Below are 230,686 nucleotides of genomic sequence, written 5' to 3' on the forward strand. Positions count from 1 at the left end.
CCGTCGATGCGACGCTGCGCAGCGCGACCATCACGCCGGGTGCGATGGCGGTGCCGGCTTCGTTGCTGAGCGGCCTCGGCGCGCCGTTCAATACGCTCGATCTGCAAGGCGACGTGCGCCTCGCGTGGTCCGATTGGCGCACCTTCAATCAGCAAGCGTTCGGCCAGCTGACCGTGACCCTGAACGATGTCAGTTCGCGCGTCTCGCTGGTCAAGCCACTGGGTTCTTACCGGCTGCTGTTTCAGGCGCAGGGTGTGTCGTCCACGCTGGATCTGACGACTCTCAAAGGGCCGCTGATGCTGACCGGCAATGGCACGGTGTCGGCCGTCTCGACATTGTTTCGCGGGACGGCCAGCGCCGCCCCGGAAGCGCACGACAACCTCGCGGGATTGCTGAATCTATTGGGCCGGCCAAGCGGTCCGGATACCGTTGCGTTGACCTTCGTGCACTAGTTGCTTTGCGCCACCGGCGTCGCCGATGAGACCGATGACGCCGGCAGCGGCGCGGGCGCCGCCACATCGCCGGTTTCGCGGTTCATTTGCGACGCATCCCAACCGCCGCCGAGCGCCTTCACCAGACCCACCGACGACACCATCCGCTGCCCGGCGATGGTCTCGAGCTTCTGCTCGGCCGTGAAGGCCGTGGTCTGCGCGGTCAGCACGTTGACGTAACCGACCGTACCCGCCTTGTATTCGTTCGTGACGATGGCCAGCGCCTGACGCGCCGAATCCACCGCTTGCTGCTGCACGACGATTTCCTGTTCGAGGATGCGCAGCGAGGCGAGATTGTCCTCGACGTCCTGGAACGCCGTCAGAATCGTTTGACGGTACGTCGCGACGTCCTGGTCGTAGGTCGCACGAGCGGCTTCGGTCTTTGCCTCGCGCAAGCCGGCGTCGAAAATCGTGGCGGCGAGTTGCGGGCCGAGCGTCCAGAAGCGCGACGGCGCGGTCAGCAATTGCGAGAACACCGAATTTTCGAAACCGCCCGTGGCCGACAGCGTCAGCGTCGGGAAGAACGCGGCGATCGCGACGCCGATCTGTTCGTTCGCCGCCGCCGCCTTGCGCTCAGCCGATGCGATATCCGGACGCCGCTCGAGCAGCGCCGACGGCATTTGCGCGGGCACGGCGGGCGGCGTGGCGGTGAGCGGCATCGGCGGAATCGAGAAGCTCGAGGCCGGTTCGCCGACGAGTACGGCGATCGCGTGCTCGTCCTGGGCGCGCTGCACACCATTGTCGATCGCGGCCGCCTGTGCCGATTGCAACTGAGTTTGCGCCTGAATCACGTCGGAGCGCGCGGCGACGCCGGCTGCGTACTGGTTCTGCGTGAGTTGCAGCGAGCGCTGATAGGCTGCGACGGTGTCGTCGAGGAGCTTCTGGGTGGAGTCGAGCGCGCGCAGCGAGAAGTAGGTTTGCGCGAGCGTGGCCTGGGCGGACAGCCGCGCATTCGCCAGATCGGCGGCGGCGCCCTGCTGGCCGGCCTTCTGCGAATTGACCGACCGCGTGACCGAGCCCCACAGGTCCGGCTCCCAGCTTGCGTCGAGTTGCACGTTGAAGCTGTTGCTGACGCCGGAACGGCTCGAGGTGGTGGTCGTGCTGCCTGAACCATTGCCGGAGCGCGTAACGCCCGCCGATGCGCCGACGGTCGGGAAGTACGCCGCGCGTGCTTCGCCAACCAGTGCACGCGCCTGGCGATAGGCGGCGGCAAATTGGGCGATGGTCTGGTTCGACGTGTTCAGCTTGTCTTCGAGCGTATTGAGTTGCGGGTCTTCATAAATGGTCCACCAGTCGCCGCGGTCGTGCTGATCGGCCGGTTGGGCGACTTTCCAGCCGGGCGCGGCTTCCTTGTAGGACGCGGGGATCTCGGCCGCGGGCCGCTTGTAGTCGGGGCCGACGGCGCAACCGGCTACTACGGTGGCGAGCGCCGCGGCTACCGTGATGGTCAGGGCGCGGGGCGCAAGCGCCCGCGTGCGCGCGATTCGATCAAACTGCATGCAATGGATTCCTTCTGGACGCCGCAGTGCGGCCGATGGCGGCACTGCCGGCCGGGCGAGATCATGGCTCTGCCGGAATGTTAGCGTATGGGCCGCTTGGGCGCGGGATACTGAAAGGGTAATGCGGGGGGCGGCGGAGGTGTGTTACTTAGGGTGTCGCGATGGTTACGTGCTGTTACCGGCCGGGTCGCCATGGGCGGCGGAAAAGCGCCGCACACCAACCAGGACCGGTTCTACGAGAAGAGAATTAAATCCGCGAATCCGACGACGTGGGCTGCCGGGCCAGCTTGCCCGCCGCAGCCCGGCACGGCAAGCCTGAGCGCGCCTGGCAAGCGCCCGCCGGGCTTGCTGCAGCGACCGTGGTGACACTCGCCGCCGCAATGACGGACCGTACCGATTCCACCGGGGCGGCCTCGCTCCCCTTCTGTCCTCGCCGATGCTCCACCCACGCCAACACCGCGACGCCCACCGATCCACCCGGCAGTACGAACAGCACGGCGAACAAGGCCAGTTTCCACCAGCGATGCGGCCCCTGGAAGCTGCTCAGCGCGGAATCGGTCAGGGAGCGGCTCAAGCCGCCAAGGGTGTTTTTGAGGTACAGCATCGGGACAATCCTTTTCGCACGGCGCCATCGCGGCGTGCTGACAAGCGGTCAGAACATGGTCTCGGGTGGCGCGGGTCGCGCGTAACTCGTTGCCTGTCATAATATTGACTATGCAATTAAATTTCAAGATACTTTGCTCCGCGCGCACCGTGGTGTTGTTTTTTGCGTCGTTCGCACGACGGTTCGCACGGCGCGAAATGAAATTTGACTTGTCTGCCTGGGCAGCTAGAATCCGTTCTGCTCGACGATGTTCCCGGATACACGATGACCGACGGCCCATACAACGCGGACGCGATTCACCTCGAATCGAGTCTTGGCTATTACCTGACGAAAGCGCGAAACGTGCTTGTCGAGCGGATGGATCGTGCGGTCAAACCGTTAGGACTGACGGCCCAGCAGATCGGCGTGATTCTGGTGTTATCCGCGCAACGCGCGAGCACGCCGTTCGAGTTGTCGCGCGTCATGTCATATGACAGCGGATCAATGACGCGTCTGCTCGATCGCCTTGAAAAGAAAGGCTTTATCGTGCGTACGCGCAGCGACGCCGACCGCCGGATGGTCAAGCTGGAGCTGACGCCGCAAGGCCACGAAGCGGCGCGGCAATTGCCCAGCCTGGGTGCCGCTGTGTTGAACGAGCAGCTGCGCGGATTTTCCGCCGCGGAGCACGCCACCCTGCTCGACCTGCTCGGCCGTTTCATTGCGAACGGCATCGATGAGGGAGCAAGCGCGTGTTGCGGTCTCGGACCGTCGCAGGAATTGCTGGAAGACTCACCCGAAGAACCGCCGCCAGGTCACGGCGGGTCGTAACCAAGAGGCGCTTTTGAACGCGCCGTTGTTTGAAAATGTCTGTCTGGGCAGAGGATGATCCGGCATGTAAGCACGCCATCCGAAGGGTGCGATAAAGCTGCCGCGACAAGCTTTTCCCGGCTGAGGAGAAACACATATGGCTGCCACGGCTCCCGCCGAAGCCCTACCCGCCGCCGAACCCACGCCGCTCAAAGGCGGGGCGCTGGCGTTGCTCACCGTCGGTCTCGCGCTCGGTACGTTCATGGAAGTGCTCGACACATCGATCGCGAACGTCGCCGTGCCGACCATTTCCGGCAGCCTTGGCGTGGCGACCAGTCAGGGCACCTGGGTCATCTCGTCGTATTCCGTGGCCTCGGCGATCGCGGTGCCGTTGACCGGGTGGCTGGCGCGGCGCGTCGGCGAGGTGCGGCTGTTCACGCTGTCCGTTCTGCTTTTCACGATCGCCTCGGCGCTGTGCGGCTTCGCCCACAACTTCGAGTCGCTGATCGCGTTCCGGCTGGTGCAAGGGCTCGTCTCCGGGCCGATGGTCCCGCTTTCGCAGACGATTCTGATGCGCTCGTATCCGCCGGAAAAGCGCGGGCTCGCACTCGGCCTTTGGGCGATGACCGTGATTTGCGCGCCGATTTTCGGGCCCGTGATGGGCGGCTATATCACCGACAACTACACGTGGCCGTGGATCTTCTACATCAACGTGCCGATTGGCCTGTTCTCGGCGGTAAGCGCGTTCGTGCTGCTGCGTGGTCGCGAAACCAAGGTCACTAAACAGCGTATCGACGCCGTCGGCCTCGCGTTGCTCGTGATCGGCGTGTCGTGTCTGCAGATGGTGCTCGACCTCGGCAAGGATCGAGACTGGTTCAACTCGACGTTTATCATCACGCTGACGATTATCGCGGTGGTGTCGATTGCGTTCCTGCTGGTGTGGGAGATGACGGACAAGGAACCCGTCGTCGATCTTTCGCTGTTCAAGGATCGTAACTTCGCGCTCGGCGTGGTGATTATTTCGTTCGGGTTTATGGCGTTCTTCGGGTCAGTGGTGATTTTCCCGCTCTGGCTGCAGACCGTGATGGGATACACCGCCGGGCTTGCCGGTTTGGCGACGGCGCCGGTCGGCATTCTTGCACTGTTTTTGTCGCCGATGATCGGCAAGAATATGCATCGGCTGAACCTGCGGGTGGTGGCGAGTTTTGCGTTCATCGTGTTTGCGTTCGTGTCGTTCTGGAACTCGACTTTTACGCTCGATGTGCCGTTCAATCATGTGATCTGGCCGCGGCTGGTGCAAGGGATCGGGGTTGCCTGTTTCTTTGTGCCGATGACCACCATCACGCTATCCAGCGTGTCGGACGATCGGCTTGCCAGTGCTTCCGGGTTGTCGAACTTTTTTCGGACTTTGTCTGGGGCGATTGGGACAGCTATTAGTACGACTTACTGGGAAAATGACACGATTTATCATCATGCGATGTTGACCGACTCGGTTAACGTCTATGCGGCTAATACCAATGCTTATACCAATGCGTTGGCTGGTCTCGGGCTTTCTGGGGATGGTCTTACCGCTCAGCTCAATCAGGTCGTTACGGCGCAGGCTTATATGATGGCCACTAATGATTTTTTTCGCATTTCCTGTGCGGGGTTTCTTGTGTTGGCGGTGCTTGTTTGGGTTACTAAGCCCAGGAAGGGGGTTGGGCCTTCTATGGGGCATTGAGGGTTTTTTTTGCCTCTGGCGGTGGTGGTTTTTTTGTTGAGTTGTTGGGGGGGCTTGGCGCTTTTTGTCTGTATGCCTGTGGCGTTGGCCTTTCCTTGAATTGTTAGTGGTTTATTAGCGTCGCCCCTGTGCGGGGCAGGCACTTACTTTCTTTGCCGCCGCAAAGAAAGATAAGCAAAGAAAGCGGCTCACACCGATCTTGCTAAGTGGGCGCCTTTGTTTGCTCAGGGTAGTGGTGCATCTGGAATCTGTGTTCGTGCACCTGCATGCACTCGTGACAAGGGTGTCATTCTTCCGGCGGCGCTGCGCGCGCCGAAGCGTACTTCTTAGAACCACTTGGCTTGCTTTCGCGCCCTTGGGTGAGCATGTCTGATTTTTTGCGTGCAAGGCCGATCGGATCCTCTACAAGCTATATCTGATGAAGCGATCCTCGTAGAGGATCGCGAACCGGTTCGTCGCTGACTGCGTTGCTGTCTCTTCCTTCCTCACTGCGTTATCGCCTCTCCGTTCGTTCCCGGGATCGATTGTCCCTGCGAAGCATCGGGGTGCATCGCCGTTGGCGCGGGTTGTGATGGTTTTGCGTCGCTCTGCGGTGCGGTCGTCGTATTGCTTCGTACGCCTCGTACGTATTGCTTGAAGTCGGCGCCCGCCTCCCATGGGTTCGGTTTGCAACCCATTGATCCGTCGCAATGCGCCGCGAATCCAATCGTCGCCGTGCCGTCCGGGTTCGAGGCGCGCGTGATCTGATACGCCAGCGCGCGCTTGCCGCCGTCCGGGCCGGATGTCTGGATCAACGTGTCAGTCGCGGACTCGATCTCGTACTTCGAATGGCCCGCTACCCACGTCTGCGCACGCTGCCACCAGACATCACATTCGGCTTTGGTGGAACACGTCAATGGCGTCGTGGCGATCTGCATGACGTCCGGGTCCACCTGCCCCTGTGTCGAACATCCCGCCGCCGCTGCGCACAGTACGGCCAACAGACCTTTTTTCATCGCGTTGAAGCCTCCCTCCACGGAGCGTGTCATGAAAGTTGGACCGTATCACCGGCACGGTGTTTCATGCGCATTCGCAAATGGACGAAACGAATGGAGATTATGCCGATACCAGTTGGGCGCCCGGCATCGTTTTGCGTAGACGTTGCCCGTGCGCAATAAAAAAACGGCCCTCCATGGCCGCCTCCTGCTTCACAAATGAAAATGCCGTTCCGCGCTAGCGGAACGGCATGGGCCCTCAGGCTGCTTTTTTCTGTGTTGCCTGCGGTCGTCGCCTAGACGCTAAACCGGTTCAGCGTATACGCCCTGTAGGCCGCGACGAATGCGTCGAATGAACCGACCTCTTCCCGCTCAAGTTTGGCCTGCTCTGCAAGCGATTGCGTAGCGAGGTCGGCGAATTCTTTCGTCTGCGCGGCATCTAGCGGACGCGCTCGGAAATAGGCGGCGTGCGCCTCGCTCTGCTCGAGGCCAAATGCGAGGAAGCTCTGCTGCTTGTCGCGCATTGTCTGCAATACACGCGCAGACGGCGTCAGCGATGCATCCGCCAATTTCGCGCGCTGAACCGCCACGGCGCGTGCGTGTGAGTCGCCGCCGTGCAGCGCGTCGAGCGTTGCCGCGGCCGCGTCGATCTTGATGAGCAATTCGTTCGACCAATCCGTCATCGTGATCGGGTTGCCGTCGCGCGTCAGTTCGAGGCCCGGCTTGCGGCCTTCCATCGTCACGCGGCCGAAGTTCCGATTCGCCTCCGCGTACGCGTCGGGCGGCAGTGGCGCGCTGTCGTCGAGTGCGCAGACCAGCAGGTAAGCGTCGAGAAAACGCGAGGTCTCCAGCGAAATGCCGATCGGTTCGAACGGATCGATGTCCATGCAGCGCACTTCGACGTATTGCACGCCGCGCGCAGCCAGTGCATGCAGCGGACGCTCGCCCGGGTGCGTGACGCGCTTCGGACGGATCGTCGAATAGAACTCGTTTTCGATCTGCAGCACGTTCGTGTTGATCTGTACCCACTCGCCGTTACGCTGTGTGCCGATCGCCTCATACGCGGGATACGGCTGGCTCACGGCCTTTGCGAGCGCGTCGAGGTAGCCCGGCAAGGTGTCGTAGTCGGCGTGCAGCGCGGCCTGCGCTGTGGTGTTCGAGTAGCCGAGGTCGCTCATGCGCAAACTGGTCGCATACGGGCGGTACAGCGTGTCGGCGTCGAAGGTGTCGAGCGTGTGCTGGCGATCGCGGAGGAACCGGCGATCCAGAGCCGGCGATGCGCCGAACAGGTACATCAGCAGCCAGTTGGTGCGGCGGAAATTGCGGATCAGCGCGAGGTAGCGGTCGGACTGGAAATCGACGGCGTTTGCCGTGGATTGCTGGTCGGCATGCAACAGCCGCCACACTTCTTCGTTCAGCGAATAGTTGTAGTGGATGCCCGCAATGCACTGCATCGTGCGGCCGTAGCGAAGCGCCAGGCCAATGCGGTACACGTACTTCAGTTTGCCGATATTCGAGGTGCCGTAGTGCGCGATCGGAATGCCGTCGTCCGTGTCGGGCAGCAGGCCCGGCATCGAGTTGTTCCACATGATCTCGTCGCCGAGTTCGGCGTAGACGAAACGATGCAGCGTAGCGAGCTTGTCGAGCGTGATCGCGACGTCGTGTTCGGCCGGCGTGATCAGTTCGAGCAGCGCTTCGGAATAGTCGGTGGTGAGCGACGGATGCGTGAGCGCCGAGCCGAGCGCGCCCGGATGCGGCGTCATGGCGAGCTTGCCGTCGTGCGTCACGCGCAGGCTTTCCTTTTCGATGCCGCGCAGGCCGCGTATCAGCGCGTCGCGCTGCGGGCCTGCGGTCAGCACGGACAGGCGGTGCGAGAGCGCGTCGTTCGGGCGGGAAGGTGTCGTGTTTGGCATTGATGCGAGTCGGGCGTTGTCGGCCGCCATGTGCCGCTTCGCTGCATACAGACAGCACTGCGCGGTTGACAACGTTCGGCGGAATTTTCGGGTAGCGGGCACTTTAACATCTCGCCACGACGGCTGCTTGAGGCCGCTTCGGCAGGCCCTCGGACGACACAAGCTGGCCTGATTCCAGTGCGAAATGGGCTGCTGGGCGCCTTACGCTACCCTTCGCGCGCCCGACGCGCGATTCGCGTGGCGTCTGGTTGCCGCCATCGCGCCAGCCGCCTGCCCACGATCCGCCAGTTGCGTGCGGCCCTTCTCCCCGACTGCCGCATCACTTCAGCCGCCGCGCGCGGCGCCGGCCCGATCCGCCACTTCGTTCCACAGGTGCATGGCCGCGTACGCGCGCCACGGCCGCCACGCATCGGTGCGGGTGCGTTGCTGCGTGGGCCGCACGAGCGACGGGTCGCGCGCGCAGATCGACTGCATCAGCACGAGGTCCCATGCGGGCCAGGCGTCGGCATCACGCCACGCGCGCATCGCCACATACTCGACGGTCCACGGACCGATGCCCGGCAGCGCCAGCAACGCTGCGCGCAGACTGTCGGCGTCGGCGACGCCGCTGTCGAGCGGAACGTCGCCTGAAGCGACCGCCTGCGCGAAGCCTTGCAACGCCGCTACGCGTTTACCCGGCATGCCGATCTTTTCCAGGTCCACAGCCGCGAGCGCGGCGGGCGTCGGAAAGCGCCACGCCGTGTTCTCATGCGGATGCCCCTCGATGCGCTCGCCGGCACGCTGCACCAGTCGTCCGATGATGGTGGTCGCCGCCTTCACGCTGACCTGCTGCCCGACGATGGCGCGCACCACCAGCTCGAAGCCCGACCACGCGCCGGGCACGCGCAAGCCCGGCGCGGCTTCGATCAAGGGAGCGAGCCATGGGTCGGCGGCCAGTTCGTTGCCGATTTTCTTGGGGTCGGCGCGCAGATCGAACATCCTCGCGATCGGCGCGGCGAGCGCGTCGGCGTGACGGCTCGCGGGGCCGTCGATGTGCGCGACGATGCAGCGCTTGCGCGGATGCAGGCGCACGGTCAGCGTGCCGCTGTTGCCGGCCCAATCGATCGCGCGGCGATAGGCGCCGTCTTCGACGGCTTCGACGCCGGGCGTCGCGCGCCCGCCGAAAAAGCGCAGCAGGCGCGGCCAGTCGAAGGGTGGTTTGAAAGGCAGTTCGAGTGTTGCGACGTCGTCAAGCGTGCTCACGCGGCGTGGTCCAGGTTGGTGGTGGTGGCGACGGCCGCGTGCTCGCGGCGCTTGGGTTTATCGCCCGTAACATCGCCTGCGTGCTGGGCTTCGTTATCGAGCAGTGCAGCCTTGCGCGGCAGGCCCCAGCGATATCCCGCCAGCGCCCCACCCTTTTGCACCACCCGGTGACACGGAATCGCCAACGCGACCGGATTCGTCGCGCACGCGCTCGCCACCGCGCGCACGGCCCGGGGCGAGCCGACCGCTTCCGCGATCTGCGAATAGCTGCGCGTCTCACCGTAGGGAATCCGCCGCAGCGCATCCCATACACGTTGGCGGAACGCAGTGGCGGCGATATCCAGAGGCAGATCGAAGTCCTGACGGGTACCGCGCAGATAGGCGTCGATCTGCGCGAGGAACGGTGCGAGGCGCGCTGCGTCCTCGACCAGCTCGGCGTTGGCGAACTCGCCACGCAGATCGTCGGCGAGTATCGCGGTATCGTCGCCGAAACCGATTTTGCAGATGCCTTTGTCGGTTGCCGCGATCAGCACGAAGCCAAGCGAGGTCGGCGCGCTGGCGTAGCGCACGGTGAGCCCGGCGCCTTTGCGGCGAAACGTGGATGGCGTCATGCCCAATTCCGCCGAAGCGCTGTCGTACATCCGCGATGGCGAGCCGAAGCCGGCGTCGAGCGTGGCGCGCGTCACGTCCGATCCGCTCTGCAGCGCATCGCGCAACGCGGCGCCGCGCTGCGCGGCCTGATACTGGCGCGGCGACACCCCCACCACGCGCTTGAACAGGCGCTGCAAGTGGAACGGGCTGACGTGCACCGCGTCGCTCAGTTGCGCGAGCGTGAGGCGTTGCTGGCGATCGGCGTCCAGCGCGGCGCACGCGCGATTGACGATCTCCAGCTCGCGGGGCAGGCCGCCGGGCTGGCAACGCTTGCAATCGCGATAGCCCGCAGCGCGCGCAGCGCTGGCGTCGGTGAAGAACGCGACATTTTCGCGGCGCGGCAGGCGCGACGCGCACGACGGACGGCAGAACACGCCCGTCGTTTTGACGGCGTAGAAGAACGCGCCGTCGGCCTGCGGCTCGCGGCGGGTGACGGCGTCCCAACGCTCGGCGTCGGTGGCCCAGTTGCTGCTGCCGACGGCGGTTTCGCCGGCGGTCTCGGTACGGTTGGTGCGGTTCATGATGGTCCCGGAAAGTCGGTGTCGATGCTCACCAATGTAGGCCGCATGCCATCACACTACGCCCCGGTTCTTGCTCTGTCATTGCGCTTCCTCGTAGGTCGGAGGCCCCGCCAGATGTCCGTTTCGCCTCAAACTGCGGCAATTTGGCACGATATCGGGTTTTCCCTTAAAAAGTTATTGCGTCGCACCAAGCCCATGTGTATATTAGTACCTGTCTCCTCCATGTCTCCTCCTGATATGGATTCAGCCCGTTCCACATAGAGCGGGCTTTTTTTCGTCTGAACATTTTCGATCTGCCCCTCGTGGCCGGTCCATCGCCCGCTCTCGCGGCGCCGTCCTTTCTCCTACACTGGTGGCTACTCATCCGTTTTGCGAGCAAGCCTTGGGGCGTTCGATATGAAAATCCATATTCGCGAGATCGATCACATCGTCATTCGGGCGTCGAATGTTTCGGCGATGACGCGCTTTTATTGCGAGGTGCTGGGTTGCAGCGTCGAAAAGGAGCAGCCCGATCTGGGGCTGACGCAGTTGCGCGCGGGGCGCTCGCTGATCGACCTGCTACAGGTCGGCGCGAAGCTCGATCACCCCGAAAACGGCGTGCCGGGCGCGGGGCGTAACATGGATCACGTGTGTTTGCGCGTCGACCCGTTCGATGCCGAGGCGCTCAAGGCGCATCTGGCCGAACACGGCGCGCGGCCCGGCGAGGCGGCGTTACGTTATGGCGCGGACGGGTTTGGGCAGTCGCTGTATCTGTTCGACCCGGAGGGCAATATGGTCGAGCTCAAAGGACCACCTGAAGCGGCGCGGGTGACGTCGCTGTGACGGGCGCGACCGCTGCCTCGTAGCCTCGGTGCGGCACGCGGGAGTCCAAGTCGATACGCGCACATAGGCGTAGATGAATTCAGGCAAAGCGCGCCCGGCGCACCGGCGCTACCTAGCCCGACTTGGGCGCTACAAACTCTACCAGGCGTCGGCGGGCGCCTTCAACACCGTCCACTCGATCTTCACCGCATCGGCGTCGGCGCTACCGAGCCATGCTTCGCCGTCCTGCACGGTGCATTGCAGACGCATGGTCCGTTCGGCGAGCGAGCCGAGCGCGGCGGCGACGTCTTCGCCGAGCGTCCACACGGTCACATTGCGCATGCGTTCGACCTTGCTGCGCACGCCTTGCCACCAGATGTCCGACGTGCGCCCGCCATAGGCGATCACGATCACCTCGTTCGAGCGGCCGCTTGCCTTGGCGATGCGCCGTTCGTCCGGCTGGCCGACTTCGATCCACGTTTCGATCGCGCCGGTGAGGTCCTTCTGCCAGAGGTCCGGTTCGTCCACGTCCGACAAGCCTTTGCAGAATTCAAGGCGTTCCTGCGCGAACAACGCGAAGGCGGCGACGCGGACCATCATCCGTTCGTCGGTCTCCGAGGGATGGCGGGCGATCGTCAAGGAATGGTCGGCGTAATAGTGCCGGTCCATGTTGGCGATCTGGAGTTCCGCCTTGTAAATCGTCGATTTGAGAGCCATGCCGTTACTAAACCAGGCGCTCGCTCCACCGGAGCGAACAGAAAAAGAATCGTCGACGGCGCGTTGCCGTTTTCCGTGTTTGTTGTACATCGCGCGTTCCTCCCGAGCCGAAAATGCCGGCTGCCATTGCGACTATCGCAAAGGGAGACGCATTTATCGTGCCACTGTCGGCTCGAAAGCGGTGCCATACACCTCGGCAGCGGCTTCCCGCAAGGCTTCGAGCACGACTGAGGCCGCCGGGGAAAGCAGATGCGACTGGCGCGTGATGATACCGAATGTATCCATTCTGCACGGTAAATCGATCGGTATCTGCTTGAGAACACCGTACTGTTGGTATTGGCGCGCCACTTCGTCAGGTAAAACCGCCAACATGTCGCTTTGAAGTAATAAGCTCGAAATCGCCAAAAAATTGTTCGTATTGACGACGTTCTGGGGCGGATTGAGTCCGATCTGCGAAAACATCAGATCAAAGCGATGGCGCAGAACGCTGCCCGGCGGGTGCAAAACCCAGCTCGCGTTGACGATTCCGCGCAGTGTCAAACCTGTTTCATTTTCGAGAGGATGGCCGGGACGGGCCACGACGCACAGCGGCTCGTCGGCGAGCGGTTCGTAGCGGACCTCGGCCTTGAACTGGTTCTGCCGCTCCAGTACCCGGCCGATCATGATGTCCAGTTCGCCTTCGGCGAGCTTCGGCAGCATGACGTCCGACGTTTCCACCTCCGCCCAGATTTGCAGCTGCGGATAGCGCTCCTTCACGCTGGCGACCGCACGCGGCACCATCGTCGCGGCCGCCGCGGCAATCACGCCGATCCGCACCTGGCCAGCCAGACCGGCGCGCAGCGCCGAGATTTCATCGTGTGCGTGGCTGAGATTCGAGAGCACCATGCGCGCGTGACGGATCATCACCTCGCCGTACAAGGTAGCGTGCATGCCGTGAGGCGTGCGGTCGAACAGACTCACCTCGAGCATGTCCTCCAGCTCCTTCAGGAGCCGCGACGCCGCAGGCTGGGTCATGCCGAGCACGTCGGCGGCACGCCGGACGTTGCCCTCCTCTTCCATCGCGGCGAGCAGCAGCAACTGCCGCGTCTTGAGCCGCGCCCGCACGAACCAGTTCGAGTAGCTACGCGTCATGGCCTGTCTCCCTATGCGGCTCGATGCCGTCTGTCGGACGATTTGCCGTCGTTGAGACTCCATCATGCCATATCGAAATTGATATCGGAGTGGCCGAAAAAGGGATTGGAAAGTTATTGGCACGGCTCATACCATTCGTGGACTTTCTGAGCTTCCCCATGTGACGCCCTTCCGTCGATGAATCGCGATCCGCTCGTCCCGCTCGTTGCCAGTCCGTTCCGCCATTACATCAATGGCGGCTGGGAGACGGGCGCGACCACCGGCGTGTCGCTCAATCCGTCGGATCTGGATGAACCGGTCGGCGACTACGTGCGGGCCGATGCCAGGCAGACCGATACCGCGGTCGAAGCGGCCGGCGCGGCTTTCCGCGAATGGTCCCTCGGTTCGGTGCAGCGTCGCGCGGATGCGCTCGATGCGATTGGCAGCGAGATGCTGGCGCGGCGTGACGAACTCGGCCGCCTGCTTGCGCGCGAGGTCGGCAAGCCGTTACCGGAAGCCTTGGCCGAAGCGACGCGCGCCGGCCAGCTTTTCAAGTTTTTCGCTACCGAGGCGCTCCGCGCGTTGGCCGAGCCGCTGGCGTCGTCGCGCGCCGGCGTCGAGATCGACGTGATGCGTGAACCGCTCGGTGTAATCGGCATCATCGCGCCGTGGAGCGCGCCGCTGGCGATTGCCGCTGCCAAGATCGGCGCCGCCCTCGCCTACGGCAATTGCGTGGTTTTCAAACCGGCCGAATCGGCGGCGGGCTGCGCGGCGGCCTTGGCGTCGATTGTCAGCCGTGCCGGTTTGCCGGCCGGCGTATTCAATCTCGTGATGGGCAGTGGCCGGCAGGTCGGCGCGCGGATCGCCGCGCATCCGTTAGTGGCGGCGATCAGTTTCACCGGATCGGCAGAAACCGGCACGCGTGTCCTGCAGGTTGCCGCTGCGAGGCAAGCGCGCGTGCAACTGGAAATGGGCGGCAAGAATCCCTTCGTGGTGCTGGCCGATGCCGACCTCGACGGCGCCGTCGAGGCAGCCCTCAGCGGCGCCTATGGTTCCAACGGCCAATGCGGTGTTGCTGCGTCGAGGTTGATCGTCGAACGTGCGGTGTTCGAGCCGTTCGTCGACGCGTTGCGGACGAAGCTCGCCAGACTGAGCGTCGATCACGCGCTGAAGCACGGCACGGAGATTGGCCCGGTCGCCAACGCCGCACAGTTGGAGCGCAATCTCGACTATGTACGCATCGGCCAGGAGGAAGGCGCGCAATTGCTGCACGGCGGCCGTCGGCTCGAACGCGCGACACGGGGCTACTTTTTCGAACCGGCCTTGTTTATCGGCGAAGCCGAACACCGCATCGCACGGGACGAGATCTTCGGTCCGCTCGCTGTCGTGCTGAAAGCCGACGACTACGAGCACGCGTTGCATCTCGCGAACGACACTGCCTACGGTCTATGCGCCGGCATCTGCACGCGCTCCTTGAGCCGCGCGCGGCATTTCCGCCGCCACGCGCAGTGTGGCCTCGTCACGATCAATCTGCCGACGACTGCCGTCGAGCATCACGCGCCCGGTGGCGGCCGCAAGGCGTCGGCCTACGGCACAACCGATGCAGCATTCTGGACCGCCGTGAAAACGGCTTACGTTGCGGGTTGATGGCGATGAGGCGCGCTAATTTCACTCCTTTTCCCGCGGTTCGGTCCGCGACGCATGGCACGGCACACGCTGCCGGGATCCGAACCGCTCACCCCATCGCCCATCCACGCCCCGGATAACGCCGCTGTGCATTCCCCGCTGCAAATAAACGAAACCAATGCAGCCTTTCAACCTCAGGAGACAAGCATGACCAGCAAGCTTCGCCGTTTGACGCTATCCGCGATCGCCGCCGCGGCCCTCGCCGCACCTTTTGCCGCACAACTTTCCGCGCATGCGGACACGCCGCTCAAAGTCGGCTTCCTCGTGAAGATGCCGGAACAGGCATGGTTCATCAACGAACAGAAAGCCGCGACCGCGCTCGGCCAGAAGGACGGTTTCTCGGTGGTCAATATCGGCACGCCGGACGGCGAAAAAGTGCTGGCCGCAATCGACAACCTCGGCGCGCAGGGGGCGCAAGGTTTCGTGATCTGCGCGCCCGACGTGCGGCTCGGACCGGCGATCCAGGCGCGTGCGAAACGCTACAACATGAAGTTCGTCACCGTCGACGATCAACTCGTCGACTCCACCGGCAAGCCGCTGCCGAACGTGCCGCATCTGGGCATGTCCGCATTCAAGATCGGCAATCAGGTCGGCACGGCAATCTCCGAGGAGATGAAGCGCCGCGGCTGGAAGCCGGAAGAAGTCGGCGCGCTGCGCATCACGAACTACGAACTGCCGACCGCCAAACTGCGCACTGACGGCGCGACGGAATCGCTCCTGGCCGGTGGCTTCAAGAAGGAAAACATCTTCGATGCGCCGCAGAAGACCACCGATGACGAAGGCGGCTTCAATGCATCGTCGCCTGTCCTCGCGCAGCATCCGAACATCAAGAAGTGGGTGATCTTCGCGCTCAACGAGGAAAGCGTGCTGGGCGGCGTTCGCGCGACCGAACAGCTGCACATTCCGGCAGCGGATGTGATCGGCGTCGGCATCAACGGGGCGGGCGAGGCGTTCGCCGAGTTCCAGAAGAAGGAACCGACGGGCTTCTACGGCACGATCGCCGTGAGCTCGACGATGCACGGCAAGGCGAGCACGGAGAACCTCGTCGGGTGGATCAAGAACGGCAAGCAGCCGCCCGCCGACACGCAGACCACCGGCAAGCTGATGGTGCGCGGCAACTGGCAGGACGTGCGTAAAGAGCTCGGAATCTAAGCGGTACTCGAGTCTGCACACTGCGGGCCTTTTTCACGTTCGCGCTGACGTCAACGCGAGATCGGCCTGCACAGGTTGTCCACCCGCTAGAGGCTTTCGATGACGGTTTCTCACATTGGCGAAACGGGCCACGCGGCGCGGCCCGCGCAAGCGCCCTCGCCCGCACTCACGTCGGCCGATCCCTATCTGCGACTCGACGGCATCACCGTGCGCTTTCCCGGTGTGCTCGCCCTCGACCATGTATCGCTCGACGTGCGGCGCGGCGAAGTACACGGATTGATGGGCGAAAACGGCGCCGGCAAATCGACGCTGCTCAAGGTGCTGTCCGGCGTGAACCAGCCGGCGGCAGGCACCTTGTCGCTCGATGGTGTCGAGCAACAGTTCGTCACCACCAAGGCGGCCATCGCCGCGGGCGTCGCGATCATCTATCAGGAACTGCATCTGGTGCCGGAGCTGACGGTTGCAGAAAACCTGATGCTCGGCGCCCTGCCCAACCGTTTCGGCGTGCTCGATGAGAAGGCGCTGGTTGCCCGCGCGGTGCGCGAGCTGGAAAGACTCGGCGAAAAAATAGACCCGTCGCAACAGGTGAAGAATCTCTCGATCGGTCAGCGGCAGATGATCGAAATCGGCAAGGCGCTGATGCGCGATGCGCGTGTGATTGCGTTCGACGAGCCGACCAGTTCGTTGTCGTCGCGCGAGACCACGCAGCTGTTCCGGATCATTCGCGCGTTGAAGGCCGAGGGCCGCGCGATCATCTACGTCACGCACCGCATGGACGAAGTCTACGAACTATGCGACCGCGTGACGGTGTTTCGCGACGGCCGCCGCATCGATACGTTCGAGGCGGGTGAAGGACTCGATCGCGACCGACTGATCAGTTGCATGGTGGGCCGTTCGATTGCCGACGTGTACGGCTACCGCGCCCGCGAACTGGGCGGCCTGCAACTCGAAGTCAGGGATCTGATGGGACGCGGTTTGCGCGAACCGGCTTCTTTCACCGCACGTAAAGGTGAAATCCTCGGCTTCTTCGGTTTGGTGGGCGCAGGCCGTTCGGAGCTGATGAAACTGATTTATGGCGCAGTCAAACCGAGCGCCGGTGAAATCGCGCTCAAGGGAAAACGCGTGCACTTTTCCACGCCGCGCGATGCCGTGCGTGCGGGCGTCGCACTGTGTCCGGAAGACCGCAAGCAGGAAGGCATCGTCTCGATCGCTTCGGTGTCGGACAACCTCAACATCAGTTGCCGCCGTCACTTCAGTCGCTTCAACGTGCTCAACGGCCGCAAGGAAGCGCAGACCGCCAGGGAGTTCATCGGCAAGCTCGCGATCAAGACGCGTAACGGCGAGACGCCGATCGGCACCCTCTCCGGCGGCAATCAACAAAAGGTGATTTTGTCGCGTTGGCTGGCCGAAGACATCGACGTGTTCCTGATGGACGAGCCCACGCGCGGCATCGACGTCGGCGCGCGCAGCGAAATATACGGCCTGCTGTATGGGCTCGCTGAAGCGGGCCGCACGGTCATTGTCGTGTCGAGCGATCTGGCCGAAGTGATCGGCGTGGCGGATCGCGTGATCGTGATGAAGGAAGGCCGCATTGTCGGCAATCTGCCGAAGGCGCAGGCCACGCCGGATGCACTGATCAAGCTGGCGTTGCCACGCTGAGGACGCCGCATTCGCCAGGCAACTGAATGCAACCGACGGCAACTGTGTCGCGCCGTCGAAAACGGAATAAACATCATGAACACACCCTCAACCGACTCCTCCACGCCAGCCATCGCTTCCTCGGGTCTGAACGCACGCGCCGCGCGCACCTGGGACCTGATCAACAAGTCCGGCATCGTGATGGTGTTCATCATCCTGTTCGCGGCTTTGTCGTTCACCGTGCCGGATTTCCTGAGCTCGCGAAACATCCAGGGCTTGCTGCTCTCCGTCACGCTAATTGGTTCGATATCCGTAACGATGATGTTCGTGCTCGCGCTGGGCGAAGTGGACTTGTCGGTGGCGTCGATCGTGGCGTTCGCGGGCGTGGTTGCGTCCACCTTGATCACCGCGACGCACAGCGTGATGCTCGGCGTCGCCGCCGGCGTGCTCGCGGGTGGCGCGGTCGGACTGGTCAACGGCGTACTGGTCGCGCGCTACAAGATCAACTCGCTGATTGTCACGCTTGCGATGATGGAAGTCGTGCGCGGCCTCGCCTTCATTACGTCGAACGGCGACGCGGTGATGATTTCCGAAGAGCGTTTCTTCGACCTCGGCGGCGGCGCGTTCCTCGGTATTTCCTATCCGATCTGGAGCAACATCGTCGGCTTCGTACTGTTTGGCTTTCTGCTGAAGAAAACCGTGTTCGGCAAGAACGTGCTGGCAGTTGGCGGCAATAGCGAGGCCGCTTTGCTTGCGGGCTTGCCGGTCACGCGGATCAAGATCACAGTGTTCGTATTGCAAGGGCTCGTCACCGGTTTTGCCGGTGTGATGCTGGCGTCGCGCATGAGTCTCGGCGACCCGAAAACGTCGGTCGGTCTTGAACTCGGTGTGATCTCCGCGTGCGTGCTCGGCGGCGTCTCGCTGACGGGTGGCGTTGCGACGATTTCCGGTGTGCTGGTCGGCGTGCTGATCATGGGTTCCGTGCAGGACGCAATGAGCCTGATGAATGTGCCGACCTTCTATCAATACCTGATTCGCGGCGGGATTCTGCTGCTCGCGGTGTTGTTCGATCAGTACCGCCGCAGCAAGCGCGTGCACTGACGCCGACACACGCCACGGGCCAGGCGCCCCTATATGCTTGCCAACAGGAGATCTCATGGCTGATTCCAACCAGACTAAAAAGCCGCTGCGCAGCCAGGCGTGGTTTGGCCTCAAAGACCGCGATGGTTTTCTGCATCGCTCGTGGATGAAAAACCAGGGCATTCCACACGACGAATTCGACGGGCGCCCGGTGATCGGCATCTGCAATACGTGGTCCGAACTGACGCCGTGCAACGCGCATTTTCGCGAGCTTGCCGAGTACGTGAAGAAAGGCGTGCACGAAGCGGGCGGTTTGCCGCTCGAGTTTCCGGTGATGTCGCTCGGCGAGACCAATCTGCGGCCTACCGCGATGCTGTTTCGCAATCTCGCTTCGATGGATGTCGAGGAGTCGATTCGCGGCAATCCGATGGACGGCGTGATTCTACTGGTGGGTTGCGACAAGACCACGCCGGCGCTGCTGATGGGCGCGGCGTCGTGCAATCTGCCGGCACTGGCCGTTTCCGGCGGCCCGATGCTGAATGGCCGCTTTCGAGGCAAGAACATCGGCTCCGGCACGGGTGTCTGGCAGATGTCCGAAGAAGTGCGTGCCGGGACAATGACGCAGGAAGAATTCACCGAAGCCGAGTCGTGCATGAACCGCTCGCGCGGCCACTGCATGACGATGGGCACGGCATCGACGATGGCTTCGATGGTCGAGTCGCTCGGCATGGGCCTGCCGCACAACGCGGCGATTCCCGCTGTCGATGCACGCCGGCAAGTGCTCGCGCATCTGGCGGGCCGGCGCATCGTCGATATGGTCCGCGAGGATCTGACAATGGACAAGATTCTCACGCGCGAGGCGTTCGAAAACGCAATCCGCACGAACGCCGCGATCGGCGGCTCGACCAATGCGGTCGTGCATCTGATTGCGCTGGCCAAACGCATCGGCGTGGAGCTTTCCCTGGAAGACTGGGAGCTGGGCTCGAACGTGCCGTGTCTGGTGAATCTGCAACCGTCGGGTGAATACCTGATGGAAGACTTTTACTACGCGGGCGGCTTGCCCGCGGTGCTTAAGCAACTCGGCGAGCAAGGCCTGCTGCATCGCGAAGCGCTGACGGTGAACGGCAAGACGATCTGGGACAACGTGCGCAACGCGCCGAATCACGACGAGAAGGTCATCACGACGTTCGCCGAGCCGTTCAAGCCGAAGGCCGGCATCGCCGTGCTCAAGGGCAATCTGGCGCCGAACGGCGCGGTGATCAAGCCGTCGGCAGCGACACCGCATCTGCTGAAGCATCGCGGCCGCGCGGTGGTATTCGAGAATATCGAGGAGTTGCACGCGAAGATCGACGACGAATCGCTCGACATCGACGAGCACTGCGTCATGGTGCTCAAGGGCGCGGGGCCGAAGGGATATCCGGGTTTCGCGGAAGTCGGCAACATGCCGCTGCCGAAAAAGGTGCTGCAAAAAGGCATCACGGACATGGTGCGAATTTCGGACGGCCGCATGAGCGGCACGGCCTACGGCTCGGTGGTCCTGCACGTATCGCCCGAAGCGGCCGCAGGCGGGCCGCTTGCGTTCGTGCAAACCGGCGACATGATCGAACTCGACGTCGACGCACGCCGTTTGCATCTGGATATCACCGACGCCGAACTCGAACGCCGTCGCGCGGCCTGGCAGCCGCCTGCGCCGCCCACGCGCGGCTACTACAAGCTCTACGTCGAGCACGTGCTGCAAGCGGACGAGGGCGCGGATCTCGACTTCCTCGTCGGATCGAGCGGCGCGCCCGTGCCGCGCGACTCGCATTGATTGTCGCTTGAACGATTGATTAGCCGTTTCTCCCTGCGCTTTGCGAGAAGGCGTATTGCCGATGCGGATCGAAAGTCCGCATCGGCTTTTTTTATCGGCGTCACAGCATGGGAAAAGGGGCACGGAAATAAAAATCGGCCGGGCGCTCAACGCCCGGCCGATTTTTAACTCGCGAGTTCGCCAGCCCTCGGTTTTTTATCTCAGAGGGTTTATAGCGTAGTTTAAAACCCGTCAAACCCGGCGTTTACCCGGGCATTGGCGTTTAGCTTATTGTTTGATGAATCGATCGTTTGCCCAGAGGCCTTGCGTGTCGCTATTGCCGGCATTCACGAATTCGACGTCATGGCCGACCACGCGCACCACGCGGAAACTCGAGTTTTCCGGCGTGGAAACGCACTGATAGCCCGAGAAGAATTCCTGCATCTTCTGCTGTTCGCCGGCTTGCGCGTGTTGATCGACGGCGTCGAGTTTATCCTTCGACAGACAGCCATACGCGTTGGCCTTGAACTGGATGGTTTGCTGCGGCTTGACCATGGCATCTTGCGCCTGAACAGAAGCGGCAGCCAATCCCGCAATGGCGAAAACAAGGGCGATTCGCGTTTTCATATTTTCCTCCGGGGCGGGTTTAATACTCAGGTTAGCTATGTATTTAACTTTAACGTCGAAACCGCACCTTGTACTTTAGGAGAACGCGCAAGAACGACAAGCACATCTTGTGTGCGGTCGCAACAGCGGCGAATTGTCGCACCATCTGTCGCACGTGCTTAAACCTTGAGCAGCGGATTGGACAGGGCCGATTGAAACGGATAACTAAAAGATCGGCGGGGCGCGCAGCTTTAACCAGTAAAGCTTTGCGGTGCGTATTGGCGTAAACGAGAGGCACCAATTAAGTGAATTAATACAATTAGCGGGTGCGTTTGGTGCATCGCACACAAAGTCATTCACCCGACTAATCAAAAATCACGAAATAACGGTGCGTGTACAGAAGATAAACGATGCCAGGTGTGCCGGGCGACGCAGCGCGGCGTCCTTGATCGACTCAGGCTGAGGTCACTTGCCGTGCTGATCGGTCTTGAAGAACTCGGACTGGAACATGCACATGCGCAACGCATTGTGATAGCGGCCATTGCCGAAAAATTCCTCGATCAGCTCGGCCTCGTGCCGGAAGCCGCACTTCTCATAGACATGGATGGCAGCCGTGTTCGACTTGTCGACGATCAGATAGACCTTGCGCAGGTTCAGCACCGAAAACGCATAGTCGATCGCGAGCTGCGTGGCGATGGTGGCGTAGCCGCGGCCCTGCGCATGCGGCGCGATGATGATCTGAAACTCGCCGCGCCGGTGGATATAGTCCAGCTCGATCAATTCGACGACGCCGACGGTTTGGCCATCGTTGTCGATCGCCACAAAGCGGCGCTCGCGCAGATCGTGCACGTGCTGGTCGTACAGCTGGGTCAATTCAGAAAACGTTTCATAGGGCTCTTCGAACCAGTAACGCATGATCTTTGCGTTGTTGTTCACTTCGTGGACGAAGCGCAGATCGGTTCGTTCGAGCGGGCGCAGGGTCAATTCGCTGCTGCGTTCGATGGTCATTGGATTCCCCTTGAGAATTATTGGTTTGAGTGTGCAAGCTCAGCGCGGCCGCTCAAGCTTGCGTTTCCTGTTAGTCCGGACTCAGCGCAGGGAGTTCTTACAAGGCCTGGCGCCGGCGCAGCGCGTTCCTGCGGAGTGCGAGGCGTCGCGCGGGTTCGGCGAGAGAGAGGCGGCGCGTTGCCGCAGGCGGCTTATCGCAAATTTGTGAGGGGCTCAGCACCGTGCGGGAACATGCGGTGCTCTACAATGAAATCATGCTCTTGCGATGGAGGCTACCGTGATCGAGCACTTGATATTAGGCGCCTTTCTGGTCATCCCGCTGCTTATCGTCGCGTTTCTTTTCTCCGACGAATTATGGCAGGAGCATCGGCATCTGCACGACCTGCACCTCGAACCCGCGAAGCCGCGTCGCATCGACTGGCGGCATCCGCTGCGCCGCTCGCGTCATCGGGTTTGACCCTTTCGGTGGATTGTATGGATCATCGCGCTGCAGGCGTCGCTGCGAGGCGAGGGCGGCTCGCGGATAAAGGCTGCCAATAAGCCCACCAATAAGCCCACCCATAAAAAAGCCTGCCGTTTCGGGCAGGCTGAAAAGAGATCCACACTCAATGCCTTGTGGGTACAAGGCAAACACCAGTCTAGTTGTATGGCGCGACCGGCTGGTTTCACCGGCCATTACACATATTACGGGGCGTGACCAGACGCGCCGCGCCCGGCGTCCGCAGTGTCAGTCAGCGCGCCAATGATTGCGAATGCGCTCGGCCAGCGCTTCGAGCGTGGCCGCATCGGCAACATCGCGTGCATGCATGCGCAGCGGCTGTCCCTCCCAGCGCGGGATCACGTGAAAATGCACGTGCGGCACCGTCTGTCCCGCCGCGGCGCCGTTGAACTGTCCGATGAACACCCCGTCCGGGCGCAAGGCCGCCCGCACGGCGATGGCGAGTTTCTGCGTCATGCGCATGCAGGCCACCGTCGCGGCATCCGACAGCTCGAAAATCTCAACCGCCGCTTCCTTCGGCACGACCAGCACGTGGCCGTCGGCTTGCGGCATCAGGTCCATGAAGGCGAGCGCGGCGTCGCTTTCCGCCACTTTGATGCAAGGAAGTTCGCCGCGCAGAATCTTCGCGAAGGGGTTGCTGTCGTCGTAGTGCATCACGCGTCCTCTAGGTTGCCGTGCGGTTCAAGGTGGAAATGCTGTCCACGATATTGTCCACCCGCTCTGTTACAACGCACTGTTATACCGCGCGCGCTGCGCGTTTGATCGCCTGCGGCGGCTGGCCGAACGCGCGCAGAAAGGCGCGCCGCATCCGTTCGGTATCCATGAAGCCGGTTTCGGCCGCGACCGCTTCCATCGAGTGGCGGCCTGCTTCGAGCATGGCGCGGGCGGCTTCCACGCGCAGCGCCTCGATGGCCTTGGCCGGCGATTGGCGCGTTTCGTCGCGAAAGGCGCGGCTGAACTGACGCGGACTCAGATGCGCGACATCGGCAAGCTGCTCGACCGTCAACGGCTCGCGCAGATGGCTCTTGGCGAACGACAGCGCGTCCTGGATGCGGTCGGACTTCGGCGCCAGCTCGAGCATGGCCGAGAACTGCGACTGGCCGCCGGTGCGCCGGTGATAGACCACGAGCTTTTTGGCGATGGCGCGCGAGACTTCGACGCCGAGATCGCTTTCGATCAGCGCCAGACACAGATCGATGCACGCCGTCATGCCGGCCGAGGTCCACACGGTGCCGTCGACGATAAAGATGCGATCTTCGTCGATGCGCGTATCGGGGAAGCGCTGCTGCAATTCGCGGGCGTGGCACCAGTGCGTCGTGGCATGCCGGCCGTCGAGAATGCCTGCTTCGGCCAGCACGAAAGCGCCGGTGCAGATGCTGGTGGTGCGGCGCGAGGCGGCGAGGGCGTCGTTCAAAAACGCCAGCAATCCCGCCGATGACGGTTCGATCTGCATCGCGCCCGTCACGACCACCGTGTCGTACGCCGGGTCGCCGAAGGCTTGCGTCGCGATCTCGACGCCCGACGAGCTGCGCACCATCCCGCCCTGTTCGGAAATGACTTCCACCGCGTATTCCGGCTGCCCGGCCTCGAGGTTCGCCAGCTCGAATACGGAGATCGCCACCATATCGAGGATCTGGAAACCAGGAAAAACCACCACGCCAATGCGCTTCATTGCAATGTCTCAAAACGAGGTAAATACGACATTTGAGACAAGAGGCTACGCGCCTAGACTTCACCCGTCAACACCGCGATGCGCGCAAAAAAGCACAGCGGCGGAGGTTTCGGTTTCCCCCATTCATCGATCAGGGCTCAGGCGTGACGCGCAAAGCCCGTAAGGAGAGCTTCACATGGCAACGCAAGGCAACAAGGGCACGGCATTGATCACGGGCGCATCGTCGGGCATCGGTGCGGTTTATGCGGACCGCCTCGCGCGACGCGGTTACGACCTGATTCTGGTGGCGCGCGACGTCAAACGCCTGAGCGGCGTGGCCGAGCGTCTCACTGGCGAAACCGGCCGCCACGTCGATATCGTCGCCGCCGATCTCACCGACAAAGCCGACACGCGCCGCATCGAAGAGCGTCTGCGGACCGATCGCAGCATTACCGTGCTCGTTAACAATGCGGGCGTCGGCGCAACGGCTTCGCTGATCGACTCCGACGTGGATCGGCTCGAAAGCATGATCGACCTGAACGTGACAGCGCTTACGCGCCTGACGGCCGCGGCGGTTCCGCAGTTCGTGGAGCGGGGCCATGGCATCGTGATCAATATCTCGTCGATCGTCGCGCTGTCGCCGGAGACGCTGAACGGCACCTATAGCGGCACCAAGGCGTATGTGTTGAACCTGACGCAGTCGCTGCATCATGAAGTGGGCGGCAAGGGCGTGCAGTTGCAGGCCGTGCTGCCGGGCGCCACCAGTACCGCGTTCTGGGACCGCGCCGGTCTCGCGATCGAACATCTGCCCACGCAGATCGTGATGAGCGCCGAGGACATGGTGGACGCCGCGCTCGTGGGCCTCGACCAGCATGAACTCGTGACGATTCCGTCCTTGCCGGACGCGGCCGATTGGGAGCGTTTCAATGCCGCTCGCCAGCATCTGGGGCCGAACCTGTCGCATAAGCTGCCGGCTGCGCGTTATGCGCGCGGCGTCGCGGCGGCTTCGTGAGCGCCTGGCGGCTGCTCATTGATCGCTCATTGATCGCTTAATGCGCGCATGCGGACCGCCTTTCGTTTGCAAACGCGCCGCGTGTCAGCGCCTTAATGTCGATCGCATCGGACAGGCTTGACGTCCACTTAGCGCCAGTCGGTTGAAACGTCGTCGGGATCGACCAGCGTCAATCCCGACGACGGCAGCGGCAGGGCCGTCTTGTAACGCACCTGTTTGAGCGCAAAACTCGAACGAATGTTGGAGATGCCGGGAATCTTCGTCAGATGATCGACGATGAAACGCTCCAGCGTCTGCATATCCGGCATCACCACGCGCAGCAGATAATCGGCGTCGCCCGTCATCAGATAGCACTCCATGACCTCGGGGCGCTCCGAAATCGCCTGCTCGAAGCGCTGCAGCGCGTCTTCCACCTGCTTTTCCAGACTCACCTGAATGAACACGTTGATGCGCAGCCCGAGCGGCTCGGGGTTGAGCAGCGTGACCTGCTGCTTGAACAGGCCGAGTTTTTCGAGCGCGCGCACGCGGTTGAAACAGGGCGTGGGCGACAGATTCACCGAGCGGGCCAGATCCGCATTGGTGATGCGCGCGTTCTGCTGCAACTGGCTCAGGATGCCGATGTCGATGCGGTCGAGCCGTCTGGGTGGCGTAGTCATAGCGTAAATATTCTGTGCCGTGGGAAAAATCCGGAATAAATAGCCTATCCCAGTGCGGGATCACAAGCAAATGAGACGCTCATTTTGTGAGCACATGGTTACCATTGACTCACTCGATCTTGAACCGAACGTGTCGATGCGGGAGTGGTGCCATGACGGATTTGTCCAGCGGTAGCGAGCAGTTGCGGTTGTCGAACGCACAGCGTGTCGACCGTGCGGAGCAGGCGGATACCGATCCGCAGGAAACCGCCGAATGGCTGGAAGCGCTCGATGCCGTCGTCGCGCATGTCGGCCGCGATCGCGCACAGTTTCTGTTCGACAAGCTTGCGGGACATGCGCTGTCGCTGGGCGTGGAATCGGCGCGGACCAACGTCACGCCTTACCAGAACACGATCCCGTTCGATCAGCAGCCGCGCTATCCCGGCAATCTCGAACTGGAAGAACGGCTCGCCGCGGCGCTGCGCTGGAATGCACTGGCAATGGTGGTACGGGCGAATCAGGCGTACGGCGAACTTGGCGGCCATATCGCAAGCTATGCGTCGGCGGCGGATCTGTTCGAAGTGGGCTTCAACCACTTCTTTCGCGCCGCAGCACCGGGCGGCGAGGAGGGCACCGGCGACCTCGTGTACTTCCAGCCGCATTCGTCGCCGGGCGTGTATGCGCGGGCCTATCTCGAAGGGTTTTTAAGCGAGCAGCATTTGCAGCACTACCGCCGCGAGATCGGCGGCCCTGGGTTGTGCTCGTATCCGCATCCGTGGCTGATGCCGGACTTCTGGCAGTTCCCGACCGGCTCGATGGGCATCGGTCCGATCAACGCGATTTACCAGGCGCGCTTCATGCGCTATCTCGCCAATCGCGGCCTCGTGCAGACCGATGGCCGCAAGGTGTGGGGGTTCTTCGGCGACGGCGAGATGGACGAGCCGGAATCGACCGGCGCGCTGTCGATTGCGGCGCGCGAAGGGCTCGACAACCTCGTGTTCGTGATCAACTGCAATCTGCAGCGCCTGGACGGCCCGGTTCGCAGCAACGGCCGCATCATCGACGAGCTCGAAGCGCATTTCATCGGCGCCGGCTGGAACGTGATCAAGGTGGTGTGGGGCTCGGACTGGGACGCGCTGTTTTCACGCGACCGCACCGGCGCGTTGCTGCGCGCCTTCGCCCACACTGTCGACGGCCAGTTCCAGACCTTCTCTGCCAATGACGGCGCGTACAACCGCGAGCGTTTCTTCGGCCAGAACCCGGAGCTTGCCGCGCTCGCGGCGCAACTGAGCGACGACGACATCGACCGTCTGCGCCGCGGCGGTCACGACGTGCGCAAACTGCACGCGGCATATGCGAAGGCGCTCGAACATCGCGGTCAGCCGACGATGATCCTTGCGAAGACGATGAAGGGTTTCGGCATGGGCACGTCGGGCCAGGGCCGCATGACCACGCATCAGCAAAAGAAACTCGGCTTCGACGACCTCAAGGCGTTTCGCGACCGCTTCCGCCTGCCGCTCACGGATGAGGACGTCGAACAGGTGAAGTTTTACAAGCCAGCGGACGACAGCCCGGAGATGCGATACCTGCATGCTCGCCGGGCTGCCCTGGGAGGCTATCTGCCCAGAAGGCGGAGAGTATCGTCGAAGGGGCTGATCGTCCCGCCGATGTCCTCCTGGGGGCAATTCGCGCTGGAATCGAACGGTCGCGAGATGTCCACGACGATGGCATTGGTTCGCATGCTGACCGCGCTGCTCAAGGACAACGAAGTCGGCCCGCGCGTGGTGCCGATCGTCGCGGACGAAGCACGCACCTTCGGCATGGCGAACATGTTCCGTCAGGTCGGCATCTATTCGCCGCTCGGGCAGCTGTACGAGCCGGAAGACCTTGGCTCGATGCTGTACTACCGCGAGGACACCAAAGGGCAGATTCTCGAAGAGGGGATTTCGGAGGCGGGCGCGGTGTCGTCGTGGATTGCGGCGGCGACCTCGTACAGCGTGCACGACCTGCCGATGCTGCCGTTCTATATCTACTACTCGATGTTCGGTTTCCAGCGGATCGGCGATCTGATCTGGGCCGCTGCGGATCAACGCGCGAGAGGTTTCCTGATCGGCGCGACGTCGGGCAAGACGACGCTTGGTGGCGAAGGGCTGCAACATCAGGACGGCACGAGCCATCTGGCGGCATCGACGATTCCGAACTGCCGCGCGTACGATCCGGCTTTCGCTTACGAGGTTGCCGCGATCGTCGACGAAGGGATGCGCGAGATGGTCGAAGCGCAACGCGACGTGTTCTATTACGTCACGGTGATGAACGAGAACTACGCGCAGCCTTCGGTGCCGGGCGGCGACTTGACGACGCTGCGCGAGGGCATTCTTAAGGGTATCTATCCGCTTGGCGCAGAAGCGCAAGAGCAAGAGGCGACCTCGACGGCGCAGGCACAAACGACGGAGCCGTCTTCCGCGACTCAAACGTCAGCGCAGGAGACAACCTCGGCGAGGCAAACGCCGGCGGCAACTTCAGCAGTTCCAGCCCAGGTGCAGTTGCTCGGCGCGGGCGCGATCCTCGGTGAAGTCATCGCGGCGCGGCAACTGCTCAAGGACGACTGGCAAATCGAGGCCGCGGTATGGAGCGTGACCAGCTTCACCGAGTTGCAGCGTGACGGGATGACGTCCGAGAGAAACGCGCGTCTTGGCGAGCCGGCAGATACACCGTATGTCACGAAAGCGCTCGAAGCGTCGCAGGGTCCGATCGTCGCCGCGACCGACTATGTTCGTGCCGTGCCCGAACTGATCCGCGCCTACGTGCCGCGCCGCTATGTGACGCTCGGCACGGACGGGTTCGGTCGCAGCGACACGCGCCAGGCGCTGCGCGAGTTCTTCGAAGTGGACCGCAAAGCGATCGTGATCGCGGCGTTGAAGGCGCTGGTGGACGAAGGCGCTATCGATGCGAGCGTGCTCGCCGAAGCACGCAGCAAGTATCGCGGCGATGCGCCTGTGGCCGCTGCTTCGTGGCAATGCTGATCAGGTACCGCAGACAGAACGAGCATCGCTTCAAATGAAAGCGCCCCCGGCGAGATGACCGGGGGCGTTTCTATTCAGTGACGCTTGAACCGCAGGTTAAGCAATCAGCCGCTCACCGCCACCTGATTCTTCCCATCGCGTTTCGCCCGATACAGTCCGACGTCGGCGGCTTCGATCAGCGTCGTCACCGGGTCGGTTGCGGCCGGCACGATGTTCGCCGCGCCGATGCTGATCGTCACGACGCCCGCCGCCGATCCCGCGTGCGGAATCGCGAGTTCTTCGATCGCGAGGCGGATTTTCTCGGCGAGCAGGCGCAAGCCCCCTGAGGATGTTCCCGGCAACACCACCGCGAATTCTTCACCGCCGAACCGGGCCGCGAGATCGGGCGAGCGTCCCAGACACGACTCGACGGTGTGCGCGACGCGCTTGAGTACTTCGTCACCGGCAACGTGTCCATAGGTGTCGTTGTAGGCCTTGAAGTTGTCCACATCGATCATGAGAAAGCCGAGGGCCGTCTTGTCGCGGGTGGCGCGACGCCATTCGGCAGACAGGTACTGATCGAGGTAACGTCGATTCGACAAACCCGTCAACCCGTCCGAATGCGTGAGCCGCTGCAGTTCCAGATTGGTCGCGAGCAACTGCTGTTGCGACTGGCGCAGCGCCTGATACGCCTCGTCGCGCTGCAGCAGGTTCAGATACGAGCGCGAGTGATAGCGAATCCGCGCGATCAACTCGATGCGATCCGGCAGCTTCACGAGGTAGTCGTTGGCGCCCGCGGCGAAGGCCGCGCTTTTCACGAGCGGCTCTTCCTTGGTCGACAGCACGATGATCGGAATATCGCGCGTTGCCGGATTCTGCCGGTATTGCCGCACGAGGGTGAGGCCGTCGGTGCCCGGCATCACGAGGTCCTGCAGGATGACCGTCGCGCGGGTTTCCTGGGCGCAGCGCACGGCCTCTTCCGGCGACGCGCAGTAATGGAAGTCGACGCTCGCTTCGTCGGCCAGCGCCTGGCGGACGGCCTCGGCGATGATCGCCTGATCGTCGACCAGCAACACCATGATCGGGCACTCGGCAGCGGGCGGATTGCCCAGGATGCGCGCCAACGCGTCATCGATGGCGCTATTGGGTGCGTCCTCCGCGTACGCCTGCGCGCTCGCGTCGTGTCCTGCGGGCTCCGGCGCGGTGGCGGCCTGATGCGGTTTAGGAGTATCCATGTTGGTCAGCCAGAATGAATGTCAATGAATCGTAGCGGGCTCATGTGCGGCTAGTGTGCGCCTGCCGGGCCTCAACGTGTACCGACGGCGGTGGCGAGCGCGGCGGCGATACGGGGCAGAGGCAGGATTGCGGCGGCGGCGTCGAGCGCCGCGGCTGCCTTCGGCATGCCGTACACGGCGCTGGTCGCCTCGTCCTGCGCGATCGTGTGATAGCCCTTGGTGCGCATCGCCTTGAGCCCGATCGCGCCGTCGCGGCCCATGCCGGTCAGCAGCACGCCGATCGCCCGCGCCGGCCAGCGGGCCACGACACTGTGAAAAAACACGTCGACGGAAGGCCGATAGGGCGTTTCCGCCGGCTCGGCCGTGTAACCGAGTACGTTAGGCAAGCGCAGGTGCAAATGATCGTCGGTGGCGGCGAGCAGCACGACGCCTGCTTGCGGCCGGTCGCCTTCACTGGCGATCCGCACCGGCAGCGCCGACTGCTGGTTCAACCAGTCGGCCATGCCGGCGGCGAACGTCGCGTCGACGTGCTGGACGACGACGATTGCCGCCGGGAAATCCTTCGGCAGGCCGGCGAGCAGGGTGGCGAGTGCCGACGGGCCGCCCGCCGAAGCGCCGATCGCAACCAGCGGCGTATCGCGGTTCGTCGCGCTTCTGGGCGCCGCCGCAGCCGCCGCGCCAGGCGCGCTGCGTTCCGTGACCAGCGCGGCAATGCTATCGATCTTCGCGATCAGGGTGGCGATGCTCTTGTGCGCGTCCGGACCGCTCAGCGAGGGCGTGTCCACCGCGTCGAGCGCGCCCGCGCCCATGGCTTCGTAGACGCGCCACGCGTTCGCGCCCACGTCGACGGTCACGATCAGGATCGCACACGGCGCTTTCGCCATGATGCGGCGCGTGGCCTCGATGCCGTCGACGTTCGGCATCACCAGGTCCATCAGCACGATGTCGGGCCGCTGCGCCGAGCAGAAATCGACCGCCTGCTGGCCGTCCTGTGCGACCCACAGCACCTCGTAGTCGTGGCGTGCCGCAAGTGCGCGGCGTAGCGCCTCGACAGCGAGCGGCAGGTCATTGACGATTCCGATTTTCATCCGTTTTACCCGTGGGTTTGACCGTAAGCTTCGCCGATCAGATCACGCACTGCGTCGAGCAGTGCTTCGTCGTGGAAACTGCCTTTCGCCAGATAGTAATCCGCGCCTGCGTTCAGGCCGGCGCGGCGGTCCTCTTCGCGATCCTTGTACGAGACGATCATCACCGGCAGCGACTGCAGTTGCGGATCGCGCTTGATGAGCGTGACGAGTTCGATGCCGTCCATCCGCGGCATGTCGATGTCGGTGATGACGAGGTCGAAGTGCTCGCCGCGCACCGCGTTCCAGCCGTCCATGCCGTCGACGGCGATCGTCACGTCATAGCCGCGCGTAGCCAGCAGTTTGCGTTCGAGCTCGCGCACGGTGAGCGAATCGTCGACTACCAGCACGCGTCGCGTGACGCGCCGGGCGGCGAGGGGCGCGCCGTGCTGCGTATGTTTCAGATCGCCGCCCGCCACGAGCCTTTCGACCGAGCGCAGCCAGTCGTCGACATCCGCGATCAGCACCGGATCGCCGTTTTCCATCAACGCACCGGCGGTGATGTTCCTGATCTTGCCCAGGCGCGGGTCGAGCGGCTGCACGACCAGCATCCGCTCGCCGAGAAAGCGATCGACCACCACGCCATAGGTTTGCTCACCGTCGCCGATCACGATCAGGCTGACGGTATCGCTTTCGCTGGCGGGCGGCGCGGTGTCGAGAATCTGATGCGCGGTGACGACGCCGATGCGGTGGCCGTCGAAGGCAATGTGCTGATGGCCTTCGAGCAACTCGATATCCGCGCGGCTCACGTGCAGCGTGCGGTTCACATGCGCGAGCGGCACGGCGTACGGCTCGCCCGCGACTTCGACGAGCAGGCTGCGGATCACCGAGAGCGTGAGCGGCAATTGCAACTGCACGCGTGTGCCGGCGCCGGGCTCGTGCGTGATGCGCACCGTGCCGCGCACGCGCTTGACGACGTCGTGCACCGCGTCGAGTCCGACGCCGCGGCCCGACACCTCGGTGACCTGATCGCGCAGCGAGAAGCCGGGCAGGAGGAGGAATTCGAGCAGTTCGGCCTCGGACAGACGCGCGGCCGTTTCCGCACTCGCCAGTTTCTTGCTGACGATCGACGTGCGCAATGCATCGAGATCGATGCCCGCGCCGTCGTCGGAGACGGTGATGAGCAGGGCGCCGGCGGTGTGACGGGCGTCGAGCGTGAGTGTGCCTTCTTCGGACTTGCCGTGCGCGAGACGGACCGCAGGTGCTTCGATGCCGTGGTCGATCGCGTTGCGCAGCATGTGGCCGAGCGGCGCTTCGAGCAGATCGAGGATGTCGCGGTCGACCTGAGTCGATTCGCCGACCAGTTGCCAGCGCACCTTCTTGCCGAGCGAACGCGCGACGTCGCGCACCATGCGCGCGAGACCGCCGGTGCCGTCGCCGAAGGGGCGCATCCGGCATTGCAGTGCGGCGTCGTAAAGCTGCTGCGAGAGATGCGTCGAGCGACGGTCGAAGCTCTCCAGATCGGCCAGACGCTCGGCGAGCAGATGCTGCGATTCCGCGGTGAGGCGGCGCAGTTCTTCGAACGCGGCGTGCGCGCGCGGATCGAGCTTCAGGTCGGCGAGCGTTTCGTGCAACTGATCCAGCACGCGTGAGCCGTCGCGTTGGACACGCTTGACGCGCAGCATCGATTGCGCGAAGGGTTTGAGCCAGCGCGACTCGACCAGCGATTCGCCGGATAAGGACAGGAGCCGGTCGAGGTTGTCGGCGCGTACGCGCAGCATGCGGCCCGGGTCTGTTGCCAGGGCGTTTGCTTCGTTCGGGGTGGATGCGGTTGCGGTCGACGACCCCGAGGCGCTTGCAGAAGCGGCCGAGGTTGCGGCGGCGGGTGCGGCTGAGACGGGTGGCGCTTCGGACCGCAGGGCGTCGGCTAGCAGATTGAATGCGGCGTCGGCGTCGTGGTCAGTGCCGGTGGATGTGTTTTGCGATTTGGTGGCTACGTCAGGCGCAGATACTGACGCAGACGCAGAACCGTCGACGCGAGCAGCACTCGCGGCAAGCGCAGAGGTCGCCGACGGTACAGCATCCCGCCGCATTGCCGCGCCATGCGGCACTACACCCGCCATCCGCGCTTGCAACGACGCCACGCACGTACTGACCGTGTCACGCGCCGATTCGTCCTCGTCATTGCCAATGCGCGCAACGATATCGACACCGCGCAGCAACTCATCGATCCAGGCGCCGTCGAGCGACGCGCGCCCTTCCTGCGCCGCGACGAAGCAATCTTCCATCGCGTGCGCGAGTTCGACGCCAACCTGCACGCCGACGATACGCGCCGCGCCCTTCAGCGAATGCGCCGCACGCATGCAGGCCTCGAGCGCGGCGGCATCGCGCGGCGTGCGGTCGAGGGTGAGCAGGCCGTCGTTGAGCACGCGTGCCTGGGTCCGCGCTTCTTCGCGGAAGAGATCGATCAGCGACGGGCGGCGCGGGTCGTCCGTCATCCAAGACTCCGGTTCAAGGTATTGAACAAGGCATCGGCGTCGAGCAGGCCGACCGTCATGCCGCGCCAAGGGGCCACGGCACGCGTATGCGCGGCGGCCGCGTGCGAGAGCGTCGCAGGCGGCGGGCCAAAGCTGGCGACTGCGATTCGATGCACACCGTCGACCTGATCGACGGGCAACACCGCGTGCTCTTCGGCGCGCGAGACCACCAGCAAACGCGGCAGGTCGTGACGCGCTTTATCGTCGCTCGTGGGGGCGTCGGCCTCGAAATCCAGCAGATGCGCGAGCGACAGACACACCAGCAAGTCTCCCTGCACATTCACCACGCCCAGCACCGCGCGATGCTGCCGATGCGGCAACGTATGAATCGGCCGCGTCTGCACGATGCGCTTGAAGATCGGCGTGGGCAGCGCGAGCCATTCGCCGCCGATGCGGAAGACGAGGAACGACTCACTCGCGCCTTGCCGATCGTCCCGTTGCGGATGCGCCGGCACGCGGGACTCATGCTGCGAGAGATCCACGAGCGGAATCGGCCGCTCCAGCAATTTGGCCGCCGCGGCTTCGAACACGGGGCAATTCAGACAGCGCACGTAGTCGACCAGCCGCTCGCACGACGAATCGCCGCGCACGCCGATGCGATTCCAGCAATCGTCGAAGGTCACCGTGTGGTCCTCAACCACGTTGCGCTCCCTGTGCGCGCGACGCGCGTTCCATCAACAGACGCGCGCCGTTGCGGTCGCCTTGGAGTTCGAGCAGCGTCGCGAGATGCGCCAGCGCCTCGGTGTGCTGCGGGTCGAGATAGAGCGCCTTGCGATAGTGGCCGCGAGCAAGGTTCGTATCGCCGCTGGCGTCGGCCAGCACGCCGAGCAGATAGAACGCGTCGGCATGCGGGGCGTGCTGCTCCAGATAGCCGTTGATCGCGTTTGCGGCTTCCGTCAGACGGCCCGCGTCGGCCAGCGCGTGCGCCGCTTGCAGCGTGTCGCGTGCGGCGGTGGCCGGCGAGGCAACGTGTGGCGGCGCAAATTCCTGCGACGGCGACGCGGCTTTGTACGGCTTCGGCGTGTGTTGCGGAATATCGCTTGAAGGCGTGCGCGCAACCGGATCGGGCCACGCAAAAGGCGCAGCTGAAAACACCTGCAGCGGTGCGAGCGCGGGCACCGGCGAATGCGTCATCGCGAGTGCCGCGGCGGTGGCGAGCGGTGCGGTGTGCCAGCCGTTGAGCTGCGCTTCAGCGGGCGCGGCGCGGTGGAACGCAAACGCCAGGGGAATCTTCGCCGACTGCATGCCATAACGCATCAACAGCCCGGTTTCCGCAGGACCGACGAACAGCGTGCCGGTTTCGGCCAGCACATTGTTGAGCGCGTGCAAGGCCGTCTGCTGCGCGTCGCGGTCGAAGTAAATCAGCACGTTGCGGCAGAACACGAAGTCGTAGATGCCGAGCGCCGTGGCATCGAGTTGCATCAGGTTGGCGCGCGAAAACCTGACCGCGTCGACGATGCGCGGCGCGAGACGCCAACCGTCCTCGGTGCGCGTGAAGTGGGCGTCGCGGAACGGAAACGCATTGCCCCGAAACGAGTTGCGGCTATACACGGCGCGCTGCGCGACAGCCAGCGAGCGCTCGCTGATGTCCATTGCGTCGATGCGCATGTGCGCGGCGTCGATGCCCGCGTCGAGCAGCGTCATCGCGATCGTGTACGGCTCTTCGCCGGTCGAGCAGGGCAGGCTCAGAATCCGCAGCGGCAGTGCGGTGCCGCGCTCGTCAAGGCGTTCGTGCGCGAGACGCGCGAGCGCCCTGAACGCGTCGGCGTCGCGATAGAACCAGGTCTCCGGCACCACCACCGTTTCGACCAGCGCCTGCACCATCGAGGGCGACGTGTACGTGGCTTCCCAGTAGTCGGCGAGCGTGGCGTCGGCGTGACCGTCCGCGCACCAGGCCGCGGCGCGCTGATCGACCGCTCGCTCGATCGACTGATGACCGACCGACGCTGCATCGAGCCCGATGGTTCGATGCAGCAGATCGACGAAGCGTCGATAGAGCGGCGTGTTGTCGTGATGCGCGTTCATGCGTGCGCCTCGGGAAACAGCAGGGTTTTGACGTCGTCGGGCAGCAGATGCTCGACGCGAATCCATTGCACCAGGCCGCCTGCTTCGCTCGCGACCGGACCCAGATAGCGCGCATTCGGCATGTCGATGCCGGCCTCGCGAAACGCATCGGCGGCGAGGCGGATGGTGCGCGTTGCGCCTTCGAGCAGGAGCGCGAGCAGGCGCACCGTGCCCGCATGGGGATAGCGCACCAGCACGACGCGCGTCGACATCAACGGTGAGGCGGGGCGGCCGAGCGCGAGCGCCGGCAGATCGATCACCGGCAGCGGCGTGCCTTCGTGATCGAGCACGCCCGCGACCCACGACGGCGCGCCGGGGATCGTCTTCGGCGGCGACTGCGGCGTGAGCGGCATCAGACGCTCCACCTGCGTCGCGTCGATCACGTAGCGTTCGTTATCGAGCGTGAAGAGGATGAAGAGCATCGGCGTGGGCTTGGGCTGGAGGAGAGGTGGGGTCGGCGTCAGCGTGCTTCAATAAGCCCGCCGCGGCACGTCAGGCCACCACCTTGAAGCGCGATACGCCGGTGCGCAAACTATTGGCGACGTGCGTCAGATCGTCGATGGCCTGGGTCGACTGGCGCAGCGATTCCGCCGTCTGCTGCGCGGCCTCCGAGAGCTGCGTCAGCGCCTGGGTGATCTGCTCGGCGCCGGTGGCTTGCGTCTGCATGCCCTCGTTGACCATCGAGAAGCGCGGCGCAAGCGCTTGCACCTGCTGGATGATCTGCGTGAGATGGCCGCCCACGTTCTGCACGTCGAGCATGCCGCGGCGCACTTCTTCGGAGAACTTGTCCATGCCCATCACGCCCGCGGCCACCGCCGACTGGATCTCCTTGACCATCTGTTCGATGTCGTAGGTCGCCACCGCGGTTTGATCCGCGAGACGGCGAATCTCGGTCGCCACGACCGCGAAGCCGCGCCCGTATTCACCGGCCTTCTCTGCCTCGATCGCCGCGTTCAGCGAGAGCAGGTTGGTCTGATCCGCGACCTTGGTGATGGTGGCGACGACCTGATTGATGTTGCTGGCCTTCTCGTTGAGGATCGCGAGCTTCGCGTTGACCGAGCCGGCCGCTTCCATCACGAGGCGCATGGTGTCTTCCATACGCGCGAGACCGGCATGGCCGGTGCCGGCGAGCGCCGCCGACTGGCCGGCGACTTCGGAGACTTCGTTCATCGTGCGCAGCAGATCGCGCGAGGTCGCGAAGATTTCGCGCGACGTGGCGCCGATCTCGGTGGTGGTCGCCGCGGTTTCGTTCGCGGTGGCCTGCTGTTCACGCGAGGTTGCGGCAATCTCCGTCACCGACGTGGTGACCTGAACCGCCGACTTCTGCGCCTGGCCGACCAGCGCGGTGAGCTCGTCGGTCATGCGGTTGAAGCCCGCTTCGAGTGCGCCGATTTCATCCGCGCGGTTCAGTTGCAGACGTTGCGTGAGGTCGCCGGTGCGCATGACGTCGACGACCTGCAGCACCTTCGCCATCGGCGTGGTGACCGCGCGCAGCAGCCAGTATCCGGCCAGCGCGGCGGCCACGGCGGCGATCAGCAGCATCACGAGCAGCACGACACGCGTCGCCTCGACCGAGCTGCGGATGTTTTCGGCGGCCTTGTCGGCGTCGGTCTTGTTGTTCTCGACCAGATTGCGCGCCGAGACGCGGCCCGCTTCCCAGATCGACGTGAGTTGCGTGTTGAAGATGCGCGCGGCGTTTTCTTTCGAACTCGGCAAGACGTTCAACAGCGAGGCCTGGATCGGCAGGTACTGCGCGTGCTGTTGACGGAAGTCGTTGAAGAATTGGCGGTCGTTGTCGCGGAAAATGGTCGCGCCGTAGTCGCCGAGGAGCTTCTGAAGCGTTTGCTCCGTGTCTTGCAGACGGTCCTGGTCGCGCTTGACGGAATCGGGGTCCGTGTCCACGTAAATGAGACGCTGCGTGACGGTGTAGTTCTCGAACCAGGCTGCGCGCATCGCGGTCGCGTAGTAGAGGCCGGGCATCGAGTCGTCCTGCTGGCTCTTCGCGTCGCGGTCGATGCCGCCGAGTTGCTCGAAAGTGACGATCGCCATTGCCAGCATCACGATCAGCACGATCCCGAAGCTGCACAGAATCCGTTGCCGGATGGTCCATTGTTTCACGCGCACGCCCCTTTACTTTTTGGCTTGGGCTCGACGCCCGATGTCGACTTGCAGGTCTCGGGGTCGAAGGATCGGAAAGCTTTGCGGGTCGCCGGATTTGTCCGACGGGTCATGCGGCGAATTTTACATTGATCGTGGGAATGGATGGCGGTCGGCGAGGCGCTTTCCGACCCAGGCGTTACACCCGTAATGCGCGGTTACCAACTGCAGCATCTATTTCCACGCGCGCCCCACACAATCTGTTCCATGCCTGAACGGCGGGAGCGAAACATGAAAAAGATTGCGGTGGCGTTGTTGATGGTGGGGAGCCTGAGCGCGGCGGGTCAAGCGTCGGCGCATGGCAATGGCGGCGACGTGGTCGGCGCGCTGATCGGCGGTGCCGTGCTGGGCGCGGTTGTGACGTCCGTGTTGAATCCGGCGCCTGTGGTCGCGTACCAGCAGCCGGTCTATGCGCAACCGGTGTATCAGCCGGCGCCCGTGTACGCCGGGCCGCCGCCGGGATACTGCTATGACCAGTACCAGCGCGCGTACGTCGCGTGCGGTGCGCCGCCGCCCGCCCAATATGGGTATCCGCAGCAGCCGCAACCGGGCTGGTAAATGACGTGCGCGGGCGCGCGCAGTGTCGGTGCCCGCGCTACGCGCGCTACAGAGAAAAAGGCCGTCGCAGGGTGCGACGGCCTTGTCTTGTTGGGTGTCTCTGCTCAGTGCTTGTGATGCAACCATTCCGCATAGTGCGTATCGAGCCAGCGCTCGAGGCGCTCCGGCTTCGTCTTTTGGCGATAGTGGGACGCCGCCCAGATCGCCACGCCGACCACCAGCATCACAAAAGGTCCCAGCAAATAGGCCATTAACGATTCAGACATCAGAGCCTCCGTCCCGGCTTGCATCAATGCTTTAGTTTAGGCGATGAACGGCGGGAAAAAAGGACGCCGTGAGGGGTTGGCTGGCGGCGCGGCGCGATTGACGTGAAGGGGCTTACGAAGCGTGATGTGAGGTACTTAAGAACCTAGCGGCGAGGATGCTTTTCTTTTTTTGAACAAGTGCTTGTGGACGACGTTTATTTAGTTGTGTACCAACAAGCGCGCTGCTGACCTGTGGTGAGGCGGGCTGTGGCAACCAGTCCGACACCGGCCGCGTTTGCCATGCCTGCCGCACTCACCCGGTCGCGCCTTGTCGGCCGTTCCCGATCTGGGCGTCGACAAAATCCGCCCACAGTTGCAAGGTCCGACGCCGTTCCGCGGCATGGTCAGCGTAATTGTCTCCGCCCGGTGTGTCTTTGGCGTCTTTGGCGGTATGCGCCAGCGCATTCTCGATCGCGTCCGCGGGCTGCCCCATTTCGCGCAAGTGGGTTGCGGCGGTGCGTCGAAAGTCATGCAGGACGAAATGCTCGACGTCGAGCCCGAGCGATTTGACGGCTTGATTGAGCGTGCTCTTCGCGATCGGCCGATCGTCGCCCCTGACACTCGGGAATACGAAATTCCGACTGGCTTTCGTGTCCTGAAGCTCGCGGAGCAGGGCGACCGCCTGGTGCGAGAGATGCACCACATGCTTGCGCTCCTTGTTCATCCGCGCGGCCGGGATCGTCCATCGCGCTGCGTCGAGGTTGAATTCGGACCAGGCTGCCTCGACGAGGTCCGATTTCCGCACCATTGTCAGTACCAGCAGGTGCAAGGCCAATTTCAGCGGGCGTCGAATGTTCGACGCGTAGATTGCGCGGAGCGTGTCGCCTATTTCGTCGGGACCGAGCACGCGGGTGCGGCTGTCCGGCGTCGCGATGAAGCGTGCCGGGATGAGTTCCGCCGGATTGGCCGTGGCGAGTTGCCTCGCGATCAGGTACTCATAAAGCCGCTTGACCGCGTTGCGCGTGTGCAGCGCCATCTTGGGCGAGCCGCGGCTTTTGATCTGATCGCATATCGCGCGGATGTCGTCGTCCGTCACGGCTTTGATCGGCTTGGCGCCAATGGCGGGAAGGACGTCTTTTTCGAGTGCGCGCCGCGTGGTGCGCTGGTACTCCGCCGACTTGCCGGCCATCTCCGTCGCGAGATAGAGCTCCGCGCCTTCGCGCAGCACCTCCGCCTTGCTTTCAGCACCCCGGTCGCGGCGCGCCGTGACTACCGGCGAGACGCCGCTCGCGACCATGTCCGCGTACTTCTGCGCCTTGGCGCGTGCGACCCGCAGCGAAATCATCCGGTAGTCGCCGATCGTCACGAGCGGCTGGCGCTTGCCGTTCAGTGAATAGCGGAAGCGCCAGACCTTGGTGCCCGTCGTCATGATTTCAATGACGAGGCCGTTGCCGTCTGCGACGCAATACCGGGTGGCGCGCGGTTCGAGCGCACGGATCTGCGTTTCGGTGAGAGGGGCGGCGAGTTTTGGCATGGCAGATCGTTTGATACACGGACGGCGGGGATTTTAAACCGGTTGTGTGCTGTGTACCAAAGAAATGCGTGGGTTTGGGTCAACAGATGGGATTTGATGTGCGCCATGGAAATTGCGTCGAAAGGCCTGGTTGGCTGGGTCAGATAAGCCTTTCATGCAAAAATTCCAACCCTTCTCACTTGTCGAAGAAAAACCAACTGAAAATCACGCCGAGCAGATTTTCCAAACTGAATTCCCTAGTCGAGCGACTGAGACATCGAACGGCACGAGGCGGCAACTGGTTTGCGGCTATCGGTCGACACAGGTAAGTGAAGCCGGTTTTCGCTCCGTCGAGCTAGGCGCGGTTTGATCGTCAGCCACCAAGGCCGGGTTTCATTTCTTCAGCTTCTTCTGCACTTGCTCGACCTGCTTGATACTTGTTTGCGGCGTCGGCAGATTTTCAGGCATGGTCCCGCCAAGTTCCTGGATCGTCTGGCGCACCTTGCTGCCAACCTCGAAGTGCGTCTGATTAGCGCGCTGCTTACCCTTGATCTCCTCGCGCCGCAGCTTCTCTTCAGTTTGGGTAGCGCGGAATAAATTCGCCGCAAGTTCTGCGCTGCTCATGTGATCGAGAATCTTCTGACTTTTCTTCAGGCCTTTCTTGGCGTGAATTTCTTTGTTGCCAAGCCCACCATATAGGCCCTTGTAGCCATGATCTTGGAAGACGGCGTAATCGATCGGAGTTTCGACGCCTGCACCCTTTGCGGCGGCCGCCAGGTGCTTATTGTGGGTCGCCATCTCGTTGCGAATCGCAAGGCGCTTTTCGTCCTCGCCGAGCTGTGCAAACCTGGCATCGTCCGCGAGTTCCTGACGCCGGGTCTGCATCGCAAAGTAGGTTTGCCCGTTAGCGATAACAGATTTCGACGGATCGCCGTTCTGCACGATCAGGTAGCAGGCGTAACGGGATAGCGTGTAGTCGGTGATCCCGCGCGTTGCCCCGGATCCAAGGGTGACCATTTTGGTAACCTCACCGAAATGGTCTTGGACGGGGTGGCCCGACCGCTCGCAGGCAATTTTGGCCTTCTCGATCACTTGCAGGAAGTTGCGCCAGTCTTGGTAATCGAGCAATGGCGCAAGGCTGCGCGCGAACCAAAACTCTGAATCGTCTTCGTTGACCTGCTTGATGCTTTCGAAGGTGCGGTGATGCAACGCTGCTATGGGTTTGTTGTTCAACACGGACGACTCCAGAGCCAACTTGGTAGACGATGGCTGGCCGAACTTGGCCGACACTTGCGAAAGATTGTACTGTGTTTTTATACAGGTAGTGGGATGGTGCAACTGTCGTCGTGCAGCGCAAAGTGCCGAACTTGCGGATACCTGAGGCGTACATGGCGCGCAGCACCCGGTCGGTTTGCTCGCACGATAACGCTGCGCCGCGAAGAAGCGGGCGACAACCTCTGGCGATGCGCCCACGAACGTTGGTCGTCGCTTGGCAGCAGGCTATTTCCCGATGCAAAACCGGCTGAAAATCACCCCGAGCAGGTCGTCCGAGCTGAATTCACCAGTGATCGAGTTCAGTTGATCCTGCGCGAGACGCAGTTCTTCGGCGAACAGATCGAGTGCCTGAGCATTCTGATCGGCGTGCGCCGCGGCCGTCTCCAGATGCTCCTGGGCCGCGCGCAGCGCAATCAGATGCCGCTCACGCGCGAGGTAGACGCTTTCCGCGCCGGCCTGCCAGCCGGCGATCCGCAGCAATTCCTCGCGCAGCAACGCGACCCCATCGCCCTGTTTGGCCGACAGCCGCACTTCGCTGAGTTCGAGATCCGCGTCGAGCGGCGTCACGGACGGCGCGAGCCCGGTCAGATCCGTTTTGTTCAGCACGCGCACCACCGGCACGCCGCCTGGGAAACGTGCAGCGATCGTTTCGTCTTCGGCGGTCATGTCGGTGCGCGCATCGAGCAGATGCAACACGACGTCGGCGCGCTCGATCTCGCTCCATGTGCGCGCAATGCCGATCTTTTCCACTTCGTCTTCGGTATCGCGCAGGCCGGCCGTATCGATCACGTGCAGCGGAATGCCTTCGATCTGGATGGTTTGCGCGACCTTGTCGCGCGTCGTGCCGGCGATCGGTGTGACGATAGCCAACTCGGCGCCGGCGAGGGCGTTCAACAGCGACGACTTGCCGACGTTCGGCTGTCCCGCCAGCACCACCGACAAACCCTCGCGCAGCAACGCGCCCTGGCGCGCTTCGCTCAGCACGTCCGCAAGGCGCTCGCGGATTCGCGCGAGCTTGCCGCGGGCGTCGGCGGCTTCCAGAAAGTCGATTTCTTCTTCCGGGAAATCGAGCGTCGCTTCGACCAGCATCCGCAGCGTAATGACTTCTTCGACCAACGCATGGATGTCGCGCGAAAACGCACCGTCGAGCGAGCGGCCCGCCGAGCGTGCGGCGGCCTCCGTGCTGGCCTCGATCAGATCGGCGACGGCTTCGGCTTGCGCCAGATCCAGCTTGTCGTTGAGAAATGCGCGTCGCGTGAATTCGCCCGGCTCGGCCAGACGCAGACCAAACGCGCGGCCGGCGTCGATGCAACGCTGCAGCACCAGTTGCAGCACGACTGGACCGCCGTGGCCTTGCAACTCGAGCACGTGTTCGCCGGTGTAGGAGTGCGGCGCGGGAAAGTAAAGTGCGATGCCGCGGTCGAGCGCGTTGCCGGCGTCGTCGAGGAACGGCACGTAGCTCGCGTGACGCGGCGCGAGTGCCGAGCCGGTGAGCGCTTGCATCAACGGCTGCGCGGCGGCTTCCCCGGCACGGCCAAACGAAATCCGCACGACCCCGATTCCGCCTCGGCCGGGTGCGGTGGCAATCGCGACGATAGGATCGGAGTCGGTGGTGAGCATGGAAACGAGGCTGTCAGAAGAGATTGAATACGCAGGAGCGGGCGCCGGGCATTGTAACGCGGGCCTCCTCCGGCTCTGGACCCGGGCCACGCTCCTAACTTGGCCTGATTGTCATAAGACAAATAGAGATTTATCTCATACAAGCTAAGATAGCTTAAGACGTACCTGCGACTCGCCGACGCACCAGAATGCCGAAAACGCACACTGCACAAGGAAAAGACAGCATTCGATAAAATCGTGAAATGCGTTATTAGGTGGTGATTTCAGGCTAAAAATAGCTTATTTGAGCAATAAAATAGCGTAATTGGTTGTCCACTGATTATGCGCCGAATTGCACAATCGGGCCCATGCCGACCTCTAAAGAAAAAGCAGCTTTCGCCAAACGGTTGAAAGACTCACTCCCCAAAGACATCAAGGGTGGGACCGATTTAGCCAGGGAATTCAATCTGCTTTATAGCAGTGGCCCTGCCGTCTCACCACAAACCGCGCACAAATGGCTCGCGGGCACGACGATTCCGAAGCGCGACAAGTTGCAGGTTTTAGCGACGTGGCTGCAAAAGGACGTCCACTGGCTGCACTACGGGCCAACGCCCTCCGGTAAGGCTAAGCCGCTTGCCCGTGGCGAGAAATATCCGATGACGCCGGAAACGATCGAGCTGGTGACGAAGATGGCCAACCGCTTCGTGGGTTTGTCGCCGAGGCAGCGCAATCTGGTGGAAGAGCTGATGACGGAGTTCGACGGCGGCACGCAACAGGAAACCGACGCCGCGCCTGAAGGCGCATCGACAACGACATCGAAAGATAAGGGCCAATCGGCCGCCGAGTCATAAAAAAAGCCGCCCGGCGCAAACCGGGCGGCTTTTTTATAGTTAGCTTCTGCGTCTTTCCGCTTCTGCCTGTCAGTCAGCGGGCGCTACCGCCGCCCGCTTCAGGCAAGACATCGATCAGGCCGCTTTCGTCTTCGTCTGACCCATCATCCGCGTGATGTAGTACTGCTGGGCGATCGACAGCACGTTGTTCACCACGTAGTACAGCACCAGACCGGCCGGGAAGAAGAAGAACATGACCGAGAACGCGATCGGCATGAACATCATCATCTTGGCTTGCACAGGATCCGGCGGCGTCGGGTTCAGCTTGGTCTGCAGGAACATCGAGACGGCCATCAGCACCGGCAGGATGAAGAACGGATCCTGTTGCGACAGATCGTGAATCCAGAGAATCCACGGCGCACCGCGCATTTCAACCGACGACAGCAGCACCCAGTACAGCGAAATGAACACCGGAATCTGAATCACGACCGGCAGACAACCGCCGAACGGATTCACCTTCTCGGTCTTGTACAGCTCCATCAGCGCCGAGTTCATCTTCTGCGGATCGCCCTTGAAGCGTTCGCGCAGAGCTTGCATGCGCGGCGTGATCGCCTTCATGCGCGCCATCGACTTGTAGCTCGCGGCCGACAGCGGGAAGAACACGGCCTTGATCAGCAGCGTGAGCAGCACGATCGACCAGCCCCAGTTGCCGACATAGGTGTGGATCTTCTCGAGCAGCCAGAACAGCGGCTTCGCGATGATCGTGACCCAGCCGTAGTCCTTCACCAGTTCCAGACCCGGCGCAATGCCTTCGAGCATGCGCTCTTCTTCCGGGCCGGCGAACAGGCGCGCGGATACGTCAACCGACTGGCCCGGGGCGATCGCCGCCACCGGTTGCTTCACGCCGACGCGATACAGCGTCGGATCGATCTTCTCGACATAGATGTCGCGCTTCGCACCTTGCTGCGGAATCCACGCCGACGCGAAGTAATGCTGCACCATCGCGATCCAGCCGTTGTCGGCCGAATTGACGAAGTCTTCCTTGTTCTTGTCGATGTCGCTGAACGTCATCTTCTGGAAGTGGTGCTGGTCGGTGTAGACAGCCGGTCCGATGAACGTGTGCGAGAAGCGCGGCGTTTCCACCGGCGTATCGTCGCGCACCAGTTCCATATAGACCGACGGCGTGACCGGCGCGGTCCCAACGTTTTCGATCTTCGTGTCGACGCCGATCACATAGCTGCCGCGCGTGAACGTGTAGGTCTTGACGACCTTCACGCCACCCTTCACCGGCGACTCGAGGCTGAGCTGGAACGACTTGGCGTCGCCCGTCAGCTCGTGCGGCTGGTTCGGCACCGGCGTGTAGATGTCGTTGTGGTTCGGGAAATCGCCGCCGAGCAGACCCGTGCGCGCCACATACGTGTGGTTCGCGGTGCGGTCGAACAGCGTGATGACCAGATCCGGCTGCTTACCGTCGCCTTGCTTGACGAGCGACAGCTTCGACAGCGTGCCGCCGCGAGTGTCGATCTCACCGTTGTAGACGTCGGTGCTGAACTTGATCAACTGGCCTTGCGCCGCTGCCGGCGCGTTGCCCGGTGCTGCTGCTGCGTTGGTGGCCGGCAAATCGGCGGACTGGGTTCCCGGCGTCGTGGTTCCCGGAGCGGCGCTACCGACGGTCTTGGTCGGGTTGGCGCTCGGGAAGAACATCGACGGGCGTCCGTGGTCGCGTTGCCAGTTGTCGAACAGCATGACAGCTGACATGAAAAAGATGACCCATAGGACGGTGCGTTTGATATCCATGCGTTGTCTCAGTGTCGATGGAACGGCGCGTCAGCGCTTTTCAGAAGTGGGAGGCGGGACGAGATCGATGCCGCCCGCGGAAAACGGGTGACAGCGGCAAATACGCCTGGCGGCGAGATAAGTCCCGCGCGCGGCGCCATGATACTGGATTGCTTCGCGCGCGTAATCAGAGCAGGAAGGGTAAAAACGGCACCGATTGCCGAGCATGGGGCTCACAGCAAGCTTGTAGAAACGCAGTAAAGCGATGAGTACCGTTTGCATGTCTGGTGCGGCCGGACGGCGCCGCGCAACGTGGAGTACCGGGTGAGGCCCGCGCAGCTTGGCTGCCGTAGCTATCCCGGCGAACCGGATAGCTGCGAAGCGGGCGCTCACTTGAGCGTCATTCCGTCTTGGGCGCTTCCGCGGGCGGCGCCTCGCGACGGACAATTTCGCGCGCTGCCTTATCGAGCAGCACCTCTATCTCGCTGCGGCACAGCGCCCTCAACGGGGGCGACGAAGCGCTCGGCAAAGCCTTCTTGTCGAAGCGCGTGTGCAGGCGCAGCAGCACATCCCAACCGCCGAATTCCGCGCGACGCAGCCGGAAGGCTTCACGCGCGAGTCGACGTACCAGATTACGCGTGGCCGCGCGCGGCGCATACTTCTTGCCGATCACGAGACCTAAGCGAGCGTCGTTACCGGTGGGCCGGCCGTACACCACGAAGTGCGCGGTGCGGCGCCACGGGCGCAAACGAAAAACGGATGAAAATTCATCCGTTTTCAGTAGCCTTGCGGCTTTGGGGAAGGCGGCTTGCGCTCGCAACGGAACCGAGCCCAGTTGCGGCGCCCCAGCCGCTCCCGCTTCACCGCGGGTCTCGCTTATTGGCACAAACGGAGCGCGCAATCCGCTCGCCTGCCTTAGATGGCGAGGCGCTTGCGGCCCTTCGCGCGACGTGCGTTGATGACCTTGCGGCCACCTGCGGTCTTCATGCGAACGCGGAAGCCGTGGGTGCGCTTGCGACGGGTAACGGAAGGTTGGTAAGTACGTTTCATGTTGCTCTCACTTGATCGACTGATCGAAAATTAACCGCACGATCATCGCTGAAGCGGCAATGGCCGGAGGTTTACTGAATTGGTTTTCGCGGAACCCGCTATTTAAACCGGTTTTTCGTTGACCGTCAATAGTTTAGCCCTGTTCAGCTTGGCCCCAGGAAGACTTCGTCCGATGATCCGTCCCTGTGGATAACTCCCTTCCGATGACGTTTTGGCGTTAGAATCTCGCCTTACTTCCCAAGAATCCTGCACGCCGCTCCGGCTCGCTTGCCCCGCAAACCCTTGTGGCACAAGCGCCTGGAGCCATTGCGCCTGGTTCGGCCTAACTGCTCAGGGCCTTGTTGCGTATCCGCGACAGGGGCAGCGGCGAACCGCCGTGCACACCATAACGACAGCAACTCGATGAACGATTTCTGGCAACACTGTTCCGCATTGCTGGAGCGCGAGCTGACGCCCCAGCAGTACGTGACGTGGATCAAACCGTTGGCCCCGGTCGCCTTCGACGCCGCTGCGAACACGCTTAGCATCGCTGCGCCGAACCGTTTCAAGCTCGACTGGGTCAAGAGCCAGTTCTCCGGCCGCATTGCGGATATGGCCCGCGATTTCTGGCACACCCCGGTCGATGTGCAATTTGTGTTGGACCCCAAAGCCGGCATGCGCTCGCCGGCGGCGACCTCGTCGCCAGCTTCGGCGCGCCCGTCTTCCGCGCCTGGCGCAATGGGCGGCGGCCATTCGTCGTCGGGGGCAAACGGCGGCAGTGCCGCAGTGGACGCGGCGGTAGGCGCCGTGCAATCGGCACAAGCCGCGCGTGCCAATGGCGCGAACAGCGCCATGGCGAACCTCAACGCCAATGCACGCGCGGCAGCCGAACAAAACGCGAACGCACGCGCGGTCGCCGACGATGCCGCCGACCTTGATCTCCCCAGCCTCGACGCGAACGAAGCCGCGGCCGCCCGCCGCACGTGGCGCCCGGGCCAAAGCGCGAGCTCGAACGGCAACGGCGAGAACGACTCGATGTACGAGCGTTCGAAGCTCAACCCCGTGCTCACCTTCGACAACTTCGTGACCGGTAAGGCCAACCAGTTGGCACGCGCCGCGGCGATTCAGGTCGCGGACAACCCCGGCATTTCGTACAACCCGCTGTTCCTATATGGCGGCGTGGGTCTGGGCAAGACCCACCTGATCCACGCGATCGGCAACCAGCTTCTAATGGACAAGGCCGGCGCCCGGATTCGCTACATCCACGCGGAACAGTATGTGTCCGACGTGGTGAAGGCCTACCAACGCAAGGCGTTCGACGACTTCAAGCGCTACTACCACTCGCTCGACCTGCTACTGATCGACGATATTCAATTTTTCTCAGGCAAGTCCCGCACGCAAGAGGAGTTCTTCTACGCGTTCGAGGCGCTCGTCGCGAACAAGGCGCAGGTGATCATCACCAGCGACACGTATCCGAAGGAAATCTCCGGCATCGACGACCGCCTGATCTCGCGTTTCGACTCCGGCCTGACGGTGGCGATCGAGCCGCCCGAGCTGGAAATGCGCGTCGCGATTCTGATGCGCAAGGCGCAATCCGAGTTCGTGAGCCTGAATGAAGACGTCGCGTTCTTCGTCGCCAAGCATCTGCGCTCGAACGTCCGCGAACTGGAAGGCGCGCTGCGCAAGATCCTCGCGTATTCGAAGTTCCACGGCCGCGAAATCTCGATTGAACTCACGAAAGAAGCGCTGAAAGACCTGCTGACGGTACAAAACCGGCAGATTTCGGTGGAAAACATCCAGAAGACCGTGGCTGACTTCTACAGCATCAAGGTCGCGGATATGTATTCGAAGAAGCGTCCGGCGAACATCGCGCGGCCGCGGCAGATCGCGATGTATCTGGCGAAAGAACTGACGCAGAAGAGCTTGCCGGAAATCGGCGAACTGTTTGGCGGACGTGACCACACCACCGTGCTGCACGCGGTGCGCAAGATTGCCGCCGAGCGCGGCACGGACGCGCAGCTGAACCACGAACTGCACGTGCTGGAGCAAACGCTGAAAGGTTAAGCAGCCTGGAAGGAAATTTCGATCTGTTTATTTCGGAACTCGCCCCCATTTTAGTGGAGCGGTTCCGTTTTCAGGCACAATACAGGTTTAACCGCCCGGCGGCCGCGGGCGGAATTCACGCCGTGACAGGCGCTGCGTGGCGCCGGCGGGGAGCCGCGGTTGCGCGCTGTGAGGCTGGCAAGTCAGGCGCGCAGGCCGTTATATCAACGAAGGAACTCTATGCAACTGGTCAAGACCGAACGCGATAACCTCCTCAGGCCGCTGCAAACCGTGAGCGGCATCGTCGAACGCCGCCATACGTTGCCGATCCTCGCCAATTTGCTGATTACCAAGAACGGCCCTGACGTGTCGTTCCTGTCGACCGACCTCGAGTTGCAGATCACCACGCGTGCCGATTTTGGCGTGGGCGGCGATTCGGTCGCGACCACGGTGGCAGCAAGAAAGCTCCTCGACATTCTGCGCGCCATGCCCGACGGGCAGGTCACGCTCACGCTGAACGACAAGCGTTTGACTGTGCAATCCGGCAAGAGCCGCTTTGCGCTGCAAACGCTGGCGGCCGACGAGTTCCCGACCGTCGCTCAGGCTAAAGACTACGGCGCGAATCTGGTGGTTCCCCAGAAAACGTTCCGCCAGTTGCTCGGCATGGTCCATTTTTCGATGGCCCAGCAGGACATCCGCTACTACCTCAACGGCATGCTGCTGGTGGTAGACGGCGACCAGCTGATGGCAGTCGCAACCGACGGCCACCGCCTCGCGTTCTCGTCGATGAAGATTGAAGGCTCGTTCGCGCGTCAGGAAGTGATCATTCCGCGCAAGACGATTCTCGAACTGCAGCGTCTGCTGGAAGACATCGACGACACGCTGAAGATCGACATCGCGCCCACGCAGGTGAAGTTCACCTTCGGCCAGGTCGAACTGGTGTCGAAGCTGGTGGAAGGCAAATTCCCCGACTTCCAGCGCGTGATTCCGAAGTCGCACAAGAATCAGTTCGTGATCGGCCGTGAAGAACTGCAGCGCTCGCTGCAACGCGCCGCGATTCTGACCTCGGACAAATTCAAGGGCGTGCGCTGCATCATCGAGCCGGGCCAGTTGAAGATCATGTCGACCAACGCCGATCAGGAAGAGGCGCAGGAAGAACTGGAAATCGCGTACGACGGCGACAGCGTCGATATCGGGTTCAACGTCACGTATCTGCTCGACGTGCTCGCGAACCTGAAGGTCGACATGTTGCAAGTGAGCCTTGGCGACGCCAGCTCCAGCGCGTTGATCACGATTCCCGAGAACGACGAATTCAAATACGTCGTGATGCCGATGCGCATCTAACGCGTCCAAAAAATCAAGAAGACACCAAGGGGCGCAGCGCCCCTTTGGCGTTTTTATGGTGTTTTGAAAAGTCCCGAGCAGCAACCCAGCAGCAACGCAGAACCGGAAAAAATCCATGACTGAAACGAACAATTCGCAACCCGATAACAGCTACGGCGCCTCCTCGATTCAGATCCTCGAAGGTCTGGAGGCGGTGCGCAAGCGGCCGGGGATGTACATCGGGGATACGTCAGACGGGACCGGTTTGCATCACCTCGTATTCGAAGTGCTGGACAACTCGATCGACGAAGCGTTGGCGGGGCATTGCAACGACATCCAGGTGATCATCCACGCGGACAACTCGATTTCCATCACCGACAACGGCCGTGGTGTGCCGACCGGCCTGAAGATGGACGACAAGCACGATCCGAAGCGCAGCGCCGCTGAAATCGTGATGACCGAGCTGCACGCCGGCGGCAAGTTCGACCAGAACAGCTACAAGGTGTCCGGCGGCCTGCACGGCGTGGGCGTGTCATGCGTGAACGCGCTCTCGGCATGGCTGCGCCTCACGATTCGTCGCGACGGCAAGAAGCACTTCATGGAATTCCACCGTGGCGTGCCGCAGAACCGCCTCATCGAGGAGATCGATGGCGTGGCCGTCTCGCCGATTCAGGTGATCGGCGACACCGAAAACCGCGGCACCGAAGTGCACTTCCTGGCGGACGACACGATCTTCGGCAATGTCGAATATCACTATGACATCCTGGCCAAGCGGATTCGCGAACTGTCGTTCCTGAATAACGGCGTGCGCATCAAGCTGACCGACCAGCGCACGGGCAAGGAAGAAGATTTCGCGTTCGTGGGCGGCGTGAAGGGTTTTGTTGAGTACATCAACAAGAACAAGGCCGTCCTGCACCCGAACATTTTCCACATCAGCGGCGAGAAAGACGGCGTGGGCGTGGAAGTGGCGATGCAGTGGAACGACAGCTACAACGAAAACGTGCTGTGCTTCACGAACAACATTCCGCAGCGCGACGGCGGCACCCACCTGACCGGGTTGCGTGCGGCGATGACGCGCGTGTTGAACAAGTACATCAACGATCACGAAGTCGCGAAGAAAGCCAAGGTCGAGACGTCCGGCGACGACATGCGCGAAGGGCTCTCGTGCGTGCTGTCGGTGAAGGTGCCGGAGCCGAAGTTCAGCGCGCAGACCAAGGACAAGCTGGTGTCGTCGGAAGTGCGCGCGCCGGTGGAGGACGTGGTCGCGAAGGCGCTCGAAGAATTCCTGCTGGAAACGCCGAACGACGCGAAGATCATTTGCGGCAAGATTGTTGATGCGGCGCGGGCGCGGGATGCGGCTCGGAAGGCGCGTGAAATGACGCGTCGGAAGGGTGTTCTGGATGGGGTTGGGTTGCCTGGGAAGCTGGCGGATTGCCAGGAGAAGGACCCGGCGAAGTCGGAAATTTATATCGTCGAGGGCGACTCGGCAGGCGGCTCGGCGAAGCAGGGCCGGGATCGGAAGTTTCAGGCGATCTTGCCGCTGCGCGGCAAGGTGCTCAACGTGGAGAAGGCGCGCTATGACAAGCTGCTTTCTTCGGAGCAGATTGTGACGTTGATTACGGCGTTGGGTTGCGGCATCGGCAAGGAAGACTACAACCTCGACAAGCTGCGTTATCACCGCATCATCATCATGACCGATGCTGACGTGGACGGCGCGCACATCCGCACGCTGCTGCTGACGTTCTTCTATCGTCAGATGCCGGACATGATCGAGCGTGGGTATATCTATATCGCGCAGCCGCCGCTGTTCAAGATCAAGGCGGGTAAGGATGAGCGGTATTTGAAGGATGAGGCTGAGGTTAATGCTCACATTTTGAAGCTGGCGTTGCAGGGGTCGGAGTTGTTGGCTTCTGAAGGTGCTACGCCTATCACCGGCGATGCGTTGGGTGAGTTGGCTCGGGCTTATTTGTTGGCTCAAGCTGTGGTTAACCGACTGAGCCGGTTGTATGACGCTGGGGCGCTTGAGGCTGTGATGGATGGGGTTGTTATTGACCTTTCCTCGGAGGAGGCGGCTGCGGTGTCGGCGGCGGCGCTTGAGGCCAAGTTGCGGGATGATGCGTTGAAGCCGGAGGTTAAGGTCACGACGATGTATGACCCGGTGCGTGAGCTGCGCTCGCTGCGCGTTGCGCGGACTCATCACGGTAATCAGAAGATTTCTGTGTTGGATCAGGATTTTCAGCTCACTGCTGATTACCAGCAGCTGATCAATACCGCGAATACGTTTAAGGGGTTGATTGGGACTGGTGCTGTCATCAAACGCGGCGAGCGGAGTATGGCTGTTACCGACTTCAAGAGCGCTATGAAGTGGTTGCTGGCTGATGCTGAACGCAATATTTCCAAGCAGCGCTATAAGGGGCTCGGTGAGATGAATCCTGGGCAGCTTTGGGAGACTACGATGGATCCGACTGTGCGTCGCTTGCTTCGTGTGCAGATTGAGGATGCTATTGCGGCTGATGGCATCTTTACGACGCTCATGGGGGATGATGTGGAGCCGCGTCGGGCTTTCATTGAGTCGAATGCGTTGAGGGCGGGGAATATTGATGTTTGAGATTGTTGTCTCTCAGAATTGTTGGCTAGGTTCTCAATAAGCTGTCCGCCAGAGAGTTGACTCGCTTAATCTAACTTGCAGCGATCAAACACTTGGGCGACAGCGTTTCTCGAGAATTGTTTCGTCAAAATCATTGCGTTGCAGGAATTTCTGACGTCCAAGAAAGTTGGGTTCGCCCGTAGACGAAGACGAATTCTCGGCACGACGGACTCTTAATCCCTAGGTCGAGTGTTCGAGTCACTCACGCCCCACCAGCAAATTCAAAGGGTTGCATGTGAACGCATGTAACCCTTTTTCGTTTTTCGGGACGGTGTAACTGCTGTGTAAGCAGTTTGGACAAGCGAGCGAAGCTGAGCACGTACCACGCGCCTCAGGTTAAATGCCGCACTTGCAACGCCGACGAGCAAGTAAGGTCGTTGCAGCCGGTTGCAAATTCTCGCCCGGACAAGCGGGTTGTGTCACACTATCGGAAATAACATTTCCGGGGACTTGAAGGATGCGCGGGGTACCGAATCAGCGTTTCGACTTGGGCAATAGTCACTTCTACACTATCAAGCCGGACCACAGGGACGCCACCCGCGGTAAGTCGCAATGGAAGGTTACCGAGGTGCAGGAAAAAGAGATTTTCTCTGCGGCGTGCCTCGCAAAATGGGTTGTGGACGGCAGCACCGCGTGGGGACTATACCGTCCGCAGCAGGCGGTCCAATTCCTCGGGGTTGATAAGAGCCACACCTCAGACGTTTTCATCGCCAAATTCGTCCGAAACGCTGCTGACTGGCACGGCTATCCAGTGGCCCACACCCTCTCCGCAGACGATGTGCCGGACTCCAGCGTCCTCGACGCATGGCAATCTGCAAACATTCTTCCCCGCGCGAAGCTCCGCAAAATTGCGAGTATGCAACCATGCAAGCTGTAAGCCTAATCATTCCAGGCGAGTTCTGGGACAGCCAGATATATTCCGGAAAGCTTTATCTTTTCGGCGCAGACCACTCGATGCACGTCTATAACTGGGCGCGCGCAGTCGAGTCCGTTGTGTCCCGATACCCGTTGCTGCAGACGGCTATCCGCATTGCCTTTCTTGACGGCCAAATCCTCTATTCCGACGCGGGTAAGATGCTCGCGGGCGACCCTGAATTGCGCAGCGTAATGCAAAAGCAACTTGCGAATCTCGCCTCCACGAGCGATTTGCAAGTCAGTTTTGACGAAGCGGTCGGGAAGTTTCTGAAGATAAAGGACAATCCGTTTCCATATCCGCACGCCGACTCGGAAGTCTATTACCATCGAATGTATGTGGGACTTAAACAAGGCCTGTTTCATGCGCCCACTAGTTCGTTGGAGAGCGGGCAGGGAAATGATGTGGAGAAGCGCTGGGACAGTGCTGTGTTCAGCGTTAAGGCTTCCCACAACTACACGACGCTAGCCTGTGCGGCAGGTGACGAAGGGTTGCGAGAGTTCGCTGTCTTCGACTCGGCGGATAATACGGCTTCGTCGGACCCGACAATTGTCTCTAAACGCATTTGCACAGATTGCGACTGGTCCTATCAAAGCATCTTCGGCTCCGCACCGGGCTCGTCTGGATTTTTGGCTTCATATAAGAGAAAGAAGATTGCCGATAAGAGATACATGCGAGTTGCAGACCGCGTTGTATCCTCGGACGAGATTTTTCAAGGCGAAGGGGTCTCGTGGGGTTGTAAGGATAAAATCTTTAATTTTAAAGACGGAAGTTTGGCGGTTAAAAAATATGACCCTAGGCTAGGTACTAGCGAGGCAGTCGGTGTTATCGACCCCAAAATACCTGAACAGCAATTTCTGGACAAAGGCATACACAACGTAAGTGGACAGGGTGTTCTCACTTCCGCTGATGACATTGTCTCAACTGCTACGGCTCCTTTTGGGAGCGTTGTCGAAACACACGATGGCTTGCAGGTGATACGAAGCGATAACCAATTTGACTTTATCCCCGGAGAGCCTGTCAGCTGGCGGGTTTTTCCTCGCTCGGATAACTATGGAAATCAGCTTCACATCATTTACGACGATCACATTGAGATTCGCACTTACGTCCACGACTATTTTGTGGACCAAGCCTCAAAATGGGCCGGTATCGTAAGGTAGGGTAGTGAGGCAGGTCGTGTGACCTGCCTCAGTCTAAGCCTTGACTGCCCCCTTTCTCGGGCTCTGTCTCGACTTCTGTAGCCGCTTCTTGGTGGCTACGCGCAAAGCTATGCGCTCGGCGACGCTAGCGCAAAACTTCTTATAATCTTTGTCATCCTTACGAGCAGTTTTCAGAACGTCTGCGAGCGTAGCCCACGCCTCTTCTCTTTCGACTTGGTTCAGGTTGTCAAACGCCCCTTCCACAGCCATATAGAGGTCGTCCGCAAGCCGCGGGGGATAAGCCTCATGCCACGGCCTGACACCCTGCAACGCCTCGGGTCTGAAAACCCCAAGGGCTACGACTATAGCCATAAGCGACAAAACCGAAGCAACCAGGGTAAAAACAAGTACACCGCGATACTCTGCCTGCACTAGTGCTACTACGCCCATTACAGCGTTCAAAAACAATACACCAAGTACCAAAAATGCTATAGGGGTGTTCACGGCCTTGATTATGCCGCCCCACTCCCTTGTTTTATTGTTCATTCGACAGCCCCTTGGAAATTAGGGACCTTTTCTCGTCGGTCCTTAATTACCTTGGACAACCCTTTTATCGCTGGCGCGTCCAACAAAAAATTACTCGCATGAGGGGCACGAAACACAAGCATTTTTGCCAACACCGGGTCGTTTTCCAGTGAGCTCGCCTTTATCGGTTTGGAGAAGCGAACGCGGTATTCAATGTCTACGCCGTGACTGTCCCAATCCGCTTTCGGATATGGCTTTGACGTTATCACGCCCCATCCATACAAACCTTTGAAATGCTCGTCCCCAGACATCCACAAGTACACCAAATCGCCCGGAGCCATTTCAGTTTGATAACGGGTGGCGTACCACACCGCCTGTTCGCCAGGGACTATCGCTGAGCGAAGGTCTAATCGCTCAGGCTTCGTCTGAAATAAAAATACATTCATGAATTACCCCATTGTTTCACTGTCTGTCGAATTGCGTGCGGCGAATTTTTCAAACATTCGTTTGCGAACTCGCTGGACGACGAGTTCTGTGTTCGAGGCGCCTGCCGATTGCCTAGTCATGTTCCGGGCCAAGTGTCACCGGCCTGACGACCGGAAGACGTTCCGCATTCTACGCGCGCGCGTACGAGCCACCGGCTAACTTTATTCTGGCTGATGCGGCTCGTCTTCGCCTCGGCGACATCGGACTGCGTCCGGTCCGCCGTCGCCATCGCCGCAAGGTAACGCGCGATGCTCTCATCAATCTGCTGCATGCGTGCCCGGACCTTACCACTCGTGAAGTTGCGATCACGATTGTTGACGGCTTTGAACTTGCTGCCGTCAATCGCCACGATCGACTTTGAGAACAGATTCAGGTTACGGCACAACACGATGAATTGCCGGCATACATTACGGATCGCTTTGCCGTTGTCACGGCGAAAGTCGGCAATGGTCTTGAAATCTGGTAAAAGGCGGCCCGTGAGCCACATGAGCTCTATATTGCGTTGAGTTTCATGCTCCAAGCGCTGACTTGACTGAATACGGTTGAGATAGCCGTAGATGAATGAAGGAGACTTCCCCATCCGAGGTTCCGTCGAAGCCGAGATCATTGCAGGTCAAGCTCATCGAAGTTGACATCTACTATACGGACCGGGTTGTCGTCGGCGACATGGTCGTCGAGATACTCGGGTTGCAGGACGACTTGCTTTCGGCCTTCGCCTTCGACAAATCGCTTCATGTGCCTGAATGCGTTGCTACAGTTTAGGCGATCAGCACGTTTTACACAGGCTGGACCCGTTGCTGCCCTTTGACGGAGGCCTGCGAATGTCGCAAATTCCGCGCACAGCAGATGTTCAGAGAGTCGGCAATCCCACCATTCTGTGGTCGCACCGTCGACACGTCACCACGGCCATTTGCCATCGAGCACTGTTCGAGACGCGGGGCAACTTATCTCGGCCCAACATGCCCGCATCGTTGAGCGTCCCCGCATTTGACGCGATCTGATGCGCCATCCCTTGGCGGTATACCCACTTTCACTCAGCCATTTCCTCCTCCATGCTGAAATACCCGCTCCCGATGCCAAGGCATATAGTTCCGGTGCGCATCGTGCAGCAATCGCTCTCGTACTCGTAGCGCAGCGTCGAGACCCAGAGTGCGCCGCGCGGCCACGTCGAGCATTCCCGACACGATCACCGAACCGTCGTCGGCGACGGTGATGAAGCCCCGGTCAAAGGCAACGTCGAGGTTTGGTGAGAGCAGAAACCCGTTGAAAATATCGAGACGCTCGGCGTCACTGTCACAGAAAGCCCACGGCTTGATATGACTCGCGCGCAGCAGTTCAGGCACGGCGAGTCCGGTAATCGCGCAGCGTCCTTCCCAGTAATCGAGCAACCCCCCACGGAAGATGTCTTGTCCGACGCGCTGGACGACCAGCCGTTCGATCTCGGTGGTCCTTGGCAGCGTCGCGATCTGCTTCTCAAAACTGTGGAGCAACTCGTCAGGAAGTGTCTTGCTGAGCTGAAAGGCGCGGCGAAGCAGGTGGTGGAGCGAGGGAATATCGGTGACAGTGCGGCCGCCGAGGGCTCCCTCCGGGAACGGATCGGCCATAGGCATGCCGTATTGGTCGAGCGCGCGAGCGACATTTTGCTGTGAGAAGGTGGCATGCACTGCTGTGCCGCCCGCACTTCTGAGCCAGATGCGAAGCGGGCACTGCGTACTCGCGAAGCCCAGCCAATCCTGCTCGACCAACAGATCCAGGTCAAAACCGTTGTCCACAGCGGCCTTTTCGATGCGCGTGATCGTGGCCGGCGAGAAGTCCATTGTCATGGTTTCTGCTTCACTTGCTTCGACGCCGGATTGCGAACCTCGCCGCTTTTGTCGCGGGCTTCTTCATCAATCCCCTGGTCTATCGACGGTTCCAACGACAGCGAAGTGAGTTCCGTCAGCGTGAGCTGCGCATAAATCTCATGGAGTTGTCGCTTTGGCAATGCTCGCGGTTGTGACGTTTGATACTCGGCGACGGGCGGGGGTGATAGGCTACCTCTCGTAGGAGGGAGCTTTAGCTTGGCCACGGCCCAGCCCTGCTTCGTAGCGTCGCCCAGCAGCAGAGACGTGAAGAGCAACGTCATAGGTCACACCTCAGCAGTCGCTGTTCGGATGGCACTCCAGCAAGAGTGAGTACATGCCAAGGGGCACTGAGAAGCGCCTGGGGCGGCTTCGTGGTCGTGGTGATGATGTACTGGAACGAAGGCTCCCCAGAGAAGCAGCCCTCAAGATGCTGCCCGAACAGGAACAGTCTCTCGTAGATATCGAGTGACAGGTCCGCTTCTCGCGGTCCGTCGTGAAGAAGAAATCGCGGAAAGGACCCTCGACCCTGAACACTCTCGGTTAGCGCCGCCAAGTCGAACGCCAGTAACTTTACGGTCGCAATAGCGGCGCTCTCGCGTTCACCATTGTGTTCAACCGTCAGCGCCAGAGAGCGCCCCGCGGCCGTAACGGTCGCAGTAACCTCATCTCCTAGGATTGCGCGCACGACGTAGTCGAATGTGGAAGCAAGGTGGCTCAGCCGCATGCTATTCTGGGCGCGGAGTTGCTCTTGGACGACGTACGAGGCATCGATCGCTACGGTTAAGGTTTCGATGGTTTCACGCTCATTGCGCGCGGTCGATTCAGCCCACTCTGCGTTATCCAACTGCTTGTCAAGATGGACAACGCCGGCGCGTTCTTCGAGTAACCGCCCTCGCTTTTGTTCGAGCTCGGTACGCGCAACCATCTCAGCTCTTGCAGCAGTCGATCGCTGGGCGATGCGCTCGCCAAGCACACCTCGAGCTTGTGCCAAACTAACATCAAGGGCTTGCACCAAGGTTCGCAGGCGCTCCATCTCGCCGTTCACTACGCGCTCACTTCTTTTAGCTGCCAGGTCGCTCGGCAGCGTGGACGCCAGAGGACAGGTGCGATCGCGGGCTAGGCTCATCGGTTGGTTGCAGTACCCGCGCGCGGGAGGAAGACTCGACAGGAGGGACGCCGCCTCGCTTGGCTCACTGAGTGCTGCTAGTGCACCTTGTTCTGCCTTCAGCCGGAGCTCCGCGTCCTCGACATCGCGCTTCGCGTTGGTTTCTTCTTCGATCGCTCGCTCAAGGCTGGCTCGAAGGGCCTCAACACCACTCGATGCCGTGAGTGCTGCGAGCTGACCATCAAGGGTACGCCGTTGCTCTCGCAAAGCATCTCGTGTAGCCGCGGTGAACAGCTCAGTTGACGTAGGCTCTGGAGTTTCGGGGAACAATTCGCTCAGCCGCTGATGGTCGACTAAGGCTTGATGTTCTAACAACGGCGCACGACGGACAGCCTCCTTCCTTTGGACTAAGCGCTGGGCATTGGCAAGTTGTTCGGCGCGCTCGGCGTCGCTAATCAGTCCCAGAACGGCGCGTACGACGAACTGGCGCTCATCGACACTCAGAGCGGGGGCATCCGACTCGCTGGAACTGTGGCGCCACTCGAGAAAGTCCGTGAACCGACACTCTTGGTCCCGTGAAAGCCACGGAAGAATGTGCTCCCATCGGATAGGCTGGTCGGTTGTCGGGAACCGGCGCGAGGGCAGACAATTTACAGCGGCACCAGCGATAGCGTCGAGAAAGTCTTGGTAGTCATGTCGCGCATCTCCATCGAACAATGCATCAAACGGAGCACCACGCCGGCAGAATGAATGTGCGCCGATCCCAAACGGTCGTGCTACAGCCCATTCGTCCCCGTCAACAATCACCTCTGCCAATAACCAGCCAGCCGGGAACTTATCTCGGATTCGTCGGCGCGTCCTCTCATTTGAGAGGCCATGCTCACCGAGGGCGTAGCGAATCAGGCGACAGAACGTCGTCTTTCCGGCCGTGTGTCCCGACATACCGGCCTGGAATAGCTCGTTTCCGCCGCCCGTATCACGAGGTGGCGTCCAAACGATGTTGAGCCCACGGCGCAATGAAACATCGCGCACGACGTACTCTTCGCCGCGGGCGAACTCTCGGACCACGCACAGGCGACGTACCCAGATGATCGGCTGTGTCACGCCGGCTGCGGGATGCAAGGCGCGGGGCAGATCGAGGTTAGGCAGTCGCAGTTGTGTCATCCGGTGGTTCCTGTCCGAAGTACCTCGCGAGCGTCGTCGGACAATCCAGTGTCCACTTGCGCGAGCTGCTGCGTATCGAGGCTGCCTACAACTTGAAGAACTAACCTGGCCTCGAAGTCGTGCCACGCGCCAATGTCTGCCGACGAAGGCGTGTTCGCGCCCCGCTCCACAGTGGCCTCTCCAGCTTTCACGTCAAAGCTGACGGCGCCATGCAATTCAAGCGTCTTGAGGAGCGGAAGAAGAGACACCGAGCTCGCTCGCGCGGAGACTGCCGTCACCCACTCGGTAGCTACCGACGAAGCGGCGGCTGGAGCGAGACCGCGGAGGACCGTCGGTTGGGTTCGAAGTGAGTACGCGCGGGCCAGTGTTGCGCGCCCAATGCTCCCATCGCTGGCGAGCACAATTGCCCAGATAAAGCGGGCGAGATCCTCGGCTGCCGGGAGATCCGTCACCGAGGCGGGCATCGCTGGCAGCACGAACCTTGGCGCATGCGCAACTCGAGGATCAGCGGGCGGCGGTTCGATGCGAGTCTGATAGGGCCTGCCGGTTCGTGCCGCTACCGCCATCTCGTCGTAGATTTCAAGGATCGTGTCTTTGGTTCGATACTTTCCACCATGAGCTTTCTCGTCGTTCCTCCGAACGATCGGAAAGCTATCCATCACGTAGTTAGTGTCGTCGCGCGATAACGCGTAGAGGTGAAAGAATGCGGCGTCGAGCTCACAGCGGAGCAGGAAGCGGCGCTCGGGGCTCCAGATGAATGGCGAGCCGTCGTAACCGACGTCACGGGCGAAAGGCTCAAGATCCCAGGCGGTGAAAGTGAGTTCGAGAACGCGAGGCTGCAGCCAATCGTGGAGCGTACGCCCCAGCCATGAGATGTGTTGGTCTCCTGCCGTCAGGGCAAGCAGGGGGAGTTGTTCGACGATGAACGCGCTCATATGCATGCCGCCGATCTTCTGTCGAGCGACGAAGTCAAACGCGAAAGTGGTGACGTTCGCAATAAATGTGTGAAGCCGTTCCACTTGGGTCTCTTCTACGAACACTACCTTTGCCGTGTCAGGAACAGCGAGCGAGGGAACAATCGAGGCGATGAAGCTACGTTCGTTTGTGGAGTTCGTTATGTCCCTCCAGGCTAACACCCAAGAGTGCTTCCAGCCCTTGCCGAATCGCTGCTTGGCGTCATCCTCAGGGTACCAATAGCGAGGACTTATAAAGCAACTAGGGTTCACCAGTTCAGCTGCAGTCAGTGGCCTATCGCCGTTGCGTTCGTTCGTAACCCAACGATGATCGTAGTGGTGAAAATACTTGCCCTCATAGAGCGGCAGACGATTCCCTCCAGGTTCCTTTTCGAAGCTGTTGGAGTCATCGGCGCTGTTGAGCAATCGTCTCAACTGAACCTTCCAGCCAGACGCGGGGATTACCGGCAAACGCAGGTAAATGGCCTTTGTGATCTCTGCGTCATGGCGCGTGCGGAAAATTGGACACGTCATTGTGGCCGGATTTAAAAGCGCGATTTCAGTCGCCGAAAGGTGGAAACGTCGCTCAGGGTCCTTCAGGTGCTCAACTCGCGTGGCGAAGAAGACGTACTCCGCAGATGTCACAGAAGAAGCACGGCCTGAGAGTGTCAGGATGCCGAACTTAAAGGAGCGGTGAACTGCGGGGAATATCGCCTCCCGATTCTCGAAATCAAAGAACGATACGAGGCTCCCACTCTCAACTATCGCCTGAAAGAAAAGCTTAGTTGAGTCGTCAGAGACGATCCCCGACGGTAGGATCTGGCCTACGCGACCACGCATTGATACGAGCGTCCGAGCTGCTTCCGCAAACAGAGAAAACAGATTGACCCGACCGACCCCGCACAATGGGTAGCGCACTTGCGAGCGCACAAAGGCATTTACCCCGTCCATCGCCCGCAGGGCTTCTTGGTATGCGCAAAACAGTGCGTGGTCTTCTATTTCAAGTTTCGCGATCATTCGCTTACGCACAGCCGCCGTTGGGGCTTGGGAAATATCAGGACGGCTGCCCGCAAAAAACTCCTCCTCACGAAAAAGCAGCGAGTCCCAGGGGGGATTCCCTAAAACAACATCAAATCCGCCCTTCGCGAATACCTGTGGAAACTGCAAGGTCCAGTGAAAGAAATGGCACTGATCTGCCAGCTCGTTCACAGTCTTTAGCAGGAGGGAGGGCGGCTGTCCTAGTCCATCACGAAGCTGGAGCCACAGTTCGTTCGTCGGGGCAAACTCGGCAACTTCGCCGGACCACTTCGGCCAGATGAAAGCCGCACACCATGCATCCGCGACGAGCTTCTGGTGTCGGTACTCGGCCGAATCAAGGATGCCGTCCCACTTCGATTCCTTCTTGGCGAGAGCCTCAGGATTCGCGTCGGGAGCAGCGTCCAGCTCGGCCACCGCCCGAGCAACTATTTCCGCTTCGGCGTTCGTGGGCGTGGACCAACCTAGGTCAAGCGATCGCTGGCCTCCGACCGCCTTCTGGTTTCGCTTCTTCAGCGAGCTCGCAATTTTCCTGTCATCGCCCCTGATTGGCTCCCACGCGGCGTCAGGGATGCCCTTTGCCATTAGCTCTGGCGTCGTGCCGAGCAGCGCATTGCCATGCTGGATATGTGAGTTGAGAAAGGTGAGCGGAAGCCCCGGCTCCACGGCTTCCATCCAGAGGCTCACTTTGCACAGCTCGACGGCCATGGGATTGAGGTCGACACCATAGATGCAGCGACCCACCACCTGCCGCAGAGCGTGTCGATACTCAGAAGCTGACGGCGTACCATTAGCCGAGATGCGCGCGACGTGCGATGCGAGCCGGCGTGCCGCCGCGAGCAGGAAGTGTCCCGAGCCACAGGCCGGATCGACGATCGAGAGGTTTAGCAGTGCATCGACCGGATTTTCCGGGTGCATCGCGACGGTGTCCTTGATGACCGGATCGAGGGCGCTATCGAGCAGGACCTGCACTAGGCTATCAGGGGTGTAATAGCTGCCCGAAGTCTTTCGAGCGTTGCCTTTTGTCTCGCCACCGGTCGCGAAAGCAAACTGCCTGCCGTCCTTGGCAATCTGCGGAACCAACTCGAGCAGGCTTTCGTAAACGCTACCGAGTTCCTCGGGGCCCATATCGCGCCAGTTCACCCGCGAAAGGCCGGAATCCTCACGCAGCCAAGAGAGCTTGAATACGGCGAGGAGCAGCGAGCGGTTCTCCAGCTTTGCGGCGTCCAGTGTAGGGCATTGGGACCGAGCAAATATGCCCGCCAATGCCGGGAGCCCGAGGCGGGGCTCGCCGGCGGCCACACCGCGAAACACTATCTTGGCCGCTTCCCAGAGGTCTGAGAAGCGGTCATGCGCGCTGCGCTTTACCGAACGCTCGCGGAGGCGACGCAAGCTGTAGCCTGTCGCGTAGAGCGACTTGGCCTTCTCGTTGGTGTCCTCGGGATGGAGCACGCCCCGCTCTTCGACGGTGAGCAGAAAGATGAGACGGTAGACAAGGCGCAGGAGCTGGTTGAAGTAGTCCTTGGTCGAGAGCGCTCCGCTCTGCAGCGCACTGCGGAGTGAGTGGTTATCGGAGTGGCTAAGGAAGCCTTGGCCTAGTGAGATGAGCGCGTCTTCCACGCCGCGCCGCAGATCCTCACGCGCGCGAGTGCCCTCTTCTCGACCGGCGATGCGCCAGGCTTCGAGCGAGCACTCGGTCACCGGCTGGTCCGCTCGTCCGAAGCGGCTCTCGTGCACGAGCAGCCAAAGTGCAGCAAAATCGGCGTATCGCTCTTCGGTGAAGAGACGCAGCAGGTCCGCTTCGATCCACGCCGGACGGGTGAGGCTTGCATTGTCACGAACGATACGAAGCGTGAGGCCGTCACTTACAAGACCCCACATCGCCGCGTCAGCGGCGTTCAGATATTCCTGTGCGAGACCAAAGGCACTGCGTCTGCGGGTGCCGTCGCCGAAAACAGGCGAGAGCGTGTCGAGACCCCTACCCGCTGGAGCGACGACCACTGGCACACGGCCACCGAGTGCGGCAAAGCCGATGGGGTAGCTGCGCTCGTCGAGCACGACGGACTCAGCTTTTACAAAGGAGGAAAATCCGAAGCTGTCTCTCAACAGAGCTTCAACGAAACGCTCAGCGAGCAATCGCGCGTCGGCCTTGCCTTCCCGGCCCGCCGCAAAGTCTGTCCAGTGCGCCTGCGCGATTCGCCAGAAGCGCCCGATCTCGTCGCGAAGGTTGAGTCCCTTGTGGATACGGTAGTCGGACTCGCTCTGCCCGCCGGCGGTCAACTGCGCGGCACGCGCGAGCCAATCCGGTGAAAGCAACCCGCCCTCGATCGAAAGGGCCTCAAAAGCAAGCTGCGTTTCCCGGGCGCGAGTGCTTCTGCGCCTTGGAGAGAGGTTCGTTGTAGACGGTTTGCGTTCTGCCATGACGTTCAATCCACCCGTGGCAGTAGGACGAAAAGACCGATAACGTCGGCGGGTAGAAGCGCTTTAACGCTGTAGCTGCCGCGCGCGTCGGCGGCCTCACGAACACGACGATGATCAGCGAGCAGGGCCTGCGCCCGGCGCTCGGCGAAGGCATCCAGCTCGCCCGCGCGCGTCTCAATCTGCAATAGAGCCTGCTGTACCGCACGTTCGCGGACATGTGCCGGGGGGTCGGCTGAAGGTGGGGGAGCCAGCAAGGCCAGAGCTTCGACACCCTCGACCAGCGGTGCCTCACTACCTGTCCAGCCGAGCGCAGTTGCCTCTTCGACGAGCAAGGTCGAACTCCGGCCCGAGAGTTGACTAACAAGCTGGTGGCGCAGGCGCAGGAGCACCACGACGGTGCGGCTGGTCACTTCGGCCGAGGTCCAGCAACCGACGCGACCAAGCATGCCGGGATCGTTCTCGGCTTCTTCGACGCTTTTACCAAGCGTGCGTTCCAGCAGTGTCTCGGCCAGCACCGACACCAACGGATGGCTGCGCTGGACCGAACGGCAACGTGGTGCGGGCGGGAATGCGAAGTCGATGAGGATTGAACCCGTTAGCCCTTCCGACTCAAGGCGTTCATGCACGTCTTGCGGCAGCGAGTCGAGCGGGGCCTTGAAACCTCGACGTAGTGGTTCGAGCCCAGACCCGAGTCTTGCCAACGCGCGCCCAGTAAAGCGCTGCACGTCTTCCCGACCGCCGACCGCCGCGAGTGATTTGTGCCACTCCGGAAGTACGTCTTCGGGCTTAAGCCTGCGCTGAGCAAAGACCGTGCGGTTCTTCTTGGCTTTATTTGCCGCGTCTTCCCAGCGTTCGTCGAAAAGCTGGAGCTGCTTCATGTTCGAGGTTTCGCCGCCTCCACGTCGCTTGAGCAGAACAGCCTTCAGCAGGACCTGGGTGAGCGTGTGCCCATCGTCAGGCACTGGGACCGGCACACCCAGTTCTTCCCGAATCTTGGCCGCCTTGCGGAGAATGACATCGAGCACGGCGCCGTCGACGGGGTTGTTCGCGCCATACATGAGCGTTGCGCGCACGATAGGCCGCTCCTGTCCAAAGCGGTCGACGCGCCCTTCGCGCTGTTCGTGGCGCGTTGGGTTCCACGAGAGGTCGTAATGCACGACGGCATCGAAGTGCTCCTGGAGGTTGACGCCCTCAGATAGACAGTCGGTCGCAATAAGCACCCGTCGCTCGGCATCGCCGAGGAGGTCGACTTTTTCCTTGCGCTCGGTTGAGGTCTGCTCGCCAGTGACCACGGCGACGGTGATGTTCTTGAACTTGCCGTCGAGCTGGCGCCCAAGGTAATGCGCAGTTGCGATAAAGCGGCAGAACACGACTGGATTGAACCCATCAGCGATTAGTTCGGTCAGGTGTTGCGTGAGGACCTTTAACTTCGGGTCTCCAGACTGCCCAGCGAGGCGCTCGGCTTGGACTATGAGATCTTTCAATGCCGGGTCGTCCGTACCAGCGGGCGGCTCGACATCATCGTCGAGGAGCGCGTCGACTGCGCCGTCAAAAACCCGGCCTTCAAGTGCATCGGAGTCCTCGACTTCCTCGTTGCTGCCTCGAGTACGTAGAGCCTGAGCGGCAGCGGCTGGGCTCGAGGCCACGCAGCGCATCAGGGCCAGCGTGCCCCAGAAGTTGAGCCGCTGGCGCCGCTCGTCACCACCTGCGGCCTGTACGATTGCGGCGCAGTAGTCGAGCACCGCGTCGAAGAACTGCTCCCAAGCGCCTGTAAGTGTGTAAGTAAGCTCTTTGGTCTCACGACGCGGAAAAAGGTTGCCCTCCTTCCATTCAGCGATGTCGGGACGACGACGTTGCACGAAGTGTCGCGAGAGTCTCTCTCGCAGGTTGTCGCGCTCCGCGCCTGTCGTCTCCGGCAACTTTTCGAAGTCCCGATCGAGCAAGCCGAGAAGGCGAAAGAAGGCAGCTTCGTCACCGCTGTGCGGGGTCGCTGTCAGCATCACTAGGTGGCGTGTCGGCGACTCTGTCAGGCCCTTCAGTAACTCATAGCGCTGGTGGCGCCCAGGGCCGGTGGCGGCACACGTATGGGCTTCATCGACGATGACGAACTCGGGGCAGGCGCGAAGGAACTCCGCGCGACGACGCTCACTCTTGATGTAGTCGAGACTCACCACCGTGTGCGGGCAGGCGGAGAAGATGCTCTCACTCGGTGGGAGGCTCTTTTCAAGACGATTCGCGCTTGCGGCCGTCACGGCTACTGGGTGGATGTGGAATCTGGCCTCAAGCTCTCCGACCCACTGGTCCACAAGATGTGGTGGGCATAGAACAGCAAGTCGTTCGATGTCGCCGCGGTCGAGCAGCTCGCGCGCGATCAGCCCCGCCTCGATGGTCTTGCCGATGCCAACATCGTCGGCGATGAGTAGGCGCACTGGATCGAGCTTTAGTGCCATCAACAAGGGCACAAGCTGATAGGCGCGCGGCTCCACGGCGATCTGCCCGAAACCACGGAACGGGCCGGCGCCACGTCGCAGCGACAGCAGCAAAGCATCGCGAAGGAGTAGGGCCGCATCGTGGCCAGCTCTCTGGCGTGGGTCCGGTCTCGGAAACGTCGCCTCTTCAACCGGTTCGGTCTCAAGCGCAATATGGATATATGTCTGGTCTTCTTCCGATCCAGAAACAGGCCGAATCCGGAGTGTCTCGGGATCGCTCCCAGTTAGAACAATCCATTCCCGACCGCGGGCGCGGATCAGGCTCCCAGGGGCGTAGGCTATAGCACTCAAGTGGCACGTCCGAGCGAGCAGGCTAGGCGTTCGAGCGGTGCAGACCACCCGGCCTCGTCGCTGCCGAAGATGATGAATTCGAATCCCTTGTCCTCGAACTGAGATGCGAGGCCGGCGGGCGGAGCATCGATCACCGCGGCAACGTAGTGGCCGCGCCAGACCAGAGGCACCCTCACCTCACCAAGGACCAGCGGCTTCGTGTCCGGGTCGGGAATTTCCCGCCTATGCAGAAGATCGAGAAGCCGTGCGATGGGCTCGACGTCGCCGGGAACTGCACTCGGTTGCAAGCTGCGCGGGGCGATCAATAGCGCGTCGAGACCTGAGGTTACTGCGCGCGCAAGCTTTACCAATAGAGTCCTAGCGTCGGCATCTCGGCGATCAATGCGTTCGTGATCGGGCTGGTTGTAGTACGACATGAGGCAGCGGTAGCAAGCTGCAACACATGATGTGTTGGGCACGTCGACAAGACCGTGTCCATCCGCTGGAAGGCTGGCCTCATCGATCACGGCAAAGTGCATGATGGAGAGCGCCTTGCGCGCGACCTCGGCGAGTTGCTCGCGATCAGTAACAAGTCGCGTGAGCACACCCGCCCCACCCTCGGTGGCCTCATAGAGAAGGAAACCATTGCGCTCTTCGCGCGTGGGCATCGGCTCCGCAAGGATTTCCCCTTCTTCAAGCTGAAAAACCGCTGCAATACCTCGCAACAGCGCGTGCTGAAGCGTCGCAAGCGTGGACTGCGACAGCCCTTGTGCCGTTGGCTGGAGCAAGAGAGCATTCTTGCGGTCCTGCACACTGGGAACGATCCACTGACGCGGCGATGCCGTCGGGTCGGTGGGCTCGTCACCCTCTTCCTCGTTCTTTGCCCAATAGCCGGACACCGGATCGATTCTGAATCCGAACTGCGTCCGGTTAGCACGCCGACGCAAGCCCTTGTTGAGGCGCGTGATGGTGGCTCCGGGCCCGTATGCAAGACGAACAATCTCGTCTCCGCCGTCAGCGGCTAAGCCGCGCCGAACATCGATAACGTGATCGCGCACCGCCCACTCGAACGTGGTCTGCAGATCGAAGCCTTGCCGCTGTCGCTCTTCGTCGTTCGCAGTGATACGCTCGGCCGGTTGCGTGGCGACGTTTTCGATGCGATAGACGTTCCGCACGATTTCAGCATCGCCGAGCGAGGCATTGCAGGCATGGCACATCGAGGTCTGATCGTTGAAATGTCCGGCGCCGCAATTCTTGCAGATGCGCACCGCCTTTGTCGGCAGGAGAGTGTCAGGCGTCGTGCCGCCCTGGTGACTCAGTGACAGAAGCGCACGGACGACACGGAAAGCGCGCCCCTCGTGATATACGAGGCTTCGCGGTCCGAATTCCGAGAGCGCGAGAAACCGTGGACGCTGTAGGTATGTCTGTCGTCCGCGTCCATCGTTCGTCGCGGGTACGTACGCCATGAGCGGTAACCGCGGGAAGTTGTAACCTGGCAAGAAGCCCTCGGTGGCAAGGTAGCGGTACGTGTAGAAATCGCTCGAAAGGCTGCTCGTGCCTCTCTGGAGCAGATTTAGCTGGTCGATAGCCTGTGCATGGCGACTCTGCGCCGCGCGCTTCTCCTGTTGGGGGGCGGCGTAGTCGTCCATTGTTCGACGTGCGGCGTCGCGCTGCTGCTCCGCAGCAAGGAAAAGGTCCCGCCATCTATTGAACGCCTTTTCGAATCGACCGAGCGCTTTGTCGACGACTTCGTTGGCGAACTGGTCTCGACCTGGATACCAAGGCGCAAGCACGTCGGTGAGATCGTCCTTGAGGAGATCGAGCACACGCCGGATACGGCGCACAGCCTCGGTTGATGCACGAGGCGTGCTCATTGGAATTTTGACCTCCGGCCTGAGTGGTCGCGAGGGCTCTGTAAGGACGAGCAATTCGGAGATTGACGAATCGAGGGGCTCTTCGGTGCTGGCCAGCCAGACCGCCGCGAGGTGGCTCTCGACCAGGTCGCGGTTTGCAAGGTCGAGCAACGGCGGACGAACTTCTCCGTGCACCATGCCTTTCGGGTCGCGGAAGAAATACTGGTCGTGAGGTCCTTGCGACGAGCAATACGTGAGGACAAGCGCCGCCTGGCCGCTGCGGCCGGCGCGACCGCTCCGCTGTGCATAGTTCGCCGGCGTCGGCGGGACATTGCGCAGGTACACGGCGTTGAGTGCTGAGATATCGACGCCAAGCTCCATCGTCGGTGAGCAGAACAGCACCGGCAGGAACCGATTGGCCTCGCCGATTTCGCGCAGGTGCTTTTCGTCTGCGGCGAGTTCATTGCGCTCTTTAATCTCATAGCGGAAGCGCTTCTCGCGTACCGCACGCTTATCACCATCGACCTGTGCGGTGTGCTCGCGCGCCTCGAAGCCAAAGAGCGGATGAACCGGATCGCGAAGCAGGTGAGCAAGATTCGCGTAGAAATCGCGGAAGAAAGCGTTTTCGTTTGGGTGGGCCGGATCGATCACCGGCATCCGCTTTCTAAAGAGGACACACGCATCGTTGAGGCGCCAGCCGACTTGGTTGTTGAAGGGCGTGACCTCCTCGGAAATGAGGCCATGCTTGCTCCCGGCAAAAAGGAGTTTTTTGATCAGCGTATCGAACTCCTTTGCCTTCAGCGCTCTCACCGCCGTGGTGTCATCCCAGAGCTTGCGACCGCTCGGCGACGTCGAGTTGCGTAAAATCTTGCCCAGCGCGCTGCGTGAGCCGCCGCGCACAATCAGGTCCTCATCCCGCAGCGTCGTGTCTCGCCGCGAGGGTGGTGAGATCATTAGCCAACGAGCCTGACGTGGTTTTTCGTCTATCCCGAATCCCCAAGGCGCACGCAGGCGGCTGTGCGACTTGGCCAGCATTTGCTCAACCGTCGTCGTTTCGAGGACTTGGCTGCGAATTGCCATCCATTTGCGCAAGTGATCTAGCAACTCGCGGTATACCTCGGCACGGGCGCGAGGCGAAGCCCGCCGCAGCACGTCCGGGGCATCCGCGAATAGCTCGTCGTCCGCGGCGAGGGCGTCGAGGCCGAGGTAATCGACCTCAACTAATTCGAGCTGCTCCAGGTTCGGGTTTGTATAGCGCCAGCCGCGTCGCTGGTCGAACCAAACGCGGTATGAAAGAACCTGACGCAGCGTGCTCTCCGCCTCCTGCAAATTGAAGCCCTTGAGGCCGGGTTCAAGCAGCCACTCGGCACGGATCTCGGGACTCTGTCGGTCGAAGCCAAGGGCTTTTTGTTGGGCGCCACCAAGTTCATCACTCCGCAGGCCTTTGTCGGCAGCGATCTGGAGCGCGCCGAGGAAACCCGCACGAATCAGGCTTACGAATAGGAAATCGTTGAAGTGGCCGGACTGCAAAGCCGCGTCCTGACGATTATCGGTAAAGCCGAGTAATTTGCGCGTGTGCGGCTCCAACCCCGAGCTGTCGCCGTGCATCCAACGCAGAGCGCTTCCGACGAGAACGGTTGTTGCCGAACTTCGGCCCTCAGCCGAGAGCGAGGCGAGTCGATTGCGGTCACGAGCTGCACCGCCCTGCGTGGCCCCGCAGCGTAGGCAAAAACGAAACTTGCCCGGCATGAACCAAACTTTGATTCCAGCACCAAGCTTTCCATTTGGAGCGACGGCCGAGGAGCGGGCGCGCGCCTTCCGGTAGTGTGGTTTCAGTCGCGGATTGCCGGCGACGTCGTATTCGAGCCAAGTCTCTGGATAATCCTCCTCCCGATCAGAGAACGAGAAGTCGGCATCAGACGCGTGTGGAGTAAGGAAGCCGAAGATTTCCCTTTCCGTCGTGTCGTCGACATCGACGGTCGCGGGTTCACCTTCTTCATCGGGGCGCACCGGAGCGGCATCGTCTATGTCACGCGCGAGATAGCCACGCTCCTCACCGTCGCTGACGAAACGCACCGGGTGATATTCGTGGCCGCAGTCACGGCAGAAATGGACCGGGTACAGGCGCTTGTCGGGCTGGCCCGGCAGAAACTGTTGACCCTCCACGGTCACGGTGCGGGTACCAGGCGCTTCCAGCGTGGCGTACGCATGCCCGGCACCAGAAATGAACTGATGCAACTTGAAAGCGAAGAAACTGCGCGTGCTGCCTTCAGGCAGGCCGGTACGCTCGCGCTCCGTAATGCTCGATATCAACAAGAGGACACGGAGCGCCTCACGACAAGAAGACTCGTTGCGGCCAGAGTCCTCGCGGAGGGAGCGGGCAGCCTCCTCTACGGTAAGTGGACGTGCCCGAACCCACCGCTGGTCGATCTCGGACCACGACACGCCAAGCCTAGTCTCGACCCAGATGGTCAGCGGATGCGTGCGTAGTTCCAGATCTGAGATTGTCGGTGCAAGGCCGGCGTCGATGGCAGGGCCTAGCGCCTTTCGCACGGATGCAGCGTTTTGCGCGGAATCGGTTACGCGCTCCAGCGTTTCGACGATGACGTTGCTCTCGGGGATTACGATCGAGAAAAGTTTCGAAGCAACACCAGCAACGACGCGACTCTTGTCTTCAAGTGAGCCCTCGCTGGCCATGGTGGCGGAGGTGCCGATGCATTGGAGGCTCTCTGGCGACAACTGCTCGCGCACGCGGCGCACAAGCAGCGCCACATCGGCACCTTGGCGGCCGCGGTATGTGTGCAGTTCATCGAGCACCAAAAACCGCAGCCCCACACAGTTGCCGATCACCTTGCGATCGATCTCGTCCTGACGCGTCATCAGGAGTTCGAGCATCATGAAATTGGTGAGCAGAATGTCGGGAGGATTCTCTGAGATATCCCTCCGCGTCTCGGTGTCCTCCTGCCCGGTGTAACGGGCGAAAGTGACGGGCTTGTCGCCGGGTACGTTTTTTATGAACTTGTCGAGCTCCTCCAATTGGCTATTGGCCAGAGCGTTCATCGGATAGATGATAATGGCCCGTGTTCGGCGCTCAATTCTCGACCGCTTCTCAGCGAGCACAGCGTTGACGATCGGAATGAAGAAACAGAGCGACTTGCCCGAGCCGGTTCCTGTCGTGACGATGTAGCTCTCACCGTGTGAGGCAAGTGCGATCGCCTGCTCCTGATGTTTGTAGAGCGAGAGAGGCGATCCGTCGACTTGGAAGATTTCAGCCGTCTTCGGGTCGAGAGTACCACCAGCGATAAGCCCTGCTAGGTTCGATCCCCGCTTATAGCTAGGGTTAATCTGGATAAGTGGCTCGGGCCAGAAGCGGCCGTCGGCATAAATTGCCTTGATCTGGTCACGGATATCTTCCGCCCTGATCGTCGTGAACGACGTGGCGAACTTCCGGTACTCGCCGACGATCGTATCGCGCAGCGAGAAGACGTCCATGCTCTTTGCGCTCACTTTGCCCCCCTCGTCGTCGGTTCATCGTGAGCTTCAGCACCGCCGTCCCGCACCCAGTCATCGACTTCGGAAAGCTTGAACTTCCAGAGACGGCCAATCTTGTGGGCCGGGAGCCCGCGACCTTCGATCCAGCGATATACAGAGTCGCGCGCGACTCCGAGGTGTTTCACAATGTCTTCGACTGAGACCCAGGGTTCCGCCACCATTAGCTCTTCTCCGCTTGATCTGGTCGGTTCTTGTGCGCGTGTGAGGATAGCGGAGGGTGACCAAACAGACAAGAGCCGCACACAGTCTGAGACAATCGGAAGGGGCATGGTCCCACCACCATAGTCAAATTCGTCATCAGAGCGTCTCAAAAGCCGACATTCATGGTCGACCGACCTGCAGCTATGCAGACGTCCGCTTTGCCGAGCTACGGCCATTGGAGTCGGCACCGGTGACCATCCTTCATGGCCGGCTGCCGCATTCCGGTGGGACGCGTAATGTGGCGGCCGACCTCGACCACGACAAAAACCGCAATATGCACCGGCTGCACGTGCCGGTCGGGTTGAAGCGACCAATGTGCAAAGATATGCTTCAAAACCGTCTTTCGCTGTTGAGCCGCGTCCCTCCTCGCACGATGAGACGGGTGCAAAAATATGATTGCGGCGTACTGCAAAAATATTGTTCCCGTCCCAAGCTATGCCCTTTCCACGTCTGCGGCAACTCTTCGTGTAGGAGCCATGTAGCATTTCGAGCGGAATCCTGCTTCCGACTCCTAACTTGTGCTGGTCTTTCCTTACCAAGCGGTCTGCAGAATAGCTCGGCCCAGCTCGCGTCGTCGTTCTTCAAGAAGTTCCTTTAAGCGCGGGGCGCGCCCACGCGAGCACCATTTGGTGATTGTCGTTCGTGAACAACCGAGCTCTCGTGCGATGGCCGTTATAGATAAACCTTTTCGGGCAAGGTTCTCTGCACGTGCGATGTCCGAAGTCGTTTTCGCCGATCGACCTCTTCTGCCCGGCGTCACCTTAGCTTCGGCAGAAAACCACTTCTCCGCTAGCGCGATCTTTTCTGGCCACGCAGTAGGCCAAAGCTCCAGCGGATCCAGTCGCTCGCGCAGCAATGCATGCAATGAAGCATTTCCTTCCGGCAGCACTGCGCCAAGACGTTCACAGACGTGGGGCGCCTTTGCGATTTCTGCCCGAATACGGGCGAATGTCGTTCGCTCGTTCGACGGCTTCGCGCCCCAAAGATGATATGCAATCGTCTTCGCCACAAAATGTCGATCACAGTGCACCTTTATACGCGGTGAGCTGCGAGTCCATCCGAGGGCCAGTGCAGTGTCGTAACCCACATAGTAATTCCGAGCTTTCTCTGCTTTTGATCCAGGAAATGTTCCAGATTGAGAATGTGCAGCGCAGAATCTCTGCCTTTTCGGTGCCCACCGAAAACAAAACTCACAACGGGCAAAGCGAAAATGTAATGTGGCGACATGTACGATCGCCAGCCAAGGAACGGCTGGAACGAAGTTCAGTTGATCCTCCCCTTTTATATTGCGCAACTGCCGGACAGCAAATTCCAGCAGGTCCCCTGGGTTGCGCATCAGCCTACTGAGTGATGCTTGCTCTACCTGAGCGTCCAACAGTTGAGCGCGCATCCAACGCTGCATGGCAGTCGGACTCATATCCTTATGGGTATCTAAACCTATGCACGATTGGGAGATTTCCCTGAATAGATGGTGTGCCAGTGGACGCCAGCGGTAGTCGAACGACTTGGCGACCGCTTTCAAGTGGTGTGGCAGAAATGGCAAGCGAGCTGAATATCTTGACCAACGCAAACGGACCGTCGCCACCCCGTTACCACAGTTAGCCATGTAGCCTGCGCCGTCTCCAAGAACGACCGCGCGGTCCAATTCCTGCAATCCGAGCATGGCATGGAGGGTTATATCCCAATGGGGATTGGTCGGCCCCCTGAGGACACCCCAGCGCCGTTCGGCGGGCAGTCGGGACGTGACATTTACTATTTTCATTTAGTTTTCGGGACGAGGGGCACTGCCGCGAAAATGTAGCTGTATGCATTTCGAGCAAACGGGATATGGAACCGCTACTTCTCACTGCGGATGAGGTCGCGAAACTCGTCAGGATTTCGCGACGCAAGTTCGACGCGCTCTACCTAAATGGAGACGCACCAGCATGTATCCGGATCGGCCGCCAACGTTTCTGGAAGCCATGCGACGTCCTCGATTGGTTGAATGCGCTGCGAGAGGAGCGGCCGATTCCTCAGGGCGTAAGTCCGGCTGAACGGTAATCAGTTGTGTGGAGGGTATGCGTGTTCCAATTCCCGCGTCGCGCGTCTCATACGCTGCAGCAGCAGAGCAGGACCGACTAGCCAAGAGCATGGGAGCGTGACGGGCCAGCCGCGCGTCCATTTAGCAAGCCGGTAGCACTCGATCAGGCGCTTATCAACCTGTACATGAAGGAGAAACGATGACTAGAAAGTGAAAAAGCCAATCACATCTGAGATGGACTGGCTTCCTCGACCGCGCGGAGCGCGGCTGTACTACGGTGTGCAAACCTCAGTATAGCCACTTCCCTGGTCGAGTCAATCCCGTTCGTCTCCACGGCGCGCGAATTTCCGAATCGCGCGGTCGGCGCTCGCCCATACGGTCCGAGGCGCCTCCTTCCATGCGCCCAGCCCGGGCGCCGGAGACGATGTCATGCCTTCAAAAATTACACGGAGCGGCACTTCTTTCCGGGGCTTCATGCCGTCGATCAAGAGCCACCCATCGGTACCGTGGCACAGCTGGGGAGAGGAAGGGGCCACCCTCCTCCTGGAGTTTTCCCCGGAGGTCGTTCATTACCGTAGCGCCCAGGATCGACAGTTTCAGCTAGGCACGTCTGCTCATCCCCTCAGCTATACGCCCGATTATGAGGTGACGCTGCGCGACGGCTCGATCGTGTTCATTGAGGTCAAACCGGCGCAGGAAGCGTGCCGTCCGTCAGTCGCAAATCGTCTGGCTTTGGCGCGAGCGGGTCTCGCGGAACAAGGGTTTCCCCTTTACGTCTGGGACGAGACGATTACTGGAGCCGACATCCGCCGCGACACCCTCCGGCTGCTTCGCCCTTGGCGTGGTCGGATTGGTCGCAACGAAGCCCATGAGGCTCGCGATCTGGTTGCCCGGATGCAGCCTCGCACGTTCGGCGGACTGATCCATCTCGCGCGCACGAAAACTTGTGCGCTCACCTGGCTTGCAAATGGCGCCGCTGGCATTGACCTCGACTTGCCCTTCCTGTCGACGGCCGAGATCTTCGTTGACCCACCGGAGATGCGACATGCGCCGATTTTTGCTTAAGCCCGGGATCGTATTTGTGGAAGGCTCCATTCGCTGGGCCGTGAAGAAACGCCTGCCAGACGGCCGGATTCTGCTGGAATCGGACGAAGGCGAGCCGTTACGCATCGTCGAGATGGAACTTTGGGCACGTCACGCATCAGCCAGGTGGCAACTCGACCGCGACAGTATCGCTGAGGCAGTAGCGCCCGTGATTGAAGTTTCGCGGCGTGATGCATCAACGTACAAGGAAAAGGACGTGCAGCAAGCGCAGATGCGGTTGGCCTACCTTCGGGCGGTTGCTACCGAAGGCTGCACCGGTCAACCTTACACTGAAGCCGTTCTTGCCCGCGTTGCGGCCAATCTCGGCGTGAAGACGCCGCCAAGCTACCGTAGCTTCTGCCGCTGGAAGCAGCGATACCGCATCGCCGAAGATGTCGTGGATGTTATTCCGCGTCACGAGCGCAAGGGGCGAACCAGTGTTCTCGATGGCGCATTACTCGATCTTGTCGAAGACGAGATCGAGACGCACTATCTCAATCAGCAACGGCCAACCGCGGCATCCCTGTACGACAGGGTCGTTGAGGCCATCGAAAAGAAAAACCAGCTTCTGCAGGAACCCCTACCGGTAATCAGCCGCGCCACACTTTATCGCCACGTCCACACGCTGGACTGGTACATGGTGACTGTTGCCCGCGAGGGGCGCCTGGCTGCGAAGAGGAAATACCGCCCCGTGTACGGATCGCTCCGGACGCAATACATAAATGAGCGATGGGAAATCGACCACACCCCGGTCAATCTTCTCTGTGTCTGTCCCAAGCGCCGAATTGTTATTGTGCGGCCGATATTGACTGTCGTGATTGATGCGCACTCCCGCATGGTCATGGGATTTCAGATCAGCGCACGCGTACCGGGTCAGGAAGAGGTTGGTGCCGCAATTCGCATGGGAATGCTGGGCAAGGGCGCGCTTCTGCAACAGCTTGGTCTGGAGCATATCGATTGGCCCGCCAGAGGTGTGCCTTCCCTCATCGTCGCCGACAACGGCATGGAGTTCCACGGCACCGGATTGCGGCATGGCTGTGCAGATCTCGGCGTTGAGCTGGCGTATTGCCCAAGCCGATCCCCGTGGCACAAGGGGCGGGTTGAGCGCTTTATGCGAACGGTCGCTGAGCAGCTCTTTCACAATATTCCAGGGACGACGTGGTCGAGCACATCCGAGCGTGGCGATTACAAATCAGTGGACCTTGCCTGTATCACCCTTGAAGAGCTGACCAAACTTGTTGTTCGATGGATCGTCGAGGTCTATCAGCATGCGCCCCATCGAGGCCTGGGAAAACGTACGCCACATATGGTTTGGCAGGAAAGCTGCCGAAAACATCACATCTACATGGCTGAAGATCCGAACGCGCTCGAGATTGCGTTCGCCGGCACGACGCATTGCGTCGTAACCAATCGAGGCATCACCTTCGATCACCTCTCGTACAACAATCATGGCCTACAAGCACTAAGACTTCGGTTGCCCGAAGGAGAAAAGCTGCGCGTCCGGTATTTCTGCGACAGGGTCGACGCCGTTCAGATATTCGACCCGGCCCGCAAAGAGTACATCGAAGTCGTATGCACGGATCTGCAATATGCGACTGGGCTTACCCGGGACATGCATGCAGAGTTAGTCGATCAACTGAGGCAAGAGAGCAAGGCGGTCGACACCGATTCTCTTCGTCGCGCTCGGGTTGCGCTAAGCGATCACATCGACGAACTCTATCGCAGCCACAGGATATCGGATCGTCGCAAGGCAGCAAGGCTCGAAGGACATTCAAGCAAATCGATTCTTTTAGGAGATAGTGCCATTCCGGCAGCCACATCGCCCGGCATTTCAGCGGAGGCCGATCCTGATGATACTCACTGTACTGTCATCGCGGATATCCCAGCGTTTACTGTTTCGAAGCGCTCGACCAACCAGGCCGGGAGCAAGCGATGACCAACTTTAACGTTCGAAACAATATCGTCGATCATCCTGACTTTGCTGCCGCGAAATCCGCAATTGAGGAGCTGCATGAATGGCAACGAGAATCTGGCGAAGTGTCTGGGCTTGCCCTCGTGGGGCCAAGCGGTAGTGGTAAATCAACCGTACTAAAAGTCTATCGTGACCAATTCCCTTTGCACGACGAGCTGACGAGGCGCGTCATCCCCATTCTGTATGTGGAGGTGCCATCGGCTCCCACTGTGAAGTCGCTTGCAGAAGCCATCCTGCTTGCCATGGGTGCAACGATTCCGCCCGGCGCAACAGGGGCACGCTTGACCGAATGCATTGTGACGCTGGTTGAAGGATGCGGCATCGAGCTCATCATGCTCGACGAGTTCCAGCACTTTGCAGACGGGGCCAAGCGCCGGTTGCTGGAAGTCTCGGACTGGCTAAAGGGCTTGCTCAATCGCCTACGGGTCTCGGTTGTCCTGGCCGGACTCCCCTCGTTGTTGAGGGTGCTCGACGTTAACCAGCAGCTACGTCGGCGCTTTTCAAGAATCGTCAGGTTTAGGCCTTTTTCGACAGCAGAAATGCCGGATCTAGAAACGTTCGTTGGCGTGGCCCAGGCACTGATGACGGACATGCCGATGCCCTGCGCCAATCTGGATCAAGTTGCTTTCATTAGGCAGCTACATTTTGCGACGGGCGGGCTGGTTGATTACATGTGCAAGATCATTGGCGGTGCATATCGAATAGCAACGTCCCGGAAAGCGAGGTTCGTGGACATTCCCGATTTTTCGAAAGCATTCCGCGTTCATATCTGGGATGAGGCGCCCCCAAGCAGGAATCCATTTCACAAAAAATTCAATGGTATGCCGCTGACGCAAGCGGGCGAGCCATTTGCGGAGGGACTCTGATGGGCCGCCCTCTGTTAATAGGCGTTACTCCTTCCCCGGGCGAATCGTTTTCATCCGTTCTGTTGCGAACGGCAGAAGCAAACGGACTGCCAGGGCCTGGTCTGGTTCTGCGCACGGCTGGAATTGCCAGTACCTTTCCGCGCCTGCAGAGCGAAATCTCTGCGTTGGCGACGGTTTGTCGCCTGAACGTCGATCTGGTTCGCGCCCTGCTTCCGTTGGAGCGCGGCGCTGGTGATCAAGGCTTGGCACGAAAGCATCGGTACCGTTACTACGGAACAACTGTTGGTCTGGAACATCTTCTCGTTGGCCGGGCCGAGCGGGTTTGTCCGGTTTGTATCCGTACATCCGGCTATCTGCCCGGAGTTCATTCATTCACATTTGTTACCGCCTGCCCTTTCCATGCTGCGCGGTTGCTCGATCATTGCCCGAGGTGCGACCGTGCAATCGACATGTTGCGGCCGCGGCTTCATCTATGCCAATGCGGACTCGATCTCGGTACTGTAGAAAGCGTCGTGGCATCCAATGATGAAATGCGAGTTATCAGGCTTGTGTGCCGGCGATGGCAGTTCAGTTTCATGCGAGACATCCCACCACGCTGCCTGGATGTTCCTGATGAACTCAACGACCTCGATCTCAACGATCTGCTCAGAGCGATTTCGTTCCTGTGCAGGCTGAATGAGGAACGTCATCGGACTTGGTGCGCAGTAACCCAGTCCAAGCGGATTCGCGCCGTTTCCTGGCGTGTCGAGCAGGTAGGTCGCTTGCTTCGAGCCTGGCCGCATGGATTCGAAAACCTCATCCGCCGGGTGCGAACTCCCCTCGTTGGTGGTTTCGCGCACGGCGGCGCTGGTGGCGTAGGACGGGCCTCCATCTCGCTGTTCAGCGAGCTACCCGAACCGAAATTTGCTTTCATCCACCGCGTACTTGTTTCGAGCATGCAGCAACGAAATGCGGGAGTCCGGCTTGCATTGGCCGAGGGGTAGCTCTTCCGTGCGGTACCCGTGCTTTTGTATCGGTTGCCGCCTATCCAGCTCACGAACTAGCGATCATCCATGCAACCAACTACACTTCCGCTATTGGTTCGCCCTGTACCAGATACATCGGAGGGACTTCCGGCATATTTGCTTCGGGTGGCTCTCGCGAATGGCTTTGCCGGAACATGCGGTATTTTTCGCAGAAGCGGCCGGCGCGCATGTGATTTGGTACCCCTCGGCTCTATGCTTTCCGTTGTGCAGGCTACGTTCCCATCCAGCCTTTTGTCCGAGAGTCAGAGCCCGTCATCGAGTGCTGCGCGAACATGGAATTTACGACGCGCACGTTTCTGTCCAAGTTGCCTGGCAGGAGGCAGTGTATGGAAACGAGAATGGGATTTAACGCTCGTTGCATGTTGCCCGGAGCACAGGGTTACGCTGTCAGAACGCTGCCACGTTTGCAGGAAAAGCCTGACCTGGTTCCGCCTCAGGTTGACACGCTGCGACTGCGGAGCTGATCTCAAGGCAGCGCCCTCCGGACCATCGGCTGGCAAAGAGCACACGATTGCCTTGTGGATACAGAGTCTCCTGGGTGGTGTAAAACTTAGCGCACCATTTGGACGGCTGACACTGGAGGAATTTTCTACGCTGTGCATTGTCCTCGGTAGCTACAGCGCAAACCGAGGCATGAAGAAGCCGTTGCGCAGCGCAGCGATCACGAATGTGCAAGAAGCGATAATGATCGCCCGACACGCGGCTATGGCACTTGATGACTGGCCGAATGGCTTTTATCGCCTTCTTGAGACCCCACCGGGCGCGGGCTCTGGTAACACCGAGATCTCAAAGCAGTTCGGAGCGCTGTACGGAGCCTCGTTTAAGCTGCTGGCCCCGGAGCCCTTCGACTTCGTGAGAGAGGCGTTCCGTTCTTATCTTGCGCAGACATGGCGGCGCCCCATTACAGCGCGTCATCGACGGCTGGTTGAGGAAATGCAAGATCACGACTGGGTTTCTGGTCGTGTACTCAAAGAATGTGGTGTTGCGCCGGCATTGGTGAGACGCATTGCTCAAGCGAATCCGCTCGCCTCGAACGAAGCTCGTCATCGGCAGCGAAATCATATTGCGTTTTCAAAGTCGGCGATACTTGCAAATGCGCACCAATATTCCGGCGGTTTAACGTTGGCGCAAGCAGCAGTCCGGCTTGGGCTTCCACGGAAGCGGGTTCGTCAGATGGCGGAAGACGGCTTTCTGGACGTATTGCCGAGAGCCTCAGCGAGCCAGCCATGGATTATTTCCGTGCAGTCTGTCGTTGGCTGGGAGACGATATCAGATCGAGTAACCTGTCCACCGATCGCGAACGCACAAACGGCGAGATCCCAGTTGCGTAAATTGCTTTGGTCTCGGCGTGCCTGGCGTTTATTCCTGAGCCACGCTCGCGCGCGCCGACTGGCCATGTGGCATCTGGACGGTGATACCGCGTGTTTCGGCGACTTCATGATAGACGCCGATGCGTTGAACAAACTGCTTGCAACGGAAGATGATGATCATGAGGAATGGTTCAGCGTGTCCCACGCTGCGCGAAAGCTGGGAGTAAAAGATGAGGTTTGCTACCACCTGGTGCGCAAGCAGCTTCTGGCAAGTGAGGTAGGTATTCTTCGTGATCGTGAATGCCGCGTTGTGCATAGATCGGCGATCGAAAATTTCCAATCCACGTACATTCCTCTCGTAAGCGCGGCCAAAGAGTGCTGTACGACGCCCCGGGCGTTGCTTGCAACCATCCGTGCCAGGGGGATCGAGCCTATGTGCGGACCTGGTGTAGACGGATGTCGGCAATACTTCCTGCGCTTGAGCGACTGGAGTCGTGGGCCGCTACTTCACGTCGCGGTAGGCCACAATGTTTCGCCTCCCGCAGGGAGGTCGGCATGAAGCTCACGGATTTCCTCATTGGTCTTGAATTTATGGAAGGCCCTTTCTGGTGGCGATGCACGGATGTTGGAACGCGCTCGATAGCTGCCATTAAGCTTGTCGAAGACGACCCCGTTTGGTATGTGGGGCCGCCGTATATGATTGAGGAGGTGGTCCTTGACGAGGCCAGGCTTGCAGGCTGTCACCTGACGGAAGATGAGCACATCGAAGCCGCGCTCGTCGAAGCAGATACATCTGGTCATCCGGGCTATCCGCATGAAGCGGTGCGTCGCATGACAAAGGCGCGCCTCAAAAGCAGAGCCTATCCGCGAAGGGGGATGTTTCGGTTTGACCGTGTATGGAACGATGGCGAGATCCTGCACCCCTATGCGGCTCACCAGGTTGGTCAAGAGTGGAAAATCAGCTTTTATCTACCGTTCACCCAAAGCTGGGATGAGATGCCTGAGATGCAGTTCATTGCCTTGCCAATCGCAACGGCGCTCGACGTCAAGAGCCGTTCAGGGTGATTGCGCGATGGCGAGTCTCGATCAGATGTGACGGCAGTATTCACAATGGCCTGCGTTGCCATCGGCACCTCCAGAAGCGACCTGGCTTCCGACCGCCGAGCGCTACGCAACGCCTTCCAAGACTACCTCGTCGGCATGCGGAGTCGGCTGCGGCGATGGCACGCGCATGACGTACAGAGTGCTCACTGGTCCATTTCCTTTCTGGTAGCTGACGAGTTTCCGGATGATGTTGAACGCGTGAAGGCATGTTTGCATGCGGCGGGACGCGCTGGGGCGGACGACGAGGTGGTTCGGGTGTGGTCCGAGTGCTCGGACAACTTGTGCACAAGCTGGTTAGAATTTCCGGATTCCGATGACGACTTGCTGACTGTTCTTTTGAAGTATTGGTCCTTGTGCCACGGCGTAGCCGGTCGTTACGTAGCGAAGCTGGTTCCGATGAAAGATGCCCTCGGAGGTATGTGGCTTCCGTTTGCGGATGACGTAACGAACTCAATCGGATGGAGAACCGGAGACGAGCTCGAGGTAGAGCGGCAGGGAGATACCCTTGTGTTGCGCCGCCTCGCCACCAAAACGAAGGAGCAGTGGGCGCGGTTTCTTTGTTTACGATCACATCGTGTGCCCCGCCCTAGTGGGCCGAGGTGAAACAGCTATCGCTTGCTCCGTTGTCTGCACGAGCTCGTTATGCACGGACTGTGCTTGCGGGCCGTGCAAAGCCACAAGCGAGCGGATCGCTTTAACAGTTCAGCGTCAAACAGGTGCAACCATGAAAGCAATCGAGCGGTTAGCTCGCAGGCTGTTTCCTCTGTGGACTAGGAGGGACGCGTTGTTCGGTCTTTCTGCCGTCGCGGCGGGTACCTTCGGTAGTGTCCTCACAGTGTTCATTATTGTATTTAGCATTTTCGCGCATCAAACGAAATCGGTTCTGGTCCAGCCAGGTTGTGAATGTGATTGTCATAGGTCCTCGGAGCGTTGACCGCCTGATAACCGTACGAAGTCGGAACCTCGGTCTATTGTTAGATCTGATTTGCTTGGGTGCGAGGGAGCTGCCGCGATGCGCTCGGTCGGCTAATCAATTTGTCGTTGATCACCCAAGATTCTGTCGATGCAATAAAGCTGGCGCTGAGAATTGGACAAGCCGACATCTGGCATCGACGAGCATCTACCCCCGCCGCACACGCCAGCGACGCCCACTTTGCCGCTGCAACTTAATCGCGCACAAGCGCCCCGTCAGCGTACCTTCTTCCCTGCGAGGGTACTGACAGCCTCCAGCAGGGAATTGGTTAAGTCCTTGTTACTGTCGAGTTCGATCTTCGCACGCGCAAGCTCTACGGTCGTTTGTCCTTTGGAGAGTGTTCCGTTTCGCTCTGTCGCGAGCAGCGCGCGCACGATGTCCCCATAAAATTCGGGCACACCGGAAATGTACGCAGTCGTCAACGCGGTGCATCGTGCTTCGACGTTAGTGATCTCGTTATGGTAGTAGCGCGTCTCGGCAAGATTTGCGCGGTACAAATTTAAGAAAAAATACGAAAACAATTCCACAACAAACGCCAGCGCGATGCGCGGCACATAGTGAGACAAGAGTGCCCGCGACGACGTGTCACCCAGCGGATTTGTGAGTGTAGACGCCAGAATAGTTATTCCAATCAGGCTCATGATTATTCCAAAGACGAGGTTAACGTTGGCTCTAGCCCTAAGCGAATCTATCGCACCGACTAGCCTACGAACCGCGCGTTCCCGTTCGGCTTGGATTAAGTCATGTTCATTTCCTGACCGGATGGACTTCTCGACCGATGCAGCGATGTCGTTGAGCATCTCTTCCGTTGCTTTACTACGGAGCCTCTGCCCCAACTCGGTTAACAGCTGTTCGCGATTGGCTTCGTCGAGGAGATGATCGACCTTATTTTCTAAGGCGCGTTGAACCTCTTGTTCGATGCCCGCCGTTGGCATCACGACGTCTGAACTCACTTCTGGAAGTTCATTTGTTGTCGGCTGATCGAGATATCGCAACAGAAAAGTTGCAACTGCAACCAACCCGACAATCGGCAGCGCCCAGTTAAGAGCGCGGTTTACTATTTCAAGGAGAGACAACGGATTCTCGAAATCTATGAAATCTTTCAACGTATAGAAGTAAGTTGCAAAGGCAGCGACACTACCTCCAACTGCCGCCGCGACTATCGCGATCAGGCTTCTTACAAGGAGGTCAGGTCGACGATTCAGTGATTTGTATGTTGCCATTTCCTTGTTCATATCATTCGCTCACAAGTCTGGCAGCATGTCTCTTCAATGCAAGCCGGATACCTGAGACGCTCGTATTTCAATCTACAGTTCCGTTCACAAGTACGGATGAGGCGTTTTCATAAGATGGGTTGATTTGCCGCTGCGGTCGGCAGCGCATCGACCCTAGTCACCGCGTTGAACCTCAACAATTGAGGATCGTCCGCTGAAGGCATGGTCGACTCGAGCAACGCACACTACCTCGACGACCTAACCGCGTGGGGAAGAAACCCGGGATGCGTTTAGCGCCTCCCAAGGTAACTTATCGGCGACATCACTCATTTTCTTTAGCCAGCACAGCCTCGCACGCTCTTCTGGATCGTATTTGGCGTAGGAGTCTCGGGGAAGTAGTTAGAAGCATGGCCCACGTTGATCAGTTCTTCGACGCTCCCGAATAGACAGTCGAACAGAGTCAATGCGTCGTGACTGGAATAGTGTTGGTTGTGCGTGATGGCAGACGATGCGTTAATCCAGTTAAATGTAGACCGAGAACGCGGGTGACGACGCTGCCAGTATGCAAGGTACGTTTCCAAAACCCATTCGGTTTGCTTCGATGCAACACGAGGTCGGTTACGATCCCCCCAGTTCGACTGCTTCGCTGACCGTGGCCGCTACGACATCGACTACCTCGAGACCCATATGCTCGTGGTACTCGTAGGCTGCCGCCTGTATTGCTGCGCTAAGATACACAGCAATCATAGAACCGCATATCGACTGGAAAAAAGATGAACAACTCGGAATTTTCGCCTGCTGACTGGGTGAAGCTCTATCGATGGTATCGACAAAATACTGAAGCATTACAGGAGCAGGTTGAAGCAGTCACCGATGAACTCCCAAAGGTGCGCCAGCAATCTGATTCCATCTTGAAATGTGCCGACTCGATGACACGCACATCTGAGCTGATACGCGCCCAGGTCGCACAGGCACAGAAGGCATGGGACCGGGCCGGGGAAGTAGCCAAAACAATTGGTGTGACAGCCGGCGAGGGGGCAACGTCGGCCGTCGAAGCGGCAACGAACCAAATGGTTTCCTCCCTCCAGGAGGCGACGAAAGATGCCGCAGACGTGGCACTCGAACTTAGGAAGGGCATCTGGGCGAGTCGAGCAGTTTTTTTGGTGTATCTGCTGCTATTTATAGCTGTATGTCTCGTCAGTTCATATGCGGCGTATAAGAAGGGGCGAAGTGACGAGGCGATTCAACATGCATCCGCGCAGCCCACCGAACGCGACGCGACACTTCGATACCATGGCTTGGCACTCGAACAGATGTTTCGACAAGCGTCGGCAAAGGATCGTCCCCGCCTGGAGCAACTATATCAACGGGTGACGAAAGTTTCCGACTGAAGTTTTCATCGAGTCATTCCACCGCGTTGAAAATCGTCACCGAGATCCCTTTCGTAGGATTGTTCCCGGTTTGGTTTTCTACCCCGTGTCAATTCAAACAGGTGCTCAAGACCGCGAAATCGAACGGAATGTAGTTCCGGTGGATGTGATGTGTTGGGCGGCAGGTATAGGTAAATGGAGCCTTCGATAGCCTTGAGTTCGGTGCTAGCGCAGCCACCCGCAAGTTCGAATAGTAACGTTAAATATTTCTCGAAACGCACCGCGTTTGCTCCCAGTTGCTCGCTTTCGAGAAACATTTCAATGAATTGGTCGGAATACAATCGATTTTCTGGCGCCGGTAGTGGAAATCCCATCAGAGGGCAAATAGTGCCGGGGTAACTTGCCAATGAAATTCCTTGGACTTCCATCGGTTCAGTACCGGGCGTAAGAGTCTTATGGGTAGTGGTTCCCCAGGCAATAAAGTGAGCTGATTTTCCTCGGCGAAGCGCGTTCCTGTCCGCCGACATAGTTTTGCAAAGCGCCACCCGCAGTTTCTTGCTCTCCTCGGACCGGAATGCTGTCTCGCCAGCTTTAAACTCGACGAGACAGTACCGCCCACGCCGTCCGACTATATAGTCGGACAGGGCTTTATCCTGTCCGCCTAATGCGGTAGCGCTCAATGAATCCCCGACGTCCGGTCGAGACGAATACAAAGCTGTAAAACGACGATCAAGCTGCGTCGAGAATCGCGTTACGACGTCGGCTTCCAGGTCTCTGGGTTCAGATATTCCTCGCTTGCGCACTTTCGTTCAGTCCCGATGAGAATTGCTCAATCCGATAAGCCACAATGTTAGCTCGTTAAGTCCTCTGGGAGCCATCGTAGGCTACCAGCCGCCACCAACGGATGCCCTGCGGATCTACACACAGTCGCTCTACGATCAAAGATATGGTGCGAGGCCGGTGCCCCGCGTCGAGGGTTGCTGCAGCCGACTGGTGTGCGTCGACGGTGGCTGTCGCGACAGCTGCGAGCAATGGTGCGAACGCAACCCTGACGATCGGGTCGCGCGCGGCGGGCTCTACTTCGAATTTCGCGGACTGACCCACTCTCACTCCGTCGTGTGGCAACCGGATGGCACACTGATGGACATCACTCCCATGGAGCCGCTTAGGCAAGACGCGCACCATCTGTTCCAGGAGTCAAGGCTAAGGGGAGATGAGTGCGCGGATGTCGCGGCAAAGCTATACACCTTCCTCGACCGCCTGCACCGCCAACCCTGACGTGACGACGGCACCCTCACGTGGCGCGAAGGAGGGGGTTGTCTGGACGGATATAGGTGGACACAGTGCGAAAAATCGGAACAACGACCCGATAGCCGCTCGCAGGCGAAGGCGAAGAATCGCTCCGCGCGGCAACTCAGAAGCCGCATTCAACGGACTGCAGCCGTTTTCTACGGCGATGAGCAGGCGCGCCTCGCCATGATGCAGCAGCGTCAGGCTGCCCCGCACATATCCGGCCTGCTCCGCAACTTCCCTAGGCGCATATCTGCGATCCTGACGTTGCCGAATGTCCGCGAGGCCCTCTAGGGACCATCGAGGCGCGAAGCTCGTCAAACCCAACTCGCCACTCCTCATTGATGCACTTTTTGTACCGGTTTAATCCAGCGCAATTCGTGCGCACCAATTGCGTATATCGATCGCAATTTCCCGTTTAATAACACCAACGGCAATCCCCCCACGATAAAGGCAAAATTTCCCACCTAAATTGTTAAGCGGTAAAAATTCCTCAATATGTCATGCGCATCAATTGAGGGAGATTTTTGCATCTTTAATAGATTGCCCATTCTGGTTGACCTAATTTGATACCTTTTCGTCTGAAGAGTCGGTAAAATCGCGTGGCGCCGATTTGGGCAGAATAAAAAGGAATCGCCGTGTCGAATCTTGCTCAAGATTTCAAGGCTCTGCTGGGGGGCAGGCAGCAGGGTCGCATTCTCACCCTGTCATTTCCACACAACGACGCGCCCGCGTCGGTATTGCTCGCGAACCGGCTCGAAGGCGCGGAAGCGCTGTCACGCGATTTTGAGTTCACGGTCGAGATCCTCTCCGATAATGCCGGACTCGCACTCAAGGATTTCATCGGTAAACTGCTTGGCGTTCAACTCGTGCGGGGTGATGGGTCGCTACGCTATTTCAGTGGGTACGTGTTCGCTTTCCGTCACGTCAAAACCGATGGAGGCGTCGCATATTACGAGGCACAGATCGGTCCATGGCTGCGATATCTGAAACTCCGCCGCAATAGTCGCCTCTTTCTCGACCAGAATCTCCATACCCAGACATCGACGCTGCTCGGTGACTACGGAGTCTTGCCGGTCTGGGACTGGCGTGTGCATGGCGAAGATCCGTCAATGACGATGGCATGCCAGTACAACGAGGACGATCACAATTATCTGAGCCGCCGCTGGGAAACCGCGGGTTACCTGTACTGGTACGAACATACGAGCGACGGCCACAAACTGGTGGTAACCGACGCATCGGCAGACGCCGCGCAGATTGACGGTCCAAGCGCCGAAGTCCGTTTTCAGAGCGAAGCCGGATCGCAGGAAGAAGATGGCATCGCAAACTGGGCGCCAGTGCGCCAGATGATGCCCACGCAGGTCGCGCTCTCCCGGTTTGACTTCAAGAACCCGCGGCCGGCAACGGTTGACATGCCGACGGTCAACAAGCAGGGCAGCGTTCCGCAGCTTGAGGATTACCAGTATGCCGGTGCGTACGGGTTCAAGCCCGGGCAAGACGGCGACGATGTCGCGCGCCGCAGGATGGAAGAAATCGAAGCCGCTGCCAAGCACTTCGACGGAGAGGGCAATAGCCGCTATGCGATGCCCGGGCGCTGGTTCCGCCTGACGGACCACTACGGCAGCGCCGTTTCAGGCGACGCAAGCAAAAGCGAGTTCCTCATTATCTCCGTGCGCCATTTGGCGTCGAACAACTACCTGCAGGGCACAGAGACGGCTGCGGAATACAGCAATGAAATCACCTGCATCCGCCGCAGTATCCCTTGGCGCCCAGGTCGGGGCTATAACAGCGTGGACACACGTATCCTGGCGCCCCAGACAGCGACCGTCGTCGGTCCCTCTGGACAGAGCGTGTACGCGGACCAGTATGGCCGTTGCAAGCTTCAGTTTCACTGGGACCGCGACGCGAAGGGCGACGAAACGAGCTCGACCTGGGTGCGCGTGGCTTCGTCTTGGAGCGGTGGCGAGCAAGGCGGCGCCGCTCCGCCAAGAATCGGCTCCGAGGTGATCGTCCAGTGGCTCGAGGGCAACCCGGACCGGCCTATCGTCACGGGCCGCGTCGCCAACGAGAAGAACATGCCCTCATGGCAGCTGCCGTCGCAGAGCGCGCTGATGGGGTTCCGCTCGCGGGAATTGGACGGAGCAAGCGGCAACACCGCCGGCGGCCGCAGCAACCATCTCCTGTTCGACGACACGGCCCAGCAGATTCAGACGCAGTTACGAAGCGATCACGAGAACAGCCAACTCTCGCTCGGCTACGTCACCCGTATCGAGAACACAGCGGGTCGCCAGGACGCGCGTGGCGAAGGTTTCGAATTGCGCACGGACGCCGTGGGTGCGATCCGCTCCGGTAAGGGCATGCTTATCAGCACGGATCCTCGCCCGCAGGCCAAGTCGCATCTGTCGGACGTGAGCGAGCCTGTCGATCGACTCGGGAAGGCCCAGACCCTGCACGGGCAGCTGGGCAAGCTTGCACAGCAATATCAGGCACAGGATAGTGGAGCGGACCAGTCAAGCGTCGCCGACGCCCTGAAGTCCCAGAACGATGCCATCAAAGGCAGTGGTGGGACCGTGAGTGGCAGCGGAAGCAGCAACGGCGGTTCATTTCCCGAACTCAATGATCCCTACCTCGTCGTTGCCAGTCCTGCTGGGGTTGCCATCACCACGCCTGGGTCGTCCCATCTTGCGAGCGGGCAGCACGTGGCGCTTACCTCTGGGGAGGACGTTTCGATCGCCGCGGGTAAATCGTTGCTCGCGAGCGTGTCAGAGAAGTTTTCCCTGTTCGTGCACAAACTTGGCATCAAGCTGATTGCAGCTAGCGGCAAGGTGCAGGTGCATGCGGAGAACGACGAGCTTGAGCTACTTGCTAAAAAGGTCGTCAGCCTGATCAGCACGACTGACTGGATCAACATCACCGCGAAGCAAGGGATCAAGCTGACCGCAGGGAACAGCCAGTTTGTGATCAGCGCGGACGGGTTGAACGGGTTTACGCCCGGCAGCAACCTGATTCACGCCGGTAGCCACAGCACTATGGGCCCGCAAAGCGTTCCGGCGCAATTCCCAGGCGCAGATCTCTGCTCTTCGTTGTCTAGCGGCGCGGCTCAAGCCGGCAATGCTTCGATCGCCCTGTAGTCCTCGAATGAACAGAATGATTCCACCGATGTTGCCCGTTCCCGAAGTCTCGACCCCGCTCGAGCGTGGTTTTTTGCTGATCGAGCCAGCGACGCTCGTTCATGTGCCTGATCTCAAACGATTTGGCATGCGTGCGTGCACGCCACGCGTCCTCGCGCATCGCGAGGAGTTGATGCCGAGACTCCTCGATGTCGAATCGCTCGCAGCGGATATGCGTGAAACAGCAACCGGCTACTGGCTGGATGAAATCGAGACCGAACGGCCGCCGGTCGTGTGTGCGTGGATCGATAGCGACGCCGATGTCGATACCCTCGCGGAACACATCGCCCGCTATCTGGTCGGGCCGGGCGCGAACGGCCAGCCGGTTTTCTGGCGGTACTACGATCCGCGGGTACTGAGCCTGGCGCTGGCAATCTTCGACACCGCGCAACGCCAGGCGCTCCTCGGTCCAATCAAATCCTGGCAGTTCGCGTGGGCGGGCCACCGCTGGAGCGTGCCCGGATCCGGCGTGTCCTCGGACGCTCTCGACGGCTATGTTCCCGCGTGGCCGCGCCCGGAGCAGTGGCCGCGCGTCGATCGCAGCGATGTCGCGGTACGTGTGCTGAACCGGCTTGCGGTGATGCCCACCGAAGAAGCGGAACGCTTGCCTGGCGAATTTGACCGGATTTTCTGCGATGTCGTCCAGCGCGGCGTAACGATGGGCGCCGAAGATCTCGCGGATTACACGTGGCATTGCCTGCGGTATGGCGCGGCATTCGAGCAGCACCCGGCGATCGTTGAAGCGTGGCCGGCGCTCATCCGCCGCGAAACCACTTGGCCCGACGTGAAGGCGCGCCTCACGCCCGGCGATTTTCAGCATTTTGAACAGGCTTCCCGCTCGCAGACGGCGGAGAGGATCAAAACATGACAGCTTCTTGCCCACTGTGCGATCGAAAATCGCTTCTGATCTATCCCGTTCGCTACGCGGTTGCGTGCCCGCTCGGCGCAGCTAAAGCCCCAGCCCTGTCAGGCAATTTCAAAATCGACGCCCGTGCTCCGCAGTCTGTGGCGACTGCTCGATACACGCTGCGCTCGCTGCGTCCGGGCTATCTCTACACCTATGACGAGAAGCGTCAGCGGCTGCGCGCCTACATGGTGCTTGAGGACGGAATCATGTGGAGCTTCCCGCCCGGGACACGGCCACCGCCGGGCGACGCGGAGCAGGAACTGACACGGGGTTGCGCGATGGCCGGTGACCTCAAATTCGAGTCGCTCGGCCGCTGCATCGACGTCGAACACACTCCCGGTGTCGACGAGGCGACGAATCTGTGGATGGGCTGGTCTAACGTGCAGTGGACCAAGGCGCTTGTCGAGAAGGTTTCGGATGCGACCTGGCGCAAGCTGCACATGCAGTGCATCAACGTGCCGGCGATGCTGGCGGGAAGTGCGACCGACACTGGCGAGTTTCAGGCGTCGCATGCGAACGTCGCGCACTTTGCGATGGACGAAAAGGCGATGAAGGACGCCTTTGGCTTCAGCAACCGGGCACCGAAAGACGAGATCAAGTTGCGCCAACGCAGTCTGGCAAAGCGCATCGGAGACGCGATGGCTCAATCTCCGATCAAGAAAGGGTTTATCGTGGCGGTCAACGATCCAGTCGCCGTTACGAATGACCTGGCGGAACTGACGGTTCCGAACCTGAACAACGGCTTCGACCTGGATATCTACTGGAAGTGGATGTCGGCGCAGCTTCTCGAGCGGGCGGAGTCGGGCATTCGGGGGCGCGCGCGCGCGATGACCGGAATGTCGTACGGGATATCGAAGACGATCGCGGATGCTAATGCGCTCAATGCGAAGGCAGGCGTTGAGCAGGCGCCAGACGCCGTAGGGCTCTTCAGGTTCCTCTACAACGCAGCCAAGACGGGGAGCTTTGATCAGGCGTTGAAAGAGGATGAGCGGAACGTGAACGACATTCCCGGCGCACAAAAGAGATCGGAGGACGAGGCGTGGGAAGAAGCAACGACGAAGATTGGGCCAGACGGCAAACCTACGAGCGTGCTGGACGAAAAAGCGTTGGGGAATTTCAAAACGGAATATCAGAATGCCCTGACCGCGTTTAAACCCAAGTGGCAACCGCTAGTTCAGGCTCACGCGGGCTGGTTAAAGTCGCAACTGCTGGCCGAATGGATGGCCGGTGTGAGCGACATGAAGGACATCCGCAGCGGCTTTGCGTACAGCGAGTCCTGTGCGCAGGCGATTGGCGTCGCCGCGGGCACCGAGGATTGCAAAAAGGTGCTCGACGACTGGCTGGGCAGCACTCAGGCATCAAACATCCGCAATGTGTACGCGCGTGCGCTCATGTTCAATCAGGACGACCTGATAAAGGCGGCGGACGCACAGGTACATGGCTCGGATATCCAGTACGAGAACTTCCTGAATATCTACAAGGAAGCTTTCAAGCGTGTCGAAAAAAATGGCGCCGCCGCCGCCCTGCGTGACAGGCTCGTTGTCACTACGGCCAACTATATCGTTGCGACCCTCACCAAGGGAACGCGAGGCGCGGCATGGGGATTTACGATGATCCGGCTGTCGCTGCACGCTGGCGTACGCGTCAAGCCATCGCAGGTCAGCAATATCAAGATGCGCACCTGGTTGCTGACTCAGGCAAAGGAACTGGGCGTGAAACTGGACGGCGACCAAACCGAACAGCGGGTGACGGCCGCACAGGTCAGCAAACAGGTCATCACGGGGGCTTCTCCTTCCAATCCGGATATAGTGGCCTATGAGCTGGACACGGACGCGCTGGTTCGGTCAGGAAAGCTCGACGCAAGCGAGGTCAGGAGCATCAAGATCGCGGGAGTGGAAACCACACGGAAGTGGCTGGGCTCGTCCGCGCCGGTAGAGTTCCATCAAGGTGTAGCGACGGCGATTTTCCAGATGGCGACGTTGACTTTTGCCATCAAGGACTTCGCGGGCAGTGATCAGTTCAACAAGAGCGACAACACGATAAAGTTGTTGGGCTGCATCGCGTCGATTGTCGGGAATATTATCGAGACGACATCGGAGACGGTCGCGAAGGCGTCGACTCACCCGCTCGCCGCGTTCATTACGAAGCAATGGGCGGGTGTGGATGAATGGGCGGAAGCTGGTGCCAAAATCGGCCGAGGTATAGGGTCCGCCGCAGGTATCGTGTTAGCTGGAGTCGATTTGTTTAAAAATGCACCTGAAGCATGGGGTAATAAAGAGTATGGTTTAAGCATGTTGTATGGTGCAAGTGCGGGCTTGGGTATTTACATCGCTGTCGGCGCGTACTTGCAGGTCATTCCGGGATTCTGGATCGTTTTCGTTGCTTCCATTCTCGTTGCCATCGCTATCGCCGTTTTCAAGGCGTCTGAAATGAAGGATTGGATTTCGCGTTGCAAATTCAGCAAAAGTGCGGCCTATCACTCGCTCGACGATGAACTCAGCGCCTATAAGTCAGCAGCGGGAGGCTAAAAGATGGACGAGCGATTGATGAAGAAGTGCATCGGCCAGCCAGTGCCTGAGTGGGATATGGCGCATCGTTTGTCGATAGATCGACCGGCCGGGCCAGAAGTCCAGGATTTTGGGGCGACCTTTAGTATCAACTCGACGTTCATGGATGTGACCGAGCCCTCGTTTCTGGACAAGCAGTGGGTGTTGACCGGCGCGGCACTGGCTTTCCTCGGCATGGGGATCGGACCATATATATATGGATTCACCCATGCATCGCCTGCTCCGGCTTTTTGGTTGTTCGTTGCAGATTGTCTCGCGTTGATAACGATGGCTGTATTTGGCCGGATAGTCTGGAAGGTTGGCCGAGGCTTAATCTTCAGTCTGAGGTATCGCCCGATACGCTTTCACCGCGGCGAACGCAAGCTCTATGCGATTCACGCACGCCGATATTCTCCCAAGCCTGGCGAAGGCGATGTCGTATGGGAGGCGCCGTGGACAAAGGACTCGATCTTCTGTCTTCATAACGAAGACACGCCGTTCGGCAAGGTGTTTCATATCCGGCACTACACAGTCGATGACCAGGGTAACGTGAACCGGGCGTTCTCGATCGGCCGTGAGTGGACGGGCAAGGCACAGGTTGAGATGGCACTGGCGCAATGGAACTATTGGTGCAAGTACATGAACGACGGGCCGAACGGCTTGCCGAAACCGATGCTATTCCATACCCGTCAGGAAACGCTGCGCGAATCGTTCCTGTTCTCGATGTACAGTTTCGGGATGCGGTCACCGGCCTTCTTTCGCATCCTCATGATGCCTCAGATCCTGTTGTTTACGGTATTGCGATTCCTGGCAAATGCAACCAGCCGCGACCCCGTCTGGCCGGCCGCCATTGAAAAAATCAGTACGATTGCGCCTGATGATCCCTACACGGAACCACGGCAGGGCACTCCGGTTGGTTGGGGGGAGACGGTACTGGCCCAAGAGCGTGGCGACTATCCGAACAACCCGAAGGCCCAGGTCGAAGGCTGGACTGGCGAGCTCGGTGGCAAGCTGTATGCGGCAGCATGGCTCAAGAATCCGGGCGACCACGCGGCGACACCCATTGCACGAGGGGCGCAATGAAAGACGAAGCAGGTCGCGGTGTGATCCGCCTGAACGACAAGACGACGCACGGCGGACACGTCACGACCGCTAGCGATGACTTCAACGTCATGGGCGTGCCCGTCGCACTTGAGGGCGACAAGACATGGTGTCCGCAATGTCAGGGTACCTACGCCATCGTGCCGAAAGACAGCACGCGTCAACATCAAGGCAAGGCGGTTGCCTATCACGGTGACCCGACCGAGTGCGGCGCGACGCTGATCTCGTCGCTATGAAGGGGCAGGCAATATCTCAAGGTTGCGCTGTTCACGTGCAGTAGGGACTCGCGCGACCACAACCTTGAAGATGGGCGCAAAGGCATCCGATGCGGCCGCCGGCGGGTAAGGACAGACGAGCCCTGATGAAAATCTGTATCGGCAAACCGGTACTCGGGTAGGACATGGCACACTGCCTGCCGATCGGTCGTTAGCGTCAACTCGACCTGCACGGCGGTAACTGAACCTTCGTTCGTGCAGAAGCAGTGCTTCATGGCAGCCGCCCCCATAGCACGCAAGCTTGTCATCTCGCGCCAATGCAAGTCGATTTTCAGGCACACGACTGCTGAACGACTTTTATCGGGCCACTTGTGGCAGCGTTCAGCCCTTTGTGCCGACGCGTACCAACTATCCGAGAAAACCCACACCCGATGCTTAAGTCAAAACGATTCCGCCTGATCTACGGCGTAACGCTTTCGTTGATCCCCCTCGCATTTCTCGTGCTGCTCGCCCGGGGTAAGGGGGACTGGGGCGGCACAACGCCACCGGACACGTTGCTGAGCACCACGTCAGTTGAGGGACAGACGCCCGACTTTTGCACACCGCTGATTCGCACGCCACGCGCTACATGGCTGTTGACGTCTCAAAAGGACGACAACGCGATGCCGACGTGGAAGGTCGATCCATCCACGCTTGCGCTGAACACACTGTTGCCACCAGTGAAAGAGAAAGCTAAAGCCGGCGACGATTCACAGATGGCCCAGTACATGCCGAAGAGTTCGAACTGGACCACCCTGATTTCGAAGCTCGATGCAAAGGGCGTGTTCCAGCCGGTCGCCATTGTGCCGGACATGACGTGCCTGCACGCTACGCCTGATGGCGCAACGGTGTATGTGCTGACCGGCCTCGACAATCCTCAGGGGCTGGCGATCGGCGACTCGAACCCGAAGACCAGGCAAACAGCGGTATTCCGCACCGATGATCAGGGCGCGCATTGGACGTGGCTGAAGAACGGTTTTTTCCCGGATGCAGCACGGTGGGGGGAGAGTTTGCGGCCGTCCTTCTACAGCAGTCGTGAAGTATGGGCCTGGACCGAGTTCGACGATCTCACGCTGCCGGGTAAGGTCCTCAGCGAGAGCGGCTCCCCGCTGCAGTCGGTTCTGCGTCTGTTTTACTCAGCCGACGGCGGCGCGAGCGTCCAGCAGGTGAAGGCGAGCGCGCCGATCGCGATGAGCCGCAACGAAGCGGTCGAGCAGTTCCCCGCCGATGCCGAGGCGGACAGCAGCGGCGCCAATGACAAAACAACTGGCTTCGTTGTGCAGTTGAGCGATGACCACGCGATCGCGTGGCTGTCGCAGTCGTTCTATTACGGCGTTGCCGGTGACCATTTGGCGAAACTGTATGCAGTACTCGATCAAATGGAGTTGCGGCGTGAAGGGCAATCCTGGGTCATGGGGCTCCCGAAACGCACGGCGGGCGCGAACCTGAAAAGCGTGACGCGCACACCTGCTGGCCAGATCTATGGCGTGATGGCGCGCTCAAGAGCCAATGACGTCGTCGCGCGGTTCGATCAGGCTTCGCGCGCCTGGATACCATTGGCGTCTACGCCCAATTCCTTCTCACCGCTGCCCGCCGAGATCACTGTCGACAATCTGTGGGCGAGCGACAAACACCTCGTTATCAGTCTGAGTTCGATTTACTTCGTGCCACGCCTCCTCTATCCGTTCGGCTACGACAATGCCACTATCCACGGTGGAGCGGATTATTACTCGGACGACGGTGGCCGGCACTGGACGCATCTGAAGGTTCGTGCGGGCATTCTTGCGCTTGATCCGCACACGGATGAACTCCTGGCGTCGCCGTTTGAAAACTGGGAGTCGACAGCACCAATTCGCGCTTATCAGTTGGGCAAATAGCGGGTGGCGAGTTGGAAAAGGCTGAAACTGCGAGTCAGTGCGTTGTCTTGATGCCGCTGCATAGGAGCTAGAATCCGAAACGAGAAGCGCCGCACTTGTGGCCGAGCGGCAGGGTCGAGACGTGAGCCTGCTGATCTCAAAGTGGGCTACTTTTCCGGATCACGGCCAAACTTCAACGGAATTTCTATCATGAAAGACCGACACGTCAGTGTGTCCGCAGCGAAATCGGGATTTGAGCGGATGACAACGCGAATGCGAGCAGGGCGCGAACTCGTAGTATGTCGGGCCCGCAATCCGGTTGCCAAATTAGCGTTGCCAGTGTTTCTTGTGCGAAGCCATCGACTAAGGCGTCCGTATCGCCAGCGCGCGAGGGTTCGCCACATCGGCTAGGTTCGTGGTCACTCGTGTCTCCGAAGTTCGTTATTAAGCAAGGATGCTCGATTAGATCCGCGGCAGCAGCGGTGGAAATCATTTCACCCTCATGCATATCGCAGTGACGCGCACGACGTATCGGTGACTTTGCCTTTAGATGACCACTACCGCCTTATGCAAATGGCATGCGCAATGTGAGCGCGCAAGGCTACGATCGGCGGCACGCGACCCGGTCATTCAGTTCTCTCTCGGTAGCGGACACTCGACACGCAGGAAATTGCAGGTTCACTTGAGCTATCGTCCTGGTGCCTATTGGGCCGCCGCGACGGCCATAGGTCGCACATGTTTTCCCTAGACAGCCGTGGAGGAACTATTTGGTAACGGTTTCAACTACGGGGGCTAGCTGATTCCTCAAAGATACGGTAAATGTATGGCGCCAGCCGAGTCTGGCACCATAAGAAAACGCAACTACGGGAATAGCATGGCAGACCGAGATACATTCTATGAAAAGCTCTACTTTCACGAACTTGACACACGCGAAAAACTAAATGCACGTTTGCCGGGTCTCTTGACCTTTGCGCTGGCACTCGTTGCTTGGGCAGCATGGTTGGTGCCGCAGTACTTAACTCATCAGCATCCTTCACGTATTGGCATAAGTGCCTTCGTTCTTGCGGGCGGGTTCTTTGCCGTTTCGTGCAGTTTTTTTTGGAGTGCGGCCAAAGAATACGAGTACAAGTTACTCCCGACGATTGAGGAAATTGAATCCGAGTACACAAAGGGCAACGACCCGAAAAATGGCGAGCGACGCGTCGCTCACACTATTCGTGGGAAGATGAGCGAAGCACAAGTACGCAACAGTGGCTTCAACTCCGACCGAACTAAAGCTCTGGGACGCTGTATTATCGGCTTGGCTACCGTAACACTTCTCATGGGCATTGCGACTATGATCGTCCTTTTGCCATAGCAGCTACCTGCGCCGCCCAATTCGCGAATAGGCTTAAATCGGGGTATTTCGGGGAGTGTCCGCTGTACGCTGGGCACACCTTGAGGGGAGCAGAGGCGGTGTCGCTGTTCGTGCCGGCAGCGTCATGCGCAGGGGCGACGCTGGTCGGCTCACGGCCATAACAGTTTACTTGTTCCACCTGACCCCGTACCCATCACGAATGGAGCGACGGCACAGGATTGTCGATAATCTGAGCCGGAGTGTCGAGCGTCCGCTCTTGGCCGATACTGTTGAAAAAGTCGGCGACCGACTATCTCACGAGGTTTTCATGGGCCGTTCTACCCTTAACCGAGGGCTGCGAGCGGTTTGTAGAGCGATCTGAGTGGTCGAATTTTTTGCCAGTGGTGGCAAAACAGTGAGCCACGACTTTTTCAACCGTATCGGCCACCTGCTGCCTGTCACCTATGTCGCCCGTTCTCGAAACTAACGCCTTCGAATAGCGGCACCCGACCTACCATTTCTAGATTTAATGTGATGCCACGCATCGCGTTAGCGATGCCGAGAGCAGCTAGGTGAGAACGCTCAGTTGCGGCTGTTCAAGCGACACCGTTTCGACAATCGTTTCGAACTCAGCCAGGAGGTCTGGCTGACGTTGTCGCAGGTATTGAGCTACCAGTTCGTTCTCCAGGAGTCTGGCGAGATATCCCTTTGCGAGCACCAGGTTCAGAACATCCTGTCCGTAGGTCTGCTCGACAAGTTTGTATTGGCCTTGGAGGTTGCTCATCTCCCGCTCCATCTTCGCCATCTGTTCGGGCGTCACACCGGTCAGCTTTGGCGGCTTCTTACCGTCAACCAGCCGCGCTGCGGGTGTCGCGACAAGCAGCGCTTCGGCATAAGGCACGGTCACATTGTTCGCCGCTATCATCAGTTCGACGCATTCGACCTGCCGTGTCGGCTTCATTTTTCGAATTGCGCGAGCGAGGTCTACTGAGAACTGGCGATCTCCTAGAAGTTCGGCGGCTTCAGGACATATGCCGTCCAGCAGAGAAAGCTTCTTGAGGATCATGGACACGTCCATAGCGAGGGCCTTTGCCAGCCTCTCCGGCGACACGCCCCGTTCGACGACGCGCCGGATCATATAGTGCTCCTGGATTGTGGACAGCCGATTGACACGATTGTTGTACGTGTAGCTTTCGTCGTCGGTTGCAACCAGGCACGATACCTCGACAAATCCGAGCTTCTGCATCGCAATGAGGCGTAGGTGGCCATCAAGCAGCACGTGTTGACCCGTACTCTGGTGTACTGCAGTAACCGACAGTGGCTCAATCAGGCCTATCTCCTCGATCGAGGCCTTGATCTGCTTGAATTTGCGGGAATCGATGATCGTCGCCGGCATCTTGCGCGACGGCAGGATGCACACTAAAGGAACAGATAGAGGCTCGGGAATGAAACCGAGCGTTACGCCTGTCATGCGACGCTCCCGCCCGACCAGACTCGCTCGGCAAGATATTTCGGCAACGTTGCCAGCCCTTCTGCACGCAGCAGATTGACGAAGTTTTCATCTGCAAAAATTTGCCGAAGCGCGCCCACGACGAACATGAGCCGCTGCTGCGCAAATTCGGCCTTACGCACCATCGACTTCTGGCGTTCGACTTCATGCTGATAGGTCCGCACCAGGCTCGATGTCGTCACATCAGCGAGCTTGCCCGACATGTTGCGGGCAGCGGAGCGCCCAAGCGTTTTACGTCGCTCGATAATCCGGCGGGCATCTATCAATTGCTTGCCACGTAACTTGCCGGATTCGTAAGCTTCCTGCAGAGCAGCCTGCATTGCCGTGTCGTCGTCACCGGCGCTGACAATAGACAGTGCGGCGTTGAGTGGAATCCGTCCCTTCTCCACTGCTATGACCAGGCGCTCTTCACCATGATGCAGTAGCATCAGGATACCTTGGACATATGACTGCGTGAGCCCCGTCTTTTCCGCGATCACCTTCGAGGCGTATCCCTGCTCCTGCAATTGCCGGATGCCGGCGAGGAGTTCGAGCGGCCTGCACTGACGACGCGCAATGTTCTCCGCGAGACTCATGATGAATGCGTCTTCGTCGCTGACATTCACAACCATCGCCGGAATGGTCGTCTCGCCAAGTGAACGGAAAGCTTTCAGGCGACCCTCGCCGCACACAAGCAGATACTTCTCGACGCCATCTGCCGTAGCACGCGGAGTGACCTTGATCGGCTTTTTCAGGCCGATCGTCCTGATGTTGCCGACGATTTCGTTGAACACACGGTTGTTACGCTCACGCGGATTGATGACCTCGATCTGATCGACCGGAATCATTCGCACCTCGCCCGCCTGTTGCTGCTGGTTCATGCCACCCTCCGGAGGCGGGCCCGCTCAGCCATGCCATAGAGATAGTCGAGCGTGTCAAAACGGTAGCTCTCGAATTCAATCCTGTTCTGATCAGCGAGGCTGATACGCGGCTGGCCGAAATCCAGGCGCGGCAGGAGGTAATAATCGAGCGCCGCGGAATTCGCGTGGTCGAGCCTAACCGCTACGGTAATGTCCGGCAGCAGGCTCGTGTCAAACCGGACCTTCCAGCGATGCCGCTCATTTTCGTGTGTCTGGCAACGCGCGAGAACGAGGCAGGTAGTGAACTCATGGTTGACGGTGAGCATATCTGTGGCTGGATCGCGCAGCACCGTGCCACCTAGATCGGCGATCTTCTTCTCCGTCTGCGCGACGATTTCCGGGTGAAGCTGACGGAGGAACCGGTTGGTTTCGAGATAGCGGTAGTCGCGACCAGGCGTGAAACCCACGGTCTGGTATGCGCGAATCAGGCTGCCGAATCTGTACATGTAAACGGAGCTTGATGGCATGCCGTCGGTCTCGTCGATCACCAGGCCAGACAGGAAGCCACGGTTGCGGTACAGGTTGCGCAGACGCTCGATGAGCTCCTCATTTGAATAGCGCCGGGCGCGCGCCCGCATGATGCCCTGTGCCGTGTAAAACGTCTCACCTGGTACGATAGACTGGAATGCACCTTCCCTCCGAATCCACATTTCCGGTGTATTCACGACGCGCATTTTCTTGAGTTTGAACGACACGCGGTTGTAGACGTTGTTGCCGATGTATTTCTCGTTGGTCAGTACCTCCCGTATAGTCGCTCGTGTCCATTCCCGGTCGAGATTTGTGCGAACACGCATGCCATTCAATCGGGCCGCAATCTCGTATTCATTTAACGACCCGTCGATAAACCAGTTGTAGATGAGATTGATAATCCGGATTTCGCTCTCGGGCCCTGGCATGAGGATCACCCGATCGGTCTGCAGGCTCTTGTGCTCGCCTCGCTGAAGTTCTCCTTTCATGATCCCGTGCTGATCGATGAGGACGCGGCGTAAACCGTAGCCAGCCGGTCCGCCCTGCCGGAAGCCGAGCTCGATCAGCCGGCACTGGCCGGCAAACACCTTGGCCGACAATTCCCGGCTGTATTCACCGGCCATTGCCCGCTTCACTCCTTTCACGATGGTGGATACAGGCGAGCCGTCGTTTTCGAACTGCTCGGCGCAGTAGGCAACCTGGATGCCGACACGCCGGCAGACATACTCGTAGTACGCACTTTCGTCCGCGTCCTGGAATCTCCCCCAGCGACTCACGTCATAGACGAGGATCACCTGAAAATCCGCGCGACCGCTTTCAACGTCCTTGATCAGTTGCTGCAGCGCCTGCCGCCCGTCGATACGCAGACCGCTTTTACCCTCGTCAGCGTAGGTGCGAACGATCTCGAGGCCGCGCCGCACGGCGTACTCCCGGATCCTGTCGCGCTGGTTCTCGGTCGAGTACTGCTGGTGCTCAGTCGACATCCGAACGTATTCGGCCGCCCGTACCGAGGGCACCTGCGCGACGACGGCATCGCCTATGTGATCGAGTGACACGGTCCTGCTCCCGCTGCTTCGAATCCTCGCTCCCCTGAGCTTGCGTGCCCGGCATCGCGCCGGACACGTAGATCGTCACTTTCGAAACGCCACCGCGTCGCAACTGCGGTGGTGTCTGATTCAGAGCGGGTACAAGGCAAAGGTAGCAGGCCTCGCGCGGAAGTCGATCACGTCATCTCTTTGCAATCACGTATGGGTGGCCCGTTTGGTGCCGACAGCACGGCGATATGGACGGTGCACGCGTTCATCTTTGCAATGCCCGTTTCGACCGCACGGCGCAGTATGTAGAAGCCCGACGCGAGCGGGTGTAAAGGCGGTGACGCGTCCATGTTTGCAACTGGACTGGAACTTCGCCGCGCGTTCCGCTCCCGTTGCATCGCGCAATTGCGCTCCCGATAGGTCGGGTGCGTCGCGCGGTATTGACGCCAGTAGTCCGGGTGACGAGCGCGCCATTTGGCCTGCGCCCGCGCCTGGTTGTCGCGATAGTCGGCATCGCTGCGCAAACGCTGGCGTTGCCAACGTCGCCGGCGTTCCCGCTGACACGCCGCGGCCGAGCAGTATCGTTGGTTGGGCACCTGCAAGAGGGGATGGAAAAGATTGCCGCAGGCGAGGCAAGGCCGGGTCGATTTCATGAGCACACTCCATACGTGCCACCAGTATGGAGTTGACTCGCCCGCAGCTCGACTGCAGGTGGCGCATCGCGCACCATTCGCCGGCCGGTATTAGTTAGCCAGCAACTACAACGGCGCTGCCAGCCAAGGTCAACTATTTTGCGATTTCCGTAGGTCAGAGACAGGTTTTCTGAGAGGGTTTGGAGGTGGTCTTCTCAGAAAAGTTGTACAACCCTTTGATTTTTCTAAACACGCGAAGACAGGTAATTTGAGAGCCTATAACCGCGGCGCAGCGCATCGGTGACCATCAGCAGCGCCATGACGGTGTTCGAATCCGGCACGTGCGCGTGCACCTGCAACACGTCTGCCGGCACGCCCAGCTCGACCGTTACGTGAACTTCGCCACCCGGAAACTGCAGCGTCTTGAGTGCAAGTGGCCGGCGACGGTTCTCGGCACGGGATACAGCGAAAATCTGGATCACGGTTAGGCTCCTCACTTCGTCGAGTTTTTCGACTAATGGGATGCAGTATAGCCGTACTTAGTTGAGAAATTCAACTAACTATGCAAAAATAATATTTAACGTTTTACCGACAGGAGGTCCCCGCATGTCCGACGCCTACCCGAAGCCAGATGTCAGTGTGGACGTCGTGCTGTTGACGCTTGTCGAAGGCAAGCTGCATGTCGCGCTTCATGTCCGTACGAAAAGACCGGATAAGGGCACACTCGCGCTTCCGGGCGGACAGGTGCACGTCGACGACGATGATGAGGTTGATCTGGAGGCGACGGCATACCGCGTGTTGCGTGAGAAGGTGGGGCTTGTACCGCGCTATCTGGAGCAGTTGCGCACCTTTTCCGGCCGCGAGCGGGATCCGACGCGCGGTTTCACGGTCTCTATCTCACACGTCGCGCTTATACCCTACGAAGAACTGAAAGCCGTCGGCGATGGGGTCTTTCACTTTTATAGCGTTGACGATCTGCCGAGGCTCGCGTTCGACCACGCCGCGCAGGTTTCTGAGGCCGTCCAGCGGCTCAGGAACAAGGCCAGTTACTCCACGCTCCCCTGCTGGCTTCTACCCGAAGCCTTTACGCTGACGCAGCTTCAGGTGGTCTACGAACAGATTTTCGGCGAGACCGTGAAGCGCGGAACATTTCGCTCGCGACTTGGAATCAAGGTGCAAGATGTCCGTCCCGGTGAAGCTGTTGACGAAGCCGAGATCCTGGTTGCAACCGACCAGTTTCAGGGCGGCAAACAGCGTCCCGCCCGGCTTTTCAAGGTCAACCGGTTAAGCCTGTTCAGGCGGGCGTTCTGGTAGGTGGTCACACGAATTCATGCCGGGCTTCCTTCTTCGATTACCCCGTCGGCCATGCGCTCCGGTCATTCCTTTTCTGCGTAACCGAACGGTCGACTCGAAAGTGCAGCGGCCACTCGGCGACACTCACCGACTTCAGACATCACTAAACTGACGCGCCGTCAACGTCGTGCCAAAAAAGTTGGCTACGTTCGTCATGACGCTAAGTAGTTCAAACGCGACTTCGGCCGTCCACTGCCCGTCGAACACGACGTTTTCGGCTTCGACGTTGTGAAGCCACGCCTTGGATAGACGGGCGACAAGTCAAACTGACTGCTGATCGCTGGATAAGTCATCCCACTTATCCACATCCCCCTCTGGACAACTTTTGTACAAGCCCCCTGACACGTTGTGGGCGAAACCTTGATAAACCTACGACCTCGCCAGGTCAGTCAAAAGTTTTCCCTGGCTCCTCCTCCCTGTTCGCCCACGCTCCGCAGGGTTATCGATTCCGCAGTCCTTTGATCTGTAAGCGAAGATTCAAGTTATCCACAGCGAAGTGCGAGGCTTGTTAACTATTACTACGTATACATATACAAAGACTATAAAAACCAGAGAGGCATCCACGAATCCCGCTGCACAGGCGAGCAGAACGCTCAAAGCAGTCAGTACAACCAGAATCAAGCCAAACCCCTCAAACCAACGGCAAACAAATCTCCGTCAGCAATTCAGCAGGCGCAGTCTCCTTCGGACTATTCAAATACTCCTCAAACACCGGCGCATCCGCAGCCTCACGCCCCGACTGGACAAGCCACGTCCCATACAACCACTCATAAGCCGCCCGCATATCGCTATACGGCCCTTTATGCCGCAACACTGCATACTCACCCCCCTTCACATGCGCCAAAGAAACCGGCGAACTCACCGTCACCGAAGCCTGCACCGGACGCGGCAACAACACCCCGGCCTTCGACCGCAACTCATCCTCCGCAACCACACCCGGATCGTCGTAGTAAATCCCGATCATGCGCATCTGTCCCGCCAGCAGATTATGTTTTCCCAACCAGCCGAACAACCCATCAAACGCTTTGCCGATCTGCATATACGGCCCAACATGATCCACCGACAAAACCTCCATCGGCTCCACGTGACGAATCACCACTTCACGCATCGTCATTTGATCGTCTCCTGAAAGTGCCGGACGAAACCGGCTATGCGTCCCCTGCTTGCGATACTGCGCTGGCGGCATGCCGAAAACCGCGCGGAAGGTACGAGAGAAAGACTGCAAACTGCTATAGCCCGAGCGCCCGGCAATTTCAGCGATCGGCATCGAGCCATTCGCCAGATAGCCCGCCGCGCGATGTAATCGCAAGCGGCGCACGGTCGTCGCCACTGTCTCGCCATACATCGCCTGAAAGATGCGATGCCAGTGATACGGCGACATGCAGGCGATTTGCGCGAGACGATCGATATCCAGCGGTTCGTCGAGATGATCGTAAATATGGTCCAGCACGCGACCCAGCCGCGTTTCGTAGCGCGCCCGATTGTCCGATTGGTTCATGGCTGAGTGACTGACTAACCGAAAGAAGAATGCCGGATGGCATGCGAACCAAAGTACCACGTCGCCATTTACCAAATCCTGCGATCTTCGCCAAAAAGCGCGCGAACGGAATTAAGCGCCCACTGACACAATCGCCCCCGAACTTTGCCGAATTTCGATAACACCTCGAATAATGGCTCACTACCATCGGCTGAAGCCTGTCCGCCCATGCACCGCAAAGCCTTGCGGCGTCGAGCAAGCGGCAACATCAGGAGCGCCCGATGAAATCAGAATCCAAAAGTCAGCACGTCGGTAAAGTCACGCATCACGAGTTGAAGCAGACGCTCGGTACGTGGCAACTGTGGGGGATCGCGGTCGGTCTGGTCATTTCCGGCGAGTATTTTGGCTGGAGCTACGGCTGGGCGAGCGCCGGCACACTCGGCTTCGTCATCACGGCGGTTTTTATTGCCGCGATGTACACCACCTTCATTTTCAGTTTCACCGAACTCACCACGTCGATCCCGCATGCGGGCGGCCCGTTCGCCTACGCGCGTCACGCTTTCGGTCCGACCGGCGGTTATCTGGCGGGCGCGGCGACATTAGTCGAATTCGTGTTTGCGCCACCCGCCATTGCGCTCGCGATCGGCGCCTATCTGCACGTGCAGTTTCCGGGTCTCGAGCCGAAACACGCGGCGATGGGCGCGTATCTCGTCTTCATGGCGTTGAATATCGTCGGCGTGCAGATCGCCGCGGCCTTCGAGTTGTGCGTGACGCTGCTCGCAATCTTCGAATTGCTGGTGTTCATGGGTGTCGTGTCGCCGGGATTCCAGTGGTCGAATTTCACGAAGGGCGGCTGGTCCGGCGCGGACACCTTCAGCATGGGCTCGTTTCACGGCATGTTCGCGGCGATTCCCTTCGCCATCTGGTTCTTCCTCGCGATTGAAGGCGTGGCGATGGCCGCCGAAGAAGCCAAGAATCCGAAGCGTTCGATTCCAATCGCCTACGTCGCCGGCATTCTTACCTTGGTCGTGCTCGCCATCGGCGTGATGGTGTTCGCAGGCGCCGCCGGCGACTGGACCAAGCTGTCGAACATCAACGATCCGCTGCCGCAAGCCATGAAGTTCATCGTCGGCGAACATAGCGGCTGGATGCATATGCTGGTGTGGCTAGGCCTGTTCGGGCTCGTCGCGTCGTTTCACGGCATCATCCTCGGCTACTCGCGGCAGATCTTCGCGCTGGCTCGCGCGGGTTATCTGCCGGAGTGGCTTTCCAAGGTGCATCCGCGCTTCAAGACGCCGCATCGCGCGATCATCGCGGGTGGCGTGGTCGGCATCGCCGCAATCTACAGCGACGAGCTGATCCAGTTCGGCGGCCAGACGCTCACAGCGAACATCGTGACGATGTCCGTATTTGGCGCTATCGTGATGTATATCATCAGCATGTTGTCGCTGTTCAAGCTGCGCCGCTCGGACCCAAACATGGAGCGCCCGTTCCGCGCGCCGCTGTTTCCGTTCTTTCCGGCGTTCGCGCTGGTGGCCGCGGTGATTTGTCTGGCAACGATGGTTTACTTCAATTTCCTGGTGGCCATCGTGTTCGCGATCTTCCTCGCGTTGGGCTACGTCTACTTCCTGTTGACGCGCCATCAACGCGAAACCGCGCCGACAGACGCCTTGCTCGAAGAGTGACGGATCGAGCCGCTGCGCACGCAGCGGCGATGGAGTCGTGAAGATGAGCTACACCGAGACGATCGGCAGCCGTACTTATCGCTTTGCCGACCTGAAAACCTTGATGGCGAAGGCCAGTCCGCAGCGTTCCGGCGACCAGCTCGCGGGCGTCGCGGCGGCGAGCGAAGAAGAGCGCGTCGCGGCCAAGATGGCGCTCGCGCAGGTGCCGCTGCGCACGTTTCTCAACGAAGCGTTGATTCCCTACGAAAGCGATGAGGTCACGCGCCTCGTGATCGACGATCACTCGCCGCAGGCGTTCGCCGAGATCTCGCATTTGACGGTCGGCGATTTCCGCAACTGGCTGCTAAGCAGCACGACCGATGCCGACGCGCTCACGCGAATCACCGCCGGCCTCACGCCGGAAATGGTCGCGGCGGTCTCGAAGCTGATGCGCAATCAGGATCTGATCGCGGCGGCGCGCAAACGTCCGGTGATCACACGCTTTCGTAATACGGTCGGCTTGCCGGGTCACATGTCGGTGCGTCTGCAACCGAATCATCCGACCGACGACGTCAAAGGCATCGCCGCGTCGATGCTCGATGGCCTGATGTACGGCTGCGGCGATGCGATGATCGGCATCAATCCGGCCAGCGACAATCTTGCCGCGATCACCAAGCTGTTGCTGATGATCGACGACTTCCGCCAGCGTTATCAAGTGCCGACTCAATCGTGTGTGCTGACCCACGTCACCAACACGATTGCAGCCATCGAAAAAGGCGCGCCGGTCGATCTGGTGTTTCAGTCGATTGCCGGAACGGAGAAAGCGAACGCAGGTTTCGGTATTTCGCTTGCGCTGTTGCAGGAAGCGTATGAAGCAGGGCTTTCGCTGAAACGTGGCACCGTCGGCAGCAACCTGATGTATTTCGAAACCGGCCAGGGCAGTGCCTTGTCGGCGGATGCGCATTTCGGCGTCGATCAACAGACGTGCGAAGTGCGCGCCTACGCGGTCGCGCGCAAGTTCAATCCGTTTCTGGTTAACACGGTGGTCGGCTTCATCGGACCGGAGTATCTATACGACGGCAAGCAGATCACGCGTGCGGGCCTTGAAGACCACTTTTGCGGCAAACTGCTCGGCGTGCCGATGGGCTGCGATATCTGCTATACGAATCACGCCGAAGCCGATCAGGACGATATGGATAACTTGCTCACGCTTTTGGGCGTGGCGGGTATCAACTTCATCATGGGCATTCCGGGTGCGGACGATGTGATGCTCAACTATCAAAGCACCTCATTCCATGACGCCCTGTACGTGCGCGACGTGCTCGGCCTGCGCCGTGCACCGGAATTCGAAGAGTGGCTGGAATCCATGCAGATCACTGACGCGCGCGGTGCTTTGCTGAGCGCATCGTCACAGCAACCGCTGCTAGAAGGTGCGAATGACTGGATGGGCATCGCATGAGCGACTTCCTCGAAAAGAACCCATGGAACGGGCTGCGGCAGTTCACTAATGCGCGCATCGCGTTAGGCCGCGCGGGCAACAGTTTGCCTACGGCACCGTTGCTCGCGTTCAACCTGTCGCATGCGCAGGCACGCGACGCGGTGCATCATCCGCTCGATACGGACGTGCTGCACGAGCAACTGCGTGCGCAAAGTTTCAGCACATTGGATGTGCATAGTGCCGCGCCTGATCGTGAGCATTACTTGCGGCGGCCGGATCTCGGCAGGCGCTTGAGCGATGAGAGCCGCGCAGCGCTCGGGCAACTCAAGGTCGAGTCGCCGGAAGTGGTTTTCGTGATCGCCGACGGTCTCTCTGCATTCGCTGCATCGAAGCAGTCGATCCCGTTGCTGCAAGCCGTTTGCACAAGACTCACGGACTGGAAGATCGGCCCCGTAGTAGTCGCACGCCAGGCCCGCGTCGCGCTCGGTGACGAAATCGGCGAGCTGCTCAATGCCAAACTGGTGGTGATGCTGATTGGTGAGCGTCCAGGTTTGAGTTCACCCGATAGCCTTGGTATCTACCTGACGTACGCCCCTAAGGTAGGTTGCAGCGATGCGCAACGCAACTGCATTTCCAACGTGCGTCCTGAAGGTCTTAACTACGAATCTGCCGCGCACAAACTGCATTACTTGCTGACGCATGCAAGACGTTTGGGCCTCACGGGCGTCGGTCTGAAAGACGACAGCGACGCGCTGCTAGCCAGCGCACCAACAACACCCCTAGTCGGCGACGATTCAAATTAGACGCGAACGGCTGGTGAACGCGCCGACAACATTTGCAACCGGCAATGATTCAAACTGGACACGCGCTCGCTGACGAGACAGCGTAGGTAACGCCAGCAGGCGGCAGCGATTCAAATTAACGACGCGCTGCCAACCAGCATGCCAACGATCAGCAACAATCCGAACTAAGGTGCGACGTAGAAGCGCTACTTAAGCATCCGCCCGCTCAACCGGATGCTTTTCCAACCACGCGTTCTCGTCGTCCTCGAACAGCCGCGAGCGTGTCAGAAACCGCAACCCGCTCGGCCGTTCCAAAGAAAACATCCCACCATTCCCGGGCACCACATCGATGATCAACTGCGTGTGCTGCCAGTATTCAAACTGCGATTCGCTCATGTAGAACGGCACGCCGGCAATCGTGCCGAGTTTCACATCGGACGAGCCGACCATGAACTCACTCTGAGGGAACATCATCGGCGCGCTGCCGTCGCAGCATCCACCGGATTGATGAAACAGCACGGCCCCGTGTTCCGCGCATAGCTTATCGATCAAATCGACCGCCGCAGGCGTGGCGATCACGCGCGCTACTTGCTTCTCATCAGCCATCACAAGCCCTCGCTGAAAAAGAGCGAGCCGCACAAAGCGGCCCGCTCGAACGGAATGGCTATCGCCCCGTCAAACTTAGAAGAAACCGAGCGGCTTATCGCTATAGCTGACGAGCAGGTTCTTGGTCTGCTGATAGTGATCGAGCATCATCTTGTGATTTTCGCGGCCGATGCCCGATTGCTTGTAGCCACCGAACGCAGCATGTGCCGGATACGCGTGATAGCAGTTGGTCCACACGCGGCCCGCCTGGATTTGCCGGCCGAAGCGATAGGCGCGCGTACCGTCGCGCGTCCAGACGCCGGCGCCCAGGCCATAGAGCGTATCGTTGGCGATTTCGAGCGCTTCGTCTTCGTTCTTGAAGGTCGTCACGGAAACGACCGGCCCGAAGATTTCCTCCTGGAAGATGCGCATCTTGTTGTGGCCGCGGAACACGGTCGGCTTCACGTAGTAGCCCTTGCTCAGTTCGCCGTCGAGCGCATTGCGTTCACCGCCGATGAGACATTCCGCGCCTTCCTGTTTGCCGAGATCGACGTAGGAGAGGATCTTTTCCAGCTGTTCCTGCGAGGCTTGAGCGCCGATCATCGTCTTCGTATCGAGCGGATGCCCTTGCGTGATCGCAGCCACGCGCTTCAACGCGCGTTCCATGAAGCGGTCGTAGATCTTTTCGTCGATCAGCACACGCGACGGACACGTGCACACTTCACCCTGATTCAGCGCGAACATCGTGAAGCCTTCGAGCGCCTTGTCGAAATAGCTGTCGTCCGCGTTCATCACGTCGGCGAAGAAAATGTTCGGGCTCTTGCCGCCGAGTTCGAGCGTCACCGGAATGATGTTCTGGCTCGCGTACTGCATGATCAGGCGGCCGGTCGTCGTCTCACCCGTGAAGGCGATCTTCGCGATACGCTTGCTCGACGCAAGCGGCTTGCCGGCTTCGAGGCCGAACCCGTTCACCACGTTCAGCACGCCCGGCGGCAGCAGATCGTGGATCAGTTCGAGCAGCACGAGAATCGACGCAGGTGTTTGCTCAGCCGGTTTCAGCACGACGCAATTGCCGGCAGCCAAGGCAGGTGCGAGCTTCCATACCGCCATCAGGATCGGGAAATTCCACGGAATGATCTGGCCGACCACGCCGAGCGGTTCGTGAAAGTGATAGGCGACGGTGTCGTGGTCGATCTCGGAGATCCCACCTTCCTGCGCGCGGACGGCGCCGGCGAAATAGCGGAAATGATCAATGGCAAGCGGGATATCCGCAGCCATCGTTTCGCGCAGCGGCTTGCCGTTGTCGATCGTTTCAGCCACGGCGATGCGTTGCAGATTCGCTTCCATCCGGTCGGCGATACGGTTCAGGATGTTCGCCCGCTCGGTGGTCGACGTCTTGCCCCACGCGGTCTTCGCACGATGCGCGGCGTCGAGGGCAAGTTCGATATCGGCTTCGCGGGAACGCGGGATGGACGTGAACGGCTCACCGGTGATCGGCGACACGTTGTCGAAGTACTCGCCACCCACCGGTTTCACCCATTCACCGCCGATGAAATTCGCATACTGCTTTTTGTACGGGAATTCGGTAGTCAGAAACTGCATCTCTGCGTGATTCATCTGTGTGCTCCTCACATGTTTGAATGGGCTATATTCGGCGCGATATTTCGCTGGCCGCGACAGACTAGAGCCAGAACTGTGCCAATGCACCGCGCTGGTGAGCGGTGCACGCGCAGCAGGCACGCCCGCGAAGCGCGGCGCGTGGCATTGCTCACTTTGCCGGGGAATGAACGTTTCGTTTCTGACCAGGGTGCGCAGCCCTGTTCACGAATTGAACAGGGCGTGAGCGTGTAGTGCCACGATCAACCCAACGTAAGCGGCGAATCTGTTCGGCATGACAATTGCCTTCCATTTCTCCTCAATACTTCGATTTCGCAGGTCCGGTATGACGATTGAACTCCGAAGTGACAGCCTGACGGCATCGGCGCACGCGCCGCAGCCGAGCTTTTGCGTGCAGACCCGCGTCGCCTACGACGCCGACGAGCAGGCGCGCAACCTCCACGGCTGGAGCCAGACCTACGATCAACTGACCGCGGGCCGTTTCGTGGGTGGTTTGACGGAGTTGTGCATCGACCACATGCAGGTATTCGTCGAAACCACGAGCCACACGCTGCGGCAGACCTGCGAGATACAGGAGGACGCCTACTGGTTCGGCATTCCGACTTGCCCCGAGGGTTCCGGTCGTATCGACACTCAGGTGATCGCGGGCGATGCGCTGGCATTTCGTCCGGGCGGGATCGAGTTCGAGTTGCTGACTTCGGCGGGCTATCAAATTTTCGGTGTGGTGGTGAAAGGTGACGTGCTGCGCCGGTACGCGGCCGACGTCGAGCGGGTCGGTCTGGCGGACCATCTGCCGAACACGGAAGTCGTGTCGATCGGCAAGGTTCGCAAGGAGCGCCTGTGCGCCTCGCTGCGCCAGCTTCTCGATGACGGCGCGGCGAACGGCGTGCCGCTGTCCTCGTTCGCACGCAACAATTTGCAGGCGTCGGTGCTGGCGTCGTTATTCGATGTGGGCGCGTTGCCTGCCGCTGAGCAGGTTGCAATGCCTATGCGTGGGCGCCGTCAGTCGATCGTGGCAGAAGCGCGCGAGTATGTTCTGGCCAATCGCGACCGCGCGATCAATGTGCCGGAGTTATGCGAACGACTGCACGTGAGCCGGCGCACACTGCAATACTGCTTTCAGGACGTGCTTGGGATGGCACCTGCCACCTATCTGCGCACGATCCGCCTGAATGGCGCACGGCGCGATCTGTGCGCGGCGTCACACGCATCGCGTTCGGTCCAGGATGTCGCCGCGGCGTGGGGTTTCTGGCATTTGAGCCAGTTTGCGACCGATTACCGGAAGCTGTTCGGCATGCGGCCTTCCGATACGTTGAAGGCGGGGATCAATGGCCGCGCGCACGCGGATGACTATTCATTTGCGCATTAAATGCACGGCGGCATTGACGCATTGACGCATTGACGCAATAGGCCATCGCTTTCTGAGCGCACGATTAACAAAGCCTTAAGTTTCGCATTCACGTGCCGATATTAACGGTATGCGAAGTCGTATCCAGCGGGTTTTGAATCAGATAAAAAATGAAAAGTCTTTGATTAATAAAGACAATTCGTCTCTGATGAAATCTGATTAATCCGCTGCGCATAAAAACGAGCAGACTCGAATGCGACCGCCTGGAGCGCGCGCGTCGAAGTCCGGTGGGGCCAACATAACGAAGCAAATCGGGGAAAATGAAGAAACGTACCTTAAGCGCCATGACGCTCGTCATGGCGGTGACCGGTTGCGCGACGGTATCCGATCAACCGGCCAAGGTTGAAGCGCCGCAACCGCGCGTCGAGCAGACTGCGGCGCAACAGGCGCAAGCCGCGCCCGCGCTGAAGACTTTCAAGCGCAAGATCGCAATTGGCCGCTTCTCCAACGAGACGCGCTATGGCCGCACCTTCGTCACCGACTCGAGTCTCGACCCGCTCGGCAAGCAGGCGAGCGATATCCTGGCGGCGCGTCTGGTCGAGTCGAAACAGTTTATGGTGTTCGAGCGTCCGGATCTGACCAAGATCGCCGCCGAGCAGGGTTTGAACAAGGACGGCAAGATGATCGGCGTCGACACGCTGATCCTCGGTTCGGTAACTGAGTTCGGCCGAGGCACGACCGGCAAGGCGGGTTTCCTCAGCTCGACCAAGGTGCAGACGGCACACGCGAAAGTCGAACTGCGTCTCGTCGACGTGAAGACCGGTTACGTGTTCTTCTCCGCGCAGGGCAGCGGCGAGGCGAGCACCGAGTCAGGCGAGATCGCCGGCTTCGGCAGCCGCGCCGACTACGACGGGACGCTCAACGACAAGGCCATCTCCGCCGCGATCTCCGATGTGATCGGCGCGATGATGACCAAGCTCAACGAGCGCCCATGGCGAACCGACATTCTCAAGGTCGACGGCAGCACGGTGTTCATCACAGGCGGTCCGCGCCAGGGTATCCAGCCGGGCGCCACGTTGCGCGTGTACAAGCCGGGCGAATCGGTGCAAAGCGGCCAGACCGGTTTCCAGATCGCGTTGCCGGCTACACAGATCGCGACCTTGCGCGTGCTCAGCTCGTTCGGCGACAACGAAACCAATGAAGGGTCGGTCGCGCAGGTCACGAGCGGCACGCTTGCCGCGAAGAGCGCGGCCACCTACTACGTCGCGGAGTAAGCCATGCTCACAAGCCAAATGAAGCGCCGGTTCGGCGCGCTGGGAATGTCGTGCGCGCTCGCCGCGACGCTGTTGGGCGGCTGTGCGATGCCTCAATCGAAAGTGGAAACCGGCGGCACGCGGCCCACGCTCGCGCTGATCGGTGCGCCCGCTGACGCGACGCTAGTGATCGACGGCACGGTGATTGGCCAGGCGTCGCTGTACGACGGCGTGCACCGTGTGCTGACCGTCGAAGAAGGCGCGCACACGATCGAAGTGAAAAGCAATGCAGGTGTCGTGCTGAGCAAGAAGGTCTTTGCGTCGTCCGGAGAGACGATCAAAGTCGATGTGGCGAATGGTGTCAACGGGGAAAAACAACCATGATGAAAGCCTGGGTAAAGGGCGGCTGCGCAGCCGCATTGGTGGCATTGGCGAGCGGCTGCGTGCAACAGCCGGTGGCGAAGTACAACTGGGGCGACTACGAGTCCGCGATGTATAGCTACTACCAGACGCCGGCGGACAGCCACGCGTTTGCGGAGAAGCTGCTGGCCGCGATTCAGGCGTCGGAATCGGTGAACAAGAAAGTGCCGCCGGGCATGTATGCCGAGTATGGCGAACTGCTGTTGGAAGGCGGCGACAACGCCAACGCAACCAAGTATTTCGAAAAAGAAAAGGCGACCTGGCCAGAGTCGGCAGTGCTGATGACGAACATGATCCGCCTCGCTTCCACTAACCCGACCAAAAAGCCATGATGCGCATTCAATCCTTACTTCGCACGGCCTTTGCCGCCGTGATCGTGGCCGCGCTGGCCGCATGTGCGCCGGTCAAGACCGCGCAGAGACACGCCGATTACACCGCGTTCCGCGCTCAGGCACCGCATTCGATCCTGGTGGTGCCGGTGGTGAACGAAAGCGTTGACGTGGATGCGCCGGACTTCTTCCTGTCGACCATTTCGCGTCCGATCGCTGAGCGCGGGTACTACGTGTTCCCGGTCAATCTGACCAAGAAGGTCATGGCCGACGACGGTCTGTCCGACGCCAACATGGTCCACTCGAACGATCCGACCGTGCTCGGCAAGATGTTCGGCGCCGACGCGATCATGTATATCCGCATCAAGCACTGGGAGTCGAAATACGTGGTGCTGAAAACCACCACCACGGTCGAGCTCGACTATTCGCTGAAGAGCGGCACCACCGGTGAAGAGTTGTGGAAAAACCATGAGGTGCTGAACTATTCGCCGCAGGTGAATTCGAACGGCGGCTTGATCGGTGTGTTGATCTCGGCGGCAGTTGCGGCGGCCATCGAAAAGGCGAAGCCGGACTATATTCCGCTCGCCCGTCAGGCGAACTTCAGCGCCGTGGGTGTGTACGGCACGGGTTTGCCGGCGGGACCGTACGACAAGGCCTACGGCACGGATACGGCGGCATTCTGATCCGCTAACGTGAGGCGATAAAAAAGGGCGACCCGTGTGGGCCGCCCTTTTTTTTTCACTCGTCGCTGGTTCGCGAACGTGCGCTACTTGCGCAACAGCCGCAAGCCATTTGCCACCACCAGCAGGCTCGCGCCTACGTCGGCGAATACGGCCATCCACATCGTGCCCAGACCCATCACCGTCAGCACGAGGAAGACGCTCTTGATGCCCAGCGCCAGCGTGATGTTTTGCACCAGCACCGAATACGTCGCCTTCGACAGACGGATGAACTGCGGGATCTTGCGCAGATCGTCGTCCATCAACGCGACGTCGGCGGTTTCGATCGCGGTGTCGGTGCCCATCGCGCCCATCGCAAAGCCGATGTCGGCGCGTGCCAGGGCGGGAGCATCGTTGATGCCGTCGCCGACCATGCCCACCGTCGCGCCTTCCTGCGACCACTGCGCTACCGCGTTCAGCTTATCTTCGGGCAACTGATTGCCGCGCGCTTCGTCGATACCGACTTGCTGCGCGATCGCGGCAGCGGTGTGCGGGTTGTCGCCGGTGAGCATGGCGGTACGCACGCCGAGGCGATGCAACCCGGCGATGGCGGTGCGGCTCGTGTCCTTCACCGTATCGGCGACGGCGAACAACGCGAGCACACGCTCGGCATCCACCAGCATCACGACGGTTTTGCCTTGTTCCTCGAGCGCATCCAGCCGCGCCTCGAGCGACGCCGAACAGCGTCCAAGTTCTTCGACCAGCCGATGATTGCCAAGCCAATACGGCAAGCCGTCGATGTCGCCGCGCACGCCGCGTCCCGCCAATGCCTCGAACGCCTCGACCGTGGCGCCGGCGCCAACGATGCCGTCGCTTTTCGCCGCTGCCGCGATCGCCATCGACACCGGATGATCCGAGCGGCCCGCAAGGCTCGCCGCGAGTGTCCTGCAACGAACGACGTCAAGGTCGCCCAGCATCTCGAACTCGGTTTGCACCGGCTTGCCGTGCGTGATCGTGCCGGTTTTGTCGAGCGCGAGCCAGCTCAGCTTGCGGCCCTGTTCGAGATAGGCGCCGCCCTTGATCAGGATGCCCTTGCGCGCGGCAGCGGCGAGGCCGCTGACGATCGTCACCGGCGTCGAGATCACCAGTGCGCACGGACAGGCGATCACCAGCATCACTAGCGCCTTGTAGATCCATTCATGCCACTGTCCGCCGAACAGCAGCGGCGGCAGCACCGCCACGGCGAGTGCGGCAGCGAACACGATTGGCGTATAGACGCGCGCGAACTGATCGACGAAACGCTGCGTCGGCGCTTTGGTGCCCTGCGCTTCCTCGACTGCGTGAATGATGCGCGCGAGCGTCGTATTGCTGGCCGCGGCCGTGACGCGATAGTCGAACGATCCGGCCTGGTTGATCGTGCCGGCGAACACGGCGTCGCCCACGGTTTTGTCGACCGGCAGGCTTTCGCCGGTGATCGGCGCCTGATCGACGCTCGAGCGGCCCGCGATGATGTTGCCATCGAGCGCAATCCGCTCGCCTGGCTTCACGCGCACCACCGCGCCGAGCGCGATTGCCTTGAGGTCCATGGATCGCCAGCTGCCGTCGGCCTGCTCAACGCTGGCTTGCTCGGGCGTCAGTTGCATCAGACCCTGGATGGCGTTGCGGGCGCGGTCGAGCGACTTCGCTTCGATCAGTTCGGCGATTGTGAAGAGCACCATCACCATTGCGGCTTCCGGCCACTGCTGCAGGACCAGCGCGCCGGTTACCGCAATGCTCATCAGCGCGTTGATGTTGAGGTTGCCGTTGCGGATCGCGAGCCAGCCCTTCTTGTACGTCGTGAGGCCGCACGAAGCGATCGCGAGGAGCGCCAGACCCGCTGCCAGCCAGACGGGAGCGCCAAGCCAGCCGGCGGCCTCTGAGCCCACCGCGGCGATGCCTGCAAGCGCAAGCGGCCACCACGGCTTGGCCGGCGCGCGAGGGGCGGCGGCTGCCGTGTCCGGGTTCGCGTCTGCCAGTTCAGGCGTGAAGTCGAGCGAACGGAGCGCGGCGAGGATCGAATCGAGCGCGTCCGGCGCGTGCACGACGGTCAACACGCGCTGCATCAGGTTGAAGTCCATGCTGCGCACGTACGTCATGCGGCTGAATTTCTTGCGGATCAGCGCTTCTTCGGTCGGGCAGTCCATCTGCATGATGCGGATCGCGGTGCGCACGTCGCTGCCGACAACTTCCGATTGCGGGAGCTTGACCGGCACGGCTGCCGCGTGCGCCGTTCCGCAACAGCCTGCCTCGGCGTGGCCGTGGGCATGATCCGGCTCGTGAGCGTCCGATTTGGCGCCATGACTGCAACTTCCATCGTGCCCATGAGCATGTTCTTGGGACGACTCATGCGCCCCCGTTTTGGGGCTGTGAGCGCCGCTTTCACCATGCCCGTGGCTGCTGGCGCTTTCTTCGGCATGGTCGTGCACATGCCCTTCATGCCCGTGGGCACAGGCTTTGGCCTGTTCCGGGCGGTCCGCTTCGGCGAGGTTGGCGTGAGGCATGGGTGGCTTCCTGGTTCGATTTGTGGTCTAGTAAACACCTTGAAGCCACTACAAGGTCAAGGCCGCAATCCGGAGGGACCATGAAAATTGGCGAACTGGCGAAAATCGCCCATTGCACGACCGAAACCATCCGCTTCTACGAAAAAGAGGGTCTGCTGCCCGAAGCGGAGCGCACCGAGGCCAATTACCGCAGCTATTCGGCCAGACACGTCGAACGGCTGCGCTTCATCCGCAATTGCCGCGCACTCGACATGACCCACGACGAAATCCGTGCGTTGCTGCGTCTGACGGACGCGCCGGCGGACGGCTGCGGCGGCATCAATGCCCTGATCGACGAGCACATTGCGCACGTCGACACGCGTATCGACGAATTGAAGCAACTGAAAGTGCAACTGACCACGCTGCGCGAGCAATGCCACGGCGAACAGGCCGTTGAAGACTGCGGCATCGTCCAGGGCCTCACTGAAATGGACGTGAGCGCAACGCGTGCGCGGCATACGCATCTGGGCTGACGCGCTCCGCCCGCACTGCCGGCGGAGCCGACCACGGCAGTGACCGCGTTCCCGGCTGGGCCACTTATCCGGCTCACCCAATAAACAATCGAATCCAGTTGGAGAATCAACGTGTTTACCTGTAGAAACCAGCCCTGCGGCGAGCAGTGGGAGATGTCGGACGTCGTCATCAAGAATGAAGGGCAGGGGCTCCTGTTCCGTTGCCCGATGTGCGGCGCGCGCAATTACGTCGAACGTTTCGACGGGGAAGATGGCTCGGTGCTGTACGAGCAGATCGAAGGCCGTCCCGCCACCGGCCCCATGGCCGAATAGTCCCTGCCTTCAGTCTCTTCCGCCTCTTCAGTCGATAGCGAGCCCTCATCCTATGAACAGTCCCACTCAAGCCGGCGCGCCGTTTAGCCAGCTACCGCTACCGCCCGCCACGCTCGCCAACCTGACGCAGCTCGGCTACCTCGAGATGACGCCGATTCAGGCCGCGAGCCTGCCGATCGCGCTGGAAGGCAACGATCTGATCGCCCAGGCGAAAACCGGCAGCGGCAAGACCGCGGCGTTTTCGCTGGCGTTGCTCAATCGCCTCGACGTGCGCAACTTCGCCGTGCAGGCGATGGTGCTGTGCCCGACACGCGAACTCGCCGATCAGGTCACGCAGGAAATCCGCCGTCTGGCGCGCGCCGAAGAAAACATCAAGGTGCTGACGCTGTGCGGCGGCACACCGATGCGTCCACAGACCGCCAGCCTCGAACACGGTGCGCATATCGTGGTCGGTACGCCGGGCCGGATCATGGATCACCTCGAGCGCGGCAGCCTGCCCTTGCAGTCGCTCAACACACTGGTGCTCGACGAAGCCGACCGCATGCTCGACATGGGTTTCTTCGACGACATCGCGACCGTCGTGAAGCAATGCCCGAAAGAGCGGCAAACGCTGCTGTTTTCCGCGACATACCCCGAAGGCATCGCCAAACTCAGCCAGCAATTCCTGCGTAATCCGAAGGAAGTGAAGCTCGCCGAGCGGCACGACAACACCAAGATTCGTCAGCGTTTCTATGAAGTGACCGAAGACCAGCGTCTGCATGCTGTCGGTCTGCTGCTGAACCACTATCGTCCGGTGAGTACGCTGGCGTTCTGCAACACCAAGCAGCAATGCCGCGATCTGCTCGACGTGCTGCGCGCGCAGGGTTTTCATGCGCTCGCGCTGCATGGCGAACTCGATCAGCGTGAACGCGATCAGGTGCTGATCCAGTTCGCGAACCGCAGCTGCTCGGTGCTGGTTGCGACGGACGTCGCCTCACGCGGTCTCGACATCGCGGAGCTCGAAGCGGTGATCAACGTCGACGTCACGCCGGACCCGGAAGTACACGTGCACCGCATCGGCCGCACGGGTCGCGCCGATCAGGACGGCTGGGCGCTGAGTCTCGCCAGCATGAATGAAATGGGCCGCGTGGGCAGTCTCGAACAGGCGCAAAAGCGTGAGGTCGAGTGGCACAAGCTGGCCGATCTCAAGCCGGCGAGCAACGAGCGCTTGCTGCCGCCGATGGAAACGCTGCAGATTCTTGGCGGCCGCAAGGAAAAGATCCGTCCGGGCGACGTGCTTGGCGCGCTGACCGGCGAAGCGGGTTTCGCCGGTTCGCAGATCGGCAAGATCAACGTGACCGAAATGTCGACCTATGTGGCCGTGGAGCGCAGCATCGCACGCGACGCGCTGCGCAAGCTCAGCGCCGGCAAGGTGAAAGGCAAGAAGGTGAAAGTCCGCATGATGGACGACGCCTGATCGCCCGCCAGTTTGCTTTTGACGGCTGCGACCGCCTGGTCGCAGCCGGGTTGACCCGCGTCACTGCGGTGCATTGCCACGCCGCATGACCGCCGAGTATCACATTACGTCATACCTCGGCTGTTCTCCGCGCTCCCCTCTCGGCCGCCATTTCTCACACCAAACCCCCGATTTCATTGCCTTGGCCCGCTCCGGCACGGCCTTGCACGGGCCATGACGTAAACGCATGCCGCGCATGACAAAGTTTCGATTGTGACCGTTCTTTGGCTGATGCCTAATCATCGAACCGGATGGGATCGCCACGCAGTGGGCTGTCCGCGAATCCGCTGCCGGATGGAGAAAGGGAGAAAGCCTTATGCAGAGCGCCATGCAAGCCCGCTCGAAACTGCCTGACGTAGGCACGACGATTTTTACCGTGATCGGCCAACTGGCCGCGCAACACGATGCGCTGAACCTGTCACAAGGTGCGCCGAATTTCGCGCCCGACGCGAAACTGGTCGACGGCGTCGCGCAAGCCATGCGCGCCGGTCATAACCAGTACGCGCCGATGGCCGGCATCGCGGCCCTGCGCGAAGCGCTCGCCGACAAGGTCGAGACGCTGTACGGCGTGCGCTACGACCCGTCGAGCGAAGTCACGGTGATCGCCAGCGCCAGCGAAGGGCTGTATTCGACGATCAGCGCGCTGGTGCATCCAGGTGACGAAGTGATTTACTTCGAGCCTTCATTCGACAGCTACGGCCCGATCGTTCGTCTGCAAGGCGCGACGCCGATCGCGATCAAGTTGTCGCTCACCGATTTCCGCGTGGACTGGGACGAGGTCGCCGCCGCGATCACGCCAAAGACGCGCATGATCATCATCAACACGCCGCACAACCCCACCGCGACCGTGTTCAGCGAGGCCGACATTGCGCGTTTGAAGGCCGTGACGCGCAACACGGACATCGTGATTCTCTCCGACGAAGTCTACGAACACGTGGTGTTCGACGGCGCCAAACATCAAAGCATGGCCTGCGATTCTGAACTCGCTGAACGCGGCGTGATCGTGTCGTCGTTCGGCAAGTCGTATCACGTGACCGGTTGGCGCGTCGGCTATTGCCTCGCTCCCGCCGCGCTGATGGACGAGATTCGCAAAGTCCATCAGTTCATGGTGTTTTCAGCCGATACACCGATGCAGTACGCGTTTGTCGATGCGCTGGCCAATCGCGAGAGCTATCTCGGCCTGTCCGCGTTCTATCAGAAGAAACGCGATCTGCTCGCCCATGCGCTGCGCGAGTCGCGCTTCGAGTTGTTGCCGAGCGAAGGCAGCTTCTTCATGCTCGCGCGTTTCCGGGGATTCTCCGAGGAAAGCGATAGCGATTTCGTGCTGCGCCTGATTCGCGACGCGCGAGTCGCGACGATTCCGCTTTCGGCGTTTTACACCGACGGCACGGATTCCGGCTTGATCCGCCTGAGCTTCTCGAAGGACGACGCGACCTTGATCGAAGGCGCGCGGCGTTTGTGCGAAATCTGATTTGCCGGTTGTGTGAGGTTGTCGTGGCAATCGCATGAAGACCTGATCGGATCGCGGAAGGACGCGATCCGATCAACGGCGCGTGAGCCGACGGCATTTTTGACGGCAGTATGATCGACGCGCGGTCACGTCGTTACGCATGGGCGCGCTGCATGCTGCGTTACAACAATATCGAAGGAAAAGGGACCCATTATGAAATTGCTCAAGCCTCTATTGGCGCTGGCCTGCGCATTCGCATCGATTGCGGCATCGTCGGCCGCGATCGCCGCCGACACCTCGACGCTGCGTTTCGGACTCGAGGCGCAGTATCCGCCGTTCGAATCGAAAGGGCCGAACGGTGAATTGCAAGGTCTCGACATCGACGTCGGCAATGCCGTGTGCGCCGCTGCGCATATGACGTGCAAATGGGTCGAAACCTCGTTCGACGGCTTGATTCCAGCACTGCAAGGCCGCAAGTTCGACGCGATCAATTCGGCGATGAACGCTACCGAGCAGCGCCGTCAGGCGATCGATTTCACGACCGTCGTGTATCGCGTGCCGACGCAACTGATCGCGAAGCGCGACAGCGGGTTGCTGCCGACGCCGGCATCGTTGAAGGGCAAACGCGTCGGCGTGTTGCAGGCATCGATTCAGGAAAACTTCGCGAAGACGCATTGGGAACCGGCGGGCGTCACCGTCGTGCCGTATCAGGATCAGAACCAGGTGTATACGGATCTCGTGGCGGGCCGGCTCGATGCGACGCTCGTGCTTGCGCCGGCCGGCCAGACGGGCTTTCTGTCGAAGCCTAACGGCAAGGACTACGCGTTCGTCGGAGAGTCGGTCCGCGATGACAGGATCCTCGGCAGCGGCATCGCCTACGGAATTCGCAAGGGCGACACGGCGCTGCGTGACCAGTTGAACGCGGCGATCGCGAAGGTCCAGGCCGACGGCACGGTGAAGACGCTGGCAGCGAAGTACCTCGGCAATATCGACGTCACGGCGAAGTAACTGGCTGACCGTGCGCGGCGGGTGCCGCGTTACGATCGGCGCCGCGAAATTCGTTTTCGGCGTCGATCATGCGGCGCTTGAGCATCGGCACGTTGTTCACCACGCGTAAGCTGGTGCGCATGGCACTCAATGCCATTCGCCCGACCACCGGCCGATGCAGCGCGCCGCGCGCATCGAACTGCTTGCGCGATTCCGCGACCGCATGAAAGCCGTAGCGGCGCATTTCTTCCTCATAACCGGCGACGGCGTTGCGGCCCGACAGCTTGCCTTGTTGTGCATCGGCGAGACGCGCGGTGAGCAGCGCGGCATCGCGCAGCGCGGTGTTCGCGCCGACGCCGCGACCCGGCGTCATCAGATGCACCGCGTCGCCCAGGACCGTGACGTTGGTGGTCGGCCATGCGTCGACGGGAACCGACGTGCGCACATCGACGCTGAAGGTGGTGGAGGGATCCGATGCGCGAATCAGCGCGCGCAGATTGGGATGCCAGCCATCGGTCATCTGCGTCGCGAGCGCGAGTAACGCGGCCGGTGCGAGCGGTTTGGGATCGGCCGGCAAGTTGTGCAGTGCGCCCCAGACACACCACATCAGATAGTCGCGCGTGTTGTCGTAGAGCAATCCGGGCCAGCCCGAGAGCAACGCGGCGTCGTTGCTGCCGATACCTTCCTTCATTCCGCCGCCGTCCGCGCGCCACGGAAATTCCATCACGTGGATGATGCCGCCATAGCCCTTTGGTGCGTTGATCAGCGTAATGCCGTCGAGCACCTTGGGCGGCAGCAGCGCGCGTGACGTTTCGTCCATCGGCACCTTCGCGCCGATGCTGACGATGCCGGTGTTTTCAAGCTTCGCGTGTGGCAGGAGTTGGCGGCGCACCTTCGAACGCGCGCCGTCCGCACCGACCAGCAGATCGGCGCTCACGTGCGTGCCATCCGCGAAATGCGCGGTGACGCTGCCGTCGCTGTTCTGCTCGTACGACGTGAAAGTCTTGTCGAAGTGCACTTGCGCTTCGAGACCTGTCAGCAGGACTTGCCTGAGCGTCATCCGGCTGACGGATTTGCCGCCGCTCATCGATTCGTCTTCGAGCGGCACCGTGAGCAATTCGGTCATGCGCTCGGTCAGGATGTTGAAGTGGCCGGGTGTGCGCGCGCAGGTCGCGAGAAAGGTCGCATAGAGTTCGGGCGGAAGGCACGCTTCCAGCGACGCGAGTCCGTGCGGATTGATGCCGACGCGATAGCCCTGCAAGCCGTCCGCACGTGTGCGGTCGCGCTCGTAGACATTCACGTTGATGCCGGCGCGCTTCAACCCGTGCGCAAGACAGAGGCCACCGGTGCCGGCTCCGATCACGATCACATCCATGGGTTCACGGCTCATGACTTCGCCTCCTTCTTTGCGGCAGGTTGGGCCAGCCTGTACTTGTATTCGCCGGCCGGCAGCGTGAAACGTTGAGCAATCTCGTCCATCCATTCCTGGCTCCAGGTCAGCGTGCCTGCCTTCAGGTCGGCCACCACGCTGCGCACCCAGTCCAGCTCGACAACCAGTTGAGCGCGCATCAGTTCGCCTTCGAGCAGAAACAGCCGCGGCACCTCCATCTGCCTGGCTTGTGCGGTGACTTCATCGAGGCGGACCAATTCCCGTTCGAGCGCGCCGATGCGGGTGCCAAGCTGGCGACCCACGTCTTCAGGCGAGAGCAGCGGCAGGTGCGAGAGCGCGGCCGGAAAGGCAGGGAAATCCCGTGCGGGTTGCGCAAGCTGCTCACGCAACCATAGGCGGGCGGTGTCGCGGCCCGCTTCGGTGATTTCATAGACCGTGCGTTCGGGGAACGCGCCGTCGCGTTCCGTCTCGCGGACAGCGATCAGGTCGCCGCGCAATAGGCGGTCGATGGTTTGGTACAGGCTGTTGCGCTGACCGACGTTGATGACCTCGTCCTTGCCGCGTGCCTTGATGAGCTGCTGCATCCGGTACGGATGCAGCGGCGCTTCGGTCAGCATGGCGAGAACGGCGAGGGCGAGCGGAGAGTGGCGGACCATAAGCAAGGTGGTGGCAGGCTAGTCTTTGTTTATCTAGTCATAATATAACTATGTGTTTCGGGATTGGCAAGCGCGGAATGCCGGGCTTTCTCGAGGGTGCGATGCTAGCGGCTCTGGCCCGTGGCGGATTGCACCGCTACGATGTGATTCGCGCCGACGTGCACAGGCGACGAAGTGGTGATGGAATAAAGCGCATGACCGAGGAGCACGCGATGAGCGGGACGAATGACTGGAGTGATTCAGCGATGATGGCGGCGGCGCCGAAGTTCTGGCGCGACGATGCGTTGCCGTTCATCGAGGCGCGCGCCATCGAAGACGGCCGTGAAGTCTGCTATGCGAAACACTCGCACGAGACGTTCTCGATCGGGGCCGTCACTGGCGGGCGTAGCGTGTACGCGAATCGTCGCGCGAATGAATGGATCGGCGCCGGGGCGGTCGTGATGATGAATCCGGACGACGTGCACGCGTGCAATCCGGTTGCCGACGAGCGCTGGTCATATCGGATGCTGCATGTGGATGTCGATTGGCTCACGGGTTTGCAACACGACCTGGGTTTCGGCGACAACCACGCGTTTCGCGCTTTCTCGCAGACCATGACGATGGACCCGGCGTTGTTCGACGGTTTGAACCGCCTGTACGCGATCCTCGTCGACGACGATAGCGAGCCCATGCGCAAGGAAAGCGCTGCGCTTACGTTCTTCTCGGCGGTGCAGCAGACGTTGAATCCGGCACCCTTGCCGGATCACGATGCGCACGGCCAACTCGCACGCGCCGCGGAATTCATCGCCGAAAACTGCACCCGTCCGCTGAAGCTGGAGGATGTTTGCGAGGCGGCTGAGCTTTCCGCCTCGCACTTGATCCGCGCGTTCAAACAGCGCTATGGCATGACGCCGCACGCGTATCTGATCAATCGACGCATCCAGTACAGCCGCGCGCAACTCCGGCGCGGCTATCCGATTGCGGATGTTGCGCTCGATGCCGGCTTTGCCGACCAGGCGCATTTGCAGCGGACCTTCAAGCGGCTGGTTGCGGCGACGCCGGGGCAATATCGGCGTTGACGCGGTGTTGCTGGGCGGACGTAGTTGCGCTGGACCGTCGAGCGACTTGTGGCGGCGGGGCAACGGCGCAACTGAAGTAGCGGTTGCGCCCACCAGTGCGTCCGGTTGCGGCGTCACGCTATCAGCAGATACAACGCGCTTGCCGCGAGCAAAGCTGCCATCACACGATTGAACAATCTCACACGCTTCGGCTCCTGCAAATATCGGCGCAGGAACGTACCGGCATACGCCCAGCTGGCAATCGACAGATAGCAAACCACGAAGTACACGACGGTGAATTGCCAGACGAGACGGCCATCGCCATCGGCCGCATAGGCGCCCATGCCGGCTAGTGAAGCGAGCCACGCCTTCGGATTGAGCCATTGCATCGCAGCGCCGTAAGCGAATGACGGTCCGCGGGTAGGTTTATCCGCACCGAGCTTGCCGTCATCGACGGCGAGTCTGCAGGCCATATAAAGCAGGAACCCGACGCCGGCCCATTTGACGATGTCGATCAGATTGGGGAAATGCGCGAGCAATTCATGCAGACCCAAACCGATGAGCAACAACAGCAGCGTGAACCCGACGGTCGCGCCGGTCACATGCCGCATGCTCGCGGCGAGTCCATGTTGCGCGCCGGCGCTGAGCGCGACGACATTGACTGGCCCGGGAGAAATCGACGAGGCCAACGCGAAGGCGGCCATGGAGAGTAAGACGGTCATCTGATGCCTCGATACGTGAGTGCGCAGGATTTGCGACGCTCAACGGTATCGGGCGGTAGGGCGGGGTGTATTGAAGGAAATTGCTTTCAGTGCAGCGAATCCGCGGCACCGCAGCACTTCTTGAATTTCTTGCCGCTGCCGCAAGGACAGGGATCGTTGCGGCCGACCTTGGGTTCGGTGCGCTGGATCGTGGCGGCTAGCGCCCGTTCGTAAACGGCTTGCCGGTAGGGAAGCCAGAAACGATAGATCGCGGCGACGCTGGCGGGGATCTCTTTGGTGAGGGTTTCACGCTCTTGCGGAGTGTCGACAAAATCTAGTACTTCCTCCGGGAGATCCAGTGCGCCCATCAGCCGAATCGGCTCCAGCCATTTCCGGCCCTGCTCGTTATCGATCAGCGCTTGCCAGTCCGGCTCAATGAGCATGAGACCTTGCATGAAGCCCATTGCCCATGCTTCGCCGTCAATGTATTCGCAGTCGTCGTCACCAACGCGGCTGATGCCGAAAACCGGTTCGAACCCATCGGGGTCGTTCTCCAGATCGGCAATGATGCCGTTCATGTGCCGCAAGATCAGCCCGAGAATGTGCTCCGCCTGAGCCGCTGTTTCGAATGCGGGCGTGTCTTCCTCGCTGGGGCCCCACACGCCCGGCAGCCAGTAACTGGGTGATACGGTAGTCGGCCCGATGGCCAACGCGGTCAGATACCCGTCGAGGCCCATGATCGTCAGCGTCTCATCCGACGTTGCGTCGGAAATCAGAAACTCGTCGAGTTCGTCGAACTCTTTTTCGGAGAGAGGCGTGCCTAAATCGGCGGGCTTGAGTTTTGATTTGGACATGGCGAGACTCCGGCGCTTCGAATCGTGGATCCCGACGACATGTCGGGGGATGCGGAATCGGCTTGTTCGTGCGGCACCTGTCCCGCAAAGCAAAAAGCCCAGTCGCAAGGACCGGGCTTTTCGTTGAATCTTTGGTGGGGCGTGAGTGACTCGAACACTCGACCTACGGATTAAGAGTCCGCTGCTCTACCAACTGAGCTAACGCCCCCAACAGAAGCGAGATTATGCCGAAACTTTCCGAGATTGCCAAGCCCCTTTAGCAGATTTCTTAAAAAAATCTGCAAGGGCGGCGACCTGGCATTCGCACCGTCTGGCGCAAGCACCGGGAAGGCGCGCGGCTCACCGTCCCGGTATCATGTCGCGGATACCTTGCCGCACGAAGCGTCGCGCGGCTTTCGACCGGGGGCCGCCATGGATGACAAAGAAATTATCGAGCTGCTCGACCGCATCCTCGCGCCCTGGGTCCGCGCGCTCACACTGACTCCGGTCAAGGTCGACGAAGAGGGGGCGACGTTGCGCCTGCCGTTTTCCGGCGGGCTGCGCCATTCGGGCGGCGTGATCTGCGGTCAGGTCTTTATGGCGGCGGCCGACACGGCAATGATCGTTGCGATTTCGGCCGCGCTCGGCGGCTTCAAGCCGATGAGCACGGTGTCGCTCAACATCAGTTTCATGCGCGCGGTCCGCAACGGCGACGTGCTGATCACCGCGCGCGTGCTGCGCATGGGTCGCAACCTCGTGTTCGGCGAGGTCGAGTTATTCGACGAAGCAGGCAACATGGCCGTCCACGCCACCACCACCTACGCGCTGCTCGACTGAAGCCTGAAACAGGCCGCAAGCCGCATTAGAGGAAAAAGCCAAGATGTTCGATCAGGTCGTATTCGCCGGCGGCGGCAATCGCTGCTGGTGGCAGGCGGGTTTCTGGGACGTAGTGCAGCCGGAGTTGCATATCCGTCCGCGCGTCATCGCTGGCATTTCGGCTGGCGCCGCCACCGCGTGCATGCTCTACACGCGCGATTCCGACTGGGTCATGCGCTATTACGAAGACGCGCTGCGCCACAACACCCGCAACGCTTACTGGGGCAATCTGTTGCGTGGCGAATCGGTGTTTCCGCATTACCGGATCTATCGGCAGGCGTTGCTCGACATCTACCGTGACAAGTTCGCGACGCTTGCCGACGCGCCCGAAATCCGCATTGGCGTGTCGCATTTGCCTCGCTGGCTTGGCGCGCGCAGCGCCGTTGCCGCGGGTCTGATCGCGTACAACATCGAGAAATACGTGCGAAAGACGCTGCATCCAACGCTCGGTCAGACGCTTGGCTTTCATCCGGAATTCGTGCGCGCGCAGGATTGCGCGACGGTCGAGGATCTTGCCGATCTGATCCTGCAATCGTCCAGTACGCCGCCGTTCACGCCGGTTTTGCGGCGCAATGGCCGGCCGGTGCTCGACGGCGGGATGGTCGACAACGTGCCGGTCGGCGCGCTCGACGCCGACGCACCCGGCAACGTGCTGGTGATGGTCACGCGGCTTTATCCGCGGCCGCAGATGTTCGTCGTGCCGCACGGCGTGCAGCAACGGCTCTATGTGCAGCCGTCGCGCAAGGTGCCGATTTCGAGCTGGGATTACACGAGCCCGTCGCAGATGGTGCACGCGTACAACCTCGGCCGCGCGGACGGCGAGGCCTTTCTCGAACGCATGCCCGATTTGCTGGAGGCCGGCGCGCACGAAGCGCGCTGAGGTGGGCGCGACTAACGGGGCGGCGCGGTTTTTCTGAACGCGTTGCCGGGCTCACAGGCCACGCGCCGACCAGATTGGCGCGCAGATTGAAGAAGCCGAAACAACAACTGCGAAGGATAGGCTCGCGTGGTTAGCTAACGCCTGAGACTACCGCCGACGCCCGCCCTGCAACGCCTCCGGATTCGCCATGCTGGCCGTATCGCCGGCGTCGAAAGCCAGAATGTTCTGGAAGGCCGCGGTGAAATACAACTCGTAGCTCTCACGCTCCACGTAGCCGATGTGCGGCGTGCAGATCACGTTCTCCATGCGCAGCAGGCTGTAGCCCTGCAGAATCGGCTCGCTTTCGTAGACATCGATCGCGACCATCCCCGGGCGGTTGCGCGACAACGCATTCACCAGGGCGTTTTCGTCGAGCAGTTCGGCCCGGCTCGTGTTCACGAGCAACGCGGTCGGCTTCATCCGCATCAGGTCTTCCTGCTTGACGATGCCGCGCGTGTCGTCATGCAGACGCAGGTGCAACGACAGCACATCGCTCTGCTCGAACAGCGCCTCGCGGCTCTCGGCCACGCCATAGCCGTCCGCGCGCGCCGCTTCGCGCGAATGCTCGCGGCCCCAGATCAGCACGTTCATGCCGAACGCCTTGCCGTATCCGGCAAGCAGTCGGCCGATCTTGCCGTAACCCCAAATCCCGAGCGTCTGACCGCGCAGCACCTGGCCCAAACCGAAGTTCGGCGGCAGCACCGACGTCTTCAAACCAGACTGCTGCCAGGCTCCTTGCTTAAGGTTTGCTACGTATTGCGGAATCCGTCGTTGAGCCGCCATGATGAGGGCCCACGTCAGTTCGGCCGGCGCGATCGGCGAGCCGCTGCCTTCCAGCACGGCAATGCCACGCTCGGTACAGGCTGCCAGATCGATATGGCTGGAGACTTTGCCGGTCTGGCTGATCATGCGCAAACGCGGCAATTTGTCGAGTAGTTGCGAGCTGATGCGGGTGCGTTCGCGAATCAGGACGAGCGCGTCGACTTCGGCAAGACGGCTTGCCAGTTGGCCGAGGCCGCGCACCGTGTTGTTGAAGACCTTGACCTCATGGTCGGCCAGCAGTTGAAAGCAGTCGAGCTTGCGGACGGCGTCCTGGTAATCGTCGAGGATGGCAATCTTCATGGTATGTGTCTTGCGGCGCACCATGGCGGTGCGGAACGGAGTGTTATGCTGACTGTCCCATCATGTGACTCAGGTCACATGATGGTCTGGCTGAATGCCTTACCGTAGAAGCTGCCGCGTAGAACGGCAGCGCCACGGCAAGGCCGATTGACATCGTTTTTAACAGTTTGTTGCGTGTTGAGGCAAGCCGCTTTACAGACGGTTGCAGAAGCCGTCTGCGGACACCTCCGCGCAACAGGCTGTGTAGCCCACGATGACCTGCACAAATTGCACGTCGGCTTGTAGGAATGTCGGCGTGATGAATTGAACGCCTCTCGTATGCAGCGTCGCTGGGCTTGTACCGTTTTTCTATTGCTTTCAAAACGGAGACAGGTCGATGAATCATCCCTCATTCGAAGGACAGCCCGTTAGCGAGGTGTCCGTAGGGGCGCCCGAGTGGGTCAAACACCGAAAACTGATCGACTGGGTCCAGCGCGTTGCCGCCATGACCAAGCCCGATCGAATCGTCTGGTGTGACGGTTCGCAGGAAGAATACGACCGCCTGTGTGCCCAGATGGTCGAAGCCGGCACCCTCAAGAAACTCAATCCCGCCAAACGTCCCAATTCCTATCTGGCATGGTCCGATCCGTCGGACGTGGCGCGTGTCGAAGATCGCACGTTTATCTGCTCGCAGCGCCGGGAAGACGCCGGACCAACCAACAACTGGCTCGAGCCGGCCGAGATGCGTTCGACGCTCGACGGCCTGTTCGACGGCGCCATGCGCGGACGCACCATGTACGTGGTGCCGTTCTCCATGGGCCCGCTCGGTTCGCCGATCGCGCATATCGGCGTCGAGTTGAGCGACAGCCCGTATGTCGCGACCAACATGCGCATCATGACGCGCATGGGTCGCAAGGTGTATGAGGTGCTGGGCGAAGACGGCCCGTTCGTGCCGTGCGTGCATTCGGTCGGCGCGCCGCTCGCAGCGGGCGCGAAAGACGTGCCGTGGCCGTGCAACGAGACCAAATACATCGTCCATTTCCCCGAAACGCGCGAAATCTGGAGCTACGGCTCGGGCTACGGCGGCAATGCGCTGCTGGGCAAGAAGTGCTTTGCGCTGCGTATTGCTTCCACGATGGGCCGCGACGAAGGCTGGCTCGCCGAGCACATGCTGGTTCTCGGCGTGACGTCGCCGCAAGGGCATAAGCATCACGTCGCGGCGGCGTTTCCGTCGGCTTGCGGCAAGACCAACTTCGCGATGCTGATTCCGCCGGAAGGGCTGAACGGCTGGAAAATCTCCACGATCGGCGACGATATTGCATGGATCAAGCCGGGTAAGGACGGCCGTCTATACGCGATCAACCCGGAGGCGGGCTACTTTGGCGTCGCGCCTGGCACGAGCGAAAAGACCAACTTCAACGCGATGGCCACGTTGAAGGAAAACGTCATCTTCACGAACGTCGCGCTGACCGACGACGGCGACGTCTGGTGGGAAGGCATGACCGATGTGCCGCCCGCGCACCTGATCGACTGGCAGGGCAAGGACTGGACGCCGGCGAGCGCGAAGGAGAGCGGGCGCAAGGCCGCGCACCCGAACGCCCGCTTCACGGCGCCGGCGTCGCAATGTCCGTCGATCGATGCCGACTGGGAAAACCCGGTGGGCGTGGCGATCGATGCGTTCATTTTCGGCGGCCGCCGTTCGACTACCGTGCCGCTCGTCACTGAAGCGCGCAACTGGGTCGAAGGCGTCTACATGGCCGCCACCATGGGCTCGGAAACCACCGCGGCGGCGGCGGGGCAGCAGGGCGTGGTGCGCCGCGACCCGTTCGCGATGCTGCCGTTCTGCGGCTACAACATGAGCGACTACTTCGGACACTGGCTGAAAACCGGCGAGCGTCTCGAAAAACTGAACGCGAAGCTGCCGAAGATCTTCTGCGTCAACTGGTTCCGCAAGGGCGCGGACGGCAAGTTCGTCTGGCCGGGTTTCGGCGAGAACATGCGCGTGTTGAGCTGGATGGTCGGGCGCATCGAAGGCAAGGCGCAGGGCGAAGAGCACGCATTCGGCGTGTCGCCGCGCTATGAAGACATCGACTGGAGTGGTCTGGATTTCAGCCGCGAGCAATTCCAACAGGTGATCTCCGTCGACGACGCGGCCTGGCGCGCCGAACTCGCGCTCCATGCCGAGCTGTTTGACACGTTGCAGCAAGGTTTGCCGTCGGCTCTGACCGAGGCAAAACGCGCGCTCGAAGGAAAACTCGCTGCCTGATCAGGTGAGTATTCACTTCGCACGGAAGCCGCCTTCGGGCGGCTTTTCTTTGCTGGTCCGACCCCGCATCGCGACTTTTCCTGATTTCACCAAGGCCGGATGACCTTTGCGTCTGTTCGAACAAAAAAGACAGTGCAAGCTGCAGCGCAGCAGATTGTTGCCTTTGTCGGAATAATCGAGGTTCGAGCCCCGCACTGGGGAACACAGTCGCACAAATATCGACAATATTTCGGCATTCCCGGGCAACTTCTGCACGATTTCGCGAGTCGTAGGAGAATTCCAAGTTCGCTTCACTGGTTTTCACTAATTGTCAGGAAGCTGTAACACGGCAGGAGTTGTCCTATGGATCATTTGCAGTCGATGCGAGTTTTCGTCAAAGTGGCGGATCTCGGCAGTTTTGCCCGCGCTGCGAGCGCGATGGATATTTCCAACGCAGTTGCCACCCGTCACGTTGCGGATCTCGAAGGCCGTCTTGGTACGCGGCTGCTCAATCGCACAACCCGCAGCTTGTCTCTGACCGAATCCGGCCAGGTTTATCTTGAGCGCGCGCGCCAGATTCTCGACGAACTTGAAGACGTCGAGCAGATGGTGGTCGCGCGCAATCACGAACCCGTCGGCACGTTGCGAATCGTCGCACCGGTCGTGTTCGGGTTGCATAACCTTGCGCCCGTGCTGCAGACGTACGCGGAGCGCTATCCGAAAGTCATTCCCGATGTCACGCTGGTCGACCGCCAGGTCGATCTGGTCGAAGAAGGTTTCGACGTGGGTGTCGTGGTCACGCGGCAAATGCGCAGCGCGAGCATTGTCACGCGGCGTTTGACCACCGGTTGCATGACGGTGTGCGCGACGCCCGCATACCTGGAAAAACACGGCACGCCCACGCGTCCCGAGCATCTGCTCGAGCACCCGTGCCTGAGCTTGCCGTCCGAGTATTGGGGCGACGAGCGGGTGTTCACGGGTTCTGAAGGCGAAGTGCGGGTGCGGCCGTCCAACGTCATCGTGGCGAACAACACCGAAATGCTGCGGCAGTTCGCGTTGCTCGGCATGGGCATCGCGATTCTGCCGAGCTATCTGATCGGCCGCGACATGACGCGCGGCAGGCTCGTGCGTTTGCTCGGCGATTTCCGTTTGCCGCAGGTCGAGATCAACATCGCGTATCCGAGCCGCCGCCACCTGCCGGCGAAGGTGCGTACGTTCATCGATCACCTGGTCGAGCATTTCAGCCAGACGCCGAACAGCCTGCTCGGCGAGCAGTGGATCAAGGACGGGCTAGGCCGGCCCGCCACGTCCGCAGCACTCGATTCCGCGGATCACATGCCGCCGGAAGCGTTCGATGGCGCTGAACCGCTGTCACGGCTACTGGACAGCGAGTTGTCGCCGCTGCCGAAGACGTTGGCAAAGACGACGAATCGTCCACGGCCCACTGCTCTTTCGCCGCTTTAAGCATTCGTGCGATAGCACCGGCGGCGCTGAGGCAAGCGCAGGTCGGTGCTCCAAAACAAAAGGCGCAGTCACTTCACGTGACTGCGCCTTTTTTCTGGGCGGGAATGAGGCGAGCCGGGATCTGGGTACCTCCCGGTTGCCTGCTCGATTTACTTACGAACCCGTCTTACGCGCGACCGCTTTCTTGGCCGGCGCCTTCTTGGCGGCAGCGGTCTTTGCAGCAGCAGTCTTCGTAGCGGGCGCTTTCTTCGCCGCGACCTTCTTGGCGGGCGCCGCCTTCACTGCGACCGGTGCGTCTTCGTCGTCCGACTCCGGCGCTGCCTTGGCTGCAGTCTTTGCTGCGGCCGTCTTCGCAGCCGTCTTGGCCGACGGCTCTTTCTTCTCAAATTCGAAGCCGATCTTGCCGTCGTTCTGCTTGACGAGGAACGCCTTGAAGTTGCGGCCGGTGCGCGACGACTTGAAGTTCGTCAGCAGGTCGGTGCGTCCTTCCTCGAGCAATTTCGCCATCTGCTCACGCGCAATTTCCTGCTGCAGAATCACCTTGCCCGAGCGGAAGTCGCAGGTCTTCGGATTGGCGACCGAGTTTTCGCAGACGTAGCTCATGCCGTGTTCGAACACGCGGCCCTTGCACTTCGGACACGCGCCCACCGCCTGTTGATCGGAGAAGTCAGGCGGTTCACCGTCTTCGCCGCCCGAATCCTGACCGAAGTCGAACTCGAGCTTGTAGTTCTTGATCTCGTCATCGAGCGAGAGTTTGAGGATCGCAGAGAACGGGCGGCCCATCTTGCTGCGGAAACCCGACAGCGGTCCGATCGTCTTGTTCTGCAACAACTCTTCAACTTCCGGGATTTCGAACTGACGACCGCCTGGAATCTTCGAGATCGAGAACTCGCACTTCGAGCACGCAAAGCGCCGGTAGTTTTCCTTCACCTGTCCGCCGCAATTCGGACACGGTGTTTGCAACGTCGCGTAATCGCCCGGGATCGTGTCCGAATCGTACTCTTTCGCGCGCTTGACGATGGTCTGTGTCATGCGGGCGATTTCCTGCATGAACGCGTCGCGCGGCAGGTTGCCGCGTTCCATCTGCGAGAGCTTGTATTCCCACTCGCCGGTCAATTCCGGCGCGGTCAGTTCCTTCACGCCGAGGCCGCGTAGCAGCGTCATCAGCTGGAATGCCTTGGCGGTCGGAATCAGATCGCGGCCTTCGCGGATCAGATACTTTTCGCCGAGCAACCCTTCGATGATGGCCGCGCGCGTGGCCGGCGTGCCGAGCCCCTTGGCCGCCATCGCTTCGCGCAACTCGTCGTCTTCGACCAGCTTGCCCGCGCCTTCCATGGCCGACAGCAAGGTCGCTTCGTTGTAGCGCGCGGGCGGCTTCGTCACCAGTTGCTGGGCGGCGATCTTGTCCGTCTTGACCTTCTCGTCCTTCTGCACCGGCACGAGGTTCGCGTCTTCGCCGCTGATTTCGCGGCCATAGACCTGCAACCAGCCCGGTTCGACCAGCACCTTGCCTTCAGTCTTGAAGTGATGGCCGACCACTTCCGTGATCCGCGTCGTCACCTTGTATTCGGCAGCCGGGAAGAACACCGACAGGAAGCGTTTTACGACGAGGTCGTAGAGCTTCTGTTCCGGTTCGGACAGATTCTTCGGCGCCTGCAGCGTGGGGATGATTGCGAAGTGGTCGCTGATCTTCGAGTTGTCGAAGATGCGCTTGTTCGGTTTCACCCAGCCCTTGTCGAGCACCTGCTTGGCAAACGGGAGATAGTTGTTGCTCTCCTTGAGCATGCCGAGCGTCTGCTTGACCGTCTCCATATAGTCTTCCGGCAGCGCGCGCGCGTCGGTCCGGGGATAGGTCAGCACCTTGTGCTTTTCGTACAGCGCCTGGGCGAGGCCCAGCGTGTTCTTTGCCGAGAAGCCGAAGCGTCCGTTGGCTTCACGCTGCAAGCTGGTCAGATCGAACAGCGCTGGCGATAGTTGCGTGGACGGCTTCGATTCTTCCGTCACCGTGCCGATCTGGCCACGGCAGGCAGCGACGATCGTCTCGGCCGCGGGCAGTGCCCACAGGCGCGAATCGCGCTTTTCAGGATCGAACTCGTCGCGCTTGAATTTCGGATCGAACCAGCGGCCTTCGTAGAAGCCGCCCGCGCAGACGAAATCCGCCTTCACTTCCCAATAATCGCGCGGCACGAAACGGCGAATCTTTTCTTCGCGCTCGACGACGATCGACAGCGTCGGCGTCTGCACTCGCCCGACCGTGGTCAGGAAGAAGCCGCCGCCCTTGCTGTTGAACGCGGTCATGGCGCGCGTGCCGTTGATGCCGACCAGCCAGTCGGCTTCCGAGCGGCAGCGCGCCGCATCGGCGAGCGGCTGCATTTCTTCGTCGCTGCGCAGGCGGGCAAAGCCGTCGCGGATCGAACCGGCTGTCATCGACTGAAGCCACAGGCGTTGAACCGGTTGCCTGGCTTTCGCGTGCTGCGCGATCAGGCGGAAAATCAGCTCACCCTCGCGCCCCGCGTCACATGCGTTGATCAGACGATCGACGTCTTTACGCTTGAGCAGCTTGGTCAGCACCTTCAGGCGCGACTCGCTCTTGGCGATCGGATTCAGATCGAAATGCGGCGGAATGACGGGCAGGTTGGCGAAACTCCACTTGCCGCGTTTGACTTCATAGTCTTCGGGCGCGGCGATTTCCAGCAAGTGGCCGACTGCCGAGGAAAGCACGTAGTCGTCGCTTTCGTAGTATTCGTCATGCTTGGTAAAACCGCCCAAAGCGCGCGCGATGTCGTTCGCGACGGAAGGCTTTTCGGCGATGATCAGTGCTTTGGACATGACTCGATGTGAGGTTGGTAGATCCGGGTTGATGGCCTTGAGTGCGCATGAATTAGCGCGACCCTCGTTTGCGACCTTTGCGACCCAATAACGACCGCTTTATAGCACACGGCGCGAACGCGGCGTGTCAAGTGCCATAAAAAGCGCGCCATGATAATTGCGTGCCCAGTAATTGGGCAAGCTGCGGAAAACGCGCTGTGTGCCGCTTGCAACGCCCGTGCCGCAAGGTTCAGCGGCGAGCGGCCACATTCACGCGACGGCGAGCGCGGGCCGTAGTTTGGGCGCGCCGCTGACGCCGGGAACGGCTGTCAAGTCAGACAACATTCGCTCCACAATCGCGGCCTGCGGTAAAACCGTGCCAAAAAAACGTGTCGTTACGGAGTCTTCGATCAGGATGGTCGGGAAATTCTCTACGTCCAGATCCTCGAAGCGGTCCGCATGGGTTTCGATGTCGATCCATGCGAAACAGATCTCCGGGTGCTTGTCCGCCAGCCGGTCAAAGGCATCCCGATACTCACGGCAGGTTCCGCACCACTCCGCGCAGAGGCAGGCCACGAACAGCGTGTCGGGTTCGTTGACGCGCTCGGCGATCCGGTCTTGGTCGGTGTCGAGATTCAGCGCGGGCATGGTGGTTCCTTGCGTACTTTTGTCAGGTGCTTTGGCGCGAATGTAGCATGGCCAATCCCGAATGGTGGTCAACCCTGGTCAAGACGGGGTCAGCTGTGGGTGGCTCGCATGAAGCGGCCGCCGGGCAGCGCGGTCACCTGGCCGGCGAGTTCGAGCTGCAGCAGCGTGCTTTGCAATGCCGCGTCTCCCATCTCGGTGCGGGAGGCAAGAATTTCAAGCGTGGCGGGGGCGTGGCCGAGTGCGTCGAGGAGTTGCAGCGCTTCGGCACTCACGGCTGGCGGGGCCATGGATGATTTCGGCGCCGCTGCCGATTCTGGCCGAGTCGCGGCTGAGGCTGGCGCGGCCACCGAATCCGGTTGATTTGCCACCGACGCCAGTCCTGCTGAGGCATCTCGCACGCCCGCGTCGCCCCAAAGCATCGCCTGCCCGCTGGCTGCCTTCGCAGCCACAGGCTTGGCGAAGCCCAATTCCTCCAGCACTTCGTCGGGCGTTTCCACCAACCTGGCGCCCTGCTTGATGATTCGGTGACAACCGCGCGACAACGGTGCGTGGATCGAGCCGGGCAACGCGAAAATATCGCGTCCCATTTCATTGGCGAGCCGAGCCGTGATCAGCGAGCCCGAGCGCATGGCGGCCTCGACGATCACCACCCCGCTGACGAGGCCGGCGATCAAGCGGTTACGTTGCGGAAAATTGGCGGCGCGCGCCGGCGTGCCCAGCGGCCACTCCGAAAGGATCGCGCCTTGCGCTGCGATCTGCCGCGCCAGCGCGTGATGCGCGGCCGGATACACAAGGTCCGCGCCGGTGCCGATCACGGCCACCGTGCCGCCGGCGCCTTCCAGGCCGCCCCGATGCGCGGCACCGTCGATGCCCAGCGCCAGTCCCGACACGATCGTGACGCCCGCCTGCGAAAGCTCACGCGCGAAGCGCTCAGCGTCTTCAGCGCCTTGCGGTGTCGCGCTGCGGCTGCCCACCAGGGCGACCGCCCTCGTATGCAACAGATCCAGCCGGCCCTTTATATATAGCAGCGGCGGCGGATCGGGCATGGTCAGCAGCGCTGGCGGGTAGGCCGGATCGTCGAGGGTGACCACGTGGTTGCCGGCCAGCGCGCGCCACGCGATCACCGCGTCGAGTTGCGCGTCGAAGTCTGGACCAGGCGGCGCCAGCACGGCGCGCGCCGCGGCCTCGCCCGCGATCCCGGCAAGTGCCTCGGACGATCGATTGAAGATCGCTTGCGGCAGTCCAAAAGCGCCCAGCAGCAGACGCAGGGCCGCGGGTTTCAGCCCCGGCGCGAGCGAGAGCCGCAGCCAGGCGGCGAGTTCAATATCGGTTGCGGGCAAGGTACGCATTGAAAGTCGATCCTCTTACAGGGCCAGCGGGCAGGCGGGCGCCATGCTAAAATTTTCATCATCCGAAATAACTGCAGCGCCGCGCCCACCCGCGCGGGCTCGTCGTTTGGCGCATGTGGCGCGTTGAATCGAACCGGTTCGACAGCCTCTATCCTCTGCGTTACGCGATGCGCCCACAACCTGGCCGAATGGCCAACGCTAGCCTTCCACCGGTCAGCGGCGCCGAAAAAACACACTTAAGATCATGGCTTTACTGAATATTCTCAATTACCCGGACAAGCGGCTGCACAAGATTGCGAAGCCGGTCGAAGCCGTCAACGACCGCATCCGCAGGCTCGTCGCCGACATGGCCGAGACGATGTACGCCGCGCCCGGCGTCGGCCTCGCCGCGACCCAGGTGGACGTCCATGAGCGCGTGATCGTGATCGACGTGTCGGAAGCGCACGACGAACTGCTTGCACTGATCAACCCGGAAATCGTCTGGTCGAGCGACGAGAAGGAAGTGTCGGAAGAGGGCTGCCTCTCGGTGCCGGGCATTTACGACAACGTCGAGCGTGCCGAGAAAGTGCGCGTGCGGGCGCTGAACGAGAAGGGCGAAACCTTCGAGCTCGATTGCGAGGGGTTGCTGGCCGTGTGCGTGCAGCACGAAATGGATCACCTGATGGGCCGCGTGTTCGTCGAGTACCTGTCGCCGCTCAAGCAGACGCGCATCAAGAGCAAGATGAAGAAGCTCGCCCACGCGATGTAACGCGCGTCCACCTCGCCTACTGCCTCCCTTCATGAGTCATTCGTTGCGCGTCATCTTTGCCGGCACGCCGGAGTTCGCCGCGGCGGCACTGGCCGCGATCCACAGTGCCGGTTTTCCGGTGCCGCTCGTGCTGACCCAGCCCGACCGGCCCGCGGGTCGCGGGATGAAATTGCAGGCAAGTCCGGTCAAGCGCTACGCGCAGGAACATGGGCTTGCCGTCGCGCAGCCGCCTTCGTTGCGTCGTGCCGGCAAATATCCGGCCGAAGCCTCCGCCGCGATCGATCAATTGCGCGCCACGCAGCACGACGTGATGGTGGTGGCCGCCTACGGTCTGATCCTGCCGCAGGAAGTTCTCGATATTCCGCCGCTGGGTTGCATCAACATTCACGCGTCGTTGTTGCCGCGCTGGCGCGGCGCCGCGCCGATTCATCGGGCGATCGAGGCGGGCGATGCGGAAACCGGCATCACGCTGATGCAGATGGATGTCGGCCTCGACACCGGCGCGATGATTTCCGAAGCACGCACGCCAATTGCCTCCGACGACACGACGGCCACTCTCCACGACCGCCTCGCGCAAGACGGCGCGAAGCTGATCGTCGAAGCGCTGATCGAACTCGAGCGCAGCGGCAAGCTGGCGGCGACGCCGCAACCCGCGGACGGCGTGACCTACGCGGAAAAGATCGGCAAGCACGAGGCTGCGCTCGACTGGCGCAAGCCGGCCGCGACCCTCGCGCGCCAGGTGCGCGCGTTCGACCCGTTTCCCGGTGGCGTGGGCACGCTGGAAGACGGTACGTCGATCAAGATCTGGGCAGCGGTCCCGGTCGAGGCGCAAGGCAACACGGCGCCCGGCACGATCGCCGAGGTCTCTCCGGAAGGCGTCGTCGTTGCCTGTGGCGAAGGCGCTTTGCGCCTTATCCAATTGCAGAAACCCGGCGGCAAGCGTTTGCCGGTGCGCGATTTTCTGGCCGGCGCCACGCTGGTCCCGGGCCAGCGTTTCCAGCTTCCCGAAGCAAAATAACACCCTTGCGCATAGCTTGAACATCGTCCGTTCGGCCGATGTTCAAGCGCCCCGCTGCAAGCCTGCAGCGCGGTAAAATTGTTCATGCAACGGCGCGCGCCTAGAGGATAGGATCCCCATGTTTGGCATCACCCATTTCGAATTTTTCGTCGTCGCGGTTTTTCTGCTGAACGTGACGCCCGGTCCCGACACGGCTTACATCGTCGGGCGCAGCGTCGCGCAGGGCCGTGGCGCGGGGCTAATGTCCGCGCTCGGCATCTCCGCCGGTTGCTGCGTTCATTCGCTTGCCTGTGCGTTCGGCTTGACGGCGCTGCTGGCCGCTTCGGCCACCGCGTTCACCGTCATCAAGTTCGTCGGCGCCATATATCTGATCTATCTCGGCGTGCGCCTCGTTTTTGCCAAGCCGGCGGTCGATCCTGCGGTGGGCGAAGCGCGCGCTGCCGGCGCGCCGAAGTCGCTGCGTCAATTGTTCCTGCAGGGTTTCTGGACCAATGTGCTGAACCCTAAGGTCGTGCTGTTTTTCGTGTCGTTCTTTCCGCAATTCGTCACCGCGGGCAGCGACCATAAGGCGCTGGCGTTCCTCACGCTCGGCGGGGTGTTCGTCGTGATGAGCATGGTCTGGAACAGTTTTGTCGCGTGGGTCGCCGGCAGCGTGACCCAGCGCTTCTCCGGCAAGCCGTTGGTGAAGCGGTGGATGGACCGCGGTGTCGGTAGCGCATTCGTCGGCTTGGGCATCAAGCTCGCTACCGCATCAAGATGATTGAATTTTCCTCACGCGCCCATATCTAACATTTCGCTTACAATCAGCCGCCGCGATCATGCGGCGCAGATATGAACCCGCGTTAGGGCAAGGAGTTGCAGACATGTTCAATTGGGTCAAAACCGCGATGTTGATGGCCGCGATCACGGCCCTTTTCATCGTGATCGGCGGGATGATCGGCGGGTCGCGCGGCATGACGATCGCGCTCGTGATCGCCCTTGGAATGAATTTCTTTTCGTACTGGTTCTCGGACAAGATGGTTCTGCGCATGTACAACGCGCAGGAAGTCGACGAAAACAGTGCGCCACAGTTCTACCGCATGGTGCGCGAACTCGCCACCCGCGCCAATCTGCCGATGCCGCGCGTCTACCTGATCAACGAAGACGCGCCGAACGCGTTCGCCACCGGCCGCAATCCGGAGCATGCGGCCGTCGCCGCCACCACCGGCATCCTGCGCGTGTTGTCCGAGCGCGAAATGCGTGGCGTGATGGCGCACGAACTGGCGCACGTGAAGCATCGCGACATCCTCATCTCCACGGTTTCGGCGACCATGGCGGGCGCCATTTCCGCGCTCGCAAACTTTGCGATGTTTTTCGGCAGCCGCGATGAAAACGGCCGTCCGACGAACCCGATCGCAGGCATTGCTGTCGCGCTGCTCGCGCCGATCGCCGGTGCGTTGATTCAGATGGCGATTTCGCGCGCGCGTGAATTCGAAGCGGACCGTGGCGGCGCGCAAATTTCCGGCGATCCGCAAGCGCTCGCCTCGGCGCTCGACAAGATTCATCGTTACGCGAGCGGCATTCCGTTCCCCGCAGCCGAGCAGCATCCGGCCACCGCGCAGATGATGATCATGAATCCGCTGTCGGGCGGCGGCATCGCGAATCTGTTCTCGACGCACCCGGCTACCGAGGAACGCATCGCGCGGTTGATGGAAATGGCGCGCACCGGGCGCTTCGAGTAACGGGCGCACTCGCCCGGCGAACGAGAGGCGAGTCTGCGGACTCGCCTTTTTGCTTGAGCACAGGGAAATCCGGGATGGCAGCGGCGCAGCCGGACGCGGCCCATGCGGAGTCCTTTCGCTCCGGATGCTGTGCCGCGCCGTGTCGCCGACCGTTCGCTGGCGGGTCCTTGCCCTATTGCTCGCGCGCCGGCAGGCGCGGCTACGCCTTGGGGTTGTGATCCGCCCTCGGCGGCCCCTATCCCGCGCCACGCTACAATGTGTGCTGTTTGCGTCGCGCGCACCGCGCGGCCTGTCTTTGCCTCTTTCATGACTCCAAAGCCTTCTTCGCGGTCTGCTACATCACCGGCGCGTCCACGCGAATCCCGCTTGTCGATACTGCACCTCGCGCCCGAATCGCTCGGTTTCGCGCTCGACTGCGCGGGCCAGGCCGTCGGCGCCGTGGGCCTCGGCGCGTCCTTGCCGGCCGCGTTGCAATCCGTCTTCGTGTCCGCGCCTGAAGGTAGCGTCGCCGCGGCGCGCGGCGCGGTGCAGGACATCGCGTACCGCACCATGCGGCGTCTGGCGACTGCCGAATGGCTGATCGCGAAGCTGGTGAAAAAAGCACCGCCTCCGCACGTCGGTCACGTCCTCGCCTGCGCGCTCGCTTTGCTCGTCGACGATGAAGCGACCGCCGCCTATGCGCCGTTCACGGTTGTCGATCAGGCGGTCAGCGCCATCGCCGCGCGTCGTGAATTCGCGTTCGCAAAAGGTCTCGTCAACGCCGTGCTGCGCAATTTTCTGCGCGAGCGTGAGGCGCTGCTGAGCGCAGCGCAGGCCGACGAAGTGGCGCGCTGGAACTACCCGGCGTGGTGGATCGATGCGGTCAGAGCCGCATGGCCTGACGAATGGCAAGCTGTGCTCGCCTCCGGCAACATGCAAGGTCCGCTGACATTGCGCGTCAACGCGCGCCGCTCGACGGTCGATGCCTATCTGCAGGCGCTGCAAGACCATCACATTCCCGCGAGCAGGGCCGGCGAATACGCCGTCAAGCTCGTCACGCCGATGCCGGTCGACCGGATCCCCGGCTTCAGCGACGGCGTCGTGTCCGTGCAAGACGCCGGCGCGCAACTCGCCGCTCAACTGCTCGGCGTGCGTGATGGCATGCGCGTGCTCGATGCGTGCGCGGCGCCTGGCGGCAAAACCGGCCATCTGCTCGAACTCGCCAACCTGCAGCTCGTGGCGCTCGAAAGCGACGTGTCGCGCGCACGTCGCATCGGCGAAAACTTGCAGCGCCTCAAGCTCGAAGCGGAGGTGCGTATCGGCGACGCGGGTGCGCCCGCAAAGTGGCACGACGACATCGATCAGCCGTTCGATCGCATTCTGGCCGACGTGCCGTGTTCGGCCTCGGGTATCGTGCGGCGTCATCCCGATATTCGCTGGCTGCGTCGCGCGTCCGATATCCCCGCCCTGGTCGCCGAGCAGCGCCGCATTCTCGACGCGCTATGGCCACTTGTGAAGCCGGGCGGCGAGTTGCTCTACGTTACGTGTTCGATCTTCCCGGAAGAAGGCGAGTTGCAGGCGCAGTGGTTTGGAAACAAGTATCAGGATGCGGTACGATTGGACGCGCCGGGGCAACTTTTACCCTCAGTTGCCCGCGCGCCCGCCGACACATCGGCCGGGTCCCCTGCCGGACATGCCGCTGAAGATAGCGCCGGCTCGAACTCAGACCACGACGGATTTTTCTACGCGCGCTTTCAGAAACGGTGACCATCAAACGCTTCTTCCCGCTTCGGCTCGCTGCCGTGCTCTGGATCGTGCTTGCCGTATGGCTGGCTGTACCGGGCGCGGCGTATGCCGATTCGATCGCGGTGCAGCGCGCCTCGCTGCAATCGGACAACACTGGCTGGAATCTCGATGCGCGTTTCGACTTCGACCTGAACAGCAATCTGGAAGACGCCGTCAACAAAGGCATTCCGCTGTATTTCACAACGGACTTCGAACTGAGCCGGCCGCGCTGGTACTGGTTCGACGAACAGCCGGTGAGCGTGTCGCAGAGCATTCGCCTGTCGTTCCAGCCGCTCACGCGTGAGTATCGTGTGTCGAGCGTGTCGTCGGGTGGGTTGCAGCTCGGCTTCACGACGCTGAAAGACGCGCTCGCGGTGATCAAGCACGTCACGTCATGGCATGTGATCGACCGCAATCAGGTGCATACCGGGGAGACCTACAACGCGTCGGTACGCATGCAACTCGACATCGCGCTGATGCCCAAGCCGTTCCAGATCGACGCGGTGAACAACCGCGACTGGAGCCTTTCGTCGGAGTGGAAGCGCTTTACCTTCACGGTGACCGAACGTGCTAAATAGAGTGCGCCGAGCCACCAGCGTCAGCAGCATCGTCGTGCGCGTGCTGGTGTCCACGGTCGCTGTGACGGCCGTGCTGCTGCTCGTGCTGCTTGCAGCGGCGAGCGCGAATACCGAATTTTTCGACCGCTACTACCAGTGGCTGTACGCGGCCAACCTCGTCGTCGCGATGATCTTCCTGCTGGTGGTGGCGACGCTCGTCGTCATCATCATTGCGCGGCTTAAAAAAGGTAAGTTCGGCACCCGGCTGTTAGCAAAACTCGCGTTCTTCATGGCGCTGGTCGGCGTGGTGCCGGGCGGCATCATTTACGTCGTCTCGTATCAGTTCGTATCGCGCAGTATCGAGTCGTGGTTCGACGTGAACGTCGAAACCGCATTGACCTCGGGCCTGAATCTCGGCCGCGGCATGCTCGACGCGTCGCTGTCCGATCTGCAGACCAAGGGCCGCCTGATGTCCGAGCAGCTGGCGAGCGCGGATGCCGCCGGCACCACGCTCACGCTGCTGCGCTTGCGCGATCAGTTCGGCGTGCAGGACGCGACGATCGTCGAACCCACGCGCAGCATGTCGGGCGCGACACCGGACATGCACGTGGTCGCGCAGGCATCCGGCAATTACGCGAGTCTCGTTTCGAACGACCTGCCCACGCCGTTGATGATCGATCAGGCGCGCGGCCGCGGCTACGCGGCGATCGAAGGGGAAGTCGACGGCGATCCGCACGCGCATGGCAGCAAGGGCGCGCTGCGATTGCGTGTCGTGCAGCGCATTCCCGATTCGAATGCGTCGCTGCTGCAGCCCACCGAACGCTTCCTGCAGCTCACGCAGCCGGTGTCGCCGTCGCTCGCGCGTAACGCCGATGCCGTGCAGCGCGCCTATCGCGAGTATCAGGAGAAGGCGCTCGGCCGCACCGGCTTGCGCAAGATGTACATCGGCACACTGACGCTCGCGCTGTTCCTCGCCACGTTCATCGCGATGATGCTGGCGCTCGCGCTCGGCAATCAGCTCGCGCGGCCGTTGTTCCTGCTCGCGCAGGGCACCAAGGAGGTGACCGAGGGCGACTACACGCCGAAGCGTGAAATCAAATCGCGCGACGAACTGGGTTTTCTCACACAGTCGTTCAACGCGATGACGCGGCAGCTGTCCGAGGCGCGCGCAGCGGTCGAGAACAACCGCATCGCGCTCGAGCATTCCAAGGCCTATCTGGAAAGCATTCTCGCGAATCTGACTGCGGGCGTGTTCGTGTTCGACAGGCAGTTCCGCCTCACCACCGCGAACCGCGGCGCCGAGCGGATTTTCCGTCAGCAATTCCAGGAGGTGCTGGGTTCGGCGCTCGAACAGATCGGCGTGTTGAGCGAATTTGGCGGAATGGTGCGCAAGGCCTTTGCCGATCGCGAAGCCGCGAGTGGCGACGGTCACGACGACCGCGGCCACTGGCAGCAGCAGTTCTCGGTGCAGGTGCCGGGCGAAACCGAGCCGCTCACCTTGCTTGTGCGAGGCGCGCGCCTTGTGTCCGCCACTGACCGTGGCGCGGAAGACATGCAAACGTCCGGCTACGTGGTCGTGTTCGACGATATTTCGGATGTGATCTCCGCACAGCGTTCGATCGCCTGGGGCGAAGTGGCGCGGCGTCTCGCGCATGAGATCAAGAACCCGCTCACACCGATTCAGCTCTCCGCCGAGCGTTTGCAGATGAAACTCGCCGACAAGCTGTCGCCGTCGGATGCCGATGTGCTGAAGCGCGGCGCGACCACCATCGTCAATCAGGTCGCGGCGATGAAGCAGATGGTCGACAATTTCCGCGACTATGCGCGCACGCCCCCGGCGGTGCTCGCGCATCTGCAACTGAACGAGCTGGTCAGCGAAGTGCTCACGCTGTACGGTATCGAAGAAGGCAAGGGCGCGATCCAGGTGGAGCTCGCGGACTTGCCGGCGATTCGCGGCGACGCGACACAATTGCGACAGGTGATTCACAACCTGCTGCAGAATGCGCAGGATGCCGTGGCCGACGTCGAACAACCGCGTGTGTTGCTCGAGACGAGGACAGTAGAATACGGAGACCCCGACGCGGAAGGCAAAGTACACGTCGCGGTGCGCCTGACGGTGTCGGATAACGGACCGGGCTTCCCCGCGCGTATCCTCACACGTGCATTCGAACCTTACGTGACGACCAAGGCCAAAGGTACGGGTCTCGGTCTTGCGATGGTCAAGAAGATCGTCGACGAACACGGCGCGCGCATCGACATTCGCAACCGCATGAAGGCGGGCGACGTGATCGAGGGTGCGCAGATTTCGATCCTCTTCCTTCAACTGGCGGACGATACCGCGGCACCTGGAGCAGGGCCGCGGCCGGCGCATGGCAATGCGTCGCAGGGAACGACAAAAGCAACAGTGCAGACAAAGGCAGCGTAAATGGCAACCATCCTGGTGGTAGACGATGAAATGGGCATCCGGGAATTGCTCTCGGAGATCCTGAGCGACGAGGGGCATGTCGTGGAGGCCGCGGAAAACGCGCAGGAAGCGCGCGAGTTCCGTTTGCGCCAGGCGCCGGACCTGGTGCTGCTCGACATCTGGATGCCCGATACCGACGGCGTGACCTTGCTCAAGGAATGGGCCGCGCAGGGGCAGCTGACCATGCCGGTGATCATGATGTCCGGTCACGCAACCATCGACACGGCGGTCGAAGCGACCAAGATCGGCGCACTCAATTTCCTGGAGAAGCCGATTGCGTTGCAGAAGCTGCTGAAGGCCGTCGAGCAGGGCCTCGCCCGCGGCAATGCGACCGGTGCGCCGGGCGGCACGGTCGTCAAGCCGGCGCTGCCTGTCAGCGCCTCGGCTGTGGCTTCGTCGGCTGCGTTGCCGATGCTGTCGTCGGATGGCATGGGCAGCGGCGCGTTGGCCGCGCAAACGGCGTCGATCTCGTTCGACATCCCGTTGCGCGACGCGCGCGATGCATTCGAGCGCGCTTACTTCGAATATCACCTCGCGCGCGAGAATGGCAGCATGACGCGCGTCGCGGAGAAGACGGGCCTCGAGCGCACGCACTTGTATCGCAAGCTCAAGCAGCTCGGTGTCGATCTCGGTAAGAACAAAGGAGAGTGAACGGCTTCTGCGCGAGGCGTGCACGCTCGGGCGCGGCAGATTTTTTCGAGAGGGGGCTTGCCGAGCAGCTGACCCTTTGATATGATTTCGTTCTTCGTTGGCCCGGTAGCTCAGTTGGTAGAGCAGCGGATTGAAAATCCGCGTGTCGATGGTTCGATTCCGTCCCAGGCCACCAGGATTCAGCCCCAGGAGATCGCAAGATTCCTGGGGCTTTTCCTTTTCTGATAGGCATTCGCTGCGGCGCGGCTGACTTGGCCGCTGCGGCGGGTGTGCTCGGCGGCATTGGGCGTCGCGTGATAAAATCGCGCCAGTTCAAGGACTTGCATGCGAGCATGCAGTCGGTGTTTCACTGGCGCGCTATCGCATCGAACGCGTCTTTTCGTGTCCCGAAGCGGGGCTTTTTGCGCACTCAGCCGCAACGCGGCGAGGCCGCGACAGGTGCCGAACCCTTCGCCCGACGATTAACGGTATAAGCGCCCAGCGACTCTGCATGCGGAAGGCGCGGCCTATACTGGTTTGGGCCGGCAGCAGTGCCGGCACGCGTCGCGCCGCGTTGCTTGCATGGCGCACCTCGCGCAGCGCGACGTGGCACCCATCATTCACGGAGTTTCACGGTGATCCGCAAAGACGCTAAACGGAGCGCTCTGGTGCTGTTTTCCGGCGGCCAGGATTCCGCCACATGCCTCGCCTGGGCTCTCGCACGGTATGAAACGGTCGAGACGCTCGGCTTCGATTATGGCCAGCGGCACCGAGTCGAACTTGAATGCCGCGAAGGGTTTCGTGACGCGGTGACGCGGGCATTTCCGGCTTGGGCCGACCGCCTCGGCGAAGATCACATGATCGATCTGTCGGTGCTCGGCTCGATCAGCGATACCGCGATGACGCGCGAAATCGAGATTCACGCCACGGCGAACGGTTTGCCGAATACGTTCGTGCCGGGCCGCAATCTGATGTTCATGACGATCGCCGCCGCCATCGCCTATCGGCGCGGCTTGCAGGTACTGGTCGGTGGGATGTGCGAGACGGACTTCTCGGGCTACCCCGACTGCCGCGACGACACGATGAAGGCATTGCAGGTTGCGCTGAACCTCGGCATGGACACGCGCTTCCTGCTCGAAACGCCGCTGATGTGGCTCGACAAGGCCGATACGTGGCGTCTCGCGCACGAGTTGGGCGGCGACGAACTGGTCGAACTGGTGCGCGTCGAAACGCACACTTGTTATGTCGGCGAGCGCGCGGAGCTGCACGCATGGGGCTTCGGCTGCGGCGAATGCCCGGCGTGCCGCTTGCGCAAGCGCGGCTATGAAGCGTACCTGGCCGGAGAGAAGGTGACCGAGCCAGTCTGACGCCCTCGCAACAGTTTGACGTTGGCGCGCCGTGTGAACGGGCACGGCGCAGCCCATTATTTTCAGGAACACAAGGCAGAAAGCAGCATGACTTACGCGGTCAAGGAAATCTTCTACACATTGCAGGGCGAGGGCGCGAATGCCGGGCGTCCGGCCGTGTTCTGCCGGTTCGCCGGCTGCAATCTGTGGTCGGGCCGCGAAGAGGATCGTGCGGATGCAGTGTGCCGTTTCTGCGATACAGACTTCGTCGGTACCGACGGTGAGAACGGCGGCAAGTACCGCACGGCGGAAGAACTGGTGCAGATGATCGCGTCGCAATGGCCGGAAGGCGAGGGCGAGCGCTTCGTGGTGTGCACCGGCGGCGAACCGATGCTGCAGATCGACCCGCCGTTTGTCGATGCGCTGCACGCCGCCGGCTTTGAAATCGCCATCGAAACCAACGGCTCGCTGCCGGTGCTCGAGACGATCGACTGGATCTGCGTGAGCCCGAAAGCCGACGCGCCGCTCGTCGTCACCAAGGGCAACGAACTGAAGGTCGTGATTCCGCAGGACAACCAGCGTTTGTCCGAGTATGCGAAGCTCGACTTCGAGTATTTCCTCGTCCAGCCGATGGACGGCCCGTCGCGCGATCTCAACACGAAGCTCGCGATCGACTGGTGCAAACGCCATCCACAATGGCGCCTGTCGATGCAGACCCACAAGTATCTGAACATTCCCTGATTTGCCGTGCTGACGATTACACGAAAACTCGAATTCGACGCGGGCCACCGCATCCCCGATCACCGCAGCCAGTGCCGTAATCTGCACGGCCATCGCTATGTGCTCGAAATCACGCTGCAAGGCGACCTGGTCGACACCGAAGGCGCGCCGGATCGCGGCATGGTGATGGACTTCGCCGACGTGAAGTCGCTCGCGGTCGAGCATCTGGTCGACAAGTGGGATCATGCGTTTCTCGTCTACGAAGGCGATACGCAGGTGCGCGGTTTTCTGGACACCATGGCGGGGCACAAGACGGTCGTGCTCGATCGCATCCCGACCGTTGAAAATCTTGCTGCCGTCGCATTCGATATCCTCGCGAACGTTTATGACGCACATTACGGCGTGAATCTGAGACTGCATAAGGTGCGTCTGTTCGAGACGCCGAACTGCTGGGCCGACGTGGTCCGCGATTAGACTCGAGGCCGCGCGAGTCGACTCCGCAGTCCTGCCTCCACGTTATTGTCACGGTATGATCGCTCCGATAACCACACGGAGCGAGACATGCCGGTCACCGCATTGCGCCGCAGCAGGCATTCAGGCCGTCACGGCCCAGGCGTGAGCCTGTTCCGCCACGCCAGCATCCTCACCCGCGTTTCAGGCGATGTGTCCCATCGCCAGGGAGCGCGGCAATGAGCACTTTCACGAATCCCCTCAAGCAACGTCTGAAAGAAGCCGATCCGCTGTTCGGCCTGTGGCTTTCGCTCGGCAGCGATTCCGCCGCCGAGGCGCTCGCGCATGCCGGTTTCGACTGGCTGCTGATCGACATGGAGCATGCGCCGAACGATAGCGGCGACGTCACGTCGCAATTGCGCGCGATCGCCGCCGCGCATCTGCCGAGCGAGCCGGTCGTGCGCGTGCCCGCCAGCGAGGCGTGGCTCGTCAAGCGTGTGCTGGACGCCGGCGCCCGCACGCTGATGTTCCCGAACATCGAAACCGCGGAAGAGGCGGCACAGGCCGTGCGCCTGACGCAATATCCGACTGCCGCGGCGCTCGGCGGCCAGCGTGGCGTCGCCGGTGCGGTGCGGGCGGCTGCGTACGGCATGCGGCGCGACTACGTGCAGACGGCCAACGCGCAGATCGCGACCATTGTGCAGATCGAGTCGGCGCGCGGCTTGCAGGAGGTGGAGAAGATCGCTGCGACGCCGGGCGTCGATTGTCTGTTCGTCGGGCCGGCCGATCTGGCCGCGAGCCTTGGCCACCTCGGCGACTCGAAGCATGCCGACGTGCAGGCGGCGATGGCGCGCATTGTCAGCGCCGCCGACAAGGCCGGTATCGCAGCGGGAATATTTGCCATGGATGTCGCGAGCGCAAAGCAGCATCGCGATGCCGGTTTTCGTTTTATCGCCCTGGCCGCCGACGTCATGTGGATGTTGCGCGCAACCCGCCAGGCGTTGCAGGAGGTGAGGACATGAAGGGGATGGTGCAGTGCGTCGCGGTGCGTCTGGCGGTTACGGCGGCGTTGATAGCGAATGTGACGGCTTATGCGCAGGACAACCGCGTCGCGAAGTCGAGCGATCCGGAGACGCAAACCGCGGTTGCCGATTACAACGCCGGCAATCTGGGCGCGGCGCTTGCCGAGTTCCGTAAGGCCGCGGAGCGCGGCAGCCGGCTGGCCGAGTTCAACTACGCGATGATGCTGCTCAACGGCGAGGGCACCAAGGTCAATGTCGACGAGGGCAAGAAGTGGCTGCGCAAAGCCGCCGACGCCAACATGTCGCACGCGCAGTATGTGTACGGCAAGATGTACGACGACGGCGAGTTCGTCGGACGCGATCCGGTCGAAGCGCACCGGTGGTTCCTCAAGGCCGCGCAGCAGGGGCACGTGCAGGCGGAACTCGCGTTGGCCAACCAGTTTCTCGATGGCCGCGGCACGACTCGCGACAATCAGCAGGCGTTCGTCTGGTACAAGAAGGCTGCGCAAGGCGGCGATATGACCGCGCAGTACGTGACCGGCTCGTTCTACGAACGTGGCGGCGACGGCGTGGACAAGAATCTGAACGTGGCGCGCGCGTATTACGCGGCAGCGGCGGCACAGGGCGATCCGGCGGCGAAACTCAAGTATCAGCAACTGAGCGCGCAATTGCGGGATCAGAAGGAAGTGAAACCGCAGTAAGCGAAGCGGCAATCAATGAAAAAGGGGTGCTCCTGACGGCGCACCCCTTTTCTTTGTCGGATCTGCCAAAGGCTGCTTTGACTTCGCCTCATCGGCTCTGCGTCCTTCGTCTCCGCTGCCGTCGGCTCCGCAGTCTGTGCCGTGAGTCCTACGCTCAGCCCCGCTCTAGCTCTGCATCAGCCGCTTCTGCCGCGCGACGCTCATGATGAGGCCGATCGCGACCCCCAGCGTGGTCAGCGCAGTGCCGCCGTAACTCATGAATGGCAACGGCACGCCCACCACCGGCAAGATCCCGCTCACCATGCCGATATTGACGAATGCATAGGTGAAGAACGCCATCGTCAACGATCCGGCCAGCAGCCGCCCAAACAACGTCGCCCCATTGGCGGCGATAAATAGTCCGCGTGCGATCAGCAGCATATAAAGCGTGAGCAGCACGATCCCGCCCGCTAGTCCGAACTCCTCGGAAAACACCGCGAAGATGAAGTCGGTGTGCTTCTCAGGGATGAACTCCAGATGCGCCTGTGTACCCTTGAGCCAGCCCTTGCCGAGCGGGCCGCCCGAGCCGATTGCAATCACCGCCTGGATCGTGTGGAAACCCTTGCCGAGCGGATCGGAAGTCGGATCCAGCAGCGTACAGATACGGTGCTTCTGATAATCGTGCATCAGCGGCCATTGCACTTCCGGCTGACAGATCTTGTCCTGGAACGCCGCAATCGAGCCGACCGCGATCACGCCGGCAATCAGTACCGGCACGATCAGCTTGAAACTCAGTCCCGCGAAGTAAATCACGAAGAGGCCGGCCGCGAACACCAGCACGGCCGTGCCGAGGTCAGGCTGCTTGGCGATCAAACCGACCGGCACAATCAGGATCAGGAAGCCAACCAGAAAGTCGTACCACCGCATGACGCCTTCGCGGCGCTGGTAGTACCAGGCGAGCATCAACGGTGTGGCGATCTTCAGAATTTCCGATGGCTGGATCACCACGCCAACGTTGATCCAGCGCTTCGCGCCCTTGCGTGTGAGTCCGAACAGCGCTACGGCCACCAGCAACGCGATCCCGAATGTATAGAGCGGGACCGCGAAGCGCATCAGCGTGGTGGGTGGCACATTGGCCAGCGCCCACATCAGCACGAACGTCAGCATGATGTTGCGCAGCTGGTCTTCCACGCGGCCGGGCATGTCCAGCGTCGCGCTGTAGAGCGTGACGATGCCGACGCACAGCAGCAGGAACACGATCAGGGCGAGCGGCCGATCGAAGCCCACGAACATCCGCTTGATGCGGTCGAGCCAGGCGCGCTTGTCGAATTGCATGCCTTTCTCCTTACTCGTCGATGCCGCCGGAAACCGGCTGGCGTGGCGACGTAGGCTGAATGCCGTCATCCCGCGACGGTGCGGCAGCGGTCGGTGCCGCCTCGCTGCTCGGGCGGGGTTTGTGCGGAGCGCCGGATTTACGCGGCGCCGGAATTTTTGCGGCAGCGGGCGCAGACGCGGATGCGGCGACGGCCGCCGAAGCACCGGATGCAGAAGCGGTGGCCGTCGCCGAAGGCGCCGATGCAGCAGACGGAGCCGACGCTGCCGCTGCCGTCGATGCCGCCGCCGCGGAAGCCGCCGCGGCCGCCGAAGCAGCACCCGGCATCGGCAGTGCCGTGAAGCCCGCCGCGATCTTGACCGGCTGCGCGGCGTCCTGCGGCGTCGGTGCGCCACCTACTTCAGGCGCGGACGCATCCTGCGTCGCCGAAGCCGCTGCCGCGACAGCCGCCGCTTCAGCGCCAGGCTTGTTCTTGCCGACCAGGTAGTAATCGAGCACACGCCGCGCGACCGGCCCGGCCGCTTCAGCGCCCCAGCCGCCGTTTTCGACGATCAGCGCGAGCGCGATCTTCGGTTGCTCGGCCGGCGCGAACGCGATGAAGAGCGCGTGGTCGCGCAGATGCTCGGCGATTGCGTGGCCCTTATAGTTCGCGCCTTGCAGCGAGTAGACCTGCGCCGTACCGGTTTTGCCGGCGGCCAGATAGGGTGCGCCGATGAACAGCTTCGACGCCGTACCGTTGGTCACGACGCCTTCCATCGCGCGCTTGATGATGTCGATGTCCGCTTGTTTCACCGCGATCTTGTCGCTCGGATCGCGCACGACCGGGCGCGTGTCTTTGGTGATCGGATTTTCGATGTCGCGCACGAGGTGCGGCTTCATCACGACGCCGTTGTTGGCGAGCGTGGCCGTGGCGTGGGCAAGTTGCAGAATGGTGAACGAGTTATAGCCCTGGCCGATGCCCAGACTGATCGTTTCGCCTTCATACCAGCGCTGCTGCTCGGGCTTGCGGTACGCCTTGCGCTTCCATTCCGTCGACGGCAGGATGCCGCGCGCTTCTCCCGAAATGTCGATGCCGGTGATCTGGCCGAAGCCCCACGGCTTCATGAAGTTGGCGATCGCGTTGACGCCGAGATCGTGCGCGAGCATGTAGAAATACGTGTCGTTCGACACCACGATCGCGCGGTTCATGTCGACCCAGCCCTGGCCGGAGCGCACGTCGTTGCGGAACGTATGGCCGCCGAACGTGTACGAGCCCGGATCCTGGAAACCCCAGCCCGGCGTGCGCTTGTGCAGCGTCAGCGCGGCGAGCGCCATGAACGGCTTGTAGGTCGAGCCCGGCGGATAGGTGCCGTGCAGCGGGCGGTTCAGCAGCGGATGGTCGGGCGAGTTGTTGAGCTCGTCCCACGTCTGTTGATCGATGCCGTCGACAAACGAATTCGGATCGAAACTCGGCGCCGACACGAACGCGAGCACGTCGCCGGTTGCCGGCTCGATCGCGACCAATGCCCCGCGGCGGCCCGCGAAGGCCTGCTCGGCGACCTGCTGCAGGCCGATGTCGATCGACAGTTCGAGATTGTTGCCCGGTGTCGCCTGAGTGCGCGACAGCGTGCGTACAGGCCGGCCGCCCGCGGTGACTTCGACTTCCTCAAAACCGGTCTGGCCGTGCAGCTCGGTCTCGTAGCTCTGCTCGACGCCGATCTTGCCGATGTAGTCGGTGCCCTTGTAGTTGTTGGCGTCGAGGCGCGGATCGTAGTGATCCGGGTCGCTGTCGTTCTGGTCGCTGGCGTCGTCGATCCGGTCCTGATCGCGTTGCGAAATCCGGCCGATGTAGCCGATCACGTGGGCTGCGGTCGGTCCGAGCGGATATTGACGGAACAGGCGCGCGCGCACTTCAACGCCCGGGAAGCGGAAGCGTTGCGCGGTGAAGCGCGCGACTTCGTCGTCGGTGAGGCGGGTGCGGATCGGCAGGCTCTCGAAGTTCTTCGAGTCTTCCTGCAGCTTCTTGAAGCGGCGCCGGTCGCGTGCGTCGATCGAGACCACGGTGGCCAGGTTGTCGATCACGTTTTCGAGCGTGTCGTTCAGCTTCGACGGGGTGATTTCGAGCGTGTACGCCGAGTAGTTCTTGGCCAGCACCACCCCGTTACGGTCGGTGATGATGCCCCGGTTCGGTACGATCGGTGCGACCGAGATGCGGTTTTCGTCGGCTTGCAGCGAGTACTTGCTGTAGTGCCAGACCTGCAGGACGAGGAAACGGAAACCGATCAGCCCGAAGCAGACGAACACGAACACGCCCGCCGCCGCGACGCGCAGGCGGAACTTCGAGAGCTGTTGCTGAGTGTCCTTGAATTCGGTCATGCGATTCTGCAAAAGGCCGCGTAACGGCCATCAAGAGTGTGCGCCTAATCCGGCCGGAACCGGGAGGCATGAACAGCGATGCGCGTCGAGCAGGCCGGGAGCTTGGGTTCCATCGGGAAGGCCGGCGGGCTCGATGCGGGTTTAAATCGGCCGCGTATCGTCCGGATCGGCCGGGCGGCGCTGCGGCATCAGCAGCAGCATGCTGGCAACCGGCCACAGTGCGGCTTCGACAAAGCCGTCGATCAGGTAACCCCAGCCCGGAAACGCCGCGCCCGTCAGCAGACGGATCACGAACGGCACCAGTTGCGCGACGACCAGCAGGGGCATCACCGCGAAAGTCTGCACGCCGAGCGACATCCATAGCACCCGGCGATGGATCGTAATCGCGCCATACGACAACAACGTATACGCCAGCGCGTGCTCGCCGAGCAGGCTGGCGTTGTGCACGTCCATCAGCAAACCGAGAAAGAACGCGATGCCCATGCCGACTTTGCGCGGCTGGTGCACGTTCCAGAACAGCAGCACGAGCGCCACGAAATCGGGCACGCCGACAAGGCGTCCCCATGGCATCAGGTTCAGCAGGAACGCCGCGGCGAGGCTAAACGCGATGAAATACGGATTGACCGGCTGCAGGATGTATTGCGGACGGTTCATGGCTGGGCCCCCGGCGTGGCTTGCGGCTTCGCGCTTTTCTCGGCGGCCGGTTTCTTGTCGGTGGCGGTTTTCTTCTCCGCGGCTGCGGCTTTGTCCGACGGTTTTTCAGCGGGCTTGGCCGCAGCGGCCGGCTTTTCGGCAGGCTTCGCAGCGGATTTATCCGCTGCGGCCTTGCTGTCCGCAGGCTTGCCGCCCTTCTTTGCTTTCGCGTCTTTGGCGGTCGTGGCCGCATCGGGCTCTTCCGCCGGGCGCGGCGGCACGTCGTTCAGATAGTGCAGCACCAGCAACTGACGCGCGCCGCGCACGGGCGCAACCGGCAAGCAGACCACGCGCGCGAACGCCGTATCGGCCTGCTTGTCGACCCGCACGACCTTGGCGACCGGCAGCCCAGGCGGATAAACGCCGTCGAGCCCGCTGGTGACGAGTTCGTCGCCGGTTTGCACGTCGGCGCTGATCGGCACGAAGCGCAGATCGAGCGTATCGCCCTTCGGCGTGCCGTAAATCACGCTGCGCAAGCCGGTGCGCACGATCTGCACGGGCACTGCCTGATCCTTGTCGGTGAGCAGGGTCACTTCGGCTTGCAGCGGGAACACACGCGTTACCTGACCGATCACGCCGTCTTCGTTGACGACCGGCGAGCCGTTCTGGACGCCTTGCTGAGCGCCGCGGCCTATTACGACCTTCTGCGTGAACGGGTCGCGCGTGTCGTACTGGATTTCAGCGGGCAGCGATTGCGTGGTCGAGCGCTGCGAGAGTTGCAGCAGTGCACGCAAATGGGCGTTTTCGGCGGCCAGTTCGGCGGCCGTATTGGCCTGCTGCGCGAGCTGGAGATCTTTGGTGCGCAGCTTGTCGTTCTCGCTGCGCAACGTGGCGCTGGTCACGGCCAGGTCGGCCGCACCCACGAAAACGTCGCGCGGCACGAGGGCTGCGCGTTGCAACGGATAAAGACCCGCACCGAGCACGCCGCGAACGATTTCGAGCGTTTTGAAGCGTGCATCGGAGATCAGCAGGGCGAGCGCCAGCACGACGAAAAACACCAGCCGTGCGAGGGCGGACGGGCCTTGCTTGAACAGGGGCGGCGGACTGTATTCCATGGTCGGCGCCGGGGGCGTGAGCGGTTGGGTGAGACGGCGGCGCGCGAGGGACGCGCGTTCAGCTCGCGGAGGCTGGTAGTTCCAGCCAACGGCAAACCGGCCCGCAAGGGGCCGTTTGCCAGATCCGCGCTACTGACATGGAGACGGGCTCGCTTACTCGTACGAGAAGATGCTGCCCAGCTTGTCCATGCGTTCGAGCGCCATGCCCGAGCCGCGCACAACACAGGTCAGCGGGTCTTCGGCGACGAGCACCGGCAGGCCGGTTTCTTCGGCGAGCAGGCGGTCCAGATCGCGCAGCAGTGCGCCGCCGCCGGTCAGCATCATGCCGCGCTCGGCGATGTCCGCACCCAATTCCGGCGGTGTTTGCTCCAGCGCGATCTTCACCGACGACACGATCTGGTTCAGCGGATCGGTGAGGGCTTCAAGAATTTCGTTGCTGGAGATCGTGAAGCTGCGCGGAATGCCTTCCGACAGATTGCGGCCCTTCACTTCCATTTCCTTGACTTCGGAACCGGGGAACGCGGAGCCGATTTCCTTCTTGATGGCTTCGGCGGTTTGTTCGCCGATCAGCATGCCGTAGTTGCGGCGGATGTAGTTGACGATGGCTTCGTCGAACTTGTCGCCGCCTACGCGGACCGAACCCTTGTACACGATGCCGCCGAGCGAGATCACGCCCACTTCGGTCGTGCCGCCGCCGATGTCGACGACCATCGAGCCGGTTGCTTCCGACACCGGCAGGCCTGCGCCGATTGCCGCTGCCATGGGCTCTTCAATGAGGTAAACCTGCGAAGCGCCCGCACCGTGCGCCGCTTCTTTAATGGCGCGACGCTCGACCTGGGTCGAACCGCACGGCACGCAGATGATGATGCGCGGCGACGGCGAGAACATGCGCGATTCGTGAGCCGTTTTGATGAACTGCTTGATCATCTGCTCGGTGACCGTGAAGTCGGCGATCACGCCGTCTTTCATCGGGCGGATCGCCTCGATGTTGCCCGGCACCTTGCCAAGCATCTGCTTGGCTTCCTTGCCGACTGCCTGAATGGTCTTCTTGCCGTTGGGACCGCCTTCCTGGCGGATCGAGACCACCGACGGTTCATCGAGAACGATACCCTTGCCACGCATGTAAATGAGCGTGTTGGCAGTGCCAAGGTCAATCGCCAGATCGTTGGAGAAGTAGCTGCGCAGAAAACCGAACATTCAAAATCCTGTCTCGCTTGGGGCCGGCCCTCGCAACGGTTGCGCAGGGCGGCAGCGGAAAAAATAACAGCTTCAACCGGGCGGAAGCGGCGCCACAGGAACTTGAAGCTGCGAGGGAGTCTACCGGAGGCCGGTGCAAGGCCCAGTCAGAAAAATCCAAACTATCTTTGGGAATTGTTCAGAAAGGCCTTGGTAAGTCGGTCCGGGTTTGGGTCGAACGCGTAATGATACCTTATAATTTTGGATGTTTTGAAGGAAACGGACGGCACTTTTTGCCGCCGCTGGCCCCTTTTTCGAGGTCTTCCTCCAGTGTCGTAACCCGCTGTCGCAGCATCGTTTTTCCCGCGCTGCGGCGGTCCACCACATTTTCCGGTGACTGCATGGCTCTGACCCTGACCGATGTTAAACGCATCGCGCACCTTGCGCGGCTCGAACTGGCTGATGCCGACGCTGAGCACACGCTTGCCCAGCTCAATGATTTCTTCGGCCTCGTCGAGCAAATGCAGGCGGTCGATACCACCGGCATCGCCCCGCTTGCCCATCCGATCGAGCAGATCGAAGACGTCGCGCTGCGTCTGCGCGGCGACGCGGTGACCGAAACGGTCGACCGTGAAGCCTTCCAGCGCCCGGCGCCGGCCGTTCAGGACGGCCTGTACCTCGTGCCGAAGGTGATCGAGTAAGTGATCGACCAAGACTCGCGAATCAAGCCCAGGATAAAACGCAATGCATGAAAAAAGCTTGACCGAACTGCGCGCCGCACTGGCAGCCAAGGAATGCTCCGCAGTCGAACTGGCGCAGCTCTATCTGAAGCGGATCGACGCGGCCAATAGCCTGAACGCCTTCATTCAGGTCGACGCCGACCTGACGCTCGCACAGGCGAAGGCGGCCGACGCGCTTCTCCACACCGGCCATGCCGGCCCGCTGGTCGGCCTACCGATCGCCCACAAGGACGTGTTCGTCACCAAGGGCTGGCGCGCCACGGCCGGCTCGAAGATGCTGTCGAATTACGAAAGCCCGTTCGACGCCACCGTGGTCGCCCGTCTGCAGAGCGCCGGCATGGTGTGCGTGGGCAAAACCAATATGGACGAGTTCGCGATGGGCTCGTCCAACGAGAATTCGTACTTTGGTCCCGTGCAGAATCCGTGGGATCGTCAGGCTGTGCCGGGCGGTTCGTCGGGCGGTTCGGCGGCTGCGGTCGCGGCGCGTCTCGCGCCCGCGGCCACCGGCACGGATACCGGCGGCTCGATTCGCCAGCCGGCGTCGTTCTCGGGCATCACCGGCATCAAGCCGACGTATGGCCGTGTGTCGCGTTACGGGATGATCGCGTTCGCGTCGTCGCTCGATCAGGGCGGCCCGATGGCCCAAACCGCCGCGGATTGCGCCACGCTGCTCAACGCCATGGCCGGTTTCGACGAGCGCGATTCGACCAGCCTCACGCGCGAGGACGAAGACTTCACGCGCTACATCGGTAAGACGTGGAAAGAAGACGGTGCGGATAAACCGCTCGCCGGGCTGCGCATCGGCCTGCCGAAAGAATATTTCGGCGAAGGCCTCGCCGCCGACGTGCGCGCCTCGATCGACGCCGCCTTGAGGCAATACGAAGCGTTGGGCGCCACGCTGGTCGAAGTCTCGCTGCCGAAAACCGAGCTGTCGATCCCGGTGTACTACGTGATTGCACCGGCGGAGGCTTCGTCGAACCTGTCGCGTTTCGACGGCGTGCGCTTCGGCCATCGCGCCGCGGAATACCGCGATCTGCTCGACATGTACAAGAAGTCGCGTGCCGAAGGCTTCGGCCCGGAAGTGAAGCGCCGCATTCTGGTGGGCGCCTATGTGCTGTCGCACGGCTACTACGACGCGTACTACCTGCAGGCGCAAAAAATCCGCCGCATCATCGCGCAAGACTTCCAGGAAGCATTCAGGCAGTGCGACGTGATCATGGGGCCGGTTGCGCCGTCGGTGGCGTGGGACCTCGGCGCGAAGGGCGACGATCCGGTGCAGATGTATCTGGCCGACATCTACACGCTGTCGGTGAGCCTCGCCGGTTTGCCGGGCATGAGCGTGCCGTGCGGCTTCGGCGCGGGGGCGAATGCGCAGCGGCCGGTGGGTCTGCAGATCATCGGCAACTATTTCAATGAAGCCCGGATGCTGCAAGTGGCCGACGCGTTCCAGCGTGCGACCGACTGGCACCGCAAAGCGCCGGCTGGAGTGTGAACACCATGACCAAGCAATGGGAAGTCGTGATCGGTCTGGAGACCCACGCGCAACTGTCGACCCAATCGAAGATTTTCTCGGGCACCGCCACGCAATTCGGTGCTGCACCGAACACGCAGGCCAGCCCCGTCGATCTGGCATTGCCGGGCACGCTGCCGGTGATGAACCGTGGCGCCGTGGAGCGGGCGATTCAGTTCGGCCTCGCGATCGGCTCGACGATCGCGCCGCGCAGCATCTTCGCGCGCAAGAATTACTTCTACCCCGATCTGCCGAAGGGCTATCAGATCAGCCAGTACGAAATCCCCGTCGTGCAGGGCGGCCAGGTGACGATTCAGGTCCCGGCTAACGAGAAGGCCGGCAAGGAAGCGTACGAGAAGGTCGTCAACCTGACACGCGCTCACCTCGAAGAAGACGCGGGCAAGTCGCTGCACGAAGACTTCGCGGGTATGACGGGCATCGACCTGAATCGCGCCGGTACGCCGCTGCTCGAAATCGTCACCGAGCCGGAAATGCGCAGCGCGGCCGAAGCAGTCGCGTATGCCAAGACGCTGCATACGCTGGTCACGTGGCTCGGTATCTGCGACGGCAACATGCAGGAAGGCTCGTTCCGTTGCGACGCGAACGTGTCGGTGCGCCCGGTCGGTCAGGCGGAATTCGGCACGCGGGCCGAGATCAAGAACCTGAACTCGTTCCGCTTTCTCGAAGAAGCGATCCAGTACGAAGTGCGCCGCCAGATCGAATTGATCGAAGACGGCGGCACGGTGGTGCAGGAAACGCGTCTGTACGATCCGGACAAGCGCGAAACACGTTCGATGCGCAGCAAGGAAGACGCGCACGATTACCGCTATTTCCCCGATCCCGATCTGATGCCGCTGGTGATCGACGCGGCGTGGGTCGAACGCGTGAAGGGTGAGATGCCGGAACTGCCGGTGGCGATTCAACAGCGCTTCGTCACGCAATACGGCCTCACGCCGTACGACGCGAACGTGCTGACGTCGAGCAAGGCCATGGCTGCGTATTACGAGGCGGTTGTGGTCAAGGTGGGTCCGGCGCAGGCGAAGGTGGCGGCTAACTGGTTGATGGGCGAAGTGTCGTCGCAACTGAATCGCGAAGGCCTGGATATCGCAGAGAGTCCGGTTTCGTCGGCGCAACTCGCGCTGCTGCTGCAACGTATCGCCGACGGCACGATCTCGAACAAGATCGCCAAGGAAATTTTCCTCGCGATCTGGGAGGAGAAGGCCACCGACGAAGCCGCTGCCGACCGCATCATCGAAGCGAAGGGTTTGAAGCAGATTTCGGACACGGGCGCGCTGGAAGCGATTATCGACGAAGTGCTCGCCGCGAACCCGAAGTCGGTTGAGGAATTCCGCGCCGGCAAGGAAAAGGCGTTCAACGCGCTGATCGGCCAGGCGATGAAAGCGACCAAGGGCAAGGCCAATCCGGCGCAGGTGAACGAACTGCTGAAGAAGAAGCTGTCCTGAGTTGACACTGGATTGCAGCATCGGCTGATGCTGGGTTGAACCTCATTTGAAGAGCCACGGCTGAAGCGCGAGCTTCGGTCATCACGGGCTGTTGCCGGAAACGAAAGTGGGGCAACGGCCCGTTTCATTTTGCGGGCCCGCTTTTATGTACCGCTGAACGCAGATCACGGAGTGTGAATGGCGAAGCAACCTGAACTCGACGATTTCCGCGTACCGTATTTCGACGAAAGCAAGAAGAACGGCAAGTTCTCGCTCGACGCTTTCGACCCGACCGCGAAGCCGTTTTCGACCGGTTCCAAAGATGCCGACCGGGCGCGTTTGTCGGAGATCGGCGCGAAGCTCGACACGTTGCAGGAGTGCCTGCATGCGCAGCAGAAGCGTCGCGTGTTGCTGGTGCTGCAGGGCATGGACACGAGCGGCAAGGACGGCACGATCCGCGCGGTGTTTCATGAAGTCGATCCGCTTGGCTTGCGCATCGTGCCGTTCAAGGCGCCGACGCCTGTCGAAGTGGCGCACGATTTCCTCTGGCGCGTGCATGCACAGGCGCCCGCTGCCGGTGAGCTGACCATCTTCAACCGCAGTCACTACGAAGATTTGCTGGTGCCGACCGTGCTCGGCGATCTGGATGCCGAAGCATTCGAGCGACGCTGTGGCCATATTCGCCAGTTCGAGGAACTGCTCGCATACAGCGGAACCGCCATCGTCAAGTGCATGCTGCACATTTCGAAAGATGAACAGCGTGAGCGTCTGCAAGCGCGCATTGACGATCCGAGCAAGCACTGGAAATTCGACGTCTCCGATCTCGAAGCCCGCAAACATTGGGACAAATATCAGGCGGCGTACCGTGACGCGCTGGCCGCGACGTCGACCGATTACGCGCCGTGGTACGTGGTTCCGGCCGATTCGAAGACTCATCGCAATGTGATGGTCGCCGAGTTGTTGCTGCGCACGTTCGAAGCGCTGAAGCTCGAATATCCGCCTGCTAAAGAATCGCTGAAGGGCGTCAGGGTCGAGTGACCATTTTGCCTTGTGCTCTTTGCTCCAACAACGAATCGAACATAAAAGGAACGACATGTTGCGTGTGATTACCGCCAACCTGAACGGCATCCGCTCAGCGGCAAAAAAGGGTTTTTTTGAATGGTTCGGCGAACAGAAAGCCGACGTGCTGTGCGTGCAGGAAATCAAATGCTCGCAAGACGACATGACGCCGGAATTCATGGCGCCGCACGATTACACCGGCTATTTCCAGCATGCGGTGAAGAAAGGCTATAGCGGCGCGGGTGTGTACACGCGTCACGAACCGGATGAAGTGGTGATCGGGTTCGGCAGCGAGGAATTCGATCCGGAAGGGCGCTATGTCGAACTGCGCTTCGGCAAGCTTTCGGTGATCTCGGTGTACGTGCCGTCGGGGTCGAGCGGGGAAGATCGCCAGCAGGCCAAGTTCCGGTTCATGGACGAGTTCATGCCGCACCTCGCGGAACTGGCCAGGAAGCGCGAAGTGATCGTGTGCGGCGACGTGAACATCGTCCACAAAGAGATCGACATCAAGAACTGGAAGAGCAACCAGAAGAACTCAGGCTGCCTGCCGGAAGAGCGCGAGTGGCTCACCAAGCTGTTTGACGAAGTCGGTTACGTCGACGTTTTCCGCACGCTCGACCAGCGGCCCGAGCAATATACGTGGTGGAGCAATCGCGGTCAGGCGTATGCGAAGAACGTGGGGTGGCGGATCGATTATCAGATCGCGACGCAGGGTATTGCCGGCAAGGCGAAACGCACCGACGTGTTCCGCGATATCAAGTTCAGCGACCATGCGCCGTTGACAGTCGACTACGATCACAAGATGGCGAAGTGAGGTCGCTGTAGATCGGTTTGTCTCACCGGGCGAGCGTTCGCATACGATGCAGCGCGCGCTGGGGGTGTTGATGGTGGCTTATCTCCGGCCTTGATCTCCGCGCCCCGATTTTTACGCGATCGCCTGAGTGTCGCTATCGATGTCCTGCGAGTGTGCATAGTATTTTTTGCCATCGCAGTACACGCCGCGTGGCTCGTGCAGTGCGCATGGCCAAGAGGTGAAGGGGGCGACCGAGTCGTGTACGTACTCAGCCAGCAGGCTATCGACCGCAGGAGGAATGGCGCTCGAATCGTCCCACGACGAGAGGATCAGTCTTTCGTAATCGGTCAACGGGCGTGGCGGCGGTGGTGGCCAATCGCGATCGGCCTGACGGGATTCGACCGGATTGCGCAGAAATGCGATCTGCTGCATGAGGCGCCGTTGTTCGCCCAGTAACTGTTTTGCTTGCGCCTCGGGTTGGGCGGGCACGTCGTAGATCCACGTGTTGGGCCTACAGGGCGGGTGGTCCTGATCCGTAGCAGGCGGCACGCTTGCGCAGGCGGCGCGGTTGACCTTCCCGTAGAGCTGGCCAAGCACGCGTAAATCGGAACGCTGCCGTGCAAGCATGCCGCGCCAGCGGAAATTCAGGCGGCGGTGCGCGTGAATCAAGGCTTCGAGATCGTTGCCGGTCGGTTCGGGCAAGGCGGTCATGTAGTCTTGGTATAGGCTCGATACCGGGTTGTCATCGGGAAGCGAGTAATCCGGTTGGAGCAGCATTGGCAACTGCCGTGGCAGTTGCATCGGCACACCAGCTCGCAGTGCATCAGCCAGCATATGACGCAACGGAATGCGCGCAAGGTCGCAGCTACGGCCCTGTTCGTCAGGCGCGTAGCCGCCACCAACGTCCGAATGAACGCCTGGGTACACCACCTCCTCGCAGTTGACGGGGTAGGTGCGTCCCACCCGCACCGAATCGAGCGGGAATGCCTGCCGTACCTCGTGTGCTGAAACGTAATGCACGCACCGCTCCACCTCGGGCGGAATCGCCAGTTCTGATGCCCAGTCGAGGTGTAGCGTCGGGCCGCCGACCGATGCGACCGTATCGAACAAACCCATGAAATTGATGCGCAGTGGCACGCGCTCGCCGTTCGGGGCGAGCCAGACCAAACCGTTATCGGTGCGTTTGCTCTTCAGGTCGATCAACCGGCGTACGAAGGTGCGTGCTTGTGTTGCGCCGCGCGAGAAGCCGAAGATGGCGACGTTGATGAACTGCATGCACTTCCACGCAGCCGAGCCCCATTCGCGTTCGAGAATGCGGGAAAACTCCGCAAGCGCGAACTTGATGCGCATGTCGCCACCTGCGCCCAGCCCGAGTCCTAACGCGCCCCCGGGATCGTCTTCGAGCGTGTCGGTATAGCCGACTACCTTGGGAAAGCGGAAGGGCGTGCCGACACCAGGGATGTAGCGAGGCGAGGAGCCAAGGCGTCGCCGGTCATCGACGGCGGCACCGAAGAGCTTGGCAATGTTCGAATGTCTGTCGAGCGGTTGATCACGCTCCAGATTGTTGTTGGTACCATCAAAGAAGAACGACAGCTTAGGATAGAGGCGGCATTTGGCGTCCATGTAGGTGTACGGACCATCCTTGTTGGACGGCGCGAACAGCTCCTTGGCGCGTTTATCTACACCCTGAATGACGGCCCTGTCTATTTCTTTGTCGGTAATTGGCGCACTGGCTTGGCGAACAGTCATCAGTTTTCCTATGAAAGTGAGTTATCTATCGGCGCAGCCCGATCTGGAAGGTGAAAACGCCAGCTCGGCCGTATTGAGGTCACGCAGGATCACGCAGACGTAGGCGTCGTCCTTGTTCGGATCGGGGTCACTGTGCGGACCATCTGCTGGGAAGTGGGCCAGCATTGAGTGTGTTTCCCTGTTCAGCGCCGGGGTGTTGCCTTTCGGGTCTTCTTCAGACCACTTCCATCGGACGGTTGAGGGGCTGTGCCAATCCGTGAGTCCAGGGTGACAGCAAGCTGCGGCTGCGCCGTCGTTATGTGGCGGTGCATCGCCCGCCCAGTACTTGTCGACGAATACCTCAAATGCATAGCGGCCCGTATGATTGATGGGCACCATCGCCATGGCTGTTGCGCGGGAAGCAAACGGATCATCCGGCAGGCGGGGAGACCCGGTACATGCCGAGAGCGTGACCAGCGCGCAGACAGCGAGGCTGGTTAAACGGAGGGGGATTACTTTCATAGCGCCTGTTCCTGTGAAAGTGAGTTATCTATCGGCGCAACCCGAAGCGGAAGGCGAAAACGCCAGATCAGCGGTATTGAGGTCACGCAGGATCACGCAGACGTAGGCATCGTCTTTGTTCGGATCGGGGTCGCTGTGTGGGCCATCTGCTGGGAAGTGGGCCAGCATTGAGTGCGTTTCCCTGTTCAGCGCCGGGGTGTTGCCTTTCGGGTCTTCTTCAGACCACTTCCATCGGACGGATGAGGGGCTGTGCCAATCCGTGAGACCAGGGTGGCAGCAAGCTGCGGCTGCGCCGTCGTTATGTGGCCGTGCATTTCCGGCCCAATATTTGTCAACGAAGATGTTCACTGCATAGCGGTCCGTATGATTGATGGGCACCATCGCCATGGCGGTTGCGCGGGACGCAAACGGATCATCCGGCAGGCGGGGAGACCCGGTACATGCCGAGAGCGTGACCAGCGCGCAGACAGCGAGGCTGGTCAAACGGATAGGGATTACTTTCATAGCGCCTGTTCCTGTGAAGGTGAGTTATCTATCGGCGCAACCCGAAGCGGAAGGCGAAAACGCCAGATCAGCGGTATTGAGGTCACGCAGGATCACGCAGACGTAGGCATCGTCTTTGTTCGGATCGGGGTCGCTGTGCGGGCCATCTGCTGGGAAGTGCGTTACAACTGTTCGCTGCTCGCGCGGCTTCAAAACGACTCTGGTTTCAGGATCGGATTCCTGGCCCCATGTCCACGTGACGGTTGCCGGGCGGCTCCAGTCGGCAAGACCGGGATAGCAGCAGGCGGCTGCTCCTCCGCCGGCGTGTTCATCCACATCACCTGCCCAATGCTTGTCGATGAAGATGCTCGTGGCATAGCGGCCCGTATGATTGATGGGCACCATCGCCATGGCGGTTGCGCGGGACGAAAACGGATCATCCGGCAAGCGCGCGGACCCGGCACACGCCGATAGCGTGACCAGCGCGCAGACACTGAGGCTGGTCAAACGGAAAGAGGACGGTTTCATGCCGGCTATTCCTGTTTTAGTCGAAGCGGTCGTTCGCCCTGCGTTTGCCTGCTGTGGCAAACGTGCAGGCAGCGAGGGTCCGCTGTGCACAAAGAGAGGGTCTCTTCGCGCTACCTTTGTCGACAGGAATTTAAGCCGGTTTTGATATCGGCTATCTTATTAAGCTGGTGAACCACGTCAGCTTGATAGCGAATGCGGGATAGGGATGTGGGGGACGTGCCCGAGTCCAGGGCGGACTCGCGATGAAGCCGCTATTGTTCTCAGTCCCGCGAGGCGGCGCGGCGCGGGCGGCCCATGCCGGCATAGTCCGGCAGCGCATCGACGCTCTTGCCGATTGCCTTCGCGTAGAGCGGCAGCATATCCGGCAAACGCTTGACGATGTCGTGGCGTCGCGTCGGCGTGTACGGGTGCACGTAGATATAGCCCTGATCGCGAATGCTGCGCGTGGCCGTGGCCAGCTTGTCCCACAGCGTGACGGCCGCGCGCGGATCGAAGCCGGCGCGAGAGGCGATATCGCTGCCGATCACGTCGGCCTCGGTTTCGTCGGTGCTCTCGTACTTCATCTCCAGCAAACGCGAACCGATGCCGAGCGGCGCCGCGCCCAGATCGGCGAGTCCGAATAGCTGCGGGATCGTGCCGGACGAGTCGAGCTGGCTCGACTGCAGTTCGCCGAGCCGCTCGCGCGCATGTTCGCGCAGTGCGTGTGCGATCTCGTGACCGATCAGCATGCCGAGTTCGTTGTCGTTCAAACGCGTGCGGTCGAGCAGGCCGCCATACACCACGATCTTGCCGCCCGGCAGGCAGTACATGCGGATGTCGGACGAGCGCACCACGGCGACATCCCACTTCCAGCCCCTGGCCCGCTCGTTCCATTTCAGCGAGTAGGGGATCAGCTTGTCGACGATCGACCGCACCCGCGTGACGTGGGCGTCGGTGTCGCCGTACAGGCGGTTTGCGTGTTCTGCCCCGTACGTGATCTGGCTGAACTCTTCGGCAGCTTGCGCCTCGAGCATCGGCGATGGGATCAGGTTGCGGAATACGAGGTAGCCGCCATAGCGCAACTGTGTGCTCGGCGCGCTGTAAGACGGGGGAGTAGGGGCGTTGGCGGTTGCGGCGGGCGTCGGCGTCGCTGCCGGCGCTTTTGCGGTCGCTGCCGGCGTCGAGGTGGCTGCGGGCGTTTTGGCCGTTACCGGTGCAGGTGGCGGCTGCATCGAAGAGGGTGGTGCCGCGGCCGCAGGTGCGCTGCCGGCATTCGTGGCGCTGGTCGCGCCGGACGCCGCCGGTGTCGCGTTTTCAGCGCTCGCCGTATTCGGCGCCGATTTTGCCGACGGGGCAGGGGCCGGCGCCGACGTGGTGGCTGTGGCCGGCGCGGCGGCACTGGAGCCGACTGCCGGCATGGCGGTCGCGTAGGCGCTCAGCGGCACTGCCAATGTCAGGCTCGCGCAACCGAGCGCCAACGCTGCACGCAGCACCGCGCGTCCGGCCTTGAGCAAACACATCCCGCCGGCATCCGAAACCGGGCGCGCCACACGCTTTGACCGAAGCATCGTCACGACCGGATTCTCCACGGCGCGATGCGCAGCAGAAGCAGCATGCCGGGCAGCCCCAGCGCGGTACACACGATGAAATAGTCGAACCAGCCGATCCGCGCGACCACATAGCCGCTCGCCGCCGATGCCAACGTGCGCGGCACCGAAGCCAGGCTCGTGAAGAGCGCGAACTGCGTGGCGGTGTAACGCGGGTCCGTGGTGCTGGCAATGTACGCGGTGAAGGCCGCCATCGTCAGCCCGGTCGCGAAGGTTTCCAGGCCGTAGACCAACGCCAGTGCGACGGAGCGCGGGTCGAGCTGCACGGTCCAGTCGACGCCGACCAGCGCGAGCAGCTTCGAGGTGCCCTGGCTCAGCCAGACAGCGATGTCGTAAATCACGGTCAAACCAGGCGATGCCGGGCCGAGATGCGCAAGCCATGCAAAGCCGAGCGTCGACACCATCTGCAGGACGCCGAAGATCCAGAGTCCGCGGCCGATACCGACTCTCATCAGCCAGATCCCACCGACGATCCCGCCCGCCAGACTCGCGCCGAACGCGGTAGTCTTGGCGATCACGCCAATCTGCGTGCGCGAAAAGCCGATGTCGAGAAAGAACGACGTGGACAGCGTGGTCGCCATCGTATCGCCGAGCTTGTAAAGGAAGATGAAACCGAGCACGAACAGCGCGCCGCGCCAGCCGTCGCGCTGGATGAATTCGCTGAACGGTTGCACGATCGCTTCGCGCAGATTCTTCGGCGGCGTGCCGTGCACCTGGGGCTCGCGCACCACCAGCGTCATGACCATGCCGGGCAACATGAACGCGGCGGTGACGATGAACACAGTGGCCCAGGGCAGATGGTCGGACAGAATCAGCGCCAGCGAACCGGGCACCAGCGCGGCGATCTTGTAGGCGTTCACGTGCACCGCATTGCCGAGACCCTGCTGCGTGTCGCTCAGCAACTCACGCCGGTAGGCGTCGATCACGATGTCCTGGCTCGCACCGAAAAACGCGACCAGCGCCGTCAAAGCCGCCACGGTCCAGATCGAATCCTTCGGCGACACGAAGCCGAGCGTGCCAATCGCGCCCGCCACCAGAATCTGCGTGACCAGCATCCAGCCCCGCCGTCTGCCCGGACGCCAGCCCGGAAAACGTGGCACGTAGCGGTCCATCAGCGGCGCCCAGACGAATTTCCAGGTGTAGGGGAACTGGATCAGCGCAAAAAGGCCGATTTCCTTCAGATTGACGCCTTCGGAGCGTAGCCACGCCTGCACCAGATAGACGAGCGTGAACAGCGGCAGTCCCGACGTAAAGCCGAGAAAGACGCAGATCAGCATGCGCGTATTCAGGAACGCGCGCCAGCCGGGATGTTCTTCGTGAGCGGTAAGTGCAGGCGCCTCGTGCGGCGGGTTCGACATGTGGATAAGTGGCGTTAGCTTTTCTTGACGCGATAGACCGCAAGACTACCACGCCAGTTCACGCCCCATCGCACCACCTGGCCTTCGTGAAGCACCACGCGATCGAGAATCTCGATGCCGACTTCCGGCGCCAGCGCCTCGAAATCCTTGATCGTCAGTACCCGCACGTTCGGCGTGTTGTGCCACTGGAAAGGCAACGACTTCGACACCGGCATGCGGCCTTGCAGCACGGACAGCCGATGTGCCCAGTAGCCGAAATTCGGGAACGAGACGATGCATTCCTTGCCCACCCGCACCGTCTCGCGCAGGATCGCGGCGGTCTGATGGATGGTTTGCAGCGTCTGCGACAAAACCGCGAAATCGAAGCTGCCGTCTTCGAACAGGCGCAGGCCGTCTTCCAGATTCTGCTGGATCACGTTGACGCCGTTTTGCGTCGACGCCAGCACGCCGGCGTCGTTGATTTCGATGCCGTAGCCCTGCACGTCCAGTTCTTCGGTCAGGAGCGACAGCAGCGAGCCGTCGCCGCAACCCAGATCGAGCACGCTGGCGCGCGGTTCGACCCAGCGGGCGATCGCGCGGAAGTCCGGGCGCAGCGCCAGGTAATCGAGTGCTCGCTGGTTCATGCGTTCACCTCGTTCGCAATACGTTCGTAATAGGCGCGCATCAGGTTGTGATAGCGCGCGTCGTCGAGCAGGAAGGCGTCGTGGCCGTGCGGCGCGTCGATTTCCGCGTAGGTCACCGTGCGCTTATGGTCGAGCAGCGCCTTCACCAGTTCGCGCGAACGGGCCGGCGCGAAACGCCAGTCGGTCGAGAAACTGGCGATCAGGTATTTCGCGGTGGTGTGCGCGACGGCGGCGGTCAGATCGCCGTCGAAGGCCTTGGCCGGATCGAAATAGTCGAGCGCGCGGGTGATCAGCAGGTACGTGTTCGCGTCGAAGTAGTCCGCGAATTTGTCGCCCTGGTAGCGCAGGTACGATTCCACTTCGAATTCGACGTCGAAGTTGAAGTTGTACGCGTCCACCGCGCCTTCCGCGCGGCGCAACGAACGGCCGAATTTCTCCGCCATGTCGTCGTCCGACAGGTACGTGATGTGGCCGATCATGCGCGCGACGCGCAAGCCGCGTTTGGGCTTCACGTTGTGCGCGTAGTAGTTGCCGCCGTGGAAGTCGGGGTCCGACAGGATCGCCGAGCGCGCCACCTCGTTGAATGCGATGTTCTGCGCGGACAGCTTCGGCGTGGACGCGACCACGATGCAATGGCCCACGCGCTCCGGATACATCATGCTCCACGCGAGCGCCTGCATGCCGCCGAGGCTGCCGCCCATCACCGCGGCGAAACGCGCGATGCCGAACTCATCGGCGACGCGTGCCTGCGCGTTCACCCAGTCTTCAACCGTGACGACAGGAAAGGTCGCGCCGTACGGATGGCCCGTCGCCGGATCGATGCTCATCGGCCCGGTCGAGCCGAAGCACGAACCCAGGTTGTTGACGCCGATCACGAAGAACCTGTTGGTGTCGAGCGGCTTGCCCGGGCCGACCATGTTGTCCCACCAGCCGATGTCCTTCGGGTCGTCGGCGTATACACCTGCCACGTGGTGCGACGCGTTGAGCGCGTGGCACACCAGCACGGCATTGCTGCGCGCGGCGTTGAGCGTGCCGTAGGTCTCGACCATCAGGTCGTAACCGGCCAGCGAGCTGCCGTTCTGCAGCAGCAGCGGCTCGGTGAAATGCATTTTCTTGGGAGCGACGATACCGATCGATTCCATTCATTCCGCCATTTAACAAATACAGGGCGGCTAGATTGGCGTCGGCGAAGCACGGAGGAGAAGCGGTGTGCGCGGCTGACGACCTCTTTAGCCGCATTTATAGTGAACCACGGGACCGTATGTTCCCGGTAGTTCGCGCGCCCGCAATCGAGTCAGCAAATCGGCGCGTAGTAGGTGTTCAAGGTGTTCAGGGTGCTCTGGACAACGGCCTCAGGCGTAGTGAGTTGCCGAAGTCAGGGGCAAAGTATAGCGGAAAATTTCATGCGGCAGCGTCGCGGGCGCTGCCGTGCCACTGCACCTGCCGCGCGGACTACTGAGGAATCAGCAGCAGTTGCGCGTCGGCGTGCTCGGCGGGCGCCCGCGCAAAGCCGCTGCGCACATACCGATGCCAGCGGCCGATGATGTAGCTCAGCAGCAGGCTCGCGCGGATCGCGGGATCGTAGCCGGCGGGCAGCGGTGCGGCATGCGCATTTGCGCTCGGCCCCGCGCTTTCACCCGCGCTGGCGTTTGCCTCCGTCTGAGCCAGCCGCAAACATTGCTTCAACGACGCCTCGACCCGCTCAAGCATCTGATTGACCCGCTCGGTCAGCCGTTCGTGCTCGCCGACCAGTGCCTCGCAGGTCAGCACGCGCGTCATGCCGGGATTCTTCGCGGGGAAGTTGAGCAGCATCAGCGCGATCGCGCGGGCTTGCAGCACGCCGTTGCTTTCCTTATCGGCGATCTGGTTGATCAGTCCGAAGATGGTCTGCTCGATGAACTCGATGAGCCCTTCGAACATTTGCGCCTTGCTGGCGAAATGGCGGTACAGCGCGGCTTCCGAGACGCCTAGCCGGGCGGCGAGCGCCGCCGTGGTGATCTTTTCGCTCTTCGGCGCCTCCAGCATCGCGGCAAGCGTCTGCAGGATGTGCACGCGGCGCTCCCCCGGTTTCAGGCGCGCGGCACGTGCGGCGCCCGACGGGGCGGGTTCGTGTTCGGCTACGGCTTGGTCAGGCTTGTCGATCGGCTGCATGGCTGTCGCCCCGTCTGCTGTCTCTTCAAACGAACCGAGCGGCTGCCCAGTCGTAGCGATTTTAACGAACGAATGCATCGATCGACATAGTGCGGCCGGCCGGTGCCCGGCAGACGCGTCGGCACGCCGTCCGCGTGTGCTTTGCGCGGCAGATGGCCGGTAATCCACACGGTGCGGATGCCGAGCCGCCGATAGTTTTTCAGATGCGAGCGCGTGTCTTCCACGAGGATTACGTCCTTGAGCGAGACGTGCGCGTCGCGCATCGCCCGGCGCAGCATCGAATGGTCGGGTTTGGCGCGCCAGTGACGGCGATCGCGCATATGTTCGATCGCAATCACCTGTTCGAACAGACGCTCGATGCGCAGCTTGGCGAGCACCGCGCGCGCGTAGGCCTCGGGGGCATTGGTCAGGACGATCTTGCGACCGGGCAGCGCCGCGACGAGCCGGGCGACACCGCGTTCGTGGCGGATCATCGAACCGAGATCGGGGAACGTGTGGACGACTTTCAGGAAGTCGTTCGGGTCGAGCGGATGGTGGCGCGCGAGGCCGAGCAGCGTCGCGCCGTAGCGTTGCGTGTAGCCGGTGCGCAGACGGTTGGCTTCGTCGATGTCGACTTGCAATGCGTCGATGATGTACTGCGTCATTCCCTCATTGATCGCCGGAAAGATCGCGTGCGAGGCGTGATGCAGCGTGTTGTCGAGATCGAACAGCCAGACCGGACTGCCGCCTGCGATATGCGGACGACGGCGTCGGGAAGTGGGGGTGCGCATGATGGAGGACGCCGTTCAGGCGCGGGCAGTCGCTTCACGCAGCAAACGCGGACGACGCTTCGCGATGCGGAAGGCGATAAAAGAGGGGAGAGCGTTTTTGCGCCGGCGAGCGGCGCGTTGTGTATCGTTTGGCGCAGCGGCAGCGGCAGCGGCAGCGGCAGCGGCAGCGTAACTGCACGGCACACGTGGCACGCCTCGCTGGCGTACCACGTGTGCCGGGTTTGAGGCAGGAATCAATGCGAGCGGATCATCGTGCCGAACGGCTGTTCGGTGAGAATTTCCAGCAGCACCGAGTGCTCGATGCGGCCGTCGATGATGTGTACCGAACGCACGCCGCTCTTCGCCGCATCCAGCGCCGACGAGATTTTCGGCAGCATGCCGCCGGAGATCGTGCCGTCCGCGAACAGCCCGTCGATTTCGCGAGCCGACAGATCGGTCAGCAGATTGCCTTCCTTGTCCATCACGCCGGGGATGTTGGTCATCATCACGAGCTTTTCGGCGTTCAGCACGACCGCCAGCTTGCCCGCGACCAGATCCGCGTTGATGTTGTACGACAGGCCGTCTTCGCCGAAACCGATCGGCGAGATCACCGGGATGAACGCGTCGTCCTGCAGTGCTTTCACGACCGCCGGGTTGATCGCCTCGACTTCACCCACCTGGCCGATGTCGACGTACTGGCCCGGATTGTCGCGATCCGGCATCAGCATCTTGCGCGCGTGGATCAGGCCGCCGTCCTTGCCGGTCAGGCCGACCGCATGGCCGCCAAAGTGGTTGATCAGCGTGACGATGTCCTGCTGCACTTCGCCGCCGAGCACCCATTCGACGACTTCCATCGTCTCTTCGTCGGTGACGCGCATGCCCTGAATGAACGTGCCCTGCTTGCCGATTTTCTTCAGCGCCTGGTCGATTTGCGGACCGCCGCCGTGCACGATGACCGGATTGATGCCGACCAGCTTCAGCAGGATCACGTCGCGCGCGAAGCCCTGCTTGAGCCGTTCCTCGGTCATGGCGTTGCCGCCGTATTTGATGACCACGGTCTTACCGTGATACTGGCGAATGTAAGGCAGCGCCTCGGCCAGGATTTCAGCCTTCAGGGTGGGCGCGATCTGCGAAAGGTCAGGAAGCTCGGACATGGCGGCAGGCTCTGGCACGGGACAGTTAAAACACGGCGAATTGTACAGGACTGGCGCGCTGCAACAGGGTTTTCGACGGCGGTGCCGGTGACGGGCGGCACCGGCTTTGCGCATTGCGCAATGAGCGGCCCGAAGCGGCGGCCGACAATCAAGCTTACCGCCGTTCAGATGTCCCCGTGAATTGGCCGAACGGCCGACTCACGGCGGCGCGCCAGTCGTGGCATCATTTCCTGATACAGGTTGAAGCGAGACCATCCGGCCCCTCATGAAACCGTCAGCTTCCCGCTCCGCAAGCAGCGCGCTTTGCCCGCGCTGCGGTCATGCGTTCGATTGCGCCATGCACGGGGTGCCGTTCGACTGCTGGTGCCGTGAGATGCCGGCACTGCCGGCCGACCGGCTCGATCCGTCTGGCCGCTGCCTGTGTCCTGAATGTCTTGCAGCGGAGATTGCGCGAGCCGTGCAATCCGGTGCGGGATCGGGTTCACTTTGAAGGCGGTGCGGTGCGGTGCGGTGCGGTGCGGTGCGGTGCGGTGCGGTGCGGTGCGGTGCGGTGCGGTGCGGCTCTGGCGGCCGCGTTGCCGGCCTACGCGGCGCGATGCCGGGCGGCAAGCGCGTCCAGATCGCGTGCAACAGCCTCCAGCGCGGGATCCCATTGGCCGAACCGCGGCTGCCGGTAGAGCGTCGCGCTCGAATACCACGGGCTGTCGGGCCGGTCGAGCAGCCAGACCCAGTGTGGATTGACGTCGAGCAGCACCCACGTGCGCTGTCCCAGTGCGCCGCTCAGATGCGCCACGGACGTGCAAACCGTGATGACGAGATCGAGCGTGCAGACAAACGCAGCTGTGTCGTCGAAGGTGGCGAATTCGGCGGTGTAGTCCGACATCGGCAGGCCCGCCGCCCGGGCGGCGGCGACATCTGCCCCGGCACCCGGCTGCAGCGAATAGAACGCCACGCCCTCGCCCTGTATCCCGCCGAAATGTTTCGCATAGCGCTCCCAACCCACCCGCCGGAACGGATTGCGCTGGTGGCCAAGGCTGCCGGTCCACGTCAGTCCGACTTTGAGCCTGGTTTCGCCGGCAAGCCTCTGCTGCCACGAGGCACGGGCTGCAGCGTCCGTACGCAAATACGGAGTCGCAGCGGGGATCGTCTCTTCGCGCGTGTCGAATATGAAAGGCAAGCTGAGCAACGGAATTTCGTAGTCGAACGGCAGCAGAGATTCGACGCCACCGCCAGCCGAGAAGTTGTCGACATGACCACCGAGGCTGCGCGCGAGCAACGCACTCATCTGCGGAAACGAATTCCAGATCAGACGGCCGCCCTGGCGATGAACGCGCTCGGCCAGCAACGGGATGTAGCGGCTGAACTGCAACACATCGCCCATGCCCTGTTCGCCCCACACCAGCAGGGTTTTGCCGGCCAGCGGTTCGCCTTGCCAGGCCGGTGCTGGCATGACGGGGCGGTTGCCGCCCAATTCAGACGAGCCATCCCAACGTGCTTCGTGGGCTTGCCAGCCGTGCGCGTAATCGCCGCGCATGAGCTGCAGCATGCCGAGGTTGGAGCGCATGGTCGCGTCGCTGGGCGCCAATGCGCAGGCGGTTCTTCCGGCTTGCTCCGCTTCGTCCCAGCGTTGCGCTTCACGCAACGCCAGCGCATAGTTGTTATGCGCCAGCGGGCTATGTGACGCGCATTGCACGGCTTTTGCGCCGGCTTCGAGCGCACGCGGCAGATTCAAATTGACGCGGCTTGCATGAGCGAGATTGGTCCATGCATCGCCATGGCCAGGTTCGTCATGCACCGCACTTTCCAGTAATGCGATCTGCTCGTTGAGGTCGCCGCCAGTGAGGGTGAGGGCGCCCGCAAGATTGTTGCGCAACTGCGGCAGTTTCGGATCGATGGCGAGTGCGCGACGATAGGGCGCGATTGCCTCGCGATGCCGGTTCCTCATCTGCAGCGTGTAGCCAAAGCGGAAGTGCGCAAGCGCGCGATGGGGATCGAGTTGGGCAATAATGGCGGCGAGTTCGATCGCGTCGTCGTGACGATGTTGCCCGAGCAACGTAGTCATGAGCGAATCGATGGACTCGTCGTCGAGTGAATGGCGCTGTGCTGCGGCATCGAGCCACCGGGCCTCCGCTTCTGCGGTGCCGTTTTGCCGGGCTGCGACGGCATGTCGCAGGAAAGTCAGGAAAGCTGATGAGGCGTGGGTTTCGCTATCAGAGATTGGCCGCATGGATGAATTTGGGTGGCGCGAAAACCGATGTTGAACAACCGGGGCGCGCAACGCTGTCGCAAAATTCCATGTTACGGGCGCAAGACCGTGAGGTCAGTCGGACTAGTCCGAACCGTTAAACTAAAGTCATGCATCGTATAACCAACACCGGCCGGGTCAACCTCGGTCATCTGTTCTGGCTGCGCAGCCTCGCCATCATCGGCCAGCTGGCGACAATCGCGTGCGTGCAGATCTTCTTCGGCGTGCATCTGCCGTTGCCCGCCATGTTGCTCGTGATCGCCCTCGAAGTGATTTTCAACGGGCTGACATGGTGGCGTGTCTCGCAGCAGCGGCCCGAGTCCAATCTCGAACTGTTCGGCCAGATATGGGTCGATCTCGGCGCATTGTCGGCGTTGCTGTTCCTCTCCGGTGGCACAACCAACCCATTCGTTTCGCTGTACCTGCCGTCGCTCGCGATTGCCGCAGCTGTGTTGCCATGGCATCTGATGGCGTGGCTCGCCGCGTTCGCTGTGGCCTGTTACGCCGTGCTCGGTTTCGATTCAGTGCCGCTGAATCTCGACAACCCGGCGAACCTGTTCGACTACTTTCGCGCCGGTATGTGGGTGAACTTCATGGTCAGCGTCGGGCTGATTGCGTGGTTCGTCGCGCGCATGTCGCGCGCTCTGCGACTACGTGACGCAGCGCTCGGAGACGCGCAGCAGCGCTTGCTTCACGATGAACGTGCCGTCGCGCTCGGCGTGCAGGCTGCCACTGTCGCGCACGAAATCGGCACGCCGCTGTCTACAATTGCGATGTTGTCCGAAGAATTGCGCGATGCCGCTCGAACCGACAAGGGACTCGCGCCATACAGCGCCGATCTGGAACTGCTCGAACAGCAAATGACGCTGTGTACTTCGGCGCTTGCGCGGTTGCGCAGCCGCGCATCGACAACGACCAACCGGCAAACGGTCAGCGAGTGGCTCGAGTCGTTTGCCGAGCAATGGCGCTTGCGTCATCCGCATGTGAAGTTCGAGCGGATCGGCGTGCCGCCGGAGGGTGTCAGTCTTGACGACACGGTTGCCGTCAGTCAGATTCTGACGATTCTGCTCGACAACGCCGCGCGAGCGAGCCGCGATCACGTGACGCTGTCGTGCACGCTCACGGCGCGCGGCGACCAGATCGTATTCGAAGTATGCGACGTGGGCCCGGGTATTCCGGTCACGTTGCGCGGGTCGCTCGGCACGATGCCGGTCGACAGTACGCAGGGCGGACACGGCGTGGGCCTGTATCTGGCATTTTCAGCGGCGACACGTCTGAAGGGCTCGATTGAGCTGGCCGATGTCAGCGAGATCAAGCCGCGCGGCACGCGTGCAGTGTTGAGACTGCCGCTTGCAGCGCGCAAATTATCAGGTGCGGGCCGTCAAGGCACTACGCCATCCAACACGGAGAAACAGGCATGAGCGAAATGAATTTTCTGGTGATCGACGACGACGAGGTGTTCTCCGGCATCCTCGCTCGCGGTTTGACGCGGCGCGGCTATACGGTGGCCGAAGCGCACAACGCGGATGAGGCTATCAAGTTGGCGAACCAGCAGAAGTTCAGCCAGATCACGGTAGACCTGCATCTCGGCAACGACTCCGGTCTTACGCTCGTCGCCCCTTTGCGCGATTTGCAGCCTGACGCGCGCATGCTGGTGTTGACTGGTTATGCCAGTATCGCTACGGCGGTGCAGGCGGTGAAAGACGGCGCCGATAACTATCTGGCGAAGCCCGCCAACGTGGAGACCATTTTGTCGGCGCTGCAAAGCGAAGCGAGCGCGCTGCAAGCTGAAGAGGCGATCGAGCATCCCACGCCGTTGTCGGTTGCGCGCCTCGAGTGGGAGCACATTCAACGTGTGCTCGCGGAGCACGGCGGCAATATTTCGGCTACTGCGCGCGCATTGAACATGCATCGTCGAACGCTGCAGCGGAAGTTGGCGAAGCGGCCGGTCAGGCAGTAAGCGCCGACCCCTGCTCGTCTTTGCGGGCCGGAAAGCAAAACGGGTTGTCTTTCACAAGACAGCCCGTTTTTTTTACGCCTCACACGTGATCGGCCGTGTGCGAGGTGTTCGGCTTTAACGCGGTTTCAATATCGACATCGACATCGACGCCAGCATCGGCATGAGCATCGACGTCTACATCGATATCACAGTACGTAGCGCGACAGATCCTCGTCTTCCGCCACTTCGTTCAGTGCGCGGTCGACATACGCCGCGTCGACCTGCACCGTCTTGCCCGAGTGATTGCCGGCTGCGAACGAGACATCTTCGAGCAGTTTTTCGATCACCGTGTACAGGCGGCGCGCACCGATGTTTTCGGTCTTCTCGTTGACCGAGTACGCGATTTCGGCCATACGGCGAATGCCGTCTTCGGCGAATTCGAGGTGCACGTCTTCCGTGGCCAACAGGGCCTGGTATTGCTTGACGAGGCTCGCGTCGGTCGACACGAGGATCGATTCGAAATCGCCCACCGAGAGCGAATCCAGTTCGACCCGAATCGGGAAGCGGCCTTGCAGTTCCGGAATCAGATCGCTCGGCTTGGCCAGATGAAACGCGCCGCTTGCGATGAACAGAATGTGGTCGGTCTTCACCATGCCGTACTTGGTGTTGATCGTGGTGCCTTCGACAAGCGGCAGCAGATCGCGCTGCACGCCCTGACGCGACACTTCGCCACCGCCCGCTTCGCTACGCGACGCGATCTTGTCGATTTCGTCGAGGAACACGATACCGTTCTGCTCGACGTTCTGCACCGCCTTGGCTTTCACTTCTTCGTCGTTGAGCATCTTGCCGGCTTCTTCGTCGGTGAGGACCTTCAGCGCTTCCTTCACCTTCAGCTTGCGGCGCGTTTTCTTGCCGCCGCCGATGTTCGCGAACATCGAACGGATCTGTTCGGTCATATCCTCCATGCCCGGCGGCCCCATGATGTCCATGCCCACCTGCGGTTGTTCGACGTCGAGTTCGATTTCCTTGTCATCGAGCAGGCCTTCCCGCAGACGCTTGCGGAAGGTCTGGCGCGTGGTGCTGCCTTCGTCCGCCGTATCCGCTGCGCTCGAACTCGCGCCGAAACCGACCGGGCGCGCACTCGGCAACAGGATGTCGAGAATACGGTCTTCGGCCTGATCTTCCGCCTTGGTCCGCACTTTGCGCATTTCCGTCTCGCGCGTCTGCTTGACCGAGATTTCGATCAGGTCGCGCACGATGCTGTCGACGTCGCGGCCCACATAACCGACTTCGGTGAATTTGGTGGCTTCGATCTTGATGAACGGTGCATCGGCCAATTTCGCCAGACGCCGCGCGATCTCGGTCTTGCCGACGCCGGTCGGACCAATCATCAGAATGTTCTTCGGCGTGATTTCCTGACGCAGCGGATCTTCAACCTGCTGACGGCGCCAGCGGTTGCGCAGCGCCACGGCAACTGCTTTTTTCGCGCGGCCTTGGCCGATGATATGTTTGTCGAGTTCCGAGACGATCTCGGCGGGGGTCATGGTGCTCATCGTGGGTCCTTACTCGATCGTCTCGATGACGCGGTTATGGTTCGTATAGATGCACATGTCGCCGGCAATTTCGAGCGACTTCTCCACGATCTCGCGCGGCGACAACTCGGTGTTGTCCGCGAGCGCCTTCGCAGCGGCTTGCGCATAGGCGCCACCCGAGCCGATCGCGCAGATGCCGCCTTCGGGATCGAGCACGTCGCCGTTGCCGGTGATGACGAGGGTGGTGGTGGCATCGGCGGCGATCAGCATCGCTTCGAGGCGGCGCAGCATGCGGTCGGTGCGCCAGTCTTTGGCGAGTTCGACGGCGGCGCGGGTCAGATTACCCTGATGTTTTTCCAGCTTCGCTTCGAAGCGGTCGAGCAACGAGAAGGCGTCGGCCGTGCCGCCGGCGAAGCCGACCAGCACCTTGCCGTTATAGATGCGCCGGACTTTCTTCGCGCCACCTTTCATGACGATGTTGCCCAGCGTCACCTGGCCGTCGCCGCCAAGCGCGACCTTGTCGCCGCGGCGCACGGAAACGATCGTCGTGCCGTGAAATTGCTCCATATGCGTTCCTCTTTGCAAAACGGGTAGGACACGGTGGCGCAGCACCACCGCATGAATCCTGGAAGCGGACGGCGCGCAACGCTGAAACGATCAACCGGTCGGCGCGCGCTCGTGCAACGCATGTCCGACTTATTTTAGGGCGTGCGCGGTCATATCAAGAGCCGGCAAACGGCATAAGACAAAAACACGGGAGCAGGACGCGGGGAAGGTGCGGAGGGCCGCACAAAAGAAAAAAGGCGCACAGATCACCGTGCGCCTCTCGACGAAGCAGCTTAAAAGGGCGCGGAGCCGAAGCCGCGCCGCAGGCGTTCAGTCGCCGAACAGCTTCTGGCGCAGTTCGCGGCGTTCCTGCGCTTCGAGCGACAGGGTAGCCGTGGGCCGCGCGAGCAGACGCGGAATGCCGATCGGCTCGCCGGTTTCTTCGCACCAGCCGTAGTCGCCCGAATCGATGCGCGCGATCGATTGCTGCACCTTCTTCAGCAGCTTGCGCTCGCGGTCGCGCGTGCGCAGTTCGAGCGCATGCTCTTCCTCGATCGTTGCACGGTCGGCCGGGTCCGGCACGATTACCGTTTCGCGCAGGTTCTCGGTCGTCTGGCCGGCATTGCGGAGAATGTCCGCCTGCAGCTGTTCGAGCTTGTTCTTGAAGAAAGCGAGCTGATCCTCATTCATGTAATCCTTGTCGCTCATCTTCAGGATTTCGGCTTCAGTCAAGAGTCGTTTCGTCGTCATCTGGCTTGCTTCTTCAATGTGAGGCAGAACTCTTACATAGTGCCCGCACTTTCGTATTGCCCGCAAAGGCGCCACGAGAACGCTGGGCGCTGGACGGGCACGGACGATGGGCTGTCGGTGACGCCGAAGCGCCCTGCGCCCACGCGCCGGGCGTCGCTACGCCAATGCGGGGCCGAACTCCTCTGGAAACCGTTTCTCACATGCTCCTGAGGCATTGCTTGCCGGCAGCGTGCCTTGTCTGCTGTGCCAGCCGGCATTGTCGGCGTGAGTTCCGGATAAGATTTTCCGGCGCCGTTTCAGGCCCGGCGCGGAATACGCGCTGACCGGGCAATTCGTTGTCATTCTCCAGTGGGCACGTATTGTAACTGAATCACAATCCAGCACCGCAACTGGTGAAAATCCCCTGGCGGCGCACTGATATCCCGAAAATATAACGCGCGCACGGTCAAAAAGCGATGGTCGTGCACGCTTTAATACAGCAGGGTTTTCACGTGCTTTTCACACGGCCGACATTTCAGCACGCTTTCGGCGCATTCTTCCGCATATTCTGCAGACAATTGCCGCGATGCCCGCACGACGCGGGCTCGCGGATACCACGCTGCAGCATGCCGCGTGCCGCGCCATTTGTACGGCCCGGCGCGGCCCGGCCCGCCTGATGCTTACGCCAGGCAGGCGTCCAGGCCGTCGGTGATCAGGTCTTGCGGCAGTTCGATGCCGATGAACACCATTTTGTTGGTCTTCTTCTCGATCGGCTGCCATTTCGCGGCCAGATCGCTGCCCATCATCTGGTGCACGCCCTGGAACACCACCTTCCGGTCGACGCCCTTCATATACAGCACGCCTTTGTAGCGCAGCAGGCGCTCGCCATAGATCTGCAGAATGCCGCCGAGGAAGTCCTCGAGCTTGTTCGGATCGAACGGGCGGTCGCTGCGGTAGACGAACGATCTGATCTTGTCGTCATGGTGCGCGTGATGGTGATGCGCGTGGTCGTGGCCTTCGTGGTCGCACTTGCCGTGATCGTGATCGCAATTTTCGTGATCGTGATCGTCGTGATCGGCATGGGTGTGGCCGTGTTCGTCATGCGCGTGAGCGTGGCTGTGCGCATGTTCGTCTTCGGCGAGGAAGTCCGGGTCGATTTCGAGCTTCGAATTGAGGTTGAAGCCGCGCAGGTCGAAGATTTCCTTGATGTCCGCTTCGCCGAAATTGACGACCTTGATCGCTGCCCGCGGGTTCATGTGCAGCAGGCGATGGCGCAGATCGCCCAGATGCTGTTCGTCGACCAGATCGGACTTGGTGATGAACAGGCGATCGGCGAAGCCGACCTGGCGTTGCACCACTTCGTGCTCGTCCAGCTGGTGATTCGCGTGCTTCGCGTCGACGAGCGTGATGATTGCGTCGAGCAGGAATTCGTTGGCGATCTGGTCGTCCATGAAGAACGTCTGCGCGACCGGGCCCGGATTGGCGAGGCCGGTGGTTTCGATCACGACACGGTCGAAATCCAGTTCGCCAGCCTGTTTCTTCGCCGCCAGATCGCCCAGCACGCGCGACAGGTCGCCGCGGATCGTGCAGCAGATGCAGCCGTTGCTCATCTGGATGATCTGTTCGCTCGTGTCCTGCACGAGGATTTCGTTATCGATGTTCTCTTCGCCGAACTCGTTCTCGATCACGGCGATCTTCATGCCGTGCTTTTCGTTCAGGATGCGCTTGAGCAGGGTGGTTTTGCCGCTGCCGAGAAAGCCGGTGAGGATGGTGACTGGGATCATGTGGGTCGCCTTGTACGTGAGTCTGTGCGTAATCGAAAAGTGCAGCGCGAAAAATGCAGCGCGAAAGGTACAGCTCGCAAGCTGCCGCGAATGCATTCGCGAATCCGGTTTGCCGGGCGTGGCAGCCTGACGGCGCGCGGCCCGATCTAGCCGGATATTGAAACATATCTGTCAAGCCGGCGCTGGCGGCGGGACGAAGCCCCCCGCGGCGCGCGGGAAATAGCCCTGAAGTTATGGGCGATCAGGCAATTTGCAACAGCAGGCCCTTCAGGTATTCGCCTTCCGGGAAGGCGGTGAGCAACGGGTGGTCGACTCCGGCGCCGAGGCGCTTGAGAATCCGTGCATCGACGCGCGCATCGGCCGCCGCGCCGGACACGATCTTCTGGAACAGTTCGGCGTCGATCGCGCCGGAGCACGAGTAAGTGAACAGCAGTCCGCCCGGGCGCAGCAGCTTCATGCCGGTCAGGTTGATGTCCTTGTAGGCGCGCGAGGCGCGGTCCACGTGTTCCCGCGACGGCGCGAATTTCGGCGGATCGAGCACGATCAGGTCGAAGCGTTCGCCTTCGTCGTACAGGCGGCGCAAGGTTTTGAAGGCGTCGGCGTCGAGCCAGGTGGCGCGCTCGGCGTCGAAACCGTTGGCGGCCACGTTCTGTTGCGCGATCGCGAGCGCGTCGCCCGACGAATCGATCGACACCACGCGCTTTGCCCCGCCTTTCAATGCCGCCAGCGAAAAGCCGCCGGTGTAGCAGAAGCAGTTCAACACGTCGCGATCTTTCGCCAGCTCCTGCACCAGCAAGCGGTTGTCGCGCTGGTCGACGTAGAAGCCGGTTTTGTGGCCGTTGCGCACGTCGACGTGATAACGCACGCCGTTTTCGCTCGCGATCAGCGCTTCCGACGGCGCTTCGCCCGCCAGCACGCCGGTGATCTGTTCGAGTCCTTCCTTCTGGCGGATCGACACGTCCGAGCGCTCGTAGACGTTCGGGCAGCCGGTCGCGCCGGTCAGCGCCGCGACGATCGCTTCCTTCCATGCTTCGACGCCCGTCGCCATGAACTGGCACACCAGCTGGCTGCGCTGGCCTTCGTCCTCGGCGACGTAGTGATCGACGATCAGACCCGGCAAGCCGTCCGCTTCGCCGAAAATCAGCCGCACGGCGCCGGTGTTGTGCACCATCGTTTGACGATGCGCGAGCGCGCGCTGCACGCGGCGCTTGAAGAACGCGTGATCGATCGGCTCGGCTTCGTCGAAGCTCCACACGCGGGCGCGAATCTGCGAATGCGGGCTGTAGGCCGCGCGGGCGAGAAACCGGCCGTCGTGTGCGCGCACCAGCACGGTCGCGCCGGGCGCGGGATTGCCGTCGACGCGATCGATCGCGTTGGCATAGACCCACGGGTGGCGGCGCAACAGCGATTTTTCTTTCGACGGTTTGAGCGTAACGGTATTCATCAGGGTGTCAGCAGGAGCAGTAGGCCGCGTGAACAAAGAGGCACACGACAGGTGAAGCGAAGGCGGAGACCGTCAGCCGCAAAAGGCAAATTGCGGGATCAGTCGCGTTTTTTGGCGCGCGGATGCGCCTGATCGTAGACGTGCGCGAGATGCTGGAAATCGAGCGCGGTGTAGACCTGCGTGGCGGTGATGCTGGCGTGGCCGAGCAGTTCCTGCACGGCCCGCAGATCGCCGCTCGACTGCAGCACGTGCGTGGCGAACGAATGCCGCAGCACGTGCGGATGCACATTGGCGGGAATGCCGGCGACCAGCGCCGCGCGCTTCACGCGCTCGCGCACGACGTTCGGCGACAGCCGATTGCCGCGCGCCGAGAGAAACAGCGGATGCGGATCGTGCCTGACCATCTGGTCGCGCACCGCGAGCCACGCGTTCAAGGCGTCGAGCGCCTTGCTGCCGACCGGCACGATGCGGCGCCGGTTGCCCTTGCCGAGCACTTCGACTTCGGCGGAATCGAGTTTGAGCCAGCCCGCGGAGCGGTAGTCCTCGGCATCGGCAAAACGGGCGTCGAGGCCGACCAGTTCGGACAGCCGCAGGCCCGACGAGTAGAACAATTCGAGCATCGCGTGGTCGCGCAAGCCTTCGGGTGTCGCGGCGGGCGGGCTCTCCATCAGACGCGTGGCGTCGTCGACGGAAAGCGCTTTCGGCAGCGCCTTGACCTGCTTCGGCGCCCGCACGGTGGCGACCGGATTGGCCGGCAGATCGACGCGGCCCGCGAACCAGCGGTAGAACGCCCGCCAGGACGACAGCCGATGGCTGATCGAGCGCGCCGTCAGGCCGCCGGCATGCGCTCGCGAAACCGCGCCGCGAATATCGACCGCGGTGAGACTTTCGAGCGGCCGGCCTTTGGCCAGCAGTTTGAGCTCTTCGAGTTCGTGGGTGTAGCCGCGCAGCGTGTGCGCCGACAGTCGCCGCTCATGTTCGAGATTCGACAGATAGGCGGCAATCGGGTCGGCTTCGGTCACGATGGCTTTTGCGGGATCGGCGGATCAGCGGCTTTAGCGCGGCAGCAGACGGCTCAGCGCCGCGCTTGCCAACGCGCCGATCTGCGTCAGGAAATCGGTTGCCATGCCGTCATGGAAGCGGCGGGCGTCGGCCGAACCCATCACCAGCAGGCCAAAGGTGGGCGCTTCTTCCTTGCCTTCGGGGTCGCGCAGCGCGAGCAGCGCGATCGATTCCGTGGTGTGCGCGGACTCGCCCGTAGCGCCTGGGGACCCGTCGTCGCTCACCGCCGACACCGCCGGCGCCAGCCACTGCGCCGCTTCGAAGCCGGTGTTCGCGCCACAGTACGGCGTGGTGAGGCTGTTCGCGAAGATTCGCACTTCCTCGCCGACATGGCGCGCGAACTCGGCCTGTGCATAGGGCTCGGAGACATCCCACACACGCAGTGCGGCTTGCGGCACATCGAAAATATCGCGCAAGCCGTTGGAAATCGTGCGCGGCAGCGCGTACGGATCGCGCTCGGCCATCACGCGGATGGTCCAGCGATTGAATTTCGACGCGATGCTGTCGTTTTCGTGGCCGCAGCGCAGCAGTTCGGCCAGACGCCGCTCGAGATGCTTGTTCTTGTCGCGCAGCATTTCCATCTGGCGCTCCTGCAGCGACACCGCGGCTTTGCCGTGCGGGTTCGCAAGCCGGATCGTTGCGAGCATTTCCGCGTGTTCGGCGAAGAAATCGGGGTTGGCGAGCAGATATTCGGCGACTTCGCGATCGTTCATGGTTTCGGCTAAAGGACTACGGGACGACGCCTTCGGGCGGCGCATCGGTCATGCGTTCGGTCGGCCGGTGAAAGAGCTGCCTGGTCCGGCTCTTCATCGGCTGCTTCACTGGCTTCTTTAACGGCCTGTTCGAGGCCTCGTGTCGGGTACTTCCTCGGCCGATCGCTCGGCCGCTGAATCGGGTAGTGCGCTGGCGCGGGTCAATCGGCCAGTTCGATTTCGCCTTCGAAGACGGTTGCCGCGGGGCCCGCCAACAACAGCGGCGCGCCGTCTTGCGTGCTATCCCACGTGATGGTCAGCTTGCCGCCGTGCGTGTGCACCAGCACCGGCGTATCGAGCAGGCCGCGGCGAATGCCGGCGGCGACTGCCGCGCACGCGCCCGTGCCGCACGCCAGCGTTTCGCCGGCGCCGCGTTCATAGACCCGCAGCTTGATCTCGCTACGGCTAACGATCTGCATGAAACCCGCGTTCACTCGCTGCGGGAAGCGTGCATGCCGTTCGATTACCGGACCTTCGACGAGCACCGGAAAATCTTCGACGTCGTCGACCACTTGCACCGCATGCGGATTGCCCATCGACACCACTGAAATCCAGCGCGTCACACCGTTCACGTCGAGCGGCCAGAGCGTGTCCGCGCTCTCGCGGCGGCCTTCGAGCCCTTTGGCGGCGAACGGTACGCGCTCCGGTTCGAACACCGGGGCGCCCATGTCGACCAGCACTTCGCCGTTTTCCTGCATGGTCAGCACGATAATGCCGTTCTGCACTTGCACGCGCACGCTGCGCTTGTCGGTCAGACCGTTGTCGCGCACGAACTTGACGAAGCAGCGCGCGCCGTTGCCGCAGTGCTCGACCTCGCCGCCGTCGCAATTGAAGATGCGATATCTGAAATCGACGCCGTCCACAGTGGGCTTTTCGACCAGCAGCAACTGGTCGGCGCCGACGCCGAAATGCCGGTCCGCGAGTGCGCGCGCCTGCGCCGGCGTCAGGTTGACCGGTTGGGTGTAGCCGTCGAGCACGACGAAGTCGTTACCCGCGCCGTGCATTTTGGTGAATTTCAGTTTCATCACGCTATTGTAAGTGACGCGCCCGCGGGTGGGCCGAACGCCGCCTTATTTGCCACTTTATTTGCTGCCTGATTTCCGCGTTCAGGCGCTTTTTTCAAGGACCGCTCAGTAGACGCTCGGCTCGCCCGGCGGCCGGGTCTTGAAGCGCTTGTGCACCCAGTAGTATTGCTCGGGGATCAGCGGAATCTGTTCTTCGAGGAACGCGTTCATGCGCCGCGCGTCGGCGTCGTCGTCGCCGGTGGGGTAGTTGTCCCACGGCTTGAAGACCTTCAGCCGGTAGCCTTTGTAGTTCGGCAGCACCTCGCCGATGAACGGCACCACCTGCGCGTGGCCGACCCCGGCGAGCCGCGCGACGGCCGTCAGCGTGCACGTCTGTATGCCGAAGAACGGCACGAACGTCGAGTTGCGCATGCCGTAGTCCATGTCGGCGCCGAGCATGACCGGTTTGCGGTCGCGCAACCAGCGCAGCACGATGCGCGCACTGTCGGCGCGGCTTGCCATGTCCGCGCCGAAGCGGCCGCGCGCGGCTATGGCCACGTCGTCGAGCACCTTGTTGGACATGGGCTGGTACAGCGCGCCGCACTGCCGGTCCAGCGCGTGATTGATGAACACCGAGCCCGCTTCGATGCCGACGAAGTGCGCGCCGAGCAACAGGGTAGGCGGCATGTCCGGGTCGCGCAGGTCGATCTCGCTATCCACCTGCACGATCTTTTCGAGCTTCTTTGCGGACCAGAACCACTGGACGCTGCGCTCGACATAACTGCGGATCGCGTGGCGGAAGTGTTTCTGTGCGATCTCTTCGCGGTGTTCGGCGCTCCATTCCGGGAAACACAAACCCAGATTGATGTGGACGATGCGCTTACGGTTGCTGGGGATCTGATAGAGCAGCCAGCCCAGCCCGTCGCCCAATCGCGCAACCAGACCGTACGGCAACAATGCTAAAAATTTCAGCAGTCCAATGGCCAGATGGGCACCAAGGCGACTCAGCATGCCGCCCCTCCGTTTAGGGCGTCGAGCGACGCTTTGCTCAAGAAACCTGAAGACGGGTCGAAATACAGCACGTGTGATCACTCTGTGACAATCAAAGGAAGTCGCTATAATAAGGGCTTCGCCGAGTTAATAGACAACTTGCGGGGCGAAGCTGGCGGGTGCGATCCATGGCCCTGCCAGTAAGGTAATCCGCTAAAGCGTCGCCGCTTCAAGGCTCCCGAAGCTGGCTACGTGAAACTCAACCGTAACCACAAAACAGGAGTCTGCAACGTGGCAAACGATTATCTCTTCACTTCCGAATCCGTTTCCGAAGGCCATCCCGACAAAGTCGCGGATCAGATCTCGGACGCGATCCTCGACGCTATCCTGACACAGGACAAATATTCGCGTGTCGCAGCCGAGACACTGTGCAATACGGGTCTCGTCGTGCTGGCCGGTGAAATCACCACCACCGCGAATGTCGATTACATCCAGGTCGCGCGCAACACGATCAAGCGCATCGGCTACGACAACACCGATTACGGTATCGACTACCGCGGTTGCGCAGTGCTGGTGGCGTACGACAAGCAATCGCCGGACATCGCCCAGGGCGTGGACCGTGCGCACGACAACAACCTCGATCAAGGCGCCGGCGACCAGGGCCTGATGTTCGGTTACGCGTGCGAAGAAACGCCGGAACTGATGCCGCTGCCGATCCACCTGTCGCACCGTCTGGTGGAGCGTCAGGCGAATCTGCGCCGCGACGGCCGCCTGCCCTGGCTGCGTCCGGATGCAAAATCGCAGGTCACGGTCCGTTATGTCGACGGCAAGCCGCATGCGATCGACACGGTCGTGCTGTCCACGCAACATTCGCCGGACATCGATCTGGCCACGCTGCGCGAAGCCGTGATCGAAGAAGTCATCAAGCCGACGCTGCCGGCCGACCTGATCAAGGGTGACATCAAGTTCCTGGTGAACCCGACCGGCCGGTTCGTGATTGGCGGCCCGCAAGGCGATTGCGGTCTGACGGGCCGCAAGATCATCGTCGATACGTACGGCGGCGCAGCGCCCCACGGCGGCGGCGCGTTCTCGGGCAAGGATCCGTCGAAGGTCGACCGTTCGGCGGCTTACGCCGGCCGTTATGTCGCGAAGAACATCGTGGCGGCTGGTTTGGCGTCGCGCTGCCTGATTCAGGTGTCGTACGCGATCGGCGTTGCCCAGCCGACTTCGGTGATGGTCAACACGTTCGGCACGGGCCGCGTGTCGGACGCGACGATTACGAAGCTGGTGCAGGAGCATTTCGACCTGCGTCCGAAGGGCATCATCCAGATGCTCGACCTGCTGCGCCCGATCTACGAGAAGAGCGCGGCCTACGGTCACTTCGGCCGCGAAGAGCCGGAATTCACCTGGGAAGCCACTGACAAAGCGCTGGCGCTCGCCGAAGCCGCAGGCACCGAACCGGTCGCCGCGCTCGCCTGACAAACAGCGCGTAGCTCGCTTCAGTAAAAAACCCCGCCGGCGCGAGCCGTGCGGGGTTTTTTATTGCTTTCGAAGGCGCCGTGCATTGGAGCGGCGGCGGCGCAAACACGACCGCGGTCGTACGTACTCGCTGCAGTTCAGCGGAGCGCGAGGCCGTTCGTGGCAGGCCTCATACCGCGCTCAGCGGCTCACTTCACCGCCCATTCGCGGCGGCGCATTCAATGACGGATTCAGCGGCTCGCAAACGCGAACGCAAACCAGCCGGTGCTGCCGCTCGTCGACATACGGCGCGGTCGGCGGCTCGTGCTTTGCGGCGCGGCGACCGGTGCACGGCGCGTCGCGGCGAGGCGCAGAGGCGTCGGTTTGCGCAGCAGCGTGCGCAGCGAAAAACGGCGCGAACTGCCTTGCAGACGCAGTGCGGAGAAAAAGGTATGGAACCACGTGCGAATGCCGTCCACCGCTTTGGCTTCGCGCCATTGTTCCCCTAATGCACGGGTGCGGGTGGCATGGTGACGCAGCGCGCGCACGAGATGACGACGCGCGGGACGCGCTGCTTTCAATGCGGCGCGGGTAAGACGGGTGCTCAGAAGAGTATGCATGGCTTCACAAGTAGGCAGCGTGTCGCGCGACGGAGTGTGCGCCAGAAGGAGCACCAAATGTGCCAACGGCGGTGTCGCGATGGACGGTGCGAAAGCCCGGAATTCGACGGGAAAGAACACGGAGGACGGTGGAGACAGCCTTGGCGGCCTGTTCGCGCCGTGAAAGTGCGGGAGGAGCAATCAACATGTGTGCAGGCTACACGCGATTCATGACGTCAGAAAGTCGGTTTTTACCCTGCGAATACGGGTTTTTACGAGGGAAGCGCGACGTGCATGCGTGCGGGGTCGCGCCCTTTGCGGTCGATTTTCGTGCGTGCTTGCCCTGACAGCGTGCCGTGCAAAGCGCCATTTCGCGTGAAAGTAGTGCGTAAGGCCTTGATCTCTCGCAAGGTGAAACAGCGCGCAGTCCGATCGCGCCCGTTTTACAATCGAGCATCGGTCAGTCGAAAGTAACGGAACACCATGTCACTTCACTCGAAGAAAGAACAGATTCAAACGTTGCGGGAGCAGGGATTTGTCGTTGTGCCGGGACTGGTTTCGCCCGAGCGTTGCGCTGAACTGAAGCAGATTGCCGAGCGCCAGTTGCAGGAAGCGGCCGCGCCGATCGAGTTCGAAGCGGATCTGCGGTATCCAGGCGCACCGGAATCCAAACATGCGCCGGGCGGCCATACGGTTCGTCGTCTGCTGGATGCGTACGGGCGCCATCCGGATTTTGCGCAATGGGCGACCGCACCGGAAATTCGTGGCTGGATGGAGTTGTACTTCGGCGAGGAGCCGCGTTTATCGCGGGCGCATCACAATTGCATGATGACCAAGCATCCTGCCTATGGCAGCTTGACCGGCTGGCATCGTGACGTGAGGTATTGGTCGTTCGAGCGCGACGACCTGGTGTCCGTGTGGCTTGCTGTCGGGTCTGAGACGATCGATAACGGTGCGTTGTGGTTGGTCCCGAAGTCGCACAGCGCGGCCTTCACTTCCGACCGCTTCGACGAAGCCAAGTTTTTCCGCTCCGATCTGGAAGAGAATCAGGCATTGATTCGCACGGCGGTCTCGCCCGAACTCAAGGCCGGAGACGTGGTGTTCTTTCATTGCAACACGCTGCATTCGGCGGGCAAGAATCTCAGCGATCAGGTGAAATTTTCTTTGGTGTTCACCTATCACGGGGCAAGCAATGTGCCCCTGCCGGGATCCCGCTCGGCGGCCAAGCCTGAAATTGCTTTTTAAGTCTATTTGCCTTGTGCGGCGCGGATGCCCGTTGGTCCCGCGCCGTGCAGGCAGTCGGCGTTCTACCGCTTGCGCCCGGAAATAGCCACTCCGGTCAGGCCGGCAATCGTGGCGACAACGCCGCCCACAATCAGCATGATCGCCTTATTGGTCGGCGACCCGGTAAACACGCGGGACACCTCGCTGCTGACCGAGTTGAACGCCTGCCCGCCGAAATACAACAACACGATACCGCCGGCAATCAGCGCGATTGAAATCGCCTTCGTCATGAATCCGTCCCTCCGCTAAGCTTCGATCGGCCAAAGTGTAGGGGAGCCGCAAGCGGTCGTCCATCCCGCATACTGGACGTCTGCACGTATCACGCCGATTGGCTACCATAGCGCTCTAGTCTCGCCGATACCCAAACATAAAACCTGCACGCCTCCCGCAGCATGTGATTTCCTCACGCCCGTGATCGCCGGGCGACTTCAACATCAAGGACACTAGCAATGGCTTACGAAGCAGCTTCAGAACGCTATTCGGACATGCAATACCGCGTCTGCGGCAAGTCGGGTCTCAAACTGCCGGCGCTGTCGCTGGGCCTGTGGCATAACTTCGGCGATACCACGCCGATCTCCACGCAGCGCGACATCCTGCGCACGGCTTTCGATCTGGGCATCACGCACTTCGACCTCGCCAACAACTACGGCCCCCCGTACGGCAGCGCCGAAACCAATTTCGGCCGGCTCTTCAAAGACGACTTCAAGCCGTATCGCGACGAACTGCTGATTTCGTCGAAGGCAGGTTGGGACATGTGGCCGGGTCCGTACGGCCAGGGCGGTGGCTCGCGTAAATACGTCCTTGCGAGTCTTGATCAGAGCTTGCAGCGCATGGGTCTCGACTATGTCGATATCTTCTATTCGCATCGTTTCGATGCGGATACGCCACTCGAGGAAACCGCCGGTGCATTGGCGAGCGCCGTGCAGCAGGGCAAGGCGCTGTACATCGGAATTTCGTCATACTCGGCGACCAAGACGCTCGAAATGGCCAAGCTGCTCGCCGAGTACAAGGTGCCGCTGCTGATCCATCAGCCGGCGTACAACATGCTCAACCGCTGGATCGAACGCGAACTGCTGGACACGCTCGAGCAGGTTGGCGCGGGCGCCATCGCATTCACGCCGCTCGCGCAGGGCTTGCTCACCGGCAAATATCTGAACGGTGTGCCGGAAGACGCGCGCGTCAACAAGCCGGGCGGCGGTTCGTTGAAGCAGGAGCATCTGAGCCCGCAAAATATCGAACATGTGCGCAAGCTCAACGATATTGCGCAGCGTCGCGGACAAAGTCTCGCGCAGATGGCGCTCGCCTGGGCGCTGCGCGATCCGCGCGTCACGTCCGTGCTGATCGGCGCGAGCCGTGCGGAACAGGTGCGCGAAAACGTCGGCGCGCTGAAGAATCTCGCGTTCTCGAAAGAGGAGCTGACGGAGATCGATCGCTACGCGACCGAAGGCGGTATTAACCTGTGGGAAAAGCCGTCGACCGATCAGGCGATCTGAGTGGGCGGTGCTCGGCGGTTCTTTTAGTGCCTTAGAAGTAGACGCAGAGAAGATATGTAGAAAAGCCGCCGGTGAGGCGGCTTTTTGTTTGGTCTGTTCAATCAAGTAGCGCGCGGTTTTCAGCGACCGGTAGCCTGGTCAAGCACCCGCACAGATCAAGTCCCGAACTGTCGCGGTCCGATCGTAAGCGCTGTTCGGATCAGTGGCGCGCACAAACATCGCAGCAGCCGAAGCTGCTGCGTTCAGTCAAGCGAACTATCGGCGAAGCGTCCAGGCTGTCTTCGCCGGACCCCGCTACACCAGCGCAGGCAAGCCTTCGACCAGCACGACCGCGAACACCACGCCGATCAGCGCGCCAAGCACGCGTAACGCGTTGTGCCGAAATTCCGTCTTGCAGGGGAGCGCGCCGACGAACAGGGCGCCGGCCAGCGCCATCGGAATGACCAGGATGAAATCGCCAATCGTGAAGTAGGTCGTCATACCCGTCTCCTTATGTAGTACCGACGCGGGCAGTGGCTCGATTTCTGGAGTCATGCACTGCCAACGGCCGATTCGAGTATAGGCGACGGTTAGATCAACATAACAACGTCTTGCGGCGCTGCAGCGTGTCTTCGCAGGCTGCTGAACCCGGTGCCGCAAGGGTCGCCGCGATTGGCGCGCTGCAGCAAAAACGCCGTAAACAATGAAGTGCTTGTTTACGCGGGCCTTACTTTTTGAGCCCGTTCGATGCACTGAGGAGGGGGCTCTCCGAACTGGAATCCGCCTCTTGCGGACCCGGTTTCGCGTTGCCGCCAGGCTCGGTTTACCCAAAGCCGATCAGCCGCGTGTCCTCATGCCGTGATCCGTTCGAGTCGGCGCAAGCGTATGGCCGCGACGAGGCCGACGACAAGCAGCATGCCCACCAGCCCGGCGACACCGTTCCACCCATCACCTGCCCATACGTGCCCGCCATAAGAACCGACCACGCTCGAACCGATGTAATACGCGAGCAGATACAACGCGGCCGCCTGGCCCTTGGCTTCTTTGGCGAGGCGGCCGACCCAGCCGCTCGCCACCGAGTGTCCGGCGAAAAAACCGAACGTCACGCAAGCGATGCCGGTCGCAATGGCCGCCAGCGGGTGCAGCATCGTGAGGGCGAGTCCGAATGCCATCAGCAGCAAGCTGCCGGTCAGCACGCGCGCCCGGTCGAAGGTGTCGGCCATGCGGCCCGACCACGGCGAGGCAACCACGCCCGTTAGATAGACGACGAAAATCGCGCCGATCTCCGTTTGACTCAACAGGTACGGCGGCGCGAGCAGACGGTAACCGACGTAGTTGTACAGCGTGACGAAGCTGCCCATCAGCACGAAGCCGAGCAGAAACAGCAGAGGTAAGCCAGGTCGCGTGAATTGCTTGAGCAAGGCGGTGCGGTGATGGGAAAAGCCGAGCCCGCGGCGCGGTACGAAATGGCGCGACGGCGGCAGCAAAGCGCGAAACGCGAGCATCGACAGAATGCCCAGCACGCCGATCGTGCCGATTGCCACGCGCCACGAAAACAGATCCGCGACGACGCCGGTGATCACGCGCCCAGCCATCCCGCCGATCGCCGTGCCGCCGACATACAGCCCCATCGCCAGACCGAGTCCGTCGGGGTGCACTTCTTCCGCGAGATACGCCATCGCAACGGCGGGCACGCCACCGAGCGCGAGGCCTTCGAGCGCGCGCAACACGAGCAATTGATGCCAGTGGGGCGCGATCGACACGCCGATCGTCAGCAGCGCCGACAGCGTAAGCGATGCCGTCATCAGCTTGTGACGGCTCCAGCCTTCCGAGACGAAACCGGCCACGAAGATGGCGAGCGCGAGCGCGGCTGTCGCCAGCGAGAGCGACAGGCTGCTTTGCGCCGGCGTCACCTCGAACGCCGTTGAGAACGCAGGCAACAATGGCTGTACGCAATACAGCAGCGAGAAGGTCGCGTAACCCGCGAACAACAGCGCAATACTGGCGCGCCAATAAGCATGCGTGCCGCGTTCGAGATAGGGAATGTCGCGGACGTCAGGCACGGGCGCGGAGGGGAAAGAGGCGGATGACGCGGGAACAGCCGAAGTAGCAGTCCGGTGAGCGTCCGGCGATGCGGTCACGAAAAAATCTCCTTGGGGCGCGCAGCGTACTCAAAGGAGTTAAGAATAAGCTGAAAAGGTTTAACCGTGCGCCGCAGCCTCGCACTCGGGCGGCGCGGGATGCACGATCTTTTCGTCAGTCGGCAATGCGGACGTGTCCCAACCGTCGCCCAATGTCCTGATCGGCGTGACGCTGCCGGCCATGCGGCGATGGCGCCTGGCGGCCGCAACGGGCGGACCAGGCGGATCGTTGTGGCGCAGCATGATTTTGATGTATCGCCCCGGCTGGGTTTATGATGGTCTCGTTACGACGCTTCACGCCCGGATCATCGGCCCGGCGCGCTGTAATGGGAACAGGGCGAAACGACGGGTGAACAGCCTTGAGTTCGCGCTTTCCGTGGCCCCGCAAAACGGGAACAATGACTCGAACCTCTCACGCGTCTTACGCGCAGCAGATTGGGTGCGTACGCAACGTTATTGGCGAAGCGGCGCTTTTATCATCACCTTGACCGGCGCGGAAACCATAAAGCCGGCTATGGGAGAAACGGGGAAACATCATGCAAATCGGTTCCATTGTCCGATCGGTGCATATCGCGGTGCCGCAAGGCGCACGCGGGATTGTCATGCGCATTCTCGGCGACATGGCGATGGTGGCCTGGTATGCCGGCGAACCCGGCACATCGGAGCATCTGAATACTGAACCCTTTTTCCTTGAAGATCTGATCGATACAGGCGAGCAGGTGCGCCCGTCGAGCGCACAAGTGCATTAAAGCGGGTTTGAGTTCGATTCATGGAGGCTGCAGGTGGCGGTAAGCCGTAAGGTGAGCCGACGCCCTCGTCTTTGACGGCGGCGCGGCGCACAATGCGGGCATGAACGACGACACTCTCGACTCACAGGACGGCGCCGATGGCGCCGTGCCTTTTGCCCGGCTCAAGCCGGAAATCGTGCTCGACGCGCTCGACAGCGTGCTCAGCAGCGTCGGCGTGTACACCGACGGCCGCATGTTGCCGCTCAACAGTTACGAGAACCGCGTGTACCAGGTGGGCGTGGAAGACGGCCCGCCGGTGGTCGCCAAGTTCTACCGTCCCGAGCGTTGGACCGACGCCGCCATTCTCGAAGAACACGCCTTTGTCGCCGACCTCGCCGCGCGTGAGATTCCGGCGGTGCCCGCGCGTGTTTTCGACGGCCGCACACTGCACACCTTCGACGGTTTCCGTTTCTCGATCTTCGAACGCCGCGGCGGCCGCGCGCCCGATCTGGACCGGCGCGATACGCTCGAATGGCTGGGGCGTTTTATCGGCCGCATCCATGCGGTTGGGCAGACGCAGAACTACACCGAGCGTCCCACGCTCGACATCGACACGTTTGGCTACGAGCCGCGCGATTTCCTGCTGTCACACCGCTTCGTGCCTGACGACGTGCGGCCGGCATGGGAAACCGTGGTGAATCTCGCGCTTGAAGGCGTCGAACGCGCTTTCGAGCGCGCCGGCGATATTCGCATGTTGCGAATGCACGGCGATTGTCATCCGAGCAATGTGTTGTGGACCGACGCGGGTCCGCATTTCGTCGACTTCGACGATAGCCGCATGGGTCCGGCAGTGCAGGATTTGTGGCTGCTGCTGCCGGGCGAGCGCGCCGAGGCGTCGCGTGCGCTGGCGGATCTGCTCGCGGGCTACGAAGACTTCTGCGACTTCGAGCCGCGCGAACTGTACCTCGTCGAAGCGTTGCGCACGCTGCGGCTGATTCACTACCAGGCGTGGCTTGCGCGCCGTTGGGACGACCCGGCTTTTCCGGCCGCGTTTCCGTGGTTCAACACGCAGCGCTATTGGGAAGACCGCATCCTCGAACTGCGCGAGCAGCTCGGCGCGATGCAGGAAGGGCCGCTCTGGCCGGTTTGAGTAAGTGCGTTTCCACGCGTCTGCCGTTCCAGGGCGGCTTCGCATGGCGGCGGCATGAAGCGGAGCGCCGCGGGTCTGCGGCGCTTTTACGGTGTTTCAGGGCGCCTGCGACGCCACGCTCGACGATTCCACCAGCGTCGATTTGACGATCACTTCGGCGCGCACGTCGCGCCCGATCGCCTCGATCGCGGGGTGCATCTGCGTGAAGTCGTCGGGCGTGCAGACTTCGCTGTCGAAGTGGGTGGTGCCGTCGCGCGTCATCGTCACCACGTTGTGGAGCGGATCCAACGTGTACTGAGACTGGAAATCGACGAAACGGTCCTGGGTTCGTTTCGCCTCCGGCATCTCGAGCACGTGGAAATTCGCGGGCAATTCAAGGCGCGCGTGTTCATGCAACGCCAGGTTGTGGCAGACGAACGGCTGCGTGCGCTGCCGTTCGCCGAGCCAGTAGCGGGCGCCCGACTCGAAGCCGCCGGCCAGACTCGTCAGCGCCGGAATCGATGCCGCTGCGCCCGGCACCACGAGACTTTCCAGCGTGCCTTTCATCGTGATCGTCAGCGGGCCGTCGGCCGCGCTGAGATCGCTGGTGGTCAGCGTGGCGGTGCCGCGCAGGTTGGCGCTGCGTAGTTCCGCCTGGATCGAATCCTCACGTTGCGCGGGCGTCTGCGTGCGCAACATCGCGCGCGCCTGTTCGGCTGTGGCACCCGAGGCTTCCAGCCGATAGGTGAAGCTCGCCGAGCCATCCGGTTCGACCTTGATCGACAGGTCGGTGTTGTGCGTCGTCAACTCGGTGGCGGGTGTTTGTGCGACCACCCCCTGATTCACGAGCACCGTTGGACGGTTCATATCGGACGCTGGCAGAAAGCCGAATTCGACATTCGACGCGGTCGAATCGGCGTATTGCTGCAAATCCGGCAGCCACGTGATGGCGTGATTGATGACGCCGTAACCCGGCACGCTCGGCAGCGTATAGATCGACCCGCTGCTGATCAAGGCCGGCTCGTTGCGGATGCCGACCGCGTCGAGCAGCGCGCCATATAACGCCACGTGATCCTTGCAGTCGCCGTAGCGGTTCGCGAGGATCGCGCTTGCGCTGTGCGGCACCACCGAGCCGCGTCCGACATAGATCGCCACGTAGCGGACGTCGCGACGCACCCAGTCGTACAGCGTCTTGGCTTTCTCGCGTGGGGTGTGGTCACGCGCGGTCAGCTTTTGCGCAAGACGCGTGACGGCGGCGTCGCGCGCGCCCGGATCGGCGGAGGATGCCCTGTAGCTGGCGGCGAAAGCGGCATAGTCCGGAAAGGTCGAGACCATGAGCCGGTCGCCATAGGACACGTACGCGATCGAGCCGCGCTCCAGCCGGCTGAAATGCGCCTTGTCGTAACGATATTCGTAGCGTGTGCGGCCGTCGCGCGTGACCGGTTTCAGCGTGGTGAAGCCGCGTGCATCGGCATAGAGCGGTTTGTCGGCGGGCAGATCGTAGATGAGGCGAAAGTTGTGGGTCGGTGCGAGATCGGGCGGGGTGAAGTCGCTGAATTCGCCCGGCACGATCGGCTGCTTTTGCGTCTTGCAATAGGTGAGGTGCACGCGCGCACCGGGCTCGACAGCGGGGAATACGATCACCTTTTCCTGGATGTCCTGGAACATCGGCGCGTCGAACGAACGGGCTTCCTGCACGTCGCGGATCTGCTCGGGCTGCACGTCGTGACGCACGCCGTCGGCGGTGGTCGTATATGCCTCGATGATCTGCACGTCCGCCATGTTGCGGTTGAACCAGACGTATTGCTGCGCCACCCGTGCGACGCCTGCTTCGTTGTTCACGCGCAGCGTCATCGAATCGAGCTTCGAGAAGGAGCCGTCGGCGTTGACGGTGAAGGTCTGCGTTTCGCCTTCGTTGGTATAGGGATCGTCCAGTTTTGCCTCGATGCTCGCGCTCGCGTTGTGAACGCCGGCAAGCCAGCCGAAAGAAGCAACACAGACCAAAGAGGAGAGGCGCATGGCGGTCAGGTATCCGGAACGGCAACGTTGACGGGGTCGCCAGCTAGAGTCGGATTGCGCCGCCCGGATGTCAAGCGGATGCCGCGCATTGCGATTGAGCAAATGCCTCAATTATGTAATGATATCCATTCTCAATTGAAAGGCATCGCCAGCGTTCTGTCACATTTCTCCTCCTCTGTGACTGCCAGCCAGCCTCTCAGCCGGACGGCCTGGACCGCAAGCCGGGTTCGTCCGGCTCTTCCCTTCGAACTTCCTTTTACCGCTGGTGAGCGCGAGCGCTTCGTCGCCGCCCGCCGGCGAGGGTTTAACTTGCTGCGCCTGGAGCATGGATGTGAACGCGCCTGATTCGATCGATATGAAACCTGCTGCTGGCGGCGGCACGCAATATACGGCTCATACGCTGGAGCGCGGTCGTCATCTGATGGACGATGCTGAGCAGGCGGCGCGGCGCCAGCGTTCGCGGCGAGCGAATTTCATCAAGTGGCTGCGCAAGGTGCACGGCTGGGTTGGCCTATGGGGCGCGGTGTTGGGGCTGATGTTCGGCGCGACCGGTTTTCTGCTGAATCATCGGGCTGGGCCGTTGAAGGTGTCGTCCGGTGAGCCGCAGGTTGAGGAGATGCAAATCCCCGTGCCGCAAAAGAAATTGGGTTCGCCGATGGAAATGGCGAAGTGGCTCAAGGGCGAGTTGAAGATCGACGGCAAGCCGGGGCGGGTGAAGCGCGAGCCGGCGCATCCGGTCGCGTGGGGCGATCGCAGCACGATGCAGCCGGAGTTCTGGCAGGTCGGGATTGTTGGACCGGCTCAGAACGTGCAGGCCGAATACTGGGTCGGCAATGGCTTTGTGGCGGTGAAACGCACGCAGAACTCGTTTCTCACGACGATGAATAACCTGCATCGCGGCGTGGGGCTGAGTGTCGGCTGGGTGTTGCTGATCGATACGATTGCCGGTGGGATGATTCTGCTTTCTCTGACTGGCGTCCTGCTGTGGACTGAACTGAATAAGCGGCGGATGGTGGGGGTCGTGCTGGTGGGTGGGTCGGTGATTGCTGCGGTGGTTTGCGGGTTGATGTGAGGTGGGTTTTTTGCCTGCTCGGCGTTTTTTGTCTGTGTGTTTGCGGTGTTGGGCTTTCCTTGATCTGGATTTTGTGCCTTTCCTTGAATTGCTAGTGGTCTATTAGTGTCGCCCCTGTGCGGGGCAGGCACTTACTTCTCTTTGCCGCCGCAAAGAGAAGTAAGCAAGAGAAAGCGGCTCACACCGATCCTGCTAAGTGGGCGCCTCTGTTTGCACAGGGTAGTGGTGCATCTGGAATCGGTGCTCGCGCCTCTGCCTGCGCTGGTGACAAGGGAGTCATACTTCCGGCGGCGCTGCGCGCGCCGAAGAGCACCTCATAAAACCACCCGCTACGTTTCGCACTCGCGTTTCGCGACCGTGTAGTGGCTCGTCATTGCACCGCCATCACAATCGTCACCGCCACCGCCACCGCCACCGCCACCGCCACCGCCACCGCCACCGCCACCGCCACCGCCACCGCCACCGCCACCGCAAGTGCAAGTGCAAGTGCAAGTGCAAGTGCAAGTGCGCCTGCAACCGCGACTGCGATTGCGATTGGAAGGGTAGCTGCGGTTGCGACTTTGGTCGTGGTGGTGATTGTGACTGGGGTTGGGACGATGATTGCAGCACGCCGGCAGATCATTTGAAGTGGGGGTTTCCGGGGTGAGGGCGGAGGCGCGTCGCCGAGGCGAAGCCGATGGCTCCACCAAACCCAAACGAAGCCGCTGGTTTCCCATGCAGACCCGTCCGCGACGCACGCAGTGCGGAGTGGGAGCTGATGAGTCCCTTGTCACTAACGCCTGAAGGTGCGAGGGCACGGATTCCAGATGCACCACCACCCTGTGCGAGCTACGGTGCCCACTTAGCAGGAGCGGTGTGAGCCGCTTTCTCTTGCTTACTTCTCTTTGCGGCGGCAAAGAGAAGTGAGTGCCTGCCCCGCACAGGGGCGAACGCTAATAGACCACTAGCAATTCAAGGAAAGGCACAAAATCCAGATCAAGGAAAGGCACGAAAGCCAGATCAGGGAAAGACAACACCATAAGCACAAGAACAACAAACGTCCGCGCAGCCCAAAAAAAAGCAACTAAACACTACAAGCAGCCCCACCAGAAGCAGCAATCTCCCGCGCTGCCTTAGCGCCTTCAACCTGCAGCAAGGTCGGCAACGAAACGCCATTTTTAGCCGCAGTAACCTCAGCGAGAATGGAAACAGCGATCTCAGGCGGCGTCCGGCTGCCGATATAAATCCCGACCGGCCCATGCAATCGAGCCAACTCGGTATCGTTCAGATCGAACTCTTTCAACCGCTCGCGCCGCGCCTGATTATTCCTTCTCGACCCCAAAGCACCCACATAAAACGCCGGCGTCTTCAACGCCTCCATCAACGCGAGATCGTCGAGCTTCGGATCATGCGTCAAGGCAATCACCGCGCACCGCTCGTCGAGCTTCATGTCGGTCACCGTATCGTCCGGCATCGTCCGCACGATCTTCGTGCCGGGAATATTCCACTCCTCGGTGTACTCCTCGCGCGGATCGCACACGGTGACCTGATAATCGAGCCCGACGGCGATGTTGCACAGGTAGCGCGACAACTGCCCCGCGCCGATCACCAGCATCCGGTAGCGCGGGCCGTGAATCGTCAGCAGGCGCTCACCGTCGAAATGCACGCCGTCTGTCGCCTGCGCCGTATCGAGCCGTACCACGCCCGTCACCATGTCGACTTCGCGAGCCACCAGCCGACCTTCCTCCACCGCATGGCACAGTTCGGCAATGCCGCTTTGTGGCGTCAAAGGTTCCAGCACCAGTTGAATCGTGCCGCCGCAAGGCAGGCCGAAGCGATGCGCTTCTTCCGCCGAAATACCGTACTTCACCGCCTCCGGGCATGTCTGTTCAATACCCTTTTGCCGCACGCGGTCGATCAGGTCGTCTTCGATGCAGCCGCCGGATACCGAACCCACCACGAGGCCATCGTCACGCACCGCGAGCATCGCGCCCTCGGGACGCGGCGACGAGCCCCACGTTTTCACCACCGTCACCAGTAGCGCGCGATGCCCTTCTTCCAGCCAACGTGCGCTGGACTTCAGGACTTCGAGATCCACGCTGTCCATGATTTCTTCCTTTTGGTTCCGCCGCCGCCGGACTCCGTGTCCGTGGCCTCATTCGATTCCGTATTTTGCGCCGCTGCGTCGGAGGCTGCAGTGTCCCCGTCATCCGGGGCCGTGGCGCCGTCAGCGTCGCCGCCGACCTGCGCGCCGAAGCGCTTGAAAAATTCGCCCGCGATCTTACGCGCCGCGCCGTCGACCAGCCGCGAACCGATCTGGGCGAGCTTACCGCCGACCTGCGCCGTCGCCGTGTACGTGAGCTTCGTCGCGTCTTCGCCTTCGGGTTCGAGCGTGACGCGCGTATTGCCTTTGCCGAAGCCTGCCGCACCGCCCTGGCCTTCGAAAACGATGGTGTAGCTGTTCGGCGCCTCGATGTCGGTCAGCAGCATACGCCCTTTGAAGCGCGCCTTCACGGGACCGACCGATGCGCTCAACACCACCGCATACGCGTTTTCGCCATCCGGGTCGATGCTCTCGCAGCCGGGAATGCACACGCGCAGGATTTCGGTATCGTTCAGCGCATCCCAGGCGCGCTGCTGAGGAACCGGCAGCGTATGGGTTTCACTCAATTCCATGGCGTTGCTCCTGCAGTTGTCGTGGCGCGGACGGTCAAGCGAGGCGCGCGCGTGAGTTGCGCGAGGTCGTGGCCGAATGCTGTCAGACTGTCCAGATTATGAACCGGACGATGTGCGTCGACATACGGCAGGATCGCCTGCACGCCGCGCGCTTTCGGTGAGAAACCGCTGAAACGCAGCAGCGGGTTGAGCCACACGATACGGTGTGCGAAGCGGCGCAGGCGGGCCATTTCGGTGTCGAGCACGTCGATCGCTTCGTGATCGAGGCCGTCGGTAACGAGCAGCACGGTGGCCCTGCCGGTCAGCACGCGGCGTGCCCAGCGCCGGTTGAATTCGGCGAGCGCCGCGCCGATCCGCGTGCCGCCCGACCAGTCGACCACCTGATCGGCCAGCGTCGCGATCGCCACGTCGGGATCGCGCTCGCGCAGCGCGCGCGTCGCGTTGGTCAGGCGCGTGCCGAAAAGGAACACCTGCAGACGCTCACGCGATTGCAGCAGCGCGTGGCAGAAGTACAGGACCGCGCGCGAATAGCTGCTCATCGAGCCGGAGATATCGAGCAGCAGCACGAGCGGGGGTTTGCGTTCCACCACCGCGCGATACTTCCATACCGTCCAGTCGCCGCCTGCGCGCACCGCGTGCCGGGCGCTCGCGCGCAAATCGGCATGCGTGCCGTGCGAAGCGGCCTTCAGGCGGCGCGTCGGTTCGGTGGCCAGCGGCAGACGCTGGCCGCGGATCAGATGACGCAAGGTGCGCCATTCGTCGGCGGAAAGCGTGTCGAAATCGCGATGGCGCAGCCGCTCTTCAGCGCTGAAGGTGACATGCGCGTGCAGGTCGTGCTGTTCGGTTTCCTGCGGCGCTCTACGGTGCGGCGAGGGTGGCGTGCGCACGGCAAGCGCATCGGCGAGACGGTTGTTGCGTTTGGGCGGCGGCAGCCCGTCGCGAACTTTCGGCAGCAGCAGCGCACGCAGCTTGCCTTCCCAATCCGGGTCGCGCCAGAACAGGTCGAAGGCGGCGTTGAAGAGGTCGCGTTCGTCCGGCGCGCAGACCAATAGCGTGGCGAGCGCGGCGCGTACATCGTCGCGGCGGCCGAGGTCGATCCAGTGCAGCGCCTCGAGTGCGTCGACCGCTTGCGCCGGCGACATCGGCAAGCCCGCGCCGCGCAGCACGCGCACAAAATGGACGACGTTGTGCGCGAGTGTGGGTGTATCGGTCGGCGAGGTCGACGTTTCGACGGGCGCGGGCGCCAAGCGTGCACTTGCGTCGTTTGTCAACACGGGACGACTCGCCGATGCACTACTGCTTCGCGCAATGTCGCTGTTTGCGGGCGGTTCACTGCTTGCTGAAGCGCTGTTGCCAGCGTCGGGGTTCTTTTCCATCGCCGTTATCCTGGCGTCGCAAGGCATTGCGCGATCTGCGCGGCGTCGACGCGCGCCAGATCGTCCTGATACTTGAGCAGCACACCCAGCGTGTTTTGCACCGATTGCGGATCGAGCTCCGTCACCGACAGCGCCTCCAAAGCGCGGCACCAGTCGATCGTTTCGGCGATGCCGGGCGCCTTGAACAGGTCCATGCCGCGCAGCCGATGCACAAAATCGACCGCGCGCCGTTGCAACTCAGCCGACGTTTGCGGCGCGCGCGCGGCGACGATCTCCAGTTCCCGATCGCGTTCGGGATAACCGATCCATTGATACAGGCAACGGCGTTTCAACGCATCGTGTACTTCGCGCGTGCGGTTCGACGTCATGACCACCAGCGGCGGCTGCTCCGCGCGCACCGTGCCGTATTCGGGAATCGATACCTGAAAGTCGGACAGCAACTCGAGCAGAAATGCTTCGAACGGTTCGTCGGCGCGGTCGATCTCGTCGATCAGCAACACGCGCCGCGCGCCCGGATGATTTTCGTCGGGCATCAGCGCTTGCAGCAGCGGCCGCTTCAGCAGGAATTCGCTGCGATAGAGCGTGTCGTTGCCGGGCCGTTTGCCGGCGGCTTCGGCCAGGCGCAGCGCCATGATCTGGCGCGGGTAGTCCCATTCGTAGAGCGCGCTGGCAGTGTCGAGTCCTTCGTAGCATTGCAGCCGCAGCATCGAGGTGCCGAGCATCCCCGCCGCGGCTTTGGCGAGTTCGGTCTTGCCGACACCCGGCTCGCCTTCGACGAACAACGGCCGCTCCATGCGCAGCGCGAGATACAACGCGGTCGCGAGTTCGCGGCTGGCGAAGTAGCTTTGAGCGGCAAGTTGCGCGAGGGTGTCGTCGATTGAAGCAGGCTGCATGGTGTCGACAATCGCTAGCCGTTCGCCTTCGCCACCGCTCGCGCGCCCAGCACCGGAATCAGATGCGCGCGATATTCGGCGCTCGCGTGCATGTCGGCGTTCAGGTCGGCATCGGGTACGGTTACCGCTCGCGCGGCCTCGGGCGTGAAATTCGCCGATAGCGCGCTTTCCAGCTCCGGCACGCGAAATACCGACGACGCCGCACCTGTCACCGCGACGCGCACGCCGTTCGCGAACTTCGCGACGAACACGCCGACCAGGGCAAACTGCGACGCCGGCTGGCGGAATTTCTCGTAGGCAGCGCGTTCGGGCACCGGAAACTCCACGGCCACGATCAGTTCGTCGGGCGCCAATTCCGTCTCGTACATGCCGACGAAGAAATCGCTCGAGGCAATCCGCCGCCGGTCCGTGACGATGGTTGCGTCCAACGCCATCGCCGCAGCCGGATAGCAGGCGGCCGGATCGTTGTTCGCGAGCGAGCCGCCGATAGTGCCGAGCGCGCGCACCTGACGATCGCCGATGTGTCCGGCGAGATCCGCGAGCGCCGGCAGCACGCGCCGAAGTCCGGCGTGATCGGCGACGTCCGCATGGCATACAGCGGCGCCGATCGTCACCTTGCCGGCGTCGACGGTGATCGATTTGAGCGCTGGAATCCGCGTCACGTCGATCAGTTGCGACGGCTGCGCGAGCCGCAGACGCATGGTGGGCAACAGGCTTTGTCCGCCGGCGATGAACTTCGCGTCACTGTCGGCAGCGATGGCTGCGGCGGCCGCTTTCGGATCCGCCGCGCGTTGATACTCGAATGAATACATGTCGAATGCTCCGCTCAGGATCTCAGTGGGGTTGCTTGGCCGCGTGGATCGCGGACCACACGCGATGCGGCGTTGCCGGCATTTGCAGATCGGTTACGCCGAGCGGCGCGAGCGCGTCCAGGATGGCGTTGATGACCGCGGGTGGCGAGCCGATCGCGCCTGCCTCGCCGCAGCCTTTCACGCCGAGCGGATTGTGTGTGCACGGTGTGCCCTTCGCGGTTTCGACCGTGAAGTTCGGCAGATCGGACGCATGCGGCATCGCGTAGTCCATATAGGAGCCGGACAGCAACTGACCGCTCTCGTTGTCGTACACGCAGCGCTCCAGCATCGCCTGTCCGATGCCCTGGGCGAGCCCGCCATGCACCTGGCCTTCGACAATCATCGGATTGATCACGTTGCCGAAATCGTCGACCGCGGTGAACTGCTGGATGCGGCAGACGCCTGTCTCCGGATCGACCTCGATCTCGCAGATGTACGAGCCGGCCGGATACGTGAAGTTGCTCGGATCGTAGAACGCGCTTTCTTCGAGGCCCGGTTCGAGCACGTTGAGCGGATAGTTGTGCGGCACATACGCCGCGAGCGAGATGTCGGCAAATGCTTTGGTGCGATCGGTGCCGGCAACGCGAAACACGCCGTCCTTGAACTCGATGTCTTCCGCTGCGGCTTCCAGCAGATGCGCGGCGATTTTCTTCGCCTTCGCTTCGATCTTGTCGAGCGCCTTCATGATCGCCGAGCCGCCGACCGCAATTGAGCGCGAGCCGTACGTGCCCATGCCGAACGGAATGCGCCCGGTGTCGCCATGAACGATCTCCACGCTTTCCAGCGCGATGCCGAGCCGGTCCGCGACCACTTGCGCAAAGGTTGTCTCGTGCCCTTGACCGTGACTGTGGGAGCCGGTGAACACCGTGACCGAACCTGTCGGATGCACGCGGATCTGGCCGACTTCGAAGAGTCCGGCCCGTGCGCCCAATGCGCCGGCAATGTTCGACGGCGCCAAACCGCAGGCTTCGATGTAGCACGAGTAGCCGAGGCCACGCAGCTTGCCGTTCTTTTCGGATTCCTGCCTGCGCGCGGCAAAGCCTTTCACATCCGCGAGTTCGAGCGCGCGGTTCAGCGTGGTCTCGTAGTCGCCGGTATCGTAGGTGAGGCCGACCGGCGTGGCATACGGAAACGTGCGGATGAAGTTGCGGCGGCGGATTTCCGCGGGATCGAGCTTCATCTCACGTGCTGCGGTTTCGACCAGACGTTCGACCACGTACGTCGCTTCCGGACGGCCCGCGCCGCGGTAGGCATCGACCGGGACGGTGTTGGTGAAGACCGCTTTCACCTCGGCGTAGATGGCGGGTGTCGCGTACTGGCCGGCGAGCAGCGTCGCGTAAAGGATGGTCGGCACGCTCGAGGCGAAGGTCGACAGATACGCGCCCATGTTGGCGATCGTATGAATGCGCATCCCGAGGAACTTGCCGTCGGCGTCCATCGCCAGTTCGGCCTTGGTGACGTGATCGCGGCCGTGCGCATCGGATACGAACGCTTCCGAGCGTTCGGCGGTCCATTTGACCGGACGGCGAATCTTCTTCGAGGCCCACGTGAGCGCGACGTCTTCGGCGTAGAGGAAAATCTTCGACCCGAAGCCGCCGCCGACATCCGGCGCGACGACGCGCAGTTTCGATTCCGGCAGAGACAGCACGAAAGCGGCCATCAACAGGCGTTCCACGTGCGGATTCTGATTCGCGACGTAGAGTGTGTAGCTGTCGTCCTGCACCGAATAGCTCGCGTTGACCGCGCGCGGTTCGATCGCATTCGGGATCAGACGGTTGTTGACGATGTCGAGCGTGGTGACGTGCGCGGCCTTGGCGAAGGCGGCGTCGGTCGCGGCTTTGTCGCCGTGGCCCCAGTTGTAGCAGACGTTGTCCGGCACTTCGTCGTGAACCGCGGCCTGGCCTGGATCAGACGCGTGCGCGGTGTCGACCACGGCCGGCAGCACGTCGTAGTCGACCTCTATCAGTTCGGCCGCGTCTTTCGCGGCCTTGATCGAATCGGCGATGACGAGCGCAACTTGATCGCCGACATGACGCACTTTCGTATGCGCAATGATCGGATGCGGCGGCTCGTTCATCGGCTTGCCGTCTGTGCTGTGGATCAGCCAGCCGCACGGCAGTCCGCCGACGTTGTCCGCGGCCATGTCCGCGCCGGTGAAGATCGCGACGACGCCGGGCGACTGTTTCGCGGCGGCGGTGTCGATGCTGTTGATTTTTGCGTGTGCGTGCGGCGAGCGCAGGAATACCGCATAGGTTTGCTGCGGCAGGACGATGTCGTCGGTGTACTGACCGTTGCCGGTGAGGAAACGATAGTCTTCCTTACGTTCGACGGAAGTACCGATGAGGTGGGTGTCGGGTGCGTTCATCGTCGGCTCCTCAGGCGGTGGCTGGCGCAGTGGCCGCGGCGGTGGTATTGGCCGTGCCGGAGGACTTCATGCCTGCGGCGCCTTCGAGCACTGCTTTGACGATGTTGTGATATCCCGTACAGCGGCAGAGATTGCCGTCGAGCTCGGCACGCACGTCGTCGCCGGTGAGGTCGGGCTGACGCTCGACGAGCGAGACTGCGCTCATCACCATGCCGGGCGTACAGAAACCGCACTGCAGACCGTGGCAGTGTTTGAAGGCGGCTTGCATCGGGTGCAGGGCGCCGTCCTTGGCGAGTCCTTCGATGGTGGTGATGTTTGCGCCTTCCGCCTGCACCGCGAGGATGTTGCAGGATTTGATCGCGCGGCCGTTCAGATGGACGGTGCACGCGCCGCACTGGGCGGTGTCGCAGCCGATGTGCGTTCCGGTGAGGCGCAGTTGATCGCGAAGGAACTGGACAAGCAGGGTGTTGGGGTCGATTGAGGCGCTGATGGGCGCGCCGTTCACCGTCAGACTGATGCTGATCGCCATGAAGTTGTCTCCTTATGGGGTGAAACCGGACCTTTGTTTTTTCCTGCCTTCAGCTGCCTGCTCGTGGGGTCCGATTAGGGTGCTGCGGGTTTGCGGTTTTTTTATGGGTCTGCCGAAAAGTAAAGCACAAATTGCCTGGGGGCGCTATTGGGTTGTGTGCCTGCTCGGCGGGTTCTTGTTGGGGGGGCTTATCGTGTTTGCTTTTTCTTGATGTGGGTTTTGGGGTTTTCTTGATCGGTTTTTTGTCTGTGTTTCTGGATTTTGTGCCTTTCCTTGAATTGTTAGTGGTCTATTAGTGTCGCCCCTGTGCGGGGCAGGCACTTACTTCTCTTTGCCGCCGCAAAGAGAAGTAAGCAAGAGAAAGCGGCTCACACCGATCCTGCTAAGCGGGCGCCTCTGTTTGCACAGGGTAGTGGTGCATCTGGAATCGGTGCTCGCGCCCCTGCCTGCGCTGGTGACAAGGGAGTCATACTTCCGGCGGCGCTGCGCGCGCCGAAGAGCACCTCATAAAACCACCCGCTACGTTTCGCACTCGCGTTTCGCGACCGTGTAGTGGCTCGTCATTGCACCGCCATCACAATCGTCACCGCCACCGCCACCGCCACCGCCACCGCCACCGCCACTGCCACCGCCACTGCAAGTGCAAGTGCAAGTGCGCCTGCAACCGCGACTGCGACTGCGATTGCGATTGCGATTGGAAGGGTAGCTGCGGTTGTGGTTGCGACTTTGGTCGTGGTGGTGATTGTGACTGGGGTTGGGACGATGATTGCAGCACGCCGGCAGATCATTTGAAGTGGGGGTTTCCGGGGTGAGGGCGGAGGCGCGTCGCCGAGGCGAAGCCGATGGCTCCACCAAACCCAAACGAAGCCGCTGGTTTCCCATGCAGCCCCGTCCGCGACGCACGCAGTGCGGAGTGGGAGCTGATGAGTCCCTTGTCACTAACGCCAGAAGGTGCGAGGGCACGGATTCCAGATGCACCACTACCATGTGCAAACAAAGGTGCCCGCTTAGCATGAGCGGTGTGAGCCGCTTTCTCTTGCTTACTTCTCTTTGCGGCGGCAAAGAGAAGTGAGTGCCTGCCCCGCACAGGGGCGAACGCTAATAGACCACTAGCAATTCAAGGAAGGGCACCAAATCCCGATCAAGGAAAGGCACCAAATCCCGATCAAGGAAAGGCACGAAAGCCAGATCAGGGAAAGACAACACCATAAGCACAAGAACAACAATCGCCGCGCAGCCAAAAACACGCCGAGCAGGCACCCAGCTCAAGCAATCCCCACCACCCCAGGCAACCAGACAACAAAACACGCCGCAGGCAAAAAAACAAACCCTTTATTTCGCCAACCTGGAATGCCGCCGCGAATACCCAAAATAAACAACCATCCCGATCAGCAACCAAACCACAAACGCCACCCAGGTGACCACCTGCAGATTAACCATCAAAAACAGACACGAGGCGACAGCCAACACCGGCACCACCGGCACACCAGGACACCGAAATGCCCGCGGCAACTCCGGATGCGTTTTCCGCAAGACAAGCACCGCAATCGACACCATCGAAAACGCGGCCAACGTGCCGATATTGATCAGCTCAGCCAGCACATTCAATGGCACCAGCGCACCAATCAGCCCAAAGAAAATCCCCACGAGCCACGTCGTAAAAAACGGCGTAGCAAACTTCGGATGAACACGCGAAAGCCGCGCCGGCAACAAACCATCCCGTGACATGGCGAAGATCACCCGCGTCTGGCCATACGCCATCACCAGAATCACCGTCAGCATGCCCAGCACGGCGCCAAGGTCGATAAAGCCCGCCACCCATTTCTGCCCCGCCACCTGCAACGCGTAAGACACCGGATGCGAAATGTTCGCGAACTGCGCGGACGGCACGATTCCGGTGACCACGGCGGCCACAGCAACGTACAACACCGCGCACACGCCCAGCGACGCAATGATCCCGATCGGCAGATCGCGCTTCGGATTCTTCACTTCCTCCGCGGCGGAAGACACCGAATCGAACCCGATGAACGCGAAGAACATCACCGCCGCCGCGCCGAACACGCCATTCCAGCCATTCGGCATGAACGGATGCCAGTTCGCCGGCGTTACATGGAAAACGCCCACGCCGATCACGAGCAGCACCACGATCACCTTGATCGCCACCATGATGTTGTTGATTCGCGCGGATTCACGCACGCCGAGCGACAGCAGCGCCGTGATCGCCATCATCACGAGGAAGGCGGGCAGGTTGAACCATGTCTCGTGCCCCGGCAAGGCGCCCGGCGCCGCCGTTAGCGCAACCGGCAAGCTCACGCCGAAGCCCGACAGCAGCGATTGCAGATAGCCCGACCAGCCGACCGACACCGCCGACGTCGCCAGTCCATACTCGAGCATCAAGTCCCAGCCGATGATCCAGGCGGCCAGTTCGCCAAGCGTCGCGTACGAATACGTGTAGATGGACCCCGCGACCGGAATCGTCGATGCGAACTCCGCATAGGCAAGTGCGGCGAAACCGCAGGCCACCGCCGCGATCAGGAACGACACCATCAGCGCCGGGCCGGCCTGAACGGCGCCCGTGCCGGTCAGCACGAAAATGCCGGTGCCGATAATGGCGCCGACGCCGAGGAACGTCAGGTCGAGCGCGCCGAGCGCTTTCTTCAAGCCGGCGTTCTGAGCGCTCGAGGCGATCATGTGCTCGACACTCTTTTTGCGAAACAGGGACATTGGCGGTGGGTCTCCAGTAGTGCACGCGTCTTGCGCGCCGAATGTCGGGGAAACCCGCGATTTTAACGGATGCCCGCCTCTGCACCATTTTGGGACAGTGTTTTTGGCGTCTGACGGCAGGGGGGAAACGCCTGACGGAGGCGATTTGAATGTGGGGTTTGTCCGGGCACAACACGCGGCGGAAAGGCTTCCGCGCGCTCCACGCCCAATCGGGTGGGGTCGCGCTCTTGCGAGCGCGTCCGCGTGGTCGGACGCAAGCCGGACGTTATTCAGCGATCTCAGAAAGAGAACGTCAGCCGGCCATCGCCGGATTCAGATCGACGAGGCGGTTGCTCATCACATAGAAGGTCAGCTCGGCGTTATTGCGGAGCTTCATTTTCTCGAGCAGCCGGGTGCGGTACACGCTGACCGTTTTCACCGACAACGATAGCGTCATGGCGATATCCGTCAGCCGTTTGCCGGATGCGAGCATGCACAGCGTCTGGTATTCGCGATCCGAGAGCTTTTCGTGCGGCAATTGTTCGCCGTCGAAGGAGACGTAGTCCGCCAGCGCTTCGGCCATGGCCGGGCTGACGTATTTGCGGCCCGCCGCGACCTGCTGGATCGCGCCGATCATCTGCGCGGCGTCGACGGTCTTCGACAGGTAGCCGGCAGCGCCGGCCTTGAGCGCGCGCACGGCATATTGATCCTCGCGGTACATCGAGAACATCAGCACGGCCACACGCGGCGCTTTGCGTTTCAGACGCTTGAGCACTTCGACGCCATTCATGTCCGGCAGCGAAATGTCGAGCAGCACCACGTCATAGCAGTGTTGGGCAACGGCCTCGAGCGCTTCGGCACCGCTTTCCGCTTCGGTGACTTCGCGCGCCACGCCGCGGTCGAGCAGCAACTGGCGGACGCCTTGGCGAACCACCGCATGGTCGTCGGCGAGCAGGATGCGCAAGCTCATGACGGCGTGCTCACGATTGCAGCGCGCGACGCTCGGCGCCTGGTGCGCTCGCCAGCATCGCGTCCCACGCAAAGCGCGCCTGCACGAGCGTGCCGCGCGACTCGTTGCCGCTGTCGCTGCGGCGTGAACCGATTCGCCGGGCGCTGATCCGCAGTGTGCCGTCGAAGGCGGCGCAGCGGGCCTGCATGCCGCTCAGGCCGAAATGACCGCGACGGCTGCGGACGGCGCGCGTCAGGCCGATGCCGTCGTCGCTGACAATCAGCGTCAGGTGACGGCGGCCCGTTTCGATCCGCACGTCGGCGGATTCGGCGCGCGCATGCTTGGCAATATTGTTCAGTGCTTCCTGGGCGACCCGGAATACGGCCAGTGCCGCGTCGGTGGGCAGGCGCGTGAGCCGCACGTCGGCGGCGCAGACGAAACTCGTGCGCAGGTTCGTGCGCGTGGCGAAGTCGCCGGTCCATTGCGCCAACGCCCCGACGATGCCCGCTTCGAGCGACGGTGCGTGCAATTCCGCGACGGCCTGCCGGCTGGCGGCGCACACGGCGTCGAGCGAGCGATTCGCAACGGCAAGCGCGGCCGCGCACTGCGGCGGCGCATCGGCGGGCAGCCAGGTTTCGACGCCGGCAAGGGCGAAACGCGTCGCGGTCAACTCGGCACCGACGCCGTCGTGCAGTTCGCGCGCCACATGGCGGCAGGCCGCTTCCTGCGCCTGCACGAGCTCGGTCGACAGTTCGCGCACGCGGGCGCGCAGTTGCGCGAGTTCGCGCTCAGCGGCGGACGGCGGCGCGGCGTGTGCAAGTGAAGGCGGAATGTGAGCGCTAAACGGGACGACGGTCGACGTATCCATGACTTTCCCTCTCAGGAAGCAGTGTTAACGGCGAAGCGGATGCGCATCGGCGGCGCGAAGACAAAAGAACGCATGCGAGTCTCTGGCCTCCAGGAATGTGCTTTACACGTTGTGCGCGACGGACAAATCGCTACGGTGCGGCGTAACGAAATTTACATTCAGTAACAATATCGTTGTGTCATGACCGACATGTTAAACCGACCGATCATGCGCCGGGATAATATCTTAAAAAAAGAAAAAATTCAGACGCACCAAGGGTTAGCGCCTATATTTCGCGTGATGGTTGATGTTTGGCGGCGACATGTTTGTAGGAATAATGCTGACGCCAAATGTTAGGACAAGCGCCCTGATTTGTAACTGGGCAAAAAAAAGGAGCCCGAAGGCTCCTTTTTTGCTGAGTACGCGGCGCCGGCCGCGAAATCTGAGCGTCCGCTTAGCCCACGAACGCCTTTTCGACCACGTAGTGACCCGGCGCGTTGTTGCTGCCTTCCTGGAAGCCCAGGTCGTCGAGCAGCTTGCGCGTGTCGCGCAGCATGTGCGGGCTGCCGCACAGCATCACGCGGTCGTCTTCGAGCGAGAAGCCCGGCACGCCGAGGTCGGCGAACAGCTTTTCGGTTTCGATCAGTTCGGTGATGCGGCCGCGGTTCTGGAACGCTTCGCGCGTCACCGTCGGGTAGTACAGCAGCTTCTCCTGCACCAGCTCGCCCAGATGCTCGTGCGCCGGCAGGTGATCCGTGATGTATTCCTTGTACGCCAGTTCGTCGACGAAACGGCAGGTGTGCGTCAGGACCACGCGCTCGTAGCGGTCGTAAATGTCCGGATCTTTAATGATCGACATGAACGGCGCGAGACCCGTGCCGGTGGACAGCAGCCACAGCGTCTTGCCCGGCAGCAGGTTGTCGGCCATCAGCGTGCCGACCGGCTTCTTGCCGATCAGGACTTCGTCGCCGACCTTCAGGTGCTGCAAGCGCGACGTGAGCGGGCCGTCCTGTACCTTGATGCTCAGGAATTCAAGGTGCTCTTCGTAGTTCGCACTTGCAAGGCTGTAGGCGCGGATCAGCGGCTTGCCGTCGACTTCGAGGCCCACCATCGTGAACTGGCCGTTTTCGAAACGGAACGACGGGTCGCGCGTGCAGGTGAAGCTGAAAAGCGTATCGGTCCAGTGATGGACGCTCAGGACGGTTTGTGAGTTCAGGTTGCTCATGGCTTCTTGGATAGTGCGAAAACAAAGGCGGCCAGTCGTTTTAGCCGGCCGGCACGGCAAGGGCGATGCTGCGCTAACCCGAGATCGGGAATCACGCGCAATCCGCTATTTTACCGCGCCCGCTGCCCGAGGGCGGTGGCGCGGCGGTTGAGCGTGGTGAAGCGGGTTACCGGACCTGGAAGCGTCGGCGCCGGTTACGGATACGATCGGCGCCGCGAAGTACGCTGGCGTGGTTGCAGCCGCGCTTCGGCAAGGGTACGGCGATGGGCGAAAACCGCGCAGGGCGGCTGCCATCGGTTGTCCGGGATGCGCCGGATAGGCGCGCCGCGCGGGCAACATTTTCAGGATGATACCGAAACCCGCCGTGCGCCGCAGCATTGACCCTGCTAATAAAACTGGCAAAAGCGCGAGAGATCGGGGCAAAACGTGAGGGAAACGCGGTGGAGGGGAGGGAGATGCAGCCGCTTTTGTCAGTGGCTGCCTGCAACCTTTGGTTGGTACACAGAAAAGGATTGATGGTCTGTTGAATCGCTGGAATCTCTTTCTGGGAAAGGCAGATGGCGTGTCATGTCGTGATTACTCCGAGTGACGCCCGGATGAGACTGCCATCACGCTGTCCGCCGCAATTTCATGCCGCGCAAAGCGCATTGCGTGTTGTGTTTTGAGAACGCCAAACGAGGAAATCGCAGCGGCGCTGAACCGGACGCCGCGCCGAGGTTAACTCACTCGACCCGCAACCGCGCCATATACGGCAAGTGATCCGACAGCCACGCCGTTTCCTGCGTCGGCTGAATCCACTCGACCGGCTCCATGCCGCGCACGAACATCTTGTCGAGCGCAAGCGCCGGCGAGAAGGCCGGAAATGTGCGCCCCGATTCGCCAAGCAGCGTTGCCACTTCCTGCAGGCCGTGTTCGGCGAAGAGCGGCACCGAGTCGTTGCGCCAGTCGTTGAAGTCGCCGGCCAGAACCAGCGGACCTTCCGGCGCTTCCTTCGCGATCCAGTGCGCGATCCAGTTCATCTGCCGCAAGCGCGCCGAGCGCGTGAGCGCGAGATGCGCGCACAGCAGCGTGACCGAATGACCGCCGAAAGTCGCCCGCGCCACCAGCAGTCCGCGCTTTTCGAAGCGATGCGCGGAGATATCCCAGCGTCCGCCGAGATCGAGCGGATGCGGCGACAGAATCGCATTGCCATGGCGCCACGACGGTTTGAAGACGTTCGGCCCAAGCGCTATTTCGAGTTCGGCCGCGCGTGCGATCTCGGTGGCCTGGCAATGCCATACATCGCTCAACGGATCGGCGAGCGGCGAGCCGAAACTGCTTGCCAGGATTGGCGAGGGCATGCGCCGCGCCATCGCTTCCTGTAAAAAATACGCGTCCGCATGGGTTGACTGAACCCAGCGCTGCATCGCCTGCCAGGCCTGAAAGCCGAGCGGCGTGCGGCCTTTATGCAGATTCCAGCTGACCGCAATGAAATCCTTGGGCGCTGCGCTCTCGCGGATCAATTCTTCTGGGTTTCGCATGCCGCGTTGTCCACGTGTTCTGTTGGGGCTTCGGTTGTTCGATTCAGTTCGTGCGATTCGCATTGCACTAGTTGGCGCTGTTCGCGAGGCTCGCACGCACGCGATAGACCAGGTTCGGATTCTTGTCGACGATCGTCCAGCTGACCCATTGACCTGGCGGCAGCTTCAGGCCCGGATGGCTCGCGCTCACCTGACGCGGTTGCGGCGGCAACTTGCAGCCGGTGTCGGTTTGTTGCGCGACGTCTTCCTCGAATGTTTCCTGGGCTTCGATCGACAGCGTGACCGCGCTCGCGTCCGCCTGCAGCGGCGAGATCGTCAGCGTGCGCGCCAGATCGATGCTGCCGCCGGGCTGGTCTTTGCAGCCGACGTTGTGCTGGACCATCTTGTGATGCGTGTCCGTGCGCGCCTGGCCGACGGTGGTGGTGCCGTCGAACGAATCGATCTGCTGGCCGTCGCGCATGATCTGCAACTGCCATTGCACGACCTGTTGCGCCGCCCCTTGTTGCGCGTTCGCAAGCAGCGAAGTGCCGAGCAGCACGGCCACGATACTGGTTTTCCACATTGAAGGATTCTCCGGTCACTGCGTCCGGCAGAGTAGTCAGGAGGCCATCTTACGCCTGATGGGCTCAACACTTTTCTGACACTTCAAACGGGGCCAGGTTCTGCAACACACCATTTCCAATGAGCGAGTGAATCGCCAGGGGAGCTTCGTTCCGGGCCTCGCGGAAAACGGGGCGTTGTTAGCAGCAGACCCGCATGACTGCTGGCTTGCACCCGAATATGTCCTCGTTACACTGGACTTGAAACGGCGCACGCGAAGCGCCGCAGCAGCAAGGCCAGCCAGACGGGGTGTGCGATGACAACAGCAATGATCAAACAGGAAATCGCCGTGGCATCTTTCAGTCGGGTGTACGACCTCGATCAGGTCGAGACCGCGCTGAACGAACTCGGCGAAGGCGCGAACGAGGCGCTGCGAGCCACTTACGAAAAGATGCTGAAAACCGGCAATCTGCGCTTCTGCGTCAAGCCGAACCGGATGCCGTCGATCGACGATCTGATCGACGCGCTGCCCAACTTTTCAGCGCCGCTGGACGACATCCGCAAGCAGGTCGCCTTGTGTCTCGAGACCGAAGACCGGCTCGAACTGATGCCGATTCTGCTGCTCGGCGACCCGGGCATCGGCAAGACGCACTTTGCCAAACAGTTGGCGCGCCTGCTCGGCACCGCCTATCAATACGTGGCAATGAGCTCGCTGACGGCGGGGTGGATTCTGTCGGGCGCGTCGTCGCAGTGGAAGAACGCGAAGCCGGGCAAGGTGTTCGACGCGCTCGTGAACGGCAGCTATGCGAACCCCGTGATTGCCGTCGACGAAATCGACAAGGCCACCGGCGACTCGCAATACGATCCGCTCGGCGCGCTTTACGCGTTGCTCGAGCATGACACGGCGCAGACCTTCATCGACGAATTCGCCGAGATTCCGATCAATGCCGGCCACGTGATCTGGATCGCGACCGCGAACGACGAGCGCTCGATCCCGGAGCCGATTCTGAACCGGATGAACGTGTATGAAATTCCGCCGCCGGATCATGCCGGTGCACGCCGTATCGCTCAATCGATCTACGACGAGATTCGCTCGGCGCATAACTGGGGTCTGCGCTTCCCCGAAACGCTCGGCGATGCCGCTCTCGATGCGCTGAAGCCGGCTTCGCCGCGTGAAATGCGGCGCGCGATTCTGAATGGCTTCGGCGCGGCGCGCATCGACGGGCGGGATGAAATTGAAGCCGGCGACATCAGGCTGGATTACGGAAATCGGCGGAAACCGATCGGTTTTTGAGTGTTTTTGCCCTGTTTTTGCAGGAAAACCGCCTTCGGGCGGCTTGTTCCGACATCGAACAGGCGTTTCACGCTTAAAACAGGATGAATGTCGTAGCAATTGTTGTGAATTTCGAAATCCGAGCCGGTTTCCGTGCGTCCGTCTCGCGCCATACAGATGTCGGCGGCGACGTGGGCGCGATGGCTGGCAACGGCTGGAGGACGTGGGGCGACGCCATCGCCGGCATGAAGAATCGAGCGTGGCAAGCGTCGGCGGCGTACACTGATCTTGTCCGGCCCATAGGTTTAAGCCCTGCTCGAGACCGAATGCCCGCAGTCGTTCGCCTGCGGGCATTTGTGTCTGTGCAGCGTCGTACAATTTTGTAATGCGGTTGCGTAAGGCCAGATGCGTTCGACAGCGAGCGGTGTGCGGTCCTCGATAGCCGCACCCTGTCTTCATGATTATCGGGTGAACGAGGCAGCGCGCGGCGAGGTTGGCCGCGTCAAGGGACATGGATCAAATCGAATGTGTGGTGATCGGCGCTGGCGTCGTCGGTCTTGCCGTGGCGCGGGCATTGGCGGCGCGCGGGCGCGAGGTGATCGTGCTGGAAGCGGCCGAAGCGATTGGTGTGGGCACCAGTTCGCGCAATAGCGAAGTGATTCACGCGGGGATCTACTATCCGCGCGGCTCGCTGAAAGCGGCGCTGTGTGTGCGCGGCCGTGAGATGCTCTATGACTACTGCGTCGAGCGCAACGTGCCGCATTCGCGCTGCGGCAAACTGCTGGTCGCCACCTCGCGCAATCAGATTCCCCAGCTCGAAAGCATCATGGCGAAGGGACGTGATAACGGTGTGCTCGACCTGATGCGGATCGATGGCGACCAGGCGCAAGCACTCGAGCCCGCGCTCGAATGCGTGGAGGCCGTGTTCTCGCCGCAGACGGGCATCGTCGACAGTCACCAGTTGATGCTGGCGATCCAGGGCGACGCAGAGCGCGACGGTGCGGTGTGTGCCTTCCATGCGCCGGTCCAGGCGATCGAAGCGAACAACGGCCGCTTCATCATCAAGGTGGGCGGCAGCGCGCCGACCACGATCAGTGCAGCCTGCGTAATCAACAGCGCCGGTTTGTATGCGAATGCGCTGGCGCGCACGATTCGCGGCCTCGACGCGCGGCACGTGCCGCCGCTCTATCTCGCGCGCGGCAACTACTTCAGCATCTCGGGGCGCGCACCGTTCAGCCGCCTGATCTATCCGATGCCGAACGAGGCCGGCCTCGGCGTGCATCTGACAATCGATCTCGGCGGCCAGGCGCGTTTCGGTCCGGACGTCGAATGGGTCGATGCGATCAATTACGACGTCGATCCGCATCGTGCGGAGTCCTTCTACGCGGCGATTCGCGCGTACTGGCCCGCGCTGCCCGACGGCGCCTTGCAGCCCGCTTATGCAGGCATTCGTCCGAAGCTTTCCGGCCCGGGCGAGCCGGCCGCCGACTTCGTGATTCAGGGTCCGGCCGCGCACGGCGTGCGCGGGCTCGTCAATCTGTTCGGTATCGAGTCACCGGGATTGACGGCCTCGCTCGCGATCGCGCAGCGTGTCTGCGAACTGAGTGGCCGCGCTTGATTGTCGCACCCGTCGCGTTCTTGCCCGGCGGCTCGCCCTGCGGCTCACGTCATGCGTTCGGCGGGCATTCCGTGCGCGTAACAAGCGCGCGAGGTAGTACCAATTCGCTTATCTCTATCATTTGGACCGTCACGCGCGACGGCTTCATTGCTATCCTTGGGGACCGCTGTCATCAGAACGGCGATCAGTTCAATATAAATGGAGTGAGTCCCCATGAAATCTTCCCGTCGTACGTTTTTGATCACCAGCATTGGTGTGGCATCCACGTTCGCTCTGTCGCGCCAGGCTTTTGCCGACGCACCGAAGGTTGCCGAGACCGATCCGACCGCACAAGCGCTCGGCTACAAGGCCGACGCGACCAAGGTCGACAAGGCCAAGTTCGCGAAGTACGCAGCGGGCCAGGATTGCGGCAACTGCAGCTTCTACCAGGGCAAGCCGACCGACCCCTACGCGGGCTGCCCGATGTTCGCGGGCAAGCAGGTCGCGCGCACGGGTTGGTGCAGCGCATATAACAAGAAGGCCTGATCGCGCTTTCGCCGCATACACATTCAGTGTCGCGGCAAATGCGACGCAACATCGCGGCGCCGCACTGAGGTCCGCTCATCGAGGCGTCTGCCGCTCTGCGCGACAGACGCCTTTTTGCTGCCTGAAAACCGCCAGGGCGTTCTTTACGCTCCAGACACGCGCGCCGTCTAGCTGCGCGCCTGTATCAGCGGTGGCCGTTTGTCGAACCACGGCCGCGCCGCTTCGAGTTGCGCGGCCAGCCGCAACAGCGTTGCCTCACCGCCGTCGCGCGTGGCGAACTGCACGCCGATCGGCAGCCCGCGAGCGTTCCAGTAGAGCGGCACCGACATTGCCGGTTGTCCGCTCAGATTGAACAACTCCGTGCATCCGGCCCACGCGAACGCCTTGTTCGACGCTTCGGTCAGCAGCTTCTTCATGAGGGCTTCGAGCGGCATCGTCGTGACGGCGTGCATCTGCATGCGCTCCGCGGAGGTGGGGTGCATTTCGCCGATCTTGATCGGCGCGCCGGCGAGCGTCGCGCACAGGATCACGTCGTAGCGGTTCAGCAAATCGGTGAGACGTTCAGTGATACGACGCTGTTCTTCGAGCGCGCTGGGCAGCCCGCGCTCGCCGAGTTTGCGGCCGACATGCGCCATTGCCCACGTCGAGATTTCGAATTCGTCGCGCAGCGGTTTGCGGCCGGTGATGCGATCGGCGTGCAGCACCATCTCTTCGGCGGTCACGGACCAGAGCATCAGGAACGCATGGCGGACCGCCGCGAAATCGATTCCAAGCGACACCGGTTCGATGTTGTGGCCGAGCGAACCGGCGAGTTGCGCGGCGTCTTCCAGCGCGGCGCGCGCGTCGGCGGAGAGCGAGGGCGCCAGCATCGAATCGGTGACGTAGGCAATGTTCAGCGGTTTGCATGGTTCGCGGCTGGCGCCAAGGAACGTGCCCTGTGCGCCGAGTGGTCGGTCCGCGTTGCCCGCCAGCAGATCGAGCAGCAATGCACTGTCGCGCACGCTGCGCGATACCGCGTGATCGACGCCGAGCTCGCCGACCGCGGCCGGTGTCGCACGCGGCACGCGTCCGCGGGAAGGCTTGAGGCCGAACAGTCCGCAACACGAAGCGGGAATGCGGATCGAGCCGCCGCCGTCCGATGCATGCGCGAGCGGCACGATGCCCGCGGCGACCGCCGCGGCCGCACCGCCGCTCGAACCGCCAGGCGTGTGGTCGAGATTCCACGGATTGCGGCACGCGCCGAACAATTCGGGCTCCGTATAAGGCATCTGACCGAGTTCGGAGGTGCTGGTCTTGGCGAAGATGTTAAGACCGGCCGCTTTCGCGAGCGCGACGACCGGTGCGTCTTCGGTAGGAATGAAGTGCCGATAGTGACGGCTGCCCATCGCCATGCGCAGCCCGGCAACCGGCGCGCCCAGATCCTTGATCAGATAGGGCACGCCTGCGAGTGCGGCTTGCGTGCTTCCGCTATCCGTATGGTTCGCGCCGTTCGCCCGGTTTGCATCGTCACGCGAGGCACGCTGACGCGCGGCGTCGTAGTCCTTCAGGACGATCGCATTGATCGCGGGATTGACGGCCTCGGTGCGGGAGATCGCGATGTCCAGCAATTCCCGCGCGCTGACTTCGCGACTTCGAACCAGTTCGGCGAGGCCGATGGCGTCATGGGCGAGATAGTCTGATTGCACGGCGGAGGGCCCCTCGCTATCTATCGCGTGTTATGCCAGCCGTTCGCCGAGGAAGGTCAGCGTGCGGCCATGCGCGAGCGCTGCGGCGGGCTGGTTGTACGACGCGCGATCCGAGCAGTTGAAGCCGTGATCGGCATTCGGATAAATGTTGAATTCCGCATCGGCACGACCGGCGAAGCGCTCCTGAATCTGGCCGACAGCCGAGAGCGGGATATGCGCGTCGAGTTCGCCGTAGTGGAATTGCATCGGCACTTTGATCTTCGCGGCCTGATCGAGCTTGTTCTGGATGCCGCCGCCGTAGTATGCAACCGCGCCGTCGAGCGAACCTTGCGCGGCAGCCAGATACGCGAGCTGACCGCCGAAGCAGAAGCCGATTGCCGCAACCTTGCCGGTCACTTCCGGCATTGCGCGCAGCGCCGCGGCGGCTGCGCCGATATCGGCCACCGCCTGGTCGACATTGGTCTTTTGCATCAACTCGATGCCTTTCTCGCGGTCCGCTCCGCCATACGTCAATTCGACGCGCGGCTGCACGCGCCAGAACACGTCCGGGGCGAGCGCGACGTAGCCGTCTTGCGCGTACTGATCCGCGACCGAGCGGATGTGGCTGTTCACGCCGAAGATTTCCTGAATGATGATGACGGCCGGTCCCTTGCCGCTTTTGGGCAACGCCAGATAGCCGCCGAAACTGTCATTGCCGGCGGGAATGTCGATCCAGCGGGAAGTCGTGCTCATGGTGCTCTCCATTTACTCGTGCGTCGGTGCGCGGGGCGGTCTGAATGAATGCCTGAGGCTTGAATGCCTGAGACGGGCGGTCAGTTTGCCATCAAAAGAAGCGCCTTGCAGCGAGGCCGCGCGGCCTGGCGACGTCCGCAGCACGGCGATGATCTCGTAAGGCGAATGAAACATTCTCGATAATTCATTTCTCCGCGCGCGCATGGCTCGGTAGAGTCCAAAGTCCTGGCTCGTCGATGCTGCGAGCGCTTTGCCGGAGAGGAATCGATCATGAATGAAGGCAGTTTTGTGACGCCGTTTGCGGCGCGTTTCGAATTACGGGTACCGGTGGTGCAGGCGCCGATGGCGGGCGGCGCGACGACGCCGGCGATGGTGGCGGCGGTATCGAATGCCGGCGGTCTCGGCTTCCTCGCGGCGGCGGCACTGTCGCCCGAGAAGATCGCGAGCGAAGTCGCGGCGATTCGCGCGCTGACGGATCGGCCCTTCGGCGTGAATCTGTTTGTACTGGAGCCGGCCGCGCCGGACGAAGCCACCATGCGCCGCGCGCTCGAAGCCATCGATCCATTGCGCACGGATCTCGGTTTGCCATCGGGCCAGCCGCTCGAACGCTATGCGCCGGATTTCCGCGCGCAACTGGAAACGCTGATTGAATTGCGCGTGCCGGTGGTGAGTTTCACATTCGGATTGCTCTCAGCTGCCGACGTCGCCCGACTGCATGAAAACGGACTATATGTAATAGGCACCGCGACGCATGTTGCCGAGGGTGTCGCCTGGCGCGACGCGGGGGCTGACGCGATCGTCGCGCAAGGGGCGGAGGCGGGCGCGCATCGCGGCACCTTCATCGGTGCATTCGAGGACGCGCTGGTCGGCACGATGGCACTCGTGCCGCAACTCGTCGATGCGACTGGCCTGCCGGTGCTGGCCGCCGGCGGCATCATGGACGGACGCGGCATCGTCGCCGCGCTCGCGCTCGGCGCGCAAGCCGCGGTAATGGGCACGGCGTTCCTCACTTGTCTGGAGAGTGCGATACCGCAGGCATGGAAAACCCGAGTGCGTTCAACGTCCGATACGTCGACCTCAGTGACCCGCGCGATCACCGGCCGTCATGCGCGCGGCATACGCAATCCGTTGATGCTGCGCTTGAGCGAGTCGATGAACAAGGTTGCGCCTTATCCGGTGCAAAACGCCTTGACGCAGGAACTACGACAAACCGCGAGCCGCGCGGAAAACAGCGACTATCTGTCTCTATGGTCAGGACAGGGCGCGCCGCTTGGCCGCAAGCGCCGGGAAGGTCTCGGCGCTGCCGAACTGGTCGGGCAACTCGAGCAGGAATGGCATGCTGCGGCAGCACGGATCGGCGCGCTCAAACGTTGATTCAGGATGGCTCAGGCGCGCCTCGCCGCAACCGGCGGCGCGCCTTGTTTTTAAACATAAAGTCTATTCGAACCATTAACGGTTTAGCGTGCTAAAAGCTTTAGGCCGTGCTGTTAGACGAAAGGCTTACCTAGCGGAAACCCGCATGGGCTGGTGCTTTCCAGCCTCTCTTTCCAGCCGGAATCGGCTCCTGTTGGATAAACGCTATTAGTGTTCATCCCACTTCCTCAAAAAAGTCCCACAATTTAATTTGATGGCCTACACTTGCGCGCAAGTACGGTTTGCCGTCTGCCACAAACAGTCTGGTGAACGTGCTGGCCAAGTGCATGAACGATGCAACCGGCGTGGTCGTCCACGGGACTGAGCGACACGTGTAGGGAAGCGGGGGCACAGGGCGATTACGTTGTTTTTGGGACCGAAACTGGAGACTTACATGAACATCAAGATTCAAAAGCTGTTGCCGATCAGCGCTGCGGCCATGTTGTTTGCGTCGTTGGCAACGGGCGCGGTGGCGGACGAGGTCGTCAAGATCGGCCACGTTGCACCGTTGACCGGCGGTATCGCTCACCTGGGTAAAGACAACGAAAACGGCGCACGTCTGGCTGTTGAAGAAATCAACGCCAAGGGCCTGACGATCGGCGGCCAGAAAATCACGCTGCAACTCGACGCACAAGACGACGCAGCTGACCCGCGTACGGCTACGCAAGTTGCGCAGAAGCTGGTTGACGATAAGGTCGTCGCAGTGGTCGGCCACTTGAACTCGGGCACCTCGATCCCGGCTTCGAAGATCTATAGCGACGCTGGCGTCGTGCAGATCTCGCCGTCGGCAACGAACCCGGCCTACACGCAACAAGGTTTCAAGACGACGTACCGCGTCGTGGCGACCGATGCGCAACAAGGTCCGGCACTGGCTAACTACGCAGCCAAGGGCCTGAAAGTGAAGAGCGTCGCGATCGTCGACGACTCGACCGCTTACGGCCAGGGTCTCGCCAACGAATTCGAAAAGACCGCCAAGTCGCTGGGCCTTAACGTGATGTCGCATGACGCGACGAACGACAAGGCTGTCGACTTCCGCGCGATTCTGACGAAGATCAAGGGCGAAAACCCGGACGCGATCATGTACGGCGGTATGGACGCAACCGGCGGCCCGTTCGCCAAGCAAGCCAAGCAGCTCGGCCTGCGCGCGAAGGTGCTGGCAGGCGACGGCGTGTGTACCGACAAGCTGTCGGACCTGGCTGGCGACGCAACCGACAACATCGTCTGCTCGGAAGCCGGTATGGCGCTCGAGAAGATGGCTGGCGGCGCAGCGTTCCTCGCCAAGTATCAGAAGCGTTTCGGTCAGCCGATCCAGATCTACGCTCCGTTCACGTATGACGCTGTGTACATCATCGTCGACGCTATGAAGCGTGCGAACTCGACCGATCCGGCGAAGATCCTGGCACAGATGCCGGCGACCGACTACAAGGGTGTGATCGGCGAAACCACGTTCGACTCGAAGGGCGACCTTCAACACGGCGTGATCTCGCTGTACAACTACAAGTCAGGCAAGAAGACGCTGCTCGACGTAGTGAAGATGTAAGAGCCGCATGATCGAAGACAGCTTTGTTTGTCTTCGAGCAAGCAGTTAAAAGGCACGCGCGCCGCATGGCTCGCGTGCCTTTTCTTTTGGGCGGTTGCACGAGAGGCTGGCGGGTTTGAGAACATCGTTTGGGAGAATGCCGTGACCACTGTGATGCGTTCGATCGACAACGGCTGGCGCCGCTGGATTGCCGAGAATCTGCTGCTCGACGCACCGCCGCCCGCCGTGCACGGTGCGCTGATTGGACATGGTTTCGACCCTGCCGACGCCGCGCGCGAAATCGAGATCGCGCTCGCGAGTCCTTACTTTGAGGGGGCAGTGCGCTTGCGCAATCGTTTGCGCAAGCGCGAATGGATCTTGTCGGTGTACGGCGCGCTCAATCGCATGCGCGCCGGAAGCGGTGTGATCGAACGGCGCGAGCAGCTATTGCGTGACGAGTTCTTTGAGCAGTACTACTTTCAGAACCGGCCGGTCATCATCACCGGCGCTTTCGATTTCTGGCCGGCGCGCACGCAGTGGAGTTTCGACTACTTTCGCGAGCGGTGCGGAGATTGCGAAGTCGAAGTGCAGTTCGGGCGAGAGTCGGATGCGAATTATGAAATCAATCAGCCGAAGCTCAAGCGCACGATGCGCTTTGCCGATTATGTCGATCTCGTCGAGCGTAGCGGTCCGACTAACGATTTCTACATGACCGCGAATAACAGCTCGCACAATCGCACGGCTCTTGCCGCGTTATGGCCGGACGCGCCGACTATCCGCGAGTATCTCGATGCCGGGTCGCCTGATACGGGTTTTTTCTGGATGGGACCGGCGGGAACGAAGACGCCGTTTCACCATGATCTGACCAATAACTTCATGGCGCAGGTGATCGGCCGCAAACAGATCAAACTGGTTCCGTTGTCCGATACGCCGCATATGGCGAACATGCTGCATTGTTATTCCGAGGTGGACGGCAGTGCGATCGACTACGAGCGTTTCCCGTCGATGCGCAATGCGCATTTGATCGAATGCACGCTCGGGCCGGGTGAATTGCTGTTTCTGCCGATCGGCTGGTGGCATTACGTGGAAGGACTCGATGCATCGGTGACGATGACGTTCACCAATTTTCTCGAGCGCAACGACTTCTCGCGCGACTACGTGACGTATCACGAACTGTGACAAAAAAACGGCGAGCCGGTTGACCCGGCTCGCCGCCCCCCTTTGACGCTTGTTTTTTCGCGTCTTTATTTGCTGTCGTTTTTCGTATTCGTTACTTCTTCGTCGTCAGACCGCCCAGACCGCCGAGCAAGCCGCCGCCCGTGGTGGTGGTGCCCGTCGAGCTCCCCGAACCGGTCAATGCGCCGGTGACGGTGCCCAGCAAGCCGGTGATCGGCGCAAGCGGGTTGCTGGTGCCGCCCGTGCCGCTAGTGCCGCCCGAGCCCGCAGCCGACCCGAGCGCGCCTGTCAGCGACGACACTGCCGACGTCACCGGCGCCAGCGGATTGCTACTGCTGCCGGCCGCGCCGCTCAATGCGCCGGTGACCGAATTCAGCACCCCGGTCAGCGGTGCCAGCGGATTGCCGCTGCTGCCTGAGCCACCGCCGATGCCACCGAGACTGCCGGTCACCGTATTGAGGACGCTGGTCAGAGGGGCAAGCGGGCTGCTGCCTGCGCTGCCGCCAATGCCACCGAGACTACCCGTCACCGTGCTGAGGACGCCGGTAATGGGCGCAAGCGGGCTGCCCGAACCGCTGCCGCCGGTCAGGCCGCTGCTCAGGGTGCCGGGCAACGCGGTGAGAATGCTGGTCAAGGGCGCCAGCGGGTTGCCGGTACTACCGTCGCCGCTACCCGGATTCAGGATGCCCGTGAGGCCGCCGAGCGGGTTGCCGCTGCTCGTGCCGCCCGCGGTCAGCAGGCCGCCGGCGGACGTGACGGTGTCGCCGAGCTTGGTCACGACATTGCCCAGGTTCTGGCCGATCGGGTTGTTGGTCGCGTTGCTGACCTGGGTGCCCGCGGTGTCGAGGCCGTGACCGATGGTCGACAGCAAACCGTTCAGGGGAGCGCCGAGTCCGGTCGTGTCGCCGACGGTTTGGGTCGTTTGTGCGAGTGTGGCGGTGATCGGCGTGATCGCGGTGCCGACGGTTTGCGTCACTTGCTGGACTGGACTGTTCGTCAGTTGCGAGGTCAGTTGCGTGCCAAGGCCGCTGACTGCAGTACCGAGCGTCGAGACCGTGCTGCCGAGCGGCGTGGTCAGCGGACTGAGCGGTGCCGTGGGACCGCTGCCGAGACTCGTGACAAGCTGGCCGGCGCTGTTGACGGCCTGACCTGCGTCATATACCAGGCCGCCGCCGCTCGCCAGCGTCGTACTGAGCGGATCCGCGGAATTGCCGAGCTGGCCGAGGCCGTTTGCGGCACCTGTGCCGAGCACGCCCACGCCTGCGCCGAGATTCGAGACGACGTTGCCCAGCGCGGTCGTGGTGGCAGGGTTCGCGCCGGGGATCGGCGTGAGGCCGATCTGGCTGCCGATCGAGGAGACGGTTTGGCCGGCTGCGGTAAGCACGTTGCTGGTGTTCTGGACGACGACGCCGATCGGATTGGCGCTGCTTGGCGTGGGGGTGGGAGTTGGCGTCGGCGTCGGCGTCGGAGTAGGTGTGGGCGTAGGCGTCGGTGTTGGCGTGGGCGTAGGCGTAGGTGTCGGAGTAGGCGTTGGCGTCCCGCCGCCAGAGCCGCTTCCCGAACCCGAACCCGAGCCGGAACCCGAGCCGGAACCCGAACCGCTGCCGGCATCACTTCCCAAGGCGCTTGACGTGCCCGGTTTGACCAACGTGCTTCCGCATCCGGTCAGTAAGATCATCGACGTCACGCACATGGCGATCGCCGACAGTTTGAAATGGTGATTCATGCTCTGCTCCCCCGTAATTTGAAAATTGCCGGGGAGCTAACCGCAAGGCCTATGCCATTCGCGCTTGCAGGCTCGGCGAGACGGGAAAGGTAATATAAATCAATGGGTTATGAGCATGTGCACTAGGCGGTGAAGATGTTGGGGCCGCCGATGTGGCGGGGAACACATCAGCGTGCGGGGCTCGCGTAACGTAACGTAAGAACGCCGGTCTTCATATGGCCCGACGCGCGCCAATGCAGAAGGAGCGCGCGTCCGCGTCAGATCTTCAAACGCCGCAGCACCTTCGGACCCGCGATCGCGATCAGCGCCGAGCACACGGCCACCACGGACAACCCGATCGGCAAGCTGGTCGCCTGCGTCACCGCACCGATGATCACCGGCCCGAGCAGCAGCCCGAAGTACGCCAGCCCGGCAACATGCGCGAGTCCTTCGGCCGCGTGAATGCCTTTGACGCTCGCCGCCGCCGCGAACAGCACGGGCATCATGTTCGCGAGTCCGAGACCCATCAGCGTGAAGCCGATGAGGGCAGCGACCGGATTCGGCAACAGTAGCGCGCCGACCATCCCCGCGCAGGCAAGCGACGCGCTCGCCATCACCAGTTGCGGTGCGCCGAAGCGGGCGCGCACGGCGTCGCCGGCGAAACGGGCCGCTGCCATGCCGCCCGAAAACGCCGCGTAGGCCGCGCTCGCGAGGGCCGGCGTGGACAGCACGACGTCGCGCATGTAGACGGTGGCCCAGTCGTACATAGCCCCTTCGGCGATCAACGCGACCAGCGCTATGACGCCGAGTGCCCACAAGGCCGGCGAGCGCCAGCGGTTGGCGCGTGGCGTGGCGGCGTCGGGATGGTCGGCGTGCGGCACGTGCGGCAGGACGGAAGGGCACGCGGCAATCAGCACCAGGGCACTGATTGCCGCGGCCAGCGCGAGGTGTACCGCCGGCGCCATGCCACGCGCCAACAAGACGCCGCCGACCGCCGCGCCGAACATCCCGCCGACGCTGAACATGCCATGTAGCGACGACATGATCGGCTTGCCGAGCGTTTTCTCGACAGCGCTGGCTTCCGCGTTCATCGCGACGTCGAGCGTGGCCATGCCCGCGCCGAAGGCGGCCAGCACGATCAGCAACATCCAGTAAGCCGGCACGATCAGGATCAGCGCCGCGCACGCCGACATCACCAGGCCGCCGGTCAGGCAGGCGCGGCGCGTGCCGACCCGCGCAATCCATGAAGCATTCGCCGCCATTGCGCCGATCGAACCGCCGGCCACAGCCAGCAACGCGAACGAGAGCATCGCCGCGTTCAGATGGAAGCGGTCGCGCACAGTCGGCACATGCACCCCCCACGACGCGTACATCATGCCGGCGATGAAGAACACCGCCATCGTGGCGATACGGGCGCGCTGCCGTGCGGTGCCGGAGAGATCGCGATGAGCTGCAGGGAGGGCGGCGAATTCGGAGGAGCGGTCGGACACGGAAATCTCGTGGAGGGGGAACGCGCGAGAAAGCGCGTTGAAAGCGAAATTCCGATTCTAACGAAGCGCGCTGTCTTATGCTTGAAGCGGATCGATCCAACGCTCAGCCTTCGAGGAACGCGCACTTGAACATTCCCGCCCATGCTCCGCTGCATCTGCTTCATATGGCCGCAACCGGCACGCTCGCGAC

The 230,686-nt window shown here is 61.5% G+C and carries 196 protein-coding genes, 2 tRNA genes and 4 pseudogenes (2 of these 202 running past the window's edge); 90 read left to right on the plus strand and 112 right to left on the minus strand.

The window, feature by feature from the left end; genetic code table 11:
- Positions 1-452 carry the 3' portion of a type II secretion system protein N gene (locus DSC91_RS25795; protein WP_115781456.1) on the plus strand. 328 nt of this gene lie to the left of the window's left edge, so 452 of the gene's 780 nt are visible here — the last part of the coding sequence; the start codon falls outside the window, past its left edge; the stop codon is at positions 450-452.
- Here DSC91_RS25795 and DSC91_RS25800 read toward each other — a convergent pair.
- The gene (locus DSC91_RS25800; protein WP_115781457.1) at positions 449-1,990 is read right to left on the minus strand and encodes an efflux transporter outer membrane subunit; all 1,542 of its coding nucleotides are present in this window, start codon (positions 1,988-1,990) and stop codon (positions 449-451) included. The two genes, DSC91_RS25795 and DSC91_RS25800, sit on opposite strands and share 4 nt — an antisense overlap.
- 247 nt (positions 1,991-2,237) lie before the next feature.
- On the minus strand, positions 2,238-2,594 hold the full coding sequence (locus DSC91_RS25805; protein ID WP_115781458.1) for a hypothetical protein: 357 nt from the start codon (positions 2,592-2,594) through the stop codon (positions 2,238-2,240).
- Between the two features lie 264 nt (positions 2,595-2,858).
- Between DSC91_RS25805 and DSC91_RS25810 the strand changes: the two genes are divergently transcribed.
- Both DSC91_RS25810 and DSC91_RS25815 read left to right on the plus strand, forming a co-directional pair.
- Positions 2,859-3,401 carry a MarR family winged helix-turn-helix transcriptional regulator gene (locus tag DSC91_RS25810; protein WP_115781459.1) on the plus strand — a complete coding sequence of 181 codons (543 nt, stop codon included), beginning with the start codon at positions 2,859-2,861 and terminating at the stop codon, positions 3,399-3,401.
- Positions 3,402-3,537: 136 nt separating this feature from the next.
- Entirely contained in the window at positions 3,538-5,100 is a 1,563-nt protein-coding gene (locus DSC91_RS25815) for a DHA2 family efflux MFS transporter permease subunit (protein WP_115781460.1), read from the plus strand.
- A gap of 485 nt (positions 5,101-5,585) precedes the next feature.
- On the opposite strand, the gene DSC91_RS25820 is transcribed toward DSC91_RS25815, so the two are convergent.
- The 4 genes from DSC91_RS25820 to ada all read right to left on the minus strand — a co-directional run bounded on the left by DSC91_RS25820 (position 5,586) and on the right by ada (position 10,401).
- Entirely contained in the window at positions 5,586-6,095 is a 510-nt protein-coding gene (locus tag DSC91_RS25820) for a hypothetical protein (protein ID WP_115783506.1), read from the minus strand.
- A 275-nt stretch (positions 6,096-6,370) separates the two neighbouring features.
- A complete protein-coding gene (gene gshA / locus DSC91_RS25825; protein WP_115783507.1) occupies positions 6,371-7,987 on the minus strand; it encodes a glutamate--cysteine ligase in 1,617 nt (538 codons plus the stop codon).
- A 324-nt stretch (positions 7,988-8,311) separates the two neighbouring features.
- On the minus strand, positions 8,312-9,229 hold the full coding sequence (locus tag DSC91_RS25830; RefSeq protein ID WP_115781461.1) for a DNA-3-methyladenine glycosylase family protein: 918 nt from the start codon (positions 9,227-9,229) through the stop codon (positions 8,312-8,314).
- A complete protein-coding gene (ada, locus tag DSC91_RS25835; protein ID WP_115781462.1) occupies positions 9,226-10,401 on the minus strand; it encodes a bifunctional DNA-binding transcriptional regulator/O6-methylguanine-DNA methyltransferase Ada in 1,176 nt (391 codons plus the stop codon). The genes DSC91_RS25830 and ada overlap by 4 nt, the downstream gene beginning before the upstream one ends.
- A 396-nt stretch (positions 10,402-10,797) precedes the next feature.
- On the opposite strand from ada, the gene DSC91_RS25840 reads away from it, so the two are divergent.
- The gene (locus tag DSC91_RS25840; protein ID WP_115781463.1) at positions 10,798-11,223 is read left to right on the plus strand and encodes a VOC family protein; all 426 of its coding nucleotides are present in this window, start codon (positions 10,798-10,800) and stop codon (positions 11,221-11,223) included.
- A gap of 138 nt (positions 11,224-11,361) precedes the next feature.
- Here the strand turns inward: DSC91_RS25840 and DSC91_RS25845 are convergent, their stop codons facing one another.
- Together DSC91_RS25845 and DSC91_RS25850 are read right to left on the minus strand one after the other, a co-directional pair.
- Complete coding sequence (locus DSC91_RS25845; RefSeq protein WP_115781464.1) at positions 11,362-11,919, minus strand: YaeQ family protein; 558 nt, start codon at positions 11,917-11,919, stop codon at positions 11,362-11,364.
- A gap of 153 nt (positions 11,920-12,072) precedes the next feature.
- Positions 12,073-13,050 (minus strand): LysR family transcriptional regulator, encoded by a 978-nt coding sequence (locus DSC91_RS25850; protein ID WP_115781465.1) that lies wholly within the window; start codon positions 13,048-13,050, stop codon positions 12,073-12,075.
- A 177-nt stretch (positions 13,051-13,227) separates the two neighbouring features.
- Between DSC91_RS25850 and DSC91_RS25855 the strand changes: the two genes are divergently transcribed.
- The 5 genes from DSC91_RS25855 to DSC91_RS25875 all read left to right on the plus strand — a co-directional run bounded on the left by DSC91_RS25855 (position 13,228) and on the right by DSC91_RS25875 (position 20,395).
- A complete protein-coding gene (locus tag DSC91_RS25855) occupies positions 13,228-14,676 on the plus strand; it encodes an aldehyde dehydrogenase family protein (RefSeq protein WP_115781466.1) in 1,449 nt (482 codons plus the stop codon).
- A gap of 186 nt (positions 14,677-14,862) precedes the next feature.
- Positions 14,863-15,867 carry an arabinose ABC transporter substrate-binding protein gene (locus tag DSC91_RS25860; protein WP_115781467.1) on the plus strand — a complete coding sequence of 335 codons (1,005 nt, stop codon included), beginning with the start codon at positions 14,863-14,865 and terminating at the stop codon, positions 15,865-15,867.
- A gap of 99 nt (positions 15,868-15,966) precedes the next feature.
- Positions 15,967-17,526 (plus strand): L-arabinose ABC transporter ATP-binding protein AraG, encoded by a 1,560-nt coding sequence (araG, locus tag DSC91_RS25865; protein ID WP_115781468.1) that lies wholly within the window; start codon positions 15,967-15,969, stop codon positions 17,524-17,526.
- A 75-nt stretch (positions 17,527-17,601) separates the two neighbouring features.
- Positions 17,602-18,606: an L-arabinose ABC transporter permease AraH gene (gene araH / locus DSC91_RS25870; RefSeq protein ID WP_115781469.1), complete on the plus strand. Its 1,005-nt coding sequence runs from the start codon at positions 17,602-17,604 to the stop codon at positions 18,604-18,606.
- 55 nt (positions 18,607-18,661) lie between these two features.
- A complete protein-coding gene (locus tag DSC91_RS25875) occupies positions 18,662-20,395 on the plus strand; it encodes an IlvD/Edd family dehydratase (protein WP_115781470.1) in 1,734 nt (577 codons plus the stop codon).
- 267 nt (positions 20,396-20,662) lie between these two features.
- Here the strand turns inward: DSC91_RS25875 and sap1 are convergent, their stop codons facing one another.
- Positions 20,663-21,001 carry a surface attachment protein Sap1 gene (gene sap1 / locus DSC91_RS25880; protein WP_115781471.1) on the minus strand — a complete coding sequence of 113 codons (339 nt, stop codon included), beginning with the start codon at positions 20,999-21,001 and terminating at the stop codon, positions 20,663-20,665.
- 444 nt (positions 21,002-21,445) lie between these two features.
- Positions 21,446-21,988 (minus strand): spermidine N1-acetyltransferase, encoded by a 543-nt coding sequence (gene speG / locus DSC91_RS25885; protein ID WP_115781472.1) that lies wholly within the window; start codon positions 21,986-21,988, stop codon positions 21,446-21,448.
- Positions 21,989-22,265: 277 nt separating this feature from the next.
- On the opposite strand from speG, the gene DSC91_RS25890 reads away from it, so the two are divergent.
- Entirely contained in the window at positions 22,266-22,445 is a 180-nt protein-coding gene (locus DSC91_RS25890; protein ID WP_115783508.1) for a hypothetical protein, read from the plus strand.
- A gap of 270 nt (positions 22,446-22,715) precedes the next feature.
- On the opposite strand, the gene DSC91_RS25895 is transcribed toward DSC91_RS25890, so the two are convergent.
- A complete protein-coding gene (locus DSC91_RS25895; RefSeq protein WP_115781473.1) occupies positions 22,716-23,141 on the minus strand; it encodes an HIT family protein in 426 nt (141 codons plus the stop codon).
- Positions 23,142-23,223: 82 nt separating this feature from the next.
- A complete protein-coding gene (locus tag DSC91_RS25900) occupies positions 23,224-24,159 on the minus strand; it encodes a GlxA family transcriptional regulator (protein WP_115781474.1) in 936 nt (311 codons plus the stop codon).
- Positions 24,160-24,334: 175 nt separating this feature from the next.
- On the opposite strand from DSC91_RS25900, the gene DSC91_RS25905 reads away from it, so the two are divergent.
- On the plus strand, positions 24,335-25,150 hold the full coding sequence (locus DSC91_RS25905; protein WP_115781475.1) for an SDR family NAD(P)-dependent oxidoreductase: 816 nt from the start codon (positions 24,335-24,337) through the stop codon (positions 25,148-25,150).
- A gap of 128 nt (positions 25,151-25,278) precedes the next feature.
- On the opposite strand, the gene DSC91_RS25910 is transcribed toward DSC91_RS25905, so the two are convergent.
- On the minus strand, positions 25,279-25,806 hold the full coding sequence (locus DSC91_RS25910) for an Lrp/AsnC family transcriptional regulator (protein WP_115781476.1): 528 nt from the start codon (positions 25,804-25,806) through the stop codon (positions 25,279-25,281).
- A 152-nt stretch (positions 25,807-25,958) separates the two neighbouring features.
- Here DSC91_RS25910 and mdeB point away from each other — a divergent pair, with 152 nt between their 5' ends.
- On the plus strand, positions 25,959-28,808 hold the full coding sequence (gene mdeB / locus DSC91_RS25915; protein ID WP_115781477.1) for an alpha-ketoglutarate dehydrogenase: 2,850 nt from the start codon (positions 25,959-25,961) through the stop codon (positions 28,806-28,808).
- A gap of 104 nt (positions 28,809-28,912) precedes the next feature.
- Here the strand turns inward: mdeB and DSC91_RS25920 are convergent, their stop codons facing one another.
- The 7 genes from DSC91_RS25920 to DSC91_RS25950 form a co-directional block, all read right to left on the minus strand.
- A complete protein-coding gene (locus DSC91_RS25920; RefSeq protein WP_115781478.1) occupies positions 28,913-30,022 on the minus strand; it encodes a diguanylate cyclase in 1,110 nt (369 codons plus the stop codon).
- Positions 30,023-30,093: 71 nt separating this feature from the next.
- The gene (gene cheB, locus DSC91_RS25925) at positions 30,094-31,110 is read right to left on the minus strand and encodes a chemotaxis response regulator protein-glutamate methylesterase (RefSeq protein WP_115781479.1); all 1,017 of its coding nucleotides are present in this window, start codon (positions 31,108-31,110) and stop codon (positions 30,094-30,096) included.
- Positions 31,111-31,115: 5 nt separating this feature from the next.
- On the minus strand, positions 31,116-33,584 hold the full coding sequence (locus DSC91_RS25930; RefSeq protein WP_115781480.1) for a hybrid sensor histidine kinase/response regulator: 2,469 nt from the start codon (positions 33,582-33,584) through the stop codon (positions 31,116-31,118).
- Positions 33,581-34,264, minus strand: a complete 684-nt coding sequence (locus DSC91_RS25935) for a chemotaxis protein CheW (RefSeq protein ID WP_115781481.1) — start codon at positions 34,262-34,264, stop codon at positions 33,581-33,583. The genes DSC91_RS25930 and DSC91_RS25935 overlap by 4 nt, the downstream gene beginning before the upstream one ends.
- Positions 34,257-35,648 (minus strand): CheR family methyltransferase, encoded by a 1,392-nt coding sequence (locus DSC91_RS25940; protein ID WP_115781482.1) that lies wholly within the window; start codon positions 35,646-35,648, stop codon positions 34,257-34,259. The genes DSC91_RS25935 and DSC91_RS25940 overlap by 8 nt, the downstream gene beginning before the upstream one ends.
- The gene (locus tag DSC91_RS25945) at positions 35,645-36,109 is read right to left on the minus strand and encodes a chemotaxis protein CheW (RefSeq protein WP_115781483.1); all 465 of its coding nucleotides are present in this window, start codon (positions 36,107-36,109) and stop codon (positions 35,645-35,647) included. The genes DSC91_RS25940 and DSC91_RS25945 overlap by 4 nt, the downstream gene beginning before the upstream one ends.
- A 70-nt stretch (positions 36,110-36,179) precedes the next feature.
- Positions 36,180-37,805 carry a methyl-accepting chemotaxis protein gene (locus DSC91_RS25950; RefSeq protein WP_115783509.1) on the minus strand — a complete coding sequence of 542 codons (1,626 nt, stop codon included), beginning with the start codon at positions 37,803-37,805 and terminating at the stop codon, positions 36,180-36,182.
- A gap of 270 nt (positions 37,806-38,075) precedes the next feature.
- On the opposite strand from DSC91_RS25950, the gene DSC91_RS25955 reads away from it, so the two are divergent.
- Complete coding sequence (locus DSC91_RS25955; RefSeq protein ID WP_115781484.1) at positions 38,076-38,402, plus strand: ecotin precursor; 327 nt, start codon at positions 38,076-38,078, stop codon at positions 38,400-38,402.
- A 104-nt stretch (positions 38,403-38,506) separates the two neighbouring features.
- Here DSC91_RS25955 and DSC91_RS37910 read toward each other — a convergent pair whose 3' ends face one another.
- The 4 genes from DSC91_RS37910 to mnmE form a co-directional block, all read right to left on the minus strand.
- The gene (locus tag DSC91_RS37910) at positions 38,507-38,668 is read right to left on the minus strand and encodes a hypothetical protein (RefSeq protein WP_167470522.1); all 162 of its coding nucleotides are present in this window, start codon (positions 38,666-38,668) and stop codon (positions 38,507-38,509) included.
- Positions 38,669-38,960: 292 nt separating this feature from the next.
- The gene (locus tag DSC91_RS25960) at positions 38,961-40,181 is read right to left on the minus strand and encodes a tyrosine-type recombinase/integrase (protein WP_115781485.1); all 1,221 of its coding nucleotides are present in this window, start codon (positions 40,179-40,181) and stop codon (positions 38,961-38,963) included.
- A 372-nt stretch (positions 40,182-40,553) separates the two neighbouring features.
- Positions 40,554-41,396 (minus strand): DNA damage-inducible protein D, encoded by an 843-nt coding sequence (gene dinD / locus DSC91_RS25965; RefSeq protein ID WP_229758149.1) that lies wholly within the window; start codon positions 41,394-41,396, stop codon positions 40,554-40,556.
- Between the two features lie 264 nt (positions 41,397-41,660).
- Positions 41,661-43,055, minus strand: coding sequence for a tRNA uridine-5-carboxymethylaminomethyl(34) synthesis GTPase MnmE (gene mnmE / locus DSC91_RS25970; protein ID WP_115781486.1), 1,395 nt, complete (start codon positions 43,053-43,055; stop codon positions 41,661-41,663).
- A 347-nt stretch (positions 43,056-43,402) separates the two neighbouring features.
- Between mnmE and DSC91_RS25975 the strand changes: the two are divergent.
- Positions 43,403-43,813: pseudogene (locus DSC91_RS25975) on the plus strand (transcriptional regulator); the annotation flags it as partial.
- 186 nt (positions 43,814-43,999) lie between these two features.
- Here the strand turns inward: DSC91_RS25975 and yidC are convergent.
- From yidC to rpmH, 4 genes are all read right to left on the minus strand, one after another.
- Entirely contained in the window at positions 44,000-45,661 is a 1,662-nt protein-coding gene (gene yidC, locus DSC91_RS25980) for a membrane protein insertase YidC (protein ID WP_115781487.1), read from the minus strand.
- 30 nt (positions 45,662-45,691) lie between these two features.
- Positions 45,692-45,922: a membrane protein insertion efficiency factor YidD gene (yidD, locus tag DSC91_RS25985; protein WP_006050604.1), complete on the minus strand. Its 231-nt coding sequence runs from the start codon at positions 45,920-45,922 to the stop codon at positions 45,692-45,694.
- A 118-nt stretch (positions 45,923-46,040) separates the two neighbouring features.
- Positions 46,041-46,526 carry a ribonuclease P protein component gene (gene rnpA, locus DSC91_RS25990; RefSeq protein WP_373291827.1) on the minus strand — a complete coding sequence of 162 codons (486 nt, stop codon included), beginning with the start codon at positions 46,524-46,526 and terminating at the stop codon, positions 46,041-46,043.
- A gap of 29 nt (positions 46,527-46,555) precedes the next feature.
- Entirely contained in the window at positions 46,556-46,690 is a 135-nt protein-coding gene (gene rpmH, locus DSC91_RS25995; RefSeq protein ID WP_004198824.1) for a 50S ribosomal protein L34, read from the minus strand.
- A gap of 402 nt (positions 46,691-47,092) precedes the next feature.
- On the opposite strand from rpmH, the gene dnaA reads away from it, so the two are divergent.
- From dnaA to DSC91_RS26020, 5 genes are all read left to right on the plus strand, one after another.
- Complete coding sequence (dnaA, locus tag DSC91_RS26000) at positions 47,093-48,733, plus strand: chromosomal replication initiator protein DnaA (protein ID WP_217482054.1); 1,641 nt, start codon at positions 47,093-47,095, stop codon at positions 48,731-48,733.
- A 219-nt stretch (positions 48,734-48,952) separates the two neighbouring features.
- Positions 48,953-50,056, plus strand: a complete 1,104-nt coding sequence (gene dnaN / locus DSC91_RS26005; RefSeq protein ID WP_028197661.1) for a DNA polymerase III subunit beta — start codon at positions 48,953-48,955, stop codon at positions 50,054-50,056.
- Between the two features lie 115 nt (positions 50,057-50,171).
- Entirely contained in the window at positions 50,172-52,643 is a 2,472-nt protein-coding gene (gene gyrB / locus DSC91_RS26010) for a DNA topoisomerase (ATP-hydrolyzing) subunit B (RefSeq protein ID WP_115781488.1), read from the plus strand.
- Positions 52,644-53,169: 526 nt separating this feature from the next.
- Positions 53,170-53,559 (plus strand): hypothetical protein, encoded by a 390-nt coding sequence (locus DSC91_RS26015; RefSeq protein ID WP_162831465.1) that lies wholly within the window; start codon positions 53,170-53,172, stop codon positions 53,557-53,559.
- Entirely contained in the window at positions 53,547-54,755 is a 1,209-nt protein-coding gene (locus DSC91_RS26020; protein ID WP_115781490.1) for a hypothetical protein, read from the plus strand. Before DSC91_RS26015 ends, DSC91_RS26020 begins: the two co-directional genes overlap by 13 nt.
- Before the next feature lie 33 nt (positions 54,756-54,788).
- On the opposite strand, the gene DSC91_RS26025 is transcribed toward DSC91_RS26020, so the two are convergent.
- The 11 genes and pseudogenes from DSC91_RS26025 to DSC91_RS26075 all read right to left on the minus strand — a co-directional run bounded on the left by DSC91_RS26025 (position 54,789) and on the right by DSC91_RS26075 (position 74,394).
- Complete coding sequence (locus tag DSC91_RS26025) at positions 54,789-55,280, minus strand: hypothetical protein (protein ID WP_115781491.1); 492 nt, start codon at positions 55,278-55,280, stop codon at positions 54,789-54,791.
- The gene (locus DSC91_RS26030; protein WP_115781492.1) at positions 55,277-55,705 is read right to left on the minus strand and encodes an EVE domain-containing protein; all 429 of its coding nucleotides are present in this window, start codon (positions 55,703-55,705) and stop codon (positions 55,277-55,279) included. The genes DSC91_RS26025 and DSC91_RS26030 overlap by 4 nt, the downstream gene beginning before the upstream one ends.
- Before the next feature lie 206 nt (positions 55,706-55,911).
- Positions 55,912-56,480 (minus strand): annotated as a pseudogene (locus DSC91_RS26035) (transposase); the annotation flags it as partial.
- Between the two features lie 299 nt (positions 56,481-56,779).
- The gene (locus tag DSC91_RS26040) at positions 56,780-57,568 is read right to left on the minus strand and encodes an HNH endonuclease (protein WP_115781493.1); all 789 of its coding nucleotides are present in this window, start codon (positions 57,566-57,568) and stop codon (positions 56,780-56,782) included.
- On the minus strand, positions 57,565-57,870 hold the full coding sequence (locus DSC91_RS26045; protein WP_115781494.1) for a hypothetical protein: 306 nt from the start codon (positions 57,868-57,870) through the stop codon (positions 57,565-57,567). The genes DSC91_RS26040 and DSC91_RS26045 overlap by 4 nt, the downstream gene beginning before the upstream one ends.
- Complete coding sequence (locus tag DSC91_RS26050) at positions 57,867-59,858, minus strand: hypothetical protein (RefSeq protein WP_115781495.1); 1,992 nt, start codon at positions 59,856-59,858, stop codon at positions 57,867-57,869. The genes DSC91_RS26045 and DSC91_RS26050 overlap by 4 nt, the downstream gene beginning before the upstream one ends.
- Positions 59,855-64,267 (minus strand): Eco57I restriction-modification methylase domain-containing protein, encoded by a 4,413-nt coding sequence (locus DSC91_RS26055; protein WP_115781496.1) that lies wholly within the window; start codon positions 64,265-64,267, stop codon positions 59,855-59,857. Before DSC91_RS26055 ends, DSC91_RS26050 begins: the two co-directional genes overlap by 4 nt.
- A 5-nt stretch (positions 64,268-64,272) precedes the next feature.
- Entirely contained in the window at positions 64,273-66,810 is a 2,538-nt protein-coding gene (locus tag DSC91_RS26060; RefSeq protein WP_308422790.1) for a helicase-related protein, read from the minus strand.
- A 233-nt stretch (positions 66,811-67,043) separates the two neighbouring features.
- Entirely contained in the window at positions 67,044-72,371 is a 5,328-nt protein-coding gene (locus DSC91_RS26065) for a DEAD/DEAH box helicase (protein ID WP_115783513.1), read from the minus strand.
- Between the two features lie 11 nt (positions 72,372-72,382).
- Positions 72,383-73,117, minus strand: a complete 735-nt coding sequence (locus DSC91_RS38680; protein WP_425272056.1) for a helix-turn-helix domain-containing protein — start codon at positions 73,115-73,117, stop codon at positions 72,383-72,385.
- Between the two features lie 47 nt (positions 73,118-73,164).
- A complete protein-coding gene (locus DSC91_RS26075) occupies positions 73,165-74,394 on the minus strand; it encodes a helix-turn-helix domain-containing protein (protein WP_115781499.1) in 1,230 nt (409 codons plus the stop codon).
- 687 nt (positions 74,395-75,081) lie between these two features.
- Here DSC91_RS26075 and DSC91_RS26085 point away from each other — a divergent pair.
- From DSC91_RS26085 to DSC91_RS38685, 4 genes and pseudogenes are all read left to right on the plus strand, one after another.
- Positions 75,082-75,717, plus strand: a complete 636-nt coding sequence (locus tag DSC91_RS26085) for a TnsA endonuclease N-terminal domain-containing protein (protein ID WP_115781501.1) — start codon at positions 75,082-75,084, stop codon at positions 75,715-75,717.
- Positions 75,698-77,671, plus strand: a complete 1,974-nt coding sequence (locus DSC91_RS26090; RefSeq protein ID WP_162831466.1) for a DDE-type integrase/transposase/recombinase — start codon at positions 75,698-75,700, stop codon at positions 77,669-77,671. The genes DSC91_RS26085 and DSC91_RS26090 overlap by 20 nt, the downstream gene beginning before the upstream one ends.
- Positions 77,668-78,573, plus strand: a complete 906-nt coding sequence (locus DSC91_RS26095) for a TniB family NTP-binding protein (protein WP_115781503.1) — start codon at positions 77,668-77,670, stop codon at positions 78,571-78,573. Before DSC91_RS26090 ends, DSC91_RS26095 begins: the two co-directional genes overlap by 4 nt.
- A pseudogene (locus DSC91_RS38685) lies at positions 78,573-78,974 on the plus strand (TniQ family protein); the annotation flags it as partial. The gene DSC91_RS26095 and the pseudogene DSC91_RS38685, both read left to right, overlap by 1 nt.
- 69 nt (positions 78,975-79,043) lie before the next feature.
- Here DSC91_RS38685 and DSC91_RS38320 read toward each other — a convergent pair.
- Positions 79,044-79,412, minus strand: a complete 369-nt coding sequence (locus DSC91_RS38320; protein WP_229758146.1) for a hypothetical protein — start codon at positions 79,410-79,412, stop codon at positions 79,044-79,046.
- 213 nt (positions 79,413-79,625) lie between these two features.
- On the opposite strand from DSC91_RS38320, the pseudogene DSC91_RS38690 reads away from it, so the two are divergent.
- The 3 genes and pseudogenes from DSC91_RS38690 to DSC91_RS26110 all read left to right on the plus strand — a co-directional run.
- Positions 79,626-79,973 (plus strand): annotated as a pseudogene (locus DSC91_RS38690) (TniQ family protein); the annotation flags it as partial.
- Between the two features lie 258 nt (positions 79,974-80,231).
- Positions 80,232-81,467, plus strand: coding sequence for a hypothetical protein (locus DSC91_RS26105; RefSeq protein ID WP_229758145.1), 1,236 nt, complete (start codon positions 80,232-80,234; stop codon positions 81,465-81,467).
- The gene (locus tag DSC91_RS26110; protein ID WP_115781506.1) at positions 81,464-81,973 is read left to right on the plus strand and encodes a hypothetical protein; all 510 of its coding nucleotides are present in this window, start codon (positions 81,464-81,466) and stop codon (positions 81,971-81,973) included. The genes DSC91_RS26105 and DSC91_RS26110 overlap by 4 nt, the downstream gene beginning before the upstream one ends.
- 1,227 nt (positions 81,974-83,200) lie before the next feature.
- On the opposite strand, the gene DSC91_RS26120 is transcribed toward DSC91_RS26110, so the two are convergent.
- On the minus strand, positions 83,201-84,220 hold the full coding sequence (locus DSC91_RS26120; protein WP_115781508.1) for a hypothetical protein: 1,020 nt from the start codon (positions 84,218-84,220) through the stop codon (positions 83,201-83,203).
- A 752-nt stretch (positions 84,221-84,972) separates the two neighbouring features.
- On the opposite strand from DSC91_RS26120, the gene DSC91_RS26125 reads away from it, so the two are divergent.
- A complete protein-coding gene (locus DSC91_RS26125; RefSeq protein ID WP_115781509.1) occupies positions 84,973-85,590 on the plus strand; it encodes a hypothetical protein in 618 nt (205 codons plus the stop codon).
- A gap of 5 nt (positions 85,591-85,595) precedes the next feature.
- Here the strand turns inward: DSC91_RS26125 and DSC91_RS37635 are convergent, their stop codons facing one another.
- Positions 85,596-86,249: a hypothetical protein gene (locus DSC91_RS37635; protein ID WP_162831467.1), complete on the minus strand. Its 654-nt coding sequence runs from the start codon at positions 86,247-86,249 to the stop codon at positions 85,596-85,598.
- A gap of 1,248 nt (positions 86,250-87,497) precedes the next feature.
- Here DSC91_RS37635 and DSC91_RS26135 point away from each other — a divergent pair.
- The 7 genes from DSC91_RS26135 (at position 87,498) to DSC91_RS26165 (ending at position 98,050) form a co-directional block, all read left to right on the plus strand.
- Positions 87,498-89,990, plus strand: a complete 2,493-nt coding sequence (locus DSC91_RS26135) for a type VI secretion system Vgr family protein (RefSeq protein WP_115781511.1) — start codon at positions 87,498-87,500, stop codon at positions 89,988-89,990.
- A 28-nt stretch (positions 89,991-90,018) separates the two neighbouring features.
- Positions 90,019-90,897 carry a DUF4123 domain-containing protein gene (locus DSC91_RS26140; protein ID WP_115783514.1) on the plus strand — a complete coding sequence of 293 codons (879 nt, stop codon included), beginning with the start codon at positions 90,019-90,021 and terminating at the stop codon, positions 90,895-90,897.
- Positions 90,894-93,464 (plus strand): T6SS effector BTH_I2691 family protein, encoded by a 2,571-nt coding sequence (locus tag DSC91_RS26145; RefSeq protein ID WP_115781512.1) that lies wholly within the window; start codon positions 90,894-90,896, stop codon positions 93,462-93,464. The genes DSC91_RS26140 and DSC91_RS26145 overlap by 4 nt, the downstream gene beginning before the upstream one ends.
- 3 nt (positions 93,465-93,467) lie before the next feature.
- Positions 93,468-94,565 carry a DUF6708 domain-containing protein gene (locus DSC91_RS26150; RefSeq protein ID WP_115781513.1) on the plus strand — a complete coding sequence of 366 codons (1,098 nt, stop codon included), beginning with the start codon at positions 93,468-93,470 and terminating at the stop codon, positions 94,563-94,565.
- Positions 94,562-94,819, plus strand: coding sequence for a PAAR domain-containing protein (locus tag DSC91_RS26155; RefSeq protein ID WP_115781514.1), 258 nt, complete (start codon positions 94,562-94,564; stop codon positions 94,817-94,819). The genes DSC91_RS26150 and DSC91_RS26155 overlap by 4 nt, the downstream gene beginning before the upstream one ends.
- Before the next feature lie 350 nt (positions 94,820-95,169).
- The gene (locus DSC91_RS26160) at positions 95,170-96,714 is read left to right on the plus strand and encodes a hypothetical protein (RefSeq protein WP_162831468.1); all 1,545 of its coding nucleotides are present in this window, start codon (positions 95,170-95,172) and stop codon (positions 96,712-96,714) included.
- An 853-nt stretch (positions 96,715-97,567) separates the two neighbouring features.
- Positions 97,568-98,050, plus strand: a complete 483-nt coding sequence (locus DSC91_RS26165) for a hypothetical protein (protein ID WP_115781516.1) — start codon at positions 97,568-97,570, stop codon at positions 98,048-98,050.
- A 547-nt stretch (positions 98,051-98,597) separates the two neighbouring features.
- On the opposite strand, the gene DSC91_RS26170 is transcribed toward DSC91_RS26165, so the two are convergent.
- The 5 genes from DSC91_RS26170 to DSC91_RS26190 all read right to left on the minus strand — a co-directional run bounded on the left by DSC91_RS26170 (position 98,598) and on the right by DSC91_RS26190 (position 103,054).
- Positions 98,598-99,500: a plasmid partitioning protein RepB C-terminal domain-containing protein gene (locus DSC91_RS26170; protein ID WP_115781517.1), complete on the minus strand. Its 903-nt coding sequence runs from the start codon at positions 99,498-99,500 to the stop codon at positions 98,598-98,600.
- Positions 99,497-100,399, minus strand: a complete 903-nt coding sequence (locus DSC91_RS26175; RefSeq protein WP_115781518.1) for a ParB/RepB/Spo0J family partition protein — start codon at positions 100,397-100,399, stop codon at positions 99,497-99,499. The genes DSC91_RS26170 and DSC91_RS26175 overlap by 4 nt, the downstream gene beginning before the upstream one ends.
- Positions 100,396-101,961 (minus strand): recombinase family protein, encoded by a 1,566-nt coding sequence (locus DSC91_RS26180; RefSeq protein WP_229758143.1) that lies wholly within the window; start codon positions 101,959-101,961, stop codon positions 100,396-100,398. Before DSC91_RS26180 ends, DSC91_RS26175 begins: the two co-directional genes overlap by 4 nt.
- A 167-nt stretch (positions 101,962-102,128) precedes the next feature.
- On the minus strand, positions 102,129-102,593 hold the full coding sequence (locus DSC91_RS26185; protein ID WP_115781519.1) for a hypothetical protein: 465 nt from the start codon (positions 102,591-102,593) through the stop codon (positions 102,129-102,131).
- 224 nt (positions 102,594-102,817) lie between these two features.
- Positions 102,818-103,054 carry a hypothetical protein gene (locus tag DSC91_RS26190; protein WP_115781520.1) on the minus strand — a complete coding sequence of 79 codons (237 nt, stop codon included), beginning with the start codon at positions 103,052-103,054 and terminating at the stop codon, positions 102,818-102,820.
- 124 nt (positions 103,055-103,178) lie between these two features.
- Between DSC91_RS26190 and DSC91_RS26195 the strand changes: the two genes are divergently transcribed.
- Positions 103,179-103,886, plus strand: a complete 708-nt coding sequence (locus DSC91_RS26195; protein WP_115781521.1) for an NUDIX hydrolase — start codon at positions 103,179-103,181, stop codon at positions 103,884-103,886.
- A 670-nt stretch (positions 103,887-104,556) separates the two neighbouring features.
- Here the strand turns inward: DSC91_RS26195 and DSC91_RS26200 are convergent.
- Complete coding sequence (locus DSC91_RS26200) at positions 104,557-105,423, minus strand: AraC family transcriptional regulator (protein ID WP_115781522.1); 867 nt, start codon at positions 105,421-105,423, stop codon at positions 104,557-104,559.
- 260 nt (positions 105,424-105,683) lie between these two features.
- Between DSC91_RS26200 and eat the strand changes: the two genes are divergently transcribed.
- From eat to eutC, 3 genes are read left to right on the plus strand one after another with little or no spacing between them, the layout of a single operon-like run.
- Positions 105,684-107,087 (plus strand): ethanolamine permease, encoded by a 1,404-nt coding sequence (gene eat, locus DSC91_RS26205; protein WP_115781523.1) that lies wholly within the window; start codon positions 105,684-105,686, stop codon positions 107,085-107,087.
- Between the two features lie 43 nt (positions 107,088-107,130).
- Positions 107,131-108,525, plus strand: a complete 1,395-nt coding sequence (locus DSC91_RS26210; protein WP_115781524.1) for an ethanolamine ammonia-lyase subunit EutB — start codon at positions 107,131-107,133, stop codon at positions 108,523-108,525.
- The gene (gene eutC, locus DSC91_RS26215) at positions 108,522-109,307 is read left to right on the plus strand and encodes an ethanolamine ammonia-lyase subunit EutC (protein ID WP_115781525.1); all 786 of its coding nucleotides are present in this window, start codon (positions 108,522-108,524) and stop codon (positions 109,305-109,307) included. The genes DSC91_RS26210 and eutC overlap by 4 nt, the downstream gene beginning before the upstream one ends.
- A 189-nt stretch (positions 109,308-109,496) precedes the next feature.
- On the opposite strand, the gene DSC91_RS26220 is transcribed toward eutC, so the two are convergent.
- Entirely contained in the window at positions 109,497-109,892 is a 396-nt protein-coding gene (locus tag DSC91_RS26220) for a DUF779 domain-containing protein (protein ID WP_115781526.1), read from the minus strand.
- 75 nt (positions 109,893-109,967) lie between these two features.
- Complete coding sequence (gene adh / locus DSC91_RS26225; protein ID WP_115781527.1) at positions 109,968-111,488, minus strand: aldehyde dehydrogenase; 1,521 nt, start codon at positions 111,486-111,488, stop codon at positions 109,968-109,970.
- A 325-nt stretch (positions 111,489-111,813) separates the two neighbouring features.
- Between adh and DSC91_RS26230 the strand changes: the two genes are divergently transcribed.
- From DSC91_RS26230 to DSC91_RS26250, 5 genes are all read left to right on the plus strand, one after another.
- Complete coding sequence (locus DSC91_RS26230) at positions 111,814-112,857, plus strand: helix-turn-helix domain-containing protein (RefSeq protein ID WP_115781528.1); 1,044 nt, start codon at positions 111,814-111,816, stop codon at positions 112,855-112,857.
- A gap of 299 nt (positions 112,858-113,156) precedes the next feature.
- Positions 113,157-114,110: a CsgG/HfaB family protein gene (locus DSC91_RS26235; protein ID WP_115781529.1), complete on the plus strand. Its 954-nt coding sequence runs from the start codon at positions 113,157-113,159 to the stop codon at positions 114,108-114,110.
- Between the two features lie 3 nt (positions 114,111-114,113).
- Complete coding sequence (locus DSC91_RS26240; RefSeq protein WP_115781530.1) at positions 114,114-114,473, plus strand: hypothetical protein; 360 nt, start codon at positions 114,114-114,116, stop codon at positions 114,471-114,473.
- Positions 114,470-114,841, plus strand: coding sequence for a DUF4810 domain-containing protein (locus DSC91_RS26245; RefSeq protein ID WP_115781531.1), 372 nt, complete (start codon positions 114,470-114,472; stop codon positions 114,839-114,841). The genes DSC91_RS26240 and DSC91_RS26245 overlap by 4 nt, the downstream gene beginning before the upstream one ends.
- Positions 114,838-115,521, plus strand: a complete 684-nt coding sequence (locus tag DSC91_RS26250) for a DUF799 domain-containing protein (RefSeq protein WP_229758142.1) — start codon at positions 114,838-114,840, stop codon at positions 115,519-115,521. The genes DSC91_RS26245 and DSC91_RS26250 overlap by 4 nt, the downstream gene beginning before the upstream one ends.
- An 83-nt stretch (positions 115,522-115,604) precedes the next feature.
- On the opposite strand, the gene DSC91_RS26255 is transcribed toward DSC91_RS26250, so the two are convergent.
- On the minus strand, positions 115,605-118,037 hold the full coding sequence (locus DSC91_RS26255) for a heavy metal translocating P-type ATPase (protein WP_229758141.1): 2,433 nt from the start codon (positions 118,035-118,037) through the stop codon (positions 115,605-115,607).
- 80 nt (positions 118,038-118,117) lie between these two features.
- On the opposite strand from DSC91_RS26255, the gene cadR reads away from it, so the two are divergent.
- From cadR to DSC91_RS26285, 5 genes are all read left to right on the plus strand, one after another.
- Positions 118,118-118,549 carry a Cd(II)/Pb(II)-responsive transcriptional regulator gene (gene cadR, locus DSC91_RS26265; RefSeq protein WP_115781533.1) on the plus strand — a complete coding sequence of 144 codons (432 nt, stop codon included), beginning with the start codon at positions 118,118-118,120 and terminating at the stop codon, positions 118,547-118,549.
- A gap of 111 nt (positions 118,550-118,660) precedes the next feature.
- Positions 118,661-118,861, plus strand: a complete 201-nt coding sequence (locus tag DSC91_RS26270) for a hypothetical protein (protein WP_028197690.1) — start codon at positions 118,661-118,663, stop codon at positions 118,859-118,861.
- 52 nt (positions 118,862-118,913) lie between these two features.
- On the plus strand, positions 118,914-120,317 hold the full coding sequence (dbpA, locus tag DSC91_RS26275; RefSeq protein WP_115781534.1) for an ATP-dependent RNA helicase DbpA: 1,404 nt from the start codon (positions 118,914-118,916) through the stop codon (positions 120,315-120,317).
- A 355-nt stretch (positions 120,318-120,672) separates the two neighbouring features.
- Entirely contained in the window at positions 120,673-121,827 is a 1,155-nt protein-coding gene (locus DSC91_RS26280; RefSeq protein ID WP_115781535.1) for a pyridoxal phosphate-dependent aminotransferase, read from the plus strand.
- A 192-nt stretch (positions 121,828-122,019) separates the two neighbouring features.
- Positions 122,020-122,814, plus strand: a complete 795-nt coding sequence (locus tag DSC91_RS26285; RefSeq protein WP_115781536.1) for an ABC transporter substrate-binding protein — start codon at positions 122,020-122,022, stop codon at positions 122,812-122,814.
- Here DSC91_RS26285 and DSC91_RS26290 read toward each other — a convergent pair.
- Both DSC91_RS26290 and DSC91_RS26295 read right to left on the minus strand, forming a co-directional pair.
- Positions 122,801-124,183 (minus strand): FAD-dependent oxidoreductase, encoded by a 1,383-nt coding sequence (locus DSC91_RS26290; protein ID WP_115781537.1) that lies wholly within the window; start codon positions 124,181-124,183, stop codon positions 122,801-122,803. The genes DSC91_RS26285 and DSC91_RS26290 overlap by 14 nt on opposite strands.
- Entirely contained in the window at positions 124,180-124,839 is a 660-nt protein-coding gene (locus DSC91_RS26295; protein ID WP_115781538.1) for a PadR family transcriptional regulator, read from the minus strand. Before DSC91_RS26295 ends, DSC91_RS26290 begins: the two co-directional genes overlap by 4 nt.
- Positions 124,840-125,051: 212 nt before the next feature.
- Between DSC91_RS26295 and DSC91_RS26300 the strand changes: the two genes are divergently transcribed.
- Complete coding sequence (locus tag DSC91_RS26300; protein WP_115783518.1) at positions 125,052-125,897, plus strand: AraC family transcriptional regulator; 846 nt, start codon at positions 125,052-125,054, stop codon at positions 125,895-125,897.
- A 113-nt stretch (positions 125,898-126,010) separates the two neighbouring features.
- Here the strand turns inward: DSC91_RS26300 and DSC91_RS26305 are convergent, their stop codons facing one another.
- The 3 genes from DSC91_RS26305 to DSC91_RS26315 form a co-directional block, all read right to left on the minus strand.
- A complete protein-coding gene (locus DSC91_RS26305) occupies positions 126,011-126,598 on the minus strand; it encodes a LysE family translocator (RefSeq protein WP_115781539.1) in 588 nt (195 codons plus the stop codon).
- A gap of 86 nt (positions 126,599-126,684) precedes the next feature.
- Positions 126,685-127,539 (minus strand): UPF0149 family protein, encoded by an 855-nt coding sequence (locus tag DSC91_RS26310; protein WP_229758140.1) that lies wholly within the window; start codon positions 127,537-127,539, stop codon positions 126,685-126,687.
- Positions 127,540-127,563: 24 nt separating this feature from the next.
- A tRNA-Lys gene (locus DSC91_RS26315) sits at positions 127,564-127,639 on the minus strand.
- A gap of 203 nt (positions 127,640-127,842) precedes the next feature.
- Here DSC91_RS26315 and DSC91_RS26320 point away from each other — a divergent pair.
- Positions 127,843-128,247, plus strand: a complete 405-nt coding sequence (locus DSC91_RS26320; RefSeq protein ID WP_115781541.1) for a PaaI family thioesterase — start codon at positions 127,843-127,845, stop codon at positions 128,245-128,247.
- Positions 128,248-128,290: 43 nt separating this feature from the next.
- Positions 128,291-129,166, plus strand: coding sequence for a patatin-like phospholipase family protein (locus DSC91_RS26325; RefSeq protein ID WP_115781542.1), 876 nt, complete (start codon positions 128,291-128,293; stop codon positions 129,164-129,166).
- Between the two features lie 147 nt (positions 129,167-129,313).
- Here DSC91_RS26325 and DSC91_RS26330 read toward each other — a convergent pair whose 3' ends face one another.
- Entirely contained in the window at positions 129,314-130,327 is a 1,014-nt protein-coding gene (locus tag DSC91_RS26330; RefSeq protein ID WP_115783519.1) for a D-2-hydroxyacid dehydrogenase family protein, read from the minus strand.
- A 376-nt stretch (positions 130,328-130,703) separates the two neighbouring features.
- On the opposite strand from DSC91_RS26330, the gene DSC91_RS26335 reads away from it, so the two are divergent.
- Together DSC91_RS26335 and DSC91_RS26340 are read left to right on the plus strand one after the other, a co-directional pair.
- Complete coding sequence (locus DSC91_RS26335; protein ID WP_115781543.1) at positions 130,704-132,572, plus strand: phosphoenolpyruvate carboxykinase (GTP); 1,869 nt, start codon at positions 130,704-130,706, stop codon at positions 132,570-132,572.
- A gap of 342 nt (positions 132,573-132,914) precedes the next feature.
- Positions 132,915-134,015, plus strand: a complete 1,101-nt coding sequence (locus DSC91_RS26340) for a LysR family transcriptional regulator (RefSeq protein ID WP_115781544.1) — start codon at positions 132,915-132,917, stop codon at positions 134,013-134,015.
- A 153-nt stretch (positions 134,016-134,168) separates the two neighbouring features.
- Here DSC91_RS26340 and DSC91_RS26345 read toward each other — a convergent pair whose 3' ends face one another.
- The 3 genes from DSC91_RS26345 to dprA form a co-directional block, all read right to left on the minus strand.
- The gene (locus DSC91_RS26345; RefSeq protein ID WP_115781545.1) at positions 134,169-136,844 is read right to left on the minus strand and encodes a DNA topoisomerase III; all 2,676 of its coding nucleotides are present in this window, start codon (positions 136,842-136,844) and stop codon (positions 134,169-134,171) included.
- Positions 136,845-137,093: 249 nt separating this feature from the next.
- Positions 137,094-137,471: a thioredoxin family protein gene (locus DSC91_RS26350; RefSeq protein WP_054037185.1), complete on the minus strand. Its 378-nt coding sequence runs from the start codon at positions 137,469-137,471 to the stop codon at positions 137,094-137,096.
- Positions 137,472-137,560: 89 nt separating this feature from the next.
- Positions 137,561-138,820 carry a DNA-processing protein DprA gene (gene dprA, locus DSC91_RS26355; protein WP_115781546.1) on the minus strand — a complete coding sequence of 420 codons (1,260 nt, stop codon included), beginning with the start codon at positions 138,818-138,820 and terminating at the stop codon, positions 137,561-137,563.
- A gap of 244 nt (positions 138,821-139,064) precedes the next feature.
- On the opposite strand from dprA, the gene def reads away from it, so the two are divergent.
- From def to DSC91_RS26400, 9 genes are all read left to right on the plus strand, one after another.
- On the plus strand, positions 139,065-139,568 hold the full coding sequence (def, locus tag DSC91_RS26360; RefSeq protein ID WP_115781547.1) for a peptide deformylase: 504 nt from the start codon (positions 139,065-139,067) through the stop codon (positions 139,566-139,568).
- A gap of 31 nt (positions 139,569-139,599) precedes the next feature.
- Positions 139,600-140,586: a methionyl-tRNA formyltransferase gene (gene fmt / locus DSC91_RS26365; RefSeq protein WP_115781548.1), complete on the plus strand. Its 987-nt coding sequence runs from the start codon at positions 139,600-139,602 to the stop codon at positions 140,584-140,586.
- A 118-nt stretch (positions 140,587-140,704) separates the two neighbouring features.
- Entirely contained in the window at positions 140,705-141,346 is a 642-nt protein-coding gene (locus tag DSC91_RS26370) for a LysE family translocator (RefSeq protein ID WP_115781549.1), read from the plus strand.
- 103 nt (positions 141,347-141,449) lie between these two features.
- Positions 141,450-142,307 (plus strand): zinc metalloprotease HtpX, encoded by an 858-nt coding sequence (htpX, locus tag DSC91_RS26375; protein ID WP_115781550.1) that lies wholly within the window; start codon positions 141,450-141,452, stop codon positions 142,305-142,307.
- A 306-nt stretch (positions 142,308-142,613) separates the two neighbouring features.
- Positions 142,614-144,053 (plus strand): 16S rRNA (cytosine(967)-C(5))-methyltransferase RsmB, encoded by a 1,440-nt coding sequence (gene rsmB, locus DSC91_RS26380; RefSeq protein WP_115781551.1) that lies wholly within the window; start codon positions 142,614-142,616, stop codon positions 144,051-144,053.
- Entirely contained in the window at positions 144,050-144,649 is a 600-nt protein-coding gene (locus tag DSC91_RS26385; protein WP_115783520.1) for a DUF4390 domain-containing protein, read from the plus strand. Before rsmB ends, DSC91_RS26385 begins: the two co-directional genes overlap by 4 nt.
- Complete coding sequence (locus DSC91_RS26390; RefSeq protein ID WP_115781552.1) at positions 144,639-147,053, plus strand: sensor histidine kinase; 2,415 nt, start codon at positions 144,639-144,641, stop codon at positions 147,051-147,053. Before DSC91_RS26385 ends, DSC91_RS26390 begins: the two co-directional genes overlap by 11 nt.
- Entirely contained in the window at positions 147,054-147,743 is a 690-nt protein-coding gene (esaR, locus tag DSC91_RS26395; RefSeq protein ID WP_115781553.1) for a response regulator transcription factor EsaR, read from the plus strand.
- A 99-nt stretch (positions 147,744-147,842) separates the two neighbouring features.
- A tRNA-Phe gene (locus DSC91_RS26400) sits at positions 147,843-147,918 on the plus strand.
- Between the two features lie 4 nt (positions 147,919-147,922).
- Here the strand turns inward: DSC91_RS26400 and DSC91_RS37640 are convergent.
- Positions 147,923-148,069 (minus strand): hypothetical protein, encoded by a 147-nt coding sequence (locus DSC91_RS37640; protein WP_162831469.1) that lies wholly within the window; start codon positions 148,067-148,069, stop codon positions 147,923-147,925.
- Between the two features lie 288 nt (positions 148,070-148,357).
- Here DSC91_RS37640 and queC point away from each other — a divergent pair, with 288 nt between their 5' ends.
- The 5 genes from queC to DSC91_RS26425 all read left to right on the plus strand — a co-directional run bounded on the left by queC (position 148,358) and on the right by DSC91_RS26425 (position 151,961).
- The gene (queC, locus tag DSC91_RS26405) at positions 148,358-149,089 is read left to right on the plus strand and encodes a 7-cyano-7-deazaguanine synthase QueC (RefSeq protein ID WP_115781554.1); all 732 of its coding nucleotides are present in this window, start codon (positions 148,358-148,360) and stop codon (positions 149,087-149,089) included.
- An 87-nt stretch (positions 149,090-149,176) separates the two neighbouring features.
- Entirely contained in the window at positions 149,177-149,809 is a 633-nt protein-coding gene (queE, locus tag DSC91_RS26410; protein WP_097390893.1) for a 7-carboxy-7-deazaguanine synthase, read from the plus strand.
- A gap of 6 nt (positions 149,810-149,815) precedes the next feature.
- Positions 149,816-150,262 (plus strand): 6-carboxytetrahydropterin synthase QueD, encoded by a 447-nt coding sequence (queD, locus tag DSC91_RS26415; RefSeq protein WP_115781555.1) that lies wholly within the window; start codon positions 149,816-149,818, stop codon positions 150,260-150,262.
- 215 nt (positions 150,263-150,477) lie between these two features.
- On the plus strand, positions 150,478-151,260 hold the full coding sequence (locus DSC91_RS26420) for an HpcH/HpaI aldolase family protein (protein WP_115781556.1): 783 nt from the start codon (positions 150,478-150,480) through the stop codon (positions 151,258-151,260).
- Positions 151,257-151,961: a tetratricopeptide repeat protein gene (locus tag DSC91_RS26425; RefSeq protein ID WP_115781557.1), complete on the plus strand. Its 705-nt coding sequence runs from the start codon at positions 151,257-151,259 to the stop codon at positions 151,959-151,961. The genes DSC91_RS26420 and DSC91_RS26425 overlap by 4 nt, the downstream gene beginning before the upstream one ends.
- Positions 151,962-152,126: 165 nt before the next feature.
- On the opposite strand, the gene rodA is transcribed toward DSC91_RS26425, so the two are convergent.
- The 5 genes from rodA to DSC91_RS26450 all read right to left on the minus strand — a co-directional run bounded on the left by rodA (position 152,127) and on the right by DSC91_RS26450 (position 158,573).
- A complete protein-coding gene (rodA, locus tag DSC91_RS26430) occupies positions 152,127-153,275 on the minus strand; it encodes a rod shape-determining protein RodA (RefSeq protein WP_115781558.1) in 1,149 nt (382 codons plus the stop codon).
- A gap of 10 nt (positions 153,276-153,285) precedes the next feature.
- Entirely contained in the window at positions 153,286-155,628 is a 2,343-nt protein-coding gene (gene mrdA / locus DSC91_RS26435) for a penicillin-binding protein 2 (RefSeq protein ID WP_115781559.1), read from the minus strand.
- Between the two features lie 141 nt (positions 155,629-155,769).
- Positions 155,770-156,282 (minus strand): rod shape-determining protein MreD, encoded by a 513-nt coding sequence (mreD, locus tag DSC91_RS26440; RefSeq protein ID WP_115781560.1) that lies wholly within the window; start codon positions 156,280-156,282, stop codon positions 155,770-155,772.
- Complete coding sequence (mreC, locus tag DSC91_RS26445) at positions 156,279-157,376, minus strand: rod shape-determining protein MreC (RefSeq protein WP_115781561.1); 1,098 nt, start codon at positions 157,374-157,376, stop codon at positions 156,279-156,281. The genes mreD and mreC overlap by 4 nt, the downstream gene beginning before the upstream one ends.
- A 153-nt stretch (positions 157,377-157,529) precedes the next feature.
- Positions 157,530-158,573, minus strand: a complete 1,044-nt coding sequence (locus DSC91_RS26450) for a rod shape-determining protein (protein ID WP_004189550.1) — start codon at positions 158,571-158,573, stop codon at positions 157,530-157,532.
- A gap of 380 nt (positions 158,574-158,953) precedes the next feature.
- On the opposite strand from DSC91_RS26450, the gene gatC reads away from it, so the two are divergent.
- The 5 genes from gatC to DSC91_RS26475 all read left to right on the plus strand — a co-directional run bounded on the left by gatC (position 158,954) and on the right by DSC91_RS26475 (position 164,117).
- Complete coding sequence (gatC, locus tag DSC91_RS26455) at positions 158,954-159,253, plus strand: Asp-tRNA(Asn)/Glu-tRNA(Gln) amidotransferase subunit GatC (RefSeq protein ID WP_115781562.1); 300 nt, start codon at positions 158,954-158,956, stop codon at positions 159,251-159,253.
- Positions 159,254-159,296: 43 nt separating this feature from the next.
- A complete protein-coding gene (gatA, locus tag DSC91_RS26460) occupies positions 159,297-160,784 on the plus strand; it encodes an Asp-tRNA(Asn)/Glu-tRNA(Gln) amidotransferase subunit GatA (RefSeq protein WP_115781563.1) in 1,488 nt (495 codons plus the stop codon).
- 5 nt (positions 160,785-160,789) lie between these two features.
- Positions 160,790-162,265: an Asp-tRNA(Asn)/Glu-tRNA(Gln) amidotransferase subunit GatB gene (gatB, locus tag DSC91_RS26465; protein WP_115781564.1), complete on the plus strand. Its 1,476-nt coding sequence runs from the start codon at positions 160,790-160,792 to the stop codon at positions 162,263-162,265.
- 177 nt (positions 162,266-162,442) lie between these two features.
- A complete protein-coding gene (locus tag DSC91_RS26470) occupies positions 162,443-163,282 on the plus strand; it encodes a PPK2 family polyphosphate kinase (protein WP_115781565.1) in 840 nt (279 codons plus the stop codon).
- 55 nt (positions 163,283-163,337) lie between these two features.
- Positions 163,338-164,117 (plus strand): exodeoxyribonuclease III, encoded by a 780-nt coding sequence (locus DSC91_RS26475; protein ID WP_115781566.1) that lies wholly within the window; start codon positions 163,338-163,340, stop codon positions 164,115-164,117.
- Positions 164,118-164,228: 111 nt separating this feature from the next.
- Here the strand turns inward: DSC91_RS26475 and DSC91_RS26480 are convergent, their stop codons facing one another.
- The 11 genes from DSC91_RS26480 to argB all read right to left on the minus strand — a co-directional run bounded on the left by DSC91_RS26480 (position 164,229) and on the right by argB (position 174,978).
- Positions 164,229-165,845, minus strand: coding sequence for a T6SS phospholipase effector Tle1-like catalytic domain-containing protein (locus DSC91_RS26480; RefSeq protein ID WP_115781567.1), 1,617 nt, complete (start codon positions 165,843-165,845; stop codon positions 164,229-164,231).
- 21 nt (positions 165,846-165,866) lie between these two features.
- Positions 165,867-166,346: a DUF3304 domain-containing protein gene (locus DSC91_RS26485; protein ID WP_115781568.1), complete on the minus strand. Its 480-nt coding sequence runs from the start codon at positions 166,344-166,346 to the stop codon at positions 165,867-165,869.
- A gap of 24 nt (positions 166,347-166,370) precedes the next feature.
- Positions 166,371-166,850, minus strand: coding sequence for a DUF3304 domain-containing protein (locus tag DSC91_RS26490; RefSeq protein ID WP_115781569.1), 480 nt, complete (start codon positions 166,848-166,850; stop codon positions 166,371-166,373).
- Positions 166,851-166,874: 24 nt separating this feature from the next.
- The gene (locus DSC91_RS26495; protein ID WP_115781570.1) at positions 166,875-167,357 is read right to left on the minus strand and encodes a DUF3304 domain-containing protein; all 483 of its coding nucleotides are present in this window, start codon (positions 167,355-167,357) and stop codon (positions 166,875-166,877) included.
- A gap of 260 nt (positions 167,358-167,617) precedes the next feature.
- Positions 167,618-168,904: a M48 family metallopeptidase gene (locus DSC91_RS38330; RefSeq protein ID WP_373291826.1), complete on the minus strand. Its 1,287-nt coding sequence runs from the start codon at positions 168,902-168,904 to the stop codon at positions 167,618-167,620.
- A 2-nt stretch (positions 168,905-168,906) separates the two neighbouring features.
- Complete coding sequence (locus DSC91_RS26510; RefSeq protein ID WP_115781573.1) at positions 168,907-170,301, minus strand: AmpG family muropeptide MFS transporter; 1,395 nt, start codon at positions 170,299-170,301, stop codon at positions 168,907-168,909.
- Between the two features lie 14 nt (positions 170,302-170,315).
- Complete coding sequence (gene metW, locus DSC91_RS26515; RefSeq protein WP_115781574.1) at positions 170,316-170,924, minus strand: methionine biosynthesis protein MetW; 609 nt, start codon at positions 170,922-170,924, stop codon at positions 170,316-170,318.
- Positions 170,921-172,066, minus strand: a complete 1,146-nt coding sequence (gene metX / locus DSC91_RS26520) for a homoserine O-succinyltransferase MetX (RefSeq protein ID WP_115781575.1) — start codon at positions 172,064-172,066, stop codon at positions 170,921-170,923. Before metX ends, metW begins: the two co-directional genes overlap by 4 nt.
- 310 nt (positions 172,067-172,376) lie before the next feature.
- Complete coding sequence (gene slmA, locus DSC91_RS26525) at positions 172,377-173,075, minus strand: nucleoid occlusion factor SlmA (RefSeq protein WP_115781576.1); 699 nt, start codon at positions 173,073-173,075, stop codon at positions 172,377-172,379.
- Positions 173,042-173,845 (minus strand): pyrimidine 5'-nucleotidase, encoded by an 804-nt coding sequence (locus DSC91_RS26530; RefSeq protein WP_115781577.1) that lies wholly within the window; start codon positions 173,843-173,845, stop codon positions 173,042-173,044. Before DSC91_RS26530 ends, slmA begins: the two co-directional genes overlap by 34 nt.
- Before the next feature lie 233 nt (positions 173,846-174,078).
- Positions 174,079-174,978, minus strand: coding sequence for an acetylglutamate kinase (gene argB / locus DSC91_RS26535; protein ID WP_007179687.1), 900 nt, complete (start codon positions 174,976-174,978; stop codon positions 174,079-174,081).
- 265 nt (positions 174,979-175,243) lie between these two features.
- Between argB and DSC91_RS26540 the strand changes: the two genes are divergently transcribed.
- Positions 175,244-175,468 (plus strand): cysteine-rich CWC family protein, encoded by a 225-nt coding sequence (locus DSC91_RS26540; protein ID WP_115781578.1) that lies wholly within the window; start codon positions 175,244-175,246, stop codon positions 175,466-175,468.
- 93 nt (positions 175,469-175,561) lie between these two features.
- Here the strand turns inward: DSC91_RS26540 and DSC91_RS26550 are convergent, their stop codons facing one another.
- Positions 175,562-177,205 (minus strand): tetratricopeptide repeat protein, encoded by a 1,644-nt coding sequence (locus tag DSC91_RS26550; protein ID WP_115781580.1) that lies wholly within the window; start codon positions 177,203-177,205, stop codon positions 175,562-175,564.
- Between the two features lie 128 nt (positions 177,206-177,333).
- On the opposite strand from DSC91_RS26550, the gene DSC91_RS26555 reads away from it, so the two are divergent.
- Both DSC91_RS26555 and DSC91_RS26560 read left to right on the plus strand, forming a co-directional pair.
- Complete coding sequence (locus tag DSC91_RS26555; RefSeq protein WP_115781581.1) at positions 177,334-178,644, plus strand: ATP-binding protein; 1,311 nt, start codon at positions 177,334-177,336, stop codon at positions 178,642-178,644.
- Entirely contained in the window at positions 178,641-179,183 is a 543-nt protein-coding gene (locus tag DSC91_RS26560; RefSeq protein WP_115781582.1) for a response regulator transcription factor, read from the plus strand. Before DSC91_RS26555 ends, DSC91_RS26560 begins: the two co-directional genes overlap by 4 nt.
- A gap of 185 nt (positions 179,184-179,368) precedes the next feature.
- Here DSC91_RS26560 and hslU read toward each other — a convergent pair whose 3' ends face one another.
- The 9 genes from hslU to DSC91_RS26605 all read right to left on the minus strand — a co-directional run bounded on the left by hslU (position 179,369) and on the right by DSC91_RS26605 (position 189,026).
- Positions 179,369-180,715: an ATP-dependent protease ATPase subunit HslU gene (gene hslU / locus DSC91_RS26565; protein ID WP_115781583.1), complete on the minus strand. Its 1,347-nt coding sequence runs from the start codon at positions 180,713-180,715 to the stop codon at positions 179,369-179,371.
- Between the two features lie 9 nt (positions 180,716-180,724).
- On the minus strand, positions 180,725-181,261 hold the full coding sequence (gene hslV, locus DSC91_RS26570) for an ATP-dependent protease subunit HslV (RefSeq protein WP_006050517.1): 537 nt from the start codon (positions 181,259-181,261) through the stop codon (positions 180,725-180,727).
- A 309-nt stretch (positions 181,262-181,570) separates the two neighbouring features.
- Positions 181,571-181,990: an RNA polymerase-binding protein DksA gene (gene dksA / locus DSC91_RS26575; RefSeq protein WP_012431412.1), complete on the minus strand. Its 420-nt coding sequence runs from the start codon at positions 181,988-181,990 to the stop codon at positions 181,571-181,573.
- Between the two features lie 659 nt (positions 181,991-182,649).
- Entirely contained in the window at positions 182,650-183,753 is a 1,104-nt protein-coding gene (locus DSC91_RS26580) for a CobW family GTP-binding protein (protein ID WP_115783521.1), read from the minus strand.
- 241 nt (positions 183,754-183,994) lie between these two features.
- Positions 183,995-185,197, minus strand: a complete 1,203-nt coding sequence (locus DSC91_RS26585; RefSeq protein WP_115781584.1) for a class I SAM-dependent rRNA methyltransferase — start codon at positions 185,195-185,197, stop codon at positions 183,995-183,997.
- A 98-nt stretch (positions 185,198-185,295) separates the two neighbouring features.
- Positions 185,296-186,219 (minus strand): tyrosine recombinase XerC, encoded by a 924-nt coding sequence (gene xerC / locus DSC91_RS26590; RefSeq protein WP_115781585.1) that lies wholly within the window; start codon positions 186,217-186,219, stop codon positions 185,296-185,298.
- 33 nt (positions 186,220-186,252) lie between these two features.
- A complete protein-coding gene (locus DSC91_RS26595; RefSeq protein ID WP_115781586.1) occupies positions 186,253-186,972 on the minus strand; it encodes a DUF484 family protein in 720 nt (239 codons plus the stop codon).
- 200 nt (positions 186,973-187,172) lie between these two features.
- On the minus strand, positions 187,173-188,036 hold the full coding sequence (gene dapF, locus DSC91_RS26600) for a diaminopimelate epimerase (protein WP_115781587.1): 864 nt from the start codon (positions 188,034-188,036) through the stop codon (positions 187,173-187,175).
- 105 nt (positions 188,037-188,141) lie between these two features.
- Positions 188,142-189,026, minus strand: coding sequence for a lipid A biosynthesis lauroyl acyltransferase (locus DSC91_RS26605; RefSeq protein ID WP_115781588.1), 885 nt, complete (start codon positions 189,024-189,026; stop codon positions 188,142-188,144).
- Between the two features lie 270 nt (positions 189,027-189,296).
- On the opposite strand from DSC91_RS26605, the gene metK reads away from it, so the two are divergent.
- Positions 189,297-190,484: a methionine adenosyltransferase gene (gene metK, locus DSC91_RS26610; RefSeq protein WP_115781589.1), complete on the plus strand. Its 1,188-nt coding sequence runs from the start codon at positions 189,297-189,299 to the stop codon at positions 190,482-190,484.
- A 230-nt stretch (positions 190,485-190,714) separates the two neighbouring features.
- Here metK and DSC91_RS26615 read toward each other — a convergent pair whose 3' ends face one another.
- Positions 190,715-191,083, minus strand: a complete 369-nt coding sequence (locus DSC91_RS26615; protein WP_115783522.1) for a hypothetical protein — start codon at positions 191,081-191,083, stop codon at positions 190,715-190,717.
- On the opposite strand from DSC91_RS26615, the gene DSC91_RS37645 reads away from it, so the two are divergent.
- On the plus strand, positions 191,082-191,246 hold the full coding sequence (locus DSC91_RS37645) for a hypothetical protein (protein WP_162831470.1): 165 nt from the start codon (positions 191,082-191,084) through the stop codon (positions 191,244-191,246). The two genes, DSC91_RS26615 and DSC91_RS37645, sit on opposite strands and share 2 nt — an antisense overlap.
- A 299-nt stretch (positions 191,247-191,545) precedes the next feature.
- Complete coding sequence (locus tag DSC91_RS26620; RefSeq protein ID WP_115781590.1) at positions 191,546-192,307, plus strand: phytanoyl-CoA dioxygenase family protein; 762 nt, start codon at positions 191,546-191,548, stop codon at positions 192,305-192,307.
- A gap of 62 nt (positions 192,308-192,369) precedes the next feature.
- On the opposite strand, the gene DSC91_RS26625 is transcribed toward DSC91_RS26620, so the two are convergent.
- Positions 192,370-192,576 carry a DUF3185 family protein gene (locus tag DSC91_RS26625; protein WP_115781591.1) on the minus strand — a complete coding sequence of 69 codons (207 nt, stop codon included), beginning with the start codon at positions 192,574-192,576 and terminating at the stop codon, positions 192,370-192,372.
- A gap of 219 nt (positions 192,577-192,795) precedes the next feature.
- On the opposite strand from DSC91_RS26625, the gene mgrA reads away from it, so the two are divergent.
- A complete protein-coding gene (mgrA, locus tag DSC91_RS26630) occupies positions 192,796-193,839 on the plus strand; it encodes an L-glyceraldehyde 3-phosphate reductase (protein WP_115781592.1) in 1,044 nt (347 codons plus the stop codon).
- Positions 193,840-194,133: 294 nt separating this feature from the next.
- On the opposite strand, the gene DSC91_RS26635 is transcribed toward mgrA, so the two are convergent.
- From DSC91_RS26635 to DSC91_RS26645, 3 genes are all read right to left on the minus strand, one after another.
- Positions 194,134-194,319, minus strand: coding sequence for a hypothetical protein (locus DSC91_RS26635; protein WP_007179669.1), 186 nt, complete (start codon positions 194,317-194,319; stop codon positions 194,134-194,136).
- Between the two features lie 350 nt (positions 194,320-194,669).
- A complete protein-coding gene (locus tag DSC91_RS26640; protein ID WP_115781593.1) occupies positions 194,670-195,959 on the minus strand; it encodes an MFS transporter in 1,290 nt (429 codons plus the stop codon).
- Between the two features lie 60 nt (positions 195,960-196,019).
- Entirely contained in the window at positions 196,020-196,202 is a 183-nt protein-coding gene (locus tag DSC91_RS26645; RefSeq protein WP_115781594.1) for a hypothetical protein, read from the minus strand.
- Positions 196,203-196,495: 293 nt separating this feature from the next.
- Here DSC91_RS26645 and DSC91_RS26650 point away from each other — a divergent pair, with 293 nt between their 5' ends.
- Both DSC91_RS26650 and DSC91_RS26655 read left to right on the plus strand, forming a co-directional pair.
- Positions 196,496-196,708 (plus strand): hypothetical protein, encoded by a 213-nt coding sequence (locus DSC91_RS26650; protein WP_035554043.1) that lies wholly within the window; start codon positions 196,496-196,498, stop codon positions 196,706-196,708.
- Positions 196,709-196,808: 100 nt separating this feature from the next.
- The gene (locus DSC91_RS26655) at positions 196,809-197,837 is read left to right on the plus strand and encodes a serine/threonine protein kinase (protein ID WP_115781595.1); all 1,029 of its coding nucleotides are present in this window, start codon (positions 196,809-196,811) and stop codon (positions 197,835-197,837) included.
- A gap of 96 nt (positions 197,838-197,933) precedes the next feature.
- On the opposite strand, the gene DSC91_RS26660 is transcribed toward DSC91_RS26655, so the two are convergent.
- Positions 197,934-199,835: a DUF3857 domain-containing transglutaminase family protein gene (locus DSC91_RS26660; RefSeq protein ID WP_115781596.1), complete on the minus strand. Its 1,902-nt coding sequence runs from the start codon at positions 199,833-199,835 to the stop codon at positions 197,934-197,936.
- Positions 199,836-199,913: 78 nt separating this feature from the next.
- Between DSC91_RS26660 and DSC91_RS37650 the strand changes: the two genes are divergently transcribed.
- Both DSC91_RS37650 and DSC91_RS26665 read left to right on the plus strand, forming a co-directional pair.
- Positions 199,914-200,180, plus strand: a complete 267-nt coding sequence (locus DSC91_RS37650) for a hypothetical protein (RefSeq protein WP_162831471.1) — start codon at positions 199,914-199,916, stop codon at positions 200,178-200,180.
- Positions 200,167-200,907 carry a PepSY-associated TM helix domain-containing protein gene (locus tag DSC91_RS26665; RefSeq protein ID WP_115783523.1) on the plus strand — a complete coding sequence of 247 codons (741 nt, stop codon included), beginning with the start codon at positions 200,167-200,169 and terminating at the stop codon, positions 200,905-200,907. Before DSC91_RS37650 ends, DSC91_RS26665 begins: the two co-directional genes overlap by 14 nt.
- Positions 200,908-201,277: 370 nt before the next feature.
- Here the strand turns inward: DSC91_RS26665 and DSC91_RS38040 are convergent, their stop codons facing one another.
- The 14 genes from DSC91_RS38040 to DSC91_RS26745 all read right to left on the minus strand — a co-directional run bounded on the left by DSC91_RS38040 (position 201,278) and on the right by DSC91_RS26745 (position 217,382).
- Positions 201,278-201,529 (minus strand): hypothetical protein, encoded by a 252-nt coding sequence (locus DSC91_RS38040; RefSeq protein WP_175171969.1) that lies wholly within the window; start codon positions 201,527-201,529, stop codon positions 201,278-201,280.
- Between the two features lie 441 nt (positions 201,530-201,970).
- Positions 201,971-202,993, minus strand: coding sequence for an XdhC family protein (locus DSC91_RS26675; protein WP_115781598.1), 1,023 nt, complete (start codon positions 202,991-202,993; stop codon positions 201,971-201,973).
- Positions 202,966-203,562, minus strand: coding sequence for an SRPBCC family protein (locus tag DSC91_RS26680; protein WP_115781599.1), 597 nt, complete (start codon positions 203,560-203,562; stop codon positions 202,966-202,968). The genes DSC91_RS26675 and DSC91_RS26680 overlap by 28 nt, the downstream gene beginning before the upstream one ends.
- Positions 203,553-204,938: a vWA domain-containing protein gene (locus DSC91_RS26685; protein ID WP_229758138.1), complete on the minus strand. Its 1,386-nt coding sequence runs from the start codon at positions 204,936-204,938 to the stop codon at positions 203,553-203,555. The genes DSC91_RS26680 and DSC91_RS26685 overlap by 10 nt, the downstream gene beginning before the upstream one ends.
- A 5-nt stretch (positions 204,939-204,943) precedes the next feature.
- Complete coding sequence (locus tag DSC91_RS26690) at positions 204,944-205,831, minus strand: AAA family ATPase (protein ID WP_115781600.1); 888 nt, start codon at positions 205,829-205,831, stop codon at positions 204,944-204,946.
- Between the two features lie 14 nt (positions 205,832-205,845).
- A complete protein-coding gene (locus DSC91_RS26695) occupies positions 205,846-206,643 on the minus strand; it encodes an FAD binding domain-containing protein (protein WP_115781601.1) in 798 nt (265 codons plus the stop codon).
- 22 nt (positions 206,644-206,665) lie between these two features.
- On the minus strand, positions 206,666-209,047 hold the full coding sequence (locus DSC91_RS26700; RefSeq protein ID WP_115781602.1) for a xanthine dehydrogenase family protein molybdopterin-binding subunit: 2,382 nt from the start codon (positions 209,045-209,047) through the stop codon (positions 206,666-206,668).
- A 10-nt stretch (positions 209,048-209,057) separates the two neighbouring features.
- Positions 209,058-209,576 (minus strand): (2Fe-2S)-binding protein, encoded by a 519-nt coding sequence (locus tag DSC91_RS26705; protein WP_115781603.1) that lies wholly within the window; start codon positions 209,574-209,576, stop codon positions 209,058-209,060.
- A 1,332-nt stretch (positions 209,577-210,908) separates the two neighbouring features.
- The gene (gene bcaP, locus DSC91_RS26715) at positions 210,909-212,300 is read right to left on the minus strand and encodes a branched-chain amino acid transporter BcaP (RefSeq protein ID WP_115781604.1); all 1,392 of its coding nucleotides are present in this window, start codon (positions 212,298-212,300) and stop codon (positions 210,909-210,911) included.
- A gap of 292 nt (positions 212,301-212,592) precedes the next feature.
- Positions 212,593-213,249, minus strand: a complete 657-nt coding sequence (gene rqpR, locus DSC91_RS26720) for a response regulator transcription factor RqpR (RefSeq protein ID WP_115781605.1) — start codon at positions 213,247-213,249, stop codon at positions 212,593-212,595.
- Between the two features lie 10 nt (positions 213,250-213,259).
- A complete protein-coding gene (locus DSC91_RS26725; RefSeq protein ID WP_115781606.1) occupies positions 213,260-214,096 on the minus strand; it encodes a sensor histidine kinase in 837 nt (278 codons plus the stop codon).
- Between the two features lie 433 nt (positions 214,097-214,529).
- Entirely contained in the window at positions 214,530-215,300 is a 771-nt protein-coding gene (locus tag DSC91_RS26730) for a ferredoxin--NADP reductase (protein WP_074285705.1), read from the minus strand.
- 722 nt (positions 215,301-216,022) lie between these two features.
- Positions 216,023-216,820 carry an endonuclease/exonuclease/phosphatase family protein gene (locus DSC91_RS26740; protein WP_115781607.1) on the minus strand — a complete coding sequence of 266 codons (798 nt, stop codon included), beginning with the start codon at positions 216,818-216,820 and terminating at the stop codon, positions 216,023-216,025.
- A gap of 67 nt (positions 216,821-216,887) precedes the next feature.
- Complete coding sequence (locus DSC91_RS26745) at positions 216,888-217,382, minus strand: hypothetical protein (RefSeq protein WP_115781608.1); 495 nt, start codon at positions 217,380-217,382, stop codon at positions 216,888-216,890.
- 294 nt (positions 217,383-217,676) lie between these two features.
- Between DSC91_RS26745 and DSC91_RS26750 the strand changes: the two genes are divergently transcribed.
- Positions 217,677-218,654, plus strand: coding sequence for an AAA family ATPase (locus DSC91_RS26750; protein ID WP_115781609.1), 978 nt, complete (start codon positions 217,677-217,679; stop codon positions 218,652-218,654).
- Here the strand turns inward: DSC91_RS26750 and DSC91_RS37660 are convergent.
- Positions 218,621-218,899, minus strand: coding sequence for a hypothetical protein (locus DSC91_RS37660; protein ID WP_162831472.1), 279 nt, complete (start codon positions 218,897-218,899; stop codon positions 218,621-218,623). The two genes, DSC91_RS26750 and DSC91_RS37660, sit on opposite strands and share 34 nt — an antisense overlap.
- A 245-nt stretch (positions 218,900-219,144) precedes the next feature.
- Here DSC91_RS37660 and DSC91_RS26755 point away from each other — a divergent pair, with 245 nt between their 5' ends.
- Positions 219,145-220,251 carry an NAD(P)/FAD-dependent oxidoreductase gene (locus tag DSC91_RS26755; protein ID WP_115781610.1) on the plus strand — a complete coding sequence of 369 codons (1,107 nt, stop codon included), beginning with the start codon at positions 219,145-219,147 and terminating at the stop codon, positions 220,249-220,251.
- Positions 220,252-220,464: 213 nt separating this feature from the next.
- Positions 220,465-220,776 (plus strand): high-potential iron-sulfur protein, encoded by a 312-nt coding sequence (locus DSC91_RS26760; protein WP_115781611.1) that lies wholly within the window; start codon positions 220,465-220,467, stop codon positions 220,774-220,776.
- 167 nt (positions 220,777-220,943) lie between these two features.
- Here DSC91_RS26760 and DSC91_RS26765 read toward each other — a convergent pair whose 3' ends face one another.
- Together DSC91_RS26765 and DSC91_RS26770 are read right to left on the minus strand one after the other, a co-directional pair.
- Positions 220,944-222,461, minus strand: a complete 1,518-nt coding sequence (locus DSC91_RS26765) for an amidase (RefSeq protein WP_115781612.1) — start codon at positions 222,459-222,461, stop codon at positions 220,944-220,946.
- Positions 222,462-222,491: 30 nt separating this feature from the next.
- Entirely contained in the window at positions 222,492-223,193 is a 702-nt protein-coding gene (locus DSC91_RS26770) for a dienelactone hydrolase family protein (RefSeq protein ID WP_115781613.1), read from the minus strand.
- 270 nt (positions 223,194-223,463) lie between these two features.
- Between DSC91_RS26770 and DSC91_RS26775 the strand changes: the two genes are divergently transcribed.
- The 3 genes from DSC91_RS26775 to DSC91_RS26785 all read left to right on the plus strand — a co-directional run bounded on the left by DSC91_RS26775 (position 223,464) and on the right by DSC91_RS26785 (position 227,304).
- Positions 223,464-224,567, plus strand: a complete 1,104-nt coding sequence (locus DSC91_RS26775; RefSeq protein ID WP_115781614.1) for an NAD(P)H-dependent flavin oxidoreductase — start codon at positions 223,464-223,466, stop codon at positions 224,565-224,567.
- A gap of 433 nt (positions 224,568-225,000) precedes the next feature.
- Positions 225,001-226,146 carry a branched-chain amino acid ABC transporter substrate-binding protein gene (locus tag DSC91_RS26780; protein ID WP_115781615.1) on the plus strand — a complete coding sequence of 382 codons (1,146 nt, stop codon included), beginning with the start codon at positions 225,001-225,003 and terminating at the stop codon, positions 226,144-226,146.
- 153 nt (positions 226,147-226,299) lie between these two features.
- A complete protein-coding gene (locus DSC91_RS26785) occupies positions 226,300-227,304 on the plus strand; it encodes a cupin-like domain-containing protein (protein WP_115781616.1) in 1,005 nt (334 codons plus the stop codon).
- Between the two features lie 91 nt (positions 227,305-227,395).
- On the opposite strand, the gene DSC91_RS26790 is transcribed toward DSC91_RS26785, so the two are convergent.
- Together DSC91_RS26790 and DSC91_RS26795 are read right to left on the minus strand one after the other, a co-directional pair.
- A complete protein-coding gene (locus DSC91_RS26790; RefSeq protein ID WP_115781617.1) occupies positions 227,396-229,027 on the minus strand; it encodes a collagen-like triple helix repeat-containing protein in 1,632 nt (543 codons plus the stop codon).
- A gap of 257 nt (positions 229,028-229,284) precedes the next feature.
- Complete coding sequence (locus tag DSC91_RS26795; protein ID WP_115781618.1) at positions 229,285-230,496, minus strand: MFS transporter; 1,212 nt, start codon at positions 230,494-230,496, stop codon at positions 229,285-229,287.
- Between the two features lie 125 nt (positions 230,497-230,621).
- Here DSC91_RS26795 and DSC91_RS26800 point away from each other — a divergent pair, with 125 nt between their 5' ends.
- On the plus strand, positions 230,622-230,686 hold the 5' end (the start) of the coding sequence (locus DSC91_RS26800; RefSeq protein WP_115783526.1) for a HugZ family pyridoxamine 5'-phosphate oxidase. 598 nt of this gene lie beyond the right edge of the window; the window shows 65 of its 663 coding nt (coding positions 1-65); the start codon lies at positions 230,622-230,624; its stop codon lies beyond the right edge, outside the window.

The sequence above is a fragment of the Paraburkholderia caffeinilytica genome (genome assembly GCF_003368325.1).
Lineage (GTDB): Bacteria > Pseudomonadota > Gammaproteobacteria > Burkholderiales > Burkholderiaceae > Paraburkholderia > Paraburkholderia caffeinilytica.

Excerpts from the sequence above, each read along its gene's own strand:
- DSC91_RS26780 (WP_115781615.1), top strand. The coding sequence starts at position 225,001 with ATGAACATCAAGATTCAAAAGCTGTTGCCGATCAGCGCTGCGGCCATG.
- DSC91_RS26470 (WP_115781565.1), top strand. The coding sequence starts at position 162,443 with ATGGCGAAGCAACCTGAACTCGACGATTTCCGCGTACCGTATTTCGAC.
- DSC91_RS26110 (WP_115781506.1), top strand. The coding sequence starts at position 81,464 with ATGAAGCTCACGGATTTCCTCATTGGTCTTGAATTTATGGAAGGCCCT.
- rqpR (WP_115781605.1), bottom strand. The coding sequence starts at position 213,249 with ATGAGCTTGCGCATCCTGCTCGCCGACGACCATGCGGTGGTTCGCCAA.
- DSC91_RS26065 (WP_115783513.1), bottom strand. The coding sequence starts at position 72,371 with ATGGACGTCTTCTCGCTGCGCGATACGATCGTCGGCGAGTACCGGAAG.
- gatC (WP_115781562.1), top strand. The coding sequence starts at position 158,954 with ATGGCTCTGACCCTGACCGATGTTAAACGCATCGCGCACCTTGCGCGG.
- DSC91_RS26490 (WP_115781569.1), bottom strand. The coding sequence starts at position 166,850 with ATGAAAGTAATCCCTATCCGTTTGACCAGCCTCGCTGTCTGCGCGCTG.
- dapF (WP_115781587.1), bottom strand. The coding sequence starts at position 188,036 with ATGAAACTGAAATTCACCAAAATGCACGGCGCGGGTAACGACTTCGTC.
- htpX (WP_115781550.1), top strand. The coding sequence starts at position 141,450 with ATGTTCAATTGGGTCAAAACCGCGATGTTGATGGCCGCGATCACGGCC.
- DSC91_RS26090 (WP_162831466.1), top strand. The coding sequence starts at position 75,698 with ATGCGCCGATTTTTGCTTAAGCCCGGGATCGTATTTGTGGAAGGCTCC.
- DSC91_RS26650 (WP_035554043.1), top strand. The coding sequence starts at position 196,496 with ATGCAAATCGGTTCCATTGTCCGATCGGTGCATATCGCGGTGCCGCAA.
- mrdA (WP_115781559.1), bottom strand. The coding sequence starts at position 155,628 with ATGACCGAATTCAAGGACACTCAGCAACAGCTCTCGAAGTTCCGCCTG.
- DSC91_RS26725 (WP_115781606.1), bottom strand. The coding sequence starts at position 214,096 with ATGGATACGTCGACCGTCGTCCCGTTTAGCGCTCACATTCCGCCTTCA.
- DSC91_RS26660 (WP_115781596.1), bottom strand. The coding sequence starts at position 199,835 with ATGCGCCTCTCCTCTTTGGTCTGTGTTGCTTCTTTCGGCTGGCTTGCC.
- DSC91_RS26330 (WP_115783519.1), bottom strand. The coding sequence starts at position 130,327 with ATGAAGATTGCCATCCTCGACGATTACCAGGACGCCGTCCGCAAGCTC.
- DSC91_RS26300 (WP_115783518.1), top strand. The coding sequence starts at position 125,052 with ATGAGCGGGACGAATGACTGGAGTGATTCAGCGATGATGGCGGCGGCG.
- DSC91_RS26730 (WP_074285705.1), bottom strand. The coding sequence starts at position 215,300 with ATGAGCAACCTGAACTCACAAACCGTCCTGAGCGTCCATCACTGGACC.
- ada (WP_115781462.1), bottom strand. The coding sequence starts at position 10,401 with ATGAACCGCACCAACCGTACCGAGACCGCCGGCGAAACCGCCGTCGGC.
- DSC91_RS26340 (WP_115781544.1), top strand. The coding sequence starts at position 132,915 with ATGGATCATTTGCAGTCGATGCGAGTTTTCGTCAAAGTGGCGGATCTC.
- DSC91_RS26165 (WP_115781516.1), top strand. The coding sequence starts at position 97,568 with ATGGCAGACCGAGATACATTCTATGAAAAGCTCTACTTTCACGAACTT.
- DSC91_RS26150 (WP_115781513.1), top strand. The coding sequence starts at position 93,468 with ATGGACGAGCGATTGATGAAGAAGTGCATCGGCCAGCCAGTGCCTGAG.
- DSC91_RS37645 (WP_162831470.1), top strand. The coding sequence starts at position 191,082 with ATGGCTTCACAAGTAGGCAGCGTGTCGCGCGACGGAGTGTGCGCCAGA.
- DSC91_RS25850 (WP_115781465.1), bottom strand. The coding sequence starts at position 13,050 with ATGACGCGTAGCTACTCGAACTGGTTCGTGCGGGCGCGGCTCAAGACG.
- DSC91_RS25960 (WP_115781485.1), bottom strand. The coding sequence starts at position 40,181 with ATGCCAAAACTCGCCGCCCCTCTCACCGAAACGCAGATCCGTGCGCTC.
- DSC91_RS26785 (WP_115781616.1), top strand. The coding sequence starts at position 226,300 with ATGCGTTCGATCGACAACGGCTGGCGCCGCTGGATTGCCGAGAATCTG.
- DSC91_RS26635 (WP_007179669.1), bottom strand. The coding sequence starts at position 194,319 with ATGACGACCTACTTCACGATTGGCGATTTCATCCTGGTCATTCCGATG.
- mnmE (WP_115781486.1), bottom strand. The coding sequence starts at position 43,055 with ATGCTCACCACCGACTCCGATCCTATCGTCGCGATTGCCACCGCACCC.
- DSC91_RS26045 (WP_115781494.1), bottom strand. The coding sequence starts at position 57,870 with ATGACGTTGCTCTTCACGTCTCTGCTGCTGGGCGACGCTACGAAGCAG.
- DSC91_RS25940 (WP_115781482.1), bottom strand. The coding sequence starts at position 35,648 with ATGAACGCGCATCACGACAACACGCCGCTCTATCGACGCTTCGTCGAT.
- DSC91_RS26685 (WP_229758138.1), bottom strand. The coding sequence starts at position 204,938 with ATGGAAAAGAACCCCGACGCTGGCAACAGCGCTTCAGCAAGCAGTGAA.
- DSC91_RS26775 (WP_115781614.1), top strand. The coding sequence starts at position 223,464 with ATGAATGAAGGCAGTTTTGTGACGCCGTTTGCGGCGCGTTTCGAATTA.
- DSC91_RS26305 (WP_115781539.1), bottom strand. The coding sequence starts at position 126,598 with ATGACCGTCTTACTCTCCATGGCCGCCTTCGCGTTGGCCTCGTCGATT.
- mreD (WP_115781560.1), bottom strand. The coding sequence starts at position 156,282 with ATGAACCGTCCGCAATACATCCTGCAGCCGGTCAATCCGTATTTCATC.
- DSC91_RS26345 (WP_115781545.1), bottom strand. The coding sequence starts at position 136,844 with ATGTCCAAAGCACTGATCATCGCCGAAAAGCCTTCCGTCGCGAACGAC.
- DSC91_RS25955 (WP_115781484.1), top strand. The coding sequence starts at position 38,076 with ATGAAAAAGATTGCGGTGGCGTTGTTGATGGTGGGGAGCCTGAGCGCG.
- DSC91_RS26555 (WP_115781581.1), top strand. The coding sequence starts at position 177,334 with ATGCATCGTATAACCAACACCGGCCGGGTCAACCTCGGTCATCTGTTC.
- def (WP_115781547.1), top strand. The coding sequence starts at position 139,065 with ATGGCTTTACTGAATATTCTCAATTACCCGGACAAGCGGCTGCACAAG.
- rpmH (WP_004198824.1), bottom strand. The coding sequence starts at position 46,690 with ATGAAACGTACTTACCAACCTTCCGTTACCCGTCGCAAGCGCACCCAC.
- DSC91_RS26450 (WP_004189550.1), bottom strand. The coding sequence starts at position 158,573 with ATGTTCGGTTTTCTGCGCAGCTACTTCTCCAACGATCTGGCGATTGAC.
- DSC91_RS26675 (WP_115781598.1), bottom strand. The coding sequence starts at position 202,993 with ATGGACAGCGTGGATCTCGAAGTCCTGAAGTCCAGCGCACGTTGGCTG.
- DSC91_RS26120 (WP_115781508.1), bottom strand. The coding sequence starts at position 84,220 with ATGAACAAGGAAATGGCAACATACAAATCACTGAATCGTCGACCTGAC.
- yidC (WP_115781487.1), bottom strand. The coding sequence starts at position 45,661 with ATGGATATCAAACGCACCGTCCTATGGGTCATCTTTTTCATGTCAGCT.
- queE (WP_097390893.1), top strand. The coding sequence starts at position 149,177 with ATGACTTACGCGGTCAAGGAAATCTTCTACACATTGCAGGGCGAGGGC.
- DSC91_RS26620 (WP_115781590.1), top strand. The coding sequence starts at position 191,546 with ATGTCACTTCACTCGAAGAAAGAACAGATTCAAACGTTGCGGGAGCAG.
- cheB (WP_115781479.1), bottom strand. The coding sequence starts at position 31,110 with ATGAAAATCGGAATCGTCAATGACCTGCCGCTCGCTGTCGAGGCGCTA.
- yidD (WP_006050604.1), bottom strand. The coding sequence starts at position 45,922 with ATGCAAACGGTACTCATCGCTTTACTGCGTTTCTACAAGCTTGCTGTG.
- DSC91_RS26235 (WP_115781529.1), top strand. The coding sequence starts at position 113,157 with ATGAAGAAACGTACCTTAAGCGCCATGACGCTCGTCATGGCGGTGACC.
- DSC91_RS38330 (WP_373291826.1), bottom strand. The coding sequence starts at position 168,904 with ATGCTTCGGTCAAAGCGTGTGGCGCGCCCGGTTTCGGATGCCGGCGGG.
- DSC91_RS26485 (WP_115781568.1), bottom strand. The coding sequence starts at position 166,346 with ATGAAAGTAATCCCCCTCCGTTTAACCAGCCTCGCTGTCTGCGCGCTG.
- metX (WP_115781575.1), bottom strand. The coding sequence starts at position 172,066 with ATGGAATCGATCGGTATCGTCGCTCCCAAGAAAATGCATTTCACCGAG.
- eutC (WP_115781525.1), top strand. The coding sequence starts at position 108,522 with ATGAGCGACTTCCTCGAAAAGAACCCATGGAACGGGCTGCGGCAGTTC.
- slmA (WP_115781576.1), bottom strand. The coding sequence starts at position 173,075 with ATGCAGCCGATCGACAAGCCTGACCAAGCCGTAGCCGAACACGAACCC.
- DSC91_RS25860 (WP_115781467.1), top strand. The coding sequence starts at position 14,863 with ATGACCAGCAAGCTTCGCCGTTTGACGCTATCCGCGATCGCCGCCGCG.
- DSC91_RS25930 (WP_115781480.1), bottom strand. The coding sequence starts at position 33,584 with ATGACGGACGACCCGCGCCGCCCGTCGCTGATCGATCTCTTCCGCGAA.
- DSC91_RS25945 (WP_115781483.1), bottom strand. The coding sequence starts at position 36,109 with ATGCTCTTCATCCTCTTCACGCTCGATAACGAACGCTACGTGATCGAC.
- DSC91_RS26690 (WP_115781600.1), bottom strand. The coding sequence starts at position 205,831 with ATGCAGCCTGCTTCAATCGACGACACCCTCGCGCAACTTGCCGCTCAA.
- bcaP (WP_115781604.1), bottom strand. The coding sequence starts at position 212,300 with ATGTCCCTGTTTCGCAAAAAGAGTGTCGAGCACATGATCGCCTCGAGC.
- dnaN (WP_028197661.1), top strand. The coding sequence starts at position 48,953 with ATGCAACTGGTCAAGACCGAACGCGATAACCTCCTCAGGCCGCTGCAA.
- DSC91_RS26325 (WP_115781542.1), top strand. The coding sequence starts at position 128,291 with ATGTTCGATCAGGTCGTATTCGCCGGCGGCGGCAATCGCTGCTGGTGG.
- DSC91_RS26475 (WP_115781566.1), top strand. The coding sequence starts at position 163,338 with ATGTTGCGTGTGATTACCGCCAACCTGAACGGCATCCGCTCAGCGGCA.
- DSC91_RS26050 (WP_115781495.1), bottom strand. The coding sequence starts at position 59,858 with ATGACACAACTGCGACTGCCTAACCTCGATCTGCCCCGCGCCTTGCAT.
- DSC91_RS26200 (WP_115781522.1), bottom strand. The coding sequence starts at position 105,423 with ATGAACCAATCGGACAATCGGGCGCGCTACGAAACGCGGCTGGGTCGC.
- DSC91_RS26625 (WP_115781591.1), bottom strand. The coding sequence starts at position 192,576 with ATGACGAAGGCGATTTCAATCGCGCTGATTGCCGGCGGTATCGTGTTG.
- DSC91_RS26605 (WP_115781588.1), bottom strand. The coding sequence starts at position 189,026 with ATGCTGAGTCGCCTTGGTGCCCATCTGGCCATTGGACTGCTGAAATTT.
- DSC91_RS37910 (WP_167470522.1), bottom strand. The coding sequence starts at position 38,668 with ATGTCTGAATCGTTAATGGCCTATTTGCTGGGACCTTTTGTGATGCTG.
- DSC91_RS26655 (WP_115781595.1), top strand. The coding sequence starts at position 196,809 with ATGAACGACGACACTCTCGACTCACAGGACGGCGCCGATGGCGCCGTG.
- speG (WP_115781472.1), bottom strand. The coding sequence starts at position 21,988 with ATGACCATCGAACGCAGCAGCGAATTGACCCTGCGCCCGCTCGAACGA.
- DSC91_RS26560 (WP_115781582.1), top strand. The coding sequence starts at position 178,641 with ATGAGCGAAATGAATTTTCTGGTGATCGACGACGACGAGGTGTTCTCC.
- dnaA (WP_217482054.1), top strand. The coding sequence starts at position 47,093 with ATGAACGATTTCTGGCAACACTGTTCCGCATTGCTGGAGCGCGAGCTG.
- DSC91_RS26170 (WP_115781517.1), bottom strand. The coding sequence starts at position 99,500 with ATGACAGGCGTAACGCTCGGTTTCATTCCCGAGCCTCTATCTGTTCCT.
- DSC91_RS25895 (WP_115781473.1), bottom strand. The coding sequence starts at position 23,141 with ATGCACTACGACGACAGCAACCCCTTCGCGAAGATTCTGCGCGGCGAA.
- DSC91_RS26585 (WP_115781584.1), bottom strand. The coding sequence starts at position 185,197 with ATGAATACCGTTACGCTCAAACCGTCGAAAGAAAAATCGCTGTTGCGC.
- DSC91_RS26125 (WP_115781509.1), top strand. The coding sequence starts at position 84,973 with ATGAACAACTCGGAATTTTCGCCTGCTGACTGGGTGAAGCTCTATCGA.
- araG (WP_115781468.1), top strand. The coding sequence starts at position 15,967 with ATGACGGTTTCTCACATTGGCGAAACGGGCCACGCGGCGCGGCCCGCG.
- DSC91_RS26230 (WP_115781528.1), top strand. The coding sequence starts at position 111,814 with ATGACGATTGAACTCCGAAGTGACAGCCTGACGGCATCGGCGCACGCG.
- DSC91_RS26075 (WP_115781499.1), bottom strand. The coding sequence starts at position 74,394 with ATGAAAATAGTAAATGTCACGTCCCGACTGCCCGCCGAACGGCGCTGG.
- DSC91_RS26020 (WP_115781490.1), top strand. The coding sequence starts at position 53,547 with ATGCAAGCTGTAAGCCTAATCATTCCAGGCGAGTTCTGGGACAGCCAG.
- DSC91_RS26705 (WP_115781603.1), bottom strand. The coding sequence starts at position 209,576 with ATGGCGATCAGCATCAGTCTGACGGTGAACGGCGCGCCCATCAGCGCC.
- DSC91_RS26175 (WP_115781518.1), bottom strand. The coding sequence starts at position 100,399 with ATGAACCAGCAGCAACAGGCGGGCGAGGTGCGAATGATTCCGGTCGAT.
- DSC91_RS26290 (WP_115781537.1), bottom strand. The coding sequence starts at position 124,183 with ATGAGCCGTGAACCCATGGATGTGATCGTGATCGGAGCCGGCACCGGT.
- DSC91_RS38040 (WP_175171969.1), bottom strand. The coding sequence starts at position 201,529 with ATGATCTGCCGGCGTGCTGCAATCATCGTCCCAACCCCAGTCACAATC.
- DSC91_RS25845 (WP_115781464.1), bottom strand. The coding sequence starts at position 11,919 with ATGGCTCTCAAATCGACGATTTACAAGGCGGAACTCCAGATCGCCAAC.
- DSC91_RS25855 (WP_115781466.1), top strand. The coding sequence starts at position 13,228 with ATGAATCGCGATCCGCTCGTCCCGCTCGTTGCCAGTCCGTTCCGCCAT.
- DSC91_RS26595 (WP_115781586.1), bottom strand. The coding sequence starts at position 186,972 with ATGAACGATCGCGAAGTCGCCGAATATCTGCTCGCCAACCCCGATTTC.
- DSC91_RS38680 (WP_425272056.1), bottom strand. The coding sequence starts at position 73,117 with ATGCTACATGGCTCCTACACGAAGAGTTGCCGCAGACGTGGAAAGGGC.
- DSC91_RS26645 (WP_115781594.1), bottom strand. The coding sequence starts at position 196,202 with ATGCTGCGCCACAACGATCCGCCTGGTCCGCCCGTTGCGGCCGCCAGG.
- araH (WP_115781469.1), top strand. The coding sequence starts at position 17,602 with ATGAACACACCCTCAACCGACTCCTCCACGCCAGCCATCGCTTCCTCG.
- DSC91_RS26145 (WP_115781512.1), top strand. The coding sequence starts at position 90,894 with ATGACAGCTTCTTGCCCACTGTGCGATCGAAAATCGCTTCTGATCTAT.
- DSC91_RS26320 (WP_115781541.1), top strand. The coding sequence starts at position 127,843 with ATGGATGACAAAGAAATTATCGAGCTGCTCGACCGCATCCTCGCGCCC.
- DSC91_RS26495 (WP_115781570.1), bottom strand. The coding sequence starts at position 167,357 with ATGAAACCGTCCTCTTTCCGTTTGACCAGCCTCAGTGTCTGCGCGCTG.
- DSC91_RS26055 (WP_115781496.1), bottom strand. The coding sequence starts at position 64,267 with ATGGCAGAACGCAAACCGTCTACAACGAACCTCTCTCCAAGGCGCAGA.
- DSC91_RS26155 (WP_115781514.1), top strand. The coding sequence starts at position 94,562 with ATGAAAGACGAAGCAGGTCGCGGTGTGATCCGCCTGAACGACAAGACG.
- mgrA (WP_115781592.1), top strand. The coding sequence starts at position 192,796 with ATGGCTTACGAAGCAGCTTCAGAACGCTATTCGGACATGCAATACCGC.
- dksA (WP_012431412.1), bottom strand. The coding sequence starts at position 181,990 with ATGACGACGAAACGACTCTTGACTGAAGCCGAAATCCTGAAGATGAGC.
- DSC91_RS26210 (WP_115781524.1), top strand. The coding sequence starts at position 107,131 with ATGAGCTACACCGAGACGATCGGCAGCCGTACTTATCGCTTTGCCGAC.
- eat (WP_115781523.1), top strand. The coding sequence starts at position 105,684 with ATGAAATCAGAATCCAAAAGTCAGCACGTCGGTAAAGTCACGCATCAC.
- DSC91_RS26540 (WP_115781578.1), top strand. The coding sequence starts at position 175,244 with ATGAAACCGTCAGCTTCCCGCTCCGCAAGCAGCGCGCTTTGCCCGCGC.
- DSC91_RS37640 (WP_162831469.1), bottom strand. The coding sequence starts at position 148,069 with ATGCAAGTCCTTGAACTGGCGCGATTTTATCACGCGACGCCCAATGCC.
- DSC91_RS25905 (WP_115781475.1), top strand. The coding sequence starts at position 24,335 with ATGGCAACGCAAGGCAACAAGGGCACGGCATTGATCACGGGCGCATCG.
- DSC91_RS25820 (WP_115783506.1), bottom strand. The coding sequence starts at position 6,095 with ATGAAAAAAGGTCTGTTGGCCGTACTGTGCGCAGCGGCGGCGGGATGT.
- DSC91_RS26695 (WP_115781601.1), bottom strand. The coding sequence starts at position 206,643 with ATGTATTCATTCGAGTATCAACGCGCGGCGGATCCGAAAGCGGCCGCC.
- DSC91_RS26220 (WP_115781526.1), bottom strand. The coding sequence starts at position 109,892 with ATGGCTGATGAGAAGCAAGTAGCGCGCGTGATCGCCACGCCTGCGGCG.
- DSC91_RS26250 (WP_229758142.1), top strand. The coding sequence starts at position 114,838 with ATGATGCGCATTCAATCCTTACTTCGCACGGCCTTTGCCGCCGTGATC.
- DSC91_RS37650 (WP_162831471.1), top strand. The coding sequence starts at position 199,914 with ATGCCGCGCATTGCGATTGAGCAAATGCCTCAATTATGTAATGATATC.
- DSC91_RS26030 (WP_115781492.1), bottom strand. The coding sequence starts at position 55,705 with ATGAATGTATTTTTATTTCAGACGAAGCCTGAGCGATTAGACCTTCGC.
- DSC91_RS25800 (WP_115781457.1), bottom strand. The coding sequence starts at position 1,990 with ATGCAGTTTGATCGAATCGCGCGCACGCGGGCGCTTGCGCCCCGCGCC.
- hslV (WP_006050517.1), bottom strand. The coding sequence starts at position 181,261 with ATGGAGCAATTTCACGGCACGACGATCGTTTCCGTGCGCCGCGGCGAC.
- DSC91_RS26770 (WP_115781613.1), bottom strand. The coding sequence starts at position 223,193 with ATGAGCACGACTTCCCGCTGGATCGACATTCCCGCCGGCAATGACAGT.
- DSC91_RS25910 (WP_115781476.1), bottom strand. The coding sequence starts at position 25,806 with ATGACTACGCCACCCAGACGGCTCGACCGCATCGACATCGGCATCCTG.
- argB (WP_007179687.1), bottom strand. The coding sequence starts at position 174,978 with ATGTCCGAGCTTCCTGACCTTTCGCAGATCGCGCCCACCCTGAAGGCT.
- DSC91_RS25920 (WP_115781478.1), bottom strand. The coding sequence starts at position 30,022 with ATGGATACTCCTAAACCGCATCAGGCCGCCACCGCGCCGGAGCCCGCA.
- gatB (WP_115781564.1), top strand. The coding sequence starts at position 160,790 with ATGACCAAGCAATGGGAAGTCGTGATCGGTCTGGAGACCCACGCGCAA.
- cadR (WP_115781533.1), top strand. The coding sequence starts at position 118,118 with ATGAAAATTGGCGAACTGGCGAAAATCGCCCATTGCACGACCGAAACC.
- DSC91_RS26615 (WP_115783522.1), bottom strand. The coding sequence starts at position 191,083 with ATGCATACTCTTCTGAGCACCCGTCTTACCCGCGCCGCATTGAAAGCA.
- DSC91_RS26425 (WP_115781557.1), top strand. The coding sequence starts at position 151,257 with ATGAAGGGGATGGTGCAGTGCGTCGCGGTGCGTCTGGCGGTTACGGCG.
- DSC91_RS26185 (WP_115781519.1), bottom strand. The coding sequence starts at position 102,593 with ATGAAATCGACCCGGCCTTGCCTCGCCTGCGGCAATCTTTTCCATCCC.
- DSC91_RS26245 (WP_115781531.1), top strand. The coding sequence starts at position 114,470 with ATGATGAAAGCCTGGGTAAAGGGCGGCTGCGCAGCCGCATTGGTGGCA.
- DSC91_RS25900 (WP_115781474.1), bottom strand. The coding sequence starts at position 24,159 with ATGAAGCGCATTGGCGTGGTGGTTTTTCCTGGTTTCCAGATCCTCGAT.
- DSC91_RS26740 (WP_115781607.1), bottom strand. The coding sequence starts at position 216,820 with ATGCGAAACCCAGAAGAATTGATCCGCGAGAGCGCAGCGCCCAAGGAT.
- gshA (WP_115783507.1), bottom strand. The coding sequence starts at position 7,987 with ATGCCAAACACGACACCTTCCCGCCCGAACGACGCGCTCTCGCACCGC.
- DSC91_RS26255 (WP_229758141.1), bottom strand. The coding sequence starts at position 118,037 with ATGCCTCACGCCAACCTCGCCGAAGCGGACCGCCCGGAACAGGCCAAA.
- dbpA (WP_115781534.1), top strand. The coding sequence starts at position 118,914 with ATGAACAGTCCCACTCAAGCCGGCGCGCCGTTTAGCCAGCTACCGCTA.
- DSC91_RS26790 (WP_115781617.1), bottom strand. The coding sequence starts at position 229,027 with ATGAATCACCATTTCAAACTGTCGGCGATCGCCATGTGCGTGACGTCG.
- DSC91_RS26550 (WP_115781580.1), bottom strand. The coding sequence starts at position 177,205 with ATGCGGCCAATCTCTGATAGCGAAACCCACGCCTCATCAGCTTTCCTG.
- DSC91_RS26040 (WP_115781493.1), bottom strand. The coding sequence starts at position 57,568 with ATGACAATGGACTTCTCGCCGGCCACGATCACGCGCATCGAAAAGGCC.
- hslU (WP_115781583.1), bottom strand. The coding sequence starts at position 180,715 with ATGAGCACCATGACCCCCGCCGAGATCGTCTCGGAACTCGACAAACAT.
- DSC91_RS26755 (WP_115781610.1), top strand. The coding sequence starts at position 219,145 with ATGGATCAAATCGAATGTGTGGTGATCGGCGCTGGCGTCGTCGGTCTT.
- rsmB (WP_115781551.1), top strand. The coding sequence starts at position 142,614 with ATGACTCCAAAGCCTTCTTCGCGGTCTGCTACATCACCGGCGCGTCCA.
- DSC91_RS26195 (WP_115781521.1), top strand. The coding sequence starts at position 103,179 with ATGTCCGACGCCTACCCGAAGCCAGATGTCAGTGTGGACGTCGTGCTG.
- DSC91_RS25815 (WP_115781460.1), top strand. The coding sequence starts at position 3,538 with ATGGCTGCCACGGCTCCCGCCGAAGCCCTACCCGCCGCCGAACCCACG.
- mreC (WP_115781561.1), bottom strand. The coding sequence starts at position 157,376 with ATGGAATACAGTCCGCCGCCCCTGTTCAAGCAAGGCCCGTCCGCCCTC.
- DSC91_RS26480 (WP_115781567.1), bottom strand. The coding sequence starts at position 165,845 with ATGACTGTTCGCCAAGCCAGTGCGCCAATTACCGACAAAGAAATAGAC.
- DSC91_RS26760 (WP_115781611.1), top strand. The coding sequence starts at position 220,465 with ATGAAATCTTCCCGTCGTACGTTTTTGATCACCAGCATTGGTGTGGCA.
- DSC91_RS26510 (WP_115781573.1), bottom strand. The coding sequence starts at position 170,301 with ATGTCGAACCCGCCGCACGAGGCGCCTGCACTTACCGCTCACGAAGAA.
- DSC91_RS26280 (WP_115781535.1), top strand. The coding sequence starts at position 120,673 with ATGCAGAGCGCCATGCAAGCCCGCTCGAAACTGCCTGACGTAGGCACG.
- DSC91_RS26335 (WP_115781543.1), top strand. The coding sequence starts at position 130,704 with ATGAATCATCCCTCATTCGAAGGACAGCCCGTTAGCGAGGTGTCCGTA.
- DSC91_RS26025 (WP_115781491.1), bottom strand. The coding sequence starts at position 55,280 with ATGAACAATAAAACAAGGGAGTGGGGCGGCATAATCAAGGCCGTGAAC.
- DSC91_RS26140 (WP_115783514.1), top strand. The coding sequence starts at position 90,019 with ATGTTGCCCGTTCCCGAAGTCTCGACCCCGCTCGAGCGTGGTTTTTTG.
- DSC91_RS25805 (WP_115781458.1), bottom strand. The coding sequence starts at position 2,594 with ATGCTGTACCTCAAAAACACCCTTGGCGGCTTGAGCCGCTCCCTGACC.
- DSC91_RS26105 (WP_229758145.1), top strand. The coding sequence starts at position 80,232 with ATGAAGAAGCCGTTGCGCAGCGCAGCGATCACGAATGTGCAAGAAGCG.
- DSC91_RS26700 (WP_115781602.1), bottom strand. The coding sequence starts at position 209,047 with ATGAACGCACCCGACACCCACCTCATCGGTACTTCCGTCGAACGTAAG.
- DSC91_RS25810 (WP_115781459.1), top strand. The coding sequence starts at position 2,859 with ATGACCGACGGCCCATACAACGCGGACGCGATTCACCTCGAATCGAGT.
- gyrB (WP_115781488.1), top strand. The coding sequence starts at position 50,172 with ATGACTGAAACGAACAATTCGCAACCCGATAACAGCTACGGCGCCTCC.
- DSC91_RS26095 (WP_115781503.1), top strand. The coding sequence starts at position 77,668 with ATGACCAACTTTAACGTTCGAAACAATATCGTCGATCATCCTGACTTT.
- DSC91_RS25875 (WP_115781470.1), top strand. The coding sequence starts at position 18,662 with ATGGCTGATTCCAACCAGACTAAAAAGCCGCTGCGCAGCCAGGCGTGG.
- rodA (WP_115781558.1), bottom strand. The coding sequence starts at position 153,275 with ATGCAATTCGACAAGCGCGCCTGGCTCGACCGCATCAAGCGGATGTTC.
- DSC91_RS26530 (WP_115781577.1), bottom strand. The coding sequence starts at position 173,845 with ATGCGCACCCCCACTTCCCGACGCCGTCGTCCGCATATCGCAGGCGGC.
- fmt (WP_115781548.1), top strand. The coding sequence starts at position 139,600 with ATGAGTCATTCGTTGCGCGTCATCTTTGCCGGCACGCCGGAGTTCGCC.
- dprA (WP_115781546.1), bottom strand. The coding sequence starts at position 138,820 with ATGCGTACCTTGCCCGCAACCGATATTGAACTCGCCGCCTGGCTGCGG.
- DSC91_RS26680 (WP_115781599.1), bottom strand. The coding sequence starts at position 203,562 with ATGGAATTGAGTGAAACCCATACGCTGCCGGTTCCTCAGCAGCGCGCC.
- DSC91_RS26370 (WP_115781549.1), top strand. The coding sequence starts at position 140,705 with ATGTTTGGCATCACCCATTTCGAATTTTTCGTCGTCGCGGTTTTTCTG.
- DSC91_RS26420 (WP_115781556.1), top strand. The coding sequence starts at position 150,478 with ATGAGCACTTTCACGAATCCCCTCAAGCAACGTCTGAAAGAAGCCGAT.
- DSC91_RS26285 (WP_115781536.1), top strand. The coding sequence starts at position 122,020 with ATGAAATTGCTCAAGCCTCTATTGGCGCTGGCCTGCGCATTCGCATCG.
- mdeB (WP_115781477.1), top strand. The coding sequence starts at position 25,959 with ATGACGGATTTGTCCAGCGGTAGCGAGCAGTTGCGGTTGTCGAACGCA.
- DSC91_RS26295 (WP_115781538.1), bottom strand. The coding sequence starts at position 124,839 with ATGGTCCGCCACTCTCCGCTCGCCCTCGCCGTTCTCGCCATGCTGACC.
- adh (WP_115781527.1), bottom strand. The coding sequence starts at position 111,488 with ATGAATCACGCAGAGATGCAGTTTCTGACTACCGAATTCCCGTACAAA.
- metW (WP_115781574.1), bottom strand. The coding sequence starts at position 170,924 with ATGAACCAGCGAGCACTCGATTACCTGGCGCTGCGCCCGGACTTCCGC.
- DSC91_RS26580 (WP_115783521.1), bottom strand. The coding sequence starts at position 183,753 with ATGATCCCAGTCACCATCCTCACCGGCTTTCTCGGCAGCGGCAAAACC.
- gatA (WP_115781563.1), top strand. The coding sequence starts at position 159,297 with ATGCATGAAAAAAGCTTGACCGAACTGCGCGCCGCACTGGCAGCCAAG.
- DSC91_RS26350 (WP_054037185.1), bottom strand. The coding sequence starts at position 137,471 with ATGCCCGCGCTGAATCTCGACACCGACCAAGACCGGATCGCCGAGCGC.
- DSC91_RS26750 (WP_115781609.1), top strand. The coding sequence starts at position 217,677 with ATGACAACAGCAATGATCAAACAGGAAATCGCCGTGGCATCTTTCAGT.
- DSC91_RS26085 (WP_115781501.1), top strand. The coding sequence starts at position 75,082 with ATGCCTTCAAAAATTACACGGAGCGGCACTTCTTTCCGGGGCTTCATG.
- DSC91_RS26240 (WP_115781530.1), top strand. The coding sequence starts at position 114,114 with ATGCTCACAAGCCAAATGAAGCGCCGGTTCGGCGCGCTGGGAATGTCG.
- DSC91_RS26745 (WP_115781608.1), bottom strand. The coding sequence starts at position 217,382 with ATGTGGAAAACCAGTATCGTGGCCGTGCTGCTCGGCACTTCGCTGCTT.
- DSC91_RS25840 (WP_115781463.1), top strand. The coding sequence starts at position 10,798 with ATGAAAATCCATATTCGCGAGATCGATCACATCGTCATTCGGGCGTCG.
- esaR (WP_115781553.1), top strand. The coding sequence starts at position 147,054 with ATGGCAACCATCCTGGTGGTAGACGATGAAATGGGCATCCGGGAATTG.
- sap1 (WP_115781471.1), bottom strand. The coding sequence starts at position 21,001 with ATGAAAACGCGAATCGCCCTTGTTTTCGCCATTGCGGGATTGGCTGCC.